211 protein-coding genes, 1 tRNA gene, 5 pseudogenes and 1 other annotated feature (2 of these 218 cut by a window edge) are annotated in these 230686 nt (G+C 41.6%); of the genes and pseudogenes, 163 read left to right on the top strand and 54 right to left on the bottom strand.

The features are described 5' to 3' along the window. Together MKZ11_RS23605 and secA2 are read right to left on the bottom strand one after the other, a co-directional pair. On the bottom strand, window positions 1-802 hold the 5' portion of the coding sequence (locus tag MKZ11_RS23605) for an accessory Sec system S-layer assembly protein (protein WP_340796782.1). Its footprint begins 101 nt before the window's first position; the window shows 802 of its 903 coding nt (coding positions 1-802); the start codon lies at window positions 800-802; its stop codon lies off the left edge, out of view. Beyond that, complete coding sequence (secA2, locus tag MKZ11_RS23600) at window positions 799-3165, bottom strand: accessory Sec system translocase SecA2 (protein ID WP_340796781.1); 2367 nt, start codon at window positions 3163-3165, stop codon at window positions 799-801. Before secA2 ends, MKZ11_RS23605 begins: the two co-directional genes overlap by 4 nt. Before the next feature lie 262 nt (window positions 3166-3427). Here secA2 and MKZ11_RS23595 point away from each other — a divergent pair, with 262 nt between their 5' ends. Next, window positions 3428-4471 (top strand): glycosyltransferase family 4 protein, encoded by a 1044-nt coding sequence (locus tag MKZ11_RS23595; protein WP_340796780.1) that lies wholly within the window; start codon window positions 3428-3430, stop codon window positions 4469-4471. A gap of 210 nt (window positions 4472-4681) precedes the next feature. On the opposite strand, the gene MKZ11_RS23590 is transcribed toward MKZ11_RS23595, so the two are convergent. Together MKZ11_RS23590 and MKZ11_RS23585 are read right to left on the bottom strand one after the other, a co-directional pair. Continuing rightward, complete coding sequence (locus tag MKZ11_RS23590) at window positions 4682-5737, bottom strand: LCP family protein (RefSeq protein ID WP_340796779.1); 1056 nt, start codon at window positions 5735-5737, stop codon at window positions 4682-4684. A 156-nt stretch (window positions 5738-5893) separates the two neighbouring features. Further along, complete coding sequence (locus MKZ11_RS23585; RefSeq protein WP_340796778.1) at window positions 5894-6526, bottom strand: YigZ family protein; 633 nt, start codon at window positions 6524-6526, stop codon at window positions 5894-5896. Window positions 6527-6679: 153 nt separating this feature from the next. Between MKZ11_RS23585 and MKZ11_RS23580 the strand changes: the two genes are divergently transcribed. The 4 genes from MKZ11_RS23580 (at window position 6680) to MKZ11_RS23565 (ending at window position 9844) form a co-directional block, all read left to right on the top strand. After that, window positions 6680-7837 carry a sensor histidine kinase gene (locus MKZ11_RS23580; RefSeq protein WP_340796777.1) on the top strand — a complete coding sequence of 386 codons (1158 nt, stop codon included), beginning with the start codon at window positions 6680-6682 and terminating at the stop codon, window positions 7835-7837. A gap of 27 nt (window positions 7838-7864) precedes the next feature. Then, complete coding sequence (locus MKZ11_RS23575; protein ID WP_340797100.1) at window positions 7865-8539, top strand: response regulator transcription factor; 675 nt, start codon at window positions 7865-7867, stop codon at window positions 8537-8539. Window positions 8540-8614: 75 nt separating this feature from the next. Next, window positions 8615-9190 carry a nuclear transport factor 2 family protein gene (locus MKZ11_RS23570; protein ID WP_340796776.1) on the top strand — a complete coding sequence of 192 codons (576 nt, stop codon included), beginning with the start codon at window positions 8615-8617 and terminating at the stop codon, window positions 9188-9190. A 294-nt stretch (window positions 9191-9484) separates the two neighbouring features. After that, the gene (locus MKZ11_RS23565) at window positions 9485-9844 is read left to right on the top strand and encodes a hypothetical protein (RefSeq protein WP_340796775.1); all 360 of its coding nucleotides are present in this window, start codon (window positions 9485-9487) and stop codon (window positions 9842-9844) included. A 1-nt stretch (window position 9845) separates the two neighbouring features. On the opposite strand, the gene MKZ11_RS23560 is transcribed toward MKZ11_RS23565, so the two are convergent. The 3 genes from MKZ11_RS23560 to MKZ11_RS23550 all read right to left on the bottom strand — a co-directional run bounded on the left by MKZ11_RS23560 (window position 9846) and on the right by MKZ11_RS23550 (window position 12577). Continuing rightward, window positions 9846-10385 (bottom strand): competence protein ComK, encoded by a 540-nt coding sequence (locus tag MKZ11_RS23560; RefSeq protein ID WP_340796774.1) that lies wholly within the window; start codon window positions 10383-10385, stop codon window positions 9846-9848. A gap of 341 nt (window positions 10386-10726) precedes the next feature. Next, window positions 10727-11890 carry an amidohydrolase gene (locus MKZ11_RS23555; protein ID WP_340796773.1) on the bottom strand — a complete coding sequence of 388 codons (1164 nt, stop codon included), beginning with the start codon at window positions 11888-11890 and terminating at the stop codon, window positions 10727-10729. A gap of 186 nt (window positions 11891-12076) precedes the next feature. Continuing rightward, window positions 12077-12577: an antibiotic biosynthesis monooxygenase family protein gene (locus MKZ11_RS23550; RefSeq protein WP_340796772.1), complete on the bottom strand. Its 501-nt coding sequence runs from the start codon at window positions 12575-12577 to the stop codon at window positions 12077-12079. Window positions 12578-12790: 213 nt separating this feature from the next. Between MKZ11_RS23550 and hemE the strand changes: the two genes are divergently transcribed. From hemE to MKZ11_RS23530, 4 genes are all read left to right on the top strand, one after another. Further along, window positions 12791-13831: a uroporphyrinogen decarboxylase gene (hemE, locus tag MKZ11_RS23545; protein ID WP_340796771.1), complete on the top strand. Its 1041-nt coding sequence runs from the start codon at window positions 12791-12793 to the stop codon at window positions 13829-13831. A 30-nt stretch (window positions 13832-13861) separates the two neighbouring features. Further along, window positions 13862-14794, top strand: a complete 933-nt coding sequence (gene hemH / locus MKZ11_RS23540; protein WP_340796770.1) for a ferrochelatase — start codon at window positions 13862-13864, stop codon at window positions 14792-14794. 27 nt (window positions 14795-14821) lie between these two features. Continuing rightward, a complete protein-coding gene (gene hemY, locus MKZ11_RS23535; protein ID WP_340796769.1) occupies window positions 14822-16249 on the top strand; it encodes a protoporphyrinogen oxidase in 1428 nt (475 codons plus the stop codon). Window positions 16250-16389: 140 nt separating this feature from the next. Further along, window positions 16390-17250, top strand: a complete 861-nt coding sequence (locus tag MKZ11_RS23530; RefSeq protein ID WP_340796768.1) for a glycerophosphodiester phosphodiesterase family protein — start codon at window positions 16390-16392, stop codon at window positions 17248-17250. Between the two features lie 45 nt (window positions 17251-17295). Here MKZ11_RS23530 and yhfH (MKZ11_RS23525) read toward each other — a convergent pair whose 3' ends face one another. Together yhfH (MKZ11_RS23525) and yhfH (MKZ11_RS23520) are read right to left on the bottom strand one after the other, a co-directional pair. Further along, window positions 17296-17421, bottom strand: a complete 126-nt coding sequence (gene yhfH, locus MKZ11_RS23525) for a protein YhfH (protein ID WP_340796767.1) — start codon at window positions 17419-17421, stop codon at window positions 17296-17298. An 81-nt stretch (window positions 17422-17502) separates the two neighbouring features. Further along, window positions 17503-17628, bottom strand: coding sequence for a protein YhfH (yhfH, locus tag MKZ11_RS23520; RefSeq protein ID WP_340796766.1), 126 nt, complete (start codon window positions 17626-17628; stop codon window positions 17503-17505). 176 nt (window positions 17629-17804) lie between these two features. Between yhfH (MKZ11_RS23520) and MKZ11_RS23515 the strand changes: the two genes are divergently transcribed. The 7 genes from MKZ11_RS23515 to MKZ11_RS23485 all read left to right on the top strand — a co-directional run bounded on the left by MKZ11_RS23515 (window position 17805) and on the right by MKZ11_RS23485 (window position 26286). Beyond that, entirely contained in the window at window positions 17805-18797 is a 993-nt protein-coding gene (locus tag MKZ11_RS23515) for a lipoate--protein ligase (protein ID WP_340796765.1), read from the top strand. Between the two features lie 335 nt (window positions 18798-19132). After that, entirely contained in the window at window positions 19133-19837 is a 705-nt protein-coding gene (locus MKZ11_RS23510; protein WP_340796764.1) for a response regulator transcription factor, read from the top strand. Continuing rightward, window positions 19834-20886 carry a sensor histidine kinase gene (locus tag MKZ11_RS23505; RefSeq protein ID WP_340796763.1) on the top strand — a complete coding sequence of 351 codons (1053 nt, stop codon included), beginning with the start codon at window positions 19834-19836 and terminating at the stop codon, window positions 20884-20886. Before MKZ11_RS23510 ends, MKZ11_RS23505 begins: the two co-directional genes overlap by 4 nt. Next, entirely contained in the window at window positions 20837-21619 is a 783-nt protein-coding gene (locus tag MKZ11_RS23500; protein ID WP_340796762.1) for an ABC transporter ATP-binding protein, read from the top strand. Before MKZ11_RS23505 ends, MKZ11_RS23500 begins: the two co-directional genes overlap by 50 nt. Next, entirely contained in the window at window positions 21591-23519 is a 1929-nt protein-coding gene (locus MKZ11_RS23495) for an ABC transporter permease (protein ID WP_340796761.1), read from the top strand. The genes MKZ11_RS23500 and MKZ11_RS23495 overlap by 29 nt, the downstream gene beginning before the upstream one ends. A 329-nt stretch (window positions 23520-23848) precedes the next feature. Continuing rightward, complete coding sequence (locus MKZ11_RS23490) at window positions 23849-25402, top strand: fatty acid--CoA ligase family protein (protein ID WP_340796760.1); 1554 nt, start codon at window positions 23849-23851, stop codon at window positions 25400-25402. A 377-nt stretch (window positions 25403-25779) separates the two neighbouring features. Beyond that, on the top strand, window positions 25780-26286 hold the full coding sequence (locus MKZ11_RS23485) for a hypothetical protein (protein WP_340796759.1): 507 nt from the start codon (window positions 25780-25782) through the stop codon (window positions 26284-26286). Window positions 26287-26656: 370 nt separating this feature from the next. On the opposite strand, the gene MKZ11_RS23480 is transcribed toward MKZ11_RS23485, so the two are convergent. Next, complete coding sequence (locus tag MKZ11_RS23480) at window positions 26657-26854, bottom strand: hypothetical protein (protein WP_340796758.1); 198 nt, start codon at window positions 26852-26854, stop codon at window positions 26657-26659. 305 nt (window positions 26855-27159) lie between these two features. Between MKZ11_RS23480 and MKZ11_RS23475 the strand changes: the two genes are divergently transcribed. Together MKZ11_RS23475 and MKZ11_RS23470 are read left to right on the top strand one after the other, a co-directional pair. After that, entirely contained in the window at window positions 27160-28170 is a 1011-nt protein-coding gene (locus tag MKZ11_RS23475) for a CotH kinase family protein (protein WP_340797099.1), read from the top strand. Between the two features lie 206 nt (window positions 28171-28376). Beyond that, on the top strand, window positions 28377-28553 hold the full coding sequence (locus MKZ11_RS23470) for a hypothetical protein (RefSeq protein ID WP_340796757.1): 177 nt from the start codon (window positions 28377-28379) through the stop codon (window positions 28551-28553). A 417-nt stretch (window positions 28554-28970) separates the two neighbouring features. Here MKZ11_RS23470 and hepT read toward each other — a convergent pair whose 3' ends face one another. The 3 genes from hepT to MKZ11_RS23455 are packed head-to-tail and all read right to left on the bottom strand — an operon-like array spanning window position 28971 to window position 30693. Further along, window positions 28971-29378, bottom strand: a complete 408-nt coding sequence (gene hepT / locus MKZ11_RS23465) for a type VII toxin-antitoxin system HepT family RNase toxin (RefSeq protein ID WP_340796756.1) — start codon at window positions 29376-29378, stop codon at window positions 28971-28973. Next, window positions 29368-29775, bottom strand: coding sequence for a type VII toxin-antitoxin system MntA family adenylyltransferase antitoxin (mntA, locus tag MKZ11_RS23460; protein WP_340796755.1), 408 nt, complete (start codon window positions 29773-29775; stop codon window positions 29368-29370). The genes hepT and mntA overlap by 11 nt, the downstream gene beginning before the upstream one ends. A 36-nt stretch (window positions 29776-29811) precedes the next feature. Further along, the gene (locus MKZ11_RS23455) at window positions 29812-30693 is read right to left on the bottom strand and encodes a LysR family transcriptional regulator (protein ID WP_340796754.1); all 882 of its coding nucleotides are present in this window, start codon (window positions 30691-30693) and stop codon (window positions 29812-29814) included. A 106-nt stretch (window positions 30694-30799) separates the two neighbouring features. Here MKZ11_RS23455 and MKZ11_RS23450 point away from each other — a divergent pair, with 106 nt between their 5' ends. The 10 genes from MKZ11_RS23450 (at window position 30800) to MKZ11_RS23405 (ending at window position 42304) form a co-directional block, all read left to right on the top strand. Further along, window positions 30800-31894 (top strand): citrate synthase/methylcitrate synthase, encoded by a 1095-nt coding sequence (locus tag MKZ11_RS23450; protein WP_340796753.1) that lies wholly within the window; start codon window positions 30800-30802, stop codon window positions 31892-31894. A gap of 161 nt (window positions 31895-32055) precedes the next feature. Continuing rightward, window positions 32056-34032, top strand: a complete 1977-nt coding sequence (locus MKZ11_RS23445) for a S9 family peptidase (RefSeq protein WP_340796752.1) — start codon at window positions 32056-32058, stop codon at window positions 34030-34032. Window positions 34033-34243: 211 nt separating this feature from the next. Continuing rightward, a complete protein-coding gene (locus MKZ11_RS23440; RefSeq protein WP_340796751.1) occupies window positions 34244-34777 on the top strand; it encodes a DUF6932 family protein in 534 nt (177 codons plus the stop codon). 16 nt (window positions 34778-34793) lie between these two features. Then, window positions 34794-35231 carry a helix-turn-helix domain-containing protein gene (locus MKZ11_RS23435; RefSeq protein WP_340796750.1) on the top strand — a complete coding sequence of 146 codons (438 nt, stop codon included), beginning with the start codon at window positions 34794-34796 and terminating at the stop codon, window positions 35229-35231. A 330-nt stretch (window positions 35232-35561) separates the two neighbouring features. Next, entirely contained in the window at window positions 35562-36104 is a 543-nt protein-coding gene (locus MKZ11_RS23430) for a GNAT family N-acetyltransferase (RefSeq protein WP_340796749.1), read from the top strand. Next, window positions 36101-36649: an SF0329 family protein gene (locus tag MKZ11_RS23425; RefSeq protein ID WP_340796748.1), complete on the top strand. Its 549-nt coding sequence runs from the start codon at window positions 36101-36103 to the stop codon at window positions 36647-36649. The genes MKZ11_RS23430 and MKZ11_RS23425 overlap by 4 nt, the downstream gene beginning before the upstream one ends. Before the next feature lie 802 nt (window positions 36650-37451). Beyond that, window positions 37452-38036 (top strand): class I SAM-dependent methyltransferase, encoded by a 585-nt coding sequence (locus MKZ11_RS23420; protein ID WP_340796747.1) that lies wholly within the window; start codon window positions 37452-37454, stop codon window positions 38034-38036. An 836-nt stretch (window positions 38037-38872) separates the two neighbouring features. Further along, window positions 38873-38995 (top strand): hypothetical protein, encoded by a 123-nt coding sequence (locus tag MKZ11_RS23415; RefSeq protein ID WP_340796746.1) that lies wholly within the window; start codon window positions 38873-38875, stop codon window positions 38993-38995. Between the two features lie 239 nt (window positions 38996-39234). Further along, window positions 39235-39537, top strand: a complete 303-nt coding sequence (locus MKZ11_RS23410; protein ID WP_340796745.1) for a late competence development ComFB family protein — start codon at window positions 39235-39237, stop codon at window positions 39535-39537. A 1003-nt stretch (window positions 39538-40540) separates the two neighbouring features. Continuing rightward, window positions 40541-42304, top strand: a complete 1764-nt coding sequence (locus MKZ11_RS23405; protein WP_340796744.1) for a methyl-accepting chemotaxis protein — start codon at window positions 40541-40543, stop codon at window positions 42302-42304. A 164-nt stretch (window positions 42305-42468) separates the two neighbouring features. Here MKZ11_RS23405 and MKZ11_RS23400 read toward each other — a convergent pair whose 3' ends face one another. Beyond that, window positions 42469-43281 carry a flagellin N-terminal helical domain-containing protein gene (locus tag MKZ11_RS23400; protein ID WP_340796743.1) on the bottom strand — a complete coding sequence of 271 codons (813 nt, stop codon included), beginning with the start codon at window positions 43279-43281 and terminating at the stop codon, window positions 42469-42471. A 114-nt stretch (window positions 43282-43395) separates the two neighbouring features. Here MKZ11_RS23400 and MKZ11_RS23395 point away from each other — a divergent pair, with 114 nt between their 5' ends. Then, the gene (locus MKZ11_RS23395; RefSeq protein ID WP_340796742.1) at window positions 43396-43794 is read left to right on the top strand and encodes a flagellar export chaperone FliS; all 399 of its coding nucleotides are present in this window, start codon (window positions 43396-43398) and stop codon (window positions 43792-43794) included. A gap of 281 nt (window positions 43795-44075) precedes the next feature. Here the strand turns inward: MKZ11_RS23395 and MKZ11_RS23390 are convergent, their stop codons facing one another. Then, window positions 44076-44852, bottom strand: a complete 777-nt coding sequence (locus MKZ11_RS23390) for an enoyl-CoA hydratase-related protein (protein ID WP_340796741.1) — start codon at window positions 44850-44852, stop codon at window positions 44076-44078. A gap of 148 nt (window positions 44853-45000) precedes the next feature. Between MKZ11_RS23390 and MKZ11_RS23385 the strand changes: the two genes are divergently transcribed. After that, window positions 45001-46239 (top strand): EAL and HDOD domain-containing protein, encoded by a 1239-nt coding sequence (locus tag MKZ11_RS23385; protein WP_340796738.1) that lies wholly within the window; start codon window positions 45001-45003, stop codon window positions 46237-46239. Window positions 46240-46588: 349 nt separating this feature from the next. Here the strand turns inward: MKZ11_RS23385 and MKZ11_RS23380 are convergent, their stop codons facing one another. Beyond that, on the bottom strand, window positions 46589-46699 hold the full coding sequence (locus MKZ11_RS23380; RefSeq protein ID WP_340796737.1) for a putative holin-like toxin: 111 nt from the start codon (window positions 46697-46699) through the stop codon (window positions 46589-46591). 473 nt (window positions 46700-47172) lie between these two features. Here MKZ11_RS23380 and MKZ11_RS23375 point away from each other — a divergent pair, with 473 nt between their 5' ends. The 16 genes from MKZ11_RS23375 (at window position 47173) to hag (MKZ11_RS23300) (ending at window position 61016) form a co-directional block, all read left to right on the top strand. Further along, window positions 47173-48018 (top strand): DegV family protein, encoded by an 846-nt coding sequence (locus tag MKZ11_RS23375; protein ID WP_340796736.1) that lies wholly within the window; start codon window positions 47173-47175, stop codon window positions 48016-48018. Window positions 48019-48347: 329 nt separating this feature from the next. Continuing rightward, window positions 48348-49457: a DEAD/DEAH box helicase gene (locus tag MKZ11_RS23370; RefSeq protein WP_340796735.1), complete on the top strand. Its 1110-nt coding sequence runs from the start codon at window positions 48348-48350 to the stop codon at window positions 49455-49457. After that, window positions 49454-50062, top strand: a complete 609-nt coding sequence (locus MKZ11_RS23365) for a ComF family protein (RefSeq protein WP_340796734.1) — start codon at window positions 49454-49456, stop codon at window positions 50060-50062. Before MKZ11_RS23370 ends, MKZ11_RS23365 begins: the two co-directional genes overlap by 4 nt. Window positions 50063-50082: 20 nt before the next feature. Next, the gene (locus tag MKZ11_RS23360) at window positions 50083-50499 is read left to right on the top strand and encodes a TIGR03826 family flagellar region protein (RefSeq protein WP_340796733.1); all 417 of its coding nucleotides are present in this window, start codon (window positions 50083-50085) and stop codon (window positions 50497-50499) included. A gap of 147 nt (window positions 50500-50646) precedes the next feature. Then, window positions 50647-50919: a flagellar biosynthesis anti-sigma factor FlgM gene (gene flgM / locus MKZ11_RS23355; RefSeq protein ID WP_340796732.1), complete on the top strand. Its 273-nt coding sequence runs from the start codon at window positions 50647-50649 to the stop codon at window positions 50917-50919. Window positions 50920-50950: 31 nt separating this feature from the next. Further along, window positions 50951-51448 carry a flagellar protein FlgN gene (locus tag MKZ11_RS23350; protein ID WP_340796731.1) on the top strand — a complete coding sequence of 166 codons (498 nt, stop codon included), beginning with the start codon at window positions 50951-50953 and terminating at the stop codon, window positions 51446-51448. Window positions 51449-51460: 12 nt separating this feature from the next. After that, window positions 51461-52993: a flagellar hook-associated protein FlgK gene (gene flgK / locus MKZ11_RS23345; RefSeq protein WP_340796730.1), complete on the top strand. Its 1533-nt coding sequence runs from the start codon at window positions 51461-51463 to the stop codon at window positions 52991-52993. 18 nt (window positions 52994-53011) lie between these two features. Next, window positions 53012-53887: a flagellar hook-associated protein FlgL gene (gene flgL, locus MKZ11_RS23340; protein ID WP_340796729.1), complete on the top strand. Its 876-nt coding sequence runs from the start codon at window positions 53012-53014 to the stop codon at window positions 53885-53887. 106 nt (window positions 53888-53993) lie between these two features. Then, a complete protein-coding gene (locus tag MKZ11_RS23335) occupies window positions 53994-54548 on the top strand; it encodes a DUF6470 family protein (protein ID WP_340796728.1) in 555 nt (184 codons plus the stop codon). 163 nt (window positions 54549-54711) lie between these two features. Continuing rightward, complete coding sequence (gene fliW / locus MKZ11_RS23330) at window positions 54712-55158, top strand: flagellar assembly protein FliW (RefSeq protein ID WP_340796727.1); 447 nt, start codon at window positions 54712-54714, stop codon at window positions 55156-55158. A 1-nt stretch (window position 55159) separates the two neighbouring features. Beyond that, a complete protein-coding gene (gene csrA, locus MKZ11_RS23325) occupies window positions 55160-55381 on the top strand; it encodes a carbon storage regulator CsrA (RefSeq protein WP_340796726.1) in 222 nt (73 codons plus the stop codon). A gap of 152 nt (window positions 55382-55533) precedes the next feature. Further along, window positions 55534-56472, top strand: a complete 939-nt coding sequence (gene hag, locus MKZ11_RS23320) for a flagellin Hag (protein WP_340796725.1) — start codon at window positions 55534-55536, stop codon at window positions 56470-56472. 206 nt (window positions 56473-56678) lie between these two features. After that, a complete protein-coding gene (gene hag / locus MKZ11_RS23315; RefSeq protein ID WP_340796724.1) occupies window positions 56679-57587 on the top strand; it encodes a flagellin Hag in 909 nt (302 codons plus the stop codon). Between the two features lie 209 nt (window positions 57588-57796). Further along, window positions 57797-58723 (top strand): flagellin Hag, encoded by a 927-nt coding sequence (gene hag, locus MKZ11_RS23310; RefSeq protein ID WP_340796723.1) that lies wholly within the window; start codon window positions 57797-57799, stop codon window positions 58721-58723. Window positions 58724-58931: 208 nt separating this feature from the next. After that, window positions 58932-59876: a flagellin Hag gene (hag, locus tag MKZ11_RS23305; protein ID WP_340796722.1), complete on the top strand. Its 945-nt coding sequence runs from the start codon at window positions 58932-58934 to the stop codon at window positions 59874-59876. Window positions 59877-60080: 204 nt separating this feature from the next. Beyond that, window positions 60081-61016: a flagellin Hag gene (gene hag / locus MKZ11_RS23300; protein WP_340796721.1), complete on the top strand. Its 936-nt coding sequence runs from the start codon at window positions 60081-60083 to the stop codon at window positions 61014-61016. A gap of 43 nt (window positions 61017-61059) precedes the next feature. Here hag (MKZ11_RS23300) and MKZ11_RS23295 read toward each other — a convergent pair whose 3' ends face one another. Beyond that, window positions 61060-62187: a motility associated factor glycosyltransferase family protein gene (locus MKZ11_RS23295; protein ID WP_340796720.1), complete on the bottom strand. Its 1128-nt coding sequence runs from the start codon at window positions 62185-62187 to the stop codon at window positions 61060-61062. 277 nt (window positions 62188-62464) lie between these two features. On the opposite strand from MKZ11_RS23295, the gene MKZ11_RS23290 reads away from it, so the two are divergent. From MKZ11_RS23290 to MKZ11_RS23260, 7 genes are all read left to right on the top strand, one after another. Next, the gene (locus tag MKZ11_RS23290) at window positions 62465-63067 is read left to right on the top strand and encodes a hypothetical protein (protein WP_340796719.1); all 603 of its coding nucleotides are present in this window, start codon (window positions 62465-62467) and stop codon (window positions 63065-63067) included. Next, window positions 63054-64901, top strand: coding sequence for a motility associated factor glycosyltransferase family protein (locus MKZ11_RS23285; protein WP_340796718.1), 1848 nt, complete (start codon window positions 63054-63056; stop codon window positions 64899-64901). Before MKZ11_RS23290 ends, MKZ11_RS23285 begins: the two co-directional genes overlap by 14 nt. 28 nt (window positions 64902-64929) lie before the next feature. Continuing rightward, the gene (locus tag MKZ11_RS23280) at window positions 64930-65796 is read left to right on the top strand and encodes an N-acetylneuraminate synthase family protein (RefSeq protein WP_340796717.1); all 867 of its coding nucleotides are present in this window, start codon (window positions 64930-64932) and stop codon (window positions 65794-65796) included. Next, window positions 65793-67007 (top strand): cytidylyltransferase domain-containing protein, encoded by a 1215-nt coding sequence (locus MKZ11_RS23275; RefSeq protein WP_340796716.1) that lies wholly within the window; start codon window positions 65793-65795, stop codon window positions 67005-67007. The genes MKZ11_RS23280 and MKZ11_RS23275 overlap by 4 nt, the downstream gene beginning before the upstream one ends. Beyond that, the gene (locus MKZ11_RS23270; RefSeq protein ID WP_340796715.1) at window positions 66994-67752 is read left to right on the top strand and encodes a cupin domain-containing protein; all 759 of its coding nucleotides are present in this window, start codon (window positions 66994-66996) and stop codon (window positions 67750-67752) included. The genes MKZ11_RS23275 and MKZ11_RS23270 overlap by 14 nt, the downstream gene beginning before the upstream one ends. Before the next feature lie 218 nt (window positions 67753-67970). After that, the gene (locus MKZ11_RS23265) at window positions 67971-68621 is read left to right on the top strand and encodes a class I SAM-dependent methyltransferase (protein WP_340796714.1); all 651 of its coding nucleotides are present in this window, start codon (window positions 67971-67973) and stop codon (window positions 68619-68621) included. 37 nt (window positions 68622-68658) lie between these two features. Further along, the gene (locus MKZ11_RS23260) at window positions 68659-69303 is read left to right on the top strand and encodes a TylF/MycF/NovP-related O-methyltransferase (RefSeq protein WP_340796713.1); all 645 of its coding nucleotides are present in this window, start codon (window positions 68659-68661) and stop codon (window positions 69301-69303) included. Between the two features lie 1025 nt (window positions 69304-70328). Here MKZ11_RS23260 and MKZ11_RS23255 read toward each other — a convergent pair. Next, the gene (locus MKZ11_RS23255; protein WP_340796712.1) at window positions 70329-71444 is read right to left on the bottom strand and encodes an IS4 family transposase; all 1116 of its coding nucleotides are present in this window, start codon (window positions 71442-71444) and stop codon (window positions 70329-70331) included. A gap of 278 nt (window positions 71445-71722) precedes the next feature. On the opposite strand from MKZ11_RS23255, the gene MKZ11_RS23250 reads away from it, so the two are divergent. From MKZ11_RS23250 to MKZ11_RS23200, 11 genes and pseudogenes are all read left to right on the top strand, one after another. Further along, window positions 71723-72913, top strand: coding sequence for a hypothetical protein (locus MKZ11_RS23250; RefSeq protein ID WP_340796711.1), 1191 nt, complete (start codon window positions 71723-71725; stop codon window positions 72911-72913). A gap of 36 nt (window positions 72914-72949) precedes the next feature. After that, window positions 72950-74392, top strand: a complete 1443-nt coding sequence (locus MKZ11_RS23245) for an FkbM family methyltransferase (protein ID WP_340796710.1) — start codon at window positions 72950-72952, stop codon at window positions 74390-74392. 53 nt (window positions 74393-74445) lie between these two features. Beyond that, window positions 74446-75318, top strand: a complete 873-nt coding sequence (gene rfbA, locus MKZ11_RS23240; protein ID WP_340796709.1) for a glucose-1-phosphate thymidylyltransferase RfbA — start codon at window positions 74446-74448, stop codon at window positions 75316-75318. Beyond that, window positions 75319-76398 carry a DegT/DnrJ/EryC1/StrS family aminotransferase gene (locus MKZ11_RS23235; RefSeq protein ID WP_340796708.1) on the top strand — a complete coding sequence of 360 codons (1080 nt, stop codon included), beginning with the start codon at window positions 75319-75321 and terminating at the stop codon, window positions 76396-76398. Next, window positions 76395-76952, top strand: a complete 558-nt coding sequence (locus MKZ11_RS23230; RefSeq protein WP_340796707.1) for an acyltransferase — start codon at window positions 76395-76397, stop codon at window positions 76950-76952. The genes MKZ11_RS23235 and MKZ11_RS23230 overlap by 4 nt, the downstream gene beginning before the upstream one ends. A 6-nt stretch (window positions 76953-76958) precedes the next feature. Then, window positions 76959-77972, top strand: coding sequence for a dTDP-glucose 4,6-dehydratase (rfbB, locus tag MKZ11_RS23225; protein ID WP_340796706.1), 1014 nt, complete (start codon window positions 76959-76961; stop codon window positions 77970-77972). A gap of 354 nt (window positions 77973-78326) precedes the next feature. Further along, a complete protein-coding gene (locus MKZ11_RS23220) occupies window positions 78327-78719 on the top strand; it encodes a MaoC family dehydratase (protein ID WP_340796705.1) in 393 nt (130 codons plus the stop codon). A gap of 341 nt (window positions 78720-79060) precedes the next feature. After that, a complete protein-coding gene (locus MKZ11_RS23215; RefSeq protein WP_340796704.1) occupies window positions 79061-80368 on the top strand; it encodes a glucose-6-phosphate isomerase in 1308 nt (435 codons plus the stop codon). Window positions 80369-80401: 33 nt separating this feature from the next. Then, window positions 80402-82094, top strand: a pseudogene (locus tag MKZ11_RS23210) (phospho-sugar mutase). A gap of 160 nt (window positions 82095-82254) precedes the next feature. Continuing rightward, the gene (locus MKZ11_RS23205; protein ID WP_340796703.1) at window positions 82255-82548 is read left to right on the top strand and encodes a hypothetical protein; all 294 of its coding nucleotides are present in this window, start codon (window positions 82255-82257) and stop codon (window positions 82546-82548) included. A gap of 5 nt (window positions 82549-82553) precedes the next feature. Further along, window positions 82554-83372, top strand: a complete 819-nt coding sequence (locus MKZ11_RS23200; RefSeq protein ID WP_340796702.1) for a hypothetical protein — start codon at window positions 82554-82556, stop codon at window positions 83370-83372. Between the two features lie 153 nt (window positions 83373-83525). Here MKZ11_RS23200 and MKZ11_RS23195 read toward each other — a convergent pair. Further along, window positions 83526-84643: pseudogene (locus MKZ11_RS23195) on the bottom strand (IS4 family transposase). Window positions 84644-84907: 264 nt separating this feature from the next. Between MKZ11_RS23195 and MKZ11_RS23190 the strand changes: the two are divergent. The 4 genes from MKZ11_RS23190 (at window position 84908) to MKZ11_RS23175 (ending at window position 88948) form a co-directional block, all read left to right on the top strand. Then, complete coding sequence (locus MKZ11_RS23190) at window positions 84908-85114, top strand: hypothetical protein (RefSeq protein WP_340796701.1); 207 nt, start codon at window positions 84908-84910, stop codon at window positions 85112-85114. A 634-nt stretch (window positions 85115-85748) separates the two neighbouring features. Beyond that, the gene (locus MKZ11_RS23185; protein WP_340796700.1) at window positions 85749-86042 is read left to right on the top strand and encodes a hypothetical protein; all 294 of its coding nucleotides are present in this window, start codon (window positions 85749-85751) and stop codon (window positions 86040-86042) included. 760 nt (window positions 86043-86802) lie between these two features. Continuing rightward, complete coding sequence (locus tag MKZ11_RS23180) at window positions 86803-87912, top strand: DNA sulfur modification protein DndB (protein ID WP_340796699.1); 1110 nt, start codon at window positions 86803-86805, stop codon at window positions 87910-87912. Next, window positions 87899-88948, top strand: coding sequence for a DNA sulfur modification protein DndB (locus MKZ11_RS23175; protein WP_340796698.1), 1050 nt, complete (start codon window positions 87899-87901; stop codon window positions 88946-88948). Before MKZ11_RS23180 ends, MKZ11_RS23175 begins: the two co-directional genes overlap by 14 nt. Window positions 88949-89108: 160 nt before the next feature. On the opposite strand, the gene istB is transcribed toward MKZ11_RS23175, so the two are convergent. After that, window positions 89109-89867: an IS21-like element helper ATPase IstB gene (gene istB / locus MKZ11_RS23170; protein WP_340792503.1), complete on the bottom strand. Its 759-nt coding sequence runs from the start codon at window positions 89865-89867 to the stop codon at window positions 89109-89111. Continuing rightward, complete coding sequence (gene istA / locus MKZ11_RS23165) at window positions 89864-91150, bottom strand: IS21 family transposase (protein ID WP_340792502.1); 1287 nt, start codon at window positions 91148-91150, stop codon at window positions 89864-89866. The genes istB and istA overlap by 4 nt, the downstream gene beginning before the upstream one ends. Before the next feature lie 112 nt (window positions 91151-91262). Here istA and MKZ11_RS23160 point away from each other — a divergent pair, with 112 nt between their 5' ends. Continuing rightward, window positions 91263-91682, top strand: coding sequence for a lysozyme inhibitor LprI family protein (locus MKZ11_RS23160; protein ID WP_340796697.1), 420 nt, complete (start codon window positions 91263-91265; stop codon window positions 91680-91682). 140 nt (window positions 91683-91822) lie between these two features. Here MKZ11_RS23160 and MKZ11_RS23155 read toward each other — a convergent pair whose 3' ends face one another. Together MKZ11_RS23155 and MKZ11_RS23150 are read right to left on the bottom strand one after the other, a co-directional pair. Further along, window positions 91823-92380, bottom strand: coding sequence for a restriction endonuclease (locus MKZ11_RS23155; protein ID WP_340796696.1), 558 nt, complete (start codon window positions 92378-92380; stop codon window positions 91823-91825). A 339-nt stretch (window positions 92381-92719) separates the two neighbouring features. Next, entirely contained in the window at window positions 92720-93508 is a 789-nt protein-coding gene (locus MKZ11_RS23150; protein ID WP_340796695.1) for a helix-turn-helix domain-containing protein, read from the bottom strand. A 510-nt stretch (window positions 93509-94018) separates the two neighbouring features. Here MKZ11_RS23150 and MKZ11_RS23145 point away from each other — a divergent pair. Continuing rightward, window positions 94019-94921 carry an HNH endonuclease gene (locus MKZ11_RS23145; RefSeq protein WP_340796694.1) on the top strand — a complete coding sequence of 301 codons (903 nt, stop codon included), beginning with the start codon at window positions 94019-94021 and terminating at the stop codon, window positions 94919-94921. A gap of 627 nt (window positions 94922-95548) precedes the next feature. Then, entirely contained in the window at window positions 95549-95788 is a 240-nt protein-coding gene (locus tag MKZ11_RS23140) for a hypothetical protein (RefSeq protein ID WP_340796693.1), read from the top strand. 337 nt (window positions 95789-96125) lie between these two features. Here MKZ11_RS23140 and MKZ11_RS23135 read toward each other — a convergent pair whose 3' ends face one another. Further along, window positions 96126-97295 carry a hypothetical protein gene (locus tag MKZ11_RS23135; RefSeq protein WP_340796692.1) on the bottom strand — a complete coding sequence of 390 codons (1170 nt, stop codon included), beginning with the start codon at window positions 97293-97295 and terminating at the stop codon, window positions 96126-96128. A gap of 699 nt (window positions 97296-97994) precedes the next feature. On the opposite strand from MKZ11_RS23135, the gene MKZ11_RS23130 reads away from it, so the two are divergent. Then, window positions 97995-98555, top strand: a complete 561-nt coding sequence (locus MKZ11_RS23130; protein ID WP_340796691.1) for a competence protein ComK — start codon at window positions 97995-97997, stop codon at window positions 98553-98555. 181 nt (window positions 98556-98736) lie between these two features. Here MKZ11_RS23130 and MKZ11_RS23125 read toward each other — a convergent pair. Beyond that, window positions 98737-99015, bottom strand: a pseudogene (locus tag MKZ11_RS23125) (3D domain-containing protein); the annotation flags it as partial. Between the two features lie 164 nt (window positions 99016-99179). On the opposite strand from MKZ11_RS23125, the gene tnpA reads away from it, so the two are divergent. From tnpA to tnpC, 3 genes are read left to right on the top strand one after another with little or no spacing between them, the layout of a single operon-like run. Then, on the top strand, window positions 99180-99503 hold the full coding sequence (gene tnpA / locus MKZ11_RS23120; protein ID WP_340793820.1) for an IS66 family insertion sequence element accessory protein TnpA: 324 nt from the start codon (window positions 99180-99182) through the stop codon (window positions 99501-99503). After that, the gene (gene tnpB / locus MKZ11_RS23115) at window positions 99493-99849 is read left to right on the top strand and encodes an IS66 family insertion sequence element accessory protein TnpB (RefSeq protein WP_340793818.1); all 357 of its coding nucleotides are present in this window, start codon (window positions 99493-99495) and stop codon (window positions 99847-99849) included. The genes tnpA and tnpB overlap by 11 nt, the downstream gene beginning before the upstream one ends. A gap of 27 nt (window positions 99850-99876) precedes the next feature. Next, the gene (gene tnpC, locus MKZ11_RS23110; RefSeq protein ID WP_445327036.1) at window positions 99877-101478 is read left to right on the top strand and encodes an IS66 family transposase; all 1602 of its coding nucleotides are present in this window, start codon (window positions 99877-99879) and stop codon (window positions 101476-101478) included. Between the two features lie 48 nt (window positions 101479-101526). Here the strand turns inward: tnpC and MKZ11_RS23105 are convergent, their stop codons facing one another. The 5 genes from MKZ11_RS23105 to MKZ11_RS23085 form a co-directional block, all read right to left on the bottom strand. Beyond that, the gene (locus tag MKZ11_RS23105) at window positions 101527-101886 is read right to left on the bottom strand and encodes a LysM peptidoglycan-binding domain-containing protein (protein ID WP_340796690.1); all 360 of its coding nucleotides are present in this window, start codon (window positions 101884-101886) and stop codon (window positions 101527-101529) included. 147 nt (window positions 101887-102033) lie between these two features. Beyond that, complete coding sequence (locus MKZ11_RS23100) at window positions 102034-104037, bottom strand: methyl-accepting chemotaxis protein (protein WP_340796689.1); 2004 nt, start codon at window positions 104035-104037, stop codon at window positions 102034-102036. A 725-nt stretch (window positions 104038-104762) separates the two neighbouring features. Beyond that, a complete protein-coding gene (locus MKZ11_RS23095) occupies window positions 104763-106715 on the bottom strand; it encodes a methyl-accepting chemotaxis protein (protein WP_340797098.1) in 1953 nt (650 codons plus the stop codon). A 283-nt stretch (window positions 106716-106998) separates the two neighbouring features. Further along, window positions 106999-108996, bottom strand: coding sequence for a methyl-accepting chemotaxis protein (locus MKZ11_RS23090; RefSeq protein ID WP_340796688.1), 1998 nt, complete (start codon window positions 108994-108996; stop codon window positions 106999-107001). A gap of 231 nt (window positions 108997-109227) precedes the next feature. Further along, a complete protein-coding gene (locus MKZ11_RS23085) occupies window positions 109228-111225 on the bottom strand; it encodes a methyl-accepting chemotaxis protein (RefSeq protein WP_340796687.1) in 1998 nt (665 codons plus the stop codon). A gap of 247 nt (window positions 111226-111472) precedes the next feature. Between MKZ11_RS23085 and flaG the strand changes: the two genes are divergently transcribed. The 21 genes from flaG to MKZ11_RS22980 all read left to right on the top strand — a co-directional run bounded on the left by flaG (window position 111473) and on the right by MKZ11_RS22980 (window position 134549). Next, on the top strand, window positions 111473-111844 hold the full coding sequence (flaG, locus tag MKZ11_RS23080; RefSeq protein WP_340796686.1) for a flagellar protein FlaG: 372 nt from the start codon (window positions 111473-111475) through the stop codon (window positions 111842-111844). Window positions 111845-111861: 17 nt separating this feature from the next. Continuing rightward, a complete protein-coding gene (locus MKZ11_RS23075; RefSeq protein WP_340796685.1) occupies window positions 111862-113361 on the top strand; it encodes a flagellar hook-associated protein 2 in 1500 nt (499 codons plus the stop codon). A gap of 33 nt (window positions 113362-113394) precedes the next feature. Further along, the gene (gene fliS, locus MKZ11_RS23070; protein WP_340796684.1) at window positions 113395-113796 is read left to right on the top strand and encodes a flagellar export chaperone FliS; all 402 of its coding nucleotides are present in this window, start codon (window positions 113395-113397) and stop codon (window positions 113794-113796) included. Next, window positions 113793-114146, top strand: coding sequence for a hypothetical protein (locus MKZ11_RS23065; RefSeq protein WP_340796683.1), 354 nt, complete (start codon window positions 113793-113795; stop codon window positions 114144-114146). Before fliS ends, MKZ11_RS23065 begins: the two co-directional genes overlap by 4 nt. A gap of 195 nt (window positions 114147-114341) precedes the next feature. After that, window positions 114342-115808, top strand: a complete 1467-nt coding sequence (locus MKZ11_RS23060; RefSeq protein ID WP_340796682.1) for a methyl-accepting chemotaxis protein — start codon at window positions 114342-114344, stop codon at window positions 115806-115808. Between the two features lie 228 nt (window positions 115809-116036). Further along, the gene (locus tag MKZ11_RS23055) at window positions 116037-117473 is read left to right on the top strand and encodes a methyl-accepting chemotaxis protein (RefSeq protein ID WP_340796681.1); all 1437 of its coding nucleotides are present in this window, start codon (window positions 116037-116039) and stop codon (window positions 117471-117473) included. A 129-nt stretch (window positions 117474-117602) separates the two neighbouring features. Beyond that, window positions 117603-117731 (top strand): hypothetical protein, encoded by a 129-nt coding sequence (locus MKZ11_RS23050; protein ID WP_340796680.1) that lies wholly within the window; start codon window positions 117603-117605, stop codon window positions 117729-117731. Window positions 117732-117863: 132 nt separating this feature from the next. Next, window positions 117864-119339, top strand: coding sequence for a methyl-accepting chemotaxis protein (locus tag MKZ11_RS23045; RefSeq protein WP_340796679.1), 1476 nt, complete (start codon window positions 117864-117866; stop codon window positions 119337-119339). A gap of 58 nt (window positions 119340-119397) precedes the next feature. Further along, window positions 119398-119790, top strand: a complete 393-nt coding sequence (locus MKZ11_RS23040; protein WP_340796678.1) for a PilZ domain-containing protein — start codon at window positions 119398-119400, stop codon at window positions 119788-119790. A 121-nt stretch (window positions 119791-119911) separates the two neighbouring features. Further along, on the top strand, window positions 119912-120478 hold the full coding sequence (hpf, locus tag MKZ11_RS23035; RefSeq protein WP_340796677.1) for a ribosome hibernation-promoting factor, HPF/YfiA family: 567 nt from the start codon (window positions 119912-119914) through the stop codon (window positions 120476-120478). A gap of 348 nt (window positions 120479-120826) precedes the next feature. Beyond that, window positions 120827-123334: a preprotein translocase subunit SecA gene (secA, locus tag MKZ11_RS23030; protein ID WP_340796676.1), complete on the top strand. Its 2508-nt coding sequence runs from the start codon at window positions 120827-120829 to the stop codon at window positions 123332-123334. A gap of 38 nt (window positions 123335-123372) precedes the next feature. Beyond that, window positions 123373-124474, top strand: a protein-coding gene (gene prfB, locus MKZ11_RS23025) for a peptide chain release factor 2 (protein ID WP_340797097.1) whose coding sequence is annotated in 2 segments (ribosomal slippage) — window positions 123373-123444 and window positions 123446-124474 — 1101 coding nt in all. Because the reading frame shifts where the segments join, the coding sequence is not laid out codon by codon here. Between the two features lie 319 nt (window positions 124475-124793). Next, complete coding sequence (gene cccB, locus MKZ11_RS23020) at window positions 124794-125135, top strand: cytochrome c551 (protein ID WP_340796675.1); 342 nt, start codon at window positions 124794-124796, stop codon at window positions 125133-125135. A gap of 1237 nt (window positions 125136-126372) precedes the next feature. After that, window positions 126373-127056: a cell division ATP-binding protein FtsE gene (ftsE, locus tag MKZ11_RS23015; protein WP_340796674.1), complete on the top strand. Its 684-nt coding sequence runs from the start codon at window positions 126373-126375 to the stop codon at window positions 127054-127056. Next, the gene (gene ftsX, locus MKZ11_RS23010; RefSeq protein ID WP_340796673.1) at window positions 127046-127930 is read left to right on the top strand and encodes a permease-like cell division protein FtsX; all 885 of its coding nucleotides are present in this window, start codon (window positions 127046-127048) and stop codon (window positions 127928-127930) included. The genes ftsE and ftsX overlap by 11 nt, the downstream gene beginning before the upstream one ends. A 34-nt stretch (window positions 127931-127964) precedes the next feature. Beyond that, on the top strand, window positions 127965-129269 hold the full coding sequence (locus MKZ11_RS23005; protein ID WP_340796672.1) for a murein hydrolase activator EnvC family protein: 1305 nt from the start codon (window positions 127965-127967) through the stop codon (window positions 129267-129269). Window positions 129270-129391: 122 nt separating this feature from the next. After that, the gene (locus MKZ11_RS23000; protein ID WP_340796671.1) at window positions 129392-130036 is read left to right on the top strand and encodes a hypothetical protein; all 645 of its coding nucleotides are present in this window, start codon (window positions 129392-129394) and stop codon (window positions 130034-130036) included. Further along, window positions 130033-130614, top strand: coding sequence for a peroxiredoxin family protein (locus MKZ11_RS22995; protein WP_340796670.1), 582 nt, complete (start codon window positions 130033-130035; stop codon window positions 130612-130614). Before MKZ11_RS23000 ends, MKZ11_RS22995 begins: the two co-directional genes overlap by 4 nt. Before the next feature lie 72 nt (window positions 130615-130686). Further along, window positions 130687-132132, top strand: a complete 1446-nt coding sequence (locus MKZ11_RS22990; protein WP_340796669.1) for a S41 family peptidase — start codon at window positions 130687-130689, stop codon at window positions 132130-132132. Window positions 132133-133104: 972 nt separating this feature from the next. Beyond that, entirely contained in the window at window positions 133105-134259 is a 1155-nt protein-coding gene (locus tag MKZ11_RS22985) for a PDZ domain-containing protein (protein ID WP_340796668.1), read from the top strand. Window positions 134260-134297: 38 nt separating this feature from the next. Continuing rightward, a complete protein-coding gene (locus MKZ11_RS22980) occupies window positions 134298-134549 on the top strand; it encodes a CsbA family protein (RefSeq protein ID WP_340796667.1) in 252 nt (83 codons plus the stop codon). 410 nt (window positions 134550-134959) lie between these two features. Here MKZ11_RS22980 and MKZ11_RS22975 read toward each other — a convergent pair whose 3' ends face one another. Then, window positions 134960-135268, bottom strand: a complete 309-nt coding sequence (locus tag MKZ11_RS22975; RefSeq protein WP_340796666.1) for an AzlD domain-containing protein — start codon at window positions 135266-135268, stop codon at window positions 134960-134962. Next, window positions 135268-135993 (bottom strand): AzlC family ABC transporter permease, encoded by a 726-nt coding sequence (locus MKZ11_RS22970; RefSeq protein ID WP_340796665.1) that lies wholly within the window; start codon window positions 135991-135993, stop codon window positions 135268-135270. The genes MKZ11_RS22975 and MKZ11_RS22970 overlap by 1 nt, the downstream gene beginning before the upstream one ends. 156 nt (window positions 135994-136149) lie before the next feature. Between MKZ11_RS22970 and MKZ11_RS22965 the strand changes: the two genes are divergently transcribed. From MKZ11_RS22965 to MKZ11_RS22930, 8 genes are all read left to right on the top strand, one after another. After that, the gene (locus tag MKZ11_RS22965; RefSeq protein WP_340796664.1) at window positions 136150-136773 is read left to right on the top strand and encodes a TVP38/TMEM64 family protein; all 624 of its coding nucleotides are present in this window, start codon (window positions 136150-136152) and stop codon (window positions 136771-136773) included. A 127-nt stretch (window positions 136774-136900) separates the two neighbouring features. Next, window positions 136901-140401 (top strand): helicase-exonuclease AddAB subunit AddB, encoded by a 3501-nt coding sequence (gene addB / locus MKZ11_RS22960; protein WP_340796663.1) that lies wholly within the window; start codon window positions 136901-136903, stop codon window positions 140399-140401. Beyond that, window positions 140373-144086 carry a helicase-exonuclease AddAB subunit AddA gene (addA, locus tag MKZ11_RS22955; protein ID WP_340796661.1) on the top strand — a complete coding sequence of 1238 codons (3714 nt, stop codon included), beginning with the start codon at window positions 140373-140375 and terminating at the stop codon, window positions 144084-144086. Before addB ends, addA begins: the two co-directional genes overlap by 29 nt. A gap of 2 nt (window positions 144087-144088) precedes the next feature. Beyond that, window positions 144089-145282: a DUF418 domain-containing protein gene (locus MKZ11_RS22950; RefSeq protein ID WP_340796660.1), complete on the top strand. Its 1194-nt coding sequence runs from the start codon at window positions 144089-144091 to the stop codon at window positions 145280-145282. 44 nt (window positions 145283-145326) lie between these two features. After that, window positions 145327-146226 carry a fumarylacetoacetate hydrolase family protein gene (locus tag MKZ11_RS22945; RefSeq protein WP_340796659.1) on the top strand — a complete coding sequence of 300 codons (900 nt, stop codon included), beginning with the start codon at window positions 145327-145329 and terminating at the stop codon, window positions 146224-146226. Between the two features lie 73 nt (window positions 146227-146299). Next, window positions 146300-146674 carry a YisL family protein gene (locus MKZ11_RS22940; protein ID WP_340796658.1) on the top strand — a complete coding sequence of 125 codons (375 nt, stop codon included), beginning with the start codon at window positions 146300-146302 and terminating at the stop codon, window positions 146672-146674. A gap of 24 nt (window positions 146675-146698) precedes the next feature. Further along, complete coding sequence (locus MKZ11_RS22935) at window positions 146699-146830, top strand: hypothetical protein (protein ID WP_340796657.1); 132 nt, start codon at window positions 146699-146701, stop codon at window positions 146828-146830. Between the two features lie 273 nt (window positions 146831-147103). Beyond that, window positions 147104-148555: an alpha-amylase family glycosyl hydrolase gene (locus tag MKZ11_RS22930; RefSeq protein ID WP_340796656.1), complete on the top strand. Its 1452-nt coding sequence runs from the start codon at window positions 147104-147106 to the stop codon at window positions 148553-148555. A gap of 127 nt (window positions 148556-148682) precedes the next feature. On the opposite strand, the gene MKZ11_RS22925 is transcribed toward MKZ11_RS22930, so the two are convergent. From MKZ11_RS22925 to MKZ11_RS22915, 3 genes are all read right to left on the bottom strand, one after another. After that, a complete protein-coding gene (locus MKZ11_RS22925) occupies window positions 148683-150008 on the bottom strand; it encodes a CoA-disulfide reductase (RefSeq protein ID WP_340796655.1) in 1326 nt (441 codons plus the stop codon). 101 nt (window positions 150009-150109) lie between these two features. Beyond that, a complete protein-coding gene (locus tag MKZ11_RS22920; protein WP_340796654.1) occupies window positions 150110-150967 on the bottom strand; it encodes a DegV family protein in 858 nt (285 codons plus the stop codon). 27 nt (window positions 150968-150994) lie between these two features. Further along, on the bottom strand, window positions 150995-151804 hold the full coding sequence (locus MKZ11_RS22915; protein WP_340796653.1) for a Cof-type HAD-IIB family hydrolase: 810 nt from the start codon (window positions 151802-151804) through the stop codon (window positions 150995-150997). A gap of 134 nt (window positions 151805-151938) precedes the next feature. Between MKZ11_RS22915 and MKZ11_RS22910 the strand changes: the two genes are divergently transcribed. The 4 genes from MKZ11_RS22910 (at window position 151939) to MKZ11_RS22895 (ending at window position 157106) form a co-directional block, all read left to right on the top strand. After that, entirely contained in the window at window positions 151939-152706 is a 768-nt protein-coding gene (locus tag MKZ11_RS22910) for a prolyl oligopeptidase family serine peptidase (RefSeq protein ID WP_340796652.1), read from the top strand. 54 nt (window positions 152707-152760) lie between these two features. Further along, entirely contained in the window at window positions 152761-153069 is a 309-nt protein-coding gene (locus tag MKZ11_RS22905; RefSeq protein WP_340796651.1) for a metal-sulfur cluster assembly factor, read from the top strand. Between the two features lie 192 nt (window positions 153070-153261). After that, window positions 153262-153744 (top strand): ribonuclease E activity regulator RraA, encoded by a 483-nt coding sequence (gene rraA / locus MKZ11_RS22900; RefSeq protein WP_340796650.1) that lies wholly within the window; start codon window positions 153262-153264, stop codon window positions 153742-153744. A gap of 1226 nt (window positions 153745-154970) precedes the next feature. Next, window positions 154971-157106, top strand: coding sequence for an ATP-dependent Clp protease ATP-binding subunit (locus MKZ11_RS22895; protein ID WP_340797096.1), 2136 nt, complete (start codon window positions 154971-154973; stop codon window positions 157104-157106). A gap of 507 nt (window positions 157107-157613) precedes the next feature. On the opposite strand, the gene MKZ11_RS22890 is transcribed toward MKZ11_RS22895, so the two are convergent. Then, entirely contained in the window at window positions 157614-157796 is a 183-nt protein-coding gene (locus MKZ11_RS22890; protein WP_340796649.1) for a DUF2929 family protein, read from the bottom strand. 187 nt (window positions 157797-157983) lie between these two features. Between MKZ11_RS22890 and MKZ11_RS22885 the strand changes: the two genes are divergently transcribed. Then, window positions 157984-158916, top strand: coding sequence for a beta-ketoacyl-ACP synthase III (locus tag MKZ11_RS22885; RefSeq protein WP_340796648.1), 933 nt, complete (start codon window positions 157984-157986; stop codon window positions 158914-158916). A 74-nt stretch (window positions 158917-158990) separates the two neighbouring features. Next, entirely contained in the window at window positions 158991-160226 is a 1236-nt protein-coding gene (fabF, locus tag MKZ11_RS22880) for a beta-ketoacyl-ACP synthase II (RefSeq protein ID WP_340796647.1), read from the top strand. Between the two features lie 356 nt (window positions 160227-160582). Here fabF and trpS read toward each other — a convergent pair whose 3' ends face one another. Together trpS and MKZ11_RS22870 are read right to left on the bottom strand one after the other, a co-directional pair. Beyond that, window positions 160583-161569, bottom strand: coding sequence for a tryptophan--tRNA ligase (gene trpS / locus MKZ11_RS22875; RefSeq protein ID WP_340796646.1), 987 nt, complete (start codon window positions 161567-161569; stop codon window positions 160583-160585). A gap of 128 nt (window positions 161570-161697) precedes the next feature. Beyond that, window positions 161698-161941 (bottom strand) — a binding site (T-box leader). Window positions 161942-161998: 57 nt separating this feature from the next. Then, window positions 161999-162343, bottom strand: coding sequence for a DUF3899 domain-containing protein (locus MKZ11_RS22870; protein ID WP_340796645.1), 345 nt, complete (start codon window positions 162341-162343; stop codon window positions 161999-162001). A 236-nt stretch (window positions 162344-162579) separates the two neighbouring features. Between MKZ11_RS22870 and MKZ11_RS22865 the strand changes: the two genes are divergently transcribed. The 12 genes from MKZ11_RS22865 to MKZ11_RS22810 all read left to right on the top strand — a co-directional run bounded on the left by MKZ11_RS22865 (window position 162580) and on the right by MKZ11_RS22810 (window position 176691). Then, entirely contained in the window at window positions 162580-164277 is a 1698-nt protein-coding gene (locus tag MKZ11_RS22865) for a peptide ABC transporter substrate-binding protein (protein WP_340796644.1), read from the top strand. 139 nt (window positions 164278-164416) lie between these two features. Beyond that, window positions 164417-165346 (top strand): oligopeptide ABC transporter permease, encoded by a 930-nt coding sequence (gene opp3b, locus MKZ11_RS22860; protein ID WP_340796643.1) that lies wholly within the window; start codon window positions 164417-164419, stop codon window positions 165344-165346. Next, on the top strand, window positions 165346-166365 hold the full coding sequence (gene opp3C, locus MKZ11_RS22855; protein ID WP_340796642.1) for an oligopeptide ABC transporter permease: 1020 nt from the start codon (window positions 165346-165348) through the stop codon (window positions 166363-166365). The genes opp3b and opp3C overlap by 1 nt, the downstream gene beginning before the upstream one ends. Before the next feature lie 14 nt (window positions 166366-166379). Continuing rightward, window positions 166380-167444, top strand: coding sequence for an ABC transporter ATP-binding protein (locus MKZ11_RS22850; RefSeq protein WP_340796641.1), 1065 nt, complete (start codon window positions 166380-166382; stop codon window positions 167442-167444). Next, window positions 167444-168367 carry an ABC transporter ATP-binding protein gene (locus MKZ11_RS22845; protein WP_340796640.1) on the top strand — a complete coding sequence of 308 codons (924 nt, stop codon included), beginning with the start codon at window positions 167444-167446 and terminating at the stop codon, window positions 168365-168367. Before MKZ11_RS22850 ends, MKZ11_RS22845 begins: the two co-directional genes overlap by 1 nt. A gap of 121 nt (window positions 168368-168488) precedes the next feature. Further along, a complete protein-coding gene (locus tag MKZ11_RS22840; RefSeq protein WP_340796639.1) occupies window positions 168489-169694 on the top strand; it encodes a putative glycoside hydrolase in 1206 nt (401 codons plus the stop codon). A gap of 423 nt (window positions 169695-170117) precedes the next feature. After that, window positions 170118-170513, top strand: coding sequence for a transcriptional regulator SpxA (gene spxA, locus MKZ11_RS22835; protein ID WP_186669618.1), 396 nt, complete (start codon window positions 170118-170120; stop codon window positions 170511-170513). A gap of 259 nt (window positions 170514-170772) precedes the next feature. Continuing rightward, window positions 170773-171438, top strand: coding sequence for an adaptor protein MecA (gene mecA / locus MKZ11_RS22830; protein WP_340796638.1), 666 nt, complete (start codon window positions 170773-170775; stop codon window positions 171436-171438). Window positions 171439-171513: 75 nt separating this feature from the next. Beyond that, the gene (locus tag MKZ11_RS22825) at window positions 171514-172680 is read left to right on the top strand and encodes a competence protein CoiA (protein ID WP_340796637.1); all 1167 of its coding nucleotides are present in this window, start codon (window positions 171514-171516) and stop codon (window positions 172678-172680) included. 54 nt (window positions 172681-172734) lie between these two features. Beyond that, complete coding sequence (pepF, locus tag MKZ11_RS22820) at window positions 172735-174552, top strand: oligoendopeptidase F (protein ID WP_445327062.1); 1818 nt, start codon at window positions 172735-172737, stop codon at window positions 174550-174552. Between the two features lie 672 nt (window positions 174553-175224). Next, complete coding sequence (locus MKZ11_RS22815) at window positions 175225-176142, top strand: nuclease-related domain-containing protein (RefSeq protein ID WP_340796635.1); 918 nt, start codon at window positions 175225-175227, stop codon at window positions 176140-176142. Between the two features lie 369 nt (window positions 176143-176511). Then, a complete protein-coding gene (locus tag MKZ11_RS22810; protein WP_340796634.1) occupies window positions 176512-176691 on the top strand; it encodes a hypothetical protein in 180 nt (59 codons plus the stop codon). Between the two features lie 261 nt (window positions 176692-176952). Here the strand turns inward: MKZ11_RS22810 and MKZ11_RS22805 are convergent, their stop codons facing one another. The 3 genes from MKZ11_RS22805 to MKZ11_RS22795 form a co-directional block, all read right to left on the bottom strand. Then, the gene (locus tag MKZ11_RS22805; RefSeq protein ID WP_340796633.1) at window positions 176953-177759 is read right to left on the bottom strand and encodes a DsbA family protein; all 807 of its coding nucleotides are present in this window, start codon (window positions 177757-177759) and stop codon (window positions 176953-176955) included. Continuing rightward, window positions 177756-178148 (bottom strand): globin domain-containing protein, encoded by a 393-nt coding sequence (locus MKZ11_RS22800; protein WP_340796632.1) that lies wholly within the window; start codon window positions 178146-178148, stop codon window positions 177756-177758. Before MKZ11_RS22800 ends, MKZ11_RS22805 begins: the two co-directional genes overlap by 4 nt. Before the next feature lie 105 nt (window positions 178149-178253). Beyond that, a complete protein-coding gene (locus MKZ11_RS22795; protein WP_340796631.1) occupies window positions 178254-178916 on the bottom strand; it encodes a lytic transglycosylase domain-containing protein in 663 nt (220 codons plus the stop codon). A gap of 183 nt (window positions 178917-179099) precedes the next feature. Between MKZ11_RS22795 and MKZ11_RS22790 the strand changes: the two genes are divergently transcribed. Genes MKZ11_RS22790 through MKZ11_RS22775 form a run of 4 tightly spaced genes read left to right on the top strand, consistent with a single transcriptional unit; the run spans window position 179100 to window position 181910 of the window. Beyond that, window positions 179100-179489 (top strand): UPF0738 family protein, encoded by a 390-nt coding sequence (locus MKZ11_RS22790; protein WP_340796630.1) that lies wholly within the window; start codon window positions 179100-179102, stop codon window positions 179487-179489. 18 nt (window positions 179490-179507) lie between these two features. Further along, on the top strand, window positions 179508-180185 hold the full coding sequence (locus tag MKZ11_RS22785; protein ID WP_340796629.1) for a GTP pyrophosphokinase: 678 nt from the start codon (window positions 179508-179510) through the stop codon (window positions 180183-180185). Then, window positions 180182-180982: an NAD kinase gene (locus MKZ11_RS22780; protein ID WP_340796628.1), complete on the top strand. Its 801-nt coding sequence runs from the start codon at window positions 180182-180184 to the stop codon at window positions 180980-180982. Before MKZ11_RS22785 ends, MKZ11_RS22780 begins: the two co-directional genes overlap by 4 nt. Further along, entirely contained in the window at window positions 180954-181910 is a 957-nt protein-coding gene (locus tag MKZ11_RS22775) for an RluA family pseudouridine synthase (protein WP_340796627.1), read from the top strand. The genes MKZ11_RS22780 and MKZ11_RS22775 overlap by 29 nt, the downstream gene beginning before the upstream one ends. Here MKZ11_RS22775 and prpE read toward each other — a convergent pair. Then, window positions 181894-182634: a bis(5'-nucleosyl)-tetraphosphatase PrpE gene (gene prpE, locus MKZ11_RS22770; protein ID WP_340796626.1), complete on the bottom strand. Its 741-nt coding sequence runs from the start codon at window positions 182632-182634 to the stop codon at window positions 181894-181896. The genes MKZ11_RS22775 and prpE overlap by 17 nt on opposite strands. A gap of 61 nt (window positions 182635-182695) precedes the next feature. On the opposite strand from prpE, the gene mgtE reads away from it, so the two are divergent. Together mgtE and MKZ11_RS22760 are read left to right on the top strand one after the other, a co-directional pair. Continuing rightward, window positions 182696-184102, top strand: coding sequence for a magnesium transporter (gene mgtE / locus MKZ11_RS22765; protein ID WP_340796625.1), 1407 nt, complete (start codon window positions 182696-182698; stop codon window positions 184100-184102). Window positions 184103-184313: 211 nt separating this feature from the next. Further along, window positions 184314-184718 (top strand): hypothetical protein, encoded by a 405-nt coding sequence (locus tag MKZ11_RS22760; protein ID WP_340796624.1) that lies wholly within the window; start codon window positions 184314-184316, stop codon window positions 184716-184718. 217 nt (window positions 184719-184935) lie between these two features. Here MKZ11_RS22760 and MKZ11_RS22755 read toward each other — a convergent pair whose 3' ends face one another. Further along, complete coding sequence (locus MKZ11_RS22755; RefSeq protein ID WP_340796623.1) at window positions 184936-185457, bottom strand: CotY/CotZ family spore coat protein; 522 nt, start codon at window positions 185455-185457, stop codon at window positions 184936-184938. 113 nt (window positions 185458-185570) lie between these two features. On the opposite strand from MKZ11_RS22755, the gene MKZ11_RS22750 reads away from it, so the two are divergent. From MKZ11_RS22750 to MKZ11_RS22720, 7 genes are all read left to right on the top strand, one after another. Then, window positions 185571-185978 carry a hypothetical protein gene (locus MKZ11_RS22750; RefSeq protein ID WP_340796622.1) on the top strand — a complete coding sequence of 136 codons (408 nt, stop codon included), beginning with the start codon at window positions 185571-185573 and terminating at the stop codon, window positions 185976-185978. Continuing rightward, window positions 185978-186433 carry a stage V sporulation protein AC gene (gene spoVAC, locus MKZ11_RS22745; protein ID WP_340796621.1) on the top strand — a complete coding sequence of 152 codons (456 nt, stop codon included), beginning with the start codon at window positions 185978-185980 and terminating at the stop codon, window positions 186431-186433. Before MKZ11_RS22750 ends, spoVAC begins: the two co-directional genes overlap by 1 nt. After that, entirely contained in the window at window positions 186427-187428 is a 1002-nt protein-coding gene (locus tag MKZ11_RS22740; RefSeq protein WP_340796620.1) for a stage V sporulation protein AD, read from the top strand. The genes spoVAC and MKZ11_RS22740 overlap by 7 nt, the downstream gene beginning before the upstream one ends. A 9-nt stretch (window positions 187429-187437) precedes the next feature. Further along, window positions 187438-187800 carry a stage V sporulation protein AE gene (spoVAE, locus tag MKZ11_RS22735; protein WP_340796619.1) on the top strand — a complete coding sequence of 121 codons (363 nt, stop codon included), beginning with the start codon at window positions 187438-187440 and terminating at the stop codon, window positions 187798-187800. A gap of 68 nt (window positions 187801-187868) precedes the next feature. Beyond that, entirely contained in the window at window positions 187869-188024 is a 156-nt protein-coding gene (locus MKZ11_RS22730) for a YjcZ family sporulation protein (protein ID WP_340796618.1), read from the top strand. A 16-nt stretch (window positions 188025-188040) separates the two neighbouring features. Beyond that, on the top strand, window positions 188041-188295 hold the full coding sequence (locus MKZ11_RS22725) for a stage VI sporulation protein F (RefSeq protein ID WP_340796617.1): 255 nt from the start codon (window positions 188041-188043) through the stop codon (window positions 188293-188295). Between the two features lie 79 nt (window positions 188296-188374). Beyond that, the gene (locus MKZ11_RS22720; protein ID WP_340796616.1) at window positions 188375-188689 is read left to right on the top strand and encodes a hypothetical protein; all 315 of its coding nucleotides are present in this window, start codon (window positions 188375-188377) and stop codon (window positions 188687-188689) included. 179 nt (window positions 188690-188868) lie between these two features. Here the strand turns inward: MKZ11_RS22720 and MKZ11_RS22715 are convergent, their stop codons facing one another. From MKZ11_RS22715 to MKZ11_RS22705, 3 genes are all read right to left on the bottom strand, one after another. Further along, on the bottom strand, window positions 188869-189309 hold the full coding sequence (locus MKZ11_RS22715; protein ID WP_340796615.1) for a GNAT family N-acetyltransferase: 441 nt from the start codon (window positions 189307-189309) through the stop codon (window positions 188869-188871). Between the two features lie 3 nt (window positions 189310-189312). Further along, window positions 189313-189828, bottom strand: a complete 516-nt coding sequence (locus MKZ11_RS22710) for a YjcG family protein (RefSeq protein ID WP_340796614.1) — start codon at window positions 189826-189828, stop codon at window positions 189313-189315. Between the two features lie 90 nt (window positions 189829-189918). Further along, on the bottom strand, window positions 189919-190641 hold the full coding sequence (locus tag MKZ11_RS22705) for an alpha/beta hydrolase (protein WP_340796613.1): 723 nt from the start codon (window positions 190639-190641) through the stop codon (window positions 189919-189921). Window positions 190642-190752: 111 nt separating this feature from the next. Here MKZ11_RS22705 and MKZ11_RS22700 point away from each other — a divergent pair, with 111 nt between their 5' ends. From MKZ11_RS22700 to MKZ11_RS22680, 5 genes are all read left to right on the top strand, one after another. Next, window positions 190753-191337, top strand: coding sequence for a phosphatidylglycerophosphatase A family protein (locus MKZ11_RS22700; protein WP_340796612.1), 585 nt, complete (start codon window positions 190753-190755; stop codon window positions 191335-191337). A 277-nt stretch (window positions 191338-191614) separates the two neighbouring features. Continuing rightward, window positions 191615-192343: an amino acid ABC transporter ATP-binding protein gene (locus tag MKZ11_RS22695; RefSeq protein WP_340797095.1), complete on the top strand. Its 729-nt coding sequence runs from the start codon at window positions 191615-191617 to the stop codon at window positions 192341-192343. 23 nt (window positions 192344-192366) lie between these two features. Further along, window positions 192367-193200, top strand: a complete 834-nt coding sequence (locus MKZ11_RS22690; RefSeq protein WP_340796611.1) for a transporter substrate-binding domain-containing protein — start codon at window positions 192367-192369, stop codon at window positions 193198-193200. 102 nt (window positions 193201-193302) lie between these two features. Then, window positions 193303-193956, top strand: coding sequence for an amino acid ABC transporter permease (locus MKZ11_RS22685; RefSeq protein WP_340796610.1), 654 nt, complete (start codon window positions 193303-193305; stop codon window positions 193954-193956). A gap of 12 nt (window positions 193957-193968) precedes the next feature. Further along, window positions 193969-194619, top strand: coding sequence for an amino acid ABC transporter permease (locus MKZ11_RS22680; protein WP_340796609.1), 651 nt, complete (start codon window positions 193969-193971; stop codon window positions 194617-194619). Window positions 194620-194843: 224 nt separating this feature from the next. Here the strand turns inward: MKZ11_RS22680 and MKZ11_RS22675 are convergent, their stop codons facing one another. The 3 genes from MKZ11_RS22675 to MKZ11_RS22665 form a co-directional block, all read right to left on the bottom strand. Beyond that, window positions 194844-195299, bottom strand: coding sequence for a GNAT family N-acetyltransferase (locus MKZ11_RS22675; RefSeq protein ID WP_340796608.1), 456 nt, complete (start codon window positions 195297-195299; stop codon window positions 194844-194846). A gap of 155 nt (window positions 195300-195454) precedes the next feature. Next, a complete protein-coding gene (locus MKZ11_RS22670; RefSeq protein WP_340796606.1) occupies window positions 195455-195928 on the bottom strand; it encodes a YjdJ family protein in 474 nt (157 codons plus the stop codon). Window positions 195929-196090: 162 nt separating this feature from the next. After that, entirely contained in the window at window positions 196091-197284 is a 1194-nt protein-coding gene (locus tag MKZ11_RS22665) for a cytochrome P450 family protein (RefSeq protein WP_340796605.1), read from the bottom strand. Window positions 197285-197491: 207 nt separating this feature from the next. Between MKZ11_RS22665 and MKZ11_RS22660 the strand changes: the two genes are divergently transcribed. Together MKZ11_RS22660 and MKZ11_RS22655 are read left to right on the top strand one after the other, a co-directional pair. Continuing rightward, complete coding sequence (locus MKZ11_RS22660; RefSeq protein WP_340796604.1) at window positions 197492-197674, top strand: hypothetical protein; 183 nt, start codon at window positions 197492-197494, stop codon at window positions 197672-197674. A 188-nt stretch (window positions 197675-197862) separates the two neighbouring features. Continuing rightward, window positions 197863-198465: an MEDS domain-containing protein gene (locus MKZ11_RS22655; protein WP_340796602.1), complete on the top strand. Its 603-nt coding sequence runs from the start codon at window positions 197863-197865 to the stop codon at window positions 198463-198465. A gap of 333 nt (window positions 198466-198798) precedes the next feature. Here MKZ11_RS22655 and MKZ11_RS22650 read toward each other — a convergent pair whose 3' ends face one another. Beyond that, entirely contained in the window at window positions 198799-200124 is a 1326-nt protein-coding gene (locus MKZ11_RS22650; RefSeq protein ID WP_340795911.1) for an ISL3 family transposase, read from the bottom strand. A 109-nt stretch (window positions 200125-200233) separates the two neighbouring features. Here MKZ11_RS22650 and MKZ11_RS22645 point away from each other — a divergent pair, with 109 nt between their 5' ends. From MKZ11_RS22645 to MKZ11_RS22625, 5 genes and pseudogenes are all read left to right on the top strand, one after another. Beyond that, on the top strand, window positions 200234-200398 hold the full coding sequence (locus tag MKZ11_RS22645) for a hypothetical protein (protein ID WP_340795910.1): 165 nt from the start codon (window positions 200234-200236) through the stop codon (window positions 200396-200398). Window positions 200399-200906: 508 nt separating this feature from the next. Continuing rightward, window positions 200907-201587 carry a response regulator transcription factor gene (locus MKZ11_RS22640; RefSeq protein WP_340796601.1) on the top strand — a complete coding sequence of 227 codons (681 nt, stop codon included), beginning with the start codon at window positions 200907-200909 and terminating at the stop codon, window positions 201585-201587. Between the two features lie 50 nt (window positions 201588-201637). Further along, window positions 201638-203335, top strand: a complete 1698-nt coding sequence (locus MKZ11_RS22635; protein ID WP_340797094.1) for a sensor histidine kinase — start codon at window positions 201638-201640, stop codon at window positions 203333-203335. Further along, window positions 203328-204224, top strand: a complete 897-nt coding sequence (locus MKZ11_RS22630) for a hypothetical protein (protein WP_340796599.1) — start codon at window positions 203328-203330, stop codon at window positions 204222-204224. The genes MKZ11_RS22635 and MKZ11_RS22630 overlap by 8 nt, the downstream gene beginning before the upstream one ends. A gap of 163 nt (window positions 204225-204387) precedes the next feature. Next, a pseudogene (locus MKZ11_RS22625) lies at window positions 204388-204645 on the top strand (IS5/IS1182 family transposase); the annotation flags it as partial. 243 nt (window positions 204646-204888) lie between these two features. Here MKZ11_RS22625 and MKZ11_RS22620 read toward each other — a convergent pair. Beyond that, window positions 204889-204961: transfer RNA gene (locus MKZ11_RS22620), tRNA-Val, on the bottom strand. Between the two features lie 136 nt (window positions 204962-205097). Here MKZ11_RS22620 and MKZ11_RS22615 point away from each other — a divergent pair. Beyond that, window positions 205098-205960, top strand: a pseudogene (locus tag MKZ11_RS22615) (DNA-3-methyladenine glycosylase family protein). A gap of 128 nt (window positions 205961-206088) precedes the next feature. Here the strand turns inward: MKZ11_RS22615 and MKZ11_RS22610 are convergent. Next, a complete protein-coding gene (locus MKZ11_RS22610; protein WP_340796598.1) occupies window positions 206089-206232 on the bottom strand; it encodes a hypothetical protein in 144 nt (47 codons plus the stop codon). Window positions 206233-206375: 143 nt separating this feature from the next. Here MKZ11_RS22610 and MKZ11_RS22605 point away from each other — a divergent pair, with 143 nt between their 5' ends. Together MKZ11_RS22605 and MKZ11_RS22600 are read left to right on the top strand one after the other, a co-directional pair. Continuing rightward, window positions 206376-207314 carry a Gfo/Idh/MocA family protein gene (locus MKZ11_RS22605; protein WP_340796597.1) on the top strand — a complete coding sequence of 313 codons (939 nt, stop codon included), beginning with the start codon at window positions 206376-206378 and terminating at the stop codon, window positions 207312-207314. An 80-nt stretch (window positions 207315-207394) separates the two neighbouring features. Then, entirely contained in the window at window positions 207395-208783 is a 1389-nt protein-coding gene (locus tag MKZ11_RS22600; protein ID WP_340796596.1) for an aldehyde dehydrogenase, read from the top strand. 15 nt (window positions 208784-208798) lie between these two features. Here MKZ11_RS22600 and MKZ11_RS22595 read toward each other — a convergent pair whose 3' ends face one another. Then, window positions 208799-210370 (bottom strand): two-component system sensor histidine kinase NtrB, encoded by a 1572-nt coding sequence (locus MKZ11_RS22595; protein WP_340796595.1) that lies wholly within the window; start codon window positions 210368-210370, stop codon window positions 208799-208801. Window positions 210371-210462: 92 nt separating this feature from the next. Between MKZ11_RS22595 and MKZ11_RS22590 the strand changes: the two genes are divergently transcribed. The 10 genes from MKZ11_RS22590 (at window position 210463) to MKZ11_RS22545 (ending at window position 227394) form a co-directional block, all read left to right on the top strand. Then, window positions 210463-211515 (top strand): M42 family metallopeptidase, encoded by a 1053-nt coding sequence (locus tag MKZ11_RS22590; RefSeq protein WP_340796594.1) that lies wholly within the window; start codon window positions 210463-210465, stop codon window positions 211513-211515. A 13-nt stretch (window positions 211516-211528) separates the two neighbouring features. Beyond that, window positions 211529-213019, top strand: coding sequence for a UDP-N-acetylmuramoyl-L-alanyl-D-glutamate--2,6-diaminopimelate ligase (locus MKZ11_RS22585; protein WP_340796593.1), 1491 nt, complete (start codon window positions 211529-211531; stop codon window positions 213017-213019). A gap of 207 nt (window positions 213020-213226) precedes the next feature. Beyond that, window positions 213227-214801 (top strand): peptide chain release factor 3, encoded by a 1575-nt coding sequence (locus tag MKZ11_RS22580; RefSeq protein ID WP_340796592.1) that lies wholly within the window; start codon window positions 213227-213229, stop codon window positions 214799-214801. A gap of 131 nt (window positions 214802-214932) precedes the next feature. After that, window positions 214933-217998 (top strand): efflux RND transporter permease subunit, encoded by a 3066-nt coding sequence (locus tag MKZ11_RS22575; RefSeq protein ID WP_340796591.1) that lies wholly within the window; start codon window positions 214933-214935, stop codon window positions 217996-217998. 1547 nt (window positions 217999-219545) lie between these two features. Then, the gene (locus tag MKZ11_RS22570; protein ID WP_340796590.1) at window positions 219546-220766 is read left to right on the top strand and encodes an IS110 family transposase; all 1221 of its coding nucleotides are present in this window, start codon (window positions 219546-219548) and stop codon (window positions 220764-220766) included. A gap of 631 nt (window positions 220767-221397) precedes the next feature. Next, window positions 221398-222486: an SDR family oxidoreductase gene (locus MKZ11_RS22565; RefSeq protein WP_340796589.1), complete on the top strand. Its 1089-nt coding sequence runs from the start codon at window positions 221398-221400 to the stop codon at window positions 222484-222486. A 242-nt stretch (window positions 222487-222728) separates the two neighbouring features. Then, entirely contained in the window at window positions 222729-223484 is a 756-nt protein-coding gene (locus tag MKZ11_RS22560; RefSeq protein ID WP_340796588.1) for a TerC family protein, read from the top strand. 128 nt (window positions 223485-223612) lie between these two features. Then, entirely contained in the window at window positions 223613-224962 is a 1350-nt protein-coding gene (locus MKZ11_RS22555; RefSeq protein WP_340797093.1) for a TrkH family potassium uptake protein, read from the top strand. Window positions 224963-225415: 453 nt separating this feature from the next. Next, window positions 225416-226852 (top strand): ATP-binding protein, encoded by a 1437-nt coding sequence (locus MKZ11_RS22550; RefSeq protein WP_340796587.1) that lies wholly within the window; start codon window positions 225416-225418, stop codon window positions 226850-226852. A 98-nt stretch (window positions 226853-226950) separates the two neighbouring features. Beyond that, window positions 226951-227394 carry a MarR family winged helix-turn-helix transcriptional regulator gene (locus tag MKZ11_RS22545; RefSeq protein WP_340797092.1) on the top strand — a complete coding sequence of 148 codons (444 nt, stop codon included), beginning with the start codon at window positions 226951-226953 and terminating at the stop codon, window positions 227392-227394. A gap of 508 nt (window positions 227395-227902) precedes the next feature. Here MKZ11_RS22545 and MKZ11_RS22540 read toward each other — a convergent pair. Next, window positions 227903-228547: a hypothetical protein gene (locus MKZ11_RS22540; RefSeq protein WP_340796586.1), complete on the bottom strand. Its 645-nt coding sequence runs from the start codon at window positions 228545-228547 to the stop codon at window positions 227903-227905. Window positions 228548-228780: 233 nt separating this feature from the next. Between MKZ11_RS22540 and MKZ11_RS22535 the strand changes: the two genes are divergently transcribed. From MKZ11_RS22535 to MKZ11_RS22525, 3 genes are all read left to right on the top strand, one after another. Beyond that, window positions 228781-228939, top strand: a complete 159-nt coding sequence (locus MKZ11_RS22535; protein WP_340796585.1) for an aspartyl-phosphate phosphatase Spo0E family protein — start codon at window positions 228781-228783, stop codon at window positions 228937-228939. 63 nt (window positions 228940-229002) lie between these two features. Further along, window positions 229003-229938: an AAA family ATPase gene (locus MKZ11_RS22530; RefSeq protein WP_340796584.1), complete on the top strand. Its 936-nt coding sequence runs from the start codon at window positions 229003-229005 to the stop codon at window positions 229936-229938. Beyond that, window positions 229938-230686: the 5' portion of a DUF58 domain-containing protein gene (locus MKZ11_RS22525; RefSeq protein ID WP_340796583.1), read on the top strand. 442 nt of this gene lie beyond the right edge of the window; the window shows 749 of its 1191 coding nt (coding positions 1-749); its start codon is at window positions 229938-229940; its stop codon lies off the right edge, out of view. Before MKZ11_RS22530 ends, MKZ11_RS22525 begins: the two co-directional genes overlap by 1 nt.

The raw sequence follows: 230686 nt of genomic DNA, 5'->3' as shown, positions 1-230686 counted from the left end.
TGTTGGCTTTCACAGAAAGTGGATCTAGAGCAAATGAACCACTCGCAACTAGATCGCCGGATGCATCAATTAGTTCAAGTGGAAGCTTCTCGATATTGATTTGTTTCGAGTGACCGTTACGGATAAATACAGATGCTGCGATACCGCCGTCATCCTGCTGTTTCACTTGGAATCCGCTAATATTTACTTCACGCGGTTTTAATTTCGGAAGGCCTTCGACGACTTTTTCTAGTCCGTTTTTTTGCTCTTCCGTTAAACCGTCTTCCCATGCTTGTTCCAATTCCAGTTTATGAGGCACCATTGACTGGACATTGAATGCTAGTTTCCAGTTTTCCGTAGGCGGCTGTTCCGCAAAGATATTATCTTTTGTGAAGACGAACACCCATGGTCTTGCACTGCGTGCCGGGATATCGCCGAGTTCTTTCAAATCGAATTCATCGGATGCCAGCGTTTTACCTTCTTCATCAAGCAACATTAATTCAACTGATCCGACAGAAATCTGTTGGTCAAGTGAAGAACGGAAAAATGCTTTAACGAGCCAGCTGCCGTTTGCGGGCTCGACGTCGATATCGATTCCGGAAAGGGAAATTTGGTTCGGTTTAAGTGGTTCAAGTTCATTTGAAAGGAAGCGGAAAACGTACTCTTGCTCCTGTGGAACTTTCCATTCTGGATGAAGAGAAAGCGTAGTTTCGACCTCATCGGTATTTGTCGATGCATTTACACCGTCAATGATTTCTTCGGAACCGATTGTACTGTCTGACCCAGTTTTTTCGGTTTTCTTAAAAAATGAGAAAAGTTTCATTGTTGTGCCTCCTGTTGTTGTTCCATAATGAGTTTCATAAAGCCGATAACTTCAGATGCGATACTACGGCGCAGTTTTTGGTAATGACGACCGAACAGTTCCAGTCCTTCACGCTGATAGATACGCATCGGGTCTTCTTGTCCGTACGAACGAAGTCCAATGCCTTCCTTGAGGCGTGTCATAACTTCCAAATGCTTGACCCACATTGCATCAATATGAGATAGCATTACTTGGGGAATCATCTGATTGATTTGCTCATTGTCTGCAAATGAATCAATAAAGTTCAATAAATCAGCGAGTGGTGCTTCATATAGTTTTAGCACTTCTGCCGTTTTTTCAAGCGTATGCGGAATTGAGACAGGTTCCAATAACAAGCTGTTCATTGTGCGTTCGATGCGCTCGAAATCCCAGTTGACTGAAGGTTCTTCATCAGGACAACTATCGAAGACAACGAATTCAACCGTTTCAGAAAGCATCGTTTTCAATTGATCCAGGATGCCTTCGCGGTCCATAACGTTATTACGAAGCGTGTAGACGACTTCTCGCTGATCGTTGATGACGTCGTCAAGTTTTAAGTTGTATTCACGCATCGAATAGTGAGCGCCTTCTACGATGCGCTGCGTCCGTTCTGTCAGTTCATCCACTTCAGGATTCTGCACGAGACCGTCTTCGTTTGTCGTCACTTTCTTGAGGAACTTCTCAAGCTCATCTTTGGCGAACCGTTTGAACATATCATCCTCAAGAGAAAGGAAGAAACGGCTCTCACCATGATCGCCCTGGCGCCCTGAACGGCCACGTAGCTGGTTATCGACGCGGCGGCTTTCATGCTTTTCAGTACCGAGTACAAAAAGTCCGCCGATTTCTTCGACATTTTCCCCGAGTACAATATCAGTTCCTCGTCCAGCCATATTTGTAGCGACTGTAATTTGACCGAGTTGTCCAGCCTGCGAGATTAAATCTACTTCCTGCGCAACACTTTTCGCGTTCAGCAAGTTGTAGTTGAGCTTATATTCGTCTAAATACTCGACCACTTTTTCCGATTGTAAAATGGATGTGGTACCGACGAGAACCGGTTGTCCTTTTTTATTGCGCTCAGCGACTTCTTTTGCCATCGCTTTATATTTTTGCTCAACTGTTTTGTATACTTGGTCTGGTGAATCAATACGTGCGCGTGGGCGGTTTGTTGGAATTTGAATGACTTCCATGCCGTACACTTCGCGGAATTCTTTCTCCTGCGTTTTCGCCGTACCGGTCATTCCGCAAAGTTCTTTATACATCCGGAAATAGTTTTGGATTGTAATTTGTGCTTGTGCTTTGTTTTCCTCAGTGATTGGCAGACCTTCTTTTGCTTCGATTGCCTGGTGAAGACCGTCGGAAAGTGTGCGCCCTTCCATAATTCGTCCTGTAAACATATCGACAAGTTCAATCTTGTCTTCCTTAACGATATAGTCAACATCACGTTCGAAGATGACATGTGCACGCAATGATTGAATCATGTAATGATAAAGGGTTTGATGTTCTAATTCGTATAAATTATCGACGCCAAATGCTTTTTCCACTTTCTCGATTCCTGTATCGGTAAGTGAAGTTGCTTTTGTTTCATCGTCAAAATCAAAATCGACGCCTTTTTTGAATCGTTTTGCAAGACGTGCGGCAATGTAATGAAGATCCGCATCCGCTTGCATTTTACCCGCTACAATAAGGGGAGTTTTTGCCTCATCTACGAGAATACTGTCGACTTCATCAATAATGGCGAAATGATAGGGACGCTGAACTTTTTGGGCTACTTGCTGCGCCATATTATCGCGCAAATAGTCGAATCCAAATTCAGTTCCTACCCCGTACGTAATATCAGCATTGTAAGCGGCTTGTTTTGCCGGACCTTGCATCATTGGTACATTCAGTCCCACTGTGAGGCCAAGAAAACGGTGAATTTGACCAATCTGTTCATAGTCACGCTTTGCTAGATAGTCGTTTACTGTAATTACGTGGACGCCTTTACCTTCAAGTGCACGCACATAAGAAGGCAGGGAAGCGACTAATGTTTTCCCTTCGCCTGTCGGCATTTCAGCAATGTTTCCTTCTGTCAGTACAAGTCCGCCAATGAGTTGGACATCGAAATGACGCATACCAAGAACCCGTTTGGATGCTTCGCGTACAACAGCAAACGCGTCCGGGATAATCGATTGAATTTTCTCCCCGGATTGGATTCGATCCTTGAATGTATCTGTCATACTTATCAGTTGTTCGTCTGACATAGGCTCATATGTAGCTTCTAATTTATTTATTTGCTGGACAATCTTGCGGTATTTTCGAAGTTGTCGATCGTTCGTCTGATTTGAACGTTTGAATATTGATAGCATTGGATGAACGCTCCTTTTTTCCGATCCCTTTAAAGGACCCGTCCCCATTTTACCAAAAAGAATGGGAAATGACTACCTTGAGCTGAAATCTACATATATAAGGAAGAAGATATGGGATAGCTCGGGGGAGATGAGGGAAAGATAAGAACAAGAATAGAAGTACTCAGAAGAAAGAGTTTTCTAGTAAAGTGCTTTACTCTTCTAACTATGCTATAATACTGTTGGTTTGATAAAATAGCGTTTTATTATAAGGAGGAAGGACATGTTATTCCTTGCAATGGCTGCTGCATTTCTAGCGTCCATCTTACTTACTCCGCTTGTCATTAAATTGGCATTCCGGATTGGAGCGGTCGATCGCCCGAATTACCGGAAAGTGCATGCATCTGTTATGCCGCGTATTGGCGGCCTTGCTATATTTGGTGCTTTTTTGATTGGCTATGCGATATTACTTCCGTCAAATGAACATGCTGCTGGAATTCTTGTAGGCGCTTTTATTATCATCGTCATGGGTTTCCTCGATGATATGCTAGAAATTACCGCGAAAGCGAAACTTGCTGGTCAATTGGCTGCAGCTGTTATCGTTGTCGCATGGGGCGGCTTGCATATTGAAGTTATTAATTTACCGTTCATTGGCGAATTTGATTTTGGTTACTTAAGTATCCCAATTACAATTATTTGGATCATCGGCATCACAAATGCCATAAATCTTATAGATGGATTGGACGGACTTGCGGCGGGTGTATCGACGATAGCACTTATTACAATTGCTGTAATGGCGATGATAATGGGAAATGTATTCGTTGTTGCTACGGCTTCGATTCTTGCGGCAAGCTCACTCGGTTTTCTATTTTTCAATTTTCATCCCGCAAAAATCTTTATGGGGGACACCGGTTCCTTGTTCCTAGGCTTTATGATTTCAGTTCTGGCATTATTAGGATTTAAGAACATTACAGTCGTCTCATTGATTATCCCGGTTATTATATTGGGTATCCCAATTTCTGATACATTTTTCGCGATTGTTCGCCGAATACGCACAAAACAGCCTATTATGGCTCCGGATAAATCACATTTACATCATTGTTTATTACGCAGCGGTTTTTCACATAGGCAGACTGTTTTGGTCATTTATGGATTGGCGATTTTGTTTGGAATTGCAGCTGTGCTGTTCTCACAAGCGACAGTATGGGGGGCGATTCTGCTTATTGTAATTATGCTGATTGCGATTGAACTATTCGTTGAAGTAATTGGTCTAGCCGGCACAAACTATCGTCCGTTGCTAAATCTTGTACGGATGATCGGGAAGTAATACATCCTTTTAAAGTTAGGCAATAAGAAAAGTGCTTAATGCGTGAAGTCTAGACACTGTTCCAGATTTAAAAAACTTATACTTTCTTAATTTCACAGAAAAAATGGCCATGCTCCTTTACATTAAGGTAGCATGGCCATTTTTCTTTGAAATATGTATGTTTGGAAATAAAAAAGAACCAGGTGTATTTTTTACCTGATTCTTTTTGTATCAGTTAGTTAAATTATCTTCTAAAGCTTCTTCACCTGAACCAGTCATGGTCGAACTGCTGTCAGTTAGACTGGATGAGTCGGGGATGAGGCCAAGATGTGACTGCAATATTTTCTTCACTTCAGCTAGATAAGGCTCATCTAGCTTCCAGTAGTAAATACCCGTGGACATATCATCGTAGCCTTTCAAACTGAGTGTATCAACTTGTGGCATACCGCCTTTAACATATTCCAAGAACGATTTCATTTCATCGAACGTCATGTCGGTTTTCATGTTGTCACCAACTGCATCAATGACATCGCCATATTTTGTTACTGATTTCACTGAGACGACTTCTTTCATAATTGCCTGCAAAATCATTTGCTGGCGTTTCCCGCGTTCGACATCGGTATCGAGTTTACGTGTCCGTGCAAGTGCAAGTGCGTGTTTACCGTCAAGTTGCTGTAAACCTTTTTTGAGTTGTATCGTGTATTTATCATTTTCATCTTTTTCAATTCGATCGTATGGGACTTCAGCTTCGATACCGCCAATTGCATTGACGACGTCAATGAATGCGTTAAAATTCATCTTCACATAGTAGTCGACTGGGATTTCGAATAATTCTTCAATTGTTTCAATTGCTGCACGGGTTCCACCGAATGCGTGGGCATGCGTGATTTTATCCCTGTACTTGACTTCGGGAATATAAACATATGAATCACGCGGAATGCTGACCAGTTTCACAGACTTATTTCTTGGATTCAACGTTGCCAAGAGGAGTGCATCCGATCGGCTGTTGCTATCACCCTGATGACGTGCTTCACTGTCATCGACACCGATGAATAAAATGGAAACATTGTCACTTGCAGGCTCGACTTTCACTTCGCGAATTTCAGATTTAGGTCGGTCGGGGACAACTTCATATGCACGAACTGCCGCATTTTCTGCTTTTTTCTGTAAGGAAGCAGCATAGGCCGCAACAACAAGAAATAAGGAAAGCGTAAGAAGAAGCGCAACTTTTATAGCTAAGCGTTTACCAGACGATTTCTTCTGTTTCTTATAATCTTTTCTTTTCATTTCTAGTTCCTCCGGAATCGGCTATGTAAAACTTCCCTTTTTTCATAGCTGATCATATAATTGACACAACTTGTCAAAGAGCAAAGACAACATTACGGGTTACAAGGCTTCGTGACATAAATGACCACGATCTTTCCTATTATACTATTTTTTTAGTTAGCTGTCGAATTCGAGAAATTCGCTAGAGGCCGACATAATTCCCGCCTGTCCATTCGTCAGCTCAGCCATCCATGCTGTGAAGGTCTCTGCTTCCGCCACCGGAACGTACACGAATAGATTAACACCATCTGAATAAGAAATTTCTTTTAGTGGATAAGGGGATTGTCTTATTTCATTTTCGACTTTTCCAAGCCATGTATAGTCTATAGTTACTTTCATCAAATAATGAAGTTTTCTTTCGACGGTACATGCGGCTGCAATGCCTTCAGTCGTTGCGCGGCCATACGCACGAATTAACCCACCGCCACCGAGTTTGATCCCTCCAAAATAGCGTGTCACGACGACGACGGTATCTTTCAGTCCTTGCTTTTTCAACACTTCAAGCATGGGTACACCCGCGGTTCCCGTCGGTTCACCATCGTCATTTGCCTTTTGGATGTTATCGTGCTCGCCAATCATATAGGCTGAACAATTATGATTGGCATTATGATGTCTTTTTTTAATATCTTGAATGAAGTCAAGGGCCTCATCCTCCGTTTCGGCACGTTTCACGAAGGTAAGAAATCTGGATTTTTGGATAATCAATTCACTCTCTCCATAATTTTTCACTGTAGTATAATCTGCTCGCATTTGCGGCACCTCCATTACTTGTAATACAATCTTAATATCAAGTGGGTACTATGATGCTATAATAAACAAAGTGCGGAAGGAAATCATTATTCCTACAACACTCCTTATTAGTATATATGTCAATTTTCGGGCCTGTAGGCGGGAGGGAACTTATTGAAGGAAAATACAATCGATATCCAAACGCTTGAAACCATCTTCAATAGCATGGTCCGTGCTATGGATCATTCAAAGAACGATATCTTTATTATAAGTGAACAAAGCCGTCGAAGCTTTGAAGATATGAAAAATGAACTTACAATAGTCAAAAACGACATTTCCCGGGCAATAACAGAAGGTGACTATTTGGAAGATATGACGCGTCATTCCCGCCGAAGACTTGCAGATGTTTCAAAAGACTTCATGAATTTTACAGAAGAACAAGTTAGAGAGGCTTATGAAGTGGCAAATGACTTGCTTGTCCGACTATCCATTAACCGGATGGAGGAGAAGCAACTTCGCGCCCGCCGGGATGACTTAGACAGACGTCTTGTAGAGCTACTTGAGACAATCGACCGGGCGGATCATCTTGTCAACCAAGTGGCAACTGTCATTAACTATTTGACAACGGATTTAAAGAATGTTGGCGAGGCACTTGAAACCGCAAGGCATAAACAAGAATTTGGCATTAGAATTATCCAGGCACAGGAAGAGGAACGTAAAAGACTATCTCGCGACATTCATGATGGACCTGCACAAATGTTAGCAAATGTGTTGATCCGTACCGGATTGATTGAAAAGGTTTATGTCGAAAAAGGGCCTGAACCTGCACTGGGTGAACTGGCAGACCTTAAGAGCATGGTGAGAAATGCGCTCCATGAAGTCCGTCGTATCATTTATGATCTCCGGCCTATGGCGCTTGACGATCTTGGTCTGATTCCGACATTGAGAAAGTATTTATCGACAATCGAAGAATACGAAAAAGGTGTCGAAATTCATTTTCAAAACATCGGACAAGAATTGCGTTTTCAAACGAACTTCGAAGTGTCGGTATTCCGGCTTGTGCAAGAATCCGTTTCAAATGCATTGAAACATGGGAAAACGAAGGACATTTGGGTGAAAACTGAATGGCTTCGCGATATAATGAATATTATCGTCAAAGATACTGGACAAGGATTCGATCAAAATGAAGTGAAAGATAAGTCATTCGGTTTGATTGGAATGCGGGAACGGATTGAGTTGTTAAAAGGCAAGATGACAATAATTTCAACGCCTGGCAATGGCACGATAATCCATTTCCAGATTCCACTTCAGAGTGAAATAATTGATGACTAGATGCATGGGGAGGAAATGACTATGACTATTACAAAAATATTAATTGTAGATGACCACCAATTATTCCGTGAAGGGGTAAAGAGAATCCTTGATTTTGAAGATTCTTTTGAAGTTGTTGCCGAAGGAGACGACGGCGGCGAAGTGAACGAACTTTATAGGCAGTGCGAACCGGATGTTGTCCTCATGGATATTAACATGCCGCGCATGAATGGTGTCGATGCGACTGAAAATCTTGTTAAAGAGTTTCCTGACGCAAAGGTAATTATGTTGTCGATTCACGATGACGAATCGTATGTATCGCATGCACTGAAAACAGGTGCACTCGGTTATATGTTAAAAGAGATGGATGCAGATGCGATTGTTCAAGCGATTAAAGTTGTTGCGTTGGGCGGTTCATACCTCCATCCGAAAGTGACGCATAATCTCGTTACAGAGTTCCGCAGATTAAGCGAACGTGAACATAAAGGATCGTTCCAGCAAAATGATATCCGTCGGCCGTTTCACTTACTTACTAAACGTGAGTGTGAGGTATTGCAACTGTTGACAGATGGGCAAAGTAACCGGACAATCGGAGAAACGCTATTCATTTCTGAAAAAACAGTCAAGAATCATGTCTCAAGCATTCTTCAGAAAATGGCTGTAAATGACCGAACACAAGCGGTTGTAACTGCGATTAAAAATGGTTGGGTCGAAGTGAAATAAATTAGATTTTGTTCAAAAAAAGGAGAAAGGCCTTCCAGTTGGAGCGGCCTTTTTACCTGTTCGGGAGGAAAAAAGATGAAGAAGATGATTGTCCCTATAAGTATGTCAGTCCTTTTACTGCTTGGTGCTTGTGGTAAGGATGAAGGAGGCCCTGTTGAAACGGGCTCTGTCAATGACGGTGAAGCAACAAATGAATACGGCTCGATCAATCATGGTGTGGATGAGAAAAAAGTGGGATTCAGCTTGTCGGGAGAGACGATAGAAGAAGCGTCTGGTGTTCCGGCTGATGAGAAAAAACAACTTTTAGCTGTACTTGACAGGAATATGGAGACATTGAATAAGCAGGATCTCGATGGCTATTTGGCCACGCTGTCAGCGAAAGACTATGATCTTGAGGAAGAACGCGCCTTTATGGCAGACCATTTCAAGGAGTATGAGCTAAAGCGTGAAGTATCGAATGTAACTATTGTGAAATACTCTGATACGGAAGCCCAAGTATTTTCAAATTTGACGACAACGTATAAACAATTGTCCACAGGTCTTGTAACGAAGCCGACTGGCAGACAAGTGACCGTATTTACGAAAAATGACGGCGACTGGAAAGTGGCATCCGTGCATTACATTGGTGATGATGGAGAGAAACAAGAGTGAAATTATGTAGGACTTCCGGCTTTTTGGCCGAAAGTCTTTTTTTGTTCCAAGAGCTATTAAAATCTCGTACTATGGATAACCTGCGAAAGATGATAATTCATGTCCAGTATCTAGCGCTTAGGGCTATAGGATACAACTCATGCAATGAGTGGGATTGAACTTCATCCCTCATTGGGCAATCCTCCTCCAAGTAAAAGCATAAATTCCATAAATTTGTAGGTTGTTTTTTCAATGATGCGGGCATACAATAGGTGTGCGAACTAACGTTCCTACTTGGAGAGAGGAGTGACTATAATGCCTTTAATTCCTGCGGAGGCATTGCCGTATTTTGAGAACATGATTTATTTGCCGATGCTTCTTATTATATTAGCGAGAGATCGGGAATCAATTGAAAAAGGTTCATTCAAACTGAAAGGCCCTTATGTCAAGCTTGTTGACGAAGCTGCAAAGTTTGCACGGATCGAACTGAAGAAAACTAAAATCTATTTACGTCGCCATAACATGAAAGTCATACGGAGGAAAACGGACGCCACCTTCACCGAGTATGTTTTTATGCACGGCGGCTATGAAGATCACAGACGCTATTTGAACGTCCGCCTCCGCAATCGGACAGAAGAACTGTTAGGCATATACTTTGCAATGGCCGAAAGTTAAGTCAATCGTCGTCCTCAGTGTCATTATAATCTTCAAACTCTTCAAAGACGGAAGGTCTGTTTAGCTGTCTTTGTTTCTTCAAGAAGTTTTTTTCGAGAAGAGTAGCGACTGCATATTGACGGTACATAGTCGCGGCTGAAATATTCACCTTGAAAGAACGATTATTTTCTAAATGGATAATAGAGTCCATATTGTCTTGCTCTATATTTTCGATTGCACTGTAAGAAATCCAGACATTCTGTTCAGAAGCTGGAGACATGGTAGGTAGGAAGATATAAGGTACCCCAAAGTCATGAGCTACGATAATCGGAGTTTTATGTCGTTTGCCTAGCGCAAGTTTCGCTGTATTTGTTGAATTTTGCAAAGAACCTCCATAAAAATCGCAGGACTTTCTAACAATGTGGATGGGCTTTCTTGGAACACTGAATTCGCCGTTTCGTTCGACGACATTTGTTGAAATTTTATTCCCTTTGATTACAGGTTGTAACATAAACGTGTCGAAGGAAACAATGTAATTTCCATTTTCATTCTTTTTCCCCAAATTAATGCACCCCTTATAATTTTTAGTCTTAAAATCACATTATAAGTCAGAAAATTATAAATGCAACCATTTTGTTGGTTAATATGTACTATTTTGTCTGTTGGTTCCATTAACCTGTCGAATATACAGTTTTTTGGGGCTGAATTAAGCGGTCTTTAATGGGTTTACAGGACTTTTTATGATTGACCAATAGTAAAAAGGCCTTCTCACCTATTTAAGTGAGAAGGCCATCATTTTCATAAAGAATAAGAAATTATAAGTTTTTCAAGCTAATCAGGCGCTTGCGCTTTTCTTGTTGTCTAGCTCGAGCGCCTTTAGCTTAAAGCCTTCCAGCACTTTTCTTATTTTTGATAATCGATTGCTGCAGCCCCGAGTGTTTTTGCGGCCAGAAGCATTGCGCTTTCATCAAAGTCGAATTTCGGATGATGATGCGGATAAGGATGCTCCGGTTTTGCACCTGTGAAGAAAAACGTGCCAGGTACTTTTTCCAAATAGTACGCAAAATCTTCGCCACCCATTTGCGGCGTTGATTCGACGACAGATTCTACGTTAAGGATGCTTTCTGCTACAGTTTTTAGAAATTCCGTCTCAGCTTCGTGATTGACAACGGCAGGATATCCGCGTACATATTCAAAATCAATGGTACAGTCATTTGCAAGTGCAGTTCCGTCAATGACACGTTTCATCTCACGTTCCATTAAGTCACGAATTTTTGGATTAAATGTTCGGACTGTACCACCCAATGTTGCTGAATCGGCTATGACATTGAAAGCATTTTGTGCGACAAATGATCCAATGGATAATACAGCGGAATCGATTGGATTGACGCGTCGGGAAACGAGTTGCTGTAAATTCATAACCAGTTGGGCACCGATGACAATGGCATCTTTCGTTTGATGTGGAGCTGCACCGTGACCGCCGGCGCCTTGAATTATAATGTCAAAACGGTCGGCGGCTGCCATGACAGGACCGGTTAAATATTCGATTGTCCCGGAAGGTGTCAACGACCATAGATGCGTTCCGAAAATGACATCGACCCCATCGAGGCAACCGTCTTCAATCATCGAAATAGCACCGCCTGGGGCATACTCTTCCGCATGTTGGTGGATAAAGACATACTCACCGGTAAGGTCTTCTTGCAACTCATGAAACGCTTTTGCAAGCTGGAGGAGCGTTGCCGTATGCCCGTCGTGGCCACAGGCATGCATGACACCGGGAACAGTCGATTTATAGGGTACATCTTTTTCATCTTGAATCGGTAGGGCATCAAAATCTGCACGCAGTGCGACTGTCTTGCCTGGCCTTCCGCCTGATACCCGTGCTACAACTCCATTACCACCAACCCCTTGCTGTACTTCAATCCCAAGTTCAGCATAAAAATTATATATATATTGCGCAGTATTTTTTTCCTTGAAAGATAGTTCAGGATTCATGTGAAGATGACGGCGAATAACGACCATATCCTCGTAAGCGCTTTCAAGTTTTTCGAATAATTGCTCTCTCAATCGATTACCCCTCTCTAAATGCCACTAGTTTGAATGTTTCTACTTCATTATAGCAAACATTCGATGAGGGACAATGGTAGGGCAGAAAAAATAACCGTGTCCTGCAGCAACAAAGAGGGATGAAGTTCAATCCCGCTCCGCTGCATGGCTTGCTTTATGCAGGCCTCAGTTCACGCGTTTGTGTACTTACTCCTTTGTTGTATAAGTTGTTACATAAGGAGCGCTTGAAAAGATATGGGGTGTATTGTCGACCCCAGTTTCTGAATTTGGTGAGTGGGCCTTGTCGAAAGAGGAGGAGTTTTTCCACCTTGTATAATGGGCGCTCTCGGACCATTCTGTCATCACGATATAGGTGTCGGAATCGAGTGGACGGAGCAAACGGAAAGCAATAAAACCGAGTTCAGAATCAATGGCACCCGCACGTTCTGCAAAGCGATGTTCGAAAATGGGACGCCCTTCATCCGTGACAGGAATATTATTGAAAACGAAATAGCCGTCATCTTGAAGCGTTCCGGACGTGCCGATTACTTCGTAGCGGCGTGGTGTTTGAAACACCGTTTTCCCTTCTGTTTCATGCAACAGAAGGGAATTGCCTTGTCCATGCATGGCAATCAGACCTTCCGCCGCGTACTTTTCTTTTAAAGTAATCATAAATTCAGGTGTACCGGATGTCATATAAATATTCATTTCCAAAAAACCTCCTTACAGTTCTTATCTATCTATTTTCCCCTATTTGAGAACTTAAAACAAACTTTGACGAAATGATGGCAAAAAAATAGAAAGTAAGCACAATTGTATGAATAACGGGGCTAAACGCTATACTTTGCAGGGAGAAACGTCTATATTAAGTACGGATATGTAACACGGAAATAGTTAATTTAGAAAGAGGGAATAGACTAAATGACAAAATTCAATGATACACTTTTGCGCGCTGCGAGAGGCGAAAAGATTGATCATACACCTGCCTGGTATATGAGGCAGGCAGGCCGTTCACAACCGGAATATTTGAAAGTCAAAGAGAAATACTCTCTTGAAGAAATCACACATCAGCCGGAACTTTGCGCATATGTAACGAAGCTTCCAGTCGATCAATACAATGTTGACGCAGCAATCCTCTACAAAGACATCGTCACGCCATTACCTGGAATTGGTATCGATGTGAAAATCAAAGCGGGTGTCGGTCCGGTTATCTCGAATCCTATCCGCACTGTTCAAGATGTCCACAATCTTGGTGATTTATCGCCGGAGGATGATATTCCTTTCGTTCTTGAAACGATTAAAATACTGACGAAGGAACAACTGAATGTTCCGCTTATCGGCTTTGCGGGCGCTCCATTTACACTTGCGAGTTATATGATCGAAGGTGGTCCTTCGAAAAGCTATAACTTGACGAAGTCATTTATGGTATCTGAGCCGGAAGCATGGTTCGCATTAATGGACAAACTGGCGGATATGACGATTACGTATATTACTGCACAAGTTAATGCGGGTGCAAAAGCTATCCAGATCTTCGATTCGTGGGTAGGAGCATTGAACGTTTCCGATTACCGAATCTTCATCAAACCAGTAATGACACGTATTTTTACAGAACTGCGTAAATTGAATGTTCCACTGATCACATTCGGTGTCGGCGCAAGCCACTTGGCAAACGAATGGCATGACTTGCCTGTAGACGTTGTTGGTCTTGACTGGCGCCTGTCCATCAAAGAGGCAGGAGAACGCGGTCTAACGAAGCCGTTGCAAGGGAATCTTGATCCGTCATTGTTGCTTGCTGATTGGAATATTATCGAAGAACGTGCAAAAGTAATCATCGAGCAAGGCGTGGAGCATGGCAACCACATTTTCAATCTTGGCCATGGTGTGTTCCCAGACGTGAAACCAGCAACTTTGAAAAAACTAACTGAATTTGTTCATGAATATAGTGCACAGCTGCGTAAATAACGTGCTGATCCAAACGAAGAGGTGAATGTTATGACAAAGAAACAAATGGGACTTTTAGTGATGGCTTATGGAACTCCGAATAAGGAAGAGGATATAGAATCGTATTATACGCATATCCGGCACGGTCGCCCGCCAGCACCCGAACAATTGGAGGATCTTCGCAATCGTTATGAGGCAATTGGTGGGATTTCCCCGCTTGCTAGGATTACCGAAGACCAGGCAAATACGCTTTGCAATCGTCTGAATGAAGTGCAGGATGACATTGAATTTAAGGTCTATATCGGGTTGAAACATATTGCACCATTTATTGAGGATGCGGTAGAAAAAATGCATGAAGACGGTATAACAGAAGCGGTCTCAATTGTACTGGCACCACACTTCTCGACGTTTTCTGTCAAATCATACAACGGTCGCACGAAAGAAGAGGCCGACAAGCACGGCATCGCAATTACTTCTGTCGAAAGCTGGTACAAACAGCCGAAGTTTATTGAATACTGGGCTGATAAAGTACGCGGTACATACGAAAGTATGAGTGATGAAGAACGGGCGGGCGCATGCCTGATTGTGTCAGCGCATTCCTTGCCTGAAAAGATTATTGCGAACGGCGATCCATATCCGGAGCAGTTGAAAGAGACGGCTGATTTAATAGCTGCGGCTGCAGGTGTGAAAACCTACGAACTAGGCTGGCAAAGCGCAGGGCAAACACCTGAACCATGGCTTGGCCCGGACGTTCAAGACTTGACGCGTGACTTGCATAATGAAAAAGGATATACAACATTTGTGTATACGCCAGTCGGGTTTGTTTCCGACCATCTCGAAGTACTATTTGACAACGACTATGAATGCAAAGTCGTTTGTGATGAAATCGGTGCTTCCTATTATCGCCCCGAAATGCCGAACATCGATCCGCTATTCGTGGATGCGATGGTAGCAGCGGTATTCGAAAAGATGGAAGAAGCCTAATATGATTGAAAGAAAGAGATGATGGACATGAACGGACAAAACAAGAAAGTCGTCATCGTCGGGGGAGGAATTACGGGCCTCTCCGCGGCGTTCTATATGCAGAAAGAAGCACGCGAAAAAGGCCTCCCGCTCGATGTCATCCTTGTCGAAGCATCGAACCGACTTGGCGGCAAGATCCAGACAGTGAGACGAAACGGTTTTGTCATTGAGCGTGGTCCGGATTCATTCCTTATCCGCAAGAAAAGTGTAGGTGTCCTTGCAGAAGATCTCGGCATCGAAGGAGATCTAGTTAGAAATGCAACAGGACAAGCGTACGTACTTGTAGGGGGCGAACTGCATCCAATTCCAGGCGGATCGGTTATGGGGATTCCTACGAAAATCGGTCCTTTTTTGAAAACAGGATTGTTTTCATGGGCTGGAAAACTGCGCGTAGCCGGTGATTTTGTTCTCCCGCGCTCAAGCGTCAAAGGCGATCAGTCGCTCGGCGGTTTTTTCCGAAGACGTTTTGGCGGTGAAATCGTTGAGAACTTGATCGAACCATTACTATCAGGCGTTTACGCAGGCGATATCGACCATATGAGCTTGGAATCGACATATCCACAGTTTTACGCAGTGGAAAAGAAACACCGAAGCCTTATTCTTGGGATGAAAAAAACAACACCGAAACAAGTGCCGCAGAAGGATGGACACGGCGCTAAAAAAGAAGGCGTCTTCCATACGTTCCGCAATGGGCTTGAAACAATTGTTGAAGCAATGGAGCAGCAACTTGAACCGGACTCCGTCATGAAAGGCGTCCGGATTGATGCAATCGAGGGACCAGAAAGTGCCGGAGAAAAAACGGTTCTTGAAATGAATGACGGCCGAAAAATTGAAGCAGATGCAGTTATTCTCACGACGGGGCATGAAATGGCGGGCCGCTTGTTCGCGCCGCACGGATTATTGCAAGATCTGAGAGAAATACCGACAACATCTGTTGCTACAATCGCCTTGGCTTTTCCTGAAGAACATGTAGTACAGGACAAAGAAGGAACCGGTTTCCTTGTCTCGAGGAGCAGCGATTATTCAATTACAGCATGCACATGGACACATCGGAAATGGCCTACGACAACGCCGGATGGAAAGGTACTTATCCGTGCATTTGTAGGCCGAGTAGGCGACGAAGCGATTGTCGACTTACCTGATGCTGAAATCGAGAAGATTGTTCTTTCGGACCTCGGTAAAATCATTGAAATAAAAGGAGAGCCGGATTTCACGGTTGTCACCCGCTGGAAAAAAGACCGGCCGCAATACCGGGTTGGCCACAAACAGCGAATTGCAGAAGCACGTGCGGAACTTAAGTCGAAGTTTCCACAAGTGAAATTAGCCGGCGCATCTTATAATGGCGTCGGATTACCCGATTGCATTGATCAGGGAAGAGCCGCGGTGAAAGAAGTGCTGGACGATTTATTTGATTGAGAAAAGTGCCGAAGCGGATTTACAGGAATTCTGAATGTAAACTTATTATAGATGATAAAAAAGTCCGCCCTTGGGTGGACTTTTTTGTTGGATAAAGGGTATGTAAGATACATAGAAGATTATCGAAAAGAGGAATAGATATGAAAAGATACATATGGGGACTAATTTGTGCTGTGTTGCTATTGACGGGTTGCACCAAAGGAGAAGCAGAGGAAGGGCTAATGCCAAGTGATGATTTTCTCATCATCGCCCATCGTGGCGCATCAGCTTATGTGCCGGAAAACACGCTGGCATCTTATGGATTGGCGGAAGAGCTTGACGCCGACTATATTGAACTAGACATACATTTGACAAAAGACGGACAACTTGCCGTCATGCATGACGCAGATATATCCGGTACGACAGAAGCCAACGGGGAAATCGGTGCATTAACACTCGCTGAGTTGAAGGAACTCTCCGCGAACTTTCGACGTGAGGATGAAAAGAAAAAAGCTGTAGATGGTCCATCCGAAGAATTTGCAGTGCCTACACTCAGTGAAGTGTTCGGTCAATTCGGGAACAATATGAATTTCATCGTAGAGTTAAAGGATCCGAAAGACTATCCGGGAATCGAAGAAAAACTGGTCGATGCATTGAAAGAGTATGACATGATCGGATTTGATGAGGACAGCCATCCGAAAGTGGCAATCCAATCTTTCAGCAAAAAAGGGTTAAAACGTGTGCATGAATTAAATGCAGATATCCCGCTTTTACAACTCATTTCATTTGATGAGGATGAAGAGGCGAAACTGTCAAAAAAAGAACTGGATGAACTGTTGACATACGCATCAGGGATGGGTGTAAGCTATGAAGCATTGACGGCGCCTTTTATAAAGAAAATGCATGAAAAAGGGCTCGCAGTTTACGCGTATACGATTATCGATGCTGAAACAGCGTTACAACTGAAAGCAATCGGAGCAAATGGCATTCACACAGACCGTCCTGACATACTGGATAAGTAAAGAAAAACAGCCGCAGAGATGAAATCTCCACGGCTGTTTTTAGAGTTATAGGATATTGCAATCGTCGCATTTGTTGCCGTAGCATTCATGTTGCTCTTCGATTTCCTTACCACATGATGTACAAATTTTAGCAGGTAGGTTTTTGAAAAAATCGATCACATTTTCAAGCATAGCTCATTTACCTCCTTACCCAATTGTATTAGTACTAAACTATATTTCAGTGGTGTAATAGTACAGGGTTAGTAAAAAAAATCACAAGATATTACAGTTGTCGCATTTGTTGCCGTAGCACTCATGCTGTTCTTCGATTTCCTTACCGCATGATGTACAAACCTTCGCAGGCAAGTTTTTGAAAAACTCGATGACATTCTCAATCATAGTTTCATTCTCCCCTTTCAATTTGTACTATAACTAAATCTATTATTAGTAGTGTATTATAACAGACTTACAAATGTCAATAGATTAGACGTTTTATTCTGAAAAGTTTAAAGAGGGGTCTTCTTTGCTTAAAAATGATAAAATAGTCGAGAAGCTATTTATAGGGAGCGATAACTATGCATTTTATTGATAATAAAGGAATTACAGATCCGCATATCAATTTAGCAATCGAGGAATACGTTCTTAAGAATATGGATATTGATAAAGATTCATTTTTGCTATTCTATATTAACGAGCCATCCATCATCGTCGGCAAAAACCAGAATACAGTGGAAGAGATCGATACGGAATACGTGGAAGCAAACGGTATTCATGTTGTTCGTCGTCTATCTGGCGGGGGTGCTGTCTACCATGATCTTGGCAACCTGAATTACAGTTTTCTTACCAAAGATGATGGCGAGTCGTTCCGCAACTTCAAAAAGGTGACAGAACCAGTTGTTCAAGCACTCGCAGAAATGGGCGTCAAAGCAGAACTACTAGGCCGTAATGATATTCTTGTTGAGGGACGTAAAGTTTCAGGCAACGCACAGTTTTCAACAAATGGCCGTATGTTCAGTCACGGGACGCTCATGTTTGATACAGAAATCGAACGTGTCGTTTCAGCACTTAAAGTACGAAAAGACAAAATTGAATCAAAAGGCATCAAATCGATTCGTAGCCGTGTCGCGAATATTTCTGAATTTCTCAAAGAGCCAATGACAATTGAACAGTTCAGGATGGAAATACTGAAATCGATTTTCGGCGGGGAAGAAAAGATTCAATATTTGGAGCTGACAGATGAGGACTGGGACAACATCCGCAAACTTTCTGCAGAGCGTTATGCAAACTGGGATTGGAATTACGGCAAATCACCGAAGTTCAATATGCAACACTCACACAGATTCCCGGTAGGCGGCATCGATGTCCGGATCCAAGTGAAAAAAGGCATCATGGAAGACGTCAATATTTTCGGCGACTTTTTCGGTGTCGGGGAAGTAGCAGTCATCGAAGAAAGCTTGACTGGCGTCCAGTATGAAAGACAGGCAATCAGTGAAGCCCTCGCTTCAATCGATATTCCGACATATCTAGGAGGAATTACGAAAGAAGAATTCCTTCAATTGATTTATTGATAAAAGTGGGAGCCTGACAATATGTCAGGCTTTTTTCTTTTTTTAGATTACCTTCTTTTTGAGTGAGAAGGGTGTAGCTGATTTTATAGCATGGGTGACTGATCATATAACGTGGTTAGCTGCTCAAATAGCGTGGCAGACCGCTCATATAGCGTGGCATACCGCTCATATAGTATTTCCGACCGCTCATATAACGTGGCAGACCGCTCATATAGCGTGGTAGACCGATCATATCCCCCCGCCCCCGCCAACCCCAACAATATTTCCAAAAACCTGCCAACCGCCAGAGCTATTTTTAAGTTATAATGAAAAGAAGTGTGAAAGGGGACTGACCTATGGAAAACCATCGTATATTCATAGTTGAGGACGATAAGAAAATCGCGCAATTATTAGCAGACACGCTCAGGAAATACCAATACGACGTTGCAATCGTCGAAGATTTCGAACGAGTCACCGAAGAAAGCCTTGCATTTAATCCGCATCTCATTCTACTTGATATTAATCTGCCTTCTTATGACGGCTATTATTGGTGCCGTCAACTTCGTCAACATACTACGTGTCCTATACTATTCATTTCCGCACGATCTGGTGACATGGACCAAGTATTTGCGCTGGAAAATGGCGGCGATGATTTCATAACGAAACCTTTTCATTATGAAATCGTCCTTGCAAAAATAAGAAGTCATCTGCGCAGAACATTTGGTGAATATGCTCCGAATCAATCCGAACGTACCGTGAAAATCGGAGCGCTTAATCTATACATCGAGCGGATGGAACTGCATATTAAAGAAAATATTGTGCCATTGCAGAAAAAGGAGTGTGTCATCCTTGAATTGTTGATGGATGCTGTACCGAAAGTTGTTTCCCGGGAAAGTTTATTGGAAGAATTATGGGACGACCAGTCATTTGTCGATGAAAATACGTTAAATGTTAATATGACACGCGTACGGAAAAAACTTGCCGATTACGGGGTTTTATCTACTATTGAAACTGTGCGTGGCGCAGGTTATCGCTTCGTATTGGCATCGGAGGAATCATGAAGAATGTGATGCTTTTTCTGAAAGACCATATATCCTTCCTTATATTTCAAGGAATTCTTATTCTGTTCATGATGCTGATATACTGGCTGGATGGTTTCAGGAATGTTAATACTGCCATCTACACGATCAGCATGAGTATGCTGTTGACCGGGGGCTACCTTCTTGGGAAATTCATTATAAGGCGTTCATTTTACGAGGCGATCATACGCAAGCCAGAAAAAATGGAAGACGCGCTTATTCGCTATCCGCAAGGCCCGGAACATCGGCAAACAACCGAATTTACTCGTGAATTGTACAAGTTATATCAAAATGAAGTACAACGGCTGTATGCGGCTCAACATCGCCAGCTTCATTTCATGAATCAGTGGGTGCATCAGATGAAAACGCCAATTTCCGTTATGGGGCTTCTGTTGCAGGAAAAAGATGATTTGGACCGCAACAGCATCATTGAAGAAGTCGAAAAAATAAGGAACGGCCTCGAATCTGTGCTCGTCAATGCACGGCTTGAGACATTTGAACAGGATATGCAAATCGAACGGATCGGCTTGAAACAATTGGTGCAAGAAATCGTAACGGATCATAAGCGGCTATTCATTACAAATGGCGTGTTTCCGGTTATTTCAATCGATGACAACTTTCTTGTTGCCACCGATGTGAAATGGATGAAAATCGTCATTGGGCAGTTCATTACCAATGCGGTGAAATATACGTTTGATGAAGGAAAGAAGGTTCATTTAACCGCAGCTTGTACAGGTCATGGGCTGAAACTGGCGATTCGGGATGAAGGAATCGGTATCCCTTCTTCAGATTTGAACCGCGTGAGAAAAGCGTTCTTCACGGGTGAAAATGGCAGGCTGACGGGTGAATCGACCGGTATGGGTCTTTATATTGCGTCGGAAGTCTGCAATCGGCTTGGCCATCCGCTATCAATCGAATCAGAGGCGGGAAATGGGACAACAGTGACAGTGTTGTTTGAAAACGGAGAGGCAGGAGAGACGGATGAAACCGAACACAATCGTGGAGCTGGAGGAAGTAACGAAGATTTATGAAGGCAAAGTGATGCACCGGGCATTGAACCGTCTCGACTTTGATGTAGAGGAAGGCGAGTTCGTGGCAGTAATGGGCCCATCAGGAAGCGGAAAGACAACATTGCTGAACTTAATCTCGACGATTGCTTTGCCGACATACGGGCGCCTGATGATAAATGGAATCGAACCGGAAGTACTCAAACCAAACGAACTGGCGCTGTTTAGACGGCGCAATCTAGGATTCGTTTTTCAAGATATTAATTTGCTTCAAATGCTGACAGTTGAAGAAAATCTTGTCCTGCCACTGACGCTCGATGGACAAACCGTTCCTCAAATGGAAAAACGCGTTGCAGAAGTTGCAGCTAGGCTCGATTTGTCAGATATCTTGAATCGCAGACCCGATGAGTTATCGGGTGGACAAGCACAGCGAACAGCAATTGGCCGTGCATTGATTCATAAGCCGAAGATCATTTTGGCTGATGAACCGACGGGTAATCTCGACTCGAAGTCTGCAAAGGACGTTCTTGAATTGCTTAGTCATATTAATAAAACCGAGAAAAAGACTGTAATCATGGTGACACATGATCCCATTGCAGCGAGTTATTGCGACCGTGTGCTATTCATAAAAGACGGCGAATTTTTCAATGAAATCTACAAAGATGAAAGGCGTCAGACGTTTTTTCAACGTATTTTGAATGTCTTGTCGCTTCTCGGAGGGAATGTCCATGACCTTTCGTCAGTTCGCTTACCGTAATGTCATTCGAAATAGACGGGTCTACGCTGCATTTTTAATGGCGAGCGTTTTTTCAGTTATGGTATTTTTTCTCTATTCCATGCTACTGTTCCATCCGTCCATAGAAGATCGGTTTGTGCAGGGGATTGCGTTTATGGGCATGGGCATAGCTGAAATCATTTTGTATATTTTCACTGTGTTTTTCCTGTTTTATTCGATGCGTGCATTTTTACAAGCACGATCGAAGGAATTTGGCATATTGCTCCACTTAGGTATGGCGAAGCGGCAATTGAACCGTCTTATTTTCTTGGAGACAATGATTATTGGAGTTGCCTCGATTGTAGCGGGGACGATTCTAGGGTATATGTTTTCGAAATTCTTTTTCATGATTATCAGGGAAATTGTACTCTTACCGGCTTTGCCACTTTATTTATCATGGGAACCATTTGCACTGACAATAGGTGCTTTCATGAGTCTCTTTATACTCATTTCGTACGTCGCGCCGGTCTTCATCCGGACAGGGGAAGTAGCAGATCTTATACAGGGAGATATTAGCAGCCAAGGAGCATACGGTTATTCAAAGGTCCGCGGCTATCTAGGGTTGATCTTCCTTGGCATGTCGTATGTTATGGCGGCCTCGACGTCGAATTCTGTTGTCATCGGGCTGCTCTTTTTCTTGCCGCCGCTCGCTACGATAGGGACTTTTTACTTTTTCACGGATTCATTGCCATTGCTGTTACATAAGCTTCGTAATCGAAAACGATTGTATTGGCATCAGTTCTGGCTGCTGTCAATTTCAGAAGGTGCCGTCCGGCTACGTGAAAATGCACGCATGTTTTTCATTGTAACAATGGTGTCCACGATAGCATTCATGTCAGTTGGCATACTTGCCTCGCTTACTTCGTTTGCTTCGCAATATCGAGAAACGCATCCGCTGGGTCTCGTTTACAAGAGTACACAGAAGAATGAACTTGAAAGAAAGCATATTGCAAAGCTCGTCGATGAATTAGATACAGAACGAATCGATTATTCCCTTATTAGATTCCAAGTATTGGAGCAGACCTCCTCATTTACGGAAAATCCGGTAGCGATATTGAAGTCATCTAATGTCAATATGCTTGCACATTCGTTCGGTTATCCAGCAATGGACTTGGAAGAAGGCGAAGCCGTATTTCTTCCACCGTCAGCGTCATCATTTGACCAGCTAAAGGATAGAACTGTGAAAACGCTTCTCGAAGAAAGTAATGTATCTATCCAGATAGAAGGCGCCTATCCGCACCAATTGTTTTCAGCGTATTCCATCGCGACGAACGCCATCATATTGAATGATGCAGATTATGATAAAGTGTTTGAAAGTGGATTCACTGAAGGATTTAAGGCATTTTCCTACTATGCATTCAATGTTCCAGATTGGCAACAAACAAAGGTTATCGGGCTATCCATCGAGGCGAAGGTTTCGGAATCATTCCTAGCAGGAGATTCTGGAGAGTTGCCGTATTCGTTTGAAAATCCAGGCTTAAATTATTCTGTTATCCGGACGACGTTTTCATTATTGTTGTTTATCGGATTACTGCTGGCGGCAGTATTTTTCCTAGCGGCGGGCAGTTTCATTTATTTCAGGCTCTATACTTCACTTGAGAGTGATCGTAAACAGTTTGATGTACTGCGGCGCATGGGTATTACGGATCGCGAATTCAAAAAAATCGTCAACCGGCAATTAATCCCGCAATTTTTCTTCCCATGGGGAGTCGCTTTTGTTCATAGCTCGTTTGCATTTCTCTCTTTACAAGTGATTTGGGATGCACTGGCGGAAATATCGATTGTAAAAGAATTAGTCCTTGTTCTTGCCGGGTTTACGTTGATGCAAATTTTTTATTTCTATTTAATACGTTGGCGCTATCTTGCGCATATAAAAGCATAGTGATAACTTAGGAGTTTTCATGATATAGGTTTATACAGTGGAGGGAGGAAGTGCATCCCTCTTTTTTGCGTAGGGCATGGCGAATTTAGGCTGCCTTACCCTAAACGGCCGCTTCTGCTTTTCGACTGTCTAGCTCCAGCGCCTAGGGGCTCGGGTCATAAGTCAAATTGGCTGTGCGGGAAGAGCACCGCGTCGCCAATTCGTCTTAAGCCTGTCGCCCCTGAACAGGCGCTTCTGCTTTTCGAGTCTTGTATTGTCTGAACTTTTCTTATATAATGATATTGATAGGTTATGAATGGCTATTCATTCAATCAAAAGGGGATGAACTTATGAATCTAGTTACTCGAGTGCGGGAAACGGCATTGACACAGCCTGAAAAAGCGGCTTATCACTTCATGGGGAAAGATACATCATATGCGGAGTTTGATCAGTCAGTGTCGATGTTTGCCTCGGCGTTGCAAGATCTTGGCATTGGCAAAGGGGACCATGTCGCATTTCTTCTGGGGAATACACCACACTTTTTAATTTCGCTTTATGCGACAATGCGAATCGGTGCAACAGCGATTCCAGTTAATCCGATTTACACGCCGGACGAAATTTCGTACATCATACATAATAGTGATGCCAAGGCGGTTATCGCGCTGGACCTTCTTCTGCCACTAGTTGAGCAGGCGGCGGGTGCATTCCCGACAGTTAAACATTATGTGATTTGCGAAACACTTCCAGAAACGCCGGAAAAGATCGCTGCACTGCCAGAAGCAGTAAAGTCGAAAGTCCTTTCATTCACACAGCTGATTGCGACAGGGAAACCGAATATGGAACCCGTTACTGTGGATGAAAATGAAACCGCTATCATCTTGTATACGTCGGGAACGACAGGCCAGCCAAAAGGCGCGATGCTGACACATAACAACTTGTATTCAAATGCGCGCGACGTTGCGGACTACCTTGGTTACTCGGAAGATGACCGTGTTGTGGCGACACTTCCAGTATTTCATGTCTTCGCACTGACAGTAGTCGTTAATGCTCCGCTGGTGAAGGGTGCAACGATTTTGCTAATGCCGCGCTTCAGCCCAGCGGAAGTGTTCAAAGTCGTGAAGGAACAGCAGGCGACTATTTTCGCGGCTGTGCCGACAATGTATAACTTCCTTTACCAGTATCCTGATTCAGCTCCGGATGATTTCAAATCGGTTCGGACTACAATTTCTGGCGGATCATCATTGCCTGTCGCATTGCTTCACAATTTCGAGGAGAAGTTCAATACACGTATTTCAGAAGGATACGGTCTTTCAGAAGCATCACCTGTAACATGCTTCAATCCGCTTGACCGCGAACGTATCCCAGGTTCAATCGGAACAGATATTATTAATGTCGAAAACAAAGTCGTTGATGAGCTGGGCAATGAAGTTCCAGATGGTGAAGTCGGCGAACTTGTCGTACGAGGACCGAACGTCATGAAAGGCTATTACAAAATGCCTGAGGAAACCGAATCGGCTATCCGTGACGGCTGGCTGTATACGGGTGATATGGCTAAACGTGATGAAAACGGCTACTTCTATATCGTTGACCGTAAAAAAGACCTTGTCATCGTAGGCGGCTACAATGTCTATCCACGTGAAGTCGAAGAAGTATTATTCACTCACCGTGACATAGTTGAAGCAGCTGTCATCGGTTTGCCGGATCCTAATTTCGGCGAAGCAGTTCATGCATTTGTCGTGTTGAAAGACGGAATTGTCCCTAACGAAGCAGCATTGATGGAGTTCTGCGCGGCTCGTTTAGCGAAATACAAAGTACCGCAACGAATCGAGTTTTTGGACGAACTACCGAAAAACACAACTGGTAAAATATTAAGACGGTCATTGAAAGATCAAGTGAGACTGTAAATAGCGAGGCCTTCTCGAGGTAAATGAGAAGGCTTTTTTGGATGGTTTGATTTTTGGGCGGATGAATCACATTACTTCAAAAAGTTCTTTCAATCAAGTTCAACCTATTTTAAGACTTTTTCCGGGTTTATCTGAATGAGATGAAAGTCAGATCGAAACAGGCATGTCAATGGTTCGTTTTTTAACCTTTAATGAACTTCTCATTCGCGCATTAAGAAAGAAACCTCTTCCCGGGGAAAGAGGTTTCTTTCTTACTCTATTTGTTTAGGGAGAATATTTTGGAAAACAGTCATTAGTTAGAAGGTGAAGCGGCTTTTACGATTGTAGTTCTGTTGTTATCGACCACAGCAAGGATAGTGATTGTTACTTGGTCGTTGTTGGTCATAGCAAGAACGTCGCTTTTTGCTCGGAAGTTGTGGACCAACGGTAGAGCATCGCTTGTTGCTTGTGTGTTTTTGACCGCACCAGCATCGCTTGTCGCAAGGATGCTGTTGTTTACCACAAGAGCGTCGCTTGTCGCAAGTACGCTGTTTTTTGCAGCAAGAGCGCCGTTTATCGCAAGTACGCTCTTTTTTGCAGCAAGAACGTCGCTTATCGCAAGTATGCTGTTTTTTACAGCAAGAGTGCCGTTTATCGCAAGTATGCTGTTTTTTGCAGCAAGAACGTCGCTTATCGCAAGTATGCTGCTTTTTGCAGCAAGAACGTCGCTTATCGCAAGTATGCTGTTTTTTGCAGCAAGAGCGTCGATTACTGCTTGTACGCTGTTTTTTACAGCAAGAACACCGATTACTGCTTGTATGCTGTTGGTGATTCGAAGTGCAGCACTCGTCGTTATACGTTTGATGGCTGTTACTGGAAGGTTCCTGGAACAAAAAGTTTTCTAATCCCAAAAGGCCAACCTGATTAATCGCTTTTTGTATTTGATCATCAAAAGGTAGTGACATGTTTAAACCTCCTTTCTTGTTGGACGGAGAAAGGAGGTGTACTCCCATATTCTTTTTACAGAACAGATTCAGAGGCACTACACGCTCCTTACTCTCCCTCTTAAGGTACGTAGATGTACCAACGGTGTAAGAGGCAAACGCACACACTTGTAAAATAATTATGTACAGACGAGGTGAAAATCGCACCTTAACCTATAACGAAGTGAATTTTTAGCAGCTTAAAGCGAAGTTATAAATCAAGCCAGCAATGCGGTAAAGGATACCGCGTCGCTGGCTCGTTCCAGGTGTCTTGCACTGTTCTCATTTCCTGTTATTTTCTCCTGCCCGAAGGTCGTTTGCCGGGACCATGTTTATCTCTGCTAGGAGAGGATTGATTACGTGAAGTGTTTCGATAGCTGTTAACTCTACCCGGGTTATCACGGGGATCCTGAGACATTAATTCATCCAACCCCAAGCGATCGGTTTTTTCCTTTGCTTTTTGTATTTCATCTTCGAAAAATAGTGACATGTCCATCCTCCTTTCTCACTTATTGAGAGAAAGGAGATGTAGATAACCTTCTTTATGAACACCTTAACGCTATAGAGTGAATCCTTCCTCTCTTCTTAAAGTACGTGGTTGTACTAAGAGCGCTAGAGACAAATGCTTACACTTTAAAAATAATTATTATATCCGAGTAACATCCCACATTTGAATACATACGAATAGGATAAAAGTGAAGGGATAGAATTCACGTGGATACTGGCAAGGGAATAACTGAATACCAGCTTTTTATACATCCGAGTATTTTGAGTGAATTACGGAAAGATATTTGGATGGATGATCCAGTTTCCGCCAAGCTGACGATAAATAAAAAGAAATATGCAATTGATATTGCCTATCGGGGCTCTCACATCCGGGATTTTCAAAAGAAATCATACCAACTCTCTTTTTACAAACCAAGTATGTATAGGAATGCAAAAGAAGTTCATTTGAATGCAGAGTTCAAAGATCCATCAATGCTGAGAAATAAATTATCATTTGATTTTTTTAATGAAATTGGTTGCCTATCACCTGAATCCCGTTTCGTTTTTTTGAAAATTAATGGCAAAAACGAAGGGGTTTATTTAGAAATAGAATCAGTGGATGAGCGATTCCTGTTAAATCGGCAACTGCCGAAAGGATCGCTATATTATGCGGTTGATGGGGATGCTAACTTTTCATTAATGAGCAATCTAGATAAAGAAGTAAAGAAATCACTTAAGCTAGGCTACGAAAAAAAATACGGGACAGGTGAAGATGATGAACGGTTACAAGAATTGATTCTGGCCATCAATACCATTTCAAGAGAAGAATTTGAGCATGAAATCGTAAAGTATGTAAACGTGGATAAGTATCTTCGCTGGCTCGCTGGCGTTATTTTCACTCAAAACTTCGATGGATTTGTTCATAACTATGCACTTTATCGGAACGGGGAGACGGGACTGTTTGAAGTTATCCCTTGGGATTATGATGCGACATGGGGAAGGGACGTCAATGGAGAAATAATGCGTGAAGACTATTTAAGAATCGAAGGATTTAATACGCTTACTGCAAGGATTTTAGATGTAAAAACATTTCGGACGCAATACAAGAATTTGTTGGAAGATGTTTTAAACAGTACATTTAATGTGAGCTATATGAAACCCAAAATACAGGAGATGCATGATTTGATCAGGCTATATGTCCAAAAGGACCCCTATCAAAAGGATAATATGGCCGTATTCGATGAAGAACCCGCTTTCATCATGGCTTATATTGAGGCGCGGGGAAACTATATTAGAAGCCAATTGGGTATGTTGGATTAGGTGGAAATAAAACTCTGATTGAAGAGATTTAGCATATTAAAAGCTCTTATTTGTTATGATTCGTTGGGAAAAGAGCCCTATACATTGTGGGCCATAAAGCAAACCTTGGCAAGCCAAAGGCCGGCTAGACCGTTAGTTCAGAAGGCGAATTATTTGAAGTTGAAGCGGTCAAAAGTAGTTGAATAAGTGGGGGGAATTGGATATATATGTTGAATAAAAAAACCATTGAATTTGCTGCGGCTCTCAATAATGAGAGTGTTGAAATTTTGAGTGTGGATTGTAGATCGCTTGGCGCTTTGGGGATGCCTTTTGCCGTAAGTCTGGATTATCGCTTCGCATCCAGTCTTACGGCTTCGGCGACCCCTTTGCCGCGCCTTCGCTAGGGTGTTCATTATCGAGAAAAATGGGATTTTAAGATATATATGCCGAGACTTTTATGTGATTACTAGTTGATACTAATTATATTCAAGAAAGACGCACTCTAGATTGCAGATTTCATCACAGCTAATGAAATGGGCTTTTTCAAATCAGCGAAGGCGCGACTTCGTGGTAGCCGGAGCGATAAGACTGAAAGTGCTCTCCTTTCCGGCTTATCGCGGGGGGCATCCACAAAGCGTCGAAGCGGTATTGAAATGAATTCTGATTATTGAGAGTTTTTCAGCAACTTTTCATATGAAAAGTTGCTGTTTTTTTATGCGATTCGCGGATAGCGGTGATAATGGGGCTAAAACCGGTGATAACGATATTTTGCTTATCTAGTCAGAAAAACAATGAGTCGTTTTTGAATAGAACTATTGTAGTCATCCGTAGGCAAGAATTTGTTCCGTAAAAGATGTAAAGTCTACCAAGTGGTTCTCAATAATTTCTTTTAAGATATTCGTATTGATAGTCTGATAATCATGGACTGCGATATTGCGAAAACCAACCATTGCTTTCATGTTGGATGCAGTTTCTTTTGAAATCACATAATTAGCATGCAAAAGTTCGAATGCTTCCCTGCTTTTTTGTGGAACACCGAACTTCTTGGCTGCTGATACATGCATGGCCAAGTCAATACACGCTTCACAAACACGTTGGATATTTAAAACGATGGAGTCCTGTTTTGTGAAATCCGTTAAATTATTCGTATTATCATCGTAGACGATTTTTACTCTTTGAAGACATCTTTCAATGACACTGATTTTATTGAGAATCACATCATTCACCATAAACTGACCCCGTTTCCATAATTTTATCGATGATCGGCTGACGTTCTTCGTTGAGTCGTGCGTACATACTGTATGTCCTCATGTGCAATTCCATTCGAAGGTTTTCGTTTTTTGAATAGATGACTTCTCCAGTTGAAAAGATTTGTACCGCAAAAACAGTGGATGCCTCTTTTAAATCTACGAGATCGACCTCCATACCGATAATATCTGCTAATCGTTGCGGAATCATAAAGAGTTCGTATGAAGAAAACACTTTATCTTCGCGATAGAATGCTATGTCGATATCGCTTTCACTATGCGTTGTCCGTTTTGCGTAAGAACCAAAAACGATGATGAAGTCAGGATTTAGTTTTTCCGTGATAAACTCGCGAACCTGTCGGAAGATTTCATCGTACATAAAAATCCCTCCTTAACTAGTCTCTTCAGTATATCATTAACCAAAATAATAATTAGAAACCTGATCAATAAACTCTTCTTCAAGTTCGCCTTTCTTTTTCACAAGGATATAAGTCGAAACGGTTGGCAATTCGAATAGGTCAAAATGGGGCTGCATCAGTCTGCCTTCAATCAGTTCACGACGAACGATGGAATGCGGAAGGAATGAGACACCTAATCCTTCCTGGATGAACCTTTTTGCGATGTGCGCTTGTGTCACTTTCATCGTTCGGATGCCGGGAATGTGTTTATTGAGGATGAATAGTAAGTCATCCCAATAGACTGGATGATGATGTGTGAATAGGTGATTTTCTCGAAGTACTTGAGAAACGTCAATGGGGGGACCGCTTTCCTCATCATAAGGATCCGTTGGCATGATGAATAAAATGGGGTCCTCGTAAATCAGAATCGATTCAATGTTTTTGAATGTAGCATCGAGTGCAGAAATGCCAAGATGTGCGGTTCCATTGTCGACAAGCTGTTCAATCTTTTCTGATTCCTCAATGCGAATGGATAGTTCGACATCGGGATGGCGCTTCATGAATGACCGCAATAAGTATGGCAATATCGTTTCGGCCATCAACGGAGAGATTGCAATGGTCCAGTTACGGCGGTAGCCTTGCGAAAATGCATGCATCCGATTCACACTAGCGTCCGCATCCTCGGTAAGTCGAACAGCTTCAGGATAAAAAATCTTGCCGGCATCGGACAAAGTGACACGGTTGTTTAGCCGATCAAAAAGAGTAGTGCCCAGTCGCTCCTCTAATAGACGGATATGAACGGTTACACTTGGCTGGGATAGCATCAGTTTCTCGGAAGCTTTGCGGAAATTTAATGTTTCAGCGGCGACGATAAATGTTTTGAGCCATTGATAGTCCATTAGAAAACCTCCCTTTGATTAATATTCCTAATTGATTCAATGAAAAACATTTAATTTCTATAATTATACATTCCCCTTATACTAAAGAAAAGAAGGAGGAATGGTCATGTTTCAAAAAGGGTTGAAAGATGTTATCGCAGTACACACGAATATCGCTTCAGTTGATGGGGATAAAGGAGAATTACGTTATAGAGGTGTTTCTGTAGGCAATCTTATAGCAACGCATTCATTTGAAGAAGTGGCCTATTTCATGTGGAATGGAGTATTCCCGGGTGATGAGGAACTTCATGAATTAAATGAGAAAATGATTGCAGGAAGAGAACTCCCTTCACATGTAATTGCGATAATAGATGCGCTTCCTACTAACATGCCATTGATGGAAGTGATGCGGACGGCGATTTCCGCATATGGACACACTGCGTTTAAAGATAGAACAATCGAGGATCAGGCGATTATTTTGACGGCTGCCCTTCCGGTGATCATTGCGCGCCATTATCGCAATCAAAACGGGCAAACAATCGTTGAAGCGGATCCGGCTTTATCGCATACTGCGAATTATTTGTGGATGCTTACAGGTGAAATGCCAAATGACGTACAAGTCGAAGCGTTGGAGACCTATTTGAAATTGACGATGGAGCATGGATTAAATGCTTCTACTTTTGCGGCACGAGTCACCATTTCGACTGAGTCGGATTTAGTCTCCGCCATCACATCAGCAATCGGCACGATGAAGGGGCCGTTACATGGAGGCGCGCCATCAGGTGTGATTGATTTGTTGGAGGAGATGGGAACGCGGGACAATATCCGTCGAGTTGTGGAAGGAAAAATCAAGGGTGGCGAACGCATTATGGGATTTGGCCACCGGATTTATAAAACAGAGGATCCCCGATCGATTTTGTTGAGAGATAAATGCATCAGCATGTCGGGCGAAGACGCTTGGCTGGACTTGGCGACGGTAGCTGAAAAAGAAATTATAGCTTTGCTTGAAGAGCACAAACCAGGAAGGAAATTGTATACGAATGTCGAATATTATGCGGCAGCCATCATGCGATCAATTGATATGCCGCCGGAACTATTCACACCGACATTCAGTGCTGCGAGAATCGTCGGCTGGACGGCACATGCAATAGAGCAGTTAAGTGATAATACCATTTTTCGTCCGCAATCAGTGTATGTAGGAGAATTTCATGTGGAGGGCTGATTGCTAGCGGAATTGTCCTTCCGATTTGCCATAACTGTCACACGAGTTCCACCTGATCTCCTTCGTCATACAAGGGGATCATTTTTTATTGCCATGAAAAAAAGGGTAACTGTTCCGAATGTCGAAACAAGTAGATAGGGAAGAAATAAGGGGGAATTACAATGGGAAAACGTAAACTGCAAGTAGATGATTTGTTTAAATTACAGTCTGTGACAGATCCGAAGGTAGCACCGAATGGCAAAGAAGCAGTGTTTGTGAAAACGCATATTGACGAGGAAGACAATAAATATATAGCGAATTTATTTCATCTAGACCTTGCGTCAAACGAAGTGACGCAGTGGACGCATGGCAAAGGGAATGTTTCATCACCCGAATGGTCTGCCGATGGGAAGCAGATTGCTTTTTTATCGGACAGGGAAGAGAAGAACCAATTGTTTATCCTGCAGGCACGAGGTGGGGAAGCACGGAAGGTGACGTCGTTTGAAAAAGGTGTTTCAAGTTTCCTTTGGTCGCCATGCGGCAAGAAGGTTTGGGTGAACGCAATTGTGAAAGAAGGCAAGACGTTCACGGATAAAGAAGAAAAAGATGAAAAGAAAAAGCCAGAACCGTATCGTGCCACAAAAATGAAATACCAGGCGGACGGAGCGGGCCTTTTGCCGCAAGATACATTCCGACAAATTGGCGTTGTCGACATTGAAACGGGAGATGTGACTCAATTCACAGAAGGAAATTTCCACCATGGACTGCAAGCCGTATCGCATGACGGTAAGAAACTAGTTATGGGTGTCAACCGAAATGAGAATCTAGATTTTGAATTCCGCCAGCCGCTATTGATTGTAGACGTGGAATCAAAAGAAGAAACAGTGCTTGTCAATGAAGACGGCTATTTCGGGGGAGCTCAATTTTCTTTTGATGACCGTTACATCGCATACGTAGGTTCGGACCGGGCATTCCAAAACGCGACGCATAGCAATTTGTACGTCTATGACACGCAAGATGGCACGCGCATGAATCTGACAGAAGGCATTGACGCGCCAGTTGGGGATTCCGCCGTTGCGGATCATCTGCAAGGTTCGGGTGCACCATCAGTGGTTTGGACAAAAGACAACTATCTGTATTTCCAACTGTCGACAATGGGTGACATCCGTCTGTACTTTGCGTCACTTGAAGGTGCGTTGTACCCAGCAACGCCTGAAAATGAGCATGTATATGGTTATGATCTTTCAGCTGACGGCGAGTTTGCGCTCATTGCGGTCAGCAATGCCGTCAATCCAGGAGAGCTGTATAAGCAGACAATCGCAACGGGGGAACGGGAAGTACTCACTTCATTCAACAAAACGTATTTGGAAGAAGTTGAACTCGTAGAACCAGAAGCAATTGTCTATAAAGGCGCAACCAATTGGGACGTGCATGGCTGGCTAATGAAACCGGCAGGCTACGTCGAAGGGGAAAAATATCCGTTGATCGTCGAAATTCACGGCGGTCCGCATGCAATGTATGCGAACACGTTTTTCCATGAATTACAGCTATTGGCGGCGCAAGGATATGGCGTGCTATATGCTAATCCACGCGGCAGCCATGGGTATAGCCAGGAATTCGTCGATGCGGTGCGAGGCGATTATGGCGGTGGTGATTATGAAGATATCATGGCCGGCCTTGACAGCGTTATCGAAGAAAATGACTGGATTGACACTGACCGTCTTGGCGTCACGGGCGGGAGCTACGGCGGCTTTATGACAAACTGGATTGTCGGTCACTCGGATCGTTTCAAAGCGGCAGTCACGCAGCGTTCGATTTCGAATTGGATTAGTTTCTTTGGTGTATCTGATATCGGTTACTACTTCAGCGATTGGCAAATCGGCGCTGACATGACGAATGTTGACAAGCTGTGGGAACATTCACCGTTGAAATATGCGAAACATGTAGAGACGCCGCTGCTAATTTTACACTCGGAAAAAGACTTCCGTTGCCCGATTGAACAAGCGGAGCAGCTGTACATTACATTAAAAAGCATGGGGAAAGAAACGGAATTTGTCCGCTTCCCGGATGCTGACCATAACTTATCGCGGACCGGTACGCCGAACCTGCGCGTAGCAAGGCTCGATGAGATAACAGGCTGGTTCGCGAAATATCTATAAACAGAATCAGAAATAAAGAAAAACCAATGCCTCCGTTAAAAAAGGAGCGCATTGGTTTTTTTTCGAAGAACACCTATAAATGGCTACTAGCTACTTAAGCGTATTGCACATTCCTTTTTATTACTGATTGGCCATGTTAATATTAACTTAACATATTTGTTAAGTTATCAAACGCGTTCTTTTTGAATATACTAAAAGGAGAAATCAAATCATGAAATTTAACGAGGAAGGTTTGTTACCACCAAAAGACTATGAATTAACGTTAAGTGAACTGAGGGTATCCATTCTCGTCAAGGGATCACAAAATGAGAATCCATGGGATATGAAATGGCGATTGTTTTTGGTCAATCAGTTGGAAATCATGGCTGAACAGCTTTGGGTGGTGGGGATTAATCAAATTTATATTGACGGGTCGTTTGTAGAGGATAAAGCCCATCCCAATGACATCGATGGTTATTTTGAATGTGAGTTAATGGACTTGGCATCGGGGGAATTGGAACGTAAATTAAACGCCTTAGATCCTTATAAAGTTTGGACTTGGGATAGTAGTAGTCGAAAACCTTATCGTGGTTTTACTAAAAAGCAATTACCAATGTGGCATCGCTATCGTGTAGAGTTATATCCTCATTTCGGTCAGCCATCCGGCATTCGAGATGAACATGGAAATCAACAGCAGTTTCCAGCCGCATTGAGAAAAACAAGGGACTCTTATCTACCAAAAGGTATTGTGAAAATTATTCAATGATGGAGGTGTAAGAAATATGATTAAAACAGAAACAGCCTATAAAAAATCGCTTGAAAAACTTCAAGAGGACAAGTTATTTATTCGAGACCAAAAAAAAGTGTTAGAAGACATGGGATTAACGGAAGAACAAGTGGAAAAGGCGTTGCAACCTTCCATTACCTTCCATGAGCAATTGAAGGAGGAAGTCGTTTATTATGAACGAATTCGGAGAGGCGAATTTGAACCCATCATCAATCTTCACAACTTGGGAAAATCATTAATTGCTTATCGGATTTACGTAGGTCTAAGCCAGCAAGAACTTGCTGATCGCTTAGGCGTATCTGCTTCCCAAGTATCGAGAGATGAACGAAACGAATATTATGGGGCTACGTTAGAACGAGTTCAAGAAGTAATGGAGGCCATGCGTATGGTGGCTAAAATGGAGATTCAGTCTGAGGATTTGTTATTAGAGTGAAATTTCCAAGCGCACAGGCACTCACACAATTCGAATCGTTTCAGAGCAGCTGTACATTACATTAAAAAGCATGGGGAAAGAAACGGAATTTATCGCGTACGGGTACACCGAACTTGCGTATTGCAAGGCTCGATGAGATAACAGGCTGGTTTGTGAAATATCTGCCCCGCATTAACGCGCAGTAAGCCCCTCACATTAAGACAGTAGGTATGACAAGGAATTTCGGTTGAGTGGCAACTGCCCGTAAATGCCCGATAAGTTCAACTAACAATCAGTGGAAAACCATCACTGATTGAAGTTGAACTATATAATCAAATTGGAGGAAAATGATTGAGTTATATAAATGAGGGCGTAACAATACGTCCAATCCAAGAACAAGATTTACAACGAATGTGGGAACTGAGTTTTAAAGATGAAAACCCTGAATGGAAAAAGTGGGATGCACCTTATTATGAACATCAGACAATGACCTATGAAACGTTTCTGGAAAGACGCGATAATATCGTTGCACAAGATGATTATTGGGGCATCGAAGTGGATGGCCAATTAATCGGCATGGTTAGTTATTACTGGGAACATAAGCCGTCCCTTTGGCTGGAGATGGGGATTGTCATTTATGAACCACAGTATTGGAGCGGCGGCTACGGAACGAAAGCGTTCACGATGTGGATTGATCATTTATTCAATGAAATGTCGTTGGTTCGTGTCGGCTATACGACGTGGTCAGGTAATGAACGTATGATTAAAGTCGGCGAGAAACTGGGCATGACGATGGAAGCGCGGTTGCGGAAAGTGCGTTATTGGAACGGGACTTACTATGATTCGATTCGGATGGGTGTTCTTCGCGAGGAATGGGAGTCCCGGCTTTCATGAGGTGGTCGAAGCTGAAGCAGATGGCGGAAGATTTGCTGTGTGAATCACTGAAAGGTCGGGTGCATTATCAGGCAATCGTCCATCGGAAAAGTCATGACCAGACAAGCAGTTTTCGTGTGACATTCGACGGTAAAGAGATTGGCTGGGCATCGGATATTCCCTACGCGATGGAACTGAATCGACGCAGTGACGATTTGCGGGACGAGCGGCAATTGAATTCGTTCCCGTGGCATCTCCACTGGCAGGAATGGGAAGAATCTGAAGACTATAAAGCCTATCATCGTGCATACGCGGATACTGAAACCGAACTGATTGCTGACGAAATTTTCCCGGCATGGGCTGTAAAAGAACTTTTATTCGAATATGTTCATATGCCGTTTGAAGAAGCAGTTGAGCATGAGCATCCATTTGTCAGAGCGATCAGCGTATTCGATAAGCGGTTTGGGAAGAGAAGACTAGCGGAAATCGATTCTGAAAAGGAAAGCGGATTGGTCAAGACGTTTTACGAAATTCGTATAGAAGCAGATTCCAATTCAAAAGAATAGCTAGATATGTTGAATTAAAGAAGCCCATTGAATCCGCTGTGGCGCTCAATAATGAGAGAGTTGTAATTCGGGGTGTGGACTGTAGAACGCTGGGCGCTTTGGGGATGCCTTTCGCCGTAAGCCTGGATTAGCGCTTCGCATCCAGTCTCACGGCTTCGGCGACCCCTTTGCCGCGCCTGCGCTAGGTTGTTCATTATCGAGAGAAATATAATTTTGAGATGTAGATGCCAAGATTATAAGGTGATCACTAGTTGATACTACTTATATTCAAGAAAGGCGAACTCCAGGTTGCAGATTTCATCACTGCTAATGGAATGCGCTTTCTCACATAGACCATCCAGCGCAGGCGCGACTTCGTGGTAGCCGGAGCGATAAGACTGAAAGTGGTCTTCTTTCCGGCTTATTGCGGGAGGCATCCACAAAGCGCCGTAGCGATTCAATGGCATTCTTAATTCAATTTATATAGAAGCAAACTGCGATTGAAGGATGTATGGACTTTTCGCCCCCGCTGCGATAGGACACTTGAATTCGTACCTGAAAAAGTTCTTCCCCAGATAGGATTTTTTGGGGAGCTTTTTTTCTTGTCGTTTAAAACTGAGAGCCAAAAAAGCTCAGACATATGAAATGGATTCAGGTAATAAAACTTTACAGGAAGGTATATTTCAATTAGAATCTCAATTAGGGATATTAAGTGTCTCCAATAACCATTTAGATAAAACTATGTGTGAAGTATAAATACATTTTCGTTTTTCTAAAGTTAGTCGCTAGAAAAAATAAATAATAAAAAGGGGAATATGTAGATATGGCTCAAAATAATAGTGACAAATTAACAAGAAAGATCAATATACTAGAAAATGCGGATAGAAAAGATAATTTTCCAGCAGAAGACTTGTTAAAATTGCTACCAATAAAGAGATCTAACAATATCTTAGACTTAGGTGCAGGAACAGGTTATTTGGCACTTCCTGCAGCCAAACAAATTGACGGTATTGTTTATGCATTAGATTTAGATGTGGATATACTTAATTATTTGGATTCGAAATCCAAAGAAGAAAAACTAGGTAATATTAAAACGGTAGAAGGCAGTTTTGATAATATTCCACTGGAAGATAACACAATTGATATTGCCTTAGCGTCTTTAGCATTACATGAAGTTAATCCATTATCCAATACGTTGAAACAAATAAACAGAGTACTTATAGAGAATGGATACTTATTATGTGTAGAATTTGAACAAAAAGAAGCATCTAATAGTCCGAGAGTACATTCATCAGTAATGGAACAAGAATTACTAAATGCAGGATTCAATATCAAAGAAAAAATATTTCCTTCTAACAAAGTTGCGAATGAAGCATTATATATTTTCATTGCTCAAAAACAAGGATAATGAAGTATATATGTTGAATTAAAGAATCCCATTGAATCTGCTGTGGCGCTCAATAATGAGAGAGTTGTAATCCGGGGTGTGGATTGTAGAACGCTTGGCGCTTTGGGGATGCCTTACGCCGTAAGCCTGGATTAGCGCTTCGCATCCAGTCTTACGGCTTCGGCGACCCCTTTGCCGCGCCTGCGCTAGGGTGTTCATTATCGAGAGAAATTTGAATTTAAGATGTATATGCCGAGATTATAAGGTGATTACTAGTTGATACTAATTATATTCAAGAAAGACGCACTCTAGGTTGCAGATTTCATCACAGCTAATGAAATGCGCTTTCTCAGATAGACCATCCAGCGAAGGCGCGACTTCGTGGTAGCCGGAGCGATAAGACTGAAAGTGCTCTCCATTCCGGCTTATCGCGGGAGGCATCCACAAAGCGTCGAAGCGGTATGGGCGGGAATTCCAACTTATTCCAAGCGTCGTTTTCAGTGTTCTCCCAAAACCCCCTGTAAAGCGCGTATGCCGTATTCATTTGTTCAACATATATATAGACATTTAATTTAAGAAAAAAAGCATTTAAGTTACTTAAACCTAAGAAATACCGGATCTTACTATTAAATTTACGAGGACTACAATGTAATAAGCCCAACAAATAAGTCGATTCCTTAGCGTACAGGAATTCGGCTTATTTAGTATGAATTTTTGCTGTGGCTACCCCTGTTTAGGTGCCTTCATTCAGCCTATACACTGGATCCAATACTTCAACTTATACAGATAGCCATTCGGGAAACTAGGGATGGCTGTTTTGTATTTCAAGAGTAGGCTGGGTATAGCAGGAGAGACTTATGATTGGTCATCGAAGTTATATGATTGGTCGAGGAAAGGATAGGAGCGGTAGTTGGAATTATATAGTCGGTCTAGTGGGAGATACGGTCGGTTCGCCGAGTTATATGATTGGTCTGGCATGATATATGATCGGTCCCCCGAATTATCTGTCAGTTTTTTGATGGGAGACTGAATAATCAACATACCTGAATCCTATCACTATGTACTTAGACTTAGTCGAATTTAAACGGATTGAAGTGTATAAAGGATTCATTAGGTCATTTAGCAGGGGATAAACCATTGGAGAAATGATATGATTAATGGGAAATGGTGGATAAAAGGGCATAACGAAACAGTCCATCAACTACTGGAGCGTGAATAAATGGCTTTATATAATGTAATGGAAGAAGTCGTCCGCGACGTATTGGTGCAATACAAAGACAAAATGCAACTCACTTGTCAGTGTGATCGATGCATGAATGATATTATGGCGATTGCGCTTAACGAATTGCCGCCGCGCTACATTGCAAACGAGGAATACGGACCTTATGTGAGGGCTGCACATGTGGCAGATCGCCAAGGTGCGACGAATATTATATCGATCGTGACAAAAGCGGCAGCATTTGTTTCAAAAAGTCCACGCTGTCCGGCTATGAACCCTGCTATGCCTAAACAAACTGAATAACTTCTAAAAGCCTAGCAATTTTTAAGGATGACTGCGATAGGATTCATGGTCCTTAAGAATATACAAGGAAGAGACGACTTCACATTCGATATTTGAATGTGAGGTCGTCTTTTTTGAAAAGGTAAGAAAGTATAAGATTTTGAATCTGGAGCAGTGTCTAGCTCCAGCGCCTAGAGTCTCGGGTCATAAGCAATCCAGCTACACGGCAAAGATCGCCGCTTCGCCGGTCCGTCTTATGCCTGTCGCCTCTACCAAGGCGTTTGCGCTTTTCTTACTGTCTAGCTCCAGCGCCTAGCCCCTCAGGTCATAAGCAATCCAGCTATGTGGCAAAGACCGCCACGTCGTGCCTGCAGGATGCAGGCATGCAGTCGTTGCGACTAGGACGTCGCGAACTTAGACTGCCTTCATTTATCGACTTATGCCTTTCTGGTCTACCAAGGCGCTTGCGCTTTTCTTATGCTACAGAAATTATAATACTTTGTAATATGAATAATTGTAAGTTAGTGATATTGCTTCTAGATTTCAGGTGCCAAATATCTGAGTCTTTAGCCATTTGACTGTCGAACACTTTCCCGAAAACGATAGCTCAGCTTATACTTAATCCCTTAATTTCAGCATCCTATGAAATTAAGAGAGCTACTATTTTAATAGATAGAAAGGGGTCTAGAATCCTGATTTTATTGAACTGCAATCTAGCTTTAAAATCGAGGATCAGAGTTGCTCATTACTAAGTTCGAGCAGAATGAACAATTTATTTTTTTGAATGTTAACGTTATAGAACTTATTGCCGATAAAAGTGAGGTGCACAACTAAGATATGAATGTTAAAAAGTAATTCTAGATGGAGGAGTTTTGCTGTAAATGGCTGAAAAAGAGGGTTTTAATTTTGTGAATTTCTGGTATTTACATCGGGTAATGGGATTTATTCTATTTTGAAAAAGTAAATGTAAATTGAGTCACTTGCCGTAGAAGTGTGCTTTTTTAATGAAAACTATATAGAGAAGGTGTCCTTATTGAAATTATTTAATTTCTTTTCATCAACAATTAAAATGAAACTGATTACTATTTCTTTCTTACTACTATCTATTCCCTTAATCATTACAGGTACGTTTGCATATCAGAAAAGTAAAACTGGTTTAGATGATTTGGGAGCAACAAATTTAAAAAATAGTGTAGAAATGACCATTTTGTTAATAGAGGCACTTAATAAAGAAGTTGAAAAAGGGGACCTGTCCTTAGAAGAAGCGCAAGAAAATGTGAAAGTCTCCATTTTAGGTGAAAAAAATACCGATGGAACCAGACCCCTCAATCCAAACCTTGAATTGGGCAAAAACGGGTATATTTTTGTGTTAAATCAAAAGGGAATTGATATAGCACATCCGAGTATGGAAGGTACTGATACATGGAATTCCGTAGATTCTAATGGTGTGAAATTTGTTCAAAAAATAATTGACATCGGAAATAATGGTGGAGGTTTTACTTTTTATGAGTGGCCATTACCGAATACAAAAAATCAAATTGAACCAAAGGTAACATATTCGAAGGTAGATCCACATTGGGGATGGGTTGTAAGTGGCAGTACCTACATGATGGACTTTAATCAGCCAGCTAAAGAAACGTTGAATTTAGTTTTATTGGTTATAGGAGTTTCCTTGTTTTTGGGAGTCTTCATTATTTGGCTTTTTGCGAATAACATTTCTAGACCGCTCAATATGGTGTCTGGACAAATGAACCATCTTGCAAATGGTAACCTAACTCTCGAACCATTACCAATAAAATCAAAAGACGAAATTGGCCAACTCGGTCATGCGATGAATCAAATGCAAAAGGGGCTAAAGGAAATGATTCAAAATGTATCCAATGCCTCTGAAACGATTACTACTCAAAGCGAGGAATTTACTCAATCTGCAAATGAGGTAAGACAGGGTGGAGAACAGATTGCGACGACGATGCAGGAACTATCATCAGGTGCTGAATCTCAAGCCATGAGCGCCACAGCTCTTATCGAAATGATGGAAGATTTTAATGTGAAAATTGAAGTATCCAATAAATTTGGAGATGAGATTGAAAAAACATCTGATTCAGTATTAATTATGACCGGGGAAGGCCGTGTCTTAATGGACCAATCAGTCACGCAAATGGAGAGTATCCATCAGAAAGTAACTATTGCGGTGGAAAACGTAAAGGGATTAAATAGCCATACGAAAGAGATTTCTAAGCTTATTCAAGTAATCCAAGAAATTGCAGATCAAACTAATCTATTAGCTTTAAATGCGGCAATTGAAGCAGCAAGGGCAGGTGAACAAGGTAAAGGATTTGCCGTGGTTGCGGCAGAAGTGAAAAAGTTGGCTGAACAAGTATCTGATTCAGTTGGGGGGATTACGAATATTGTGGATCGTATTTTGCTCGGTTCAGATGATGCAGTAAATTCATTGCAGTCTAGCTATGATGAAGTAGAAAATGGAACTAAACATATTAAAGTAACTGGGCAAACATTTGGTGCCATTAATGAATCAGTGATAGAGATGGTTGGAAAAGTACAAAATATTTCTCGGAATCTGAGGGTTTTGACAGATTATAGTGTGGAAATGAATAAATCTATTGAAGAAGTGGCAGCCGTAGCAGAGGAATCAGCTGCTGGAGTTGAGCAAACCGCCGCTTCGACACAACAGTCCAGTAGCTCAATGGAAGAAATAGCTCTTGGAGCGGATGAACTCGCATCCCTGGCAACACGATTGAATGAACAAGTTAATAAATTCAAATTATGAACACCATCACTATTATCAAATGTTTGGGATTAACCGCTATTCATAAATCAAGGAGATAGTCCTTAAACTTAATGAAGTTAGTTGTGATAGTGGGTCTAATCGTGACCAAAAGAAGAGCACATAGTTAAAAAAACGGACACCATCATTCACTGATGGTGTCCGTTTTATTTTGAAAATAAGCTTAGTACGCCCTGCACATTCTGATTGACGTGGTTGACCAAGAGGTGGTCGCCTTTTTGACGAATATCGCCAGAAATGAAATTCATCATTTCCTTTGCCATATCTGTATCTTCAAAAAGGGAAAGGGATTTTGTTAAATTGTTTTCGAACACAATTCCGTTGCGCAAGTGATGCTCAATTGCTTCCATATCAGAGCCGATAGCTGTCAGGTGGCCTGTCACTTTTCGCATAGCTCCATCAATTTTCGTGATCAGTGCTTCGGCATCTTCACGAGTCACCAATGTAGCATCATCAAGTCCCAACGCTTTCGTACTCATGTCCACCAGATTGATGTTGATTTGCTGGTAGGGATTTGCGCCGACTTGGAGGGTAAGCGTCGTATTCTCACCAAGGATTTTCTTTGTATTGAATTCCATTTTCCCTGCTGTATCATCGATAGCTCCCAGTAATTGGACTAGCTCTTTCTCACTAGTCACGCGGTCATTATCCGTCAATGTACCATTGGCATTCATGACTGCGAGTTCACGCGCGCGTTGCAATAAGTCGTTAACATTATTCAGCCCACCATTGACAGACTCAAGGACGGACAAGCCATCTTGCATATTGCTTTGCGCTTGTGAAAGCCCTCTAACTTGTGCACGCATCGTTTCCGAAATAGAAACCCCCGAAGCATTATCGCTGCCTTTTGCAATTTTTAACCCCGAGGAAAGCTTTTGAAGACTTTTCTCAATTTCAGTGGCATTGCGATTTGCTCGGTTCGTCGAAAAAGCGATCTGTTCCTGACTGTTTATTCGCATTCTCTCACTCCTAGCTACTTTTAATTCCAACTACTCCCTCTCTATATCGGCAAATTGCCTTATAAATGAACATTTATTACCGATAATAAGGAAAAGATAGATGGAGTGAAGACAGTGGATGTAAAAAAAGCGGCAGAGCGCTATCAGCAAACGAATTATGCGACGCTCTCCACAATCGAATACGTCCTGTTGTTGTTGAATGAATGCCTGCATTATGTAGCTATTGTCGAAACAGCAGTTCGAACTGAGGATATAGAAGAACTATACGAATATATATCAAAGACGCAGCACTTACTCTTTGAATTAATGGCAGCAACCAATACACAGCCGACAGAGGGGAAACGCCTATCGTCATTTTACGCGTATCTCAACCAATGCCTGGTGGAAGTCCGTCTCAATAAAGAGCCAGATAAATTGGAGATGGTAAAGCAGCATCTCGAGGAACTGATTGAATCATGGGAAGTCGCAAAACAAAAAGGCCGCATAGAAAAATATACGACCCCGTGGATATAAGAAAAGCGCAAGCGCCTATGTAGACCCGAAAATCGCTGGAGGACCTTAAGATAAAGGCGTTCTTTGCCTTTAACTTAAGGACTGAAGCGACTCGAGGGTCTAGGCGCTGGAGCTAGACAATAAGCAAAGCGCAAGCGCCTATGTAGACCCAAAAATCGCTGGAGGGCCCTAAGATAAAGGCGCTCTTTGACTTTAACTTAAGGACTGAAGCGACTCGGTACACTTTCAAGTCTAGAAATCGACGCGAGTAGAAAAAATGTCTTTTTTACCTTTTGACTAACTTATTTCCCCGTAAACACAGGCTTCCGCTTCTCAGAAAATGCATTCAACGCTTCAATACGATCCTCTGTCGGAATTGTAAACTCATATGCTTTTCGCTCAATCGCAAGTCCCGTCTGCAAATCTACGTTCATGCCGTGTTTAATAGCAAATTTCGCTTGCTGTAAGGCAATCGGGCCGTTTGCAAGGATGGAATCCGCAAAATCGGCTGTTTCGCGGATCAGATCTTCAGGCGCAGCAGTTTTTGTCAGTACACCATAGCCAAGCGCTTCAGCTGCTGACATTTTACGTGCAGTCAAAATAAGTTCAAGCGCTTTTGCTTCGCCGATTAAACGGGGAAGCCGCTGCGTTCCGCCCGCTCCCGGAATAATTGCAAGTCCCGTTTCCGTCAACCCCATCAGTGCAGTGTCGGCTGCAATCCGGAAGTCGCAAGCAAGTGCCAGTTCCATGCCACCTCCGAAAGCGAAACCGTTCATCATCGCGATCGTTGGTTGTGGCAAATTCTCAATTGCGGAGAATACCTCTCCAATTTTATATACATTCCGCTTCACTTGTAGCTCTGTAAGTGTTTTACGCTCTTTTAGATCAGCCCCCACGCTGAATGCACGATCACCTGATCCAGTGAAAATAACGACGCGGATATCTGGATTGATGCGAATTGATTCGGTAATCTGTCCAAGTTCGACCAACATATCATAGTTAAATGCATTCATCGCTCCTGGACGATCAAGCGTCACAAAAGCAAGATTCCCCTTTTGTTCATAACGAATTGCTTCCATTATTAAAATCCTCCTTAAGTAAACATATTACTAACTAGAACATACCATTTTTAAGGGAGTGTTGCTATTCTAATTAATTGTATTATTTTGTAGTTATACTGGTAAACTAGTCTTTTTTTGCTATACTACTAGTAACGGGGTGAGTATTATGAACGACATGAATATATTTGTTGGCAGACAGCCAATATTAGACCGAAATGGAGATATTTATGGATATGAACTGCTATACAGAAACAGCGATAAAAACTACTTTCCGAACGTAGATCCCGAACTTGCGACGATCGGGTTAATCGTTAACACTTTCCTCACAATTGGAATCGAGAAAGTCGCGGGAAACAACTTGTCATTCATCAATTTTACAGGCGAATTGCTTGCACAAGATATTTTTTCAAGCCTCGACCCTGACCAGGTTGTCATTGAAATTTTGGAAAACGTCGAAATTACCCCTTCGCTGCTAACTAAAATGCGATCATTGAAAGAAACAGGTTTCAAGTTGGCACTAGATGATTTTATCCTTCAAGAACAATATAGTGTACATAGTGACTTATTCCAACTTATCGATTACATAAAGGTCGATTACTTGGATACGACGCCGGCCGAGCGATTAGAAATCGAAAAGTTCATTAAAAAGTATCCATCTATCGTGTTGCTTGCCGAAAAAGTTGAAACAGAAGAAGAGTTTGAGGACGCAAAAGCATCAGGGTACACCTTATTTCAAGGTTATTTCTTCTCCAAACCGGAAATTGTCAAAGGAATCGAAATCCCAACAAACGTCAGCCTTCATTTTCAAATTATTGAGCGGCTCCATACAGAAACACCGGATATCGACGAAATCGCGGAACTCATTATGCATGACATCTCTTTGACCTATAAACTGCTAAGGCTGATTAACACCCTTGCATTTAACGTTCCGAAAAAAATTAGTTCTATCAAACAAGCCATCGTTATCATTGGTCTGCGTGAAACAAAAAGATGGATACAAGTTCTGGCCCTACGAGAGATCGGGGACGGTTCAGGGAATGGCCGTACAAAAGCGCTGGCCGATTATTCACTGACACGGGCGAAGATGTGTGAACTGTTAGCGATGCATGATAAGAAAAGCAATTCTGAGGAATACTTCCTTGCCGGCATGTTTTCACTGATTGACATCATCATGAAGCGGGACTGGGATTCCGTATCGCAATTCATCCCATTGTCAGACGAAGTCATGCGCACAGTAAAAGGGGAGCAGACAGAAATGACCCCGTATCTTCAACTTACTAAAGCGGTTGAGTGCTTTGACTGGAAACGTATCAAGCGGCTAACTGCGGAAATGGGCATCACGCAAACGGAATTGAGCAAATATTCATTAGAAGCACATCACTGGACACAAAGCTTGCAGCAATAAACCAGGCTTCCCGCTCGTGTTTATGAATGTGGGGGAAGACTTGCACTAGTACTTTGTCAATGAGTTATTTCGCGGTCGCAGGGTTTAGTGAATTCGTAGTATGGTTCTCTAAGTTTCTCTTTGTAAGCACTTAGTAACGCAGGTTGCATAGCCATGAAAGAACATCGAACTATTTTTCATGCATTTTTTTCGTCTAAATGTGGTATAATGAGGATATAATAAAAAATGACCAAGTGCGATAACACTCGGTCGGTGCAGTACATGCCGCGAGAAAGAGCGGCTAGCCAAGTAAGTAAAAGATGTTTAGCTCAAAGAGTAATCACCTACAATCCTGGCAGGGAGAGGGCGGTTACTTTTTTTTGTTGGTGGCAATTGCGATGATTGCAGCCACAGCTGTTATTGCTGTGGCGAGGAATATACCAAATTGAAAAAGCATATTCATTGCATCGTAAGTTACCATATATAAACACCCCCTTTCTCATGGTAAGGGAGTGCCAACCGCCTGTCCGCTTTATGTAACTGCAAGACTTAGTTTACCATTTTCAGGCTGTAAAAGCGATGGCGTTCTTCGTCTATGTTTAACCTCTAAACGGTGTAGTGTACGGGGTAATTATACCAATTTAATAAAGGGAATGAAGAGGCGCAGATGACATAGTCAAAGTAGATGTGACTAAACATTCATTCATTCATTCATTCATTCATTCATTCGCTCGCTCGCGCAATTGTAGTGTATCTTGTTATAGTTTCGTGTATTAGACAAGTCGTAGAGTTGACTAGAATTGTCATATAGTCTGTAATTTTTCTACGTATAGCTCGACCTTGGTGTCATACTGTTATTCGGACTCACTCTACAGTGTCCACGATTACCTTACACATTTAAATACCTATTTCACCTCATTTTAGGTAGAATAGATGATAGGAGTTGATGTGAATTTGAAAACAGCAATTGTTACGGATAGTACGGCCTATTTGCCTGCACATATAATGAAAGAATTAGACATTCGGATGATTCCGTTATCAGTGACATTGAACGGGGAAGCGTTCGATGAGGAAATTGATATCCTATCACCCGATTTTTACGATAAAGTACGAGGAGACGGACCGCTGCCAAAGTCTTCACAGCCACCAATCGGCAAATTCGTTGAACTGTTCGAGTCACTGAAAGGCACGTACGATGCAGTTATTTCCATCCATTTATCAAGCGGCATCAGTGGAACATATGCAGGTGCTGGGCTAGCAGGCGATATGGTGGAAGGCCTGGATGTTTATCCATTCGACTCGGAAATCTCCTGCTACATGCAAGGCTTTTACGTACTTCGCGCTGCGGAACTTGCGAAAGAAGGAATGGCACCCGATTTAATCATCGCTGAGTTGGATGAAATGAAACAGACGATGCGCGCTTATTTCATGGTGGACGACCTGACACATCTGCAACGCGGTGGCAGACTCTCCGCTGCACAAGCACTGATTGGGGGACTTCTCCAAGTAAAACCATTGCTCCATTTCCAAGACAAAGTGATTGTGCCGTTTGAAAAGATCCGGACACGCAAAAAAGCGATGAAACGGATTGTGGACTTGTTAACGGAAGATGCAGCAAAAATGCCGCTCGAGGCGGCAATCATTCACGGCAACCGGCCGGAAGATGCCCAAGTATGGCTAGCAGCCCTCTCAGAGCAATTACCGGATGTGAAATTCACCGTCAGCCACTTTGGACCCGTAATTGGTACACATTTAGGGGAAGCATCAATGGGGCTTGGATGGGTAAAAAGAAAGGTCTAAGCGGTTGCTTAGACTAGACAAAAGAAGAACGTTATAAACAAAGAATTGAGGTGATGCAAATGACAAATACTTTCGATCCGTCAGTCAGGGACTTCCTGGCTGGCCGTATTTGGCTTCGCTTGCACACCCCTTTTCCAATTGAAACAATCGATGCCCACATTACATCCCGGCATATCAAAACCATTCAAGGCATCACATCAACCAAAGCCTATGCCCATCAAACCAAACACTTCTGCAACCGATGTGAAAACACCCTTCTATCCCGCTTTACAACTTTCGACTGCGCAAAATGTGAAGGTCCTTGCACGTATTGCAGGCACTGCCTCAAAATGGGTCGTGTTTCAACATGTACGGAACTGATCGTCTGGAATGGAGAACAGCCGATATACCCGACAGCCCACATCATTGCTTGGCAAGGTACACTTACACCGCGACAACAGAAGGCATCCAACGAACTGACAGCTAGCAATTCCAAACGCATCCCACATCTTATCCATGCCGTCTGCGGTTCTGGAAAAACAGAAATCCTATTCGAGCCAATTCACAAGTTGTTAACAGAAGGTAAACGGGTTTGCATCGCTGCCCCCCGTGTAGATGTCATTCTAGAACTAGAACCGCGCCTCCGTGCGGCATTTCCGCAAACAGCAATCGACGCGTTATACGGCGGGGCAGAAACAACAATGCAATCTGCCCAACTCATCCTCGCAACGACACATCAGCTTTACCGTTTCCATCACGCCTTTGATGCCATTTTCGTCGATGAAGCGGATGCATTTCCATATACAGCCGAGGAAACATTAAGAAGAGCCGTTCGAAAAGCAGCGAAACCGGGAGCGCCCGTCCATTTCGTCACCGCTACACCGTCGGACAAACTACTGGCCGACATTAAAAAGACCGGACAAGTTTCAACCATCAATCATCGATACCATGGACATCCATTACCTATCCCGCGGTATGACGCCTTATGGAATTATGCAAAACATATTCAAAAAGGGAAGCTGCCGAAAAAACTAGCCAACTGGACAGAAGAGCGACTATGCCGAAAAGAACCATTTCTTATCTTCTTCCATCACATCGTCCTCATGGAGCAAGCGGAACCGCTATTCAAAAAACTGGACGCACGTATTCACGCTGTCCATGCATCGCATCCCGATCGGAAAGAACATGTCCAAGCACTGCGCAACAAAGAAGTACCCGGTCTTTTGACAACGACAATCTTAGAGCGTGGCATCACCATCCCAAACGTCCAAGTCGCCGTCGTCGGTTCGGAACAACTCATTTTCAACAAAGGCGCACTTATCCAAATTGGCGGCCGTGTCGGGCGTTCCGTGCAACATCCAACAGGCGATTTCGTCCTCTTTCACCACGGCATCACTTATGCGATGGACGAAGCGAAAAACGAAATCATCCAGTTGAATAAAGGAGGTGTTCGCTCATGAACAGTTGTCTCCTTTGTGAAACACCGATTGCCTCAAACCCGTCATGGCAAGCCCTTCTCGGACTCGATCAGCAGACGAATATCTGCCAAGACTGTTCAAAAAAGTTCCAACATGCCGACATAAAGAATGAAGAACCTTTTTTGGATCAAGTTACTTCACTCTATAAATACAATGAAGCGATGCGTGAATACCTACACCAATTCAAATTTCTCCAAGATGTCGCATTAGCAAGCGTCTTCGCAAATGAACTGCGCACATACTTAACAGGAAACGCTACAATCGTCCCAATCCCGATGCATCCCGAAAAAAGGATTGCGCGGACATTTGCCCATGTCGATGAACTGTTAAAAAGCGCCCGCGTACCTTTTACGCATCTGCTTGAAAAAACGGGTACCGAAGCAATGGGGGAGAAATCGAAAGAGCAACGGCTTGCAATGGAACCGCTATTCAAACTTAAACCAAAAATGATAATTCAACCAGGCACATACAGATTAGTCGATGATATTTATACAACCGGCACTACGCTCCGTCACGCGGCAACCGTTTTAAAAGAAGCAGGTGCCACGCGTGTCGAAGCAGTCACACTAATCCGTGCAGAACGATGAAATGACAGGAGATGGACCAAATGGCAGAACTGCGAGATTGCCCAAGATGCGGCGAGTTTTTCAACTTTACAGGGATAAGGGAAGTTTGCGCGAAGTGCGCTGCGGATGAGGAGAAAATGTATGAAGTCGTATACCGTTTCTTGAGACGCCGCGAAAACAGGGCGGCGACAATTGAACGAATCGTCGAAGTAACTGGCGTCACCGAAACCCTGCTTCACCAATGGGTACGCAAAGGACGACTTCAGCCGGCTTTATTTCCAAATCTCGGTTATCCATGCGATAATTGCGGTAAACTAACGAACACAGGGAAACTATGTGTCGGCTGTACGGCAGATATTAAAAATGGCTTGAGAACGTTTGAGGCGGCGCAGGAATTCAGGGATGCAGTCGATGCAAATGACAAAGCAACCTACCACGCGGAGCGTAAACGAAATTAGAAAGAAAACCGGCAGTTTTGACTGACCGGTTTTTCCTATCTATAAAGCGCTTTCGCTTTTCGTTCAAAAGACCCTAAACGTTCACGAATTTATGCCGAAATAAAGGAAGAAGAGTCACATACCATTTAAACATTCAACGAAAGGAGCATGATGAAGATGAAAATCGAAAAGTTCAATCTCCCTGCCATTAACCCGTACAAAGCGAATCAGCTGAAGGCGGAACAGACAGAGCAGAAAGCAAAAGTGAAAACAGACAAACTCGAAATTTCATCCGAAGCAAAACAACTGTCGGAAAAGTCATCATTTACTGTAGAAAGAAATGAACGCGTCCAAGAATTGAAAGCGCAAGTGCAAGCGGGAACGTACGAAGTTAATCCCGAGCAGCTCGCTGCCAACTTGGTTAAATACTTCAAACCGTAAAAACTGAGTGCTATGAAAGTAGGAAGAAAACATGTCTATCACAACTATTCTGGCGTCTCTCGACAGCCTAGAAAAACTTCATAGAAGTCTGCTGAGACTCGCATATGATAAGACTGGACTCATCAAGAACGGGGACATGGATGAACTCGATCAGCTGCTGAAAGACGAGCAGGCACATTTGGCTGCCATCGTACAGATGGATACTCAAAGGCAACTTACTGTATCTCAATATTTAACTGATCAAGGACGATCAGTGCCGCTCAATCCGACCGTCACCGACTTGCTCGACGTCGTACCGGAAGCGGACAAGAAAGGCCTTGAGGAGGCGAGGGACCGTCTCCTGCATGCGATTCATGACCTGAAATGGCAAAATGATTTGAACCAGAAGCTGACCTACCAGTCCCTTCAGTTCGTGAATCTGTCGCTGGACATGGTCCGGCCACGCCCGGAATCAGTCAACTACTCAAAAACAGAAATTAACGGAAACAAAGTATCTACTAAACAAACAACCTTTGATACAAATGCCTGAGGGGGAAAAATAATGTCCACATTCATGGGACTCGAAACAAGTAAACGTGGCCTGTTCACACAGCAATCCGCACTCTATACAACAGGGCACAACATCAGTAATGCCAACACACTCGGCTACTCACGCCAGCGTGTCAATATGGAAACAACAGCAGGATTCCCTGGCGTCGGTTTAAGCGCAGGCACAATGCCTGGATTCCTCGGAACCGGTGTTCAAGCTAGTTCCATCCAACGTATCCGAGACGGCTTTGTCGATCAGCAGTACAGAGGCGAATCCAACAAATTGGGCTATTGGGAAACAAGATCCAATGCAATTTCACAAATGGAAGATGTGCTTGCAGAGCCTTCTGCATATGGCCTTCAGAAATCACTCAGCGAATTTTGGTCATCCCTACAGGGGCTTGCGACAAGCCCGGAAAATGGCGGCGCGCGTGCAGTGGTTATTCAAAATGGATCTGCTGTGGCAGATTCATTCAACTACATGCATAAATCACTGACTGAAATTCAAACCAACCTAGGCAAGGAAATCGGCTTCTCGACAAAAGACATCAATTCGATTCTTGAGCAAATCGGAGATCTTAACCGTCAAATATCAGAAGTTGAACCAAACGGCTATATGCCGAACGATTTATACGACGCACGGGATATGCTGTTGGATGAACTATCAAGCTATGTACCGATTGAAACAAGCTATGAAAAATCTGGCGGCCGTGCATTGGCGATTGCCGAGGGTACCGTTACGGTGAAAATTAAAACCACTGGCGATCCAATTACAGTGGTTGCTGGAAAAGACTTTTCAAAGATATCCGTAGATGGAGCGGACATCGAAGGAAATCCAACAGGTCCAATGACAGGCTTCACTTTTACAGGTGGTCCAGCAGCTGTTAATAATATAACTATAGATAATATGCAGACAGCTGGTAAATTAAAGTCATTAGTCAATTCATTCGGATCCGCTGATGGCACTCCCGATGGGAAAGGTCTATACCCTGACATGATCGCTGAGTTAAATAAAATGGCAGCGGCATTTGCAAATGAAATGAACAAAGTGCATTCAACTGGTACTGATTTAAATGGTAATCTAGGAACTAATTTCTTCGATTCGAAAGTAACGGGGGAACCATTTACAGCAGGAAATATAATAGTTAATGAACAACTCTCGAAAGATCCGAATTTATTAGCTGCTTCAAATTCCCCAGAAGGATCGACAGAAGTCGGGAATGGTAAAAATGCTAAAAATCTCTCAGATGTCCAATTTAAAGCGATGGACGATCTCGGTAAATCAACCATCCAAACCTATTTCTCAGGCGTCGTCGGAAAACTAGGTGTCGAAGGACAACAAGCCGTAAAACTTGTGTTCAATACTGCAACATTATTGGGTGCCGTCTCCAATCGTCGGGATTCTATCAGTTCCGTCTCGCTTGATGAGGAAATGACCGACATGATTAAATTCCAACAGGCTTATAACGCTTCTGCAAGAATGATCACTGTTGTCGATGAAACACTCGACAAAATCATCAACGGAATGGGCGTCGCAGGTAGATAAGAAGGGGGAACCAATTAAATGCGTGTAACACAATCAATGTTATCCAATAATATGCTCCGCAACTTGACATCGAGCTACAATAAAATGGGTAAACTACAAGAACAATTGTCCTCTGGGAAAAAAGTGAATCGTCCATCCGACGATCCAGTCGTCGTCATGAAAGGGATGGGCTATCGCATGCAAGTGGACAAAGTCGCTCAGTATCAGAAAAATCTTGGCGAAGTGAACAATTGGCTGGACAGTTCGGACGATGCCTTGGATAACGTCGGGCAAGCATTGCACCGCGCTAAAGAACTGGTCACGAATGCAGCAAATACTGGTGCAATGACTCCAGAAGATCGGGATAAAATCAAAATCGAACTTAAGCAACTACAAGAACAAATTCAGGATCTTGCGAATACAAAAGTTGGCGACAAGTATATTTTTAGTGGAACGATGACAGATAAGCCCTTATACGATAAAGTAGCAAAGTCGTTCCCAGCGGATACGACAGCATTTGACAAAAGCATAGAAATTGAAGTGTTTGATGGAGTGAATTTGAAAGTTAATACAAATGCAACTGCTTTATTTGAAGGAATAGATGAATTGTTTAAAGTTATTACAGCCGGTGATGATGATGTTGATTTTGGAGAAGCCATTAAACAAATCGATACACAATTGGATGCTGTACTCACGAGTCGTGCCGATATCGGCGCACGTTCTAATCGTGCAGAACTGATGCACAACCGTCTCGAAATGCAAGAAGGCGCAGCCAAAAAACAACAATCGGAAAATGAAGACATCGACTACGAAAAAGTCATTACTGACATGCTTACCCAGGAAGCAATCCATAACGCGGCTCTCTCAGTAGGCGCACGCATTATCCAGCCATCACTAGTAGACTTCCTTCGTTAAATCCTAACTTAGCATAAGTGATGTCATGGTTATCTGGAATAAGCTGAATAAAATCGCAGAAAGCGTTTGGAGAACCTCCAAACGCTTTCTTTAGAAGGTGACAATAGTGAACATCCCACAATTACAAATTCAAACAACAAAGGGAATTCTCGGTCTTCAAATGACAAAACCGAGCCAAGAAATCGAGCAACCTAGAGCAACACTATCCCAACAACAACCAGCCGCCATTTTAGAAATATCCACAACAAGGCCGCAACTCTCACTCGACACAACTGAAGCGCGTGCAGATGTCGACATGAAGAGTGTATTCAGACGAAGCAATGAGTACGCACAACTGGGCAAACAAGGTGCAATGGAAGGTATCGCAAGACGGGCGCAAGAAGGACGGCAACTAGTGAAAATTGGCAACGGCGGTAACGCGATTGCAGCGATTGCCAAACAAAATACTACCCCGTCACCCGCACCACTTGGCATCCGATTCGTAGGCAACCGATCCCAAATTCAAATGGCCATCCAACCGGGAACACTTAACATCCAAGCAACACCACAAAAATCCATTAACGACGTCCAAATCAATAAACCAATCCATAACTATACACAAGGCAAAGTAACCGGACAGATGGAACAATACCCATCCATCCAAATCGATGTCAAATATTAAATGAATATACATATAGAGATGCGAGGATGTCTGCGCAACGTAAAACAGCCGCTTGGCATTCGAATGTATATACATACCTAATAAACTGGCAAATGCCGGTCTATTTTGTTTCTGACATAGGAAGTTATAAACTATCAATAACAATTTAAAAGGAGAAGATAACGTGATAATCCAAACAAAATTCCACGGCTCACTCGAAATTCAAATCGACCAAACATGGAACTTTCCAAAAGGCATCCCTGGCTTCGAAGCCGAAAAAGAATTCGCACTCCTCCCTATTGAAGACAATGATCTTTTCCAAGTACTTCAATCAACTAAAACAACTGATGTCGCACTTATCGTTGCAAACCCATACACGCTCGCAGGAGACTACTCCTTCACCGTGGATGAACCGACAATCGACCTATTAAACATCGAAAAAGAGCAAGACGTCTTTATTTTGGGAGTTTTATCCTTAAAAGAGCCATTCGAATCATCAACAATCAATCTACAAGCGCCACTTATCTTCCAAACGAAAACAAAAAAAGCGAAACAGATGATCCTGAACGATAACATATTTCCCATACGTCACCCAATCGGTTCACTAACAGCCGGGAAGGGGGGGGACTGACATGCTCGTACTATCGCGAAAAACGAACGAAACAATCCAAATCGGTGATGACATCGAGCTACGCATCTTGGAAGTGAAGGGTGACACGGTTCGAATCGGTATCGAAGCACCAAAATCTGTGGATATCCTTCGTGGGGAACTTGTCCTTTCCATCTCCCAATCAAACGCAGAAGCAACGATAGTGGACTCTACTCTATTTTCACAACTTACAAAGAAAAACTAGCTTACTACTAAAAAGGCTAAACACGACAGTTACCTATCCGATATAAGTACTGTGAGCGGTAGTAAAGAGTTCGGTCGGCCCTTCACTCCGCAAGCAACAACCAAATCCGGTTTACAAGGACGTGAACCGAACACACTCAAGGAGGAAAAATAATGATTATTAATCACAACATCGCGGCACTCAACACACACCGCCAACTAGGCATGAATAACATGAACGCTTCAAAAAACTTGGAGAAACTATCTTCAGGACTTAAAATCAACCGTGCTGGAGACGATGCGGCGGGTCTTGCAATCTCTGAAAAAATGCGTGGACAAATTCGTGGTCTAGATATGGCGGCAAAAAACTCACAAGATGGTATTTCACTTATTCAAACAGCTGAAGGCGCATTAAATGAAACACATTCCATTCTTCAACGGATGCGCGAACTTGCCGTTCAGTCATCAAATGATACAAACACAACATCCGATCGTGGTGAAATCCAAAAAGAAATGAACCAATTAACATCAGAAATCAATCGTATTGGGAATAACACAGAATTCAACACCCAGAAATTGATTAATGGTGATAAAACAGGTTCAGGCAATGCGATGAGCTTTCAGGTGGGTTCAAATAATGGACAGGCCCTAAAATTAGAAATTGCTGATATGCGTGCTGCTAGCTTAGGAATAGCAGGTGCTGCTGAAGATTCAGCCAAAGTTTCCGGATCAGCTGGTACTAGTGGTGCATCATTTGCAGCGGCTGCAGATACTGATAAGTTAACAGACGTTTCTGCTGGGGATGAATATGCGCTTGATATTACAAGTCATACAAAAGCTACAAAAGCTGTTGAAGTACTTGACATTGCAATGGCTAAAGTATCAGCTGAACGATCTAAACTTGGTTCATACCAAAACCGTTTAGAACACACAATCAATAACCTTGGAACAGCTTCCGAGAACTTGACTGCAGCGGAATCACGCATTCGTGACGTCGACATGGCGAAAGAAATGATGGACTTCACTAAGAACAACATCTTGACTCAAGCTGCACAAGCAATGTTGGCTCAAGCCAACCAACAGCCACAAGGTGTACTTCAACTTCTACGTTAATACCCTCTCTAATATAAAACACGGTCTGAGCAATTGGACCATTTTTTATTTTGAAATTTAACAAGTCTAGATAAACAATAGGTAATGATTCCCGATATAAACACTGTAAGCGACAGTAAAAAGTTCGGCCGACTTTTCACCTCGCAAGCAACAACTAAATCCGGTTCACAAGGACGTGAACCGAACACACTCAAGGAGGAAAAATAATGATTATTAATCACAACATCGCAGCGCTCAACACACACCGCCAACTAGGCATGAATAACATGAACGCTTCAAAAAACTTGGAGAAACTATCTTCAGGACTTAAAATCAACCGTGCTGGAGACGATGCGGCGGGTCTTGCAATCTCTGAAAAAATGCGTGGACAAATTCGTGGTCTAGATATGGCGGCAAAAAACTCACAAGACGGAATTTCACTTATTCAAACAGCCGAGGGAGCATTGAATGAAACACATTCCATCCTTCAACGGATGCGCGAACTTGCGGTTCAATCTTCAAACGATACAAACACAACATCAGATCGCGGTGAAATTCAAAAGGAAATGAACCAGCTTACATCTGAAATTAACCGTATTGGAAACAATACAGAATTCAACACGCAAAAACTAATTAATGGTGATAAGGACAGTGCGACAAGTGGTGCAGCATTGAGCTTCCAAGTAGGTTCAAATAATGGTCAATCATTGAAATTGGAAATCGCAGATATGAGGGCCAGTGCATTAGGGATTTCAAGTACTAGTGGTACTGCCTTTACAACTGGATCTGGAAATACATTGACTGATAGTAGTGATGCTGCGGTATCAGAATACGCTTTAGATATTTCTACTCATGCGAAAGCAACTGCTGCAATCGAAGTGCTTGACGATGCAATGGCTAAAGTATCGTCTGAACGTTCTAAACTCGGTTCATACCAAAACCGCTTAGAACACACAATCAACAACCTTGGAACAGCTTCTGAGAACTTGACTGCAGCGGAATCGCGCATTCGTGACGTCGACATGGCGAAAGAAATGATGGACTTCACTAAGAACAACATCTTGACTCAAGCGGCACAAGCAATGTTGGCTCAAGCCAACCAACAGCCACAAGGCGTACTTCAACTTCTACGTTAATATAATATTTAACATAAAACACGGTCCGAGCAATTGACCGTGTTTTTGTTTTGAAATCTTAACAAGTTTTGCTAAACAATAGGTAATGATTCCCGATATAAACACTGTAAGCGACAGTGAAAAGTTCGGCCGACTTTTCACCTCGTAAGCAACAACCAAATCCGGTTCACAAGGACGTGAACCGAACACACTCAAGGAGGAAAAAAATAATGATAATTAATCACAATATCGCAGCACTTAACACACACCGCCAACTAGGCATGAACAACACGAACGCTTCAAAAAACTTGGAGAAACTATCTTCAGGACTTAAAATCAACCGTGCTGGAGACGATGCGGCGGGCCTTGCAATCTCTGAAAAAATGCGTGGACAAATTCGCGGTCTAGATATGGCGGCAAAAAACTCACAAGACGGAATTTCACTTATTCAAACAGCCGAGGGAGCATTGAATGAAACACATTCCATCCTTCAACGGATGCGCGAACTTGCGGTTCAATCTTCAAACGATACGAACACAACTTCAGATCGCGGCGAAATTCAAAAAGAAATGAACCAGCTGACATCTGAAATCAACCGTATTGGGAATAATACAGAATTTAATACTCAGAAATTGATTAATGGAGACAAATCAACAGCTTCTGGCGTTATGAGCTTCCAAGTAGGTTCTAACAATGGACAAGCTTTAGAACTCAATATTTCTGATATGAGGGCAGTTAAATTAGGTATTGCACATGTTACAGCATCAACAGCTGGAACAGTTAGTGGCTCGGCTTTCGCAGCGGGATCTGGAAATGTCTTGACTGATACAAGTGCTGGTACTGGAACTGAGTTTGCGTTAGATATATCTACTCATGCAAGTGCTACAGCTGCAATCGAAGTACTTGACAAAGCAATGGCAACAGTATCAGCTGAACGTTCTAAACTCGGTTCATACCAAAACCGTTTAGAACACACAATCAACAACCTTGGAACAGCATCCGAGAACTTGACAGCAGCAGAATCACGTATTCGTGACGTCGACATGGCGAAAGAAATGATGGACTTCACTAAGAACAATATCTTGACTCAAGCAGCTCAAGCAATGTTGGCTCAAGCCAACCAACAGCCACAAGGTGTACTTCAACTTCTACGTTAATACTATCATTAATATATAACACGGTCCGAGTAATCGGCCGTGTTTTTGTTTTGAAATCTAACAAATCTAGCTAAACAATAGGTAATGATTCCCGATATAAACACAGTAAGCGACAGTGAAGAGTTCGGCCGACTACTCACTCCGCAATCAAATAACAAATTTGGTTCACAAGGACGTGGACTGAACACACTCAAGGAGGAAAACAACAATGATTATCAATCATAACATCGCGGCACTCAACACACACCGCCAACTAGGTATGAATAACACAAACGCTTCAAAAAACTTGGAGAAATTATCTTCAGGACTTAAAATTAACCGCGCTGGCGACGATGCAGCGGGTCTTGCAATCTCTGAAAAAATGCGTGGACAAATTCGTGGTTTAGATATGGCAGCGAAAAACTCACAGGATGGTATTTCACTCATCCAAACAGCTGAAGGTGCGTTGAACGAAACACACTCGATTCTTCAAAGAATGCGTGAACTTGCGGTTCAATCTTCAAACGACACAAACACAACATCAGATCGTGGTGAAATTCAAAAAGAAATGAATCAGCTTACGTCAGAAATCAACCGTATTGGAAACAACACAGAATTCAATACACAGAAATTAATTAACGGAAATAAAGACACTGCAACAAGTGGTGCAGCACTGAGCTTCCAAGTAGGTTCAAATAACGGTCAAGCTCTGAAATTGGAAATCTCAGATATGCGTGCAAAAGCATTGGGGATTGCAGGTACTTCAGGGGGATCGGCTACAATAAGTGGATCTACAACAACTACGGATGCTAAATTTGCTAGTACAGCTGCTAATAAACTGACGGACACTAGTGCGTCTGGTGCCGAATATGCGTTAGATATTTCTACGCACGACAAAGCGACTCAAGCTGTTGAGATACTCGACAAAGCAATGGCAACAGTATCAGCTGAGCGTTCTAAACTCGGTTCATACCAAAACCGTTTAGAACACACTATCAATAACCTTGGAACAGCTTCCGAGAACTTGACTGCAGCGGAATCACGCATTCGTGACGTCGACATGGCGAAAGAAATGATGGACTTCACTAAGAACAACATCTTGACTCAAGCAGCTCAAGCAATGTTGGCTCAAGCCAACCAACAGCCGCAAGGCGTACTTCAACTTCTACGTTAAAAACTATAAAACAAAACACGGTCCGAGAAGTCGGCCGTGTTTTTGTTTTGAAATCTAACAAGTTTAGCTAAACAATAGGTAATGATTCCCGATATAAACACTGTAAGCGACAGTGAAGAGTTCGGCCGACTTCTCACTCCGCAATCAAAAAACAAATCTGGTTCACAAGGACGTGAACCGAACAAACTCAAGGAGGAAAATACAATGATTATTAATCATAACATCGCGGCACTCAACACACACCGCCAACTAGGTATGAACAACACGAACGCTTCAAAAAACTTGGAGAAACTATCTTCAGGACTTAAAATCAACCGTGCAGGAGACGATGCAGCAGGTCTTGCAATCTCCGAAAAAATGCGTGGCCAAATCCGTGGTCTAGATATGGCAGCAAAAAACTCACAAGATGGTATTTCACTTATTCAAACAGCTGAAGGTGCATTGAACGAAACACACTCGATTCTTCAAAGAATGCGTGAACTTGCTGTTCAGTCATCAAACGATACAAACACGACATCAGATCGTGGGGAAATTCAAAAAGAAATGAACCAATTGACATCGGAAATCAACCGTATTGGAAACAACACCGAGTTTAATACGCAAAAGTTGATTAATGGAGACAAAACTACAAGTGGTGGAACTGGCGGTAATGGAGCTGCACTAAATTTCCAAGTAGGTTCAAATAACGGACAATCATTAGAGCTTCAAATTGCCGATATGCGGGCTGCAAAATTGGGAATTGCAGGTGGTGCCGGGGCCAATGCAACTTCAGGAGCGAAGTTTGTAATTGCAAGCGGTAACGACTCGCTTACGGATGTAAGCTCAGGAACTGAATATGCTTTGGATATTTCAACTCACGATTTAGCAACAAAAGCAATTCAGGTACTCGACAAAGCAATGGCAACAGTATCAGCAGAACGTTCCAAACTCGGATCATATCAAAACCGTTTAGAACACACAATAAATAACCTTGGAACAGCTTCCGAGAACTTGACTGCAGCAGAATCACGTATTCGTGACGTCGACATGGCGAAAGAAATGATGGACTTCACTAAAAACAATATCTTGACTCAAGCAGCTCAAGCAATGTTGGCTCAAGCCAACCAACAGCCACAAGGTGTACTCCAACTTCTACGTTAATAGCAACAACAAAACGCGGCCAGGAAACTACAGCCGCGTTTTGTTATGTGTATTTAAGATGCTGATTTTGTAAACTAATATGCACCCAGTTGTGAATATATGCCCCACCTTCAGTGCAATTGTAAAGTTGTAGATGCGGATGCTCCTTCGCATAGTTTTCAAACCATTTCCGATAAATATTTAAATTATTTGCTGTATACACCTCTCCGGTTTGACCATAATTCATCACTTTTTTTGCATTTTGAGTCTCTTTAATTTCTTTTTGTGCATGAGTTTCATTCGCATGACTTTTTCCATCTGTATACGCTAAGTCTTGTCCGACGAGTGCGATGGATTCTGCACCTAGGTAAACCATTAAATCGAGTAATGCAGTCGCAACGGATCCACCAGTTTGAATTAAGGGATCTTTTTTCTTAGGTGCCATTTTTTCTGCTTCCCCATAACCATCTTGCCACAATATTCGCCTGGGTCCATTATGCAACATAATGGTATCATGATAAGCAGTACTTAAATAAAACAATACAGTTTTGGGAAGTGCAAGATCAGTTAATTGATTATAGGTTGCTTGGTTAGGATCAATGATTGCAAAGAAGTCCGGAATAATTCCGAATTTAACCAATGGTTTTACCGCAGTTCCGACAGCTCCGATAATAAATTTTTTTTCATCGTTTATTTTTTTTAATAAAGGTAATTGCTTATCAAGCGATGGACCGGCGGAAACTAAAATCATTGGCTTTCCCTTGTATTTATTTTGTAACTTTCCAATACCTTTGTCATTCAGAAGCACATTTTTCTCGAAATTCGTATTCATATTTCCTATTTGGTTCATAATCGAGTTTTTCTGAAGTTTAATATCTTCTAATACTGCTTTCACACTCTCATATTCATCCGGCAAAATATCCAATCCATTTTTATGAATCAATAAATTCGTAGAGCTGACAGAGGAAAAAATACTTTCTTTCATGGTTGGCGAAAGACAACTAAATTGTTTTATGGACACATTTTCAAGGATTACAATATGTGCATAAAAAGAACTATTTTTAAACCACTTAAAAAAAGTATCATTAAATTCAATAACAGTGATAAGTTTATTGGGCATAACCTTCGCTAACGCACGTATATGATAGCCTGCGCCAAGTCCAACTATGACAATCTCTTCTTGGTCTTTCAAATATTTAAGCGAGTTCTCACTCCAAACGGCCGCTTCGTGTAATGGATCATACTTACTATGGAAAACAGCACATTTCCCGTTCAAATCGACTTTAATTGTTGGAACGGTTCTTGTCTCGACAATTGATATTTTCACGTCCATCCCTCCATAACTATTGTAATACATAAGTAGTCTTGAATAAATGAAGTAAAGAACATAATTCATTTGAACAATGCCGATTTCAACCGATATAATAGAAGGATAGAGTAAATACATATAAAACTTTGGGGGAACATATATGAAACTCCTTTTTAATGAACAAGTAATCGAATTGGGACAAACACTATTGGTAGAAGAAGTGTTAGAAAAAATTAATGCCTTTTTACAAGATGATTTCTACTTCAGTCATTTCATTGTAGATGGGAAAGAAGTATTCGAAGATCCAGAAGCATTCCTAAATATGAATTCAACGGCAATTGAATCGCTTGAAATCATTTCTGTATCTGCGAAAGAGTTTATAAACAATCTTTTATTATCTGCGGAAGAATATACTAAACGTGCTGTTCCACATATCACAACGTTAGCTGATGAATTTTACAACAATCCTTCGCCATCTAGTTGGGCCGAATTAGGTGAGTTATTCGAGGGTATCCAATGGCTGTCCACAATGATTGAAACCGTTGAAAAATCGGTCGTACGCCCATCCAATTGGAGCGAAGTACTTACACCCACTTTGGCAATGCAAAATGAACTTAAAAACTTTGAAGAGGCGCTTAAGAATACAGATACCATTCTGATTGCCGACATGCTCCACTATGAGATACTCCCTGTCTTCGAAGCACTCGCGGCAGAAATGAAAATAACAATCGACACCGAGGGAACACGTCATGATCTTAATTGACAACCGAAATGTCTTGCGGATAAAAAACAGAGAACTGTTAAACAGGTTAACGGAAATTGAGAACAACATACCGGCTGGCAACGTTATTGTGGAACAAGCGAAGACCGGTGTCCCGACGCTTAAAATAGCACTCGATGGAAAAACACAATATCTTCACAGTAAATATGATCCTGAAAAAGATGCAGAACGTCTTGTTAGTAAGTATGAAACTCTGAAATACAACCATGTCCTCTTCGTCGGAGCAGGTCTTGGCTATCATATTAAAAAGTTTATGGAAGCACATCCAGACACAAAGTTCTCAATTTATGAACCTAATGAGGAAATACTCCTGGCATACCTGGCTAATGTGAAACTACATGCATTGCCACTCCATAATCTGACACGAATATTTACCGGAACAAACAATGCTGACATAACAAATGACTTAGGGCACCTGCTTGGATTATCTAAAGGGAAACTACAAATTATCACACTCCCATTTCACGAAAATATATACAGTGGGCAAATTAATACAATTATGAAGAAAGTTCTTGAATCACTTAAAGAAAAAAGAAGTGCTATCGCAACAGATGCTTCATTCCAAAAACGATGGACAATCAACTCCATCAAAAACTTCCCAACCGTTTTAAAAACACCGAATATCCTACATGACATCGACAAAAGTGCATTCGAAGGAAAACCAGCTATCATCGTCGCGGCAGGTCCTTCATTGAACGAGGAATTTGAGAATTTACGTTATATAAAAGAGAATGGACTGGCTTATATCTTCTCTGTAGGATCGGCGATTAATGCATTGATTGAGCATGGAATTTATCCGGATGCGGCTTGTACGTATGATCCTACTGAGCGAAATCAACTCGTTATGCAGAAAATTAAAGATGAAAATATTACTGATATTCCGTTAGTTTTCGGAAGTTCTGTGGGGTATGAGACACTTGAAGAGTATCCTGGAAAGATGATGCACATGATCACAAGTCAAGACACGGTTTCCCCGCAGTTATTGGACACAACTGAATCTATTGGTATTGTTTTAGATGCACCTTCAATCGCAGTCGTAACTCTACAATTACTTATGCAACTTGGCAATAATCCAATAGTATTGGCAGGACAGAACTTAGGATTTAAAGACAATAAAAGATATGCATCGGGGATTGAATACGACTCTGTTGAAAATGAATTGAATGAAGAAGAAAAAAAAGAAGCATTTACGATAAAAGATGTGCATGGAAATGACATAAAAACGAATGATGGATATAATCGAATGCGTCAGCAACTTGAAATGCATATCGGTGCGAATAGGCATATTGAAGTGATTAATACAACAAAAGTCGGTGCTCAAATCGAGGGTACTTCGTTTAAAGACTTAGATGATCTAATAAATGAAAAGTTCATAGTCAAGACTGTTTTGCAAGGATGGAGTAATAACGTAAATACTTACAATATGGATTATACAGAAGAACGTCTACAATTACTTAAGCGTGAAGAAAAAAATTGTAGGAAGCTCTTGCAAAGTTCACTGGATGAGTTACAAACTATACAAGTGGCTTTGCAAAAGAAACAATCGGGAATTATGGAGAAACGTTTCGCCGCATTCGATAAGCAATTTACTAAATTAAAGCGGAATTCTTTTTACGTTGGTTTCATTGAACCAATGGTCAGAGTGCAAAATGAACATCTTTCAGAAAAAAGTCAGTCTATCAGATACGAACCAGATGTCTTGAAGAAAGCAGAAGTCGTTGTTCGTTTATTCCACGCATTTTTGTACGAAATTCATCGCCATCATGAAGCTGTTTTTCCGTACTTTGAAGAAATGAAGTTGCGAATTGGAAAATAAAAAAACAGATATACGAGGAGAGTATAAAATGAAATCAAAAGTAATTGTTGAAGTTGGCTGTAATCATAAAGGTGATATGAAAATTGCGAAACAATTGATTAATATAGCCGCGGTTTACTGTAATGCCGATGTAGTTAAGTTTCAAAAGCGTAACAATAAAGAGTTATTGTCTGAAGAACAATATAACGCCCCTCATCCAAATTCTGCAAACTCATATGGGAATACTTATGGTGAACATAGAGAGTTTCTAGAGTTGTCACTTGAACAGCATAAAGAGTTGAAAAAGTATTGCGAGGAATTCGGAATTACATACAGCACATCTGTGTGGGACTTAACCTCTGCTAAAGAAATAGCATCGCTAAAACCAAAACTAATAAAAATACCTTCTGCAATGAATAATCATTACGAGATGCTTGGTTGGCTCTGCGACAATTACGCTGGAGAAATTCATGTTTCCACAGGGATGACGAATTATAATGAAATTGATGAACTAATTCAGTTTTTTGTAGAAAAAGATAGAAATAAAGATGTTGTCCTATACAACTGTACTTCCGGGTATCCAGTTCCATATAAAGATATTTGTTTGAAAGAAATCACACGATTACTAAATAAATACAAAGATATCGTTAAATCAATTGGCTTTTCGGGACATCATCTTGGAACGGCAGTTGATATTGCGGCTTATACACTTGGAGCTGAATGGGTTGAGAGACATTTTACGTTAGATAGAACTTGGAAAGGAACAGATCATTCAGCATCTCTCGAGCCTGAAGAAATGAAAACTTTAATTACTAATCTCAGAAATGTAGAGGATGCTCTTAAATTCAAGGAGGAAGAAATCCTTGAAATTGAAAAAGTACAAAGAGAAAAGCTGAAATATCGTGAGCAACAATGAAAAATGAAAAGAAGAAAGTAATTGCATTTATACCTGTCCGTGGTGGTAGTAAGTCTATTCCATTAAAAAATATAAAAAAAATGAATGGTCGCCCACTAGTTTATTGGGCAATAGATGCAGCATTGCAATGTGAACATATAGATGAAGTTTATGTAAGTACTGATAGTATTGAAATTGAAAACTCTATCTCTTGCTATGATAAAAATCATAATGGCAAGTTGAAATGTGTTAAACGTAGTCCTGAAAATGCAACGGATACATCGACTACAGAATCTGTATTAATGGAGTTTGTAAAAGAAGTCAAGTCTAATGAAATAGTATTGATCCAAGCTACTAGCCCTCTTCTACAAGCGAAAGATTTAGACGCGGCCTTTAAAAAGTTTTATTTGAATAACTTCGATAGTTTATTGTCACTCGTTAGACAAAAAAGATTTGTATGGAGGGAAAATAATAACGAAACAGTTCACCCAGTAAACTATAAAGTAGAGTCCAGGTTGAGAAGACAAGATTTTGACGGTTATTTGGTGGAAAATGGTGCCTTTTACATTTCAAAATATGATGCTGTAATAGAATCTAGATTAAGAATATCAGGTGAAATTGGTCATTACGAAATGCCAGAGGAAACATATGTGGAAATTGATGAACCAGAAGATTGGCTAATTGTTGAAGAAATCCTTAGAAAAAGAGTAACACAGACGTCAAAAAAAACAATATTGAAACCAGGAAAAATAAAATTATTTGCAACAGATTGTGATGGCGTTTTAACTGACGCAGGAATGTACTATTCAGACGCAGGCGACATGTTGAAAAAATTCAACACTAAGGATGGAATGGGCCTTTCTATGCTGAAAAACAATAATATAATTTTAGCAATTCTTACTGGAGAAAATACTGAAATAGTTAAAAAAAGGGCAGAAAAATTAGGTATTAAAGAGGTTTATTTAGGCTGTAAAGATAAAGTAGCTGCAATGGATAAATTGTTAGACAAGTATAATTTAAGTTATGAAAATGTAGCTTATATCGGTGATGATATTAATGATTTAGAACTATTGAAAAAAGTAGGCTATTCATTTTCTGTTGCCGATGCTATGCAAATCGTAAAAGACTCTGTAGATTATGTGACTTTGCGAAGGGGAGGAGAAGGAGCAGTCAGAGAAGTAGCTGATCTATTACTATTAAAAGATGGACGTGATAATAATGAATTTAACTAAATATACTTTACATGAAAATGCGACAATATTGGAAGCCTTGAAACAAATCGAACTGAACAAAAAAGGGTTTGTTATCCTCATAAATACTAATGAGGTTGTAAAAGGAACATTGACGGATGGGGATATTAGAAGATCGCTATTAAAGGGGAAAGGACTCTCTTCTTTTGCTTGTGAAGCTTTATCTGGTGAGTTTTCATTTATTAATGTAAATGATTCATTTGATAAAATAATAGGTTTTTTCAAGAAATCTAAAATCGGGTTTTTACCAATTGTTGATAAAGAAGGAAAGTTAGTTAATGTGTTGACCAAAGTTCAGCTACATACGGCACTACTTGAAGGGCTAGAATGGGATTGTAGATATGATTTTTCTTTGTTAGACGGACATACAATTGATCATGAAATTTACAATCGACCATGGGGATATTATAAAACTGTTTTCCTAAGTGACTACTCAAGAGCGAAAATCATTCAAGTCAATCCAGGTGAGGAACTCAGTCTTCAAGAGCATAAAAAGCGCGAGGAGCACTGGGTAATTGTAAAAGGTGAGGGAGTAATGACAATTGGGGAAAGCGTAAGGGACGTGAATGAGGGATCGTATATTTATATTCCTAAGGGGTGTAAACATAGAGTTTCGAACAATTCACAATCAATCCCCTTGATGATTTCAGAAGTACAGTTAGGTAGTTATTTTGGTGAAGATGATGTTATACGATATGAAGATAAATACGGAAGGTTGGATTCGTGAATATGGATAATCATAATCATAATCATACAAAGTGCTATCTATGTGGGTCAAATAATCTTAGAGTGAGGCATGATAGAGTAAAAGACTCTAATCAAATAAAGGTTTTAGAATGTAATAATTGCAATCTGGTTTTTCTATCATCATTCGAACATATTAATGATAAGTTTTATGAAGAATCAGGTATGCTCTCCGGAAAAATTAACATTAATGAATATCGGGTGAATTCGCTACGGGATGATAAGCGGAGAGCAAGTTATATTGAAGATAACGTCATCAATAAAACTATGCTAGATTTTGGATGTGGCGGCGGAGGATTACTTCATTTATTGAAAGAGAAAACAAATGGAATAGCCGGTCTTGAACTTGATAAAACATTACATAAAATGATTAATGACGAAGGTATTACGTGTTATCAAGGACTAAATGACATTGAAGAGAAATTTGATTATATTACAATGTTCCATGTATTGGAACATTTATCGAATCCTGTCGGAGTATTAAATGAATTAAAGAAGTATTTAGCGCCAAGTGGAAAAATAATAATTGAGGTACCAAATTCGGATGATGCGTTATTAACACTTTATAATAATGAGGCGTTTGCAAACTTTACATACTGGAGTTGTCATTTGTTCTTATTCAATGCATCAACATTGCTTGAGTTGTTCAAGCAAGCGGGATATCGGGTCAATTATATAAAACAAGTGCAGAGGTATCCATTAAGCAACCATTTGTATTGGCAATCGAATCAGTTACCAGGCGGCCATAATGAATGGAACTTCTTAAACAATCCCTTATTGGAGAAAGCATATGAAGGTCAACTCGCGGCTATCGGTAAATGTGATACTTTACTTGCAGAGATAACATTGTAATTAGTGAATTTTAAAAAAGAAAGTAGGAATAGATAGTATGAATAATATATTTGAAATTGAAAATGAGTATTATCAGAAATGTAGTAATGATAGAATCTCAAAATTAATTGCACATTATGAGTTATATAAAATGTCGGAAGAAGTAGCGGGGAATATTGTTGAAGCGGGAGTATTTAAAGGTGGTTCTTTGATTCGATTTGCTACATTCAGGGAAATACTTGGTGCTGCATTTACTAAGAAAATCATAGCTTTCGATTCTTTTGGTGATTTTCCGGAGACAGATTATGAAGAAGATAAAAAACATCGTGAAAGTTTCATTAAAGCAGCAGGTACTGACAGTTTAACGAAAAGTGAAATTAATGAAATAATTAAATTGAAAAAGTTTGGTGGGGAAATAGAATTAGTTAAAGGGGATATACGAAATACTGTACCAGAGTATGTAAATGAGCATCCTGAATTACGAATATCATTATTACATATTGATGTTGATGTTTATGAACCAACCAAAGTATTATTAGAGGAATTATATTCAAAAGTTGTTAAAGGTGGAATCGTAATTTTGGATGATTATGGTGTATTTCCTGGGGAAACACAGGCAGTGGATGAGTTTTTTAAAGATCAATATTTGGAAATTAAAAAGTTTTCGTTTGCTGCAACGCCTTGCTATTTTGTTAAAAAGTAATAGTTACTACATAGGCAGGGCCTAATAAAAGGGGAATTGTCCGGACAGGGCTAGAATAAAAGAAGATAGTACTTCGCGGTCCTGTTTTCGAAGGGTGAAAATGATGTTGCAGATTCGCACAAATTACTTAGCGCCCTCGCCTACGCGGAAAAATCCTTGGATTTTTTTACTTTCATTATTGGAATCTCTCGTTACGGACAATATCAATGGTTGGATTCGGTGTGGTTGCAAAGGAATTTATGCTGGATCAATCTAAAGATATCACTGGTAAGGCTTACGTTGCTTAGTCTATGGATGAAAGTATAAATATTTATACCGAACTGAAATCAGTGAACGCCGGAACTAGTTTATAAAATAATTCAGGGTTATTTTATATGTAGGTACCTTAGTCTATGGAACTCCTTTAAGTTGGGAGCTGTTGTAGGGGGAATAATCTTGAAACGTTGACTTAGATCCATTACTTAAATTAATTGATAGAGATAATATTACGGTGCTCGTTGGTATATTATAGCCGCCGTTTTTAACGAAGAATTCAAGAGTAGAAAAGTCTGAACTACTTTTAGATCTTAATGAAGGCTAAATTGCAATATTAAATGCGATAAGTAATGTGAATTTTAAACAACTATTTGAATCTAATTTCGGAATATCTTGAAATGAATGGATTGTTAGGTGTTCAATAATGTCTTATTGAGCAATTGATAATAGTTTAGGCACCTATTATGTGTCACCAAACTAGTCGTTTTTGTCAAAGTCAAAATAGAATATATACCAGTTCATTACATAGCTGAATATTACAAGGGGCAAGGATTTGATGGCGAAATATATTAAATTGGTAATAACCCTGATGGACAAAAAAATGTCTTTTAAATCCTGAAGTTCACTAGTGTTGCATAAACGTAGACTGAATTTTAGTCCCATTATTAATAATATTTTTTCAAAAAAGGTAAATACCCTAATAGAGGTAGCGCTGTCCATTTGGTAGTTTTATACAGAAGTGCGAGGGCGACAGATAAAAGGATTATTCCTTACGGAACATCGGTGTTCTCAAAACGTCGCAGCCAATGCCGCGCCTCTTTCCAAATCATCGCCGTTAACCAGCGTGTAATTTGAAGAAGCGTCTTTTTACTTTTAGTTTCGGCTTGAACCAAAACAGTCAAACAGTACGTGATTAACGCAAGATAGATTTGATTTTTCACAGCGTTTTCGCTCATCCCATAAAAATGTTTGATTTTCACATGTTGTTTAATCCATTTGAAGAACAGTTCAATTGCCCAGCGAGAACGATAGATTTTGCTAATTTCATCCGCAGAAATATCAAATCGATTTGTAATCAGACGCATTTCTTTTCCCCGGCTATCTGTAACAGTCACGATACGAAAGAGGTTCCGCGTCTGATTTTTAGCAGTTCCTATAAGAACCGCTTTATCAGCTAACACGGTATTTCCTTCTAAAAGGTCCAACTCTTTTACGATGTGAATAACCGCATTTTTCTTAAGTCTACACACAAAGAAAAGGCCGTCATCCGTAAAGGAATCGAAGCGCTTATAATCGACGTACCCACGGTCAAAGACGTACATGGCCTCTTTATCATCTACGAGGATTTCAAGCTGATTCCGATCATGTTCCTTCGCATTTGTCATAACTTCCTTGTCTGGATAATGTGAACCATCATCGTTGAATACAAGTCGCAAATGAAGTTTATAGCCTGATTTGGTCTTTCGGAATGTTGCCCATTTAAAATGATTGAGGTTTAGGGGAATCGTTGTCGAGTCGATTATTTTCAGCACCATTTTTGTTTTTGGTGGTTGAAAACGCGTATTCAATTGGCTCGCAAGATTCAAGAACAGACTCGACAGGATTGCCGGATCTACTTCATTGTTTTTTCTAGATAACTGAGAAACGCTGATTGAAGTAAAGCCTAAGGTATTTTGGAGACCTTCGTCTGCAAGTTCAGCTTCCATCGCATACAGGCTCTCTTTTTTATTCAAGTGCGAATAAAGCATCAATAGAATAAAGGATTGTGTAGTCAATTTTTTCGTATAATGATCCTGCTTAAAAAAGTCAACATCCATCTTAATTTTATCAAAATTAATGGGTCCAACCCATTTACCAAATGAAGTTTTTAGTGTATTCTTGTCCATGAGTGAGTCCTTAATATTGGATTTGGACAGGAACTACCTGTACAGACCATAATAAAGGATTTTTTGTTTGGTTTTCTTTTGATTCTTGAAGATTACGCGTATTTTTAATATTCCGTGGATATTAATGCGACACTAGTGCCTGAAGTTATAACAATTAAGTTCGTGAATCTTTTGGAAGTAATTAGGAGTTGTGTGAATTAAGAGTGATATTTCTCTGATTATGATTACTTATATCAAGCTTGAAACTAAAAAGCATTAAAAACTAAAGGAGTGAAAAAATGAAAATACTTATATTCAAAGGATCTAGTAGGTATGACGTATTGAGCACCTACTCACTAATAGCAACTACAGAATTGAGGAAGTTAGGTGCAAATGCCGTAACTGTTGAAATGAATCTAATGAATTCTAATGACTATTTACGGCTTATTGAAAAATTTAAACCAGATCTAACACTTGGTTTTAATCCTGTGACCTATTTTTATGAAGACGAAAAAAACCATATTATGAAAACGGGCATTCCACATGTTTTAAGGATAGGGGATCACCCATTTTATCATTTGAATAATCGAGCAATGCTTAATCCGAATCATCCTAAATTGTTAACACTTTCAACTGAAAAGTTTTTTGAGCAAGCATTTGAAACTAATAAAGTTACGAGATATAAACGGATAACTACGTTGCCAGGTTTGAATGTCTCCAAGCAAGTTAAATTTAACGATAAGACCATTCCACTTTGTTATTTCGGAACATATCATTCCGTGGACCAAATTATTTTGGACATGCAAAACCAATTTAAAGAAAACCCCATAATATTAAAAGTTCTGATGGATTTTTGTGGGGATTTGAATTATTTATTGATTAATAATAAAAAGTATATACAAAATCCAATTGAACTATTGTTAGAACAATATATTCGAGACAGTCTAAAATTAGATGGCGAATCAATTGACAAAGTAGTGAAATTAGCATTCGTGCATGTTGATCTTTTTCATCGAAATCTAACAAGAAAATTAGCTTTAATAGAAATTGCGGAGAGTGGAGTAGAAATGTATACATTTAGTGCGCCGGAACTGCAAAATGTACTGGGGCATTATCCTAACGTCAGATTTTTCAATCCAGTCAGTTACTTAGAGTCTTTACATATCATATCACAGAGCAAGGCAAATATTAATATAACGCCAATGTTTACAAGTCTACATGAACGTATACCTAATTCATTTTTAAATAACAGTATTTTATTTTCAAACAAGATGGTTGATTTTATGGAAAGCAATAAAGAACTTAGTGAAGGAAGTGTCTTTTTTGATCAAGATACGATAAGTGATTCAGTGAATCATTTAAATTCCATTATAAATAACGAAAATATTTTTAATGATCTAACAGAACAAAACTATATACTAGCGCAAAAGAAGTTTACTTTTAAGCAAGAGCTAACCATGTTGGAACAATGTTTGAAAAATGATTTTTAAATTTAATTATTAAAAACAAATAAAGTGGTGAATCCAATGAAAGTAACTGAAGAATATGTGCGGAAAATGATGAATAATAACGAGGAGCAACAAGTTTATTCATTAATTAAGGATCATAAAGCAGAAATGGAAGTTAATCAAAAACTATATAATATGCTAGGTATAATTTCTTATAATCAAAAAGACATATCTAATGCTAATTATTTCTTTGCTATGTCATTACTTATGAATATTGATAATATCGATGATCTTATCAATTCAGGTATAATAAGATTTATTGAAAATGAGTTGGATGAATCTATTGATTTTTTTACACAAGCTAAAAAATTATCAAATGATCAACAATTGAATAATCAAGTTAATCAATACTTGATTGAAATAATGCGTAAGAAACAAAATGGTGTGACATATAAACGTAAAATTACAGTTACATTTTTAGAAGAATTATTAAATGAGTTAATAAATAACATGAGTAATCAAAATTTCAACGATATAGATTTGGACAGATATAATAAAAATGAAGCAAATACAGTACTTAATAATGGAAGCATTAATTATGATGTGGCCTATCAGATTGCGCAGTATATTGAAGGAATTTCATTTTTATATGAAAACTTAGGCGATGAACAATCCAAAGAAACTCTCAAAGGAATTTTATCGTACCGTATTCTTGGACATTTAAGGGTGAAATTAAATCTAAATAACTCATTATATTGGTCAGAGAGGAAGTATATTAAAGATTTGAAAGACAGTGAAGAGAAAATAGCGGTAGGATTTAAAGGCTGGGAACTAGAACATTATGATTTAAGCAGTTTAGGCTATCCAATAAAGATGTTTTATCTTCCGATGGGTATTCATGCAACTTTTGTTAGAAAACAATATGAGCACACTGAAGTGAAAGTTGAAAAAGATGATTATGTAATCGATGCAGGGGGATGTTATGGGGATACGGCGCTATTTTTTGCGGAGGAAGTTGGTCCCCGTGGGAAAGTATTCACATTCGAATTCATCAAAAGTAATTTAGAAATAATGAAAAGGAATATAGATATTAATCCTGCCGTTTCATCTACTATTACTATTGTTAGTCATCCTCTCTGGAGTATTTCAGGAAATGAGTTATTTTATATAGACAATGGCCCGGGAAGTAGTCTAAGTGAACAACCAATTAGTCGGAATAAGACAACAACTATTTCTATTGATGATTTTGTTGTTGAAAATTCAGTAGCTAAAATCGACTTTATTAAAATGGATATTGAAGGAGCGGAGTTGAACGCGTTAAAAGGAGCAGAAAAAACGATATTAAAGTTCAGACCTAAAATGGCAATCTCAATTTATCACAAAATAGAAGACTTTTCAGAAATTCATAAATATATAGATGGTCTAAATTGTGACTACAGTTTTTATCTCGACCACTTTACGACGTTTGCCGAGGAAACAATTCTTTACGCGAAACCTAATAAGCGCCCTATATTATTATGAATGCTTAGTACAATCTATTTAGTTTAAATAATTTGGACTGAAGGTGTATTACTATGAAAGGCATCATCCTAGCTGGTGGTAGCGGAACGAGATTATATCCGATAACACAAGCAATTTCAAAGCAGCTTTTACCCGTCTATGATAAACCGATGATTTATTACCCACTCTCAGTTCTGATGTTATCAGGAATTCGTGAAATATTAATCATTTCGACACCACAAGATATTCCATTGTTTGAAAAACTATTAGGGGATGGTTCAAAGTGGGGTATTAGAATTGAGTATGCCGTACAAGACTATCCAAGGGGTTTGGCTGATGCGTTTATTATCGGAGAAAAGTTTATTGGAAATGATAATGTATGTCTTGTGTTGGGCGATAATATTTTTTATGGACAAGGTTTTACACCTGTCCTTAAAAAGGCAGCCGCACTTGAAAAAGGTGCCGTCGTGTTCGGTTATCAAGTAAAGGATCCGAAGCGTTTTGGTGTTGTAGAATTTGATGAGAACTTTGCTGCAATATCAATAGAAGAGAAACCTGAAAATCCAAGGTCGCAATATGCAGTTACTGGCCTTTACTTTTATGACAACTCAGTTGTAGAAATTGCTAAAAATGTAACACCTTCTCCAAGAGGTGAGATTGAAATAACCGATATAAACAAAGAGTATTTGAAAAATAATCAACTGAAAGTCCAATTGCTAGGTCGTGGTTTTGCTTGGCTAGACACAGGGACATTTGAAAGTCTATTAGAAGCTGGACAGTTTGTAGAAACAATTGAGAAACGTCAAGGATTTAAAATCGCTTGTTTAGAAGAAATTAGCTATCGAAACAATTGGATAACTGAAGACGATATTCGAACGATTGCAGCAGAATACAAGAATGATTATGGCATATATTTAAATGAATTAGTGGATGGTAGGTTTTCATGAATGATTATTCCAGTTACACAACCGTTTCTCCCTCCTATGGAAGAATACAATAACCGTATTGCTAAATTATGGGGTTCCAAATGGTTAACTAATAACGGAGTGTTCGTAAGAGAGTTAGAGGATGAACTTGCCTCCTACTTGGAAGTAACCTCGCTTAGTTTCGTAGGTAACGGAACTTTGGCATTACAACTAGCTTTAAAAGCTTTAGATATAAAGGGGGAAGTTATAACTACCCCATTTTCATTTGTAGCCACAACGACTGCAATAATTTGGGAAAACTGTGAACCTGTTTTTGTAGATATAGATTCGGAAACGTTGTGTATCGATGCAGATAAAATCGAAGAAGTAATTACTAAAAAAACAACGGCAATATTGGCTACACATGTATATGGTATCCCTTGTAATGTAGAACGAATAGAAGAAATTGCAAAGAAGCACGGTTTAAAAGTAATTTATGACGCTGCCCATGCATTTGGTGTTAAGTATAAAGGGAAATCTATTTTAGAATATGGAGATATATCGACACTTAGTTTCCATGCCACAAAGCTCTTTCATACTGTAGAAGGCGGGGGGATTGTTACTAATCTTGGACCGGAAATGGATAAACAGATTAAGTTGTTGAGAAGTTTCGGTTTTGAAGATGAATGTTATAAAATGGTTGGGATAAATGCAAAAAACTCCGAGTTCCATGCGGCGATGGGTCTTTGTAATTTGAAATACATTGATCAGATTATGGAAAAAAGAAAAGTGATTGCGGATACATATGATGCGCGACTACTAAAGCATTTTGTACGACCTAGCATATCAAAAAGTGTTGATTATAACTATGCATATTATCCAATAATATTTGAAACGGAACAAGAATTAGTGGCAGTAAAAGAAGCACTTGATAAAAAAAACATTCAAGCGAGAAGATACTTCTATCCGACATTGAATGAACTTCCATATTTACAAAGTTATTACCCATGTTTTAATTCAGAAGATATTTCGAATAGAGTGTTGTGTTTGCCATTATATAGTGATTTGAACATAAAAGATGTAGAAAGAATAATAGATCTTGTGTTGGGGGAATTAAAATGAGTTTTTTTAGTCAAGAAGAACTTAAAAAAATTGGGTTTGGAAATGTGGGAAAAAATGTTCGTGTTTCCAAAAAGGCATCTTTGTATAATCCCCAGAACATCTTCATTGGGGATAATACTAGAATTGACGACTTTTGTGTACTTTCGGCTGGAACAGAAATCCGAATTGGTTGTAATGTACATATAGCAGTCTTTGCATCATTGATCGGAAAAGGTAAGATAATAATTGATGATTATGCGGGTATTAGTTCAAGGGTATCTCTTTATTCCAGCGATGATGATTATACAGGTGAATATATGACCAACCCGACAATTGATAGGCAATATACAAATGTTACCCATGGGAAAGTTGTTATAGGAAGACATGTTATTATTGGTTCAGGTTCAATTGTACTTCCTAACGTAGTAATAAAAGAAGGTGCATGTGTTGCCGCTTTGAGTCTTGTAAAAGAGAATTGTCAAGCGTTTGGAGTATACATGGGGGTACCGGCAAAGAAGATTAAAGAAAGATCAAGAAAATTAATAGAGATTGAAGAAGAATTTAAACAAGGGTGATTTGTTATGAATCTGTTGATTACTGGAGGAGCTGGCTTCATAGGTTCCAATTTTATACCTTATATATTAGAGCAATATGAAGATATTCATGTGATCAATCTTGATAAATTAACGTATGCGGGGAGTATGAACAATCTTCAAGAAGTGGAGAATCATCCTCGTCATACGTTTGTGCAAGGAGAAATTTGTGACCGTGAACTTGTTGAGGATCTATTTGAGAATCACCAAATTGACTGCGTTATTCATTTTGCAGCCGAGTCACATGTGGATAATTCGATTAAAAATCCAGCGGCATTCGTGGAGACAAATGTGCTTGGCACGTTCATCTTACTGGAGGTTGCCCGAAAGTTTTGGATGGATGATGTCTCTAGTTATAAACCGGGATTCCAACACGCGAAATTTCACCAAATTTCAACGGATGAAGTGTACGGAACACTTGGGGCAGAAGGATATTTTACGGAAGAAACACCATATGCACCGAATAGCCCTTACTCTGCAAGTAAAGCATCTTCTGATATGCTTGTTCGGAGTTATTATCATACATATGGCATGGATGTCGTGACGACTAATTGTTCTAATAATTTTGGTCCGAAACAGCATAATGAGAAGCTAATTCCGACAATAATTCAAAAAGCATTAGCTCTCGAATCGATTCCGATATACGGGGATGGGCAAAATGTACGTGACTGGTTGTATGTGTTGGATCATTGCCGTGCGATTGAGAAAGTATTTTTTGAAGGAAAATCGGGTGAAACCTATTTAATCGGTGGTCATAATGAAAAAACGAATGTTGAAATCGCAGAAACAATTTGCGAGATTCTTGATGAGGTAAAACCATTAGAAAAAAACGAAGCGGTTTCAAGTTATAAAAGTCTTATTAAATTTGTTCAAAATCGACCAGGACATGACTTTCGTTATGCAATAGACGACCGAAAGTTCCAAGTTGAATTTGGTGAACCAAAGATTAGTGACTTTAAAGAATGTCTATTTAAGACGATACAATACTATATAGAGAAATGAAGCAGAAGACCCGAAAAATGTCGATTTGTTTGGATCGATTCTCCCATTCTTTATTCGGGCTTTTTTAGAATAAAATTCTTTGGGACTAAACGCGAATGGGGTTTATTACCAGAAGACAATCTGCTTTAAAAAAGATACTAACAAACGTCGCTTAGACGCAAGTAAAAAGGGAAATAAAAAAAATGCTTGTATCAGAGCTATTCAGAAAATGTATCACAATTCTATAACGATGAAATAAAGATTTGATATCTACGTGAATTGCTGTCTTGTTCCGCATGTTTGTTCAAACGTCATGGGAATGCCAGCAAAAGAAAGAAGTTAAGGCATTAGTATAAATAATTTGAGGTGAAATATATGAAAGTAGGAGAGCAAGATTCAATTAGTAAAGTAATAACCGCTAACGATATAGATCAATTTGCAGTTATTACATTGGATTCAAATCCAATTCATTTAGATAATCGATTTGCTGAAAAAACCCAGTTTGGAGAAAGGATCGCTCATGGAACTTTAACGGGAGGGCTAATAGGCGCGGTTTTAGGAACAAAAATCCCTGGACCCGGCACGATATTACTTTCACAAACATTGGAATTTAAAAACCCAGTTTATATTAATGATGAGATTACTGCTTCCGTTACGATTAAAAAAATAGATGTTAAAAATGCTAAGACTTTCTATCATTGCGATTCAATCTGTACAAATCAAAATGGAGTTATTGTCTTAGAGGGAAAATCATTATTAATCAAATGAAACAGTAAATCGTGATATGTAAAATGGACTTTGACATAAAAATGCTCAATCTAATTTGAATGTCGAGTACCAGGTTATATTACACAATTATAGAATTCGTTCAAGACCGACCAGGTCACGGCTTTCGTTATGCAATAGACGATCGAAAGTTTCAAGCTGAATTTGGTGAACCAAAGATTAGTGACTTTAAAAAATGTCTATTTAAGACGGTACAATACTATATAGAGAAATGAAGCTTGGGCCTCGAATAATGTCGATTTGTTGGGATTGATTTCCCTAGTCATTATTCGGTTTTTTTTAGAATAATGTTCTTCGTAGTGAAGAACGAAAGGAATTTATCAATGAAGACATTCTTCTTAGAAACAAGTTTATTGCAAGAATACATAAGTTCCGATGAAATGGACAGTTATCGCCAGCGTGTGGAATTAATTCACACTCACTTGCAACACAGCGAGGAGAATGAATCTGAATTGCTCGGTTGGCATCATTATCCATTGAATGATCAAGATGAGTTGCTGCAATCCATCGAGGACATTGCGACAGAGATTAAATTAAATGCGGAAGTTTTAGTCGTCATTGGCGTGGGGGGGTCATTTCTTGGGGCAAAAGCCGTCCAAGACGCGTTGTCACCTTATTTCGGTAGTAAGGAAAATGGCATTGAAGTAGTTTATGTCGGTCAGAATATGAGTGGCGCTTATATAAAGCAACTTGTTAACTATTTGGATGGGAAAAGCGTATATGTGAATGTCATCTCAAAATCGGGAAGTACGATGGAGCCGGCCCTCGCGTTTCGTGTGCTGCGCAATTATATGGAAGAACGCTACGGGTTCGATGCGAAACAGCGGATTATCGCGACGACTGATGCTTCCAAAGGCATATTAAAAGAGCTTGCTAATGAAGAAGGTTATCGAACATTTGTAATCAATAATGATATTGGTGGAAGGTATTCCATTTTGACACCTGTTGGACTCCTGCCGATTGCGGTTTCCGGGAATGATATCACGTCACTCCTTGCAGGTGCTAAAGCAGCGGCACAAGATTTACAAGAAAGTAGTTTGGATAAAAACAGCGCTTATCAATACGCCGTAATACGCCAAATACTTCACAAAAAAGGTTATGATATCGAATTGCTCGCTTCATTTGAACCAGCCTTAAAATGCTTTCATGAATGGTGGAAACAACTTTTTGGAGAAAGCGAAGGAAAAGAGAAAAAAGGGATATTTCCGGCATCTGTTACATTTTCAACAGATTTACATTCTATTGGCCAATACATTCAGGACGGTCAACGGATTCTTTTTGAAACGCTACTACACTTTCATGAAATCAGTGAGGACCAATCCATTCCGTTCGATGAATCCAATCACGATGGATTAAATTATTTATCACATCGCACATTCAATGAAGTTAATCGTATTTGCAAAGATGGGACTGCACTTGCACATGACGAAGGTGGTGTGCCTGTATTGAAAATTGAACTTGCGAAGTTAGATGAGTTTCACATGGGGTATCTTATTTTCTTTTTTATGAAGTCATGCGCCATGAGTGCTTATTTATTCGGTGTAAATCCATTTGATCAGCCAGGTGTCGAAGCGTATAAAAATAAAATGTTAAGCCTCTTGAAAAATACTGAATTGATTGGAGGGAAGTGATTAACTAGCTATCAAGATCACTTTAATGAATGGATGACATCGAACGTATTGTCATCTGATTTAAAGGATGAACTTCATTTAATCGAAGAGAATAAATTAGAGTTAGAAGAACGATTTTATCAGTATGTATCATTTGGAACAGGAGGCATGAGAGGCTTACTTGGCACTGGAACGAATCGAATCAATATTTTCACGATCCGACGGGTTGCAGAAGGGCTTGCGCTCTATATTAAATCCGCTGGTAAAGAAGCGATAGAGCGTGGTGTTACGATTGCTTATGATACGCGACACTTTTCAAAGGAGTTTGCACTTGAAACTGCCAAAACACTTGGGAAGGATGGGATACGTTCCTATGTTTTTGAAGAGAGTCGACCGACGCCAGAGCTTTCTTTTGCGGTTCGTTATTTCAATACATTTGCCGGCGTCGTCATTACGGCCAGCCATAATCCAAAGGAATACAACGGTTTTAAAGTGTATGGGGAAGATGGAGGCCAATTGACGCCTGAAGCTGCGAATAAGATTGTTCGCTTTATGGATGGAATTGAAAGTGTTTTTTCAATCGAAACAACTGACAGGGAGATATTGATTGAATCCGGTATCTTGACGCATGTTTTAGATGAAGTGGATGGTGCCTATTAAGAAAATCTACTGACACTCCGAGAAACTGAACAACTTGAAAACGAATTAAAAATCGTCTACACGCCACTGCATGGGGCGGGACTTGTTCCGGTGGTTGAGGGATTAAAGAGATTCGGTTTTCCGAACGTCCACGTCGTTCAAGCACAAGCAGTACAGGATCCTGAATTTCCGACAGTTGCCTATCCGAATCCAGAGGAGCGAGAAGCCTTTAAGTTGGCAATTCAACATGGGAAAATCGAGAACGCTGATATTCTTATTGCAACTGACCCCGATGCGGATCGTCTTGGGATTGCCGCACGTAAACAAGATGGAGAATACGAGTTATTAACTGGTAATCAGTTGGGAGCACTCCTTCTTCATTACATTTTAGAACAGAAAAAACAGCGGGGGACATTACCTACAAATGGGGTTGCTTTGAAGACCATTGTAACTTCGGAACTAGGGCGAGCTATCGCATTCAAGTATGATGTAACGGTCATCGACACACTCACTGGATTCAAATTCATCTCCGAGAAGATAGAAGAGTTTGAAAAAAGTAATGAATATAAGTTTATTTTTGGCTATGAAGAGAGTTATGGCTATTTGATTGGTGATTTTGTTCGGGACAAAGATGCGATCCAAGCCGCATTGATGACTGCCTATTATAAACGTCAGGGAAAGACTTTGTACGAGGCATTGGGAGTTTTGTTTGATGAATTCGATCATTACTGCGAAGCATTAGAATCAATCACGCTAGGTGGGATTGAAGGACAAGCGAAAATCCGAGAAATTATGAAGAAATTACGTGAACATCCACCCGAGTCAATTGCAGGCATTCCTGTGGAGTCGATTGAGGATTATCAGAAACGAACACGTACGCTGCGGGATGGCTTCATTATGCAGTTGGATCTTCCTGAATCTGATGTCATAAAATTAACTTTGGAAGACGGGTCTTGGATATGCATCCGGCCATCCGGAACAGAACCGAAATGTAAGTTTTACTTTGGTGTATGTAAGGATTCGGCGGAAAAAGCGGAAGCGTTGTTGAGGAATCTAAGGGAGAATTTTGATGAAGCATATAGGGGTAAGGCAATGTAACAACCTGTAATAATAAGAACTTATGGAAGCACAACTGCACTTGTATTTGGATTCGTTAATAAAAGGAATCAAACATTTGATTCAATACTTATATTTTAAATGGGGTGATTCTATTGTTTTTTTATTGTGAGTCAAAAAATAGTGGGACTGCAGTTTTAGATGTTCGAAATTTGAAAGAGCTTCAACAATGGTGGAACGAGCTTGAGTTAGATATGTGGAATTATGATGATCCAAGGAGCTTAGTTGAGGTCATGGGTTTAAAAAGTAAAAAGTATCGAGGGCTACGTGAAGGTGCATGGTATGATATACCCAACTCAGTATGGACTGGTTTTTCATTTAATCTTGAAAAGTACTCCAATTACCAAGAGGATGAAAGTTCATTACTTTTCCGATTATCCATCAACTGTAAAGGGCAAGAAGAAATTGATTTTGTATCTTTTAGGATTTATGATTTTGAGGAGTGATACTTTTGATTCATCATTTGCTAAGCGGACTTGATAGTTACCATGGACAAATCGAAGTAATAATTCGTGACGTAGGACATGGGAATTGGAACGAAATCCGTTTTGGTAATACTAGGATTATATATGATATAGGCGCACAAAAAGAGTGGCCAGCAAATAGAATTCAAAGTATTATTGATGCGGCTAAATTTAAGAAGAATGAGGAAATTTACATCTTTATTAGCCATTGGGATGTAGATCATTATCATGCTATTTTAAAACTTAATAAATCCCAATTAAAACAAGTTAAAGGTTTTTTCGCTCCAACTTTGCGAAATCCAAGAACACAAACTATGAATCGAGTATTAGAAAGATTAAACGATGCCGGTATCAGTGTTTCCACGATACCTTTTTCTATAAAGAAAAATAAGGGTAGAAAAATCGAACTGCAATTGGCGTATGGTGGAAATAGACTTAAAGTATTTCGATCCACAAAAACTACTTCAACAAATTTGAATAGTATTGTACTATCACTAGTTACTAACAGTAAAAGTGTATTGATGACGGGAGATCAAAATTATGAAAAGCTTCATGATTTTGTTATTAGTTCTAAGCCACCAACAATGCCAATGATAATGGTAATGCCGCACCATGGCGGATTTGCGGGAAATTTAGACACTAAAAAGTGGGGTATTATCCACCTAGATGAGATTATTATATCTTATCATGATAGTAACAGTTATGGACATCCATTAGCTATAAATCGTACAAGGGCAGAGACTTTATTAGTTACAAAACCTGTCTTATATACAAATGGTACTGGTAATAAAACTTTCAATATATAAAGACTCACTAGCGTTGCATAAATAACGACTGAAATTTCAGTCACTAAGTTTATGTTTTTTTTGAAAAAAAGGTAAATCTCTTAATAGAGGTAGCGTTGTCCATTTGGTATTTTTATACAAAAAGGCAGAGGCATCAGGCAAACAGAGTATTCGTTACGGGACGTTGGTGTTCTCGAAACGCCGTATCCAATGCCGTGCCTCTTTCCATAGTGTTGCTTTCAGCCATCGCGTAATTTGAAGAAGCGTCTTTTTACTAGTCGTTTCGTTTTGAGCCAAAACTGTCAAGCAGTACGTAATGAGCGCAAGATAAATCTGGTTTTTCACGGCATTTTCACTCATACCGTAGAAATGTTTAATCTTCACGTGCTGCTTAATCCATTTGAAAAACAGTTCAATTGCCCACGTGAACGATAGATTTCGCTGTTATCATCCGCTGAAAGATCAAATCGATTCGTGATTAAACGCATCTCTTTTCCTCGGTTATCGATAATATCAACGATGCGAAAAATGTTCTCCATGCGGTTCGTCGTCGATCCAATGTAGACCATTTTGTCGGCCAATACAGGGCTTCCTTCCGGAAGTGCAAATTCTTCTAGGACCCGTATAATTGCATTTTTTCTGAGTCTACAAACAAAAAAGAAGCCGTCATCTGTGAAGGTATCAAAGCGTTTATAGTCCACATATCCACGGTCGAATACATACATGGCTTCCTTATCATCTACAAGAACTTCAAGTTTTCCACGGTCATGTTCCTTGGCATTTGTCATAGCTTCTTATATCGGGATAGTGTGAACCGTCTTCGTTGAATATGAGTCGTAGATGTAGTTTATAACCCGATTTGGTTTTTCGGAACTCTGCCCTCTTAAAGTGATTCAAGTTCAATGGAATCGTTGTGGAATCAATAACTTTCAAAGGCATTTTTGTCTTTGGCGGTTGATCGCGTACATTTTATTGACTAACGAGGTCTAGAAATAGACTCGACAGGATGGCTGGATTGACCTGATTGTTTTTCCTGGATAATTGGGAAATGTTGATTGAAGAGAAACCCAGTGTATTTTGCAGGTTCTCATCTGCAAGAGCAGCCTCCATGGCATGAAGGCTTTCCTTTCCGCTCAAATGAGAATAAAACATCAAAAGTACGAAAGATTGCGTCGTTAATTTCTTCGTATAATGATCTTGTCTGTGTAAATCGACAGATTTTCTAAGTTTTTTGTGAAATTAATGGGTCCAATCCATTTACCAAATGAAGTTGTTAGTGTATTCTTGTCCATGCGATAGTCCTTTTTAGTGGATTTGGACAGGAACTACCTGTACAGACCATTATAAAGGACTTTTTCTTTTGGGTTCATTACAATTTTGAAGATTTGGGGAACTTTTAATTTTCGCTTTCAATTAATGCAACACTAGTGATTTGAAATAAATAGATTAATGTCTTATTGTATAAATATTGACCGTTAGGAATATATGTTCTATAATATTGATTATACAGAACTTATGTACGCTTCGAAAATATAGTTGGGAAAGTAGGTGTTTAAATGGGATCTTATTATGTTAATAAAAATTCACAGCCGAACGGAGATCATGAAGTCCACGTAAGTACATGCAGTCGGTTGCCACTTTCTGAAAACCGTAATTACTTAGGTGTTTTTGAAAACTGCAGGGATGCGGTTCGAGAAGCTAAAAAAAACTTTGCAACGGCTGATGGGTGTTATTACTGTTCAAATGCGTGTCATAAGCAATAAATCTATAAACCTATAAACCTATACACCAGGGATACCTGGTACTAAACATACTAAGATTAGTAGTGTAACCAAGGCATTGGTTTACACTACTATTTTTTTAGTGTTGGCTATCGAGTACTAAAGCAATTACTGACAATAGAAATTCGACGAGGAAATGTGTAGTGTTATCAACACTGCCCGAAGCGTCTAGCCCTTAAGGGAAAATACAGCCCATTTTTTATGTTCGAAAGGGATAGCGATTTAGCAAGCTACCCAACAACCACGAGACATACTTCAACTATTACGTTAATCTACTTAACAAATCCCGGACGAGTATTACTTTGCAAGTAATTCAAATGATTACTTTTCAACTTCGCCCATGTATACATAACGGACCAATTACTCCTATTCGATGGCTTTAAAAAAGCGTCTATCTTTGCTGGTGATTATTAGGGGAAGTTGCAAGTGGTACATGGGATGTTGCTACTGGTATTATCACTCAGGATGAAGAACAGTTAGATGCTGGGCTGAATGATAGGGGAGAGGCAATAGGAGACACTGCCAAAGCGGCTGGTCATACGATTTGTAATGTAGTTGAAAATGGAACAAGTGTTTTAACTGGTTTAATTGACGGAGATCCTGAACGACTAAAGGATTGGTGAAAGTCGTGGCGGTGGGTGTGTTGTCGTTTGGGGTAATTGATTTTATAGATGGAGCGGATGTCAATGACGATGGGCCGACAACGATTGGTTATGATCATTCAGCAAGTATATCGCCTTCTGATGGTGATGTCGCATTGGTGGATAAAACAAATAACCATCATGTTGAGCCGCACTGGAGAACATTACCGGACGGAACTCAGAGTTGGTTCTATGGAGACGGAAATACGTCAGTACATACGAATGCAGGATGGATACAAATAAAACTTGATTATAGGGTGAAGGGGTAGTGTTGTTCGTCATATACTACCTAAGTCACTAAGTGGAACCGATGAATTTAAAAAACTAGTAGTAGTGAATCAATCTGTGAACAGATTGATTCATGCAATAACAGACGAAACGATTGAACGATATATGCAAGAACTTAAGTTGAATGGAAAACCGCTTAGGTGCGATGATTAATGAAAATTCATTTGGTCATGATCAAACTGGTAGCACCTATATTTAAAAGAAAATGAAAAAGGTATGTGACTCTATCGATACTTTTCATAAAAGCGGGACAACAAGGGATAAAAAATAGTTGATCGAGAACCCGCGTGCACGGTAAAAGTGCAGGACAAACGTTAAAGATGTGAGGAATAAGAAATGTAAAAAAGTAACCAAAGGATTGAAAAGTATAGTGAAACTCACTTTGGTCTTAGGAAGAGAAGTCACCAATATCCGTCGATACGGATGTAACTAAAGAAACTGATTCGTACATAAATGACCAACGCTCGCTAATAACCCTGCTTCCGACATTGCGTCTGGAGTGGGGTTTTACTGTACCAAAATATAAATACCGTCTAAGCGGTAGAGAAAGTTAGGTATTTTCGATAAATCAATAAAAAAGATTTATATTTTAATCTAAACTAACTGATTTGTAAAGGATCTAATAAAAAAGCGACTTAATTAATAAACAATCAATATAAATGAGTGAAAATTGCAAAAGTAATTAGACAGTCGAGAAGGCTTCGGATATAATAATTGGAATGGATTAGGAGGTTTTTAATTATGTCTAACACGGGAGTCCTAGCGAAATTAAGAGGAACGATGTATAACCAGTTTGGGAAACAGGTTCTATCCACCCAAATAAGATTCTCAACATTAGAAGCGATGTTTGAAATTGATCATGAAGTCCAGCGTCAGCTAGATCCGAGAAGAAGAGCTGAAATACGAGATTTCATAATGGATTCAATCGAAAAAGGCAAACACTTTTATTTCTCGACCTTCATTTTTTCGAGCAGGAAAGGGTTACAACAAGTCGATGGGGGATTTGAACTTGAGCCTGGTAGTAAGGTGTACGTTATCGATGGACAGCATAGAACGTCTGCTCTATCTTCGGCCATTAGTCATTTTAAATCACAAAAAGAAGTGGCGGAAGAAGCGGGCGATTATGAGGGTGCAAGAGTGGTGCAAGGGTATATCGATAGCCTTATGTCCTACCCTGTAGCTATGCAAGTATACTTGGAATTGGATCAGAAGGAAGAGCGCCAGATGTTTACAGATTACAATACAGAACGAATAAATGCTCATAAGGGGCTGGTCATGCAATACGATCAGCGCGACGAGTACATCGAACTCACAAGGCAAGTGGCAAATCAATTAAAGAGTAGTTTGGATATTGAGTTTGAACAATCAAGATTGACCGCCCAAAACTCAGCGATAACGTCTTTGACAACGATGCGCAAATGTCTTATTGCAATGTTCGAAGGGATCATAGGAGTGAAAACAGGTACGCCTTATTACCGAGGTTGTAAACCAACTGAGGTACCTAAAATTGCAAAACAGTTCTTCCAGTCGTGGACAAGCCTATTTCCTCGGAAAATGGCCAACCGGAAACAATACGTTACAGGACTTACAGGTATCCAAATCGCATTGGCAACTACTGTTTATACACTAACAAGAGAAAATTCAATTACACATATCGAAGCGATTAATATGTTGAAACTACTAAACAAGCAATGTACATGGAGGCATGATGATCCTCTCTTTGCACATATGTATGATCATTCGTCCCAAAGAATTACAAGTCATTCAACGACGACTGCTATCAATAAAACATTGCTTAGATTTTTGTTGGTCATCAATCAGGAAAGGGGGAAATTGAATGATTATCAGTGATGTATTTGAAAAGCGACAGACAATCGTAATTTACACCTTACAAGAGTTGCTTAACATGTTGGAAGATAATCAGTTAACTTTGGGGAAAACCAATAAGGTTCAAGTGAGGATGATTCGAAAGTATATAGTCGACAATGTACTGACAGAGCAAATCTATTTGCCGCCGATAGTTGCACGACTGGAAGGAGGTAGTTTAGATGATGGAAAACCGACCCAATTGACCGTTATTGATGGCACGCAAAGAATGAAGGCTTTGTCACAATTGAAATCCGTCATACTAAAAACGATGAACAGTGAGGATGAAGAAGAACGGAAAAAAGGGTTCAAGTTACATTATACGTTTGACGAGATTGAGGTGGCAGTTCAAGTTTTCGAGGGCCTTACTACGAGCGAAGCGGATCAAATGTATGTCGATTTGAATACGAAAGGCAAAAAAGTATCCCTATCTAAACGGATTGCCTACGACTCACGCAATGATATCAACCAAGCGACGAATCGAATTTTACAAAGCAACCCATTGTTAAGGCAAGCTGGCGTGGAGCAGGAAAAGCATTCAGTCATGCGTCCGAAAAATAAAAAATTACTATCGCTTTCACAATTACGGCAACTTGTGGCATTGTTCGTAACAGGGAAGACAATTGCTAGTAATCTGGCACTCGAGACGGAAGTTCAACTGCAAAGCGAAGAGAATATTGAATTGATCAATACATGGTTTGAGGAATTATTTAAATTGTATCCTGTTCATTCGATTGGTAATTATGAAGTGTCAATGTTAGCGAGCTTCCCTTTGCTAACTGCGATTGCCACTTATGCAGTCGAGGGAATGGAAAAGATGTCTTTTGAAGAAAAGAGGCAAGGAATTATTGAGCGGATGCGCAAATTGAGAGCGGTTACTTGGGAACGGAAAAATCCTATTTGGAGGGAATTCGAAGGTTCTGAAAGAGGAAGAGAAAAATATTATTACTTAGCGAATAATAAGAAAAGTATTGGGTCGTTGGTCGCTTGGCTGCGGCTTAAAGGAGGTGAGTTAAATTAGGGTACCAGGTACTCAAACAATTTCCTTCAAAATGGAGAAATTTGCAGATTTAATAATGGAATTAGACCGATTTAAACATAATCTAGACAGATATCTGTAGACTGGCCTACAAATGTCAACCAATCTATGTACAAAAACGCTCACTTAATGATGTACAAAATCACTCACCTTCTGGAGCTAGATGATCTTTCAAACGATAAGAATTTCCAACGATGGTAACCACCGTTGCGTGATGTAAAATACGATCTAATATCGCATTTGCTAACTTGGTTTCCTGAAATACCTCGTCCCAGGATTTGAAGTTAACATTAGTAGTAAAGATTGTGCTACGTTTTTCATAACGCATATCTATCAGCTGGAAGAATAGTTTTGCATCCTCCGCATCAATCGGTAAATAGCCTATCTCATCGATTATGAGTAACTTATACTTTGTGTAGTGTTTCAAGCGGCTTTCTAAACGGTTTTCTAAGCGGGCCCGCTTCAGGTTCTGAATCAAGTCATGACATTTAATAAAGTAAGTGCTAGTACGTTTTTTAGCGGCTGCGATGCCAATCGCTGAAGCCAAAAATGTTTTTCCGACTCCACTAGGTCCCAGAAATACGATGTTTTCGTTCCCTTCAATAAAACGTAGCGTAAGAAAATCTTGAATTTGCTGTGGATTTAGCGAGGGTTGGAATTCAAAATCAAAATCCTTTACCTCTTTTAAATTTGGAAATGCACCCACTTTTACCATCGCGTGAACCATGTTTTTTTCACGTAAATCGATTTCATAGTTTGTCAGTTTAATTAATGTATCGATAAATGACAGCTGATTGTGGATACCGAAGTCGATGACTTCGTCTAAATACGTTACCATTTGTTTCAGTTTCAAATACTCCAAGTTCTTCAGAAGCTGTTGATAATTTGTTTGCTGCATCATGCGTCATACACCTCTCCAATGGCTTTTAGATTGTTTTTAGCTAAAGCCTCAATGTCTGGATAATGGGGAGCTGATATTTGCAGCGTTTCTTTATAATCTGAAGGACGAATATTTAATTTCCGATTCGATATAGGGTGGCGCGCAATGCACTCCATGTTATAATAAATCCATAATTGATCATCTAGTACTTGTATCCCTACCTTTTGGCCGATGTACTTAGTGGGCACTGAATACTGGTTGGCTTTGTAGGAGATCATACTTGATGTATTCACCTGTACAAGCTGATGCTTGATACGGTAAGAGTTCCTTATTTTTTCTGCTGGTAGCGGAAGAAGGGAACTCTTTTCTTTTTCTAACGCAAATGCTGGGATTTTCCCTGAACCTTGATGAAAGGATTGATTGACTCGATTCATCAACTTTTCAATGAATTGATAGAGTTCGTTCAAGGTCAGCTGACCTTGATAGGCATGAATTTCATCTATAAATTTCATTTGAGTTTCTACTTTCCCTTTCGTACGGGGACGACCTGCAATACACGGCCTAACCTTGAAATCAAAGTCCTTCGCAAAAGCAGCGAACCGGCTATTTACTTTCCCTGGATTATCTTCTCTTCGTGGCACATCCATAATCGTTTTTGGATTATCAGTTACGATTTCCTTCGGAACACCTCCTATTTTTTCAAATGCCTCCGTCAAAAAGGAGAATAAAACATCTTGTGTTTTTCGTAATGTAAGAGTGAATACGCGGAAACGTGAATACCCTAACACAAGCGCTCCTACATTTACCTCTATTTTTTCTCCATCACTTGTTTCGAATGGAATACTTTCTTTCCAATCGAATTGTGCTTGTTGGCCAGGCGGTGTTTCAAATCTTGTCGTCCCTTTAGGTGAAGGCACGCGCACCTGCTCTGTGAAATAGGCAGCGAACTCTGGCTTTTTTGAAATATAACGACGAAAAGTAGATTGAGCACATTTTAACCCATGATTGTCCGTTAGGTATTGCCAAAGTACGCGTCGGTAATAAAAGACTTGCTTCGAGTCCTCAGATAAAAGTGCTGCAATTATTTCGTAGTATTCATCTAAAATCGCTATTTTCTCTTTTGTTTCTTTTGGTGTAAATCCACTTAGGTATTTATCAACCGTCCGCCGATCTATACCCATTTCCCTTGCCAATTGGCTTTTGTTAATTTTCATTTTTAGATTCTCCATTAACTGTTTGAATTTTGTTAAGTCTGAAAGACTATTGATTTCAAAATCCGTTTGAACATCTAGCGTTATGTACATACCAATCACCTCATGATTAGTATGCTAGAAAATGAGGCAAAAGTGTACATTTTTAAGTTAGCGCATTTGTACATAAATATCGTAGCATTTATAGACTGGCCTACAGTGGTATTTGAGTGATGCAAAGAAGAAGCAACAAGTCGCCGCTGAAAAGAAAAGACAGACACCCTCTGGTAAAAGAGATAAATATTTTCAAAAACTTCACCAAATCGAAGCTAGCTTGTCGGATCTCGAGTATCTAACCAAAGACGGCGTCACCTCAGAATTGATTGAAGCTGAATCCGAGAGATACGAACGCTGGGACGATGCACTCAATGAGATTTACGGAGTCCTAAAAACTCAACTCTCAGAGAGTGAAATGAACGCCCTACGGAAAAAACAACGTGCATGGATTGCCTACCGCGACCGTACCGCAAATGCAGAAGGCGCCAAATTTGCAGGCGGCAGCGCAGAACCTCTTGCCTACATAGGCACCATGGCAACCCTAACAGAGGAACGTTGCTATGAATTGGTGGAAGAGTATATGAGGTGAATATTTGGTGCTAATCAACATTGAACAAATGTCTCACTACCCTGAGTAATTCTGAAAAAATACAATGGTTGTGTAACTAGTCACTTGCTTTGGCTCAGAGGCACCAACACATTCAATCCCACATCACGAACTTCTCATCATTACTGAAAGTGCTTGGAAAATCTTTCATTCATCGAGTCCCGACCATTTAGAAGATGATCCATTAGTCCTTTTGAATGGGTGTCTATCCACCCCATTTTGACGCCTAACCAATACTGTGATAGGTCATAGCCGTTAATCAATTCAATCCCTTGTTCTGCCGCGAAACTTTCAGCTTGGGGTGAATAGTTGTTGGTTGAAACGAAAAAAGCTCCTTGTGCTTTACGCGTCACTATATTGGATTGCAATACAACTAAAGGATCATAGTCTATATTATTTTCTGGTTTGTAGCATTTAACCTGTGCAAGATAAATGTCACGGTTTGGAAGGGTATGGACGATGTCGACACCAAAGTCACCCGGCGACGGAGTGACCTTCGCTCTTCCACCCAGCACGTTTTCCATGACGTTAGCTACAAAGGTCTCAAACAATAATGGGTTCTCCGCACTAGGAAGGATACCAGCCTTTTTCCTCTTACGTTTTTCTTGTATATCTTCCTCTCTAAACCGGTGATAAATGCCTAAAGACAATGTCTCGTATACCTTTTCTTCGCTGTTCATATCTTCTAAGCCCCTTCGACACTCACTTGCATTATTCTTTCCATCTGCAAAGGAATTCAATCTACTTTCTGTGAAACGCCCCTTCTCCAATCATGCAGTCGCCTTCGAAGACGCTTTAGATTCTTGCAAGCCAAGGCATTTAAATAATCAATGACAGACACAACGTCGAGATCGTTCTCGACAATCTCTTTTTTAATACTCTTATTCTTTTAGGTTATTGCTAGGGGCATTTTGCCCTCTGTAGAGGGGGCAATCTGCACTTCCTCTTGGGCGGATGTTGCCGTCATCGATGGTGCATTTTGCACCGCCTTGTATCTTGCGCAGGTACGGTTTTAGATTTCATCGATAGAAAAATTCCTCAACGGCCACATCATAATCCATGAAAGCCTCGCTGAATAACGCCTCGTCGATGAGTTCGCGCAAGACACCTGAATAATAGCCAGGAAGATTCCGGATCTTTTTCAGTTTGGTTGCCTGCACAGAAATCCGCAGTGCCTGGAGTGCTAATACTTCAAAGAGCTCGCCTTTATCCGCATGAATGCTAAATTTCAGCATTTGCAGGGACTGGTGGCGATAGACGCCATAGAAGTTGCGTGCCAATTTACTTTCTCCGATTGTTGAAGAAAGTAAAGATTTCATTTTGCTGAAAAGCGTTGTAGGCAATACTTCCGCAGGAGACGTTTTTTTAAGATCTTTAGTAGTTATAGCTTTAGAAAGTAAGGCTTCGGGTTGCGAAATAGTAGGTTGCGGCTTACTGTCAGTAGGGTTTTCATCCTCTTCCGGCCTGTTCATTTTCGACTGATCATGAAAAGGCTTAATGACATAAATATTGGCGCCAAGCCCGCTCATGACGGGACGGATAAAGTGAATGCGTTCGATGATTTCAAGCTTTTCTAGTTTACGGATGGCGCGTCGTACGGTTGCGTTAGATTTCTTGATGGCCTTTTCGATGGTTTCGTGTTTCAGGTGGGCAGCGCCGTATTTTACTGAGTAGCGGCGAATCATATCGAGAACAGCCCGCTCGGTTTGGTTCATCGAATTCCAATGCGCGTGTGCATGTTGCAGAGTTGCTTCGTCAAGGTCGTTTGTGTTTGTGAAGTGTGCGTGTTCTGTTAGGTACGTTTTCATTGAAAGTATCCCCTTTTATTCTTTATATAGAAGAAAATCGGGGTAAAGGATACATTGGTATGAAAAAAGTTTTTTTGATAATTTTTGGGGAGGTTCACCGCGACGTTGGTCCGTCTTATGCCTGTCGGAGCTGAGCGGCTCCTTCCACTTTTCTTACACTAATTCACCTCTCTATTTCATGAGCAGCCGCCCCCTCCGTTTTTTATCCCCTGCAACCGTAATGCCAATTCACTCAGCACATTCAGCAAGCGCAAACCCTTCGATGAATAGCCATTGGACAAGATTGGGAAGTACTTATTTGGATAGTAATGCATCTCCATGCTTTACTTATAACTTTTTAATAAATCTGCTCGGGCTTAATTGCTAACAGAGCGGATTTTTTTATATTTTATGGATCCAATTAATTCAATCCGTTAGTTCTATTTATCTACCAAAAGATATGTTAAAATCATAGGTATAAGGATATAATTACCTCCAAATAAAAAAAACTGTGAATAAGGGGATGGAACTATGGAATTCTTCCGGAATGTCGGACGTGGGGTTAATGTAATTGGCGGAGGTGTAGTGGAAAGTGGCGTGAACATCGCAAGTTCAATCGTCGGGGCCACGTTTCCGAATGCAGGGGCTTACATGAAAGAAGTGGGCGACACGGTTGTTCATTCATCGAGGACCGTCATTACGAATACAAGTCAATTTGCGGATGGGGCAGCAACTGGAATCTATGGTGTTGTCGCAAAGGATGGTTCGAAGGCTGAAGAAGGTTGGCATGATGTGAAAGAGGCGTCATCCAAAACGGCAAAAGGAATGATTGGTGGCGTGGTGTATACGGGTAAAAGTATTGGACAGACAGTTCAAGGAGTGGTTGCACAAGATCGTGAGCAAGTGGTGGAAGGGTTGAAAAATGTCGGGAAAGTGAGTGTAGTGGCTATAGTTGGTATCGGTGTATTGGATTTTGTGACTGATACGGATATTGCTCATGCTCATGCGGAAGAATTAGATACGCGTAACGCGCATTTGGAAGGTTCTTCACATGCCGTGACAGGTGTGGAATTTGAAAGACAAGTTTATGAAACCGATACAAACGGGGTTTATACGGGAGTCTTTCCTGAGTTTCATTCCGCTTTTGACGTTAAGTTGCCTGAAGATACATACCAAATGTCGGATACGGTTCACATTGGAATCGCGAATATGGAATTGTATGAAGCTATTCAAGGTGATCCTACAATTGCGGCTGACCTGGGGTTTGATGAACAGGCTGTTGAGAATCTGAAATCGTCGGTGACACCAGAAGGCTATGAATGGCATCATCATGAAGAACCTGGAAGAATTCAACTTGTAGATGAAGAAGTGCACAGCCAAACAGGGCACACAGGGGGGCGTTCAATTTGGGGTGGGGGCACCGTGTCTCGTTGAATGGAGTACATAAATAGTTCGAGTACCAAGTACTCATACAATTACTGTATTTAAATGACCATCATCCTGACAGCACCAAGCAATTGCTCTTTCATCCGGATACATATTGATAAAACCAAATGGAACCTATTTAAGCCTAGAATGAGTTAGTTTGCGATAAGTAGGGGGAGTCAGTGGTATATGATTTTTCAACAGTTTATAGCAATGATTCGCCCATTCTAGGTCTTCTACTCGATGCACAAATTGAAATTGCGGTTTTCTTCTTTTCTGCTTTGTAATGCTGCCATCCCCTAACAACTCGCCACAGAAATACGGACAAAATTCGTCATACTCGCTCATTATAAACTCCACCAAAAGGTAAGAACGCAAAGTCTTATACTACTAAAGCCGTTTGAAACATTCCTTCCCGAGCCGATATAAACTATAGAGGAATTCGAGCGCGTCACCCACTCATGCAAACGTGAAAATAGTAGTGACTGTGGTGGTGGAAACCACTTCCAAGTAATTTTAACTATTCAGTTGCATTGTCGCTGGATGGCTCGTCGTAAACTTGCCACCATCGTTTATGTAGTGTTTGATTGGTTTATATGCCATGTGTTAAGAAGCTGTTGACGAGGAGGAAGCAACATGAATCAGGACCAACAAGAACACAAGAAATCTCTGGAACAACAGTTGCAATGGACTAAGGAACGGATTCAAATCTTGGATGAGATGGACGTAAAACTTCATGAAATGAAAAGGATCGCTGAATATGCTTTGGACCAGCACCTTTCAGTACTTGAAATCGAGAGACTGAATGGTGAAATGAATGTATTAAAGCTTGAATTCAGTTCCTTGGAAAAACTGTTATATCCTGTTCTTCAGTAGGATGAATTTTTTTGTATTTTGCCCAGGTGCTTTTTGCCTATACTGTTTAATGATGGTTGTGCAATGGTATCCGTTGGCATTAGCAGTAGCCGATGATGAAGCGGTGCAAAATCATTTTAAAAGTTCTTAAGCGCATGCAGGAATTTAACAAAAGTGATTGATGTTAGAGTCCTACATGTAACCTTGAGGTAGTAATGATGAACAATGTAAGCTCACTTATATACTTAGGTATGGGATAGGAGCTATTTACTGAAACCTTTAAGTTGTTCACAGGAGAAAAAATGATAACAAAAAAAGCCGGTATCCATGGGCAGGATATCGGCTGTGTTGTATCCAATTAAATCGTCTCTTGCTTGCTGGCTGTTTGTTTAGTCGATTTTTTAACGATGAAGTAGGGTATCCATACCAACAAGGGGAAGAGGACGGATGCCCCAAAGAGAGTTAAGTTTGTCGGTGCATCGACACCTGTCTCGCTAACTGAAAGGATGGTCCATGAGAACCCTAAAATAATGACCATAAGCGAAAAGGTGATCATGTAAAACCAGCGTAAATAACTTCGCAGGCAATAGAAGAATAGAAAAGCGCCCAAAGTGAAAATGAACAGGCCGGGAATCATGCTGTCTACCAGAAAGGGTATAGTCTGTCCAAGCTTTTTCAGACAAAATACAGCCAAAAACATCAGCATGGAAACAAGCCAAATGGTAAGAATCCAAGTCTTAAAAGTATGTTTCTGCCTTGCTTTTTTAAGTTCGGGATCTTTAGCTTCTTCTTCCGCACGTAGTTTTACCTCTTTATCCTTCCATTTTGTCCAAATCTTCGGTTCGGCGGTAAGCCAAGTGCCTGAAAACGGGAAGTCAATTAGCTCTTCGCTAGACTCGAAATAGTCCAGTCGTTGTTCGTCGTTTAGGAATTGTGTATCGTTCCTATAAATCTGGCGCGCTGTATACTGAATCGGTATTTGCCGATCTTGGAAATGGCGGAGCCAGACATTCATACTGTTATCCCCGTGGTTTGCAAACGGAAGATTTAACACTTTCTGTTGACCGTCTTTTAAATAGCGAATATACAAGATCGGACCAGTTTCGGAAATCACTCTTCCCAAACCAACTGTGTTAATAGTTTGCCTGATAATATAAGAAGAAGCGATGACCGATGTCAGAGAAGAAAACAGTATCACTTGTTGAATTGGCAATTTACTATAGGCTTCAGTCCATTCTACTGATTCAATTTTATTGTTGAACAATGTAAAGGTAGACAAGTGATTATTGTGCCAAGATAGCCTTTTTAAATTGCGAAGGCAACCTCTGGCAATCCAAAAACCTAACGGGATTAAGATGAACAGTATTAACAGCCAGATTATTTGATACGTCATATAAAGCACAATGGGTACCACAGCAAGAGCGATACCGAATAGAGCACCGATAGTAATTACAATTAAATGAAAAATCCACCAGAATGGTTCCATTTTCGGTTCCTCATATGTATGAACAATCGTTTTTTCTTCCATAATGCCTCCTCATACTAATCCACTTCTACTAATCTACGAAACTTGGATAAAAAAAGTTTCATTGATGTTTAAGGGATTTCTTGAAAATAGGTGCCAGCATAATGAAATACACTACAGTTTTATTCAGCTTGAAAGAATTTGATATAACTTTTATGAATACGTATCAAATGGTAAGAGGCTTCCAAATTACAATTAGTTAACATAGTGAACCTGCAAAATAATTATAGGGGAAATTCAAGTATGTTAAATTGAAAGATATACTACTAATCTTATTGCATTGAAATATTGAGAATTATTGGACTTAAGTTATTATTTTAGTATATAATGGGACAAAAGACGAGGGGAAATTTTACTATGTTCCCGAAAAAATGATGTTAGCATCGACAAAAAGGACTGATGAATAATCAGTTTGAAAAAATAGGTTATCCTTATTCGAATATATTTTCCACTTGAGATTGTTAGGAAAGAAGCAGCAAAACTTTATAGGGAACAACATGAAGAGTATTGTGACGTTTCCCGCTTGGCTACGCCGTAAAGGAGGTGAGTGAGGTGTGAAGTTGAATTCCAAAAAGGAAATCCCCGGGTCAATATAGTCCCACAAGACGGACCCGAGGATACGGATTGGAGTATACCAACCTATAGTTAGTATACTCCCTTTTGCAACAAAACATAAGAAGAAATTCAAAAGGGGGAAGTGGGATGTATTCAACTAATTGTATACTAAAGTATGACGCTATTTTGGCTTTACCAAAGCATGATGAGCATGGTAATTTGTTCACCGTTATAATAGGGACCAATGGCCCGGTTGAGGTAGAATTGGGTCCGACTGCACTTATTGATTTCAATTTGCGCTATTATGGCTCCAGTCTGCAAGGGGCTCGTGATGGAGCAAGGTTTATTTTAGGAGAAGGTAAGATGTATCCAATTGTCATGAATGAAAGGCTTGACCTTTACTGGTTACCAAGTAAGTCACCTTCTCAAGAAGATTGTATCTGGTTTGCCTTGCACCATATTGATGGATATATCGGCATAGGCAAAAAGGAAACAAGGGTTAGATTCAGCAATGGCAGTACCATCATTGTTGAGATGAGTGAATATGTGTTTGATAATAAAGTTCAAAAAGCCTATAAACTTAAAGGGCAAACAGAAAGAAGAACAAAGGAGAATTTATGGAGGGTAAGTGAATCAGCAGGTCATTATCATATTGCCAAAAAAGATAACGCTATTAATTACGAAGTAACAGCCCAATATAAAAGATGAAATCATGGTGAGCCGCGAATTGATAGAGTGCGGCTCACCATGATTTTTAAGTTGCTTAATCTTTGTTCACAACGTTTTTTCGCTTTTGGAATTTAATTATTCGCTAACCATTTCGGATTGTTTAGGTGTAGATCTCCTATAAATAAAAAATGAGCACGAGGGTCACCTTTTATCAACCGTATCAATTTAGTATCTTGATCGTAACCGTTTTGTTACCCCAATTAAGTGCATCTTGTTCATTTGGAATAAAGACATCAATGCTTTTTCCGTTAATAGCACTGCCGATATCTCCTGCGATGGCCTCGCCATAACCTTCAACCCATACGCGTGAACCGAGTGGAATCACTGTAGGATCAACTGCAATAACCTTTTCATCGGGATTTGAACGCAAGTCAATTCCTGTCGCAGTTACGCCCGAACATCCTTCACAAAATGCTGTATACGCCGTTGCTTTCACTGTTATTTCTTTTGCTGTAGACGAGGTGGGAGCATTTGCTACTGTATTAGAGAGTACCGGCGCTGAAGCCGCTTTTAATCCTTCTAAGTAAGCGTCAAATACTCCCCACCTTCTAACCCCTTTCGTGTTATGTGATAATCACATTAACAATGTTAGGAGGTTTTTTCATGACACGAGACGAACGGCGAGCCATGTGGCACGCACGGATTGAAGCATTTAAAGCGAGTGGTGAATCTAGCGTAACAGCCTGGTGTGCTACAAATAATATCTGTGTTCCAAGTATGTATACTTGGCTTAAAAAGGAATGGCAAAAAGTAGATACTGCACCTACAGCCCAGCAGTGGGTTTCGTTTGATACAATCGCTCCAAAGGTAAGTATGCCTTCCCAATTGACACTTGCGATAGGTGTTGTTTCCATTCAAATTGAAGAGGGGTTCAACCCTACACTTTTAGGGGAAGTACTTCAGGTACTTCAAACGCATGTTAAGTAAAACACCCGTTGATTGTGTGTATTTAGCCTGCGGACGTACTGATTTACGAAAATCTATCGATGGATTAGCTGTCATCGTTCAAGAAAGCTTTCAGCTTGATCCGTTTTCCCCTAGTTTATTTGTCTTCTGTAATCGAAAGCGCGACAAACTGAAAATCCTACATTGGGATCATAATGGATTTTGGCTTTACTACCGAAGGTTGGAAAACGGTCTATTCCAGTGGCCCGATGGACAAACAACCCAGCCACTTGCGATTAGCCATCGACAATTACACTGGCTACTTGATGGCTTACCACATGAACAAAAACAAGCTCATCCAAAAGTTTCTGCAAAAATCATTATTTAAAAAAAGGAATTCGTCGAGTCATGTCGAATTCCTTTTATTATGGAAAAATCAGTAGCAGTTATCTCATCTACAATTGAAGAACTCGCAGCGAAAAACATGGAGTTGGAAAAACAAAATGAAGCGCTACAGGCTAAACTCAACTGGTTAGAAGAACAATTTCGCCTCAGCCAACAACGAAAATTTGGCGCTTCTAGTGAAAAAACCAATCCAGATCAACTCGCACTCTCTCTTTTCAATGAAGCTGAAGTCACAGCGGATGAAAAGGTAGAGGAACCAACGCTTGAATCGATTACCTATCGTCGAAAAAAACGTACAGGCCAAATCGAGGCGATGCTTGAAAACCTGCCAACTGAAACGATTCACTATCGTTTATCAGAAGAGGAACAGGCTTGTTTGTGTTGCGGTGAACAAGTACACGAAATGAGTACAGAAGTACGACGTGAGTTAAAAGTCATTCCAGCTCAAGTGAAGGTCGTTGAACATGTACGCCATGTCTACAGCTGCCGAAATTGTGAACGCGAAGGCACTGAAACTCCAATTGTCACAGCGAAGATGCCAGCACCTATGTATCCAGGTAGTTTGGCTTCGCCTTCGGCGATGGCCTATATCATGAATCAAAAATACGTAGAGGGTATGCCTCTCTACCGACAAGAAAAACAATTGGAACGTCTAGGTGTCCCTTTATCACGTCAGACTTTAGCGAACTGGATGATGTACGGGGCAACTCATTGGCTAATCCATCTTTATGAACATATCCGTACCTATCTATTGATGCAGGATGTTATTCATGCGGATGAAACAACACTTCAAGTACTGGCCGAACCTGGACGCCCAGCGACATCCAAGTCCTATATGTGGTTATATCGGACGGGGCGTGATGCATCGGCTGCAGTGTTGTATGATTACCAACAAACAAGGGCAGCCAAACATCCGAAAGCCTTCCTTTCAGGCTTTAAGGGATATCTGCACGTCGATGGATACCAAGGGTATAATGATATACCGAAGGTGAAATTGGTGGGGTGTTGGGCACATTCGCGTCGAAAATTCGATGAGGCCTTAACTGCTTTGCCAGCGGAAGCCAAAAATAAGGAAACTCCTTGTGCTGCGGAGGAAGGGCTGCGTTTCTGTAACCAATTATTCGCGATTGAACGCGCGCTAAAGGATCACAGCCCTGAAGAACGCTATAAAGAGCGACTTGAACGCAGTCAGCCTGTGCTGGATGCCTTTTCAACTTGGCTACAAACACAAAGTCCGCGCGTCGCGCCTAAAAGTGCGTTAGGGCAGGCCATCAAGTATTGCCGAAATCAATGGACACGCCTTACAATGTTTCTACAGGATGGGCGTTTGGAAATCGATAATAACCGGGCCGAACGTGCTATCAAACCTTTCGTAATTGGACGCAAGAACTGGTTATTCTCTCAATCTATGAAAGGTGCAAAAGCAAGCGCAATTGCTTATAGCATTGTGGAAACTGCTAAAGAAAATCAGTTAAATCCATTGGTTTATTTAACCCACGTATTTGAACAGCTTCCTTTAATAGATTTGGAGGATTCAAAGGCGCTAGATCAACTACTTCCATGGTCGGAGACCTTGCCGACAAATTGCCACGTTCCCAATAAAACTAAATAAAGCATATAATAAGCGCCCCCTGAAAGACAGGTGGGCGCTATTTGACGCTTACCCTTCTAAAACTAACTGGTCGCCGGGATGGATTACATCACCTGAAATGTCATTCCGACTTTTTAATTCACTCAACGAAACATTGTGTCTCTCAGCGATTTTGAAAAGTGTATCGCCTTTCACGACAACGTATGTATTCACTTTATCATCTATTTTAAGAGTTTGGGAAGGATAGATAAGAGGAGAATCTAAGTCGTTCCACGCTTGTAAATCTTCTACGCTAACATTATTGTCATTTGAAATGGACCACAATGTATCTCCATCCTCCACTGTATGAATGCTGGATGCAGCTACTTGACTTGCCGCCCCGATTGATAATGCCACTACTGCTGCTAATGTTACAATTTGTTTTCTCATATGCTGAATTTCCTCCTTTTGATGAACCTGCAAAAGCATAACACCTGAAGATGTCAGTACCGTTGCAGTGATGTGTGTAGGAGGTTTCAATTGTGTGACATGGAAAAACCGCTTAGGACATTCCATCCTAAGCGGTTTTGCTTTTCCTTAAACCTTAAAACGATGTACAGCCATGCTCAATTCCTCGCTCAATTCCGTCAACGTTTCGGCAGCATCCGTCACGGACTGGATTGCGCGAAGTTGCTCGTCTGTTGAGGCACTTACTTCTTCACATGCCGCGGCTGTTTCTTGTGAAGTTGCCGCCATTGTCTGGATTGTTTCAGCGACATCATCTTTGTGAGTCGCTACCTTCTGAATTTCTTCATAGACTGCGTCGATAGAGTCTTGTATATCGGACATCAATGCCGAAATTTCTCCGAAAGTAATTTCCGTGTCGGTGACGACCGTCCCTTGACGCTGGAAGTTTTCGCGTGTTTCGTTCATTTGTTGTGAGACGAGCCTGGATTCCGTTTGAAGTTCCTGGACTGTTACTTTTACTTCTTCTGTTGAACGGGCAGATTGTTCGGCGAGTTTACGGACTTCATCTGCGACGACCGCAAATCCTTTGCCGTGTTCGCCTGCGCGAGCCGCCTCAATACTTGCGTTCAATGCAAGTAGATTTGTTTGTGCTGAGATTTCAGTGATTGTTTCCATCACTCCGCCGATTGCTTTTACTTTGTTTTCGAGTGTACCGATCACTTCGGACATGGACTGTAAATTGGTCTCCCAATCGTTGAAGGAGATTGTCAGTTCTTGCATTTGACCTTGACCGCTTGTGTTCATTTCACCAGCTTTTGTAGCGATGTCAGACATGATGCGTGCTTTCGTTGTGATTTCGTTAATTTGCTGGCCAAGCAATTCAGCTTTTTCTGTTACAATTTCTGCATCTTCAGCAGATTGTGAAGCGCCGTGTGCAATTTCAGTTACTGCATGAGCAACTTCTTCACCGGATGCGTTCGTTTCCTCGGCAACTGCGCTTAAACTTTCGGAGCTGGCACGAACATTAGTAGCAGAGCCGTTAACGACAGTGATAATCGCGTTCATATTGTCGATCATTATGTTGAAGTTATCGCCAAGTTCACTGATTTCATCTTTTGTTTTGATATCTGAGTGTACCGTTAAGTCACCTTTGGATACGGAATTCATGAGTGACTTCAATTTGCTGATCGGTTTGATAGTATGGTTGATAACGAAATACAATGCCGCAAATATGACGAGCAATGTGACAAGAGCGACAACTACCATTGAAATCCGTAAGTCATTTGCCGCGGCATTGATGTCTTTTTCTTTATAGACAGCTGCAATTTTCCAACCGAACTTTGGAATTGTGGCGAATATATTGGCGTTTTTAACACCTTCATATTCATAGTGAATCTCGCCTTCGTTGTTGCCTTCTTGGTACATTTCTGCGATGAAAGGCAGATTCATTAAGTTTTCTCCTAGCAATGTCGGATGGGCAATAGCTGTGCCTTCCTTGTCTAATACAATAGGGTAGCCATTATAACCGATGTCACTTGAAGAAATTTTATCTGTTAATGCTGCGAGTTGGATATCAAGTCCGACTACACCGAGTAGTTTGCCATCCGATTGGACAACTTTTGAAGCTGTAATAACAAATTCTCCAGTTGCTTCATCAATATATGGATTTGACCATTGGACTTCATTGGGATGTGCGACTGCAACGGTATACCATTCACGTGTTGTTGAATCATAATCAGAACCGAGGTCTGCAGAGGGGACATTAACATGTTTATCCGGGTGTGAATAATAAACGGTCATCGCGTCACTGTACAATTCTAGAAATCCTGAAAGTTCTTTTGTAAGCGTTTCTAGTAAGGCCATGGAATCGATGCCATCTTTTGCGCTGGCTTCACCAACGAATTCAGTAATTGATTGGGAGGTGGACAGTTGTGTAAGGCCTTTCTCGTATTGTCCAAGATAGTTCTCAATCGAATATCCCGTCTCATTAATAATTGTGCCGCTGGAATCATTGATACTTTTTTCGGTCGTGCTTTTTACTTGTGTACTGCTAATGGCTGTCATAACGGATACGCCTAATATAAATAGAATCATAACTGTTATAATTATTTTTGTTTTGATGGATCTGAACATATAGATGGCACCTTCACTTTCTTTCTAGCATAATGGCATTACTATGTGTATTTCGGTTTTTTTGTTCGTATGTTTAGGAATAGATGATTAAATACTGGGTGGTAAAATATTGTAATAGAATTGTAGACGGTCAAGTACATCGGGCAACAAAGTCTCGCACTTCCGACAACAATTCATCATATTATGAAACTAGGAACATACAATAAAAAAGGACTGAGTGTTTGAGCACTCAGCCCTACAACAATTCACTGTAAGACAAAATCAGGGACGATTTTGTGTATGGTACAACGAGGGACTGTAATAGGCTGTTAGGAAGAAAAAGCATTTGATCGGGAAGGAAGAAGTAATCGTTGTCCATACTTCCGCCGACGGAAGGGACCTTTACTTCTTTCTTGATAAGAAAACGATAACTGACAACGACACCGACATAAAAGCAATCCATCCGCCAGATAGCGAAATGAGCAGGCTTAATACTTCGTATGTTGTCATTGGTTTTCACCTCCATCTGTTTACAAGCTAGCACCTAACACACAATAAAACTGAGTGAAGGCGCCTTACTGGGTTAGCCGAAGCGGAGTTAAAGGGTTTTTTTAGATCAAGTTACATAGATAGCCCTTCACCTATGTATATGTACAATAAAATCTGTATATGTCTAATTACGAGAGAAAGATAAAATAAAAAGTCGTTCTGGACACTTTTGTGTCCAGAACGACTTTTTGGATTACTTACACTTTAAACTGGTTTACTGCCTGACTTAATTCCTCACTCAACTCCGTCAATGTTTCTGCAGCATCCGTGACAGACTGGATTGCGCGAAGTTGTTCGTCTGTTGACGCACTTACTTCTTCGCAAGCTGCGGCTGTTTCTTGTGAAGTGGCAGCCATCGTTTGAATCGTTTCTGCAACATCGTCTTTGTGTGTTGCTACTTTCTGGACCTCTTCATACACTGCGTCGATCGAATCTTGCATATCAGACATCAATGTTGAAATTTCTCCGAAAGTGATCTCCGTATCTGTGACGACGCTTCCTTGACGTTGGAAGTTTTCACGTGTTTCGTTCATTTGTTGTGAAACAAGTCTAGATTCCGTTTGTAGTTCCTGAACTGTTACTTTTACTTCTTCTGTTGAACGGGCAGATTGTTCGGCTAGTTTCCTTACTTCATCCGCAACGACTGCAAATCCTTTGCCATGTTCGCCTGCGCGTGCTGCTTCGATGCTTGCGTTTAATGCAAGTAGATTTGTTTGGGCCGAGACTTCTGTGATTGTTTCCATCACACCGCCGATTGCTTTTACTTTGTTTTCGAGTGTACCGATCACTTCGGACATGGACTGTAGATTGGTTTCCCAGTCATTGAAGGATAGGGTCAGTTCTTGCATTTGACCTTGACCGTTTGTGTTCATTTCACCGGCTTTTGTAGCGATGTCAGACATGATGCGCGCTTTCGTTGTGATTTCGTTAATTTGCTGGCCGAGTAGATGAGCCCTTTCGGTAACGGTATCAGCATCTTCTGCGGATTTTGAAGCTCCGTGTGCAATTTCAGTTACAGCACGTGCAACTTCTTCACCTGAAGCGTTCGTCTCTTCAGCGACTGCGCTCAAGTTTTCAGAGCTTACTTTGACATTCGACGCAGAGCCGTTGACGACTTTGATAATCGCATTCATATTCTCAATCATTATATTGAAGTTATCGCCTAGTTCGCCGATCTCGTCTTTTGTCTTAATGGTTGAACGGACTGTCAAGTCACCTTTTGAGACGGAATCCATCAATGACTTTAAAATGCCAATCGGCTTGATTGTCCGACTGATCATGTAGTAAAGGACGATGAAAAATAATAGAAGTGTCGCAACTGCTACAATCATCATTGAATTTCTAAGATCGATTGCAATTTTGTTAATATCTTTTTTATAATAAATTGCAGAGACTTTCCAATCAAATTCAGGAATCGTGGCGAATACATTCACTCTGTCACTGCCTTCGTGTGTGTAATGGATTGCGCCTTTATTTTGGTCTCCTATAAACATTTCTTCTATGTAAGGAAGATTAATGAGGTTTTCGCCAGCTAATGTCGGATGCACCATTGCAAGCCCTGTAGAATCAAAGAGAACCGGATAGCCATTATAGCCAATATCACTATCAGAAATGGTTTTGGCCAATGTATCCAATTGGATATCAAGACCGATAACACCAATAAGATTCCCGTTTTTCTGAACAGCCTTCATGGCACTGATGACATACTCGCCTGTCGCGCGGTCGATGTGCGGTTCCGTCCAGTAGACATTCTCGGGATTCGCAGCCGCTTCTATATACCATTCAAAGCTAGTCGGGTCATAATCATTTCCGAGATCTGTATGCGGAACGAGCATCATTTGTTTCGTTGGAAGTGCAAAATAGACCAATGAAGATTCGTCATATAAATTCAAGAACTCTGTAAACTCGGTCTGTAATGTAGCAAGGCTGTCGCCAGACTCATTGCCGACATTGGTGTAATCCGTTACAGTTTTGGAGTATGCCATTTGAGTGATGGCTTTCTCGTATTGTTGTAAAAAATTCGTAATTGAATTTTCCATTTCATCGACGAGCACAACACTCTGATCAATGAGGTTTTTTTCCGTTTTGCTTTGTACTTGTATACTGGAAATAGCGGTCATTGTTGTCACACCGATGAGGAATAGAATCATTACTGTCAATATGATTCTCGTTTTTATTGACTTGAACATAGCACACCTTCGCTTTCTCTAGTTATATTGAATCACTATGTACTATTCGGGCTAATTGCTTATTTGTTTAGGTATAGATAAATTAAATAATAAGTGGTAATAATCGTTCTAATTAAATCGTTTGAAATCCATACTGAACAGATGGGATACAAAGAGCGCCCAGGATCATTAAGAGATCCTAGGCGCTTTAGATGTTTTTAAAAGTATCGACATTGAAGTAATGTCTCAAGCTATATTCCGATTTTTATACTTTGAACCGATTAACTGCCAGGTTCAATTCCTCACTTAACTCCGTCAATGTTTCTGCTGCATCCGTGACAGACTGGATTGCTCGAAGTTGTTCGTCTGTTGAGGCACTTACTTCTTCACAAGCTGCGGCTGTTTCTTGTGAAGTCGCAGCCATTGTCTGGATTGTTTCGGCGACATCATCTTTATGAGTTGCCACCTTCTGTATTTCTTCATAGACTGCGTCGATCGAATCTTGCATATCGGACATCAATGTCGAAATTTCTCCGAAAGTGATCTCCGTGTCAGTGACGACTGTTCCTTGACGCTGGAAGTTTTCGCGTGTTTCGTTCATTTGTTGTGAAACAAGTCTGGATTCTGTTTGTAGTTCCTGGACGGTTACTTTTACTTCTTCTGTCGAACGAGCAGATTGTTCGGCTAGTTTCCTTACTTCATCCGCAACGACTGCAAATCCTTTGCCATGTTCGCCTGCGCGTGCTGCTTCGATGCTTGCGTTTAATGCAAGTAGATTTGTTTGTGAAGAAATTTGGGTAATTGTTTCCATTACTCCGCCAATTGCATTTACTTTCCCTTCAAGTGTACCGATCACTTCGGACATGGACTGTAAATTGGTTTCCCAGTCGTTGAAGGATAAGGTAAGTTCCTGCATTTGGCCTTGGCCGCTCGTATTCATTTCACCGGCTTTTGTAGCGATGTCGGACATGATGCGGGCTTTCGTTGTGATCTCGTTAATTTGCTGACCGAGTAGTTCGGCTTTTTCGGTGACAATTTCTGCATCTTCAGCTGATTGTGAAGCGCCGTGCGCAATTTCAGTGACAGCGTGAGCAACTTCTTCGCCTGATGCGTTCGTCTCTTCGGCAACTGCGCTTAAACTTTCGGAGCTGGCACGGACATTGGATGCGGAGCCGTTAACAACAGTGATGATAGCGTTCATATTGTCAATCATTGCGTTGAAGTTATCGCTAAGTGCACCGATTTCATCTTTTGTTTTGATGTCTGAGTGCACCGTTAAGTCACCTTGGGAAACAGAATTCATGAGTGACTTCAATACACCAATCGGTTTGATAATGCGGCTGATAACGAAATACAATGCCGTAAATATGACAAGCAGGGTGACAAGCGCGACGACTACCATCGAGATTCGTAAGTCATTCGCCGCCGCATTGATCTTATTTTCTTCATAGACAGCAGCAATTTTCCAGCCGAACCTTGGGATTGTGGAATATATATTGACGTTTTTAATGCCTTCATATTCATAATGAACTTCGCCTTGAGCGTTGCTATCTTGGTACATTTCTGTGACGAAAGGCAAATCCATCAAGTTTTCTCCTTGCAATGTCGGGTGGGCAATAGCTGTGCCTACCATATCAAGTACAATTGGATAGCCGTCATAGCCGACATTACTCGCCGTGATTTTATTCGTTAATGCAGTAAGTTGTATATCAAGTCCAATGATGCCGACAAACTCACCATTTGAGTACACGGCCTTAGTGGCGGCGATGACCATTTCTCCTGAAGCTTTGCTAAGGTATGGGCTGGACCACTGGATAGTATCCGGATTCGCAACGGCATTTATATACCATTCACGGGTCGAAGGATCAAATTCATCACCTAAATCAGAGTTGGGCATCATGATCATTTGTTTGGATGGGAGGGCGAAATAAACAGATTCTAAGTTTTCATAGAATGTATGGAAGTCTTTCAACTTCTTCTCTATTAAGGCGATTGAGTTATCTATTTCGTCTTCTTGGCTAAGGGGAGAGAATCCTGTTAATTCATAAGATGTTGAAAGTAAACCAAGACCTTTCTCATATTGACCAAGGAAATTCTCAATGGCAAAGCTCATTTCAGTAATAAGCGAGCCACTTGAATCAATGACACTTTTTTCAGTCGTATTTTTTACTTGTGTACTGCTAATTACTGTCATAACGGAAATACCTAAGAGAAAGAGGATCATAACCGTTATAATTATTTTTGTTTTGATGGATCTGAACATATAGATAGCACCTTCACTTTCTTTCTAGCATAATGGCATTACTATGTGTATTTCGGGTTTTTAGAACGTTTGTTTAGGAATAGATGATTTAATTTTAGGTGGGAAAATATTGTAATGGGGTTGTATTCATTTGAGGGTTGATTGCAGATATACCAATTTATATAGCGTAGATTAATTCCTAAAGGTAAGCCCCGCTTCAGACCCTATGTCTGAAGCGGGGCTTGCTATTTCTTAAATCTTAAATCGATTAACCGCCTGACTTAATTCCTCGCTCAAATTAGCCAATGTTCCTGCAACATCTGTGACAGACTGGATTGCCCGAAGCTGTTCGTCCGTTGACGCACTTACTTCTTCGCAAGCTGCGGCTGTTTCTTGTGAAGTGGCGGCCATCGTTTGAATCGTTTCTGCGACATCATCTTTGTGAGTTGCAACTTTCTGGATTTCTTCGTAGACTGCGTCGATCGAGTCCTGCATATCGGACATCAATGTCGAAATTTCTCCGAAAGTGATCTCCGTGTCAGTGACGACTGTTCCTTGACGCTGGAAGTTTTCACGTGTTTCGTTCATTTGTTCAGAGACAAGTCTAGATTCTGTTTGAAGTTCCTGGACTGTCACTTTTACTTCTTCTGTTGAACGAGCGGATTGTTCGGCGAGTTTACGGACTTCATCAGCAACGACCGCGAATCCTTTGCCATGTTCGCCTGCGCGTGCTGCTTCGATGCTTGCATTGAGCGCAAGCAGATTTGTTTGAGCTGTGATTTCCGTGATTGTTTCCATCACTCCACCGATTGCCTTCACTTTGTTCTCAAGCGTACCAATCACTTCGGACATGGACTGTAAATTGGTTTCCCAGTCGTTGAAGGATAGGGTCAGTTCTTGCATTTGACCTTGACCGCTTGTGTTCATTTCACCAGCTTTTGTAGCGATGTCAGACATGATGCGGGCTTTTGTTGTGATTTCGTTAATTTGCTGGCCGAGCAAAAAGGCTTTTTCCGTAACGACTTCAGCATCTTCAGCAGATTTTGAAGCGAGTTGTGCAATTTCGCTTACTGCATGAGCAACTTCTTCACCCGATGCACTTGTTTCATCTGCAACCGCGCTCAAGCTATCGGAGCTCGCCTGTACATTGGATACAGAACCATTGACGACAGTGATAATAGCGTTCATATTGTCAATCATCGTATTGAAATTAGCGCCAAGTTCGCCGATTTCATCTTTTGTTTTGATAGTCGAATAGACTGTCAAATCGCCTTTCGATACGGAATCCAATAAAGATCTTACTGTTCCAATTGGTTTCATTGTTTTGCCGATTAAAAAGTAAAGGACGATTAGAACTGTGAAAAGCATAGCAACTTCGACAGTAACGATCGATGCCCTTAATTTATCAGCCATAGCATGGATGTTTTTTTCGTCGTAGATTGCACCGACTTTCCAGCCGAGCTTTGGGACTGTTGAATAGATATTCGCTTTTTCGATACCTTCATAATCATAATAAATAACGCCATTCTTATTGCCTTCTTTATACATTTGCTCAATGAATGGCAAGTCCATCAAATCTTCCCCATGCAATGTGGGGTGTACAATCGCTGTACCTTGTGCATCGAATAGGACGGGGTAGCCGTCATAACCAATGTCACTTGAGGAAACTTTGGCTGTTAATGCGGTAAGTTGAATATCGAGTCCAATCACACCGATTAGTTTGCCATCTGATTGCACGGCTTTGGAAGCGGCGATGACGAATTCACCCGTAGCGGAATCGATGAACGGGCTAGACCATTGAATTGCGTCTGGATGCGCAACGGCATTTTGGTACCATTCACGCGCCGTCGGATCAAAACCGGCACCTAGGTCTGCAATAGGCAGAAGAATTATTTCTTTAGTTGGCAGAGAAAAATAGACTGACGTTGTATCTTCATGAAGTTTGCGAAAACGATCAAGTTCGTTTTCTAGTAAAGAAAGTGAGTTACCTGTTGCATTCACTTCATTAGGAAGAGCGAATTCCGTCACTTTTTGCGAAGTGGATAATTGAATCAGACCCTTTTCGAATTGTGTCAGATAGTTTTCAATCGAATAGCCCATCTCATTAACGAGTGCACCACTTGACTGAGCAATATTTTCCACAGTACTAGCCCTGATTTGCTGAATGCTGATCACGGTGAGAAGCGTCACTCCGATAATGAATATGGACATAACTGTCAATATAATTTTTGTCTTAATCGATTTAAACATACAGCACCTGCTCTTTCTTCTGTAATTAATTATATTACAATAGATATTTCGGCTATTTATTTTAATTATTTAGGTAAAAGGCGAAGTGTTAAAATTAGAAATAATGTAGTAACAGGCTTTGCGGTACATTGTTGGAAATAATAGCGATAGGGAACTGTTACTTTATATTGCCAAATCGCTCAACTTCTATTTTACCTGACCGATATAAATCATAACGAATGTTCTTAACTACAGGGAGGTTTGGCGAATGGTAAGTCGTATGGATGGTGGAACCGCGGTAAATCAAGCGGGGGGAGTAGCAGAAAAAACGGCACCGGCTATGGAAATAGCGGTGGTGCAAGTACAAGCAATTCAGGAGAAAGTGCAGCAGAAAGCCGACACTGAACAACAGTTGCCAGCTGACAAAGCAATGCAAGTGACTGACAGCATGAACACGTTTTTGGAAAGTGCGAATACGCAATTGCGTTTCAAGTTTCATGATAAGCTGAATGAATACTATGTAACGATTGTTGACTCGAAGACCGATGAAGTCATTCGGGAAATCCCCTCAAAGAAACTGATGGACATCCATGCGGCAATGCGCGAATTTGTCGGCTTGCTCGTAGACCGAAAAATATAAAAAAGGTGTGAAAGTTTATGAAAATTAGTGGACTAGCAACTGGAATGGATACAGAATCGATTATTAAAGATTTAATGCAAGCTAACCGTATCCCGCTCGATAAAATTACACAGAAGAAGCAATACTTGCAGTGGCAATTGGATGATTATCGCAGCATCAACAGAAATTTGAAGACAACGAGTAATAAAGTTTTTGATACAATCATGAAACAAAGCACTTTTACGGCGAAAAGTGTAAGCGTATCGAATCCTGATGCAGTAGATGTTAAGGGCAAAGGGGCGTCTACGGAGTTTTCAGGGACAATATCGGTTCAGCGGTTAGCGACACAAGCTACTACTGTAAGTGTGAAAAAGAGTGTTGACACCTCGGCAAAATTATCTACAGTATTACCTTCTGGCATAGCACCTAAATTAGTCGTAGATGCTGTGGATAAAGAAGGTAAAATGATTTCAACAGAAATCGAAATTGACATAAATTCAGACACAATTGATTCTGTACTTCAGAAAATCAATAGCCAATCTGGTGTTTCTGCGTTTTATGATACATTCAAAGAACAATTTGTAGTTACAGCAAAAAATACAGGAAACAACGGCACTACTAATCCTGATATATCGATTACGGGTAATGTTGCTGAATTCATGGGGATAGCGGATAATTCAGTAGGTATTCTGAGCAGTAAGGGACTTACTTCTCAATTTACATTAAATGGATTTGCAACAGAGCGCTCGTCAAACACATTTCAAGTCAACGATATGGAAATTACCTTGAAGAAGCCGACCACTGAAACTGTAACGTTTAGTTCAGCTCCTGACACCGAAAAAATAGTTGATGAGGTCGTCAAATTTGTAGATGACTACAATAAAATGATTGAAGAATTAAATGCAAAAATACGTGAATCGAAATACCGCGATTTCCAGCCGCTTTCCACTGAAGAGAAAGCCGGTATGAAAGAGAAAGAAATCGAGATGTGGGAAGAAAAGGCAAAAAGCGGTACCCTACGCAATGATCCCGAAATTACTTCTATGCTTACGAAACTGCGTACGATTATGAGTAGTTCAGTAAAAGGGACGGATGGTAAGAGCATTTCGCTGAAGGATCTCGGAATTACGACTTCAACTTCTTACACTGAAAACGGCAAACTGATAATCGACGAAACGAAACTACGGGCAGCAATCGCCGATGATCCGAATAAGGCCTATGAATTGTTCGCAAAACCCTCAGTCGAATCCAATGACCCTACCCTAGCTGATAAAGGCGGTATTGCACGGCAATTCCGTGCGGTTATCGATAGTAGCCAGGCTGTCATAGCGAAACGAGCCGGTAAAGTTGGAGACGTCAACGACACATTCACTTTGGGTCGTAATATGAAAGACATGAATAAGCAAATCGAACGCTTTGAGGATCGTCTGAAGCAGGTTGAAAGTCGACTTTGGAAACAATTCAATGCAATGGAAAGTGCAATCCAACGTTTAAATTCCCAGTCTGCCAGTATCATGAGTTCATTCGGCGGCGCGTAACAACAGCGGAGATATAAAGGAGACAGATCAGAAATGGCTATAAATAATCCCTATGCAACTTACCAAAACAACTCAGTAACTACGTCAACTCCTGGTGAGCTAACACTGATGCTCTATAACGGTTGTTTGAAATTCATCCAGCAGGCAAAACGGGCGATGAATGAAAAAAATATTGAAGAGAAAAACAAGTCCGTTCAAAAAGCGCAGGCAATCATTTCTGAGTTAATGCTGACGCTTGATACAACTTACCCGGTTGCTGCAAATATGCTTATTCTTTATGAGTTCGCAAACAGTCGACTAGTTGACGGTAACATAAAAAACGATAGTGCTATGTTTGATGAAGCCTCTGCTATTATTACGGAATTTCGCGATACATGGAAGCAGGTTATTCAGATTAACCGTCAGAAACAATACGCGAATGTGGATGAAATATGATTCGGCCTGCACTGACAGCGTGGCGTGATGTAACGGAAAAGTTGCTTGCATTGACGCAAAAAACTGCGGAAGATACGCGTGATGAGACAATTGCGGGCATCGAGGCACTTCTTGACGATCGCGATAAGCTACAACCGCATATTGCCGCCCCGTTTACACTTGAAGAAGAGACATTCGGCAAGAGCCTTGTTGTAATAGAAACGGAAGTTCAGAAGAAGCTCGCTCTATTTACAGACTTGATTCGCACAGACATTACTGGCGCACAAGCGAAAAAAGACACTATGAAAAACTATGTCAATCCCTACAGCAATGTAGCACGTGACGGTACGTTTTACGATACGAAACAATAACCAAGGGTCGGCAGAGAACTTTTCTTTGCCGGTTTTTTATGCCGTATTACTAGTAGTTATGTTGAACATATAAATACATATATAAATTAAGCATAGATGTTTTCCAGGGATTTCTTTAATTCAATTAATTTAATGGAGAGCTTGGTGCGAGAACATAACGCACTGATTCTATACAGAGACAGGGAGAATGAAAAGATGAACATTTTAGATTTAAAGCGGAATGACTGGATGCGTAAAAATGAGATTATGGGGCTGTCCTTTGGGCTCGCCGCTGGACTTGGTTTATTGATGCAATTGATTACAAAAGCGCCGATGATTGTTATTTTATCAATCGGAATTCCATTCGTTATTGCTACACTCTTTTATTTATTTCGAAAGAAAGTGGACCTTATATCGCATGCCATTCCTTATCTGTTACTGCTCGCCATTTTCAGTGTGTCGTTAAGTCTCATCTTGTTTGTGGGAGCAGATTTAGGGACGCTCGGTATTATTTTTTTGACCCTAATACTTGGATCGATTCATGGTGAGATGAGGATAATGGTTGTAGCGTATGCGTTGAGTTTAATCGCCCTTCTTTTGAATAATAATCGATTTGTCCATCCAGAATTAATTGGGGCAAGCGGGTCGGATCTAATATTACTACATTTCCTTTCAGGGCTTACATTGTTCCTTTTTGTTCGTCAAAGCGGACGTATGTTTAAACATACCGAAGCGCTTGTTGAAGCAACGATGGTAAAAGCGGCTGAGGAAGAAGCATTGGCACTCAAACTCGATGATGCTGTTGTGAAAATCACGACGAATCTAGAACAGCTCCGTACGAACTCTCATACAACGGACTTGTCGCAGCGCGAAATGCTTGCGGCTGTGAATGAAGTAAGTGTCGGCAGCCAACAACAAGCCGATCACATAGCTGATATTGCTGCAAATGCCGAACGCACATCTAACTCAGTACAGGGCATTTCCAAAGGACTTGAACATGTTGCGGAGCAGGCGAACGAGGCGGGAAGAAAAGCGGAAGAAGGCGCCATGCAGATTGGCCACTTGAAAGAGAATGTCAATGTCTTCGCCGGCTTTTTCCAAGAATTAAATGGTACGTTTGACATCCTATCAGAGAAAATAAATGAGACAAATGTGTTTGCGAGTTCCATCAAGGAGATTACCGAACAGACGAATCTGCTTGCACTCAATGCTAGCATCGAGGCGGCACGGGCAGGGGAACATGGCAAAGGCTTTGCAGTGGTTGCAGAAGAAATTCGGAAATTATCCGGATTGACAGATGGAAGATTGAAGAAAATCGACGCCAATTTGTATGAAGTGAATACATACAATGAACTTGCAGTGCAAAAGTTGAAAGAAGGGATGGAGCGAATTGCCATGCAGTCGGGTATCGCGGATAATTCCACCTATTCATTCACCAGTTTGTTTGAGGCTATGGCGAAGTTGCAGGAAGATTTATCGGATTTCATAAAAGATTTTGGAGCAATCGAAACGGACAGTGCTACGATTCGTGAGCGCACGGTCGAGTTTGCCTCGATTATCGAACAAAGCACTGCAACGATCGAAGAGTTGAATGCGACATTGACACAACTGACGGAAGAACAGCACCAAATCTCCGCCTATATCAATGAAACCTATGACGAAGCAATCCAAATCAGGAGTTAAAACTTCATATTTCGACAAGCCAGTAAGAGAAACATACTCTTACTGGCTTTTTCGCTATAAAATAGAAGTAGTTAGTTACTTCCACCTATATGAATGGTTATTCATTGATGATACATTTTACTTAATGTAGTTTTCAGTGTTTTTGAAATATAGTTGACGTTGAAGGAGAGAATTATGATGAATATTAATCAATTGAAGCAGGAAGATTGGCTTCGGTAAAACCAAATTATGATGCTTGGCTTTGCGCTGGCAGCTGGTCTCGGTTTGATTGCCCAACTTATCCAGCAGTCGCCAATGGCAATCCTTTTATCCGTTGCAATTCCTTTTACATGTGCAATCTTATTCTATTTTCTAAGTACTAAAATTGAAGTGCTGTCACGAATTCTTCCTTATATATTATTACTTTTAAATTTTGCAATTGCGATGGGTGTCATCTTTTTCTCGGAAGCGAATCTTGGGACAATCGGTATCATTATCCTTCTATTGGTTATCGGTTCGATTCACGGGAAGATGCGGATCATGGCATTCGGTTTCGTGTTAAGTCTGATTGCGATTGTGACGAATAATCTATTATTTACGGCTCCCGAACTTGTGGAGGGAAGCGGAAAAAATCTTATCATCCTGTTTTTCCTGTCAGGAATCCTTTTGTTCCTCCTCGTCCGTCAAAATGGGAAGGTGTTCATGCATGTTGAACAGCTTGTTGAACTGACGGAGACAAAGGTGCGCGAAGAGGAGGCACTTGCCGCCCGGCTTGACCAAGCAGTTGAAAAGATTACATCGAACCTCTCGTATCTTCGTTCAAATACGGAAACGTCTGGCGTATCGCAACGTGAAATGCTTGCCGCTGTGAATGAAGTAAGTGTCGGCAGTCAACAGCAAGCTGATCATATTTCGGAGATTGCAGAAAATGCTGAACGGACGTTTGAATCCGTACAAGTCATTTCGGAAGGCTTAGGCACGGTCGTCATTCAAGCGAACGAAGCGGGTCGCAAAGCGGAAGATGGAACAGTGAAAATTTCTAGCTTGAAAGAAAGCATCGATTCATTCTCCATGTTCTTTACTGATCTCAATGAAACCTTTGGTATACTATCGAGCAAAATAGATGAGACAAACGTGTTTGCAAGTTCGATTAAAGCCATAACGGAACAGACAAATTTGCTTGCATTAAATGCATCAATTGAAGCGGCACGTGCAGGAGATCACGGAAAAGGCTTTGCGGTAGTTGCAGAAGAAATTCGGAAATTAGCGGGACTCACGAAAGAGACATTACTTAAAATTGATGCCAACTTGTTGGAAGTGAATAATTACAATGAAATAGCGGTTAAAAAGCTTGGAAATGGCGTGGAACAAGTCACGATGCAGGCGGCAGTGGCAGATGAGTCGAGTGCGTCATTTACGGATTTGTTTACAACGATGAGGAATTTGCAGAAGACGTTATCGGATTTCATCCAAGACTTTGGAGCGATTACGAAAGACAGTGCATTAATTCAGGAACGGACGATGGATTTTGCTGCAATTGTCGAACAAAGCACCGCAGCTGTCGAGGAATTAAATGCAACACTTACAGAGTTGACTGATGAACAGCAACAAATCGCAGTGTATATCAATGAAACGCATGAGGAAGCAGTAAGAATTAGAAGTTCACAGCAAGTCGCCCTTTTTTAAGGGCGATTTATTTGTACTGAGGGAGATATAAAATTAGCGATCTGCGGATAACCCTTTATAGGTGATCGTCTACATCCGAATTTTGGATGTGAGGTTATATGCTATGTATATGATCGGTTGTCGATGTATATGGTCGGTCGCGCGGCGTATATGATCGGTTGTGGAGGGAATATGGTCGGTCACACGATGTATATGATCGGTTGGCGAGGTTATATGGGCGGTCATGCGGCGTTTACGATCGGTTTTCGAGGGATATGATCAATCATGAAAGTGGACATGGCAAATCTGAATTGCTTATCCACTTTCATCACAACTTAATTTATTGGATAATTCAATCATTTGCAAGTAAGATAGATGATAGAGAAATAGAACTATTAAGGGGGATTACTGATGCATACTGTCGACACGATTCGGCGGAAGGAATTTGCCAATAAGAACTTTATTCTGTTTGTGACGCTTGGAGGTTCCAGTTTCATCGGTCTGATTTTTTATATCCTGACAGGACAAGCGATGATTAAGACGGTAAGTATGGCGATTCCAGTTGTTGTGACAGTGCTGTTTTTTGCATTGTCGAAAAAGGCAGTGCTATTTGAAAAGTTATTTCCATGGATTGTTCTCGGTGTGACAGCATTCGCGGCGACGTTGAGCGGGGTTGCAGGAGAGCCTGCCGTTGCGACAGCAGGAATCGCCTTTTTTGTGGCGGGTATTGCCAGCGTTCATTTATCGATGCGGATTATGACTTATGGTTTTGCATTATCGCTAGTTGTCATGGGCGTATTTTTAACGAGGTATCCATATCAGGAGCAAATCGCGGAGAGTAAGGGCAGTTTGACGCTTGTACTGATTTTGATGGCGGCAGGGTTGTTCATCCAAATAAGACAGACGAAAAAACTTGAGAAGCAAGTCGATCTGTTTACGACGGAGCAGGCGGCGCAACGGCTTTTAGAAGAGAATAAGCACCGTTCACTGAATGAAAGTGTTGAACAAGTTGCAGATGATTTGACGGCGATTGGTGAGACGGCCGGACGTCATTTGACAGCGCAGAAAGAACTGCTGGCAATTATGGACAATGTTTCGGCAAGCGTTGAGCAGGAAGCAGCGCAAATTGCGAAAATCGCAGAAAATGCGGAGCGCACGCAAGCTGACGTAGCCGACATGCATAAGGAAACACGGATTATGAATGAAGACACTGCTGGGCTACGTACCGAATCTGCTGACATGGTGGAGCTAATGCAAAACTTGCGAACGGGTATGGGAGAAGTGGAATCCTACCTCGCTGACTTAAACGGATCATTTGACGCGCTCACGGAAAATATTGAGAAGACGAATGCGCTCGCCAAGTCAATTGAGACAATTACGGGACAGACGAATCTGCTCGCATTGAACGCATCGATTGAAGCCGCACGAGCAGGTGAACATGGCAAAGGGTTCGCAGTTGTTGCGGATGAAATCCGAAAACTTGCCGGGCTGACTGCGGTGACACTGGTTGAAATTAATGGCAATTTGGAAGATGTCAACACGATGAATGATCGTTCGCGCCATAATTTGGCGAGCAGTACAGGAAAACTGACTACTCAAGCGGCATTATCGGTAGACGTCGAAACGAAAATCGGGATGATGCATGGCACACTGAGTGATCTGCATCGGAAATTCGGCATGTTTGACGACAAAATGGCTTCCATTACAAAAGAGACAACGGACATCGGGCGTATGACAAGCTCGTTTGCCGACTTGCTGACGGAATCGAGTGCATCTCTGGAAGAAGTGAATGCGACGATACATGAAACGGTTGCGGATAATGAACAGATTGTGGCAACGCTGGATGGGACAATGTTGCGAACGAAAAGCCTGGCAGAAGTTCGTTGAAAATTAAGTAGTCTGTTATAGTGGGGGAAATAGATTGTGATGGAACGGAGTGGATCAGATGCTTTACAAACGGACTGAATATTTTAGGTATACATTTGGGGAACCGCTTGAAGCTAAATTCCAGATTGTCGTTGAAAATGGGACGGATACAGAATCGAGTCCGGGTGAGTGTCATTTCATGGATATCAGTCCGGGTGGCGCAAAACTTTTTGCGAAGTTCGATATTCCGCTTGAACGTGAAGCTGTCCGTTTGCACATCAAATTCACCCTGCATGAAAAATTAATCGACCTGCAAGGCGTAATTGTTTGGAAGAAGCCATATAGTGGGGGATATATGTACGGCTATGATTTTGACGAAGACCCAGCAATTGAACAACTGATCGTGGAAGAACTGAAGCTCCGCCGTCGCTCTGAAGTCAACGCGGGAAGCACTGTGAAGGAAGAAGAATAGGCGTTTTACAACAAATTCGTCACACATCGACAAGTTTTTAAATATTCAATATGTTTTTAGAAGGACTTTATGGGGAATATGTAGAAGAGTACTGTATAGGTTAACTAAAGGAGGAGTTCATATGTTAGACTTCAACATCCGTGGTGAAAATATTGAGGTAACTCCAGCGATTCGTGAACATGTCGAGAAGAAAGTGCAAAAACTCGAAAGATACTTCTCAGAAGGTGCGAACGCCACAGCACATGTGAATTTGAAAGTTTACAATGATAAGCAGACTAAAGTGGAAGTAACAATTCCAATGAAAAACTTGACACTCCGCGCAGAGGAACGTCATAACGATCTATATGCAGCGATTGACTTGATTGTCGACAAGCTGGAGCGTCAAATTCGTAAATATAAAACAAAAGTCAATCGTAAATTCCGTGAGCGTGAAGGCGTTGCAGCATTCTTCGCATCCGTGAACAAAAGCGAAGAAAAAAGCAACGATGCAGCGATGGAAGAGGATCAGGAATTCGCAATCGTCCGTACAAAGAATTTCGATCTGAAACCGATGGACCAAGAAGAGGCGATTCTGCAAATGAACATGCTTGGCCATGATTTCTTCATCTTTACAGATTCAGATTCCGATGGCACAAACATCGTTTACAAACGTAGCGATGGAAAATACGGTGTCATCGAAACGAATTGAATTGAATTGAATTGATGAGTTGAAATACTGAATCCGGTATATAAACCGAACGAAGGCGTCTTTACAGGGGTAGCCGAATCCATATGACTGGCGGCATTCCCTAGCGCCGTAGCGGTTTAATGGAATTCTTTACCTCAACATATATAGCGAAGATGATAAAGTTAACAAGACCCTTAAGCGCTAATCTTGCTTAGGGGTCTTGTTTTGAATTCTAACGAAGTATACCCCGCACAATAGCCCTCACAGCAGGCATAAATACATTTCCTTAATGTGTTTTGGCTAGACCATTTGCACCGTGCAATTCAGAGTGTTAAAATGAAGGGTGAACCTAATGAGGATGTGACCTGAATGCTTAGCGTATTGAATAAAATGTTTGATATGAATAAACGGGATTTGAAGCGTCTTGACAAGATTGCGGATAAGGTCGAAGCGTTAGCAACACAGATGGAACAGCTTTCGGATGAACAACTGACAGCAAAAACTGATGAATTCAAAGAACGTTTCGTAGCTGGTGAAACGCTTGATGATCTTCAAGCAGAAGCGTTTGCAGTCGTTCGTGAAGCAGCGAAACGTGTCCTTGGCATGTATCCATTCCGCGTGCAGCTTGTCGGAGCGGCCGCTTTACACGAAGGCAATATCGCTGAGATGAAAACCGGTGAAGGGAAGACGTTGACGTCTACGCTTGCGGTTTATTTGAACGCACTTGCCGGTCAAGGCGTGCACGTTGTAACAGTGAACGAATACCTGGCGAGCCGTGACGCGATGGAAATGGGACAACTTTTCGAGTTCCTCGGTTTCTCGGTCGGTCTGAACTTAAATAGTTTATCGAAAGAAGAGAAACGTGAAGCGTACAGTGCAGATATTACATACAGTACGAATAACGAACTCGGTTTCGATTACTTGCGTGATAACATGGTGCTCTACAATGAACATAAAGTACAGCGTCCGCTGTTCTACGCAGTTATTGATGAGGTTGACTCCATTTTAATTGACGAAGCGCGTACGCCGCTGATTATTTCTGGACAGGCTGCGAAAGCGGCTGAATTGTATCGCTTGGCAAATATGTTTACCAGATCACTCAAAAAAGATGAAGATTATTCATATGATGAGTCGACGAAAGGTGTCGTTCTAACGGAAAGCGGTATCGAGAAATCGGAAGCCGCATTCAGTATCGATAACTTGTTCGATTTGGAACATACGACGCTCAATCATGCGATTAACCAATCGTTGAAAGCACAGGCGAGCATGCATATCGATGTCGATTATGTTGTTCAGGAAGGCGAAGTCGTCATTGTCGATTCATTCACAGGACGTCTTATGAAAGGCCGTCGTTACAGCGATGGGCTCCATCAGGCGATTGAAGCGAAAGAAGGCCTGGAAGTTCAGAACGAAACGATGACACTTGCAACAATCACGTTCCAGAACTATTTCCGTATGTACGATAAGCTTTCAGGCATGACAGGTACGGCAAAAACGGAAGAGGAAGAGTTCCGTAATATTTACAACATGAACGTCATTGCCATTCCGACGAATCGTCCGCTTGTCCGAGACGACCGCGCGGATCTTATCTATGCTTCAATGGAGGGTAAGTACAAAGCGGTTGCGGAAGATATCAAAGAACGGAATGATAAAGGGCAACCTGTCCTTGTCGGTACGGTAGCGATTGAAACGTCCGAAATCATTTCGAACTATTTGACGAAATATGGCGTGAAGCACAATGTCTTGAATGCGAAAAACCATAGTCGTGAAGCTGAGATTATTTTGGAAGCGGGCCATAAAGGCGCCGTTACAATTGCGACGAATATGGCAGGCCGCGGTACGGACATTAAACTTGAAGAAGGCGTGCAGGAACTTGGCGGGCTGGCTGTTCTCGGTACAGAACGACATGAATCGCGCCGGATTGATAACCAGTTGCGCGGACGCTCCGGCCGTCAAGGAGATCCGGGTGTGACGCAATTCTATTTATCACTTGAAGATGAATTGATGCGCCGCTTCGGTTCGGACCAAATGAAGTCGATGATGACAAAACTTGGGATGGACGATACGACGCCGATTCAGTCGAAAATGGTGTCGCGTTCGGTTGAATCTGCTCAAAAACGGGTAGAAGGTAATAACTTCGATGCACGGAAACGTTTGCTGCAATATGATGATGTATTACGTTTACAACGTGAAATTATCTACAAAGAACGGAATGAAATTCTGGAAACGGAAAACATCCGTGAAGTATTGGAGAAAATGCTGTCGAATGTCATCGCAAATGCTGTGGCAATCCATACGACAGAAGAAAAAGAAAGTGACTGGAATCTAAAAGCACTCGAAGATTTCTTAGGCGCTAATATGCTTCCAGAAGGTCGCGTAACGAAGGCTGATATGGAAGGAAAGTCGGTTGAGGAATTAACGTCTCTAATCCAAGATGCTGTCACTGAACGATACGATGAGAAGGAAGCGGAGATGTCGGAAGAGCGTATGCGCGAATTCGAAAAAGTCGTCTTGCTTCGTGCAATTGACTCGAAATGGACAGATCATATTGACGCGATGGATCAGTTGCGTCATGGTATCCATCTACGTGCTTATGGTCAATCTGATCCGCTTCGTGAGTACCAAGCGGAAGGATTTGCGATGTTCGAAGAAATGGTCGCGTCAATTGAAGCCGATTCAGCGAAATACGTGATGAAAGCTGAAATCCGTGACAATCTTGAACGTGAAGAAGTTGTTAAAGCACAGGCCGTTAATCCGAAAGAGGATGGCGAGCAAGTGCGCAAGAAACCAGTGCGTCGCGCAGTAAACATCGGTCGTAACGATCCATGCCCATGCGGCAGCGGGAAGAAATATAAAAACTGTCACGGTAAAGCGTAAGCAGCCGGGCAACCCAAATTCAGGAGGAAACTATTATGATGGAATTATCCGATGTACGCAACGAGCTTGACAAATCAGCTAAGAAATTAGCGGACTTTAGGGGGTCTCTTTGACTTAGAAAACAAAGAGGCACGAATTCAAGAGTTAGATGAAACAATGCTAGAGCCGGGATTCTGGGATAACCAGGACAGCGCGCAAAAAGTAATTTCCGAGTCGAATGCGTTAAAAGACGTAGTCGGCGAGTATACGGAATTAACTGATGAACAGGAAAACTTAGAGATGACACTTGAACTGTTGCGCGAAGAAAACGATGCTGAAATGCAAGAAGAACTTGGCGCAGATTTGAAAGCATTCAAAGGTAAACTAGATGCATTTGAACTGCAAATGCTACTCAGTGATGAATTTGACAGCAATAACGCAGTTCTTGAACTTCACTCAGGCGCAGGCGGTACGGAATCCCAGGACTGGGCATCCATGCTGCTTCGCATGTACACACGCTGGGCAGAACACCGCGGCTTCAAAGTCGAAACACTCGATTACCAAGCTGGGGATGAAGCTGGCGTGAAGTCTGTGACGCTGTCGATTAAAGGACATAACGCATATGGCTATTTAAAAGCAGAAAAAGGTGTTCACCGTCTCGTACGGATTTCGCCATTTGATTCATCAGGCCGACGCCATACGTCATTTTCTTCAATTGAAGTAATGCCAGAATTTGAAGGCGAAGTCGACATTGACCTGAAAATGGAAGATGTTAAAATTGACACGTACCGTTCAAGCGGTGCCGGCGGACAGCACGTCAATACGACAGATTCTGCAGTCCGTATGACGCATTTACCGACTGGCGCAATTGTTACATGTCAGACAGAACGTTCGCAGATTAAAAACCGTGATCGCGCTATCAATTTATTGAAAGCGAAGATTTACCAAATCAGAGTCGAAGAAGAGGAAGCACGTCTTCTTGAAATTCGTGGAGATCAAAAAGAAATTGGTTGGGGAAGCCAGATCCGTTCATACGTTTTCCACCCGTATTCCATGGTGAAAGATCACCGGACGAGTGCAGAAACAGGAAACGTCAGTGCAGTTATGGACGGAGAAATTGACTTATTCATCAATGCTTTCTTGCGCTCACGCATTTCGTAATCGACTGTTTTGGAGAGAAGTGCACTTCGGTGCGCTTTTTCTTTTTTTGTATAAGGTGAAAATGGTAATATTGTCTAAGATGTTTTGTTGGCACCAGATATGTGTATAGTAAAGGAAGTAGCACAATTAAAGCGTTTGGTTGTCTGATACGGCTGTCATAACCACGTTCACAAAGTTGAGACAAAGTGTGATGGGGGTTGAGAGGACGGCATTTGTCATCGGTTTGAAGAATTTAGGGCAATCCCTAAATGATTTAAATGTATATCGTTTTGTTATACTTAGGAAGGCAGTACACAATTTCAAAATAGGAGGTAAGAAAATGAAAAACAAACTTTTGGCAGTAATGCTTGGAGCTGTTCTTGTCCTTGGGGCATGTGGCGGCGATAAAGCAAAAGACAAAGACACGACTACTGGTACAACAGGAAATGATACAGCGTCTGTTGACCCGGAAAAAGTGGTGCAAACTAGCTGTGTATCATGTCACGGCGGAAACCTAGACCTTAAAGGTGGAATGGGCCCAGATCTTTCACAAGTTGGTGACCGTTTGTCTGAAACAGAAATCCATGACGTAATTATCAACGGTCGCGGCAGTATGCCACCTGGTCTTATTAAGGGTGCAGAAGCAGACGCAGTAGCAAAATGGCTTTCTGAGAAAAAATAAGCACTACAACGAAACCGTTGCTGGACAAATGTCTGGCAGCGGTTTTTTTGCGTTTAAATTTCAGTGACGTTGAGTTGACGGAGCCATGACTAACTTCGCGATTCCCCTGACAAACTGCAGTCGAGCCATGACTAACTCTAGGATTGTCCTGACTTCACGCCGGCGCCATGACTAACTTCGGAATTGCCCTGACCATCTGCAGTCGAGCCATGACTAACTCTAAGAAAGCCCTGACTTCGCGCCGGCGCCATGACTAACTTCGGAGTTGCCGTGACTAACTTCGGAATTGCCCTGACCATCTGCAGTCGAGCCATGACTAACTCTAAGAAAGCCATGACTTCGCGTCGGTGCCATGACTAACTTTGGAATTGCCCTGACCATCTGCAGTCTAGCCCTGACTAACTCCAAGAAAGCCGTGACTTCACGCTGGTGCCATGACTAACTTCGCGATTTCCCTGACAAACCGCAGTCGAGCCCTGACTAACTCTAGGAAAGCCCTGACTTCGCGCCGGCGCCATGACTAACTTCGGAGTTGCCCTGACCATCTGCAGCCGGGCCATGACTAACTCTAAGAAAGCTCTGACTTCGCGTCGGTACCATGACTAACTTCGAAATTGCCCTGACAAACCGTAGCCGGGCCATGACTAACTCTAAGAAAGCCATGACTTCGCGCCGGGCCATGACTAACTTCGGAATTGCCCTGACCATCTGCAGTCGAGCCATGACTAACTCCAAGAAAGCCGTGACTTCACGCCGGTGCCATGACTAACTTCGGAATTGCCCTGACCATCCGCAGCCGGGCCATGACTAACTCTAAGAAAGCCCTGACTTCGCGTCGCTGCCATGACTAACTTTGGAATTGCCCTGACAAACTGTAGCCGGGCCATGACTAACTTCAAGAAAGCCCTGACTTCACGCCGGTGCCATGACTAACTTCGGAATTGCCCTGACTTCGCACTAGCATCCTCAAAGTTCGACAGCACCCCTTTGTTTCTGATAAAATCAACCAATATTTCAAATTGTAATAGAGGAATTACCCCTAAAAGGTCGAATACAAACAAGTAAGTCGGTCTTTTGATCTTATAGCCCTGTTATGCCAATGGTACTATCAACTATGTTTACCAACGTTATATTCATGATTTAAATGAAACACAACTGTAATACTTAGAAAGACGAATCATGTTATAATGGGGCTGTTGGAAAAAAAGAGAGATAAAAATATTCAGGTGGTTTTAGAATGATTGTGATGAAAAATGTCTACAAAAAGTACCCGAACGGTGTCGTTGCAGCAAATGGCATTAACATCGAAATTGACCGCGGCGAATTCGTTTATGTGGTCGGTCCAAGTGGTGCCGGTAAGTCAACGTTCATTAAAATGATGTATCGTGAAGAAGTGCCAACTAGCGGAGATATTATTATTAACGGCATAAATCTTGCAACATTGCGTAATAAACGTGTACCTTATTTACGCAGACAGATTGGTGTCGTATTTCAAGACTTCAAGCTACTACCGAAATTGAATGTTTACGAGAATGTAGCGTTTGCACTCGAAGTAATCGAGGAGTCGCCGGCAGAGATTCGCAAAAAGGTGAATGATGTCCTGGGACTTGTCGGACTTACACAAAAGGCGCGGATGTTCCCGAACGAACTGTCAGGCGGAGAAGAGCAGCGTGTCTCCATAGCAAGGTCAATCGTCAATGTACCGAAAGTTGTCATTGCGGATGAACCGACAGGAAATCTTGACCCTGAAACATCATGGGAGATCATGAGGATCTTCGAACAGATCAATGCTCGTGGTACGACGATTGTCATGGCCACCCATAATAGGGAAATTGTTAATACAATAAGACACCGTGTCATTGCGATAGAAGGCGGCCTGATCACCCGTGATGAGTACGGAGGTGAGTACAATGAAGGCTAGAACATTCGGCCGGCATGTACGCGAAAGTTTCAAAAGCATTCGCCGTAATAGCTGGATGACATTTGCATCCGTCAGTGCCGTTACTGTTACTCTCCTACTTGTAGGTGTATTCATCGTGATTATGATGAATTTAAACGAACTGGCGCAAAGTATTGAGAATGACGTGGAAATTAAAGTCGTTGCTGATCCTGCAGCAGACAAGGCAGCAATTAAAGGGTTAGTAGAGAAAGTCCGTTCGACAGAAGGAATAATCGAAGTAGTCTATTCGTCGCGGGACGAAGAGTTGGACAAGATGATTAAATCATTCGGTGATGAACTTAGTTTATATAAACAGAGCAACCCGCTTGGCGATGCGCTGTATGTAAAAGCGAAAGATCCACAGCAGACTGCTACTCTTGCAAAGAAAATCGATACATACGACTATACATATGAGGTCGTGTACGGTGAAGAAAAATTGGAAAAACTCTTCAAAGTATTAAACACAAGCCGCAACATTGGTCTTGTCTTAATATTGGCATTGTTATTTACGGCGATGTTCCTTATTTCAAACACGATCCGTATAACAATCGTTGCCAGAAAAAGAGAAATTGAAATCATGAAATTAGTCGGAGCGACGAACAACTTCGTGCGTATTCCGTTTTTATTGGAAGGAATGTGGCTCGGCATTCTGGGCGCAATTGCCCCGATGCTCATCATTTCTATATCCTATTTCAAGCTATTCGAACATTGGGAACCGAAATTGCAGGGAGAACTATTCCAATTACTTAACGCGACACCATTCATTTTTCAGCTGAATGGACTAATCCTATTCATGGGAATCTTTATAGGTGTGTGGGGCAGCTTTATGTCTGTGCGCAAATTCCTTAAGGTATGAATGATCGATAGAGTGTGAAAGGGGAACTGGGAAGTTGATTAGATACAAAAAGTTGCTGTCAGGTACGATTGCGGTTGTTTTCCTGTCCACCATTATTAGTGGAACGGGCGTTTTGGCGAGCCCGTTGGAGGACCTGAAAAAAGAACAGAAAATACTCGACATGAAAAAAAGTGAATTGAAAACAGGGATTAATAAAAAGGACTCTGAAATTCAGGTCAAAAAAACAAAAATCGAAAAAATAACGGATCAAATTCTTGCGCTCAACGCTAAAATAAATGAATCCAATGCACAGATTGACCGTGTCATTGCTGAGATAAATAAGACAACGGATGAAATCGATGCATTACGAATTTCAATTGCTGATCTTGAAAAGAAAATTGAAGAGCGTGATGTAGTGTTGCGTGACCGTGTTCGCGCAATGCAGGTAAAAGGCGGACAAGTTAACTATCTTGACGTCCTTCTTGGGGCAAATAGTTTTGCAGATTTCATAGACCGTTTTTCGGCTGTCAATTCTTTAATGGATGCAGACCGGAATATTATGGAGCAGCAAGCGAATGATATCGAGCAGCTTGAAAAAGAAAAAGCGCTTGTTGAATCGAAACTTGCTGAGCAAGAAGCGAGTAAAAAAGAGCTTCAAAAACTAAGAGCATCTCTACTAGCACAGAAATCTGATAAGAATAAATTGATTGACCAACTAGAAGCAGAACAAAAGAAATTAACGAGTGAAAAAGTTAAGCTTGAGTCTGATCTTCATGAAACGCACGAAGTAAGTAAAGAAGTTGCAGGGAAAATTGCGTCAGAACAGAAACGTATAGCTGAAATTGCGCGTCAAGCAGAAATTGCACGTAAAGCAGCGGCAGCAAAAGCAGCGAAAGACAGACAAAACAGTGGCAGTTCATCATCTTATGTTCCGCCCGTTTCAAGCGGAACATGGACGAAACCTGCATCTGGAACGTACACGTCATCATTCGGATGGAGAATGCATCCGATCTATGGAACGAGCAGGCAGCACCGTGGTGCTGACATTGCGAATAGTACTGGAACGCCAGTTGTGGCGGCAGGAGACGGTGTAGTTTCTCACGCAGGTCCAATGGGCACTTACGGCAATGTCATCATGGTGACTCACTCGTTTGACGGGCAGATTTTTACTACGGTATATGCTCATCTATCAAAAGTCAGCACTAGCGTTGGACAGCATGTCGCCAAAGGGCAGTACATCGGAAATATTGGAACTACTGGCGCCTCGACCGGGCCTCACCTTCATTTTGAAATGCACATAGGAAGCTGGTCAGCATCCGGACCGAGTGCCGTGAATCCGCTGCGCTATGTTTCTTTCTAACTAATTGTGTCCGCCTCAAGACTGAGGCGGATTTTTTTGTTCTTCCTGCGACTAGAAAGATGGCTTTCGGAGCTATTTTTGGATACGATAATGCTATTAAGTGTTGAAGGAGTCATGCGTGGATGCCAGTCACCAAATTTTTCATCATAGGCAGCCTTAGTGTTCCATCGTCTTGGATTGCTCTCATTGTGGCGTTCGCCATTGCATATAGTGCAGTCCGGTTCCGTTTCGGGAAAAAGCATGCGGAACTCATAGGGGATGCATTCTTTTATTTGGTAGTCGTTTGGAAATTGAGTATCATTATTACTGATTTTGGTTCTATTCTTAGGTCGCCTCTTGCCGTCATTTATTTCCACGGCGGAGCAGTCGGGTTTTACTTGGGGCTCTTATTTATTGGCGGGAAGGTTTTATGGGACTTGAAGAAAGGGCGGCTTGGTGCTGAGGGATTTCTTGCACTATTTACAGGCGCAGTCTTAGTCCAAGCGGTGTTTCAGGTGATGATGGTTTTGTTGAATGAAGGCGAAATCATAGCACAGGTTACGATCGTTGTCGTATTTACAGTGTTCGCAGTGTTTTTCTGGATGAATATTCGGAAAACGGGGAATTGGCCGCTTCAGCTTGCCTGGGTGTTCATGGCGGTTCATATTTTTGTTGCCGCTATTCAACCGGAAGGGTTTATTCAGACACCGCTTATTTCAACCTTATTCATCGGACTCTTTTTTTCAGTAATGTATGCACGGAAGTTAGATTGGGGGGAATCACTATGAGTAAGAAAACACTTGGATTCATTTTAGCAGTACTACTTATCGGGTCGATGGTTGCTATTATGGTGAAATCGAATTTAGATAAACCGAAACCTATTGATGAATTTCTAATCGGTGCAGATTTTAGTTCATTGGAAGAAGAGCCCGGATTGGAAAAAGGTTCAATCCCTCCAGACTTTGAATTATCCACACTTTCGGGAGATGTGGTTAAGCTTTCGGATTTGAAGGGTAAAAAAGTAATGTTAAATTTCTGGGCATCCTGGTGTGGGCCATGTAAGGCAGAAATGCCCCATATGCAAAAATACTATAAAAAATATAAAGAGGCCGATAATGTTGAAATTATTGCTGTCAATTTAACGACGGAGGAGAAGCGGGGCATTAAAGGGGTTAAGGAATTCATCGCCGCCTACAAATTGACATTCCCAGTCCCGTTGGATAAAGAAGGTACCGTCATGAAGGACTATCAAATTCTTCCGATACCGACGACATTCCTGATTGGCACTGACGGGAAAATCAGTCAGAAGATTGTTGGGCCGATGGATGAAAAAAGGATAAAGACGCTTGTTAAGAATTTAGATTGAGTAAGCCGGTTCTCTGCTGTCGTAATGTTCCTTTTCTGTTCATATAATGGACGGAGGAGGGGACATTGCATTATGCAGAGAAGCCGGTTTTTGTTATTTGTCATACTGGCCGCTTTGGCGACGGTAGTCTTTCTTCTGCTGGATGGTTGTGCAGGAGAAGGGAAAGTAAAGTCAGAAGGAGGGACGTTAAGTTCGTTTCCTGTTATCGATGAGGCGTTCGACGTCATCAAAGAGAAAGGCGTATATCCGGTAGATAAGGACCTATTGGTTGAAGGGGCGCTTCGCGGCATGGCGGATGTCATTGGCGATCCGTATTCGACGTATCTGTCAAAGGACGAGGCAGCTGCCCATAGGGAATCACTGGCTGGCGAGCGTATCGGGATCGGCGCTGAAATTACGCGATCGAACGGGAAATATATCATCGTAGCTCCGGTAAAAGGTTCTCCTGCCGAAAAGGCTGGTTTGCAACCGTATGACGAAATTGTCCGAATCGACGGCAAGCGGCTTGAAGGAGATTCTTTGGGAGACGTTGTCCAGCGTATCCGCGGCAAGAAAGGCACTACGGTTTCCATGACGATATTCAGGCCCGATTTGGATAAGCATATTGAACTGTCAGTCGTACGGGACAGTATTCCTGTAAAGACGGTGTCCACTGAAATAATTGAAGAGCGCGGACAGAAGATTGGTTACATATCGATTACGATGTTCGGCAATGAAAGTCGACAAGAATGGTTGGACGCGACAAACAAGCTTATTAAGGGTGGAGCACAGTCACTGATTATCGATGTACGCGGCAATCCCGGTGGCTACTTGCATACGGTCGGCGGTATCGTAGGCAGTCTAGTTCAGAAAGACACGGTGTTTGCGTATATGGAAGACGCAGCTGGAACCCTGGAGCCGTTAGCTACAGAGAACTCCGAAAAGTTTCCGTATGATGAAAAATTAAAGAAGATGCCGGTTGTCCTACTGCAGGATAAAGGCAGTGCATCCGCGAGTGAAGTCATGAGCGCCGCATTGAAAGATTTGAAAAGGGGCTATATCATTGGCGCAACGAGTTTCGGAAAAGGGACAGTCCAAGAAACAATGGAATTGACAAACGGCGGGGAAATGAAGTTATCGACCCATAAATGGCTCACCCCCAAAAAGAAATGGATTCACGGTAATGGTGTAAAAGAAGATTTGGAAGTGGTCCAAAATGATTTATTCAGCGAGCACATCCGTCTCGTTACAGAGACCTATATGGAAGGTGATTACCATGAAGATATCGCCTATGCGCAAAAATTGCTGACAGGTCTCAGTTATAGCGTTGCCCGGACAGACGGATTCTTTGATGAATCAACCACACGAGCAGTCGAGACTTTTCTTGGAGAAGCAAAAGTGGCAGAAGGTTCCACCATGGACCGATTATTTTTCGCGACATTGAAAGATAAAGCGGAAAAATTCCGCAACGACCGCAAAAATGATGATCAGCTGAAGATGGCAATCGGCTATATCCATAATAAAGTGAACGAGCGGTGAAAAGGAGACTCCTGACGATAGCTGTCGGGAGTTTTTCACTTTTATTGAACGGATGATGGATGCATTTGCAGATTGCCATGACTTCAAGGTGAATTGACATGAATAAGTCGAGAGGAGCCGTGAAAAGCGGCCATCGCCATGATTAACTAGGAGCAAGCCCTGACTTCGAGGTGAATTGCCATGAACAAGTCGAGAGGAGCCCTGAAAAGCGGCCATTGCCATGACTAACTAGGCGTGAGCCATGACCTCAAAGTGAATTGCCATGAATAAGTCGAGAGGAGCCCTGAAAAGCGGACGTTGCCATGACTAACTGGGGGTGAGCCATGACCTCAAAGTGAATTGCCATGAATAAGTTGAGAGGAGCCCTGAAAAGCGGACGCTGCCATGACTAACTAGGAGAGAGCCCTGACTTCAAGGTGAATTGCCATGAATAAGTCGAGAGGAGCCGTGAAAAGCGGCCATTGCCATGACTAACTGGGGGTGAGCCATGACCTCAAAGTGAATTGCCATGAATAAGTCGAGGGGAGCCTTGAAAAGTGGACGCCGCCATGACTAACTAAGAGTGAGCCTGACTTCAAAGTGAATTGCCATGAATAAGTCGAGAGGAGCCGTGAAAAGCGGCCATTGCCATGACTAACTGGGGGTGAGCCATGACCTCAAAGTGAATTGCCATGAATAAGTCGAGGGGAGCCCTGAAAAGCGGACGCCGCCATGACTAACTAAGAGTGAGCCATGACCTCAAAGTGAATTGCCATGAATAAGTCGAGAGGAGCCGTGAAAAGCGGCCATTGCCATGACTAATTGGGAGTGAGCCCTGACTAATCCAGATATTTCACCAAAACCATAAGTGATTTCTTCCTTTTCATGAATAATTCAATAACGCTTTACATAGGGCAGTAATCTTTTGTTACAATGAAGAGACTGATAGTGTGTACGAAGATTGGATGGTGACGGTTCGTGTCCGAAAAAGTGATGTTTGATATAGTAGAAGCGGTTGCGCTATTTTTCCTGAATCCATTATTTATAGCCGCTCTATTTACAGCGGTTGCATTAGGTTATTTTCGTGTGAAAAAAGAGCGCCGGAGTTTTAAAGTCCGATTGTTACCAGGATTAACAGAATTGAAGCGGCTTTTGGCTGAGTCATGGCTGTATGCACTCGTTTTGTCAGTTTTGATTTCCGGGGCAGGTCTGCTAGTTGATCCGGGTTGGCTTGTGCTATTTTCTGCGGTAGCGTTAATTGTATTGCTATCCTTTTATTATAAAGCGACTTCACCGATTTATTTTGCGGCGGCGGCTTTTTTCGCTCTTTATTTCATAGAAAAGTATATGGGGAATTTCTCGTTTCGTGGATGGACGCCCGGACAGGCAGATTTGCTTGGTGATATGGCAGTGACGATTCCGGTCATCGCCGGATTATTCTTAATCGTGGAAGGCCTTCTTATTAGGCGCCATACGGTTCGTTACGCATCGCCGATGTTGGTGCATACAAACCGTGGACTGCGAGCTGCCGCCTTCAAGGCGAAGCGGTTATGGCTATTGCCGGTTGTATTTCTAGTGCCTGGCGATATGATTTCGGCCTATGTTCCGTATTGGCCGCAATTCACTTTAGGGGGAAGTGCATTCAGTTTCGTTCCAGTTCCTGTCGTTATCGGTTTTTCACAAGTGGCACGCTCGCTGTATCCGGATAATTTATTCCCAAAGATTGGTCGGGCGGTCGTTTGGACAGGTATTATGGTCGTTATCGTTGGATTGGCTGCACTGTGGCTGCCGATTTTAGGCTGGGCAGCTTTGCTGATTGGCGTAATATGTCGCGCGGTTATTACCATTCTAGCTTGGGTACGTGACAGGCAAGGCGGATTCGCTGTTGCACCGCGCCCGGCAGGAGTCGTCATTGCAGGCGTTGTACCGGGATCCCCAGGTGAGAAAATGGGGCTTCAGCCAGGGGAATGTATTCGTACTGTAAATGGACTTCAGGTAAGTAATGAGAAAGAATTATATGACGCAATTCAGCTCAATGCTGCACATTGTCGACTGCAAGTGATTGACCGCGGCGGAGAAGTCAGGCTTATGCAACAGGTTATGTATCGACATGACCATCATCGCCTCGGACTTCTCGTCGTTCGATGAATATCGAGTGAACGATTACTCCTGAAAGGATGTCAGAAATGGGCTCATTCGAAACAAAACTATTCCTTGCCTTGCTTTTGCCTGGGCTTCTTGTCATTCTGTTCACCCGTGTGACATTTCACCACGTTGTCGGCCTCATTTTGACGGTGGCGCTGATTGCGGCGTCGGTCTATGCGGGATACACGCATAACTGGCTACTTTACGGGGCTGATGCGCTATCACTCACGGTCGGATTCTGGTACGCAACACGCATGATGAAAATCGCAAGGCAACATGAACAAGAGGAATGAACGATGAAACCGCCCACTGAAAAGGGGCGGTTTTCTTATGGGATAAAATAGGGAGGGGCGAGCGATTATAACCCCGTCTACCCGCTCATAACCGGCCGCCGAGCGCTTATAACCCGTTCGAACCGCTAATATCCGTCCGCCGAGTGCTCATAACCGCATCGCACCGCTCATATCTGGCCGCCGCCCGCTCATAATCCCGTCTACCCGCTCATATCCGTCCGCCAAGCGCTCATAACCCGTTCGACCCGCTCATATCTGGCCGCTGAGCGCTCATAACCCCCGTCGACCCGCTCATATCCGTCCGCCGAGCGCTCATAACCCGTTCGACCCGCTCATATCCCGCCACCAACCGCTCAAAAGCCCACCAACCACCCCAAATAAAAAAAAGACCGCACCCACGCGCGGCCTCCTCACATAAAAAAACTATAAACTGCCAACACAGCAATCGTCCCAAGAACAACGGACATGACACCGCCGCCTAGAACCGCGATTAAAAACGCGACGCCCGCTCCAAGTACGCCAAACAATATATTTCCTTCCTGTACAAACAAGATTGCCGGAAATATGAGGGCACCTAGAACAGCATATGGAATATTCCGCAGGACACCTTGAATGACTGGCGGCAACTCTTTACCATCTAACACAGTCAGCGGAATCATGCGGGGGATGTACGTCACAAGCATCATGCCCAAAAGCATCCACCAATAACTTGCGCCCATTATACTTCCTCCTCTCGTTTGAACATCGATTCAGCTGTTTTCCCGCGTTTCGTATAAACGATTTCTACAAGAATCGAAGACGCCAGCGTTGCGACAAGAATCGACCAGCCCGTCGACATTGCCTCTGTGAAGTACAAGACACAATGGATGGCCGCCGCAAGGGCAGCGAGCATGACGACTTTACGGTTGCCTTTCATAGAAGGAACGAGCAAGCCGATGAACATTGCATAGAGCGCAATCGACATCGCAGCTTTTAAAAAGTCGGGCAAATTAGCACCGATGATATGTCCAATGACGGTGAAGATGACCCAACTGCCATAGGCAATCAGCGCGACGCCAAATGCGAAAGCGGTCGAAATCTTTCCTTTCTTCCCTGTTGCGAGTACTGTAAATGATTCGTCTGTAATCCCGAAGGCATAGATCGCTTTGACCCATTTTCGTGCAGGTTGCATCTTTTCATTGAGCGAAGCCGTCATAAGAAAGTGTCGAATGTTGACGATGAATGTATTCATGACAATCAATAGTGGATCAACACCTGACGTAATCAGGCTAAGCGATATGTATTGTGCAGCGCCGGCGTAAACGAACATACTCATTGCGGTCGCTTCGATGATGGACAGGCCAGCGGTTTTTGCGAGTAGCCCGAATGTGAGTGCTACGGGAAAATACCCGATGGCAATGCTCGTTCCTGCTTTTAGGCCAGCTGAAAATTGGTTATTCTCCATTCATGGTCACATCTTCCCAAAGTATATTTAAGCGATTATACTATACTTCAGGGTTTAAATGTTCATATTTAAAGGAAAACTCTAAATAAGGGGTAATTCTATGTGATTTTATATAGAAGCCTGACGAAAAAAGATTTTTAAGCGAGGATGTTACAAATGAACGATTGGTTAAATCCCGATAAAATTATTGAATTGGCACAACACTATAAATCGCTTGGACCATTACTCGGGCTATTCCTGCCTTTTGCGGAGGCGTTTTTACCGTTTCTTCCACTTTTTGCATTTGTTCTTGCGAATGCTGCCGCCTATGATCTTTGGTACGGGTTCCTTCTATCATGGGCAGGAACTACGGTGGGTTCTTATGCGGTATTCCTTATCATCCGCAAATATGGGCGTAACCGATTACTTAATTTCCTGACAAAAAGTGCACGTATCCAAAAGCTGATCAAGTGGGTGGAGCGAAACGGGTTCGGACCATTATTTCTTTTTCTTTGCTTCCCGTTTACACCATCCGCACTGGTCAATCTTGTAGCCGGACTGTCTGATATGAAGAAAAAGACTTATTTAGTCACATTGATGGCGGGGAAATTTGTCATGATTTTCATGATTAGCTATATTGGCTATGACATAAAAGCGTTATTCACAAACCCAATTCGAACTGCGATTGTGGTAGTCGTTATCTTGTTGCTGTGGTTCGTGGGCAAATACTTCGAGCGCAGGCTGAATGCCAAAGTCGAAGCAGATTTTCGGGCATCTGCCTCAACGCATAATCATAAGTGAATGCAACCTATGCATTTGAAATAGTTCCTGTCATCCCTAACTTTCTGTACAATAGAAAGAAAGGGATGACAGGAATTTTTATATTGGGATGAATGATAGAGATTTACATAGATAGGGAGGAAATCAAATGTCACTGCGTTTCATAACTGGCAGGTCAGGCGCTGGGAAAACGACCTTCATTGAGCGGGAAATCGCTGCTGAACTGGAACATAATCCGATGGGAGCACCCGTGATTGTTATTGTACCAGATCAGATGTCGTTCTCGATGGAGCATAGTTTGTCCGTTAATTTTGGATTAAAGGGAATCATCCGTGCCCAAGTATTGACATTCAAACGGCTGGCATGGCGTGTGCTGCAGGAAACGGGCGGCATCACCCGCAAAGAAGTAGATGGCTTTGGGTACCGAATGCTTGTTCGAAGTGTTTTGGAAGAGAATCAGGATCAGTTCAAATTATTCCGGCAAGCTGCGAGTAAACGGGGATTCACGGAGCAAATTGGCGATCTGCTGAAAGAATTCAGCCGGTATTCTCTTGATCATCACACGATGAATGAACTCCACGAAACGCTCGCCTCATCAGGTGCGCCGCGTACATTACTCGACAAAGCAGAAGACTTGTCGCTGTTGTTGACAAAAATTGAGGAGAAGCTCGGCACAACCTTTGTTGATAGTGAAGGACATCTGGCACTTCTCGCTTCGCAAATACCCCATTCAGACCTGTTAAAAGGCGCTGATATCTATATTGACGGTTTTGAAAATTTCACGACGAGGGAATACGAAATCGTGATGGAATTGATGAAACACGCCAATCGTTTGACTGTTGTACTTCCGATGGAGGGGGCACTTACTGGTTTTGCGGATCACGAATTGTTTTTCAATCCAGTACGGACATCTCTTAAACTGCGTGAATTGGCACGCGTGGAATCGGTTGATGTGGAAGAAGATGTATTCATGGGGAGAGCGCATCGTTTTCTGAATGGGGATCTCCGGCATTTTGAAGCGGAATTCGATCACTTTCCGGCGAAACAACAACCGTCAGAAGGCAATATTGTCTTGGTTGAAGCAGCAAACCGCCGTGCAGAGATCCATTCGGTGGCGCGTAAGATTCGGGAATTGATGATTGCTGGAAAGCGCTACAAAGACATTTCAATATTGTACAGGCAGCCCGAAAAGTATGATGAACTGATTGAAACGATTTTCCCGCATTATGATATTCCTGTGTTCATCAGCCAGAAAAAACCGATGCTGCATCATCCGCTGATCGAGTTTTCACGTTCTGTTTTAGAAGCGGTCACAACAGGTTGGTCGTATGAGTCTGTGTTCCGTGCTGTCAAAACAGATCTGTTTTTCCCACACCGGGAAATGAAATTGTTATGGCGCGATCGTGCAGATAGACTTGAAAACTATGTACTTGCACATGGCATTCACGGGCATCGCTGGTTCGATGACAGCCGCTGGCGCGTGAAGAAGTATCGTGGGCTTGAATTGCATTCAGCTGTTCAAACTGATGAAGAACGCGCAATGGAGCAAGAATTGCATTTGATTCGCGATGAAATTCGGAATCCGCTTACCGATTTTGAAAAGCGGCTGAAACGGGCGAAAACGGGCCGTGATGTAGCGGAAGCACTGTTTTCATTCATGGAAAAGCTGCATGTTTACGATAAAATCATTGATCTGCGCGCGGAAGAAGAACGTGCAGGACGGCTACTTGGCGCAACGGAGCATGAGCAGGCATGGAACGGCTGGATTAATGTATTGGATCAATTCGTCCTCATGTTTGGGGATAAAGTGATGGATTCCACAGAAGCGGCGCGGATTTTGGATGAAGGGTTTGATTCGCTTGAATTTGCCCGCATTCCACCATCGCTTGACCAAGTAATGGTATCCTCTGTCGAAGTGGCAAGCTTAATGGATATCGACGCTGTATTCATTCTTGGCGTGAATGATGGTGTTATGCCAAAACGAGTTGACAATGAAGGGATTTTGTCGGATGCAGATCGTGAATGGTTTACAGAAATCGGTTTTGATCTGGCCCCCACGACGAAGATGAAATTGATGGATGAAACGTATATGGCGTATCGTGCATTCACGGCGCCGCGTGAGAAATTATATGTGTCCTATCCGATTGCGGACGAAGAAGGAAAAGCACTGATTCCCTCGTTATACATAACGAGAATTGCCCAGATGTTGCCGGGAACTGAGACGGAAATAGTTGTAACGGATCCATCTGAATTACCGCTGGAGGCCAATCAATTCGATTACATCAGTCATCCGCGTTCAGCACTGCCTTATGTATCGATGAAATTGAAAGAGGCGGAACAGACAGGGATACTGGAACGAGAATGGCGTGCCGTCATGGCGTATTACGAGGAGGACCCGTATTGGTCTTCTGTCATAAATCATATTATCCGTCCCATAAACGCGGATAAGGGGACGGAAAGACTGCGTACAGAATTAACGCAAGGGCTGTATGGAGAGTCATTTGTTTCCAGTGTGTCTCGGATTGAGTCTTATTATAGCTGTCCATTTCAGCATTATGCGTCGTTTGGACTTGGCTTACGGGAACGGACGGAGTTTACACTGGAAGCACCCGCTATCGGGGATTTATTCCACGCGGCTCTTAAATGGATTTCAGACGAAACGATGCGTCTCGATAAATCGTGGGCGGAGCTGACTCGTGAAGAATGTTGGAAGCTTGCGAGGGAAGCAGTGGAAGACATTTCGCCGTATTTCTTTAACCGTATTTTATTGTCGACGAACCGTTATGTTTACATTAAACGTAAGCTGATGCACATTATTCAGCGGACGATTTATTCACTCAGTACGCAGGCAAAATCAACAGTGTTCAAACCGGTTGCCATTGAAGCAGGATTTGGGCCTGGCGAGGAACTGCCTGCACTAGAAATACCGTTGCTCCGCGGTGATTCGATGAAAATGCGCGGCCGGATTGACCGTGTCGATGCAACAGAAATCGGCGGCAAAAATTATGTCCGCGTCGTCGATTATAAATCGTCAGCAAAAAGTCTCGATTTGACGGAAGTGTACTATGGCTTGTCCCTGCAAATGATGACCTATCTTGACGTTGCGCTGGAAAATGCAGATGAGTGGCTGGGCATACAAGCGGATCCTGCGGGCGTCCTCTATATGCATATCCATAACCCAATGATTCGTTCCGGTTCAGAATTAACCCCTGCGTTACTTGAAGCAGAGATTGCGAAATCCTACAAGATGAGAGGGTATCTGCTTGATAATCCGGACGTAGTCATCGGAATGGATGCTGATATTGGCAGGTCCTCTTCAATTGTTCCCGCCTCTATTAAAACGGATGGCACATTTGCGAAAACGTCGAAAGTGCTGTCATCGGATGATTTGCAGATGATGCGCTCGTTTGTTAGGAAGCGGCACCAAAAAGCCGGAGATGCAATGCTTGCCGGGGATACACGTGTTTACCCATACAAATTAAAAGATAAGATGCCGTGTGAATTCTGTTCATATCGTTCAGTTTGTCAGTTCGATCCGACAGATCCAGCTTCAGTGCATCGGCCTTATAGCGAAATGGACCCGGAAATGTCCCTCGAAAAAATGCGCAAGGAGGTGGCAGATGATGATGAACATACCCGTGAAACCTGATGGACTGACATTTACAGATTCCCAGTGGAAAGCAATTTGGGCAACAGGGAAAGATATTCTTGTTTCCGCTGCTGCCGGATCAGGAAAAACGAAAGTATTGGTCACCCGGATGATTGAAAAAGTGCTGGATGAAAATAATCCCATCGACGTTGACGAACTTCTCGTCGTTACATTTACCAATGCATCTGCAGCAGAAATGCGGCACCGGATGGCGGAAGCGTTGGAAGAAGCGATTGCTGAAAGACCGGAATCTGTTCATTTGCGCAGGCAGCTGAATTTATTGAATAAAGCACAGATTTCCACGTTGCACTCATTCTGTATGAATGTCGTTCGGCAATATGCATATTTGATTGATATCGATCCGGGATTCCGGATTGCGGATAGCACGGAAGCGGCGTTGTTAAGTGATGATACAATCGGGGCTGTACTTGAAGATGCATATAGTGCCAAAAATCCCGAAGCGATGTACCGGCTGGCAGACAGTTTCACGTCGGATCGCAACGACCAGTCTATCGAAACGCTGATCGATCGGTTGTATGATTATTCCCGTGTTCATCCGGTTCCGGAGCAATGGCTGCGCTTAATTCCCATGCAATATGAAATTGGTGCTAATGCTTCTATTGATGAACTTGAATTTATTGAGCCTTTGAAAACGGCAATTCGTCATACGTTGGAAGAAGCAGCGGCGTTAACCAATGATATGAGACGCATCACCCTTATGCCTGACGGACCAGAACCGCTTGCCGCCACGGCTGAAGCAGATTTAATGTGGATTGATGAAGCAATTCGCCGCATTACGGATGGGACATGGGAGCAGACTTACGAATTTTTCGGCTCTTTAAAATGGGTAAAAGCAGGAACGATCCGCAAAGATTCATGTGACGAAGAACTTGCAAAACGGGCGAAAGCACTTCGTGATACGGTAAAAAAAATTGTGAACACCTTAAAAGAATCCTATTTTACGAGAACGCCAGCCCGTTTGCTCGAGGAAATTCGCTTGATGGCGCCGACGATGCATACGCTCATTGACTTGGTCATCGAGTTCGGCAGACGTTTTGAACAAGTGAAAATTGACCGCTGCATTGTCGATTTCTCGGATTTAGAGCATTATGCATTGCGTATTTTATCGAATGCTCAGGACGGGAAACTTGTGCCTTCTGATATTGCAATGGATTACAAAAATCGTTTTTCAGAAGTGCTTGTCGATGAATACCAGGATGTCAATATGCTACAGGAGACAATCATTCAACTCGTCAAGCGAGGCGGGGAAGGGGACGGAAATCTGTTCATGGTCGGCGATGTAAAACAGTCGATATACCGATTCCGCCTTGCTGAACCGATGCTGTTTCTTGGCAAATACAATCGATTTACAGAAACGGATGGCAATCAAGGCATGAAAATCGATTTGAATGCGAATTTCAGAAGTCGTAAAGAAGTGCTAGATGCGACAAATTACGTCTTTTCACAAGTGATGGGCGCGCGTGTCGGAGAAATCGATTATGACGATGCGGCGGCGCTGAAATACGGTGCGAACTATCCGGAAAAAGCGGTGACTGCCGGACTGACACTTCTTTATGAAGAAGAGGAAGACGATCAAGAACTAGACGATGTAACAGAACTTGCCGGGCAAAGCTTGAAAAGTTCACAGGCGGAAGCACGGTTCATGATTAAAAAAATCCAGGAGATGATTGCGTCTGGGACGGAAGTAACCGATGCATTTACTGATGAAAAACGTCCGCTTGAATACCGGGATATTGTTATCTTGATGCGTTCGATGACATGGTCAGGCGAAATTGCGGAGGAATTCAAGCTGGCGGGTATTCCGATATACGCTGAGCTGAAGCGCGGATATTTCGATGCGCTTGAAGTGATGATCATGTTGAATACATTGCGTGTCATCGACAATCCCTATCAGGATATTCCGCTAGCATCCGTTCTTCGAGCCCCATTCATCGGCATGACGGAAAATGAATTGGCGCAAGTTCGGCTTGCTGGAAAAAATGAGTCGTTCTTTGAAGCATTAAAGCGTTTTGTTACAACAGGCGGAGCAGGTGTCGCTGCTGTGACACAGGAAAAACTACAGCGATTTTTCAACCAGTTCGAGGACTGGCGAAACCTGGCACGGCGCGGTTCGCTCTCTGAATTGATCTGGCAAGTCTATTCCGATACCCATTATTATGAGATGGTCGGTGCGATGGCGAATGGCAAACAGCGCCAGGCAAATCTTCGTGCGCTGCATGACCGGGCGATTGATTATGAAAAGACTTCGTTCCGTGGGCTGTTCCGCTTTCTGCGTTTTGTGGACCGCATGCGTAAGCGCGGGGATGACCTCGGTGCCGCGCGTTCACTTACTGAGAAGGAAAATGTTGTTCGCATCATGACGATCCATTCGTCGAAAGGACTCGAGTTTCCATTTGTCTTTATCGCAGGGGCGGGTCGGAAATTTAATAAGATGGATTTCAATGAGCCGTATTTGTTCGACCAGCATTTTGGGCTGGCAGTGAAAGCGATTGACCCAGATAACAGGATTACCTATACATCATTGCCGTTTCTTGCAATGAAGGAAAAGAAAGAACTTGAAATGCGTGCGGAAGAGATGCGGGTATTATACGTTGCAATGACGCGGGCAAAGGAACATCTCGAAATCATTGCATCTGTGAAAGACATTGAGAAATCGATTGTGAAATGGCAGGACGCACAACTGGTTGATCCGGAATTAATGTTGCCCGAATACACGAGGTCACGAGCAAATGGCTATTTAGACTGGCTTGGGCCAGCTGTAGCAAGGCATCAGGCGTTCGAAAAGTTCGGTAGCATGCAGGGAGGAGAGACCGTAATCGATCCTTCTGTTTGGCAGATTGATGCATTGCCCGTATCCGCTTTGTTTACTACGATTGAGGGTATAGAGGAGGAAGCGGAGGCACCGGTCGATATAGTTCCAATCGAAGAAGTGGATGGAACCATGTTACTGGAAGTGAAACGCCGGTTCGACGCAACCTATCCATATCTTTCTTCAGTGACCAAACGCTCTAAGCAGACGGTCAGCGAGTTGAAACGGTTGGCGATTCTTGAACAGCAGGCGGAAGATGACTTCTCGGTGTCAACAAATGCGGATGTAAGTACTGCTTATCTTCATAACCGGCCGGTCTTCATGCAATCGCGGGCATTGTCCGCGGCGGAAGTTGGGACGGCGATGCATACGATTATGCAACATATTGATATCCGGAAAGAAAGCAGCGTACCTGACGTGGAAAAGCTTATAATTGAGTTGACTGACCGCCAGTTGCTTACTGCAGACGAGGCGACCGCTGTCGATGCAAATGCTGTTGCACGTTTCTTTGAGACAACTATTGCTCAACGTCTGATGAAAGCTGAGCATGTATCACGTGAGCTGCCGTTTACCTATGCACTTGATGACAATGAAGGCGATTATCAAATATTACAAGGAATCGCGGATTGTTTATTCGAAGAACAGGATGGCTGGGTGCTGCTAGATTATAAAACGGATTGCGTTCGTGGCCGTTATGGTTCAGATGAAGAAGTCGACATTGAAATGGACAAGCGGTACAGCATTCAGTTGAATTTATATAAGAAAGCGCTTGAAGAAATTATGAAAATTGAAATTAAAGAGATGGTCCTTTATTTATTTGACGGAGAAAGGACCGTGTACATTCAGGGGGAATAAAATTGAAATTAACACCGACGACACTTGGAGATCGCATTGAAGCGCTTGATATGCTACGGGGAGTTGCATTGCTCGGGATATTCATAGCTAATATGTTACTTTTCCTATCACCCTATCTGTATATGGATCCATATACATGGTTCAAAGATGGGGATGCAACCATATTTAAAAGGATTGACATCTTTGTGGAAGCGAGTTTTTATCCGATTTTCGCAATTCTGTTCGGTTATGGCTTGAATATGCAATATGAAAAAACAATTGCAAACAAGCTACAATTTGCTCCAGTCATGGCACGTCGTATGGGCATTTTGCTCGTATTCGGGTTGCTTCATGCCCTGTTCATCTGGATGGGGGACATCTTGTTCACTTACGCGCTAATGGGCTTCGCGATGATTGCGTTTGTCCGGATTCCTAAGAAATGGCTGCTTCCTCTTGCAACAATTATGTATGTAATACCATCGGGAATCATTTACGCGGGTGTATATTATCTGAACAAATTGCGTCCGGATGCAATGATGGAAGGGTATGCGGATATTCACCAGATTGAACGGTCGATTGAAGCATATGCCTATGGCAGTTATGGTGAGATATTCAGTTTCCGCTTTTTTGAATGGCTAACTTACGGATTGACGGGATCGTTGCTAGCAGTTTTCGTTGTCTTGCCGCTGATTATGATTGGCGCAGGGCTGTCTAAATGGAAAGTGATTGAGCGGGCCGCGGAACTGAAAGTTGGAATTGCGATCGTAACAGTCCTTGCACTGATTGCTGGTATATGGATGAAAGCTGCACCGCATAGCGGAGACCCATCATCGGATGCAATCCTTTTGCAAACGCAATTTGGTGGACCAGTCTTGGCGGTCGGTTATATGGGTCTACTGCTCTTACTCTATCAACTGCCGTTCGCTCGCATGCTATTCCGTCCTTTTTCAAAAGTGGGACGCATGTCGTTGACGACGTATATTACACAATCCATCGTAGGCACGCTTATTTTTTACGCCTATGGTTTCGGCATGTACGGCAAAGTCGATTTGGCGACAGGCGTAGGAATTGCAGTCGGCGTATTTGCCATCCAAGTTATTTTTGCAGAATTCTGGCTGTCTAAATTCCGTATGGGGCCAATTGAATGGCTATGGCGAAAAGGGACATATGGAAAGAATTTATCAGATAAAGAGGGAAAGAGTCGACGTTTGTCGTAGTAATTAGAATAAGGATTTTTACTAATGAAGGGATGGGCTAGCAAATGAAATTACTATCGTTCCGTTACGAAGGCAGGACGTTATTTGGTCCAAAAGTGAAGAAAGAAGAAGCAGTTTGGGATATGTTGGCGATTGCCGAAGCCTACGGCGATACGGAATTTCCGCAAACAATTACGGAAGGTATTGCATCTGGTCTGGATTTTGTTGAAAAGGTACGGAAGCTTGCGGAGCAAGCACGTGCTGCAGATGATTCAGAGCGCTTCAAATATGCGTTTAGTGCCATTGAGTGGCTTTCTCCAATTCCTAGAACGCCGAAAAACATCCTGTGTGTGGGCAAGAACTACGCAGATCATGCCGCGGAAATGGGCGCAGCTGCACCTCCAGTAAAACTGATGATCTTCACGAAATCACCGACTGCCATCGCAGCGGACGAACAAGACATTTCCGTCCATGCCGATATAACAGAAAGCCTCGATTACGAAGGAGAACTTGCGGTTGTCATTAGCAAGGGAGGACGCAACATCCCGAAACAGCTGGCCTATGATTACGTTTTCGGCTACACAATCGCAAATGATGTAACGGCACGTGATGTGCAAGCAGCGCACGGTCAATTCTTCCTAGGGAAAAGTCTCGATGGATCATGTCCAATGGGGCCCTATATCGTGACGAAAAATGAAATACCAAATGCACATAATTTATCAATTGTGACAAAAGTGAACGATGAAGTAAGACAGAACGGCAATACAGAATCGATGATTTTTAAAATCGACGAACTGATTGCTGACATATCAAGGTATGTAACGCTCGAACCAGGTGATGTCATACTAACGGGCACTCCTGCTGGTGTCGGAAAAGGAATGACTCCGCCAACATTTTTGAAAAAAGGCGACACGGTAAAAGTGTCCATTGAAGGTATAGGAACTCTTGTAAACAAGTTTGTGTGAGTAGTTTTCCTTTTGCGAATTAGTCAATTGTGATACGATTATTTGGTATTACTAATTAAATGAGGTGACTACTTTGGACGTTTTATCAAACACTACACATTTCCATATTTTCACATGGGTTGTTGGAATTATTGTATTCCTCGTTGCTGCAAGTATGGACACAGAGTCTAAGGGCAGAAAGATTCTCCATATGGTTGCCCGTCTATTCTATGTGCTGATTCTGATTTCAGGCGCATTGCTATTCTTCAGATACTCATCTATGGACGGGGCACTCTACGGTGTCAAATTCCTATTGGGTCTTGTGACGATTGGTATGATGGAAATGGTGCTTGTTCGTTCTAAAAAGAACAAGAGCGTCAAGATGTTTTGGATCTTGTTTTTCGTTTTCCTACTGGCGACACTGTTCCTCGGATTCAAGTTGCCAATGGGCATTAACTGGTTCGCTTAATAGTGAATGCAGGAGGGAATGAAGATGGAATTTAGTATCGGACCGCTATTACTTATCGTTATTTTGATGTTAATGGGTTTGTTTGCTATTTCCGTCTTCCTATTTTCCCGAAAAAAGCGGACATCAGTTGAAGACGATGAACCGTTTGATGAATAAGACACTTGCTGGCACATTGTGCTGGCAGGTGTTTTTTTGTTTTTGATTAGGGGATGTCGTAGGGTTTTGCGTCGTTGCCGTATAGTTTGAACAATCTGTTGTCCAGTCCCACATCGACCGTCGAACACGCTCATCAAACCACCGTTCAGTTTCCAATTTCACAATATCGACCTATTTCATTGCAAAGGGTAAGATTTTTAGCGCAAACAATGGCGGCAAGTCAGGCTGTTTGGTAAAATGACGGATGACAGCTCGTTTTGAGGAGGCAATTTTGTGAAGACAAAAAAATGGTTTGGACTAATTGGTACTTTTCTTCTACTTATAACTACCCTATCTCCAGCAGGGGTTTTTGCAGAAACGAAAAGAACAATAGAGGATGAAAGTATATATGATTTGCTCGTCGATCGTTATAATAATGGGGACGGTAATAATGATTTTGAAGTGAACACGCAAGACTTGACTGCTTTCAACGGCGGCGATTTCACGGGTATCGGTACAAGATTAGAACATATTATGAGAATGGGCTTTACGCTAATTTCCCTTGGACCGGTTTTCGAAACAGAATCGTATGATGGAAGTAAGGTTCTTGATTATACGAAAATCGAACCGAATTTTGGAACCGATGAAGAATTTGTCGGGATGATCAAAGAAATTCATAAAAAGGAACTATCCGTAATAGCTGATTTTCCACTCGGTGGCGTCAGTGCGAATCATATCTGGGCGAAAGAGGGAACTGTGAAAAATGTTCCTGCTGATGAGGGAACAATTGACTGGGATTATTCAGACGCTGCCACACAAAAAGCGTTAAAAGAAGCCGTTGTTGATTTCGTGGAAACGTATAAGTTAGACGGAATCCGTTTAACGAAGATTGACAAAATCGACACCGCATTTCTGAATGAAATTATCCAGGCAGTTAAAAAGGCAAAGCCAGGTACTTATGTTTTGACGAATGAAGAAAGCGATGCCGATTTCGATTCCGCTCCGAAACTGGACAAGATGTCCGCATTGAGAACCTCATTTGTGCAATATGATGGGGATTCATCACCATTATCACTTTTTTCAAATGACACGAAAAAAGAATTGATTCAATTCGACGAATTAACAGGACCGCGTTTCACATACGATATCGTGGAAGCGAGAATGTTCCCGCCGACACGATGGAAACTTGCCATTGCTGCCCTATTTTCAATGCCGGGTGTGCCAATAATGCCTTATGGCACTGAAATTGCAGTGAATGGTCAATCTGCGCCTGAAAGTCATCCGCTCCTGAATTTCAAGATCGATGAGGAGCTAATTGAATACATCGGAGATCTCAACAAATTACGTAACGAATCCGAAGCATTCCGCAATGGCGATTTTGAAATGTTGCATAATGAAGGCGGATTTACAGTGTATAAGCGCTCAAATGATGAAGAAACATGGATTATCGCGATTAATAATACGACAGGGACAGCCAATTTAGAAATCCCGAAAGAAGTGATCGGTGAGAATAAAAAATTGCGTGGTGTACTCGATGGTGATTTGGTACGGGAAGGGAAAGACGGGGTTTTCCGTGTAGTACTGGAACGTGAAGTTGCAGAGATTTATATTGCAGATGAAGATAAAGGATTCAATACTCCTTACTTAATCGCATCAATCCTTATCTACGTATTGTTCTTTGGATTCCTGTTTTTGGCTTTAAGAAAAGGAAGACAAAAAAGAAAAAATAAAGCAGAAATGAAGTAAGACAGAAAACACCAGAATTGGCGAATTAGCCGATCTGGTGTTTTTGTTAGTAGAAAAGAATGTATAAGTTTTTGAACCTGGAGCAGTGTCTAGCTCCAGCCCCTCTACCAAGGCGCTTGCGCTCTTCTTATTTCGCTTTATAACCAATCATATTAACTGGATCTTTCGGTGATGAATAGGCTGGGGAATAGGCGAGCTCAAGGGCAGCCAGGTCGTCGACAGTCATTTTGCCCATGATTGCAGTCGCAATGACGTCGATTCGTTTGTCGACGCCTTTGTCACCGACGGCTTGTGCGCCCAGCACGAGCCTGGACTTTTTTGCATAATGGACACGCAGCAAAATATGTCCATGGTCAGGGTAATAGCCTGCATTTGTTCGCCCTTCATAGACGGCTGTGGCAAATTCAATTCCTTCCTCTGTTAAGCTTTTCGCCGAATGGCCAGTCATAGCAGCTGTCAGAGAAAATAGTTTCGTAATTGACGTTCCAAGGAGTCCGTTCATTTTAACGGGGTTGCCGGCAAGATGGCAAGCGACGATAAATGATTGCCGATGCGCATGCCAAGCAAGTTTTACGCTTTTGGGTTTAGCGGTAAACCAATCTTTGCATTCTGCTGCATCACCAATTGCATAGATGTCAGGGTCATTTGTTTGCATATAGTCGTTGACGACAATCCCTTTCGTCGGTCCGATATGTAAACCGGCTTCACTTGCAAGTTGCGTGTCTGGATCGATTCCTATACTGGAAGCGATAAAGTCAACTTCAAAGTTCAGCCCATTTTTCATGATCAATTGCTTGCCTTCAATGCGTTCAATGGCATCCTCGAAATAGAACTCGACCTTGTTGTCCTTCATTTCCTTGCCGAGCACTTCCGAGATTTCTGGATCCATTATTGTCATGACACGATCGTTTCGTTCTATAACCGCTGTTTTTATCCCTTTATGGATAAAGTTTTCCGCAAGTTCAATACCTATGAATCCGCCGCCGATAACAGCGCATGACTGCGGGTTTTCACGTTCAATATAATCAATGATTTCTTCCATTTCCCTGAAACTCTTTAATGTAAATAATGGCAGGTCAGCAAGACCTTTTAAGTCGGGTATACGTGCCAGTCCGCCGGGCGACAAAATTAGTTTGTCGTAAGTTTCTGTAAAGACTTGATCTGTTTCCATATTGCGGACTTCAATCGTTTTATTTTCCCGATTAATTGACAGAACATCATGCATTAATTGAACAGTTATACCACGTTGCTCGCTAAACTTTTCGGGAGATGAACCGACTAATTGCCATTTGTCTTCAATCAATCCACCGATGACGTAGGGCATACCGCATGTACCATATCCAAGTACAGGATCACGGCCAAATAATGTGATTTCAGATTCGGGAACTGCGCGTTTAATTTGTGCAGCGACAGTGGATCCGCCCGCAATTGCCCCGACTATTAGTACTTTCATCAATAATCCTCCTCGTCACTACTTACTAGAAGTGGAAGCCTTCTGTAGCTAAGGCATCCCCTAGCGCCGTAGCGGATTCAATGGGATTCATCATCTTGACGTTACTGGTTTAATTTATTCAAGAAATAGACACCTACGGTACCAGGACCTACATGTGCGCCGATTACAGATCCAATCATATGGATTTCAATATCCACAGGACGGAATAGCTCTTCTATTATGGCCTTCAATTCAAGTGCTATACCTTCGTCGTCGCTGTGGCTAATTGCGATAGTTTGTTCAGATAGATGGTCGCCGCGCTCCGCCATGAGTTCGCTTATACGGCGCAACACCTTTTTACGTCCGCGGTGTTTTTCAATCGGAACCAGTTTCCCGCTTTCGACATGCAGAAGCGGCTTAATGTTAAGCAGCCCGCCGATAAAGGCACTGGTTTTGGATACGCGACCGCCGCGCGCCATATAATCTAAATCTTCCACAGTAAAAAGATGCTCCATATGCCCTGCCATGAATCGAATTTTACGCTCAATCGTCCGAACATTGTCTTCTCCCGCATCTCGCAGTCGGACTGCTTCTTTTACGAGCAGCCCGTAACCAAGCGAAGCACATCTTGAATCGATAATAATTAGGTTGAAATTCGGATTTGTTTCTTTCACTTGGTCCCTCGTCATGATTGCTGTATCGAATGTCCCGGATAACTCCGAAGAAAAAGCGATGTAAATTCCATCTTCACCAGCAGCGGCAAGTTCTTTCCACTTACGGAGGAACAGTTCAGGTGATACTTGTGACGTTTTAGGCTGTTTGCCATTTCGGATTGCCTGATAGACTTCCTTTGAATCAATTGTCATTATATCGTCGTACTCTTGGTCGTCGATCAGGACGCGTAATGGGAAAAGCGTTACATCATTGTCCTCGAAAAATGACTTTGGCAAATCACAAGCACTGTCCGCAAAAATTCTCATATAAACCCCTCCATTAAATAATAGTAGTTAGTTCAAGTGTAACCTTTCACGGAGTACTCGTGCAATGCCATCTTCGTTATTCGTGTCTGTCACTTCATCGGCAATTGATTTCAATCTGTCAATGCCATTTCCCATCGCCACTCCGACCCCGGCATAGTCAATCATTTCTAAGTCATTGTCTTCATCACCAAATGCAATAATCCGTTCTTTCGGGATATCCATCCATTTGGCAACATGGGAAAGCCCGACCGCTTTATTTAAACCATGCCGAACGATTTCGATGACTTTCCACGGTGCGCCCCATTGCCTGTGATCAATGACTTCTGCATGTACTTCACCAAGATGGCGTCGAATGGACTCAACTTTATCGTCAGGTGCATGGATTAGTAAGCTGGTAGGATCGACTTGCAAAACTTTTCGGATATCACCTTGGGTTATCTGTGGATTCCCAAAGCCGAAAATATCTAGCAGTTTTTCATCATGATATTGCATATATACATCATCCATTACTTCGGCAACAATATTATGGAATGTAAATTGCTGCATGGCATCGATGACATCATTTACTACGGGAAGTGAAATCGTTTCATGGATTGTTTTCCAAGAGCTGTTACCCGGGTGATGGACGAATGCACCGTTGAAATTGACAATCGGTGTCGTCAGACCGAGTTGATGGTAATAGACTTCACTTGCGCGGTAGGGTCTCCCGGTTGCAATCATGATGTGATGACCTTTCTCCTCTGCTTTTTTCAATGTAAGCCTTGTTTTATCTGCTATTACTTTTTCGTCTGTAAGTAACGTCCCATCAAGATCGAGGACGATTAAATGTGGCTTCAAAAAAACGCCTCCTTCTATAAGTAGTCTATCGTTAATAGATGATTCAAGTCAAAAAATTCCGTCATAGAATCGTCCTTTTTGTTTTTTTAGAAAAACTTTGGTACGCTCAATTGAAAAGGAAAAGGTGTGGTTTCGTGAATGTAATCGAAGAGTTATGGGGCAACATCCCCTTATTGCATATAGTAGAAGATGAGTTTAAAGACCAACAAGTACCCGTTGTTATTTTCCTTCATGGTTTTACGAGTGCCAAAGAGCATAATTTACATTATGCATATAATATTGCAAAAAAAGGGGTTCGTGTTTTACTGCCTGATGCGCATTTGCATGGTGCTCGTGAAGAGGATCTCGATGAAGTGCAACTAAGCCTTCGTTTTTGGGAAATCATTTTGACGTCAATTGAAGAAGTGAGTTTCATTCGTGAAGAGCTTGTGAAACGCGGGCTTTATACGACAGGCAAAATCGGTTTAGCAGGCACATCGATGGGTGGTATTACGACGCTTGGCTGTCTTACAGTCTATGATTGGATTGATACAGCAGCCGTTATGATGGGAGCACCAGGCTTTGTACAGCTAGCAAAAGCTCAAATGTCGGAGTTCGAACGTCGCGGATTTACATTGCCCGTTACTGAGGAAGAAAAGAAAAAATTATTTAACACACTTTCTACATTCGATTTAACAAAACATTCAGCGGCATTGAACAACCGACCTGTATACTTTTGGCATGGCAAGCAGGATGCGGTAGTGCCGTATGAGCCGACATACAACTTCTATCAGGCAGTCAAAAAGGATTATGCAGCTACACCGGAACGAATTGAATTTGTTTCAAGTGCTACCTCGGGACATGCGGTTTCAAGAGCGGGAATGCTTCAAGCTGCTGACTGGCTTGCCTGCCATTTGAAATGATGCATCAAACTCTGCTATGATTAAGATATCAAAAACACGGAATGAGGGATGAAGATGAGCCAAGATATGAAAGATAGCATGATGGGTGCGCTTGAAAATGTGATTGACCCGGAACTTGGAGTCGATATCGTCAACTTAGGTCTAGTATATGATGTTGAGCTGGACGAAGAAGGCACTTCAAAAGTGACCATGACACTAACATCGATGGGCTGTCCAATGGGGCCGCAAATCGTTGCCAACGTTACGCAAGAATTGATGGAACTTCCAGAAGTGAAAAACGTCGATGTTGACATCACTTGGAATCCGCCATGGTCGAGAGATAATATGTCCCGTTATGCAAAAATTGCGTTGGGCGTAAGGTAAATAATAAGGAATATCAAGGCTGTGTGACTTAGAGATAAGTTGCGCGGCCTTTTTTTCGTGGAATATGGATAGTATTTGGAGGGCTGCAGGCAATCTCACAATCTTATCTGATTTCACATTAAAAAAGGAATATCGAAATAATGTCGAATGAGTTAGGTATAGGAACAATTATGGAAGGGGAAGTGTGTTTGAATGGATATAAAAACAGCTGATGTATGTGATGAGTTTGGAACTGAATTACAAGTATGTTCCGTGGAATTTAAATCGTTTGGAAAAAACAAAAGATTTTCAGGGCCGATAGCTACTGTGAAAGTATTTGAGGATAACGTCCTCGTGAAAGAAGCATTGCAAACAATTCCGGCAGGCAGTGTTCTCGTTGTCGATGGCGGCGGTTCAAGAAATTGTGCGTTAATGGGCGGCAATTTAGGCGTCATTGCGGAAACTAACAAACTTGCCGGTGTCATTATTTATGGATGTATCCGCGATACGGCAGAATTGAGGGAACAAAATATCGGTGTACTTGCTCTTGGCAGTAATCCGATGAAGAGTAAAAAAGAAGGAAAAGGGGTACAGGGGAATGAACTGAATTTCGGAGAGGTAGACTGGATTCCCAATTACTATGTATATGCGGATGAAGACGGCATTATTGTAGCAGCCCGTAATCTATACAAATAACTATGTATGTTGAATTAAAGAATCCCATTAGAATCTGCTGAGGCGTTTAATAATGAGAGAGTGTTGTACTTTGGGGATGCCTTTGCCGCGCCTGTGCTAGGGTGTTCTTTATCGAGAGAAATGTGATTTTAAGATGATTACTATTCGATACTATATATTGAAATAAAGAACTCCATTGAACCGCTACAGCGCTAGGAGATGCCTCCCGCCATAAGCCAAGCAGCTTCGCCGCCAGTCTTATGGCTTCGGCGACCCCTGTTAAGGCGCCTTCGCTCAGTTTATACACCGATTTTAATAGTCCGACATATATAATTAGATTCAAGAAAGACGCACGCCAGGTTGCAGATTTCATCACTGAAAACGAAATGCGCTATCTCAAATAGACCATCCAGCGAAGGCGCGACTTCGTGGTAGCCGGAGCGATAAGACTGAAAGTGCTCTCCTTTCCGGCTTATCGCGGGAGGCATCCACAAAGCGTCGAAGCGGTATTATTGGGAATTCCAATTCACTCCTCATATATTGGGACATTCGTTGATCACATTCGATCGATTTATTTATGGCATTCCAGGTTGTATGTCTCATCTCAGATAACGAAATGCGCTTTCTCACATAGACCATCCAGCGAAGGCGCGACTTCGTGGTAGCCGGAGCGATAAGACTGAAAGTGCCCTCCTTTCCGGCTTATCGCGGGAGGCATCCACAAAGCGCCGAAGCGGTTTTAGCAGGATGACTAATTCATTCCATATGTCTTGGGACATTCGTTAATCACCTTCGATCGATTTATGGCACTCCAAGTTGTAGGCCTCATCCTCGAAAACGAAATGCGCTTTCTCAAAAAGACCATCCAGCGCAGACGCGACTTCGTGGTAGCCGGAGCGATAAGACTGAAAGTGCTCTCCTTTCCGGCTTATCGCGGGAGGCATCCACAAAGCGTCGAAGCGTAATTAGTTGGAATTCTGATTCACTCCAAGTATTAGGGGTTTTTCAGTGGCTTCCCAAAAGCCCTTGTAAAGCGCATATGCCATATTCATTTGTTCTACATATATAGAGGAACCTTCGAGAGGATAAGCATACCTTTTGGTGTTTTTTTGATCATTGAGTTCTTACATATTCTCGGTGCAAACATCTTTACTTTCACTCAAATAAATTCTATAATTTAATTAATCAAAGATAGTCAAAGTCAAAAGTAAAAAGTGAAACATAGAAAGGTGGACATATATATGAGAATGGATGGACAACAAGAGGACCAACGTACACCTCTAGAACAATTTGGACGAAATCTTGTAGAAGAAGTGAAAAAAGGGAAAATGGATCCGGTCATCGGACGGGATGAAGAAATTCGCAACGTTATCCGGATTTTATCAAGAAAAACAAAAAATAATCCTGTGCTCATTGGTGAACCGGGTGTCGGAAAAACAGCGATCGTCGAAGGGCTTGCACAGCGGATCGTCAAAGGCGATGTACCGGAGGGGTTGAAAGATCGTCAAATTTTCGAACTGGATATGAGTGCACTAATCGCAGGTGCAAAATATCGGGGAGAATTTGAAGAAAGGTTGAAAGGCGTTCTGAAACAGGTGAAAGACAGTGCAGGAGAAATCATACTGTTCATCGATGAAATCCATACGATAGTCGGCGCGGGAAAGACGGAAGGCGCAATGGATGCAGGAAACATGCTGAAACCGATGCTTGCACGCGGTGAATTATATTGTATCGGAGCAACGACGCTCGATGAATATCGTATGTATATTGAAAAGGACCCAGCGCTTGAACGTCGTTTCCAGCAAGTACTCGTGCGTGAACCGTCTATTGAAGATACAGTATCGATATTACGCGGATTGAAAGAAAGGTACGAGCTTCATCATGGGGTACGGATTCATGACCGTGCGATTGTCGCAGCGGCAGCTTTGTCTGATCGGTACTTGACCGAACGTTTCTTGCCGGACAAAGCAATCGACTTAATAGACGAAGCGAGTGCAATGATCCGGACGGAAATCGATTCGATGCCATCTGAGCTGGATGCAGTGACCCGCCGGATTATGCAACTTGAAATCGAAGAGCAGGCTTTGCGCAAAGAAAAAGACACTGTCAGTAAAAATCGTCTTGAAGTGTTGCGGGATGAACTGAAAGAGTTGAAAGAATCTTCCGCGGGTATGCGTGAGCAGTGGGATTCTGAAAAAGAAACGTTGCGTGGAATCCAGGATAAGCGAGAAAAATTGGATCGCTTCCGGCGTGAACTGGAAGAAGCTGAAAACCGTTTTGACTTGAACAAAGCCGCGGAACTCAAGTATGGAAAAATCCCGACGCTTGAGGACGAGTTGCATGAACTTGAAGCTGCACTTGTGGACGGTCAGGAAAATCGACTGCTCCGTGAAGAAGTGACAGAAGAAGAAATTGCGATGATCGTTGCGCGCTGGACAGGGATCCCCGTAACGAAACTTGTTGAAGGCGAGAGGGAGAAATTATTGCGTCTACGTGAAACGCTTGAGGAGCGTGTCATCGGTCAAGATGATGCTGTCCAACTTGTGACGGAAGCAGTGTGGCGCGCCCGAGCAGGTATTAAAGATCCCGACAAACCGATCGGCTCATTCCTATTTTTAGGACCAACGGGCGTTGGGAAGACAGAACTTGCGAAAACGCTTGCTGCGACACTGTTTGACTCGGAAGACCATTTCATCCGCATTGACATGTCGGAATATATGGAGAAACATAGTATATCAAGGCTTGTCGGAGCACCTCCAGGCTACATCGGGTATGAGGAAGGCGGCCAGTTGACGGAAGCAGTGCGTCGCAATCCATATTCAGTCGTTCTGTTAGATGAAATTGAAAAAGCGCATCCGGACGTCGCAAATATCTTGCTGCAAGTGCTGGATGATGGCCGGATTACAGACAGCCAAGGCAGGATTGTCAACTTTACGAATACTGTTGTCATCATGACTTCGAATATTGGATCGGCTTACTTGCTGCATGGATTGGATGATACTGAAAACCATGCTGCAGAGGATCTTGTCATGGCGGAATTAAAGAATCATTTCAAACCGGAGCTGCTGAACCGGATGGACGACATCATTATTTTCCATTCACTTACAGGAGAATCATTCCGTTTGATCGCACGGAAAATGATTGAAGACCTTATTAAACGATTAAGCCAGCAAGAGATCACAATGGACTACAGTGAAGACGTGCTCGATTGGATTGTCAATGAAGGGACAGATGCTGATTTCGGAGCACGTCCATTGAAACGCTTTATCCAAAGACATGTTGAAACGATTGTGGCAAAAGAAGTTATTAAAGGTGATCTGGAACAGAACGGAAAGTTATCTTTAGCTATGGAAGATGGAAAACTAAAGGTGACTAAATTATAAGCAACGCCGTGTGGATAATATGATCCATGCGGCTTTTTGTTTTTTTGTATAAGAGTAAAATCTTATTACATGTATACTGATAAAAACGATTATTTCATAAGGAATTGTAAAAAATGAAATATATTAAACATACTAAGGAATTGCACATACATCCTTGCTATGCGATTGTTTGATGGTTCTCGTATGCTTTCCATTTAAGTAGCTGTAGTTGCTTGGATTGCTGGAGCGGAAAGCAAAGCAAAAGCCCTTGTCCGTGGTTAAACTCTTAAATCCGTTCTATAGAATAGGTACCAGCGAAGGCGCCTTTCAAGTGGTCGCCGAAGTGATAAGACTGACAGTGGTTTTCTGTCCGGCTTATCACGGGAGGCATGCACGAAGCGCCGAAGCGTTGTTGGAGGAAGTCTTTCTTACAACTTGTATACTTACTAATTTTCCGTTTGTTAAGTGCCCACTATATATAGAAAAATAAAAAAACCATTTCCGGCGAGGGAAATGGTTTTTTGTTGATTAATGATCTGAAACTTCGCCTTCTGGGAAAGATTCACCCAAAATGATAACGATAACAGAGACAACGACTGAAACAATTGCGCCTGGCATGAAGTCAAACGGCACGTCAGCGATAGATCCAGCTACATAGTTCAGCATTGTTATTAAACAGAAAGACCAGAAAAATGTCATTACGTATCTCATCGAATTCACCTCTACAATACTATTTCATATTTCATCATATCACAGCAGCTACATTGGAGAAACTAATTTACAAACAATACGAACTTTATTTGGCGAAAAAGTGTCAGCGGGTTGAAATATATGCCTAATTCTTTTATGATTAAGAGCAGGTACTAATAATAGATGATAAAGAAACGGGGAATGCGGAATGAATGCTGGACTTATCGGCATGGGTAAATACGTACCGTCTCAAGTTTTGACAAACGCAGATCTGGAAAAGCGTTTAGATACATCGGATGAATGGATCCGTACAATGACAGGCATCGAAGAGAGACGAATTGCGGATGATTCAACCGACACTTCCCATATGGCATACAGTGCGGCAAAGGATGCGATTAGCAATGCGGGAATCAAGCCGGAGGAAATCGGGCTAATTCTTGTAGCTACAGTGACACCTGATCGGCCTTTCCCATCAGTATCGTCAATGCTCCAACAACAATTAGGCGCAACTCATGCAGCAGCAATGGATATTTCAGCTGCATGTGCAGGATTCATGTACGGCATCGTGACAGCAAAACAATTCATTGAATCGGGCACATATGATTATGTACTCGTTGTGGGTGTTGAAAAATTATCGAAAATCACCAACTGGGAAGACCGCAATACCGCCATTCTATTTGGAGATGGGGCGGGTGCCGCAATTGTAGGAAAAGTGAGCGAAGGGCGAGGAATCCTCTCGTTTGAACTTGGTGCAGATGGCAGCGGAGGCAAACATCTTTATCAGGATGAAAAACTCGTTATGAACGGTCGCGAAGTATTCAAATTTGCAGTCCGCCAAATGGGTGAATCAGCTGAAAGTGTTATTAAAAAAGCTGGCCTGATGAAGGAGGATGTCGATTTCCTCATTCCCCATCAAGCGAATATAAGAATTATGGAAGCCTCTCGGCAACGACTTGGTTTACCTGTTGAAAAAATGTCTAAGACAATCCATAAATACGGCAATACATCCGCTGCGTCCATTCCAATCTCACTTGTCGATGATTTAGCTGAAGGCAAAGTGAAAGATGATGATGTCATTGTGTTAGTTGGATTTGGCGGAGGACTCACTTGGGGCGCTTTATGCATCAAGTGGGGAAGATAAACAGAACATGCCTTGAATGAACGTATAAATTATAAGCAATAGAATCAGTCTATATAGAAGGGAAGTTTTGGCATATGGATAAAAAACGTGTAGTAGTTACTGGAATCGGTGCTGTTTCTCCAGTCGGAAATTCGGCGGAAGAGTCGTGGAACTCGGTATTGGAGGGGAAATCTGGCATTGGACCACTGACAAGACTTGACAGTGAACAGTTTCCTGTAAAAGTAGCGGCAGAAGTGAAGGACTTTGATATAGAAGAATACATTTCGCGGAAAGATGCGCGCAAAATGGATCGATTCACCCATTATGCGCTGGCTTCTTCGATCATGGCTATGAAGGATGCAAATCTTGAACTTGAAGGCGATTTAGCACTTCGCACGGGTGTTTGGATTGGATCCGGAATCGGCGGTATGGAAACACATGAACAACAATTCCTGACATTCCAAGAGAAAGGCTATCGCCGCGTCAGCCCATTTTTTGTACCCATGATGATTCCAGATATGGCGGCAGGGCAAGTTTCGATTTATCACGGGGCAAAAGGCATCAACTCGTGTACAGTAACGGCTTGCGCTTCAGGCACGAATTCGATTGGCGATGCGTTTGAAGTTATCCGTCGCGGTGAAGCGGATGTCATGATTACTGGCGGCGCTGAAGCACCAATCACAACGATGTCAGTTGCCGGTTTTTGTGCAAATACAGCTTTATCTTTGAATCCGGACCCTGCAACGGCATCACGCCCCTTCGATAAAGAACGAGATGGCTTTGTAATAGGAGAAGGTGCAGGAATCTTAATTCTGGAAGAGTATGAACACGCACTTGCACGTGGTGCAAAAATTTATGCTGAACTGGTTGGTTATGGTTCGACAGGTGATGCACATCATATTACGGCTCCAGCTCCTGGAGGCGAAGGCGGCGCGCGCGCAATGCAAGAAGCGATCGAACAAAGTGGGATTTCACCGGACAAAATTGACTACATCAATGCGCATGGGACAAGCACTGCGTATAATGATTTGTTCGAAACGATGGCAGCAAAAACAGTTTTCGGCGAGCACGCATACAAACTCGCGATGAGTTCAACAAAATCGATGACAGGCCATCTGCTCGGCGCTGCAGGCGGAATTGAAGCAATCTTCACGGTGAAAGCACTTCAAGAAGGTATCCTGCCACCGACGATGAATTATGTCAATGCAGACCCGGAATGTGACCTCGACTATGTAACAGAAGGGGCACGTAAAGTAGATATTACGTACGCAATGAGTAACTCACTCGGTTTCGGCGGACATAACGCCTCACTCGTATTTAAGAAAATATAAGGTTTTGGTAGGAAAACGTCTCAGTTTACTGGGACGTTTTTTTTTTTGTAGTGACAGTTTTGCGGGCTGGGCTCACATTTTCATCAACAGACTCGAGAGTTTCACAATTTAAAAAGCCCCCTTCGTCTAAAAGAGGGCCATGCAGTCATATAATCAAAGAAAATCAAAAGGACGATGCATAATGACACGCCTATTATTATTTCTAATCAGTTACGGACTTATAGTTATCACTGTTTCTCAGATGATTTTCTACTTTAATTACACATCGCTCGGATATGACTGGTATCAAATCTTTCAATTCATAGTCAGTTCAGCGGATTTCACACTTTTCATCATATCCGTTATCATGTTAATTCTTACCGTTTACGTCCGAGTCCCATCGCGGTTTCCATCTTCCCGAGAGTGACGGTGGCAATCGCATTTGCTTTCTTCGCACCATTGTCTAGAATTTCATCTAGGACAGGCGAATCAAGAAGTTCATAATATTTTTCTTGGATTGGTGATAGATGACTAATGACGGCTTCTGCCACGCCAGCCTTAAATGCACCGTATCCAAGTCCGTCATATTTAGCAACAAGATCTTCGATAGAGACACCGCTGAGTGCTGATTCAATCGTCAATAAATTCGATACACCAGGCTTGTTTTCCGTATCGAATTTCACAACGCCTTCCGAATCAGTCACTGCGCTCTTAATTTTCTTTTCAATTTCTTTAGGTGTATCAAGTAGTGAAATAGTTCCTTTTTTATTTGGATCAGATTTACTCATTTTTTTCAATGGATCCTGAAGTGATTTAATGCGTGCGCCATTCTTTGGAATCCGGACTTCCGGAATGGTTAAGATTTCACCAAATCTTTTATTGAAGCGTACTGCTAAATCACGCGTCAATTCAAGATGCTGCTTTTGATCATCGCCAACCGGTACGATATCCGTGTTGTAAAGTAAAATGTCAGCAGCCATTAACGGCGGATAGGTTAGAAGAGCGGATGAAACGCCTTCTTGGCCTTCCGATTTATCCTTGAACTGCGTCATCCGTTCCAGTTCTCCGATATACGAAATACACTGCATCATCCAGCCTGCTTGTGCATGTGCAGGAACCTCCGATTGAATGAATAACACTGCTTTTTCTGGATCGATTCCGCTTGCGATATAGATTGCAGCGAGAGAACGGATTGTTTTTGCCAATTCCGCTGGATCTTGCTGAACGGTAATCGCATGCTGGTCAACTATGCAAAATACGCATTCATAGTCATTTTGCAACTCTGTAAACTGACGGAACGCACCGATATAGTTGCCAAGTGTCACTGTTCCTGTTGGCTGTACGCCTGAAAAAATTGTTTTCATCTTAATATCTCCTCCTGTTTGATAGATAATATACTTAGCCAGCACGACATAAGTAAATGATGAAAAAGCCGTAATGGTTACACGCCTACATCCCTGTAGACGCAAAAAAACATCAGCCGTCCCCGTAAAAAAGGGACGACTGATGTTTTTTCAACCGTGGTACCACCCGAATTGCCCGAAGGCCACTCTAGATTCCCTTAACGCGGGGGACGTGACAGGATACTCAAATGGTTGTTTTTCACACTAACAACCATTTTACGTTCACCTGCCAGGCTCGGGATCCCATTCTTTCTGCTCAGTCTGCCTGTTTGCACCATCCACAGGCTCTCTAGAAGACCAAAGTAGAAATACTTTTTCCGTCATTGCCGTTCACTCAAATGTTTCTCAGATTATACAGTCTTTTAGAACGGAATGCAATAGGCAAAGAGGTCATAAGTAAAAAATCGTGAGGGCAATAGCTGTCATTGCTAACACAAGTGCACCACTACCTAAAAGTGATGAAAAAGGCCTAGAAAAAACTTCCGATGGCTTTCGCATCGACATGACATCCTCCATTCGCCGTTTAGGCGTAAACACTTTGCGCATACTTACAGTGAAAAAATCAAAGAAACCGGTTGAAAATACATAATAGATTAAACCGATAAATGTAACTGTGCCACCCACAATAAAAGAAGAATTAATATACGACAATATTGAAAATTGTTTATAATGCAAAAACATTATTAGTAATATAATTAAATGAGCAATCAAAAAATTCAGTATTGTTTTCTTCATAGAAACACCTCGTTTCTTAGTAATAGTAAGGTATTACCAGAAAAAAATCAAAACTCTAGTAACTAAAAAAAAAATAAAAACTAAATAATCGTTATTATCCTTGATATAATCGATTTCTTAGAATAGTAACTGTAACAGTACACTTTGAAAAGTAAAAAAACTCTGTACAACGGAAAATGAAGATGTATAATTAGAGTTGTACCAAGTTTTCAGACAACTTATAGGGGGAGTTAATTTTGAAAAATCCAAAGTTTATGTGGCTAATTAGCCTCATGCTTGTACTAAGCGTATTCCTAGCGGCGTGCGGTGCTAAGGAAGAGGATACTAGTAAAGACACAGGTAAGGATAAAGACAAAGGAACTACAGAAGAAACTGGGGGAGACAACGAACAAGTCCTTAACTTGATCGAATCAGCAGAAATTCCATCTGTCGACTCATCTTTAGTTGAAGATGCCGTAGGCTTTAACGTTCTTAACAACGTTATGGAAGGTCTCTATCGATTAGATGAAAACAGTCTTCCAGTACCAGCGATGGCTGAAAGTGAAGCCGAAATTAGTGAAGACGGATTGACATATACATTTAAACTACGTGATGCAGAGTGGTCAAATGGTACACCGGTAACTGCACATGACTTCGTTTATGCATGGCAACGTGCAATCGATCCTGCTACAGCTTCACCTTATGGTCCTTATATGATGGACGGTATGGTAAAAGGTGCAACAGAAATCGGTAAAAAAGAAGCAGAACTTTCAGATCTAGGAATTACAGCGACAGACGACAAGACACTTGTTGTTGAGCTTGTTCGCCCGGTTCCATACTTCTTATCGCTTATGACTTTCGGAACATTCTATCCACTTAATGAAGAATACGTTGCATCACAAGGTGACAAATATGCAACTACTTCAGACGCTATGATTTACAACGGTCCATTCGTAATGAAAGATTGGGACGGTACAGGCGGCTGGAAATATGAGAAAAACGAAAAATATTGGGATAAAGATACTGTAAAACTTGCAGAAATTAACGTTGACGTTGTTAAAGAATCTGCAACTGGCGTAAAACTATATGAAAAAGGTCAAAAAGACCGTGTATTACTTTCTGCAGAATATGCAATGCAATATGCTGAAGACGCAGATCTTGTAGACGAACTTGAAACAAGCATGTGGTACTTGAAATACAACCAAAAACGTAATGATAAAGAAACACCACTAGCAAATCTTGAAATTCGTAAAGCACTTAGTAAAGCATTCAACAAAGAAGAACTTACTGATGCAGTTCTTGCAAACGGATCTATTCCAGCTAACTTCTTAGTTGCAGAAAACTTCACATTCGATGAAGACGGAAAAGACTACCGTACGTATAGTGACTCATTTAACGTGTATAACGTTGAAGAAGCAAAAGCGCATTGGGAAAAAGGTTTAGCAGAACTCGGTACTGACAAATTAGAAATTGAGTTTCTAGGTGACGATACTGAAAATGCTAAGAAACAACAAGAGTGGTTCAAATCTGAACTTGAAAGAAACCTTCCAGGCCTAACAGTTAAACTGAAAAGCGTTCCTTTCGCTGTTCGACTTGAACTTGACGATAACAGCGACTTCGACATCGTATCAGCTGGTTGGGGACCTGACTTCCAAGATCCAATTTCGTTCATGGAATTGTTCACAACTAATAGCCCACAAAACAAAATGAATTATTCTAACCCAGAACTCGACGCAATTATCGAGTCTACGAAAAACGAACTTGCAACTGATCCTGTAGCTCGTTGGGAAGCTTTTGCAAAAGCTGAGAAAATTCTTCTTGAAGATGACTCTGCAATCGGGCCAACTTACCAACGCGGTAGAATGGCACTAATGAAACCTTATGTTAAAGGGCTTGCTACACACCCATTCGGCGGAGACTATAGCTATAAATGGACTTACATCGAAGGTAAATAATTAAAAGCTAACAAGGAAGAAAATCTCATAGGAGGGGAGTATATGGTGTTTATTCATCATGTACTCTCTTTTTAAATGGGAGAGAACTATCTAAAAATTTGTTGTATTCTACTTACTGAAACTTGCAGGAGGTGCAAAGATGACAAAATACATTACAAAACGTGTAGTATACATGTTTCTATCACTCTTTCTAATTGCTTCATTTACTTTCATTCTTATGAAGATGCTTCCAGGATCCCCGCTTGCATCCGCAGCAAAATTAAGCGAAGAACAACGAGAAGTTGTCTATGAAAAATATGGACTGAATGATCCGATACCTGTTCAATATGTTCGCTATATGGGCAATCTGGCGAAAGGCGATTTTGGTGTATCATTCCAGTATAAAAACGCTGATGTATCGACACTTATTTTGAAAAAATTGAAGTACTCAGCCATTCTCGGTGCCCAAGCAATTGTTTTTGGGACAATAATCGGAATTATTTTGGGGATGATTGCAGCACTGAAACAGAATACGGTATGGGATTATGGAAGTACAATCGTGGCGATTCTTGGTATTTCAATACCATCCTTTGTCTTTGCTGCACTGCTCCAATATGTATTTACAGTCTATTGGGAAGTGCTTCCGGTCGGGTTATGGAATGGCTGGACGTCCAGTATCCTTCCTTCAATCGCCTTGGCAATGGGACCGATAGCGATATCTGCCAGATTTATCCGAACGGAAATGATTGAAGTATTAGGTTCAGACTATATCATGCTTGCAAAAGCTAAAGGTGCTAACTGGTTTGAAATCGCTTTCAAACATGCATTCCGAAATGCACTTATCCCACTAGTAACAGTATTGGGACCGGTTGCTGCAGGTTTGTTGACGGGTTCACTCGTCGTAGAGCAAATTTTTGCAATTCCTGGTATCGGTGAACAATTCGTCAAATCCATTAACTCGAATGACTTCTCTGTCATTATGGGTACGACAATGTTCTTCTCAGTATTCCTTATTGTTATTATTTTGATTGTGGATATTCTTTACGGGATTATCGACCCACGTATTCGTTTGTCCGGAGGTGACAAGTAATGCCCAACAACTTAGAGAAATTGCCAAAAGGCTCATTTGAACGAATCACAATTGACAGTTCACATGCCGAAAAAATTTCAAAACCTAGCTTAAGTTTCTGGCAAGATGCTTGGCTTCGGATTCGTAAAAACAAGGCAGCAATTGTCAGTGCGTTCATTTTGCTATTCATCGTGTTTATGGCGTTTGCAGGACCCTATATGGTTGATTATGACCCAGAAGATGTAAAAGTTTCACATGCAAACTTGCCGCCAAAAGTTCCGGGGCTTGAAAAGTTAGGGATTTTTGACGGTCACGGTAAAATGGGTTCAAAAACGATTGATCTTTATAAAGTGAAAAAAGTAGAGGGATATTACTGGTTTGGAACAGATAGTCTTGGCCGTGACTTATTTTCCCGTCTATGGAAAGGTACTCAAATCTCACTTTACATTGCGTTAGTTGCAGCGGTCATTGATGTGGTGATCGGTGTAATCTATGGAGGAATCTCCGGGTATTACGGAGGCCGGACAGATGACATCATGCAACGAATTGTGGAGGTCCTAATTGGAATTCCGACGCTTGTCATTGTCATTCTTATGTTAATGGTTATGGATCCAGGAATATGGGCGATTATTATTGCGATATCCATAACCGGTTGGATTGGTATGTCGCGTATTGTACGGGGACAAGTGCTGAAATTTAAAAACCAAGAATTTGTACTTGCAGCTAAAACACTTGGTGCGAGCGATAAACGTATTATCGGAAAGCATATCCTGCCAAATATCATGTCAATTATTATCATTAACATGATGTTCACGATTCCGACAGCGATATTCTTCGAAGCATTTTTAAGCTTTATTGGGCTCGGTCTTCAACCGCCGGCAGCGTCCCTTGGGACACTTATCAATGATGGCTATAAATTCCTTGAATATCAACCGCATATGTTGTTCTTCCCAGCACTAATAATCAGTCTTCTAATGATTGCATTCAACCTAATAGGAGACGGATTGCGTGATGCACTCGATCCGAAAATGAAAGACTAAAGGAGGAAAGTGAAATGGAAAAAATAATTGAAGTGAAAAACCTTGAGCTTTCCTTCCATACATTTGCAGGTGAAGTGAAAGCGATACGCGGAGTAGATTTTGAAGTGTTTAAAGGAGAGACGCTTGCAATTGTAGGAGAGTCGGGTTCAGGTAAATCGGTAACGACAAAATCCATCATGCGTCTTCTTCCGGAATCTAGTAGTGAGTTCAAAAATGGCGAGATTTTATTCGAAGGAAAAGATCTGCTTAAAATCTCTGAAAAAGAAATGCAAAAAGTACGTGGAAAAGACATTTCGATGATCTTCCAGGATCCGATGACTTCTCTTAATCCAACGATGCCAATTGGCAAACAAATTATGGAACCCATATTAAAACATCAAAAACTAAGCAAAGCAGAAGCACAAAAAAAGTCTATTGAATTACTTGGGCTTGTTGGTATGCCACAACCCGAATTACGCATAAAGCAATATCCGCACCAATTTTCAGGTGGGCAACGTCAACGTATTGTTATTGCCATAGCGTTGGCATGTAATCCAAAGCTTCTAATTGCAGATGAACCGACGACTGCACTTGACGTAACAATCCAAGGACAAATCTTGGAATTGATGAAAGATTTACAAAAGAAAATAGATACATCTATTATCTTCATTACACATGATCTTGGTGTTGTTGCAAACGTGGCAGATCGTGTAGCGGTTATGTACGGCGGTCAGATTGTAGAAGTGGGGACAGTTGATGAAATCTTCTATAACCCGCAGCATCCTTATACATGGGGGCTTTTAAGTTCTATGCCGTCAATGGACGCATCTGATGAAAAATTGTATGCGATACCTGGAACGCCACCGGATTTGTTGAGTCCGCCAAAAGGAGATGCATTTGCACTCCGTAGTGAATATGCACTGAAAATTGATCTGGAACAAGTTCCTCCATTATTTAAAGTGAGTGAAACACATTATGCGGCAACGTGGCTGCTCCATCCGGATGCGCCTCATGTGGATCCTCCGGCAGCGGTCGTAGAGCGTATGAAAAAGTTCCCTGGCAGCCGGTATTATGAAGGCAACGCAGGAGGTGTTCGATAATGGCTGAAAAATTACTTGAAATCAAAAACTTGAAGCAGTATTTCAATGTTGGTAAAAAAAATGAAGTACGTGCTGTTGACGATGTAACATTTGATATCTATAAAGGTGAAACACTTGGTATAGTCGGTGAATCGGGTTGTGGTAAATCAACGACTGGCCGAACAATCATTCGTCTTTACGATGCGACAGGTGGGGAAGTCATCTATAATGGCATCGATGTGCATGCGAAAAAGTCGAAAAAAGAATTGAAATCCTTTAACCGGAAAATGCAGATGATTTTCCAGGATCCCTATGCATCGCTAAATCCTCGAATGAAAGTGCTTGATATTATCGCTGAGGGACTGGATATCCATGGCCTTGTGAAAAATGCGAAGGAGCGAACTGCTCGTGTCCACGAGTTGCTTGAAACGGTTGGTCTGAACCGTGAGCACGCAAACCGTTACCCGCATGAGTTTTCAGGCGGGCAGCGTCAGCGCTTAGGTATTGCACGCGCACTTGCTGTTGAACCGGAATTTATCATTGCCGATGAGCCGATTTCAGCATTGGATGTATCCATTCAGGCGCAAGTAGTAAACTTATTGAAAGAGCTTCAAGAAGAAAAAGGATTGACTTATTTATTTATCGCACATGATTTGTCGATGGTGAAATATATCTCTGATCGGATTGGCGTTATGCACTTCGGTAAACTGGTTGAAATAGGACCTGCAGAAACGTTATATACTGCACCTTTACACCCTTATACACAATCGTTGTTATCTGCGATTCCATTACCGGATCCAGATTATGAGCGAAACCGTATACGCAAAAGCTATGACCCAAAGTCGCATAATTATCGTGAGGACGAAGAAGTAACAATGCGCGAAGTGACAGCAGGACACTTTGTTCTTTGTTCACAGCGTGAATTCGAATCATTTAAAAAGTAAATAACAAATAGATTAAATTGGGCCGATTTTCGACAAGAAAATCGGTTTTTTTGCATGTTTCGCTATTATTAATCTATCTGATTTGATAGAATGATCGAATAGAGAGGACGGTGCGACGGTTATGAAATTAATGAAGTTGTTGCCGGCTATGCTGCTCACTGCTGCACTGGCATTTCCGACTGTGTCCGATGCTGGAGAAATGAAAAAACTGGAAGACTTTGCAGAACGTACATATGGATTTAAAGCAATTGATGAGACTTCTATTGCAAGCTCGGGATTGTTTCGTTTTGATTCAGGGCTAACATTTGAGTACCCGGATGCAGTTCGGGGTGTTTACGTTACAGGGCACTCAGCAGGCGGAGAACGCTTTAATTATCTTACAGACTTGCTGGATAAGACAGATTTGAATGCCATGGTCATTGATATTAAAGATGATTTTGGAAACATTACATATAAACCGGCAGATGATTCGCCACTGAAAGCATTGAATATCGGGAAACCGTATATAAAAGACCCACAAGAGCTGTTAAAAACACTAGAAGAAAAGAAAATTTATCCCATCGCCCGCATTGTTGTATTTAAGGATAGCGTCCTTGCGGAAAAACGTCCTGAGCTTTCATTCATGGATGGTGAAAGCGTGTGGAAAAATGGAAGGGGAGAATCATTTGTCAATCCTTTTATGAAAGAAGTATGGGATCACAACGTCAATATTGCGATTGAAGCTGCCAAAATGGGCTTCCAAGAAATTCAGTTCGATTATGTCCGTTTTCCTGAAGGTTTTGAAAACCGGCATGATACACTGAAGTATACGTATGAATCCTATGCAGAGTCAGAGCTGGATCCGATACAACGTCGGGTTGAAGCGATTACAGAATTCGTAGCTTACGCTCAGGAGCAATTGGAGCCTTATGGAGCCAAAGTATCCGTGGACATTTTCGGGTACGCAGCAACGCTTCCAGAAGCGCCTGGCATCGGTCAGAACTTCGGGAAGATAGCTGAAAACGTAGATGTGATCTCAGCAATGATTTACCCAAGTCATTGGACGTCATATTTTGGAATTAAGAAACCGGACCTCGAACCGTATAAACTTGTTTCAGAATACGCAAAACTTGAAAACACTAAACTGGCTGAACTTGAAAATCAGCCCATCTCTCGCCCGTGGCTTCAAGACTTCAGTGCACCATGGCTAGGTTCAGGGAATTATTTGAAGTACGGGAAAACAGAAGTTGAAGCACAAATAAAAGGACTGAAAGATAACGGAATTAACGAGTATTTGCTCTGGAATGCCGGTAATAAGTATTCTCAAGGCGTCAATTACAAACCATAATAAAGAAAAGTTCAGAAAATATTTTTAAGTTTCTGTACTTTTTTGATTTAATTTGATTTAATGTGAAACCTTTGCCCATCCTGAGACGTACTATATAAGTGTAGAAAGTAATTTATTTTCAGTTAGTAACTTCCTAAATGAGAAAAAGTTTATTTTACAAAGCAGATGTTTATTTATTTTTGCAACGGGTATAACAGTAGAGAGAACAAGCACATACTTATTGGAGTCGTGATAAAGCCGCTAATGTTGCGGAACTGTGACAATAGTGTATGGGATGGTGAAAAAATTTCAAAAAGTGTATTCATCAGTAATGAATATGTGTATAATAGAAATTAGAAGCAGATACTTTAAAATGATTCTAATCTAACTGTAAAAATATAAATCAAAACATTCGAGATGACTGAAAGGAAGTGTCAGCATATGATGGTCACATTATTTACTTCACCTAGCTGTACATCATGCAGAAAAGCGAAAGCATGGTTGGAGGAACACGAGATTCCGTATACTGAACGTAACATTTTTTCGGAACCATTGAATATTGATGAGATAAAAGAAATTCTACGTATGACTGAAGATGGAACAGATGAAATTATATCGACTCGTTCGAAAATTTTCCAAAAATTAAACGTTGATGTGGAAAGCCTTCCATTACAACGCCTATATGAATTAATCCAAGAACATCCTGGTCTTTTAAGAAGACCAATCATCCTTGATGAGAAAAGACTTCAAGTGGGGTATAATGAAGATGAGATTCGCCGATTCTTACCGAGAAAAGTAAGAGCCTATCAGTTGCTTGAAGCGCGACGCATGGTTAACTAATCAAAAATTCGAAAAATAGTGTGAAGCTGATAGGGGGTGACATTGCAAAATGCCGTATACCTATCGGCTTTTTGTATTACTCTTGCTTTCCCGGTGAATGTTCTCTACAATGCTATTACTATCAAAATTATACGTCCTAAGGCGGAACCCTTTCAAAACGTAGAGGACGGTCATATAGTAAGTATAAGCATTGCAGGATTTTTTCACATAATCAAGGAGACTGGGCTAATCCAGTCCCATAGGAAGGGAGAGAAAAGGGATGGAAATAGAGCGTATTAATGAAAATACAGTTAAGTTTTTTCTTTCATATATTGATATTGAAGAACGTGGCTTTACACGGGAAGAAGTCTGGTATAATCGCGACAAGAGCGAGGAACTCTTCTGGGAGATGATGGACGAAGTCAGCGATGAGTCTGAGTTTGAAGTCGAAGGGCCATTGTGGATTCAAGTACATGCGATGAGCGGTGGTATTGAAGTGACGGTGACACGAGCGCAAATATCCGAAAATGGAGATGCGATGGAATCGCCATTTTCAAGTGACGACCCACGAAAAATGTTCCAGCATGGTAAAATGTTTGATCATGATGATGAGGATGAAACGATGCCAGGCATAGAGGATACTGCATTTGAATGGCATGACAATATATTTGTCTTTACCGATTTTGATGATCTTATTCCGCTAGCGGACCGAATGATAGATTATGAAATAAAGACATCGTTATACGCGTTTGAAAACAACTACTATTTACATGTGATCTATGACATCGAGGCAATGGATGATTCACGAAAAACAGATTTATTCAGCCTGCTTTCTGAATTCGGCGTTCCGTCAAATATGACGAGTCATCGAATTGAGGAGTACGGAAAAGTTATCATGGAAGAAGATGTTTTCTCGGAAATCCAAAAGTACTTTGGCGCTAAATAAGCAGGAATTAAAACAGCTATCTCAAAATGGTAGCTGTTTTTTCTTGCGTTGTTATTAGAAAATTTGTATTATTAAGTGAGAAAGGAGTGGACTCTTATTCTCACAGCAAAAACAGAGAAAGGAAAACTGATTGTTCTTTCACGGGAGCTAGAAAGAGAACGATTGCGGGAATGGCGGAAAGTGCAGGCGTTTTTTTGTACGCAATGTAATTCACCTGTTCAGTTGAAAGTTGGAGATATTATTATTCCGCATTTTGCCCATTTGAAGGATGCTGCCTGTACGACTTTATTCTCGGAGGGTGAATCGAAGGCGCATCTCCAGGGAAAACGGCAATTGTACGAATTTTTCCGAAAAAAGGTTCGGCAAGTCGAACTCGAACCATTCTTGAAAATGTTGTCCCAGCGTCCTGATATCCTAATAACAACACAATCTGGGTCGATACCCATCGAATTTCAATGCAGTACAATCCCCATTACTGACATGGAGTCGAGATCGGCTGGTTATCGCGGCATTGGGATGAAACCTCTCTGGATTTTGCAAACCCCAGCAAAGTTTAGTGCATTGCCGACAGGTGTTGGTATGTTTCACTTCTCAAAATTCCACGAAAGCTTCTTTACGCATTCCCATCCCGAAGGCCAGCTTTTACTCACATACAACCCCCAAACAGAACGATTCCATTATTTCACGAGTCTTGTGCATATTGCAGGTAAACGCTATATCGGTATTCATCGTACGTTGCCATTGTCGAGTCAGGTTTTTCCTTTTGCACGGCCCAAAACTCCGTCAGAGGTAGAAATCCGTCGTTACGTAGCTCTGTATTTGTCTATGCGCCATAAATTCCTTCAATCCCGTGTTTTATTGAACACAAGAGGGGTAAACAATTCTTTTCTAAGAATGTGCTATGAATTGCGTGTAATACCTGCAGATCTTCCACCGTGGATTGGATTGCCAGTCCCTTTCAGTGAGTCATTTCGTGGACATGATTGTGAATGGCAACTAGCATTTTATTATTATTTAAGAAGAAAGGGGTTTAATTTCAAAGACGTATCACGCAATCAGATTAGGAATTATGTTTCCGGGTTAGAAGAATCGTCGGAAGAACAAGAAAAAGCATGCATGAACTATCGCAACTTCCTAATCTCTGTAGATGTCGATTCCGATCAAAAGGCGGCGGATTTTGCCGAAGAAAAAATAGTTCGATTAATTTCAGAAAGATTGCTTGCAAAGCGTTATGAAAATTGAGAAAATGAAAGTGATTCGTTTCCCGAAGTAAAGGGAGAAGGGGGATTATTGATGATGACTGAGACTAAGAATAAAGTATTGACGCGTGATGAGGTAAAGGTGGATGAGACTTGGCGTCTGGAAGATATCTTCGCCACAGACGAAATGTGGGAAAAAGAATATGCTGAGGTCGAGGAATTCGCCGGCAAAGCAGAATCTTATAAAGGAACTCTATCTAATGGAGGAGACGCACTTTACACAGCATTGACATACCGTGACACGCTATCCGAAAGGCTGCGCAGGCTTTATACATATGCGCATCTAAAGACTGACCAGGATACCACAAACAGCTTCTACCAGGCGATGGATAGCCGTGTGAAATCACTTTATGTGAAAGTGGCAACTGCGTTATCATTCTTCCTGCCCGAACTTCTGTCAATCGACGAAACAGAATTGGACAAGCTGGTTGCTGAACACGAGGGACTGGGTCTTTATAAACAAGAATTTGAAGAAATCAATACACAACGTCCACATGTGTTGCCTGCCGAACAGGAAGCTTTGCTTGCGCAACTATCAGAAGTAACGGGCAATTCTTCAGAAACGTTCAGTATGCTTAACAATGCTGATCTGACCTTCCCGATGGTGAAAGACGAAAAAGGGGAAGAAGTCGAATTATCACACGGCCGTTATGTAGGATTTTTGGAAAGCGATGATCCGCGAGTTCGCGAGGATGCATTCAAAGCAATGTATTCGAAGTACAACGAATTCCAAAATACTTTCGCATCGACACTTTCTGGTAACGTAAAAGGCGATAATGTTAATGCACGCATCCGCAATTATTCATCAGCACGCGAGGCGGCAATGTCAAATAATCATATCCCGGAACAAGTTTATGAAAATCTTGTGTCGACTATCAATAAAAACGTCCACTTGCTCCAGCGTTATGTTGCACTCCGTAAAAAAGTATTTGGCCTGGAAGAACTTCATATGTGGGATATGTACGCGCCGCTTGTAAAAGATGCGGACATGGAGATTCCATATGACGAAGCTGCAACAACAATGCTCGACAGTTTCCACCCGCTTGGCGAAGAGTATGTATCCATCGTCAAAGAGGGTCTGGAGAGCCGTTGGGTAGACGTCCGTGAAAACAAAGGGAAGCGCTCTGGAGCTTACTCTTCAGGCGCCTATGGAACAAATCCGTATATCTTAATGAACTGGCAAGATAACGTCAGTAACTTGTTCACACTAGCACATGAATTTGGTCATAGCGTCCATAGTTACTATTCACGTGAAAACCAGCCATTCGTCTATAGCGGCTATTCTATTTTTGTAGCTGAAGTTGCGTCAACAGTGAATGAAGCGATTTTGAATGATCATTTATTGAAAACAATTGACGATGAACAAAAACGTATTTATTTGTTAAATTATTGGCTTGACGGTTTCCGCGGTACAGTTTTCCGCCAGACAATGTTCGCTGAATTCGAGCATCTGATTCATCAGCTGGATCAACAAGGTGTAGCGCTGACTGCTGAAAAGCTGACGGAAGAGTATTATGCACTGAATAAGAAATACTTCGGTGAAGACTTGGTTGTCGACGAGGAAATCGGTCTGGAATGGGCAAGGATTCCTCATTTCTACTATAACTATTATGTGTACCAGTATGCGACGGGCTATAGTGCCGCAGTCGCGTTGAGCAATCAAATCTTGACAGAAGGAGAGCCTGCTGTCGAGCGCTATGTAAATAACTTCTTGAAAGCTGGTTCTTCCGACTATCCAATTGAAGTCCTGAAAAAAGCAGGCGTTGATATGACAAGCGCGGCTCCAATTGAAGAAGCATGCCGCGTCTTCGAGGAAAAACTGAATGAACTCGAATCACTTCTATTGAAAAAATAACTAAACTGCTCAAGCAAAAAGCCTTATCCACCACTATTTTCAGTGGACGTGATAGGGCTTTTTTGCTATGCATATTATTATACAAATATAAAGTAACCTGTCTTAGTGAAGTCTTTAATGTGACAGTCATGTGAAATTCATTGTGAAATGTTGATGCTACTATTATTTTATGATAAAGTAAGGATGTGAAATAAATCACATACCAAACATACACCCCTTTTGTTTGAACGTGAACATTTCTCCCATTCCCTTTGAATAAGAGCATTCCCTCCCCCCCAGGAGCGAATGCTCTTTTCTTTTGTATGGGGAAGGGGGGATGGCGTGAATTCATGGGGAGTTGCAAGTTATTCATGGCTCGTGGACAGTTAGTCATGACAGTTACAGAGTTAGTCATGGCGTTGGCCTGAATTCATGGGGAGTTGTAAGTTAGTCATGGCTTGCGGACAGTTAGTCATGCCCATTCCAGAGTTAGTCATGACAGTTCGGAGTCTCAAAACAAAATCCCTATTATCTGATACGTGATGAAAAAGGGATTGGCGGTAAACTGTTGCCATATCAGCGAGTATTTTGTATAATTAATTAGAATAATCAGTAAAAATAAAACGAGAGGTGACTCAAATACGCACTATTATTAAAAGGAATCAGCCCGCTCTACTAAGAGGAATACCACGCTTGATTGCCCGCATACCCCCTGATCATCGGAAAGTAAATTATTTAAGAGAACAACTTTACCGGATCGGTGCAGGTTATTCAGGAGAGTGTAATGTCGATTCATACATCGAACGTTCCCGTTTTCCCAAAAGTACCAAAATATTTACTGATGTTCATTTGCGCATTTCCCCGAAGTTCACATTCCAGATAGACACCTTGATTATCACTGAACGATATGTCTTAATCGTTGAAGTGAAAAATATTAAAGGTACAATCCGATTTGTCCAAAATCCCCCACATCTTGAACAAGTGCTTGAAACTGGTCATGAAGCGGTTATCGATTGCCCGGTTTATCAAATTGAATCGAATAAATTGAATTTAGATGAATGGTTTTTCCAGCGTGGAATCAATCTGAAGACAATTGGTCTAGTCGTTCTTGCAAATCCAAACACCAAAGTGAAAGATGTGCCTCAAGATTTCCCTATTATTTATAAGAAGCAAATCCCTTTCTATTTACAAAGTTTGAGGCGATCCGAGCCAGTTCTTTCGCCTGCTCAAATTAATGAAATTTCAAGAAAAATAGCTATAGAACAGCAAGAGTTTAATCCCTTTCCTTTATGTTCTTACTTTAATATTGATCATCAGGATTTGAGGACGGGTTTTGTATGTCATTATTGTAATCAGTTACTTCAACGAAAAAGTTCGAGGACATGGTGCTGTCAAAGTTGCGAAAAAGATGTCAAAAATCCATATGAATCCGGTATTAGTGATTGGTTTATGCTAGTGAAGAATTCCCTCACGAACGAAGAGTGTCGTAAGTTTTTAGACTTGAAGGATTCCAATGCAGCTCGGTATGTATTATCTACGTCGTTACTTGTGAAGAAAGGGAAGTCTACTAGGACATTTTACATTTTAGGTAATACAAAAACACATCATTGAAAGTTAGAAAAAGCCTTTCGCTATAGAAAGGCTTTTTCTTATGGAGACATAATCTTACTATGGTAATATGGCTCGCCCGCGAATTCAGGGTACAGGTTATGCACGGCAATGGGCCGGTCAGTCATGGCACTGCTCAATGAATTCACGGCAATGAACCAGTAAGTCATGGCACGGCCCAATGAATTCATGGCTCGCCCGCGAATTCACGGCAATCGGTCAATAAGTCATGGCGCGGCCCAATGAATTCATGGCTCGCCCGCGAATTCACGGCAATCGGTCAGTAAGTCATGGCACGGCCCAATGAATTCATGGCTCTCCCGTGAATTCACGGCAATGGGCCAGTAAACCATGGCTCGGCTCAATGAATTCATGGCTCTCCCGCGAATTCACGGCAATGAACCAGTAAGTCATGGCGCGGCTCAACGAATTCATGGCTCTCCCGCGAATTCACGGCAATCAGCCGGTAAGTCATGGGGCGGCTCGATGAATTCATGGCTCGTCCGTGAATTCATGGCGGGGCCCAACGAATTCAGGGCAATCGGCCAGTAATTCATGGGGCGGCCCAACGAATTCATGGCAATCGGCCAGTAATTCATGGGGCGGCTCAACGAATTCATGGCTCTCCCGCGAATTCATGGCAATCAGCCAGTAAATCATGGCGGTGCCCAATGAACTCATGGCTCACTCTCAAAGTCATGGCACTCCCTAAAAAAGTCATACCCTTCGCCAACCAATCATCCAAAGAGCAAAAGAATCAAAAAAAGCTACCTCATCGCCCGTAAATGTCCGGGTGATGAAGTAGCATTTAATTTAGATCAACTTTTTACGCCACAGCGTCATGTCTTGGAAGGCAATTCGTTCGACATGTTGTTGAAGAAGGCGTTTTTTGAGTTCGCGTTCTGCGGACTGTTCGGAAATATTGTAAATGCTGGCAATCTCTTTTGTAGAGAGCGTATCGAAACGCTGAAACAAATCCTCGAGGGGAGGGGGGGTGTCAGGAAGAAGCGGCCCTCCGACCAGTTCCTCTAAGATTTGTTCGTAGACTTCGTAGTCGTATAAGCCGCTTACTTTTAATCCTTCATCTTCAATATTTTCATTGAAGAAGACGAAGGTAGGTGCTTTGTCGACTTCCATCTCTTTTGCCATATACAAATCGACTTGTAAGGAGCGCAGTACGTTTTTTGAAGAGAAGTCTCGGATAAATTCATCTACGTCTAGATTCAGCTTTTTGGCGATTTCGACAAGTACGGAAAATGACGATACGTTTCTAGACTTTAAAAATGAATATTCAAGCATTTTTGATAAAAACCGAAATCCGGCACGTTTGCCTTGAAACTCCGCAGTTTTAATAGCGATACTTGGAAAAGAGGGATGTGTTTTATCACAAGCCAGCTCATCCTCATCTTTATGCATACATTGAAGATTCATCTTAGGCAATGAGGTCCGCAGTGCAATACGCAATGTAAAATAGCGATCATAATCAACTTGTAACTTCCGAAGTAAAGGCGGGAGTGTCGAGCAATCTCCACATAATGGATCGATGAAAACATATAATTCGATTGGCCTTATGCATGTAGAAGGACTGACCGGGTTCTCCAGTATTGTTTGCCGATTCACGTTCTATCCTCCCCAGTCCTGTTTACCATATGATTGGCGGTCAAGACGAGGCGTTTATAATAGATATCACGTATATTTCCTTCAAGTCCGACTTCGTCCATCGCTTCTGCCATGCAAGCAAGCCATGCTTCTGCTTGAACTGGAGAAATTGGGAATGGCATATGACGAGCTTTCATCATCGGGTGACCATGTTCTTCAGTATATAAATTGGGACCGCCTAAATATTGTGTTTGAAATTGTTTTTGTTTGCGCGCAGTTTCTGTCAGGTCATCTGGGAAAATCGGATATAGGGCCGGGTGTACGGCTACTTTAGCGTAAAACAGGTCGATAAGTTCCGACAATTTTGTAGCACCGATCTCCTCATAAGGGATCAAAGGTTTTCGCATCATTATGTCAATCTCCTTTGCTCTGACTGTATTGATATTCTATCAACCCTGCACCCGTTTCACAAATAAATCGCTCTGTTTGTGAATTGAGTGTGACGATTACCAATCTTATGCATTAAAATAGCCGAGCACTTTTTTCACATATTGCTGTGTTTCTTTGAAAGGAGGAATCCCATCATGTTTTTTTACATTCCCAGGACCTGCATTATAAGCTGCCAGAGCAAGTTCGATATTGCCGCCGAACTGATTAAGCATTTGTCTTAAATATTTGGCTCCTCCCATGACGTTCTGAGCTGGATCAAAACTGTCTTTAACGCCTAGGAACTTTGCTGTTCCGGGCATCAATTGCATAAGACCTTGTGCACCTGCATGACTGACAATACTATTATTGAAGTTCGATTCTTGCTTAATTACGGCAGAAATCAATTTATCGGGCAAGTTATATTTGCTTGCTGCTTGGCTGATGATATCACTATAGCTTTCATTGGCAATAGCCGTGTTTTTCATAGGTACTGAAGAATTTTGTTGCGTTGCAGAAAGAATCGCGTTAAGAGTAGAAGGTTCGAACACGCCATTTTTCCCGTTATAGTGTAAGCTTTCTGTATTATTGAGGTTACCTAGTAGTGTGGATGAAGCGGAAGATAAGGAATCCGTTATAGATGTATTGCCCAACATCTCCTCTAAAATCGTGTTAAACATGGATGGAGATGTGCTATCTTGTTCAGTATACGTCTGAACAGCACCGAGAGACTGCAGTGTATTTATTTCCATTAATGTACGAAAAGTGCGCGTATCCATTACGATCTGTCCCTTCTGACGTTAAGCTGTTGACTCATGAAATAATAACCTATCTATAGTATACCAATTTAAGGAGGAAAACGCATTTTCTAAACTGCAAGGCCACGACTCATATGATAGAATGAACGTAATGACGCATGAAGGGAAGAAGAAATCTTGAACATTCAAAATCGAATTGACAGCGGACTTCAAAACGATGGACAAATCCTTTTTTTAATAGCGGAGCAAGCAGAAAAGATTCAAGGCATACCATCTGGAAAGATGATTACAGATTCTGATAACCTGTCTTTTGTCTATCTTTTAGAAGCAGAAGCAGGGTACGAGCATCTCCATTTTACACAGGCTGTATGGCCGTTAATGGTCGAAGCATTGAAAACGGATTTAGTTCCAGTGCTTTCGTGGAAAGATGAAATAATTGCTCTTCCAGGATTTAAGGATGAGCTGACAATGCTTATATATAATATTGAAGGTAATGATAACTACGGGGAAACATTCTCCTCGGCAGTCGAGCAAGCATTCAGCTCAATACTTCAACATATGGAATAACAGCTGGGAGGGGTCCGGATGAGGCAGTGGAGTCAATTTCTTGAACCGTATAAACAAGCAGTGGATGAACTGAAAGTGAAATTGAAAGGTTTGCGAGCCCAATATGAGCTGGAAGATGTACATACGCCGGTTGAATTCGTGACAGGCAGGGTCAAGCCGCTTGCGAGCATCTATGATAAGACGCTTGAAAAAGGGATTCCATTCGAACCATCGGCTGAACTTGCTGCCGAACTGCCTGATATTGCGGGTCTTCGTCTGATGTGTCAGTTCGTCGATGACATTAGTACTGTTGTAGAAACGTTGCGGCAGCGGAATGACCTCGAAGTAATTGAAGAACGTGATTATATTGCACATAACAAACCAAGTGGATACAGATCCTATCATTTAATCATTAAGTATCCTGTGCAGACGATTCATGGCGAAAAGACAATTTTTGCGGAAATTCAAATCCGTACATTGGCAATGAATTTCTGGGCATCAATTGAACATTCATTGAACTATAAATATGAAGGTGAAATGCCGGATGAAATTAGACATCGTCTTGAACGTGCGGCAGAAGCTGCTTTCCAGTTGGATGAAGAGATGTCGCAAATCCGAAATGAAATTCAGGATGCGCAACAATATTTCAGTGCATTCAAAGAAACAGCGACGAGGCGTTATGGTGATAGGAATGAGAAAGGAGGAGAGAAAAGATGAAATTTGCAATCCAGTCACGAAACGATGCGTTATCCAACCAGCTCATGGAAGAAGCGAAAAACTATTTGACGGATTTCGAACTTATTTATAGTGAGGAAGAACCTGATATAGTCTTGTCAATCGGTGGAGATGGTACATTGCTTCATGCGTTTCATAAGTATAAATACCGTTTAAAAGACACCGCTTTTGTCGGAATCCATACTGGACATCTAGGGTTCTACGCAGATTGGAAGCCAGCCGAAATCGAGAAACTTGTCATCTCCATCGCTCGCAAAGAATTTGAAGTCTTTGAATATCCGCTTCTTGACGTGAAGATTAACTACCGAAATGAAAAAGACAGCGCCCTGTACCTAGCGTTGAACGAGTCGACAGTGAAATCACCTGATGTGACGCTGGTCATGGATGTTGAACTGAACGGCAATCACTTTGAACGCTTTCGTGGTGACGGTTTATGTATGTCGACACCCTCTGGATCCACCGCATATAACAAAGCACTGGGCGGTGCAATTATTCATCCATCTCTCCCATCGATGCAATTGACGGAAATGGCATCTATTAATAATCGGGTATTTCGAACAGTAGGTGCGCCGCTTGTGCTTCCTGCACATCATAAATGCGCACTGACGCCTGTTAAAGGACCTGACTTCATGGTAACGGTCGATCATTTGCAGCTTTTACATAAAGATGTAAAATCGATTGAATACCAAGTGTCGAAAGAAAAAGTCCGCTTTGGTAGGTTCCGTCCGTTCCCATTTTGGCGACGTGTCCATGACTCGTTCATTGATAGCGATGTATAAGAGCGATGGGTTGGATCTTCGATTCCGTCTCATCTTTCAGGTGGATGAAGACGGCATATTGCTGCGCGAATTCCTTCACGCAAAAGGAATATCGAAAAGGACATTAACCGCAACAAAATACGATGGCGGGGACATCAGTGTGAATGGAATTGAACGGACTGTGCGACATCCATTGCAGTCAGGGGATGAAGTGGTTATTACATTTCCACCGGAAGCGCCAAGTCCCGGTTTAGTGCCCGAATCTGGGCATTTAGATATTATCCACGAGGATGAAACACTAATGATTGTCAATAAACCTGCTGGGCAAAGTACAATTCCATCACGCGATCACCCAACTGGAACGATGGCGAATATTGTCGCTGGGAAGTTTGCTGAGGAATGTCTTCCGACAACGGTGCATGTCGTTACGCGTCTCGACCGGGATACGTCGGGTTTGATTTGTATTGCAAAAAACCGGCATATCCATCATCTGCTCAGTGAACAGATGATAAATTCCGGTTTTAATCGACAGTATGTTGCCATTGTTGAAGGGAATGTACAAGAGGATCGCTTCAGCATTGTACAACCAATCGGCAGGAAGGCCGGTAGCATTATCGAACGAATTGTACGTGAAGATGGGCAATTTGCTCGAACAGATGTAGAAGTATTACACCGTGCAGTAGTAGAAGGCCGTCATTTAACAAAAGTCGCACTAACCCTGCATACAGGTAGGACGCATCAAATTCGAGTCCATATGAAATGGGCGGGGTATCCGCTACATGGTGATGACTTATATGGCGGCAATCAAGGGTTGATTGGACGTCAGGCATTACACTGTGCGATGATTGGATTTTCGCATCCGCTCACGGGTGAAAAAATTGAATTCAGTTGCGAAGTACCTTTGGATATGAAGCACCTGACCAACAACGAAATTAATCAAATGAAGTGAATTTCTCCGGTATAAATGGTTGAAGTGATGGTGTGGATATTATTTCCATTTCAGGAAAACGGAGTGCTGTAAGATTGCCTCCAAATACACAACCCGTATCAACATTTGCGGTATTGTTTACGAATCGAGCTTCCTTAACGGGTGTATGTCCATAGACAACAAAGGATTTTCCTTTGTAGTACTTGGCCCAATCACGCCTGAGAGGTCTGCCGTCTGGTAACTTTTTTCCAGTGATATCCCCGTAAAGAACGAAGACACGTATTTTTTCTGAGTAGGGTGCACCAATCATTTCTTCCCGGATACCCGCATGTGCTATGACGAGATTACCGTCATTAAGGATATGGTATAACGGCAATGCTTCGTAAAATTGACGGTAATTGGTTAAGAAACGTTTTCGCTCAACATTTGATAATGCATCAAGTTCTGCTATTGTCGTTTCGAGACCATGTGTGGGCTGAACTTGGTTTCCTTTGGCAAATCGGTATAATTTATTGCAATGATTTCCCGGGGAATAAAGAAGAGTATCCTCATTTTGAATTTTGAATAGCAGATTCATCATCTTAAGTGAATCAGGTCCGCGGTCCATCGCATCTCCTACAAATACAAGTTTTCTTCCTTCGGAGTGTAAGGGAATACCCGTGACCATACTATATCCTAATTTTTGGATCAAACTCAAAAATTCTTCATAACAACCGTGAATATCGCCGACGATATCGTATTTCATATTTTTATCACCCTTTGTATAAAATATATATTAGTATATAATACCCTTATTCACTTTATTAATGCACGAGAGAATTAGAAAGGAAGGTGTAGCTGTGAACATAAATGAAGAGTACAAAGAAGAAATCATTTTTGATGAAGAGAAGTTGAAAGAGACGCTTATTCAACAGGACATAAAATCTTTCCGCGATGAATATCTACTCCTTCATCCGTATGATCGAGCAATTTTTTATGAAAAAATCGATTCTGAGCTCAGAGAAATCATTTATCAATACTTATCGCCGAAAGAATTGGCAGAAATTTTCGAGACGAGTGAAATCAGCGACGATGAATATAAACAGTTCCTTCAGGAGATGGACACGACGTATGCAGCAGACATGATTTCGTTCATGTTCGTCGATAACGCGGTAGATGTCCTGAATGAACTCGACAAATCACAAGTTGTCAGTTATTTGACATTGATGGATAAACAAGCGGCCGCTGAAATCAAAGCCTTACTTCATTATGAGGAGTATACTGCAGGTTCGATTATGACAACGGAATATGTTTCAATTCCGCAGAATTCGACAGTCCGTTCTGCAATGACGATTTTGCGCAATGAAGCACCGAAAGCGGAAACAATTTATTATGTGTTTGTTGTAGATGACAATAATCGGTTAACAGGTGTCATTTCGCTCCGTGATCTTATCATTGCACATGAGGATACGCTAATCAGTTCAATTATGAGCGAGCGTGTTGTAAATGTTCTTGTTTCGGAAGATCAGGAAGACGTCGCTCGAATGATTAAAGACTATAATTTCCTTGCCGTCCCGGTCGTAGATTTCCAACAGCATATATTGGGGATCATTACGGTCGATGATATTATCGATGTACTTGATGAAGAAGCGTCAGATGACTACTCTAAACTTGCCGGGGTTTCCAATATGGATACCTTTGACAAAAACTCATTTTCAGCAATGAAGAAAAGACTTCCTTGGTTACTGATTCTATTAGTATTGGGAATGCTTACTGCGAATCTGATAGATTTGTTTACAGAAACAATATCAAAAGTTGCACTGCTTGCAGCATTTATTCCGTTAATTGCAGGTACTGCCGGAAATAGCGGAACGCAAGCACTTGCTGTTGCTGTACGCGGTATTGCGACAGGTGATGTGGAGGACGAAAGTAAATTCAAATTGCTTCTTCGCGAGGCAGGAACAGGACTTATGACAGGACTTACCTGTGCAATATTTGTTGTAGGACTCATTTATGTTTGGAAACATGAATTCGTAATTGGTCTTTTAGTGGGTGCCGCAATTTTTGTTTCGATTTTTGTCGCAACAATTTCTGGCTCGTTCATTCCATTGCTCATGCATAAAATGAAAATTGACCCTGCAGTTGCTTCCGGTCCTTTCATTACAACATTAAATGATGTGATTAGCGTTATTATTTATCTTGGTCTAGCAACGGTTTTCATCAGTGATCTTTAGATTACTGGTGAAAACCGTTTTTTTTAGAAAGTAAGAAAGTATAAGTATTTTCTAAGCAGAACGGTAAGCTATTAGAAGTAGAGAGTGCATCAATCTACAATGCGAGGGGAGGTCGCACTCTCTTCCTTTAGTACTTATGGGCAGCCCTGCACTTCTCTAAAAAGAGAGGTAACGTCCAAAATATAGGCGCATATACTGTGTTAAAAAGGATGTGCTTACTATTTTTCAAAATGAACCGTTATTGTTTGTTGACGGACCACCCATCTTTATTAAAGTTGCGATTACTGTGGAGGAAAGCACGTCAATATTTATTTCGACCAGTGAAGAGCGACCAGTGGCGGAATATGAGGAACAGGTAAGTGTTGTCGAAGCTTTGCCAGTGGATCCAATCATGCAGCGTAAAGTTATTTATTTAAGCAATTCGTTCCGCCGTCAGGCCTATCAGCCGCTTCAATTTGTAATGGAAGATGAAACAGTCACAGGGACGATTGAAAAAGTTGAAGAAGAAACAGTATGGATTGGTCTTGGTGGGGAAAATGATGAAGTAGTTGCTGTGGAGATGGCGAAGATTGAAGAAATTTTATGGCGCGGCAAGCCATTTGTAGATGTTAAATAAAAAGGGCAGGACGGAATTTTCCGTTCTGCCTTTTTTTGAAAGAGAAAGTTTAAGTTTTACAGCCTTGAATAGTGTCTAGCTCTAGACGCAACCCCTTGGGGCATAAGTCGTTTTCTGTGAAGCTGAAGTTCGCCTTGCGCTTTTCTCAAGTATAAAAAATATAAAACACCCCAACCATTCTAAATGGTTGGGGTGTTTGGGCATTGCAGGTTCGTTATTAATCTTCGTCGCAGAAGTCGATATACGTATCTTTAATACATTGGATTCCGCAGAAACAAGTCAAGTCGACTGTAATACATGAATCCGTCGGTCCAAACCTTTCTACTTTACATAGTGCTTCAAGATCTAATTTACCACAATCAATAATATCGACCGTTTTTCCGAGTTTATCTAAAGGTGCTAATACTTGCAATGTTGCACAGCAGCCGTCAAAGACGTTTTGTACTCTGAAGAAAGTTGAGAAACAATTGTGAAGATAATGGTTTCTGCTCTCTGGACGGAACATTGCTTTGAATGGATCACCATTTTCCGTTAAAAGCATAAAAACACGTGTGTTAATGCGGTTACGCGCCGGGCTGGAAATACTGCCGAGCGGTGCCATGAAACAATCTGTATCGCATTCTACGCAATCCTCATCTGTTCCAGCATCTTGTAAACGCTTGATGAACCGGACTACTTCACAGACACAATTGTCTTGGTGTTTTGTTTCGTTAACATCTTCATTTCTTCCACATCCCATAAATTCCACCTCCTTTTCAATTCTTTATACTTTATGCGACAAAGTTCTGAGTGGCAGGGCGCTATGGATAGTTCATGAATAAAATTTAGGAGGAAAAGGCATACTGTATAAAAATGGAGGGGACGCATATCCGGAAACTTAGCCTTATGATTCTTGCAGTTGTTTTATTATCCGGTTGTTCAGGAGACGGATTCCGGATTGACAACAATTCAAGTGAGGATCATGCAAAAGCCGAAGAAGTATTTAAAAATGACAAACGTCTCACATCAGCGGTCACTGTTTTTCATGATAATGACTTGATAACAGGGGTTACGCTTAAAACATTCTCACGTTTTAAAAAAGGGAAGATTGAAAAGGAACTCAAGAAAAAACTAGAGCGTATTTACCCAGACTTGGATGTCACGGTTTCAGCAGACAGTAAAATATGGATGGAAACGAACAAACTCGCTGATTTGGATAATAAAAAGAATATAGGTAAAAAGATTGAAAAATTGAAATCACTTATAAAGGAAGAGACATAATGGATGAAAAAAAATACGCAAAGTTAGAAAAAGAAACTTCTCCAAAAACACCAATACTGCGAAATATCATTTTTGCGTTTTTGACTGGTGGGACAATCTGTTTAATAGGTCAATTCGTTTCTTTGTTTTATATGACATTTTTTGATTTCACCGAACGGACGGCTAGTAATCCGACAGTTTCTACAATGATATTTTTTGCAATGCTGTTAACAGGTTTTGGACTATATAAGAAAATTGCTCAATTCGGAGGGGCGGGGAGTGCGGTTCCGATAACAGGTTTTGGCAATGCAGTTATTTCCGCTGCAATTGAGCATAAGTCGGAGGGATACGTCCTTGGGGTTGGCGGTAATATATTTAAACTCGCAGGTTCAGTCATCCTATTCGGTGTATTTTCTGCTTTCATAGTAGCCCTTATAAAAACAATTTTAGTTAAACTTGGAGTTGTATCATGGTAGCGCGCGGTCTTTTGACATTCAAAACGACACCTTCCATTGTGGCAACAGGGGTAACGGCAGGTCCTTTGGAAAAGAAAAGTCCATTCGCTGACAAGTTCGATAAGATTTATGATGATGAACGCTGTGGAATGAAAACGAATGAGCATGCCCATGCAAAAATGATGGAAGACGCATGCATGATTGCCTTAAGCAAAGAGGACTCCGTACCGGGCGATGCTGATTTTCTTTTAATTGGAGACCTGGTCAACCAAATGACACCATCAAACTTTGCAGCGGCGACCATAGGAATTCCTTATATCGGTATGTTTTCGGCTTGTGCAACATCCGTTTCCTCGCTCGTCATGGCAGCATTATTGACGGAAATGGGCATGTCTACATGTGCTGTTGCGGGAGCATCAAGCCAACATAACGCGGTCGAGCGACAATTCCGTTATCCAGTTGAGTATGGATCCCAAAAACCACCAACATCCCAATGGACTGTCACAGCAGCAGGAGTAGTTGCCGTAACTCCCCATAAAAAAGGATTTCCTTCTATAGAGTGTGCGACAATCGGTTGTGCAACAGACCTCGGGATGACAGATCCTCTGAATATGGGAGCAGCTATGGCTCCCGCAGCGGCAGATACGCTCACTCGGCATCTGAAAGGACATGGCAAAAAAGTAAGCGACTATGACGTAATCATGACAGGAGATCTTGGAAAGACGGGTTTTGAATTGTACAAGACGCTCGCTGGGAATCAAGGGTTTGACGTATCAGACGTATTCCGCGATGCAGGCAAAGAATTTTATGGTGCAGATACATCTTTTTTATCCGGTGCAAGTGGAGCTGGTTGTTCAGCGGCCGTTTTTTTCACGGAGGTAATTGATAAAATGATGGCGGGTGAATATAAGCGAGTCCTTCTTATTGCGACGGGTGCACTTTTATCTCCACTATCGTTTCAGCAAGGGGATACGATTCCATGCATTGCGCATGCAGTCGAACTAACGATGAAATGAGTGTGACATATGGTTTCAATTTTCATTACAGCGTTTATTGTAGGTGGGCTCATCTGCGTAGTCGGACAGCTATTATTCGACGTAGCAAAACTGACCCCGGCGCATACATTATGTATATTAGTTGTTACGGGTTCAGTATTAGATGGTTTAGGTCTATATGAGCCTTTCATCGACTTTGCCGGGGCCGGAGCAACAATACCGATTACTTCGTTCGGTAATGCATTGACCCATGGTGCGATGGCAGAAGCTGAAAAACATGGTCTGATTGGCGTTATGACAGGAATGTTTGAAGTGACCAGTTCGGGAATCAGTTCTGCTATTTTGTTTGGATTCATTGCCGCTCTTATTTTTAAATCGAAAGGAAAAGTTTAATTAGTCATTAGCCCCCCTCCCGCTTCTCGTATCTGCATAGGATATGTGGAAGGGAAGGGGGGATTTTCATGTTTGGAGGATGTAATTCCTATGGTGGCGGATACGGCGGCGGATGCGGCGGTTACGAACCGGAAAGAGGCGGTAGCTATGGCGGCTCAACATTTGTTCTAATCGTAGTTCTCTTCATCTTGCTCATTATTGTGGGCCGCAGTTTTTGTGTTTAAGAAGGGGGGATAACAGATGAATGATTCATTTTTCCGGAAAATCGAATCAAAGACAGGAGTCCCGATGGAAGAAGTGTTTGCGTTAGCAAACGCCATCCAATTTGCGGATTTCAGTGATGAACGACAAGTGAGGAAAATCATACGGAAAGTCGGAAAGCTTGCAAAAAAAGATGTGCCTCAGCATACAGAAGATGAGCTGGTCAATTCTATTTTGAAGAATGGCAAAGCAGTAAATATCGCTGATATTCAAGATATGTTAGGCCGGCAATAAATAAGTTTACAGAAAAGTAGAATAATAGGTTTACCTTTACTGGGAGATGGGTATACTACTAGTAAGAGAAGTAATTAAAATGGAGGTGTTTACAATGGGCTATCTGTTACCGATTCAACCAATCCAATCTCAAATGTATGCAGACCGATTGAATATGGAGTCTTATGATTTTGCCCATATCGACCGAGTTAGTAAAGTTAAGTTGAATTCAGACTTTGCAGATGAATTCAACGAATCTTCACAGCATGAACGAGAAAAGGAGGAGGAAGGTGGCAAGCCCGTTGCTTTACTTCCTCCTGCCTATCAAGGGTTTATTTACCCGAATCCAGTTAATTTATCACCAGTAATCGCTCAAGTAGTAGGAAAAGGTATCGCAGTAAATGCGTATGTTTAACTAATATAAGAAAAAGGTTCGCGTTGCTTTAAAAAGCAATGCGAACCTTTTTTTTAGAAAGTATAAGTTTTTGAACTTGGAGCAATGTCTAGCTCCAGCGCCTAGAGTCTCGGGTCATAAGTCGGCCCAGCTACACGGCAAAGATCGCCGCTTCGCCGGTCCGTCTTATGCCTGTCGCCTTACGCTTTTCTCACCATAATTTTTTCCATTGCACGGTGGGGTATATCTGCGTCCATGAATTCAGGAGAAGTAATGACATACCCTAACTTTTCATAGAAAGGGACAGCATATGATTGTGCGTTTAAAATAATTTTGTTCATTCCTGTTTTTGTAGCATGCTCTTCAAGCGCATGCATGACAAGATTTCCAAGGTGTTTCCCCCGGTACTCGACTAGCACACAAACTCGTTCGACTTTCCCGATTCCATCGTTGATTTCCCTGATACGGCCTGCGCCGATGGGTGAATCAGACGAATAGACGACGAAATGCGCTGCGGTCTTATCGAAATGGTCTAGTTCGAGGTCGAGTGGTACCCCTTGTTCTTCCACGAACACTTTCCTTCTGACAGAAAATGCATCTTCTTGTTCAAGGTCAGAAGTTGCGAATCGTACTTCGAACAATGTTCAGTTATCCTCGTCAAGGCGGAATGTTTCATATACCGTCCAAGAGCCATCTTCCAATTGATAGAGAAGGTGCAGTCTGTCAATCATTTCTGAATGATTGACACCAATCATTTTAAGTTGACCGATGATATCATCGTGTTCACCTGAAGACAATTTTTGTGCAATCGTCACGTGGGGAACGAATGCAAATTCAGGTTTGTCTCCGAAGAAGTTAGAGTTCAGATCTTTATGCAATGCAGCCAAATCATCATTCAGAGTTGCTTTGAAGTAAATTGTATTCGTGATGGGCGCGAATGTCCCGACTTTCGACACATTTAGTTCAAATGGGGCGTGTTTTTTTGTTATTTCTCTGATAGCCTTTGAAACTTCTTCAATTTCTTGGTCATTCGCTTCGAATACCCCTTTAACCGTCAAATGTGGAGTAATTAGGGCATAGTGCGGATCGTATCTTTTCCGGTAACCGTTTGCAAGATCTTGAAGTTTTTTTGATGGGAATGCTACAACGCCGTATTTCATAATGAATGACCTCCTAGTAAGAATAATTGGTATAAACTTTATATAATTGATTATACCAGAATAACTGGCAGAATGTCCGTTTTGTCTGAATTAATGGGCGAATACCATTTGAATTGCACGCCGGACATCAGGTTGCCAATGCTTCCATGTATGGTCTCCATCAAATTCTTCATAGAAGTATGGAAACCCTTTTTTTACGATCAACTCATTTAGCGCACGATTAGGTGTAAGGAAGTCCTGAACACCGTCAACTTGCGTATTCACCTTGGTTTCTCCTTTCCCAATAACATGATAAATTGAGAAACAGGAAGAATCTTTCACGGCTTCGACAGTTTCTAGCACCAAGTTGTCGACATAAGGAGAATGAAGGATCACTTTCCCGAATATATTAGGATATTTCAATGCAGTTAGAAGGGAAATCGTTGCAGCCAGTGAATCACCGATTAGTGCTCTGCCTGCTCCAATCTGATAAGTCGGGTAATTATCATCAATGTATGGAACAAGTTCATGAGCGAGGAAGCGGATATAGGCTTCGCGGAGATCTCCCTCAGGGTGATACAACCGTCTGCGTTCTGCGACACTCTTATATGGAACGCCGACAACAATAACATTTTCAATTTCTTCAGCTTCTATAAATTCATCAATGACTCGGCCAACCCGTCCGAACTGGAAATAATCTTTACCATCCGAAGCGATAAGTATTGAGTATTTATATAGAGGAGAATAGTTATGTGGTAAATGGATAAGCAACTGCATTTCCTCGCCAAGTTCTTTACTGTAAATTGTAAGATCTTCTATCTTTCCGTTTTTCATTCATGATGCCTCCTCAAATTGCATGTATATTGAAATTGTATCATATCGTCAAGGACAGGTATAATGGTTGTATGACGTTTATATATTAATTATAAAAGGGGCTGATGAGAAATGCATGATGAAACAAAAGTAGTTCATTCAAAAGTTGTGACAGATGCTACAAAAGCAGCTTTGAAAAGGCGTGGGGTGACGTTGGAAGCAATTGCTGAAATCGTCTTTGAAATGCAATATCCTTATAATGAGGGTCTCACGATGGACCACTGCCTCGAATCCATCGAAGGGGTGCTCCGGAAACGGGAACTCCAACATGCGATTCTTGTAGGAATCGAATTAGATGAGCTTGCAGAACAGGGGAAACTGTCCGCTCCATTGCAACAAATCGTTGAGTCAGATGAAGGACTTTTTGGGGTCGATGAAACAATTGCACTGGGTGCCGTATTTACATATGGTTCAATCGCAGTGACAACATTCGGTCACCTCGATAAAAACAAAATGGGTATCATTAACGAGCTGGATACGAAAAAGGGAAGAGGGATCCATACGTTCCTTGATGACCTCGTGGCTAGTGTTGCAGCTTGTGCAGCGTCAAGAATTGCGCATAGGACGCGTGATCTTCAAGAGGCGGGCGAAACATTCGAAGATATTAAACCTGATGAAACGATGCCAGAGACAAAAGTGAAGGGTGCACAAATTTAATAGTTCCCTTAAAGTGCCCGAGAGGATATAAAGCATCCTTTCGGGCACTTTTTTAATAACTTGAGAAAAATTCCTAGTATTGAGAAGAATTCAAAAGTTTTAAACCGCCATAACCATATTCTATATTACTATTACCAATATGCACTTTTACTAAATCAAGTTGACAATTAAAATGGCAGTAGATAGAATGGCATACAAGCAAGATTATTTAGAAATAGAAAAACATTCGATGAATTTGATGATTATCGAGTTCGAAGTTGTTGGAAGGGAGAATGACATGATTTCATTTGAGCACGTTAACAAATATTATGGGGATTTTCATGTTCTGAATGATATTAATCTCACTATGAAAGATGGAGAGGTTGTAGTCATTATCGGTCCATCTGGCTCTGGTAAAAGTACATTGCTCAGATGTATAAACAGGCTCGAGACAATTACAGACGGCTCTCTTACCGTTAATGATATCGCAGTCAATGACAAGAAAACGGATATTAACAAGTTGAGACGAAATATCGGAATGGTATTCCAACACTTTAATCTATATCCTCATAAAACAGTTCTCCAAAACATTACACTGGCGCCTATCAATGTCTTGAAGCATTCAGCAGAAGAGGCAAAAAAGACTGCGATGTATTACTTGGAAAAGGTTGGGATTCCTGACAAAGCATCATCCTACCCGTCACAGTTATCGGGGGGACAACAGCAACGCGTTGCAATTGCGAGAGAACTTGCTATGAAACCCGATATTATGCTTTTTGATGAGCCTACATCTGCGCTAGATCCAGAAATGGTCGGCGAAGTGTTGGATGTCATGAAAACGCTTGCAAAAGAAGGCATGACGATGGTTGTCGTTACACATGAAATGGGATTTGCTAAAGAAGTTGGAGACCGTATTGTCTTCATAGATCAAGGCAAAATTTTAGAAGAGGCAGTTCCGGTTGAGTTTTTCGAAAACCCACAAGAAGAACGGGCCCAAGTCTTTCTCAGCCGTATATTAAATCATTAAAAAACAAAAGGGGAGATGTTTTTATGTTTAAGAAGAAAAAATTACTTTTGCTGACAATAACTGCACTTATGTCGGTTATGCTTTTGGCTGCTTGTAATTCAGGGGACGACAATGCGAGCGGTGGAAAAGACGGAGATAGTGGAAAAAACGTGCTTGAAACAATAAAAAAACGTGATAAAATCATTTTCGGAGTAAAATATGACACAAAATTATTTGGCTTAAAAGATCCAACAACAGGTGAAGTTGAAGGTTTTGATATCGATATTGCAAAACAATTAGCAAAAGAAATTCTTGGCGATGAAACTAAAGTTAAATTTGTAGAAGTAACGTCAAAAACAAGAATCCCATTATTAAATAAAGGTGATATCGATGCAATTATCGCGACAATGACAGTCTCAGAAGAACGTAAAAAAGAAGTTGATTTCTCAGAAGTATACTTCGAAGCTGGTCAATCCCTACTCGTGAAAAAGGGAAGCTCTATTCAAAGCATTGATGATCTTACAAAGGATACAACTGTAATTGCTGTAAAAGGGTCTACGTCTACTGATAATATACGTGAAGCAGTTCCAGAAGCACCCGTCTTAGAATTTGAAAACTATGCAGAAGCTTTTACAGCACTGAAAGCTGGAAAAGGTGAAGTGTTAACAACAGATGACTCAATCCTCGCAGGGATGGCTTCTGAAGATGATTCTTTTGAATTAGTTGGTGAAAAATTCACAGAAGAGCCTTATGGAATTGCTGTGAAAAAAGGGGAAAAAGAGTTTACAGATGCACTAAATTCTGGACTTGAATCACTAATATCGAGCGGGGACTTTGATACTATTTATGATAGTTGGTTTGACGGTTTGTTGAAATAAGACGGTGTTTTTATATTGACAATGGATAGATATGCTAAATAGTTCTATCAATCAGGATGGGCAATTGATGCCCATCCTGATTGAATTAAGTGAGGTGGAAAGATGCTGGATTTCTCAATTCTAATAAATTATTTTGATATGTATTGGGATGGATTTAAAGTTACGTTAATGATTAGTTTTATTGCGTTAATTGGAAGCTTTTTTTTCGGTGCTTTAGTCGCGGTCATGAGAATCGTACCGATTGCACCGCTCCGCTGGATAGCCACTGCATATGTTGAGTTTTTCCGAAATATTCCACTGCTCGTAATTGTATTTTTCTTTTATATTGGTACACCGAGCTTAGGCCTGCAACTCTCAGGATTTACTGCGGGAACAATTGGATTGACGATTTATACATCTGCATTTATTGCGGAAGCGATCCGTTCTGGTATATTGTCAGTCCCAGATGGGCAAATGGAAGCTGCAAGATCTTCTGGCTTAACCTATGGCCAGACAATGAGAATGATCATCTTACCTCAAGCAATCAAAATTGTAGTACCTCCTATTGGCAACCAATTTATTAATTTAGTGAAAAACTCATCTATTTTGGCTCTCATTGCCGGGACCGAACTGATGTATCAGGCAGACCTCATTTCAGCTAAAACGTATGTAGTTTTTGATGTGTACATATTCGTCGCTCTATTTTATTTAGTCATTACCATTCCATTAAGCTTAGGCGTATCATACCTTGAAAAACGTCTTGCTAGTAGCCATTAAGGAGGTGTCATAATGGATTTTTCAGGTGCATTTAGTCCAGAAAATCTTAGGTTTTTAGTAGAAGGCTTTTATGTTACGTTAAAAGTTGCCCTTATTTCAATTATATTAAGTTTTATTATTGGAGGGGCAATCGGAACATTACGATTTGCTAAAGTACCTATCCTTTCAAAAGTATTAGCGGTAGTCGTAGAAACAATTCGGAATTTACCGCTTCTTCTTGTTATATTGTTTACTTATTTTGCACTGCCAGAGATGGGTATTAACCTAAGTATTACTGCTTCTGCTATTGTGGCATTGACCGTTTTTGAATCAGCCATGCTCGCTGAAATTGTTCGAGGTGGATTGAATTCTGTTGAAAAAGGACAAATGGAAGCTGCACGTTCATCAGGACTGACGTACGTTCAAGCATTGAGAACGGTTATTTTGCCACAAGCCCTTCGAAGAATGGTACCAAATCTTGTTAGTCAGTTTATATCACTCCTAAAAGATACATCGCTTGCGGTTGTTATAGCACTTCCAGAACTGCTGCATAACGCTAAAATCCTACAAGCTCACTACCCAAACGACGTGATTCCAATCTTTATTTTAATTGCATTGATGTACTTCGTCGTTAATTATGCGTTGTCTCTCATTGCAGGAAGACTAGAATTGAAAACTACCTAAATGATTAGTTTGTAAGTGAAATCCCCTTCGCTGTTGTAGGCGAAGGGGTTCTTTTGGGTCTCGAGACTGGTGACCAATCAAATAGTAAGGGATCTTTTATATAATTAGGTTAGCTCGCAACACTGTCGGTATGAAATAACTAGGTAACGCAGCGATTGCGAAGATATAGATGAAAGAACTTCTTTTTGTACTAATCTTTACTTAAAGGAACTACCTAACAGACCCTACCTGATATTCTTACTGAACGAAGTGAGCGATAACCCTCCCTGTACTATTTTTTCACCTGTTATGATAAAACCACTAGTTAAATAAAAATGTACAGCAGGAGTATTTCCTGAACCAGTCGAGACAATTATTGATGTGCAGTTTTGTTCAATCTCTTCAATGAAATTTAGCAACTTTCTTGCAATACCTTTTCTGAAATGTTCAGGATGAACCATTAACCGATGGATATCGATTACTTCATTTTCCATCATCATAGAAATCGCCCCGCATAATTCATTGTTTAAATAATAACCGAAAAAAGTTTCTCCGCATTGTTGCAAAGATTGGACTGTATCATTTAATGGAGGGATATCATGAAAGTTTATCAGTTCAGCTTCAACAAGATATGAAGGGATTTGAACAGTTAATATTTCTTGTGCAAGCTTGGGATTTGTAATATCGATTTGTTTTATCATAAAAGGTTCCTCCAACTAATTTGGTAATAAAATGCCGCTAGGTGCTTGTCTAAATTATTTACTTCAGAACAGAAATCACTTCATCATTTCTATCCTTTGTTTTACAATGAAAAGTATTAATTCATAAACGTTTATACGTTAAAATAATAAAAAAGTTAATAGACTTCCTTAGTCTTATCATAAAAAAATCTCAGTAATGCGATGCCTATGGATAAAATCCCTATTATTAGACAAGTATTGAAAAGTATTTTCAGACCCGTGGTAGGGGAATCAGATAGAAACCCACTTAAGAAAAGGAATAAAAAACCAATACAAACTAGAAAATAAGAAAAAGTCTTAACATTACGCTTGAGTAGAATAAAACCTATGAGGACTATAAGATAAGTGCTGCTAAGTAACATCAGTAAAGGAAATGTAGGGGCGAATTTAGCTGCATATACAAAATGGTCGATTGGTAAAATATCATTTATGGAATCCACTGATCCATTCGCCTTCTGAGAAAAAATCGCTGTATGCTTCCATTCCCAAGGTTCATTTACTATTGTGCCGCCTTCATACCAGGCAGCGCCAGTAGACAGTAATAAAAGCACTGAAGCAAAACCAAGTTGGATAATAATTTTAAAAGACACTTTATTCACCCCGCCTATATTTTAAGATTAACATTACCTTACAATGAAGTGGAGTTACAATGACAAACGCAGAACTAAAGCGTCAAATGAGATATGTGAAAAAACTCGCCTTTTAGACCTTAGTCTTGTGAGACGAGTTCGTATCTGCCGCTTCTGAATTTTTTACAAGTTTATAGGTAGTTTTCTTACCCCTCTAACAATCATACCTGATCGCCATTCAAGATCATTTAAAGTTACATTCAATTTACTATTTGGGTAACGCTTTATAAAACTATTGATTGCAATTTCACCTTCTAAACGGGCAAGTGGCGCACCTAGACAAGCATGAATCCCTTTTCCAAATGCTAAATGTTTGCTCTTTTCCCGAGTTATATCAAAAACTTCCGGATCTTTAAATTGATTTGGATCATGGTTAGCCGAATTAAGAACGACAATAACTAAATCACCTTTACTCATTGATTTCCCTTTAAACTCCAGATCTTCACCCGCCCACCTAGAAGTACTAAATTCAACTGGATCATTGTAGCGAAGAACTTCTTCTACTGCAGTGTGAATTAATTCTGGCTGACTTTGCAGTAACACTAACTGTTCAGGATGTTCTAATAAGGCCAACATACTATTACCAATTAAATTTACGGTTGTTTCGTGACCAGCAATAATTAAAAGTGATACTACGCCATATAACTCTTGTTCGGTTAGTTGGTCACCTTGTTCTTCAGAAATAATTAACTTACTAATTAAATCATCACCGGGGTTTTCACGAGCAACCGCAAACCTTGTACCAAGATATTGTACAAAATCATTCATGTGTTTTTGGATGTCTTGTGCATACTCACCATTTGATCCTTCAATCATCGAATTAGACCAAATGCGGAAATTATCCCGATCTTCTGTTGGTATCCCGAGTATTTCACAAATGACGATAATCGGTAACGGAAAAGCGAATTCAGTAATTAAATCTACTTCTTCTAACCCTTCTAGTTCGTCAAGAAGTTCATTGGTGATTTCTTGTATACGCTCTCTCATGCCAGCTATCATTTGTGGAGTGAATGCTTTTGACACAAGTCCCCTCAGTCTTTTATGGTCAGGCATATCAGCAAAAAGCATATTTTGGCTAAAAATACTGCTATGCCCCTTATCGCTCTCATTAAGCTTTGTAAAATCTTTAATGAACCTTTGATCCTTTAATGCTGCAAGCGCATCCTCATATCTTGTGATTATCCAAGCGTATTGACCATCCGGAAGTAATACATAAGAAACAGGTTCTTCCTCCCTAAGCATTGAATATGCCGGGTAAGGATTTTGAGTAAATGTTTTTGTAAATAAGCTCTTTTTTAAGGATTCGATTGAATTCATTTGTAGATCCCCTTTCAAAATAGCACTTCTTTTAAGACAATTTCGAGTAATGATATCATACCTTGCCCCATAGTCACTTACTTAATCCAAACTGGTTATTCGACTTTCACATACCATACTTGAAGATGCAATTGTAAAAGAATATAAATCAAGGCTACTACATTTGAATATATTTTAACAGGATTTACCTAGTTTGAAGGAAGATGAGTGACGAAAAAGTTGCCAATCGAAAGACGTATCGTACTAGCAATTTCTAAAATGGAATCAAAGTCTAAGTCATACATCATTGCACACGATTTTGGCAACGCGGATAATACGGGTAACAAATCGCTAGAAGGGGAAATAAAGTACAGGTCTAGTAACTGGCGCATGCCAGAAGCGCAGTTTTAGAAAGATGTCGATAATGGGATTGCGACAACAGTTGCACTAAATCAGCAAGCGGGGCCCATTTAAAGATTATTGTGGGCAGACCGTTTCTTGATTTGTCGAAATAAAGAGGTGTTTTCATTGAAAGAGTCGAATGATGGTATAAGGAATTATGGAAGCCTTAGTTGAATTTAAATAAAGGGGTGATAAATGTGCCTGAAACTTCAAATGAAACTGCAAATAGTAAAATGAATCAATTGTTTGATGACCAAAAGCATGCTCACCTTCATGTTCTGTATAAGTATAATGGAATGGGAAATTACATTACACAGCTTTTGAGTTATGTACAAGATGGCATTGTAGCGGGGGATTACGTGATTCTCATTGAAAATTCTCGTCTTTATCCTATTATTCGTAAAGAACTGAGCACACGTTTAACGAAAGATCAAATGGAGTTCATACACTATGTAAACAGTCTAGAATTTTATTGGTCAAGTGGAAGTTATCATCCTCCTTCAATCGCTGATTACTTTAGTAAGACAGTTCAGCCCTATGTGGAAAATAAAACCTCATTTCGAGCATGGGCACATGTCGAGTGGGCCACTATGGAAGAGCCATTGCATCTTATAAAAGATTTAGAGGAAATTGTGGACGAAGCCGTAAATCTGTTGTCGTTTCCATTAATTTGTGCGTACGAAGGAAATAAAATGCCAGACTACCTCAAAACAAGCTTGATGGAAACACATCCCTATGTTCTACTGGAAGATGATTTCATCGTCTCAGATCAATATCAGGCAACGAATACAATGAAATAAAACGGTTCTTTGTCAAATGACGTTGGCGAAGGATAGTAGCCAACCATAATTTAGTTATTGTAGGGCTATCCAAGAAGTCAGTAAAGCTGATTTTTTAGGATAGTCCTTTTTCATATAGTCCTCCATGTATCCCGTTGTTTTCCGTTCCAGATGGACGCTTTCCGCGGGCACGGCTTCAGCCTCCTCGTCGCGAAAAGCACGCTCCTGTGGGGTCTTCAGCTCGCGCTGTTCCCGCTGGAGTCGCCATCTTGCACTCCAAACAACTAGTATTGCACTTGGAAATTAAATAAAAATAGACAAAAGATTTTCAAGCCTATTAAATCCTCATAAATGTTACGCAGCGTCAAAATGGAATTGTCCTTGTTCCTGCTGTTTAACCGATGGTTTTAACCTGAAGTGTAACAGAATTCGTTTTCTATAGTTCTGGAAGTTTCTATATCCATAGGCGACACGATTCAATACCTTGATCTTATTGTTGTTCCCTTCAATTCTTCCGTTATTGTAGGTGTAAATAAAACTGTTTTCTATAAATGGAAGATGTTTTCTCAACGTTTTCAAGCTTGTTCTCATATAATTTGAAATTGCAGATGGAACAGGATTTGTTAAACAAGACGATAGTGCTCCGAAGTCCTTATTTGATATGGATTCCATTAATTCTTGATAAAGTTCATAGTTCTCTTTTAGTGCAGGATCATATTCTAACATCTCATCTACAATACTTTGCCCTGTACGTTGTCCAAACAATGAATAATACTTATATTCTACGCTGGATAAATCTGAATGTTTTTTTAATAATAGCTTCCAGTAGCGCTTAAGGCGACGATATTTCTTCATATCATCTCCACTAGACGTTTTAAGTTGATTCATAACCTGGATACGACACTTATTCATGGAACGATTAATCAACTGAACCAAATGGAAGCGGTCTATGATAATCTTCGCATTTGGAAATAATTCTTTAATCACACTTACATAACCTGCATTCATATCAATCGTTACGGTTTCCACACGTTTACGATCCGTTAAACTGTAGTTCACAATAAAGTGATTCTTAATCGTGAAATTGTCACGTCGATCTAGGATATCCAATATGTTGCCTGATTCCGCATTTATATATTCGAAGGCAATTGCATCTTTTGCATATTTGAACTCATCAAAAGAAAGGTGCTTGAGTAGCGCCTTGTAGTGCGGGATAAATTGTTTTGCGGCCTCGTTGATTTGACGTTGAACAGTTGTTGGTGATACAGAACAATCCCTTGCGATAGACGTAAGTGACTGTGCTTCAGCGGATTTAAGTGTGACTTGTGCTTTCACATTTTGTGAAATAAAACAATTCATTTGAACAATAGGCGTTTTAGCAGTAAAACTGCTTTGACAGGCTTGGCACATGAAACGTTGTTTCTGTAGTAGTAGGTAGGTCGGATTTACGCCTGTAATGGGCAATGTAAATCTAGATAATTGTGTGCCATTTTTATAGACTGTAAAGTTGGTGTTTTTCACACCACATTGTCCACAATGTGTGGGGGTATATGATAACTTTCCAGAAATATATTTACACCTTTTCCCTTTATAAGTTCCTTCCTTTACACAATCTTCATCAAAAGTAATGTTTGGGTCTTGAATATCAAGTAAAGATTTAATACAATTAGAATGAGACAAGTGAGTTCCCTCTTGGATGATGGTTTTAGTCGACTTCTATTCTATAGGGAATCTCACTTGTTTTCTATTTATATAAAGGGAATTTATCTTACCTAGACTCTCCAGCTGATTGAAGTGGAAAGCGGCGACTCCAGCGGGAACAGCGCGAGCTGAAGACCCTGGACTGAGCGCAGCGAGGGAAGCGGCTGAGGCCGTGCCCGCGGAAAGCGTCCGCTTGGAACGGAAATCAGCGGGTAGTAGGATTACCTTATCCAATATATTTATAAAAAAATGACGTTGGTGAAGATCCTCCTCATCTCCTTTTAAAGGGATGGGGATTTTCTTTCACCAACGTCATTTATTGTACAACCAATAAAACACGCTTAGGAGAATTTCCTAAGCGTGTTTTATTTCTGCGAACAAGCGTGTCTATTGAGTGAACAGTGGTTCAAATAATATTTAGTGGGGTTTCTCAAGTTCTTTTTTGGTGTTACTAAAATCTAATTAAAAAGGCCCGTTTGGACGGTAAATATAAAAGATGAAAAATTACGTCTGTTGATTAATCATTACTACTAACACCTTCTCCAGTCTAAAGGTTTTATTAATTATAAGTAAACACCTATTTGTAATTGAGTCGAATAAGAAAAACCTTCTGAAATCCATAAAATGTACACACGATATACACAGGAGTACTCCATACTTGGTCTAGAAAGTACAATAAGGAGGTGTAGTGTACATGAAAATAGATGAGCATCCATGTCCATAGTTAAAGGACGACATGGATAGATGTGGAGGGTGAGGCAATGAAACGAAGAATATTGTTAGTTGAAGATGACATGCTTATGCGCGAGTTTATAACGGATTATTTCAAAAAGGAACAATGGGAAGTGTATGAAGCAGAGAACGGAAGAATTGCACTCGAGATGTTTGATCAAAATTCCATTGACCTGATTGTTCTGGACATTATGATGCCGGAAATGGATGGGTGGTCGGTATGCAGGCGCATTCGCAAGAAGTCGGACGTACCAATTATTATGATCACGGCAAGGGTGGAAGACGATGATCAATTGATGGGATTCGAGCTTGGTGCTGATGAATATGTGACGAAGCCTTTTAGTCCGAGAGTATTAGTAGCTCGTGCTACCGCATTGATGAAAAGAACGGAAGGGACGATTGGTCGTGAAGGAGATATGGTTACCTTTGGGGATTTAGTGGTGAACAGAATGGCTCATACTGTTTCCGTGGCGGGAAATACGATTTCTCTGTCGCCGAAGGAATACGATTTGCTTCTCTTTCTCATTAAGCACTATGGTAAAGTTTTATCCCGTGAGTATATTCTCAACGCTGTATGGGGGTATGATTATTTAGGTGACTTACGGACAGTAGATACCCACGTTAAAAAATTAAGAGCCAAACTTGGTGCCGAAGGCCGATATATAGGTACCGTCATCCGTGCAGGTTATAAATTTGAGTTGAAAACATGAGAAGGCAGGGGGTAGTCCTTAAACTTTTCGTGGTAACTTCTATTTTGATTATGATTGTTTTTTCAATTGTGATGATTGTAGAAGGTTTGTTTTTCGAGCGGTTTTATCGAATGTCCAAGATCAATGCAATTGAACAGAACATGAGCCGCTTCGAGGATCAATACAAACGGGTTGAATCCGATAAACACCAGATTTCACGACTGCTCGGCGCATTTATGAATGATAATGATACGAGTACTTCCATTTTAAATCATCGGTTTGAACGGACCAGCATAAATCCTTATTTTCTGGAGTTGCAAACAGCCAGTCAGACCATTACAATTCGTATACCCACGGATGGAATGGAGCAAGGTGCTATTCCGAATGGGATTCAAGTCGGCGAAACACTAGTGGTAGACGGTATATTCATGGACGAGGACGATACCATTATGCAACCAGTTGCCATCCAACCGGATAACGCAGATCCTGTAAAGGGGTTAACACGGGTGAAGGGGAAGATAAAGGATCTGATGCTACCTGAACAACGCTCGTATAACCCTCTTTATCAAGATACCCTGATCGATGAAGCTCTTCGGGACTGGATGCCGAAGCTGGAACAATATGAATCTCGTTTGCAAGATGGTTCGCCTGTTCAAGTGGACTGGATAGATAATTGGAGCGGTGTCCAATACGCTATTCTCATTAAATCACTATCAGAGAGTGAAAATACGGATCGTTATTTATTCGTCATGACATCTCTACAACCAGTTGGGGAAGCAGTCGCGATACTTAAGAAGTATTTTGTATATTTGGCGCCAGTCATTCTTATGCTTATCATTATTTTGTCTTTGATTTACTCCAGAATTGTATCCCGCCCGTTAGTTACACTAAACCGTGCTGCCGCGCGTCTTGCCAAGTTAGATTTTACCATGGGACCCGAAATTCATTCGAAAGATGAATTTGGTGAGTTGTCGCGTAATTTGAATGCGTTGTCTCAGAACTTAGATACGACCTTAAAGGAACTTACTAATATGAATGTGAAACTACAAGTGGAGATGGAAGAAAAGCAGCAATCCGAGCAACTTCGTAAAGAACTGATCGCGAACATATCGCATGAATTGAAAACCCCTTTAGGCATTGTGAAAGGTTTCGCAGAAGGGTTGCAGGATGGAGTAGCGAGCGACAAAAAAGATCGTTACCTGAATCACATCGTGAATGAAACAGATCGGATGAATGCATTAATAATGGATATGTTGGAGCTTTCCAAATTCGAAGTCAAGGCCATCCATTTAACGCTTAGAAGCGTATCCATGACAAACCTTGTTCAAAATGTAGTGGATTCGTTTTCTCATCAATTAGAGGAAAAGCATCTTCAATACAAGTTGAACAAAGTAGAAGAACTATTCGTAAAGGCAGATTTTAGACGGATCGAACAGGTCTTTTCAAATTTAATGAGCAATGCCATTCGACATGCTGTGGAGAAGAGTGTCATTTCCATTAGCATCGAGCGGGCATATTCCGGCAAGGTAGTCACGGTGATCGAGAACACTGGACTGCCCATTGCGAAGGACGATTTGAGCCGGGTGTGGGATCAATTCTACCGGATTGAGCGTTCTCGGGATCGTAAATCTGGAGGTACCGGTCTGGGACTCGCGATTGTCAAACATATCCTGGAGCTTCATGATAGCGAGTTTGGTGTGGAGAATACACATCAAGGCGTTGCATTTTCTTTTACCTTATATGAAAGCAGAGGAGAACCCCATGAATAACAAAAAATACAGCTATATCATTTCAGCTCTGTGCGTGCTTCTTTTGACTAGTGGTTGTGCCATGAAATCTGAGTCTGAAGCATCGGACACGCAGCTATCTGAAACCAATCAAGACAATACGACCAAAATAGAGGACGCTTCAGCGGATTCAAAGAATGAAATATTAATTATTATAGATCAGACTCAAAAACCGATAGAGGGAAATAGTTTTGATTTCGTAGTGAAACAGGTCCCGGAAGGATTCACGCTAGCCGAAATACAGTGGATTTCCAAGGATAATCTAATTGTAAATTCAGTTCAAGATGCTATTGAACATGGAGCTAATGGGGAAGATGGATTTTACATTAGTGGTGACGGACAATTCTCGGGTTTCATATATCCGGATGAGATGAAGGGCGAGGAAGGTCAGGTTGTATTTCTATTCAAAGATTCCGAAGGCAATGAGTTAACTTGGAAAAAGAAATTAACTTTGAGTCCGTCAGCAAATTCTCAGGAGGGGAGTAAGAATGAAAATGCCATTGAGATTCCGCAAGATACGTTAGAGCAATATATGCGGTCTATCGCTAATCAGGATGCTGCAAAGTTGGTCGAGTTATACGGCGGTAGTTACGAAGGACTCATAAACTTATTTCCTGAAACGGACCCTAATGACAAGCTGAAGTTATTTGATCAGTATCTGAAGCTGCTGCCTAAGATTACACTGAAAGAAATTCTTGAAAAGACCGTAGTAAGCAAGGACGAATATACATTCGTGATTACGTTAAAGTTGGAAGACGGAACCTTGTTCCATACGAGGGAGTTTGACACGATCACCGAAAAGTTTACTTACACAGTTAAACGAGTCGATGGCAAGCTGAAATTGATGGAACTACCTCCATACCAGTCTTAGTTAGATGGAAGTCATGAGACTGGCCGAGGAGTTTTCCAAGCAGCTAGGGACATATTCGAGCTTCCTGATAAGAAAATTAACGGAATCAATGAGCTTGGCTGAGGAGGAGCAGGTACATCCTTTGTAATGGAAACAGTTATTATTTCGAATTATATTCCATACAGAGGAGAACCTCCCAGTCTACGAAATGAAAAATGAAGACCAACTTGAAGTATCACTTAAAGTACTTCGTTCCTCTGTTCCAACTCAACTCAAATGGAGAATAAAGAAGAATAGTGAAGGAAAGAACTTATTTTGGTATGGATTCAAGTATCATCTCGCAGTTGGGACGAAAAGCCAGTACATCCTTCAATCTCTGTTTTGTTTCGGTAATCTTAATAACGAAAAAGCTACAATCCCACTATTAAAAGGTTGCAAAAGAAACTGCTTCCTTTTTTATTTAAACTAAAAAAAAAGGGGTTATTTAAAATGACAAACACTAATTTTACGAAGTTAGAAGAGATTAAAAATGCACTCAATGCCAAATTCTTTGAACGTGAGGAAGAAGTTGAGGGGATTCTTGTTGCTATACTTTAGAAAAAAAGACCTCCAAGCACAAGGCCTGAACGTCTTTTTTATAGAGAAACCTCTGTTCCTAAAGGTTTCCTGCGGGTTTGGCACCCAATGGTCCCGACTGGGCTCGAACCAGCGACCCCTACCTTGTCGAGGTAGTGCTCTCCCAGCTGAGCTACGGAACCGGGAATTAAATTGTGTATTTGTTTACTGCACATTTTCTATTATAGCGAGTTTGCAATAGAAGTCAACACTTTCTGTGGAAGTTTTATTAAAAAGAGTATAATAGGGAGCAAGACTACATAGTAGGGGGAGTTTCTCATCGACGTTCGATTTTCTTTGCCTTTCAAATATGACTTTAATCGTGCAATTGTCCGGTTGGCGGGAGACCCGGTGAATTCGGTAGATTTGCCAAATCAAATTGTGCGCATTCCGAGGGTGAAGGAAATATTATTACGCTCCAAAGTACAGGAACAAAACAACTTCCGGCATTTACAATAGAAAATGCAATTGATGAAATTCAAATTGAAAAGGTTAAATCAATCTTTCATTTTAATAAATCGCTTGAGGCCATCGAGGCACATTTTGCTGACACAGATCTTGAACCTCTTTTCAGTGAATATGAAGGGACTCCGCTTATTAAAAGTTTTTCAATGTATGGAACCCTTATGAAAAGTATTATTCACCAGCAGCTCAATTTGTCGTTCTCCCATACGTTAACCAAACGCTTTGTGGAATCATTTGGAGATCAACTAGATGGAGTCTGGCGTTATCCATCCCCTGAACGTATCGCATCGCTTGACGTCACTGCACTTCGGGATATGCAGTTCAGCACACGCAAGGCTGAATATGTCATCGGTCTGTCGCAAGCCATTGCAGAAGGTACGCTTGACCTTATACAGTTCGAACAAATGGATGATGAAGAAGTAACTTCAACACTTGTGGCCTACCGCGGTGTGGGTCCTTGGACTGCACAAGGTTTTCTCATGTTCGGCCTGGGGCGCCCGAATTTATTCCCGCTTGCAGATATTGGTTTGCAAAACGCATTGAAAAAGATCTGGACGATTGACCGCAAACCAACGCAAGATGAGATACTTGCTCGTTTTCCAGAATGGTCACCGTATTTAAGTTATGCCGCACTTTATCTGTGGCATAGTATTGAAGAAACGAATTCTTTGGAATAGTTTTCAACGTTTATGAAAACCGAGAAAAGTTCATATATAAAAACAGCTTTTCCATTTTAACCTCGTGGAAAAGCTGTTTTATGGTCCGTCGAATATCGGTGTCATTGACAAGCGGGTCAAGAGCAATATCAGTGTGCCAGCTCCTGCATTTGTTGTTCCTCATCAAAATAAAGGAAACTTTCCTCTTCTAGTTCTCCAAGACGCTCCTTATTAATGCCTAGCGAAAGATTACCTTCAAATATTGTTTCCCACCAAATGTCAGTTGTTGTCATGTCCATTTCCTCCTTTAGATTCTTTGTTGTTTGAACATTCTATTCCCTGCAATGCTATAATACAAAACATGAAAGACCGAAAAGGAATCGTAAGGCCTATCCTTTTTAATTTTAAAAATAATTGTGGGAAAGGGGATATAATAATGAAAAAAGCTACATTTGCCATCGTTGGTACGGGAATTGTCGGCGAACGGATTATTAACCAATTGCGGGACAATGATGCTGCAATAATTGTGGCGCTGTTTGATGAAAATAAACAGCGTCTTAACGAGATGGCGGATACATACGGACTATTTGCAGCATCCTCATATAAGGAAGTTCTTGCGCTCAAGCCAGACTGGATTTACATCGGCACTCCCCCAGTGGCACACGCTGCACTTAGCATAGAAGCGATTGAAAAAGGCTTGAATGTCCTGTGTGAAAAACCGCTGGCACATGATGCGAAAGACGGATTAGTCATGACGTCGGCTGCGAAGAACAGTGAAATTCAAACGGCCATGCATTTTCCGCTCATGTATAGTTCGTCCGTCAGACATATGATGAAACTTATTAAAGAAGGTGAAATTGGACAAATTGTTCGAATTGAACTGCAAACTTATTTCCCACATTGGCCGCGTCTATGGCAACAAAACCCGTGGATTGCTTTGCGAAAACAAGGTGGCTTTACAAGAGAAGTATTCCCGCATTATCTTCAGCTTATGTACAGGATGTTTGGTCAGCTTTCAATTACCTCGCACCAAACGGTTTATCCTGAAGATGAATCACTTGCGGAGACGAGTGTCCTTGCGATTGGAAAAACAGTAAATGACATTCCGGTCTTCTTGAACGGTGTTTCGGGAATCGGTCAACAAGAAGAACTGTCCTATACAGTATATGGAGATGAGGGTGTTCTGAAACTGCGCAATTGGTCGGAACTTAGCATTGCACAAAAAGACAGTCCTTTTGAGATATTGACTTCCTTCGATACAGTGAAAACGCTTACGGCTGAGTGTGTTAATGCAGTCGATGGTAAAGAAGCGCTACTCGTGTCATTTGATGAAGGACTTGAAATACAAAAGCTGATTGATCTTCTATTAACGTAGTTATGGGATAAAGTGCTAATTTTTGCATCTCGCGGCTATTCTAACTATGATTGAAGGTACAAAAGAATGGAGGGAATAACTTGAACTTTACTGCACAAGATGTGGAAACGATGATTGATTCCCAGCATGCATTTTACTTTTCAGGCGAAACAAGGAGCTATGCATTTCGTAAAGAGATGCTTTTGACATTAAAGGAAGCGATTAGCGCCAATGAAAAAGAAATCACGGAAGCGTTGCATAAGGATCTCCGCAAAAGTTCTTTTGAATCCTATGTGACGGAAATTGGTTTCGTTCTTTCAAGCATTTCCTATATGATCAAACATCTTGAAGAGTGGATGGAAGATGAAGCGGTGAAGACACCTGTTCATCTGCAACCAGCTAAAAGTTTCATTGTCCGAGAACCATATGGATCTGTATTGATCATTGGACCATTCAACTATCCGTTCCAACTTGTCATGGAGCCGCTTGTCGGGGCGATAGCGGGCGGCAATTGTGCAATTGTAAAACCATCCGAGACCTCTGCTCATACGGCTAATATTGTGAAAAAGATGCTGACGGAAATATTCCCGGCCGACTATATCCGTGTTGTAGAAGGGGAGCGCGAAGAGACAGATGTACTTATCCACGCTCCATTTGACTACATTTTCTTCACAGGCAGTGTAGCTGTTGGGAAAGTTATCATGAAAGCAGCAGCTGAACGGTTAACGCCAATAACACTTGAGCTTGGTGGAAAAAGCCCGGCACTTGTCGATCAAACAGCAGATATACAAAAGGCGGCTGAACGAATTGTCTGGGGAAAATTTGTTAATACAGGACAGACATGCGTTGCGCCGGATTATATACTCGTCCATCATTCCGTCAAAGAAAAACTTATCAAAGAAATGGTCATCTCTATCCGGAAATTTTATGGGAAAGATGTTTCCGAAAGTCCGGACTATGGCAGAATCGTCAGTGACAAACATTTCAATCGGCTGGTTGAAATAATTGAGAAAGACCGTGCACACGTGATTAGTGGAGGCTCTTCTGACCGTTCGGAACTGTTCATTGAACCAACATTGCTCGATAATGTTTCATGGAATAGCGCTTCTATGGAAGATGAAATTTTTGGTCCTGTCTTACCGATTTTGACGTATGACAATCTTGGAGAAGCGATTTATAGAATTCGTCAGTTGCCAAAACCTCTTGCGGCATATATGTTCACTGAAAATGAGCTAGCAGCGGATTATTTCATTGAAAACCTGCCGTTTGGTGGGGGATGCATTAATGATACAATTTCCCACGTAGGCAATGTCAATTTGCCTTTTGGCGGAGTTGGGTCTTCCGGCATGAGTGCATATCATGGCAAAGCAAGTTTTGATACGTTTACACACGCAAAGTCCATGATGAAAAAAAGTACGTCTATACCGATGAATCTTGCATTCCCACCATATGGTAATAAAATAAAAATAGTGAAACCGCTCATCCGATAATGGATGGCGGTTTTTTTAATGATTTATGGGTAATATAATCGTCGTTTCAGTTCCTATATTCTTCTTGCTGGTCACGGTTATCGTCCCGCCCTGATCGACAATAATCTTTTTTGTAATGAGCATCCCAAGCCCGGTGCCTTCGTTTTTCGTTGTATAAAATGGTTCGTATAGTTTTTCTAGCGTTTCTTGATTCATCCCCGGACCGTTGTCACGGATAATAATGGTAACCGTTTTGTCTTGAAAAGTGACAATGACGTTAATAATGCCATTTTTCAGGAGCGCCTCACATGCATTTTTAAAAAGATTTATGAAGACTTGTTTCAACCCATCCTCATTGCCACTTATCAATGAACAGTTTTTTTGAATCTGCACATCGCAGAAAATTGAGCGATTCTTAAATTCGGTTTCGAACATTGTTACTATGCCTCTAAGTAGGATTTCAATGTGAAACTCGGAGTAAGTTTTCAAATTCGGTTTTGATAGTGAAAGAAACTCGCTGACAATTAAATCAATGCGGTTTATTTCGCTGGACATGATTTCTGTGTAGGTCCGATATGGATTCGCTGGATCAGCGTTCATCATCTGGACGAAGCCATAAATCGATGTCATCGGATTTCTCACTTCGTGGGCGACGCCTGCTGCAATTGCACCAATTGCTTTTAGTTTTTCTGTATCGATTTCGAGCTGTTCGGTTTGTAATTTTAGTGTAATGTCACGTGCAATGAAGGACGTAGCCACTAATTTTTGTTCAGCATCATAGATAGGCGCTAATGTAAGTTCGGCGTCAAATACAGTCCCATCTTTCTTCATTTCCTTCGTCCGCAGAAAGTGATAGCTTTTCCCTTCCAAAACTTTCCGAGTTCTTTCTGCAGTTGTCACATCTTCAGAGCTCGGGTATAATCGCGGCGAGTGACCGATACATTCGGCTCGCTTCCAGCCATACATTCTTTCAAATGCCGGATTGATTGCGACAATATTCTGGTCGAGATCTAGTACGGCGATTGCGTCTTCTGTATGTTCAAAAAAGAGATCGAGATAGCCTTTTTTTGATGTGAGCAAAACATCCATCTTCTTTTTTTCCTTGAAGATATTGTTCCATTCAGGTGTGATTCTGAAAGTATATAGTAGGCAAAGGACCACTGCCAAGCTAAAAATGAAAGCTATATTGGGGAGTAATTGAGTTTCATCCACTGATTTATAAATTGGACTGAATAAGTAAAATAAAACAAACACTTCTATACCCGTGATGACCATAATCAGTATGTTTAACCAAGTGATATTGTAGATTGCGACTAAGGCGACAGGGAAGATAAGATAAAATAAGTTTACTATATCAGGATTTACTAAGTTTGAAATAAATATATATAAAAAGTACCCAATTATTAGAGGGATTCGAAAAGTAAGAGAATTCATACCCGATTTATAAAGGGCAATCAGCACAGTAATGATGAACAATCCGATAAGGGCTGAAATCATTGCGCTATAAAAACCTAAAAAAAGTGACGTGAGAAGATGTACGGTGACGCTAGGAGCAAAAAAAAGTATAATAAACATATTGCGTGAATGGACGATTGTCGAATCTTTCATTAGGCACCTCATAACATTACTTTATACTTATCATACATGATTCGACATTGGGATTGAATTACATATTTTGACGCGAGAGAGGGGAAATAGAAATGACGACAACATTTGATGAAAAACGTATTGTTGAACTACTAAAAAGGCTTGTGGAGACACCAAGTCCATCAGGTTATACGGAAAAAGTGATGGGGCTGATAGCGGAGGAACTCGATGAAATTGGGGTAACTCATAAGAAAACAAACAAAGGGGCAATCATCGCAACGATTGAAGGGGCAGATTCAACGCGCCATCGCCTGCTTACAGCGCATACCGATACGCTTGGGGCGATGGTGAAAGAAGTTAAGAGCGATGGTCGCTTGAAGTTGACAATGATTGGCGGCTTCAATTGGAACGCGGTTGAAGGAGAATACTGCCTCATTCATACGGCGTCAGGGAAAGAAGTTCGTGGAACAATCCTTATGCACCAGACTACTGTTCATGTTTATAAAAACGCTGGGACTGCAGAACGAAGCGCGGTAAATATCGAAGTTCGTATTGATGAGAAAGTAACCGATGCAGCTGGAACTCGTGCACTAGGTATTGAAGTGGGGGATTTTGTATCATTTGATCCGCGTTTTGAAGCGACGGACAGCGGTTTCATTAAGTCGCGTCATCTTGATGATAAAGCGAGTACCGCGCTGTTGCTTGGTCTGATTCGTTCATTGAAAGAAGAAGGGGTTAAACTTCCGCATACGACGCATTTCTATATATCTAACAATGAAGAAATTGGTTATGGTGGTAACTCTAATATTCCAGTTGAAACTGTTGAGTATATCGCGGTCGATATGGGAGCGATTGGTGACGGGCAAACTTCTGATGAATACACAGTATCTATTTGCGCGAAAGATTCAAGTGGGCCATATCATTATGCGTTGACACAACATTTGACGGGCCTTTGCAAAGAAGGTAACATTCCGTTCAAACTTGATATTTACCCGTTTTACGGTTCGGATGCATCAGCTGCAATTCGAGCGGGCTTTGACGTGAAACATGCATTATTTGGTCCAGGCATCGAATCATCACATGCATTGGAACGGACACATATCGATTCGCTAAAAGCATCAGCACAACTGCTTCACGCATACGTAACTTCATCAATGATGGACTGAACGGAGGGTATTAATGGAAACGGAAAAGTTGCTTTCAATGTTGCCAGTTAAGCAGGTAACAGGAGTTGTTCCGCCGACTGTGACGGATATCGCGGTTGATTCGCGCGCTGTAAATGCAGGAGGAGTCTTTGTCTGCATTGAAGGATTTACAGTGGACGGCCATAATTATGTTAAAAAAGCAGTGGATAATGGAGCGAGGGTTATTGTGGCTTCTAAGCAAGTCGAAGTAGATCTGACTAAAGTTGCTGTCGTTATGGTTGAAAATACGTCACGGGCTATAAGCTTGTTGGCGTCCCGTTTTTACGATTATCCATCGAAGCGGATGACGATGATCGGTGTGACGGGGACGAACGGCAAGACAAGCGTCAGTGGTATTATACAGGCGATTCTTCAGCAAGCTGGTGAGAAGTCTGCCGTTACTGGGACAATCGGTTTTGATTTGGACGGAACGCTTTACGAGACGGAAAACACTACGGCGGATGTACTGACGACACAAGGGATGATTGCCCGTGCAGCGGAAGAAGGATGCACAACAATGACAATGGAAGTATCTTCACATGGTCTCGTGGAAGGTCGCCTCGCAGGCACGGAATTCGATATCGCCATTTTCACGAATTTAACGCATGATCATCTCGATTATCACGGGACAATGGACAATTATGGTCAGGCAAAAGGGCTGTTGTTCTCCCAGCTTGGACAAGACTTGGAGAAGCGCAAATTTGCCGTTGTCAATGCAGACGATGAATGGAGCTACAAGCTGCTGGAAATGACTTCCTATCCAGTTCTGACATACGGTATCCGAAATGAAGCCGTTTTTCGTGGATCGAATATTGAGCTACGGGCAAATGGTACGACATTCAGGCTTACCGCACCCGATGGTGAATTCAGGGTTGACATGAGCCTTATTGGTGAATTCAGTGTCTATAATGCACTCGCGGTTATCGCTGCTTTGTATGCCAAAGGTATGATGACTGAAGATATTATTAACTATCTAGGGAAGATTTCAGCTGTCAAAGGGCGAATGGAACAAGTGCCGACCGAATTGCCGATAACAATGTATGTCGATTATGCACATTCACCTGATGCCATCGAAAAAGCTATCGATGCAGTCCTACCTTATAAAAAGGAAGGTAGCCGTTTGATATTTGTCATTGGCACCGGGGGCAACCGAGACCGGATAAAGCGTCCGATTATGGCGGAAAAAGCATCCGTTGCTGATTACGTCGTACTCACGACTGACGATCCGCGGGACGAGCCATACGACTCAATATTGGCGGAATTAGAAGCAGGCATGAAACATGATCAGTATGCGTGTATTGGCGACCGGCAAGAAGCGGTCCGTCATGCAGTATCAATTGCGGACCATGACGACATCATTATATTCGCAGGTAAAGGTCATGAAGATTACCAAATTATCGGTTCAGTGAAATACCCGCATTCAGATGCCGAAATAGCTCTGGAAGAAGCCGAAAAAAAATTCGGTACAGGGTTGGTTGAAAAATAAGTAAAGACGGAGCTATCCTGATTTTGGGATGGCTCTTTTTTTGAATAAAGTAGGAAATAGCAACTTGGGATTCCGTCGGTGTCGTGGGATTTCCCAATTCTGTCAGACAGCCCCGCCTATACTTCGTACATTCCGATAAAAAATTGTTGAAATCATCCTCCATTGTGTCTATGCTAAGAAAAGCAGAACAGAAGGAGACACTATACAATGGACAAGCCTTTAAATGAAGAAATTGCATCTCGCCGTACATTTGCAATCATATCCCACCCGGATGCCGGGAAAACGACAATTACAGAAAAACTCCTATACTTTGGCGGTGCAATCCGCGATGCAGGAACAGTAAAAGGGAAGAAGACCGGGAAATTCGCCACTTCAGACTGGATGGAAATCGAGAAACAAAGGGGAATTTCGGTCACATCTTCCGTCATGCAATTCGACTACGATGGCAATCGTGTCAATATTCTAGATACACCCGGACACGAAGACTTCAGTGAAGACACATACCGTACACTTATGGCGGTTGACGCTGCGGTCATGATGGTTGACTCTGCAAAAGGAATCGAGCCGCAGACGATTAAACTATTCAAAGTGTGTCGTATGCGCGGAATCCCAATTTTCACCTTCATCAATAAAATGGACCGTCAAGGGAAAGAACCACTTGAATTAATGGAAGAATTGGAAGAAGTGCTTGGCATCCAGTCCTACGCAATGAACTGGCCAATCGGAATGGGTAAAGAATTCCTTGGTATTTACGATCGTTTTAATAACCGTATCGAACAGGTTCGAGTGGAAGATGACAAACGTTTTCTGGCGTTAGATGAAGACGGTGGTCTTGCAGTGCCGCATCCAATGATGGAAACATCTTACTATAAGCAGGCTCTTGAAGACGTTCTTCTTTTAAACGAAGCAGGCAACGACTTTGATGAAGAGAAAATTGCAATAGGGGAACTGACACCTGTATTTTTCGGCAGTGCGCTGACGAATTTCGGTGTCCAGACATTTTTAGAAACATTTTTACAGTTTTCACCGCCTCCGCAACCGCGGATCACTAAAGATAAAACTGAAATTGATCCCTATTCGGAAGAGTTTTCAGGGTTTATCTTTAAGATTCAGGCGAATATGAATCCGATGCACCGTGATCGTATCGCTTTCGTTCGTATTGTTTCGGGTAAATTTGAACGCGGGATGACCGTAACGGTTCCGCGCATTTCGAGAACATTTAAACTTACACAGACAACGCAGTTTCTTGCAGATGATCGTGAAATAGTAGATGAAGCGGTTGCCGGGGATATAATCGGGCTTCATGATACAGGGAACTACCAAATTGGGGATACAGTAATCGGCGGTAAATCAAACTTCCTATTTGATGCACTTCCGCAATTCACACCGGAGCTCTTCGTTCGGGTAACTGCGAAAAACGTTATGAAATCCAAACATTTCCATAAAGGGATTTTACAACTTGTGCAAGAAGGAGCAATACAGTATTATCGGACGCTTCATACTGAGGATGTATTGCTTGGAGCAGTTGGTCAGCTTCAATTTGAAGTTTTTGAACACCGCATGAAGAATGAATATAACGTTGAAGTGCGTATGGAGCACGTCGGTTCAAAAGTTGCTCGCTGGATTGTAAATGAAAGTGATGTGAAGGAATCAATGGCAGGACAACGTGCTATGCTCGTAAAAGACCGTCATGACAAACTCGTATTTCTGTTTGAAAACGACTTCGCGATGCGCTGGTTCCATGATAAGTATCCTGAAATCGAGCTATACAGTCTTTTATAAACCTTAAGCCCGGCAGGACGGACCATCCGTCTCGCCGGGTTTTTTTATCGAAAGGCGCTCTGGTTTGAAGTCAACCCCATCTTTCATTATGATTAATGGAATGAAGCTCGTGGGAAGAAAGGAATGTATACATGAAAATCAGTGATTTTTCTATAAAAAGACCTGTCTTTACGGTTGTGATTATGTTTCTAATTATCATTTTAGGAGCAGTGTCATTTTTTCGTATTCCAGTAACGCTCATTCCTGAGCTGAACCCGCCAATTGCTGTCGTGGTGACAAGTTATCCGGGTGCTTCACCTGCAGAGGTGAGCGAGAAAATAACAAAACCGCTCGAAGCAACCTTATCGACTTCACCAGGATTGAAATCAATGGAATCCACTTCTCAGGAAGGGGCTAACTTCATCTTGCTCATGTTCGACTGGTCGACGAAAATCGATGATGTCCAGCTCGATATTATGCAGAGGATTGATCAGATTCCAGTTCCAGAAGGTGCAGATAACCCGCGATTCATGAAATTTGATCCTTCCCAGTTCCCGGTTATCCAATTATCATTGCGTGCAACAACGGAAGATACTGATATCCGGAAAATTGCAGAGCAACTGGAGACTGAATTACGGAGGACGACAGGCGTAGCAAGCGTTTCCGTTTCGGGTCAACTGATAGAAGAAGTTCAAATTATTCTGGATCAGAAAAAACTTGTAGCGAACGGGCTTGAACAAGCTGATATCGTCCAGATGATCCAGGCCAATAATTTGTCCATGCCTGGTGAACCGATAGAAACGAAAGACGGCAAGCAACTCACAACCCGTATCGTCAGTACATTGACGACTATATCTGATATTCGGGGCATCCAGGTTGGTGCGAGCCCACTGAACGGCGCTAAAGTAACGATTGGCGATGTTGCGGATGTAGCGCTTGTTGAAGCTGAGTCTGCCACGGAAACGCGTGCTAATGACCAGCAGGCTGTTCTAATGTCTGTGTTGCAAGAATCTGGGGCAAACACAGCGGATGTATCAACTGCATTCAAAGAATCGCTCGACAACCTTTTGAAAAAAGAAGAATTTAAAGGTGTCGAATCCGATATTCTATTTGACCAGGGAGACTATGTAAAGCTTGCTATCGGGAATATTGGCCAGTCACTTATTTTAGGTGGTATTTTTGCCATGCTTGTTTTGTTCTTCTTCCTAAGGGGCATAAAAAGCCCAATCATTATCGGTGTTGCAATTCCCTATTCGGTAATCGTCACATTTGTCCTTATGTATTTTGCGGATTTCTCGCTTAATATTATGACACTTGGTGCCCTTGCGCTTGGTATAGGAATGTTAGTTGATAATTCGATTGTTGTGATTGAAAATATTGAGCGGCATCTAGCTATGGGCAAAGAACCGAAAGTTGCGGCCTCTGAAGGTTCGAAGGAAATCGGTGGTGCTATTATTGCGTCAACTTTAACCACACTTGCCGTATTTGTTCCTGTAATTTTCATCAGCGGACTGATTGGACAGATTTTTACTGAATTTGCCTTGACGATTTCCTTTAGCTTATTTGCGTCACTTGTCGTTGCGTTGACGGTGGTGCCAATGATGGCGAGTCGTATGCTCAGAAAACCAACGAGAAATATAGAGGCACGGAGACGCCGATCAAAAGGTTTAAATAATTTTGAAAGATCGGTGAAGTGGTCATTAAAAAATCGTTCTGTTGTGTTGCTATTTACACTGGTTGTGCTCGTATTAAGTAGCTTTGCTTTAACTAAAGTAGGGACAGAGTTTTTGCCCGCTACAGACGAGGGATTTGTTACGATTACAGTGAAGTTGCCGAATGGTTCATCTCCAGCAGCGACAGATGAAATAGTAAAACGAATCGAAGCGCAATTGAAAGAGGAGCGAGACGTGGAGGTATACGTCAGTCTAGTTGGCGGAACGCAACAGGACATCGCGCAAGGGACATCTAAAGCGAACATTGCAGAAATATCCGTGAAGCTAGTGCCAGTTGCGGATAGGGAACGCTCGATTTTTGAATTCGTAGACGATGTACAACCCGAAGTGTTGAATACTGTTGGGGAGGATGTAAAAGTCGGCTTCAATATGCAGACTGCGGCGGGTTCAAACCCGAACTCATTAACGTTTTCATTAAAAGATACCGATGAAGTGCGTCTTAATGATGTGGTTGCGAAGTTGAACAGTAAACTTGTTGAGCTTAATTCCGTAACAGAAGTGACTAATAATATCCAAAATACAGTTCAAGAAATCCAAATTGAAGTGGACCGTGAAAAAGCATCTGCCAAAGGATTAACACCTTATCAAATTGCACAGACAGTAAACAGCGTCACCCGCGGTTCATTAGCTACGCAGATTATTGGGAAAAATGAAGAAGTGTTCGCTGTCTATGTGAAATACGATGAACAATTCCGTAACAGTATGAATCAGTTGAAAAAACTGAAACTGCGTACGCCTGCTGGCACATTTGTGACACTCGGAGAAGTTGCAAAAATCGATATTGCAGAAGGACCTGTTTCTATCCAACGTGTCGATCAGGCACATTCGGTTACATTCAATTTGAAATATGAATCGTCTCAGTCACTTGGCGATATGACGTCGAAGGTGAATGCCGCGATTGATGAGCTTAAGTTGCCGGAAGAAATTGAACGTACATTTGGCGGTGATAGAGAGTTATTCGAAAGTGCGATCGATGACATGGTCATGGCGCTATTATTGGCTGTAGTACTTGTCTACATTGTTATGGCCGCACAATTTGAATCATTCAAATATCCATTTGTCATCATGTTCTCTGTGCCGCTTATGATTATTGGGGTAGGCTTAGGTCTATTTCTAACGAGTACCCCAATCAGTGTTACCGCGATAATCGGAATTCTCGTTCTTGTGGGGATTGTGGTCAACAATGGGATTGTGCTCGTCGATTATATTAATAAGCGGAAAGATGCGGGTCTCAGCTCTTATGATGCCATCATTGTCTCGGCCAAGGATCGGTTGCGACCAATTCTTATGACGGCAATGACAACCATTCTAGGCTTACTGCCCCTTGCGCTGGGTATCGGAGAGGGCACTGAAATGAATCAGCCGATGGGAATTGCAGTCATCGGCGGGTTAATTAGCTCAACCCTATTCACGCTGTATATTGTCCCCATCATTTATAGTCTATTTGATCGACAAACAAGAAAACGCGCAGTTGAGAGTAAATAATCAAAGAGCCTCCTTAATCAGGGAGGCTCTTTATTTACCGTGATAATGAAGAAATAAACTAAATATATCGTAGAACAATTGAATACGACATATGCGCTTTACAAGGGCTTTTGGGAGGCCACTGAAAAAGCCCCATACTTAGAATGAATTAAAATTCCTGCTAATATCGCTTCGGCGCTTTGTGGATGCCTCCCGCGATAAGCCGGAAAGAAGAGCGCTTTCAGTCTTATTGCTCCGGCTACCACGAAGTCGCGTCTTCGCTGGGTGGTCTATATGAGAAAGAGCATTTTTTTCGGGGATGAGACCTACAACCTGGAGTGCCATAAATCGATTGAATGTGATCAACGAATGTCCTAATACTTGGAGTGAATTAGAAATCCAGCTAATACCGCTTCGACGCTTTGTGGATGCCTCCCGCGATAAGCCGGAAAGGAGAGCACTTTCAGTCTTATCGCTCCGGCTACCACGAAGTCGCGCCTTCGCTGGATGGTCAATTTGAGAAAGCGTATTTCGTTTTCAGGGATGAGACCTACAATCCGGAGTGCCATAAATCGATTGAATGTGATCAACGATTGTCCCAATACCTGGAGTGAATTAGAAATCCTGCTAATAATACCGCTTCGACGCTTTGTGGATGCCTCCCGCGATAAGCCAGAAAGGAGAGCACTTTCAGTCATATCGCTCCGGCTACCACGAAGTCGCGCCTTCGCTGGATGGTGTATGTGAGAAAGCGCATTTCGGTATCGGGGAAGAGACCTGCAACCTAGCGTGCCATAAATCGATTGAATGTGATCAACGAATGTCCCAGTACAAGAGGAATGAATTAGAAATCGTGCTAATACCGCTTCGACGCTTTGTGGATGCCTCCCGCGATAAGCCAGAAAGGAGAGCGCTTTCAGTCTTATCGCTCCGGCTACCACGAAGTCGCGCCTTCGCTGGATGGTCTATGTGAGAAAGAGCATTTCATTAGCTGTGATGAAATTTGCAACCTAGAGTGCGTCTTTCTCGACTATAATTATATATGTTGATCTCTTGAATCCGGTGTGTAAACTGAGCGAAGGCGCCTATTCGATGCCAGTTGCTGTCACAATTCGAAGGACGTGAATTGTGTCAGTAACTGGACACCGGGTAGCCTCCCGCCATAAGACTGGCGGCGAAGCTGCTTGGCTTATGGGAAGCCACTGAAAAAGTTCTTTTTTTAGTAAGAACTAGTTGATTGTAGTGGAGAGCGGCGACTCCAGCGGGAACAGCGCGAGCTGAAGACCCCACAGGAACGCAGTGACGAGGAGGCTGAAGCCGTGCCCGCGGAAACATACTAACATTAGTAGCACAAACCATGGCCATGGTTTGTGCTACTATTTTTTATGGTAGAAGTGAAGCGAAGTCGTGCGGACGCTGGAATCTTTGAATTCGTATAAGGAAACCGACTCACTTCACATCCTTATTTGAATCAGTTTAGTATGTTGGATCTTCGAGATCGTGTATAAGAAAGTGGAATCGATAAGGCAATGTGAAGGCTTCTATGAAACATAAGAGGAGGATGTAGGATGAATAATGTAGTTGCTTTTGACGTGAGTATGGGAAAAAGTACAATGGTGGTGTACGATCACAATCAACATTGCCGATTCGAGGGCGAAATGGAACATACAGTCACTGGGTTCATGTGGCTAAAAGAGAAGTTGGACAATTTGAAAGAACAATCTGGCCTAACACCTGAGATCGTGTTTGAAGCTACCGGGGTCTACTCACAAGGACTGGAACGCTTTCTTAAGGAGGAATGTTATCCATACAAAAGGCTAAATCCCCTACAAGCGAAGCTGCAAATGGCCTCTATGCGCAGAAATAAGACAGACATTAGTGACGCACATGAGTTAGCCAAGTCCCATTTCAAGGTCGACCGTGAAGAAACGTATGTCCAGGAGGCCTACTTTGAACAAATGCGTGCGTTGGGGCGTTACTACGACGATGTAGAGAAAGAGATTCAGCAGTATTCGAATCGATTACACGCCTTTCTGCAGCTGAGTTTTCCAGCACTGGAAAAGGTGTTCTCCAAAAGGTCGGTCTTGTTTTTAAATGTGATTCAATTGTATCCCCATCCAGATTGTCTAAAAGGTCAGTCAAAGGAAGTAATTACGAAACACATCAAACAAGCCACTTATAAGCACCTCTCGATTCACAAAGCAGAAGAGAAAACGATGGAACTGCTCATTGCTGCAGAGGACACATATCCAGCTATCAAACAGGACGATGTTCGGTGCCTGCACTTAAAAGAAGACGCGGCCCGTATAGTAGAGCTAAGACAAAAGAAGAATGAAATCATTAAGCAGATGGTGGCACTCTCCAAAGAACGCATGGATTTCCAAGTACTTGTATCCTTTCCGGGCATCGGAGTACCTACAGCAGTCCGGCTTATCGCAGAATTGGGGGATATCCGTCGCTTCAAGAATCCGAAACAGGTAAATGCCTACGCAGGAATTGATATCCAACGGTATCAATCCGGGAAGCTGCAGTACCAGGATCGGATAAATAAGCGAGGGAACCGTAGGTTGAGAAAAATCCTATATTTCATGGTGATGTCCATGATTTCTTTGCGACAACGAACGAAGAATACCATTGTCGACTATTATGATCATTTAAAAAAGCAACCTCAGAGGAAACCTCATAAGGTTGCGGTCATAGCTTGTGTGAATAAGTTCTTGAAAGTCGCATTTCACCTTATTCAACACAGAGTCCTTTTTGATTACGAAGCAGCCCAAACCAGTTCGTAATAAGGATATCCAAACTATAGCACAGAAGACCTTTCGAAAAAATAGATAATCGTCAGGTTTATTTGTGCTACTTAAATTCTCTAGCGGAGACCCCACGTATTCCTATCCTTTCTTGATTTCTCTCTTGTTGCTTGTAGTGGAAGCGCTCGACTCCTGCGGGAATAGCATGAGCCTTGAGACCCCGCAGGGAGCGAAGCGGACGAGGAGGCTCAAGCCATGCCCGCGGAAAGCGAGCGCTGGAACGAAAAGCAATTGCCTTGGGCTATTTTTTATTCCCCCACCAATTTTTTTAGAAATTACTTGACTAGAGGTAAGAAAGCGTCCGCTCGGAACGGAAATCAACGGTATTGAAGGAAATCGTACTTTTTCAGTCCCCTCGCTTATGGCGGGAGGCATCCCCTAGCGCCGTAGCGGATTCAAAGGAATTCCTTATCGCAGCATATATTATACAAATTGAAATAAAGAAATTTTTCAAATACGCTCCCGTAGCTCATAGTAAGGCGTCTGCACTCAGGTTCTAAACCGTATTCAATATTCCAACTAATAGAGTGAATTAAACGCCTCTATATATCTGAATATTCTTTCGGGTTATGCAAGCTGATGCTATACTAATAAAAAAAGGGAGGATTTTATGCGAACTCATTTTTTCACGGGATTTCCCGGATTCATAGCTACACAATTAATAAAGGAATTGCTGCATCTTGGTGAAGTGGAAAAAATTTACGCAATAGTCCAATCGAGTCAAGCTGATCTTGCAAAAGAAAAAGCCGCTTTACTATTAAAGGAAAAGAATATAGACATTCCGTTTGAAATCATTGTCGGAGACATTACAAAATCCGGCCTTGGGATGGAGCGGCAGATGATTGAAAAGTTGCGTGAAGAAGTGCTTACTGTCTGGCATCTTGCTGCCATATATGATCTTGCGGTAAAAGCGGAAATAGCTTGGGAAGTAAATGTCGAAGGGACAAGAAGGGTGAACGAATTCGTCCAGAGCCATCCGACTATCGAGCGTTTCATGTATTTCAGTACAGCCTATGTTGCAGGGAAGAGGGAAGGTAAGTTACTTGAAACTGAACTGATTCGTCCCGTTACTTTTAAAAATCATTATGAAGAAACTAAATTTGAAGCGGAGTTGCTCGTAGAAGGGCTGAAGAACGATGCAGCTGTAACAATCATTCGCCCGGGAATAGTGCGTGGTCATTCTGAAACTGGCGAGACCATCAAATTTGATGGACCCTATTTTTTCATGAATATGATTGATAGATTGCGATGGATGCCAATTATCCCGTACGTAGGAAGAACTGATGCATACATTAATGTTGTGCCGATTGACTATATTATCAATGCGGCTGTGTATTTATCCAATCATAAAGAAGCTGCCGGCCGAACAGTCCACTTGACAGACCCGACGCCGCATCCAATCGAAGAAATCTATAGCGCAATGGTCGTTGAACTGACAGGGAAAAAGCCAAAAGGAAGAGTACCCCGACTCCTGGCTGAAAAAGGCCTTACTTCAATCCGTTTACAACGAAGGCTAGGCGTTGAAGCGGAAACACTGGACTATATGATGTGGAATGCGACTTTCGATACGACAGTTGCGGAAAGGCTGCTTGAAGGAAGCGGAATAGAATGTGCTGATTTTCTCGAGTCGATTCCCTCAATGACAGCTTTTTATGAAAAAAATAAGAAAAACAACGAATATCATATTAAAATCGGTTGATTCAACGTTTACATTAGCGTTTAATGTGGTATAATAAAACAAAAGTACCCGAACTTAATAACTTTTGACTTTACGTCAAAGGGGAGTAGCTATAGGGAGACCTATTTCATAGTCGTCAATACATGGCTTTTGCCATCGGTTATGATAGCTGGATTTTGCAACTAAAATTCTAACTTAGCGAGACCTTTGCCTTTTATTAGGTGAGGGTCTTTTTAATTTGTAAAATAGTAGGAGGAATTTATTTGGAAGCAATATTATTGGAATATGCATGGGTACTTGTTGTACTCATCGTACTGGAAGGGCTACTCGCAGCGGACAACGCAGTTGTCATGGCGGTCATGGTCAAGCATTTACCGCATGAACAACAAAAGAAAGCACTTTTCTACGGACTATTTGGAGCGTTTGTTTTCCGTTTTGCCGCATTGTTCATGATTACGTTCCTTGTGAATATTTGGCAAATTCAAGCGCTTGGGGCAGCATATCTTTTGTTCATATCCATTAAGAGCATTATTGATCAGCGAAAAGGCGGAGAAGCACATCCTGATGGGAAGAAGCGTAAACAGTCAGGTTTCTGGATGACCGTTGTCAAAGTCGAACTGGCGGATATCGCATTTGCGCTCGATTCGATGCTTGCGGCAGTGGCGCTCGCGGTAACCTTGCCTGAGCTTGGTGACTTCCACATCGGTGGTATCAACGGAGGACAATTTACCGTTATGTTATTGGGAGGGCTTATTGGCTTAATCATTATGCGATTTGCTGCACGCCAATTCGTTGTCCTATTGGAAAAATTCCCGACTTTGGAAACGGCAGCATTTCTTATCGTCGGATGGGTTGGGGTCAAGCTGGTTGTCCTCACATTGGCACATCCAGCTTTACAAATCCTCGATCCAGAATTTCCGCATTCAACACTTTGGCAAACGACATTTTGGGTTGTTCTTGTCGGAATTGCACTTAATGGCTATTTGGCAGGGGTTAGAAGTAATAAGAAGAAAGCGTAAAGTAAGGAACAGCCATGCGATCGCATGGCTGTTTTTAAAATTAAAAAAAGTTCATCCTTTCTTTTTTCATTCGACTTCTCTAAAATAGGTACGACACCTTGACATTGGTGAAAGGAACGGTGAACTGGATGAAATTCAATCGCGAGAATTTACGCAGGTTTACACCTGCACAAGTTATAGTTTTTTATTACTTTCTGGCCATTGCCTTTTCATTATTACTGCTGAATCTGCCAGGCGTATATTTACCAGGCATAAAGATAAGTTTCATTGATAGTTTGTTTACAGCAGTCAGTGCTGTAAGTGTTACTGGATTGACGCCTATCAGTATCGGAAACACCTATTCGGTTTTTGGTATTTGCATGCTTATGCTTGTTTTGCAAATAGGCGGAATTGGGATAATGTCGATCGGTACATTTTTTTGGCTGCTCGTTAAAAAAAGGATTGGTTTGCGTGAAAGACAACTTATCATGGTTGAACACAATCAATACAGCCTTGCAGGGCTTGTGCATCTGATCAAAGAAATCATTAAAATAATTATATTGATTGAAATCATTGGAGGTTTCATATTTACAGTTTATATTATGCGGTTTTATGATTCCTTTGGAGAAGCGCTCTTAAATGGGATGTTCATGTCCGTTTCTGCGACAACCAACGCGGGCTTTGATATTTCAGGAACGTCACTCACGCAGTACTTCAATGATTACTTCGTTCAGATATTGACAATGATCTTAATTATACTCGGTGCTATCGGGTTTCCGGTTCTTATGGAAGTGAAAAGCTATTTTTCTAAAAAAGTGCCTCATTTCCGTTTTTCCTTATTCACAAAAATTACGACAGCAACGTTCGGTATTCTCCTCGTTTTTGGTACAGTAATGATTTTCATTTTAGAATCAATGCATTCATTCAAAGGGATGGCGTTGCATGAAAGAATATTTACGGCGCTATTCCATTCAGTCTCATCAAGATCGGCTGGTCTAACTACGTATGATGTTACGAAGTTTAGTGAAGCTACAGATATTTTTGTTAGTTCGCTGATGTTCATCGGTGCATCGCCAAGTTCAGTAGGGGGTGGAATTCGAACGACGACATTTGCGATAGCAGTCTTATTCCTTATAAACTTTGCACGCGGTAACCAAGTCATTAATATTTTTCATAGGCAAATAAAATTGATCGATGTGTTCCGATCATTTGCGGTTATCATTTTAGCGCTGATGATGGTTATGACCGCTCTCCTCATACTGCTTATTACGGAGCCTGGTGTGCCGGTTGTTGCATTGTTGTTTGAAATAACATCCGCTTTCGGGACCTGTGGCATGTCACTTGGAATCACATCTGAACTTTCTGTGGTGGGGAAAGTGATTATTATGCTGCTTATGTTCATAGGGCGGGTCGGGCTTATTTCATTCCTCTTTACATTGGGAGGGAAAACTAAGAAAGTGCATTATCATTATCCCAAAGAACGAGTCATAATCGGATAATAAAAGGCTGTTCCAAATTTTAAATTTGGGATAGCCTTATTTCATTTTTATTTATTTCTGCAATTTTCGATAAATGAAGAAGAAAATAGACAGTAATCATTCCTTTTTGATATAAATCCGATGCAAGATTTATAGGGTGTTCCCTAATTGTAAATCCAGGAAGGACTAGGTTATATTTTAGCGACACGTATAGCCTCGAATAGAATATCAGAAAATTTTATTTGGATATATTTCGCTTTTAAGGTTGGTAGGAAAATATACATAGTTCTGTCCCTATTTTTTGCTCCAATACATATAAGTTACTTATTACTAATATGGGTATAAAGGTGTATTTCTATTGTACCTTTAATATGGAATAATCTGAATAAGAGTATTTTTGTACAAATTTGACCTTTCTGCATGAATCATTGTCATTTTTCATACTGTTTTGAAACGGGATCAGGAGGTATATATGTGAAGAATAATATGGAAAAGGTAAGGGCACATATCTCATTTTTAATGAGCAATGTGAGCAGACCAGGCATAGTTTTGGGGTTAGATGGAACAATCATCGAAAAAAATGAGGCATTCTGTAATACCTTACGTATTGATAAATTACGGAATATTAGAGAGTTTTTGGATGAATCCGCCATTGAACTGTGGGTGAGTTTTTCAAAGCGTGCGTATGTAGCGGAACAGCCATTATTCGATATGTTACCTATTCAACTAGTGTTAAATGAGACTTACACTGTGAAAATGCATCTCACTTATTTTGAAGAACCTCGTTTAGTAGTTGCCCTTCTGGATATCCCGAAAACGTATGATCGAGTGTCAGAAATGACTTATCTGAATGTATTCCGTAAATCGAAAGACTTCGAAGTCATAGTCGATCATAACGGTATCATTTGTGATGTAAATGAAATGCATGCTGAGTTTTTTAATGAACCCCGGGCTTATTTTATTGGTAAAACTGCCGATATGCTATTTAATTTCTTTTCGGATTTTCACGAAGAAAATTTTACGTTTATAGACACACTTATTACCCATGGATTCGCGGAAAAAGTTAGGTGTTTTGAACGTTCACCTGGGGATATGAGATATTATCATACTACAGCTTTTCACGATAAAGAAACGAACGTCTATGTAGTCCGGATGATGGACCGAACGGATAAAGTGAAACTTGAACAGCAATTGGACCATTCAGGTTCATTGTCAGCGATCGGTCAGATTGCAGCAAGTATTGCGCATGAAATCAGGAATCCGATGACGACCCTGAAGGGGTTTGTACAATTACTTAAGATTTCTGCTTCGACTGATTCAACAAAATATCTTTCTGTTATCGATGAAGAATTAGCAAGAATGGAATCGATATTGAGCGAGATGCTTCTCCTGTCCAAACCTTCACTGAACAAAAAAACGACATTCTCATTAGGCGTTTTGGTTGCTGACATGGTTCAGATTGTTCATCCGAAAGCTTTAATGGATGGAATTACGATTACGCAAAAAGAGAATAGACTAAAAGATACAATGATAACTGGGGATGCTGATAAAATTAAACAAGTGCTTCTCAATTTGTTGAAAAATGCACTTGAAGCGATGGCACCCGGAGGAATTCTTACGGTTTCTGTGAAAGCGGATACTTCTGGAAAAATTACTTTGGGAATTACCGATACAGGTAAGGGTATGGATGAAAGTCAAGTTAAGCAGGTTTTCATGCCATTCTATACTACTAAGGCAGATGGAACGGGACTTGGATTGCCATTCGTTTTGAAGGTAATTGAAGAACATGGGGGAACGATTGCGGTTGAAAGTGGGATTGACAAAGGCACAAGCTTTATAGTGACATTACCATCGGCAATTACACAAGATCAAAGAATAGATTCAACTGAAAAAAAGGTATTAACACCGTAATGATCGTTTTGATACGTCTTCCTGGTCTTTTGACACGAAGACATGTTTGCCGTTATAATGAGGGCAACTATTGAGCGGAATATAGAAGGTGGCACTGAATAATGACAAAAGATACAGAACGTGCATTAAAATTATTTATCGTCCTTTCGAGAGCGAGTAAAGTAATTTTGGAAGAAGCACATAAACCGAGCGAAAAGCATGGTCTTAACCCGACTGAATTCGCTGTACTAGAATTGCTTCATCATAGAGGAAGACAACCAATCCAGAAAATCGGACAGAAAATTTTACTCCGCAGCGGATCAATGACTTACGTTGTCGACAAACTTGAAAAAAGAGGATTATTAGAGCGTGTCTTTTGCGAGGAAGATAAACGGGTGACATATATGTCGATTACCCCGGCTGGTGTCGATTTAATGACATCCATCTTTCCAGAGCATGCTGAAAATATTGAATCCCTCATGTCTTCTCTATCCATTGAAGAACAAGATCAAGCAATTGAATTAATACGGAAATTGGGGCTTTCGGTTAAGAATCTATCATGAAAATGAAAGTAATGGAGCATTTGAAAAGTCCATCGTTATAGAGTGGACAATGAATACCCCATAATATTCGCTTTGGCAACCACCGGAAAGGTGCCTACGTTATTGATGGGTACCTAATTAATCGATCCGGCATATATAGATAACAGGCGGGCTTTACCTCGAAATTACTAAGGGAAGGCTCGCTATTTTTGTTGTTTAAAAAGTGTGCTAATCGGAGGGCGCAAAAAGCAAATCATATTCCATGATAAATAAACTGACGGAACAAAGATTTAGAAGTGTTTCCAAATAGTGAGTTGGAACATAGACGGGGATGTGATGTATCGGCATCTGCTTATTTAGCATGCAGATATATGAGGACGTGGTCATATTTACAGAAAACCTCAAGTGGATTCTGCCTTTTTTAAATGAAGGATGCAGAATTAGAAAAGTAAAAAGAGACAACTCGTTCAAAATCGAACGAATTGTCTCTTTTTGAATATAATGAACACTTACAAACTTGTGTATTCTATTATTTACTGACAATCGTTTCGCCCATGTGAAGGAAACGTTCAAAATGCTCCTCTTTTGGGGAATCGTAGATTGTAAGTCTAACGATCATTTCGTCACGTTCAAAGATGATTCCTGTAATTGACGCAGTCTCAGCCTTTACGGAAAGAACTTTCGCGTTTTCAATACCTTCAGCAGCAGGAATTGCTTCTGCATTTGTAACTTCGGTTGGCGTACCGCCATCGCTCGACGCTTCAAGTACAGCAATCATATTATCTGTTAAATAGTCATATGTGCCGTCTTCCTTTTTCACCGTTTCAATACGCATGAACACAGCTTCGTCGCCTGTTACCATTAGACTGTCCTTGCCAGGTTCTTCACTGGTCAATGTATAATCAGGAAGTACAGAAATAGTATAATTTTGTTCATCGCTTTCTTTTAGCTGTGCGTCTTTCAAAATATCTACTTGGCTATCAGGAGATGTCGATTCATCAGCAACCTCTGTTTCCGTTCCCTCATTTTCAGTAACTGTACCTTTGTCTGTTGTCTCCACTTCATTCGCAGATCCATTTGTACTATCATTCTCCGTTTCGGGACTTGTACCACAAGCGGTAAGTAATAAAGTGGTCGCGATTGCTGCGTATATAAGTTTCCATCTGCTTTTCATCGTAAACCCCTCCTTGTTAAATTAGACGTATGAAACGTCTGAATGTTTCATTGGGTATATTCTATCTTATATAGTGTGCCTTAAAAATAGTATAACGTAAAGTCTTTTCTATTGCTGATATGACTGTCTGATCGTTTAGAGTTGTCGGAATCTGTCGGAAATTCATTCTCTTATTCTGTACGTATTCCTGTATAATATAAAATCAGCTATGTTTAATCCAAGGAGGGATTATCTTGGAGTGGAATTTAGAAGAAGAAATCGAATTAATACGCGAAAAGATGATGAATGCAGCAGCGAAAAAAGGGCTAACCGATAACGAGACAATGTCGTTCAGCAGGAAGCTGGATAATCTTATGAATCAGTATGAAGAATTAAAAAAAGTCGACAGTTAAGCTAGAAGATATCCATTTTGGGTGAAAACATAGAAGGGTATATTGAGAAACGGGGGGAATTAATTGACGACAATGCAGGAATTTAGAGATGAATTGAATAATGCAATTATTGGCAGGAAAGCAGAATTTGATTTTATGTTAATTGCTTTGTTGCAACAGGGGCATGTTCTGCTTGAGAGTGTGCCAGGGTCGGGTAAGACGATGATGGCGAAAACTTTTGCGAACGCTTTCCAAGGTGCTTTTGGAAGGATTCAGTTCACGCCGGACGTACTTCCTTCCGACGTAACGGGAGTCCGTTATTTTAATCCCCAAGTGCAGGAGTTTATATTAAAGGAAGGTCCTGTATCTACGAATATTTTACTGGCGGATGAAATAAACCGGGCAACGCCACGGACACAGTCGAGCCTGTTAGAAGCGATGGAGGAAAAACAAGTAACGATTGATGGAGAAACGGTAAAACTGCCGACGCCTTTCATGGTCATTGCAACGCAAAATCCGATTGAGTCTCAACAAGGGACATTTCCTCTACCGGCTGCACAACTTGACCGTTTCCTTTTTAAGTTGAATATAGGTTATCCGTCATTCGAAGAAGAACACCACATTTTAAAGCAGTACGGGAAGAATCCAGGTGCTATTACGGCGTCCTCAGTCATTGGCCCGGCAGAAGTGGCAAAATGGTCAAAAGAAGCGGGAGAGGTAGCTGTACATGAAGATGTGGAACGGTACATATTGAAAATCGTTCGAGCTACAAGAGAACACACCTATTTGGAACTTGGACTTAGTTCACGTGCCGCCTTGGCGATTTTTCAAGCGACAAAAGCGCATGCCTATATTTCTGGCAGAAGTTACGCAACCCCGGATGATGTGAAAAAAGTAATCGGACCAGCGGCATTGCACCGACTGGAATTGTCTACAGAAGGGATGTTAACAAAAGAACTGGAAGAAGTATTGAAAGACATTGTCGAATCGATCCCGACGCCAATCGAGGCGACCGTTTAATGAAATGGATTCGTTATGAGGAAGGATTTAAACCGATTCATACAGGGATGGGAGTTACGCTAATCTTTTTCCTGTTTGCGCTTATTTATAATCAAATTGAGCTAGCTGCTTGTTTTGCAGCTGTCTTTGCCCTGTTTTCTTTCCAAAACATTTACTATTCTAAAGTGGGTAAAAATTTGAAACTTTTACCCCCGCGCAATCGTAGCCGTTTTCTTATAGGATCAGTAAATGAAGTTGTATTTGAATTTGAAAATGGCAAAATACCTATTTGGAACGGAACGTTAACATTATCAATTGAGGATTCTGTCATACCAGCGGTGGAAAATCTTCAACATTTCAGCGGTATTTTTGATTTCACTGTACCATTTGCAATCGGTAGCGGAGAAAAGATAAGAATTACAATCCCGTTGGAAGGCAGAAAACGTGGAATAGCTAGAATTACACGAATGACAATTGATATCCCGCATATTTCTGGGGATGGGTCGGTCTTGTTGGAGTTGGCCGAACCAATCAAACAGGAAAACCTTGTTTATCCGAAAATTGTTCCGTTAAAAGGGGAAATTCAACCCTCTCCATTTAGGCCAGGGGAAGTGGATCAGCGACAATCACTTTTCTATGATGTATTTCAGCCCGTTGGAACACGTGATTATGTCCCCTCAGACCGATTCGATCAAATTCACTGGACAGCAAGCGCACGCATGCAGAAATTACAAACAAAAGAGTATTTGCCGGTTACCGAGCAGTCGAT

The sequence above is a fragment of the Sporosarcina sp. FSL K6-1508 genome (assembly GCF_038007465.1).
Classification (GTDB): domain Bacteria; phylum Bacillota; class Bacilli; order Bacillales_A; family Planococcaceae; genus Sporosarcina; species Sporosarcina psychrophila_B.
The sequence above is the reverse complement of the archived record's forward strand: the minus strand, read 5'-3'. Positions and strand labels throughout refer to the sequence as shown.

What these genes read in the sequence shown, in the direction of transcription:
- secA2 (WP_340796781.1), bottom strand. Translation starts at nt 3,165, where the DNA reads ATGCTATCAATATTCAAACGTTCAAATCAGACGAACGATCGACAACTT.
- MKZ11_RS23595 (WP_340796780.1), top strand. Translation starts at nt 3,428, where the DNA reads ATGTTATTCCTTGCAATGGCTGCTGCATTTCTAGCGTCCATCTTACTT.
- MKZ11_RS23590 (WP_340796779.1), bottom strand. Translation starts at nt 5,737, where the DNA reads ATGAAAAGAAAAGATTATAAGAAACAGAAGAAATCGTCTGGTAAACGC.
- MKZ11_RS23585 (WP_340796778.1), bottom strand. Translation starts at nt 6,526, where the DNA reads ATGCGAGCAGATTATACTACAGTGAAAAATTATGGAGAGAGTGAATTG.
- MKZ11_RS23570 (WP_340796776.1), top strand. Translation starts at nt 8,615, where the DNA reads ATGAAGAAGATGATTGTCCCTATAAGTATGTCAGTCCTTTTACTGCTT.
- MKZ11_RS23565 (WP_340796775.1), top strand. Translation starts at nt 9,485, where the DNA reads ATGCCTTTAATTCCTGCGGAGGCATTGCCGTATTTTGAGAACATGATT.
- MKZ11_RS23550 (WP_340796772.1), bottom strand. Translation starts at nt 12,577, where the DNA reads ATGAATATTTATATGACATCCGGTACACCTGAATTTATGATTACTTTA.
- hemE (WP_340796771.1), top strand. Translation starts at nt 12,791, where the DNA reads ATGACAAAATTCAATGATACACTTTTGCGCGCTGCGAGAGGCGAAAAG.
- hemH (WP_340796770.1), top strand. Translation starts at nt 13,862, where the DNA reads ATGACAAAGAAACAAATGGGACTTTTAGTGATGGCTTATGGAACTCCG.
- hemY (WP_340796769.1), top strand. Translation starts at nt 14,822, where the DNA reads ATGAACGGACAAAACAAGAAAGTCGTCATCGTCGGGGGAGGAATTACG.
- MKZ11_RS23530 (WP_340796768.1), top strand. Translation starts at nt 16,390, where the DNA reads ATGAAAAGATACATATGGGGACTAATTTGTGCTGTGTTGCTATTGACG.
- yhfH (WP_340796767.1), bottom strand. Translation starts at nt 17,421, where the DNA reads ATGCTTGAAAATGTGATCGATTTTTTCAAAAACCTACCTGCTAAAATT.
- yhfH (WP_340796766.1), bottom strand. Translation starts at nt 17,628, where the DNA reads ATGATTGAGAATGTCATCGAGTTTTTCAAAAACTTGCCTGCGAAGGTT.
- MKZ11_RS23515 (WP_340796765.1), top strand. Translation starts at nt 17,805, where the DNA reads ATGCATTTTATTGATAATAAAGGAATTACAGATCCGCATATCAATTTA.
- MKZ11_RS23510 (WP_340796764.1), top strand. Translation starts at nt 19,133, where the DNA reads ATGGAAAACCATCGTATATTCATAGTTGAGGACGATAAGAAAATCGCG.
- MKZ11_RS23505 (WP_340796763.1), top strand. Translation starts at nt 19,834, where the DNA reads ATGAAGAATGTGATGCTTTTTCTGAAAGACCATATATCCTTCCTTATA.
- MKZ11_RS23500 (WP_340796762.1), top strand. Translation starts at nt 20,837, where the DNA reads ATGAAACCGAACACAATCGTGGAGCTGGAGGAAGTAACGAAGATTTAT.
- MKZ11_RS23495 (WP_340796761.1), top strand. Translation starts at nt 21,591, where the DNA reads ATGACCTTTCGTCAGTTCGCTTACCGTAATGTCATTCGAAATAGACGG.
- MKZ11_RS23490 (WP_340796760.1), top strand. Translation starts at nt 23,849, where the DNA reads ATGAATCTAGTTACTCGAGTGCGGGAAACGGCATTGACACAGCCTGAA.
- MKZ11_RS23480 (WP_340796758.1), bottom strand. Translation starts at nt 26,854, where the DNA reads ATGTCACTATTTTTCGAAGATGAAATACAAAAAGCAAAGGAAAAAACC.
- MKZ11_RS23475 (WP_340797099.1), top strand. Translation starts at nt 27,160, where the DNA reads ATGGATGATCCAGTTTCCGCCAAGCTGACGATAAATAAAAAGAAATAT.
- MKZ11_RS23470 (WP_340796757.1), top strand. Translation starts at nt 28,377, where the DNA reads ATGTTGAATAAAAAAACCATTGAATTTGCTGCGGCTCTCAATAATGAG.
- hepT (WP_340796756.1), bottom strand. Translation starts at nt 29,378, where the DNA reads ATGGTGAATGATGTGATTCTCAATAAAATCAGTGTCATTGAAAGATGT.
- mntA (WP_340796755.1), bottom strand. Translation starts at nt 29,775, where the DNA reads ATGTACGATGAAATCTTCCGACAGGTTCGCGAGTTTATCACGGAAAAA.
- MKZ11_RS23455 (WP_340796754.1), bottom strand. Translation starts at nt 30,693, where the DNA reads ATGGACTATCAATGGCTCAAAACATTTATCGTCGCCGCTGAAACATTA.
- MKZ11_RS23450 (WP_340796753.1), top strand. Translation starts at nt 30,800, where the DNA reads ATGTTTCAAAAAGGGTTGAAAGATGTTATCGCAGTACACACGAATATC.
- MKZ11_RS23445 (WP_340796752.1), top strand. Translation starts at nt 32,056, where the DNA reads ATGGGAAAACGTAAACTGCAAGTAGATGATTTGTTTAAATTACAGTCT.
- MKZ11_RS23440 (WP_340796751.1), top strand. Translation starts at nt 34,244, where the DNA reads ATGAAATTTAACGAGGAAGGTTTGTTACCACCAAAAGACTATGAATTA.
- MKZ11_RS23435 (WP_340796750.1), top strand. Translation starts at nt 34,794, where the DNA reads ATGATTAAAACAGAAACAGCCTATAAAAAATCGCTTGAAAAACTTCAA.
- MKZ11_RS23425 (WP_340796748.1), top strand. Translation starts at nt 36,101, where the DNA reads ATGAGGTGGTCGAAGCTGAAGCAGATGGCGGAAGATTTGCTGTGTGAA.
- MKZ11_RS23420 (WP_340796747.1), top strand. Translation starts at nt 37,452, where the DNA reads ATGGCTCAAAATAATAGTGACAAATTAACAAGAAAGATCAATATACTA.
- MKZ11_RS23415 (WP_340796746.1), top strand. Translation starts at nt 38,873, where the DNA reads ATGATTGGTCATCGAAGTTATATGATTGGTCGAGGAAAGGATAGGAGC.
- MKZ11_RS23410 (WP_340796745.1), top strand. Translation starts at nt 39,235, where the DNA reads ATGGCTTTATATAATGTAATGGAAGAAGTCGTCCGCGACGTATTGGTG.
- MKZ11_RS23400 (WP_340796743.1), bottom strand. Translation starts at nt 43,281, where the DNA reads ATGCGAATAAACAGTCAGGAACAGATCGCTTTTTCGACGAACCGAGCA.
- MKZ11_RS23390 (WP_340796741.1), bottom strand. Translation starts at nt 44,852, where the DNA reads ATGGAAGCAATTCGTTATGAACAAAAGGGGAATCTTGCTTTTGTGACG.
- MKZ11_RS23385 (WP_340796738.1), top strand. Translation starts at nt 45,001, where the DNA reads ATGAACGACATGAATATATTTGTTGGCAGACAGCCAATATTAGACCGA.
- MKZ11_RS23380 (WP_340796737.1), bottom strand. Translation starts at nt 46,699, where the DNA reads ATGGTAACTTACGATGCAATGAATATGCTTTTTCAATTTGGTATATTC.
- MKZ11_RS23370 (WP_340796735.1), top strand. Translation starts at nt 48,348, where the DNA reads ATGGGTCGTGTTTCAACATGTACGGAACTGATCGTCTGGAATGGAGAA.
- MKZ11_RS23365 (WP_340796734.1), top strand. Translation starts at nt 49,454, where the DNA reads ATGAACAGTTGTCTCCTTTGTGAAACACCGATTGCCTCAAACCCGTCA.
- MKZ11_RS23360 (WP_340796733.1), top strand. Translation starts at nt 50,083, where the DNA reads ATGGCAGAACTGCGAGATTGCCCAAGATGCGGCGAGTTTTTCAACTTT.
- flgM (WP_340796732.1), top strand. Translation starts at nt 50,647, where the DNA reads ATGATGAAGATGAAAATCGAAAAGTTCAATCTCCCTGCCATTAACCCG.
- MKZ11_RS23350 (WP_340796731.1), top strand. Translation starts at nt 50,951, where the DNA reads ATGTCTATCACAACTATTCTGGCGTCTCTCGACAGCCTAGAAAAACTT.
- flgK (WP_340796730.1), top strand. Translation starts at nt 51,461, where the DNA reads ATGTCCACATTCATGGGACTCGAAACAAGTAAACGTGGCCTGTTCACA.
- flgL (WP_340796729.1), top strand. Translation starts at nt 53,012, where the DNA reads ATGCGTGTAACACAATCAATGTTATCCAATAATATGCTCCGCAACTTG.
- csrA (WP_340796726.1), top strand. Translation starts at nt 55,160, where the DNA reads ATGCTCGTACTATCGCGAAAAACGAACGAAACAATCCAAATCGGTGAT.
- hag (WP_340796725.1), top strand. Translation starts at nt 55,534, where the DNA reads ATGATTATTAATCACAACATCGCGGCACTCAACACACACCGCCAACTA.
- hag (WP_340796724.1), top strand. Translation starts at nt 56,679, where the DNA reads ATGATTATTAATCACAACATCGCAGCGCTCAACACACACCGCCAACTA.
- hag (WP_340796723.1), top strand. Translation starts at nt 57,797, where the DNA reads ATGATAATTAATCACAATATCGCAGCACTTAACACACACCGCCAACTA.
- hag (WP_340796722.1), top strand. Translation starts at nt 58,932, where the DNA reads ATGATTATCAATCATAACATCGCGGCACTCAACACACACCGCCAACTA.
- hag (WP_340796721.1), top strand. Translation starts at nt 60,081, where the DNA reads ATGATTATTAATCATAACATCGCGGCACTCAACACACACCGCCAACTA.
- MKZ11_RS23290 (WP_340796719.1), top strand. Translation starts at nt 62,465, where the DNA reads ATGAAACTCCTTTTTAATGAACAAGTAATCGAATTGGGACAAACACTA.
- MKZ11_RS23285 (WP_340796718.1), top strand. Translation starts at nt 63,054, where the DNA reads ATGATCTTAATTGACAACCGAAATGTCTTGCGGATAAAAAACAGAGAA.
- MKZ11_RS23280 (WP_340796717.1), top strand. Translation starts at nt 64,930, where the DNA reads ATGAAATCAAAAGTAATTGTTGAAGTTGGCTGTAATCATAAAGGTGAT.
- MKZ11_RS23275 (WP_340796716.1), top strand. Translation starts at nt 65,793, where the DNA reads ATGAAAAATGAAAAGAAGAAAGTAATTGCATTTATACCTGTCCGTGGT.
- MKZ11_RS23270 (WP_340796715.1), top strand. Translation starts at nt 66,994, where the DNA reads ATGAATTTAACTAAATATACTTTACATGAAAATGCGACAATATTGGAA.
- MKZ11_RS23260 (WP_340796713.1), top strand. Translation starts at nt 68,659, where the DNA reads ATGAATAATATATTTGAAATTGAAAATGAGTATTATCAGAAATGTAGT.
- MKZ11_RS23255 (WP_340796712.1), bottom strand. Translation starts at nt 71,444, where the DNA reads ATGGACAAGAATACACTAAAAACTTCATTTGGTAAATGGGTTGGACCC.
- MKZ11_RS23250 (WP_340796711.1), top strand. Translation starts at nt 71,723, where the DNA reads ATGAAAATACTTATATTCAAAGGATCTAGTAGGTATGACGTATTGAGC.
- MKZ11_RS23245 (WP_340796710.1), top strand. Translation starts at nt 72,950, where the DNA reads ATGAAAGTAACTGAAGAATATGTGCGGAAAATGATGAATAATAACGAG.
- rfbA (WP_340796709.1), top strand. Translation starts at nt 74,446, where the DNA reads ATGAAAGGCATCATCCTAGCTGGTGGTAGCGGAACGAGATTATATCCG.
- MKZ11_RS23235 (WP_340796708.1), top strand. Translation starts at nt 75,319, where the DNA reads ATGATTATTCCAGTTACACAACCGTTTCTCCCTCCTATGGAAGAATAC.
- MKZ11_RS23230 (WP_340796707.1), top strand. Translation starts at nt 76,395, where the DNA reads ATGAGTTTTTTTAGTCAAGAAGAACTTAAAAAAATTGGGTTTGGAAAT.
- rfbB (WP_340796706.1), top strand. Translation starts at nt 76,959, where the DNA reads ATGAATCTGTTGATTACTGGAGGAGCTGGCTTCATAGGTTCCAATTTT.
- MKZ11_RS23220 (WP_340796705.1), top strand. Translation starts at nt 78,327, where the DNA reads ATGAAAGTAGGAGAGCAAGATTCAATTAGTAAAGTAATAACCGCTAAC.
- MKZ11_RS23215 (WP_340796704.1), top strand. Translation starts at nt 79,061, where the DNA reads ATGAAGACATTCTTCTTAGAAACAAGTTTATTGCAAGAATACATAAGT.
- MKZ11_RS23190 (WP_340796701.1), top strand. Translation starts at nt 84,908, where the DNA reads ATGGGATCTTATTATGTTAATAAAAATTCACAGCCGAACGGAGATCAT.
- MKZ11_RS23180 (WP_340796699.1), top strand. Translation starts at nt 86,803, where the DNA reads ATGTCTAACACGGGAGTCCTAGCGAAATTAAGAGGAACGATGTATAAC.
- MKZ11_RS23175 (WP_340796698.1), top strand. Translation starts at nt 87,899, where the DNA reads ATGATTATCAGTGATGTATTTGAAAAGCGACAGACAATCGTAATTTAC.
- istB (WP_340792503.1), bottom strand. Translation starts at nt 89,867, where the DNA reads ATGATGCAGCAAACAAATTATCAACAGCTTCTGAAGAACTTGGAGTAT.
- istA (WP_340792502.1), bottom strand. Translation starts at nt 91,150, where the DNA reads ATGTACATAACGCTAGATGTTCAAACGGATTTTGAAATCAATAGTCTT.
- MKZ11_RS23155 (WP_340796696.1), bottom strand. Translation starts at nt 92,380, where the DNA reads ATGAACAGCGAAGAAAAGGTATACGAGACATTGTCTTTAGGCATTTAT.
- MKZ11_RS23150 (WP_340796695.1), bottom strand. Translation starts at nt 93,508, where the DNA reads ATGAAAACGTACCTAACAGAACACGCACACTTCACAAACACAAACGAC.
- MKZ11_RS23145 (WP_340796694.1), top strand. Translation starts at nt 94,019, where the DNA reads ATGGAATTCTTCCGGAATGTCGGACGTGGGGTTAATGTAATTGGCGGA.
- MKZ11_RS23140 (WP_340796693.1), top strand. Translation starts at nt 95,549, where the DNA reads ATGAATCAGGACCAACAAGAACACAAGAAATCTCTGGAACAACAGTTG.
- MKZ11_RS23135 (WP_340796692.1), bottom strand. Translation starts at nt 97,295, where the DNA reads ATGGAAGAAAAAACGATTGTTCATACATATGAGGAACCGAAAATGGAA.
- MKZ11_RS23130 (WP_340796691.1), top strand. Translation starts at nt 97,995, where the DNA reads ATGTATTCAACTAATTGTATACTAAAGTATGACGCTATTTTGGCTTTA.
- tnpA (WP_340793820.1), top strand. Translation starts at nt 99,180, where the DNA reads ATGACACGAGACGAACGGCGAGCCATGTGGCACGCACGGATTGAAGCA.
- tnpB (WP_340793818.1), top strand. Translation starts at nt 99,493, where the DNA reads ATGTTAAGTAAAACACCCGTTGATTGTGTGTATTTAGCCTGCGGACGT.
- MKZ11_RS23105 (WP_340796690.1), bottom strand. Translation starts at nt 101,886, where the DNA reads ATGAGAAAACAAATTGTAACATTAGCAGCAGTAGTGGCATTATCAATC.
- MKZ11_RS23100 (WP_340796689.1), bottom strand. Translation starts at nt 104,037, where the DNA reads ATGTTCAGATCCATCAAAACAAAAATAATTATAACAGTTATGATTCTA.
- MKZ11_RS23095 (WP_340797098.1), bottom strand. Translation starts at nt 106,715, where the DNA reads ATGATTCTATTCCTCATCGGTGTGACAACAATGACCGCTATTTCCAGT.
- MKZ11_RS23090 (WP_340796688.1), bottom strand. Translation starts at nt 108,996, where the DNA reads ATGTTCAGATCCATCAAAACAAAAATAATTATAACGGTTATGATCCTC.
- MKZ11_RS23085 (WP_340796687.1), bottom strand. Translation starts at nt 111,225, where the DNA reads ATGTTTAAATCGATTAAGACAAAAATTATATTGACAGTTATGTCCATA.
- flaG (WP_340796686.1), top strand. Translation starts at nt 111,473, where the DNA reads ATGGTAAGTCGTATGGATGGTGGAACCGCGGTAAATCAAGCGGGGGGA.
- MKZ11_RS23075 (WP_340796685.1), top strand. Translation starts at nt 111,862, where the DNA reads ATGAAAATTAGTGGACTAGCAACTGGAATGGATACAGAATCGATTATT.
- fliS (WP_340796684.1), top strand. Translation starts at nt 113,395, where the DNA reads ATGGCTATAAATAATCCCTATGCAACTTACCAAAACAACTCAGTAACT.
- MKZ11_RS23065 (WP_340796683.1), top strand. Translation starts at nt 113,793, where the DNA reads ATGATTCGGCCTGCACTGACAGCGTGGCGTGATGTAACGGAAAAGTTG.
- MKZ11_RS23060 (WP_340796682.1), top strand. Translation starts at nt 114,342, where the DNA reads ATGAACATTTTAGATTTAAAGCGGAATGACTGGATGCGTAAAAATGAG.
- MKZ11_RS23055 (WP_340796681.1), top strand. Translation starts at nt 116,037, where the DNA reads ATGATGCTTGGCTTTGCGCTGGCAGCTGGTCTCGGTTTGATTGCCCAA.
- MKZ11_RS23050 (WP_340796680.1), top strand. Translation starts at nt 117,603, where the DNA reads ATGGTCGGTCGCGCGGCGTATATGATCGGTTGTGGAGGGAATATGGTC.
- MKZ11_RS23045 (WP_340796679.1), top strand. Translation starts at nt 117,864, where the DNA reads ATGCATACTGTCGACACGATTCGGCGGAAGGAATTTGCCAATAAGAAC.
- MKZ11_RS23040 (WP_340796678.1), top strand. Translation starts at nt 119,398, where the DNA reads ATGCTTTACAAACGGACTGAATATTTTAGGTATACATTTGGGGAACCG.
- hpf (WP_340796677.1), top strand. Translation starts at nt 119,912, where the DNA reads ATGTTAGACTTCAACATCCGTGGTGAAAATATTGAGGTAACTCCAGCG.
- secA (WP_340796676.1), top strand. Translation starts at nt 120,827, where the DNA reads ATGCTTAGCGTATTGAATAAAATGTTTGATATGAATAAACGGGATTTG.
- cccB (WP_340796675.1), top strand. Translation starts at nt 124,794, where the DNA reads ATGAAAAACAAACTTTTGGCAGTAATGCTTGGAGCTGTTCTTGTCCTT.
- ftsE (WP_340796674.1), top strand. Translation starts at nt 126,373, where the DNA reads ATGATTGTGATGAAAAATGTCTACAAAAAGTACCCGAACGGTGTCGTT.
- ftsX (WP_340796673.1), top strand. Translation starts at nt 127,046, where the DNA reads ATGAAGGCTAGAACATTCGGCCGGCATGTACGCGAAAGTTTCAAAAGC.
- MKZ11_RS23000 (WP_340796671.1), top strand. Translation starts at nt 129,392, where the DNA reads ATGCCAGTCACCAAATTTTTCATCATAGGCAGCCTTAGTGTTCCATCG.
- MKZ11_RS22995 (WP_340796670.1), top strand. Translation starts at nt 130,033, where the DNA reads ATGAGTAAGAAAACACTTGGATTCATTTTAGCAGTACTACTTATCGGG.
- MKZ11_RS22990 (WP_340796669.1), top strand. Translation starts at nt 130,687, where the DNA reads ATGCAGAGAAGCCGGTTTTTGTTATTTGTCATACTGGCCGCTTTGGCG.
- MKZ11_RS22985 (WP_340796668.1), top strand. Translation starts at nt 133,105, where the DNA reads ATGTTTGATATAGTAGAAGCGGTTGCGCTATTTTTCCTGAATCCATTA.
- MKZ11_RS22980 (WP_340796667.1), top strand. Translation starts at nt 134,298, where the DNA reads ATGGGCTCATTCGAAACAAAACTATTCCTTGCCTTGCTTTTGCCTGGG.
- MKZ11_RS22975 (WP_340796666.1), bottom strand. Translation starts at nt 135,268, where the DNA reads ATGGGCGCAAGTTATTGGTGGATGCTTTTGGGCATGATGCTTGTGACG.
- MKZ11_RS22970 (WP_340796665.1), bottom strand. Translation starts at nt 135,993, where the DNA reads ATGGAGAATAACCAATTTTCAGCTGGCCTAAAAGCAGGAACGAGCATT.
- MKZ11_RS22965 (WP_340796664.1), top strand. Translation starts at nt 136,150, where the DNA reads ATGAACGATTGGTTAAATCCCGATAAAATTATTGAATTGGCACAACAC.
- addB (WP_340796663.1), top strand. Translation starts at nt 136,901, where the DNA reads ATGTCACTGCGTTTCATAACTGGCAGGTCAGGCGCTGGGAAAACGACC.
- addA (WP_340796661.1), top strand. Translation starts at nt 140,373, where the DNA reads ATGATGATGAACATACCCGTGAAACCTGATGGACTGACATTTACAGAT.
- MKZ11_RS22945 (WP_340796659.1), top strand. Translation starts at nt 145,327, where the DNA reads ATGAAATTACTATCGTTCCGTTACGAAGGCAGGACGTTATTTGGTCCA.
- MKZ11_RS22935 (WP_340796657.1), top strand. Translation starts at nt 146,699, where the DNA reads ATGGAATTTAGTATCGGACCGCTATTACTTATCGTTATTTTGATGTTA.
- MKZ11_RS22925 (WP_340796655.1), bottom strand. Translation starts at nt 150,008, where the DNA reads ATGAAAGTACTAATAGTCGGGGCAATTGCGGGCGGATCCACTGTCGCT.
- MKZ11_RS22920 (WP_340796654.1), bottom strand. Translation starts at nt 150,967, where the DNA reads ATGAGAATTTTTGCGGACAGTGCTTGTGATTTGCCAAAGTCATTTTTC.
- MKZ11_RS22905 (WP_340796651.1), top strand. Translation starts at nt 152,761, where the DNA reads ATGAGCCAAGATATGAAAGATAGCATGATGGGTGCGCTTGAAAATGTG.
- rraA (WP_340796650.1), top strand. Translation starts at nt 153,262, where the DNA reads ATGGATATAAAAACAGCTGATGTATGTGATGAGTTTGGAACTGAATTA.
- MKZ11_RS22895 (WP_340797096.1), top strand. Translation starts at nt 154,971, where the DNA reads ATGGATGGACAACAAGAGGACCAACGTACACCTCTAGAACAATTTGGA.
- MKZ11_RS22890 (WP_340796649.1), bottom strand. Translation starts at nt 157,796, where the DNA reads ATGAGATACGTAATGACATTTTTCTGGTCTTTCTGTTTAATAACAATG.
- MKZ11_RS22885 (WP_340796648.1), top strand. Translation starts at nt 157,984, where the DNA reads ATGAATGCTGGACTTATCGGCATGGGTAAATACGTACCGTCTCAAGTT.
- fabF (WP_340796647.1), top strand. Translation starts at nt 158,991, where the DNA reads ATGGATAAAAAACGTGTAGTAGTTACTGGAATCGGTGCTGTTTCTCCA.
- trpS (WP_340796646.1), bottom strand. Translation starts at nt 161,569, where the DNA reads ATGAAAACAATTTTTTCAGGCGTACAGCCAACAGGAACAGTGACACTT.
- MKZ11_RS22870 (WP_340796645.1), bottom strand. Translation starts at nt 162,343, where the DNA reads ATGAAGAAAACAATACTGAATTTTTTGATTGCTCATTTAATTATATTA.
- opp3b (WP_340796643.1), top strand. Translation starts at nt 164,417, where the DNA reads ATGACAAAATACATTACAAAACGTGTAGTATACATGTTTCTATCACTC.
- opp3C (WP_340796642.1), top strand. Translation starts at nt 165,346, where the DNA reads ATGCCCAACAACTTAGAGAAATTGCCAAAAGGCTCATTTGAACGAATC.
- MKZ11_RS22850 (WP_340796641.1), top strand. Translation starts at nt 166,380, where the DNA reads ATGGAAAAAATAATTGAAGTGAAAAACCTTGAGCTTTCCTTCCATACA.
- MKZ11_RS22845 (WP_340796640.1), top strand. Translation starts at nt 167,444, where the DNA reads ATGGCTGAAAAATTACTTGAAATCAAAAACTTGAAGCAGTATTTCAAT.
- MKZ11_RS22840 (WP_340796639.1), top strand. Translation starts at nt 168,489, where the DNA reads ATGAAATTAATGAAGTTGTTGCCGGCTATGCTGCTCACTGCTGCACTG.
- spxA (WP_186669618.1), top strand. Translation starts at nt 170,118, where the DNA reads ATGGTCACATTATTTACTTCACCTAGCTGTACATCATGCAGAAAAGCG.
- mecA (WP_340796638.1), top strand. Translation starts at nt 170,773, where the DNA reads ATGGAAATAGAGCGTATTAATGAAAATACAGTTAAGTTTTTTCTTTCA.
- pepF (WP_445327062.1), top strand. Translation starts at nt 172,735, where the DNA reads ATGACTGAGACTAAGAATAAAGTATTGACGCGTGATGAGGTAAAGGTG.
- MKZ11_RS22810 (WP_340796634.1), top strand. Translation starts at nt 176,512, where the DNA reads ATGGCTCTCCCGCGAATTCACGGCAATGAACCAGTAAGTCATGGCGCG.
- MKZ11_RS22800 (WP_340796632.1), bottom strand. Translation starts at nt 178,148, where the DNA reads ATGATGCGAAAACCTTTGATCCCTTATGAGGAGATCGGTGCTACAAAA.
- MKZ11_RS22795 (WP_340796631.1), bottom strand. Translation starts at nt 178,916, where the DNA reads ATGGAAATAAATACACTGCAGTCTCTCGGTGCTGTTCAGACGTATACT.
- MKZ11_RS22785 (WP_340796629.1), top strand. Translation starts at nt 179,508, where the DNA reads ATGAGGCAGTGGAGTCAATTTCTTGAACCGTATAAACAAGCAGTGGAT.
- MKZ11_RS22780 (WP_340796628.1), top strand. Translation starts at nt 180,182, where the DNA reads ATGAAATTTGCAATCCAGTCACGAAACGATGCGTTATCCAACCAGCTC.
- MKZ11_RS22775 (WP_340796627.1), top strand. Translation starts at nt 180,954, where the DNA reads ATGACTCGTTCATTGATAGCGATGTATAAGAGCGATGGGTTGGATCTT.
- prpE (WP_340796626.1), bottom strand. Translation starts at nt 182,634, where the DNA reads ATGAAATACGATATCGTCGGCGATATTCACGGTTGTTATGAAGAATTT.
- mgtE (WP_340796625.1), top strand. Translation starts at nt 182,696, where the DNA reads ATGCACGAGAGAATTAGAAAGGAAGGTGTAGCTGTGAACATAAATGAA.
- MKZ11_RS22755 (WP_340796623.1), bottom strand. Translation starts at nt 185,457, where the DNA reads ATGGGATGTGGAAGAAATGAAGATGTTAACGAAACAAAACACCAAGAC.
- MKZ11_RS22750 (WP_340796622.1), top strand. Translation starts at nt 185,571, where the DNA reads ATGGAGGGGACGCATATCCGGAAACTTAGCCTTATGATTCTTGCAGTT.
- spoVAC (WP_340796621.1), top strand. Translation starts at nt 185,978, where the DNA reads ATGGATGAAAAAAAATACGCAAAGTTAGAAAAAGAAACTTCTCCAAAA.
- MKZ11_RS22740 (WP_340796620.1), top strand. Translation starts at nt 186,427, where the DNA reads ATGGTAGCGCGCGGTCTTTTGACATTCAAAACGACACCTTCCATTGTG.
- spoVAE (WP_340796619.1), top strand. Translation starts at nt 187,438, where the DNA reads ATGGTTTCAATTTTCATTACAGCGTTTATTGTAGGTGGGCTCATCTGC.
- MKZ11_RS22730 (WP_340796618.1), top strand. Translation starts at nt 187,869, where the DNA reads ATGTTTGGAGGATGTAATTCCTATGGTGGCGGATACGGCGGCGGATGC.
- MKZ11_RS22725 (WP_340796617.1), top strand. Translation starts at nt 188,041, where the DNA reads ATGAATGATTCATTTTTCCGGAAAATCGAATCAAAGACAGGAGTCCCG.
- MKZ11_RS22720 (WP_340796616.1), top strand. Translation starts at nt 188,375, where the DNA reads ATGGAGGTGTTTACAATGGGCTATCTGTTACCGATTCAACCAATCCAA.
- MKZ11_RS22710 (WP_340796614.1), bottom strand. Translation starts at nt 189,828, where the DNA reads ATGAAATACGGCGTTGTAGCATTCCCATCAAAAAAACTTCAAGATCTT.
- MKZ11_RS22705 (WP_340796613.1), bottom strand. Translation starts at nt 190,641, where the DNA reads ATGAAAAACGGAAAGATAGAAGATCTTACAATTTACAGTAAAGAACTT.
- MKZ11_RS22700 (WP_340796612.1), top strand. Translation starts at nt 190,753, where the DNA reads ATGCATGATGAAACAAAAGTAGTTCATTCAAAAGTTGTGACAGATGCT.
- MKZ11_RS22695 (WP_340797095.1), top strand. Translation starts at nt 191,615, where the DNA reads ATGATTTCATTTGAGCACGTTAACAAATATTATGGGGATTTTCATGTT.
- MKZ11_RS22690 (WP_340796611.1), top strand. Translation starts at nt 192,367, where the DNA reads ATGTTTAAGAAGAAAAAATTACTTTTGCTGACAATAACTGCACTTATG.
- MKZ11_RS22685 (WP_340796610.1), top strand. Translation starts at nt 193,303, where the DNA reads ATGCTGGATTTCTCAATTCTAATAAATTATTTTGATATGTATTGGGAT.
- MKZ11_RS22680 (WP_340796609.1), top strand. Translation starts at nt 193,969, where the DNA reads ATGGATTTTTCAGGTGCATTTAGTCCAGAAAATCTTAGGTTTTTAGTA.
- MKZ11_RS22675 (WP_340796608.1), bottom strand. Translation starts at nt 195,299, where the DNA reads ATGATAAAACAAATCGATATTACAAATCCCAAGCTTGCACAAGAAATA.
- MKZ11_RS22665 (WP_340796605.1), bottom strand. Translation starts at nt 197,284, where the DNA reads ATGAATTCAATCGAATCCTTAAAAAAGAGCTTATTTACAAAAACATTT.
- MKZ11_RS22640 (WP_340796601.1), top strand. Translation starts at nt 200,907, where the DNA reads ATGAAACGAAGAATATTGTTAGTTGAAGATGACATGCTTATGCGCGAG.
- MKZ11_RS22635 (WP_340797094.1), top strand. Translation starts at nt 201,638, where the DNA reads ATGATTGTTTTTTCAATTGTGATGATTGTAGAAGGTTTGTTTTTCGAG.
- MKZ11_RS22630 (WP_340796599.1), top strand. Translation starts at nt 203,328, where the DNA reads ATGAATAACAAAAAATACAGCTATATCATTTCAGCTCTGTGCGTGCTT.
- MKZ11_RS22610 (WP_340796598.1), bottom strand. Translation starts at nt 206,232, where the DNA reads ATGACAACAACTGACATTTGGTGGGAAACAATATTTGAAGGTAATCTT.
- MKZ11_RS22605 (WP_340796597.1), top strand. Translation starts at nt 206,376, where the DNA reads ATGAAAAAAGCTACATTTGCCATCGTTGGTACGGGAATTGTCGGCGAA.
- MKZ11_RS22595 (WP_340796595.1), bottom strand. Translation starts at nt 210,370, where the DNA reads ATGAAAGATTCGACAATCGTCCATTCACGCAATATGTTTATTATACTT.
- MKZ11_RS22590 (WP_340796594.1), top strand. Translation starts at nt 210,463, where the DNA reads ATGACGACAACATTTGATGAAAAACGTATTGTTGAACTACTAAAAAGG.
- MKZ11_RS22585 (WP_340796593.1), top strand. Translation starts at nt 211,529, where the DNA reads ATGGAAACGGAAAAGTTGCTTTCAATGTTGCCAGTTAAGCAGGTAACA.
- MKZ11_RS22580 (WP_340796592.1), top strand. Translation starts at nt 213,227, where the DNA reads ATGGACAAGCCTTTAAATGAAGAAATTGCATCTCGCCGTACATTTGCA.
- MKZ11_RS22575 (WP_340796591.1), top strand. Translation starts at nt 214,933, where the DNA reads ATGAAAATCAGTGATTTTTCTATAAAAAGACCTGTCTTTACGGTTGTG.
- MKZ11_RS22570 (WP_340796590.1), top strand. Translation starts at nt 219,546, where the DNA reads ATGAATAATGTAGTTGCTTTTGACGTGAGTATGGGAAAAAGTACAATG.
- MKZ11_RS22565 (WP_340796589.1), top strand. Translation starts at nt 221,398, where the DNA reads ATGCGAACTCATTTTTTCACGGGATTTCCCGGATTCATAGCTACACAA.
- MKZ11_RS22555 (WP_340797093.1), top strand. Translation starts at nt 223,613, where the DNA reads ATGAAATTCAATCGCGAGAATTTACGCAGGTTTACACCTGCACAAGTT.
- MKZ11_RS22540 (WP_340796586.1), bottom strand. Translation starts at nt 228,547, where the DNA reads ATGAAAAGCAGATGGAAACTTATATACGCAGCAATCGCGACCACTTTA.